The organism is Marinomonas piezotolerans (assembly GCF_003362755.1).
Lineage (GTDB): Bacteria > Pseudomonadota > Gammaproteobacteria > Pseudomonadales > Marinomonadaceae > Marinomonas > Marinomonas piezotolerans.
Genome location: NZ_QKRA01000004.1, coordinates 57,672 through 264,422 on the forward strand (window position 1 = coordinate 57,672; position 206,751 = coordinate 264,422).

189 protein-coding genes, 1 tRNA gene and 2 pseudogenes (1 of these 192 cut by a window edge) are annotated in these 206,751 nt (G+C 45.4%); 131 read left to right on the forward strand and 61 right to left on the reverse strand.

Translation table 11 applies throughout. From position 1 onward, the window contains the following. The 5 genes from kdsB to DN730_RS10535 all read left to right on the forward strand — a co-directional run. Window positions 1–672: the 3' portion of a 3-deoxy-manno-octulosonate cytidylyltransferase gene (kdsB, locus tag DN730_RS10505; protein ID WP_115468097.1), read on the forward strand. 72 nt of this gene lie to the left of the window's left edge; the window shows 672 of its 744 coding nt (coding positions 73–744); its start codon lies off the left edge, out of view; the stop codon is at window positions 670–672. Next, window positions 659–1,318, forward strand: coding sequence for an HAD family hydrolase (locus DN730_RS10510; RefSeq protein ID WP_115468098.1), 660 nt, complete (start codon window positions 659–661; stop codon window positions 1,316–1,318). The genes kdsB and DN730_RS10510 overlap by 14 nt, the downstream gene beginning before the upstream one ends. A 972-nt stretch (window positions 1,319–2,290) precedes the next feature. Then, window positions 2,291–2,464, forward strand: a complete 174-nt coding sequence (locus tag DN730_RS19455; protein ID WP_211313869.1) for a sugar transferase — start codon at window positions 2,291–2,293, stop codon at window positions 2,462–2,464. A gap of 69 nt (window positions 2,465–2,533) precedes the next feature. Continuing rightward, window positions 2,534–4,465 (forward strand): polysaccharide biosynthesis protein, encoded by a 1,932-nt coding sequence (locus DN730_RS10530; RefSeq protein ID WP_115468101.1) that lies wholly within the window; start codon window positions 2,534–2,536, stop codon window positions 4,463–4,465. Window positions 4,466–4,530: 65 nt separating this feature from the next. Next, window positions 4,531–5,757, forward strand: coding sequence for an O-antigen ligase family protein (locus DN730_RS10535; RefSeq protein ID WP_115468102.1), 1,227 nt, complete (start codon window positions 4,531–4,533; stop codon window positions 5,755–5,757). Between the two features lie 108 nt (window positions 5,758–5,865). On the opposite strand, the gene DN730_RS10540 is transcribed toward DN730_RS10535, so the two are convergent. The 3 genes from DN730_RS10540 to hslO all read right to left on the reverse strand — a co-directional run bounded on the left by DN730_RS10540 (window position 5,866) and on the right by hslO (window position 9,141). Further along, window positions 5,866–6,894, reverse strand: a complete 1,029-nt coding sequence (locus DN730_RS10540; protein ID WP_115468103.1) for a T6SS phospholipase effector Tle1-like catalytic domain-containing protein — start codon at window positions 6,892–6,894, stop codon at window positions 5,866–5,868. Between the two features lie 161 nt (window positions 6,895–7,055). Continuing rightward, entirely contained in the window at window positions 7,056–7,763 is a 708-nt protein-coding gene (gene bamJ / locus DN730_RS10545; RefSeq protein WP_115468104.1) for a BamJ family beta-barrel-assembly machinery protein, read from the reverse strand. 508 nt (window positions 7,764–8,271) lie between these two features. Further along, complete coding sequence (hslO, locus tag DN730_RS10550; protein ID WP_115468105.1) at window positions 8,272–9,141, reverse strand: Hsp33 family molecular chaperone HslO; 870 nt, start codon at window positions 9,139–9,141, stop codon at window positions 8,272–8,274. Window positions 9,142–9,314: 173 nt separating this feature from the next. Here hslO and DN730_RS10555 point away from each other — a divergent pair, with 173 nt between their 5' ends. Both DN730_RS10555 and DN730_RS10560 read left to right on the forward strand, forming a co-directional pair. After that, a complete protein-coding gene (locus tag DN730_RS10555; RefSeq protein WP_115468106.1) occupies window positions 9,315–11,237 on the forward strand; it encodes an ABC-F family ATP-binding cassette domain-containing protein in 1,923 nt (640 codons plus the stop codon). A 128-nt stretch (window positions 11,238–11,365) separates the two neighbouring features. Beyond that, window positions 11,366–11,818 carry an REP-associated tyrosine transposase gene (locus DN730_RS10560; protein ID WP_115468107.1) on the forward strand — a complete coding sequence of 151 codons (453 nt, stop codon included), beginning with the start codon at window positions 11,366–11,368 and terminating at the stop codon, window positions 11,816–11,818. Between the two features lie 98 nt (window positions 11,819–11,916). Here DN730_RS10560 and ettA read toward each other — a convergent pair whose 3' ends face one another. Both ettA and DN730_RS10570 read right to left on the reverse strand, forming a co-directional pair. Continuing rightward, window positions 11,917–13,578: an energy-dependent translational throttle protein EttA gene (ettA, locus tag DN730_RS10565; RefSeq protein WP_115468108.1), complete on the reverse strand. Its 1,662-nt coding sequence runs from the start codon at window positions 13,576–13,578 to the stop codon at window positions 11,917–11,919. A 68-nt stretch (window positions 13,579–13,646) separates the two neighbouring features. Beyond that, window positions 13,647–14,552: a DMT family transporter gene (locus tag DN730_RS10570; protein ID WP_115468109.1), complete on the reverse strand. Its 906-nt coding sequence runs from the start codon at window positions 14,550–14,552 to the stop codon at window positions 13,647–13,649. Between the two features lie 163 nt (window positions 14,553–14,715). Between DN730_RS10570 and nrdR the strand changes: the two genes are divergently transcribed. The 6 genes from nrdR to thiL all read left to right on the forward strand — a co-directional run bounded on the left by nrdR (window position 14,716) and on the right by thiL (window position 19,481). After that, window positions 14,716–15,192, forward strand: coding sequence for a transcriptional regulator NrdR (gene nrdR / locus DN730_RS10575; protein WP_115468110.1), 477 nt, complete (start codon window positions 14,716–14,718; stop codon window positions 15,190–15,192). Continuing rightward, the gene (ribD, locus tag DN730_RS10580) at window positions 15,193–16,323 is read left to right on the forward strand and encodes a bifunctional diaminohydroxyphosphoribosylaminopyrimidine deaminase/5-amino-6-(5-phosphoribosylamino)uracil reductase RibD (RefSeq protein ID WP_115468111.1); all 1,131 of its coding nucleotides are present in this window, start codon (window positions 15,193–15,195) and stop codon (window positions 16,321–16,323) included. Window positions 16,324–16,345: 22 nt separating this feature from the next. Beyond that, window positions 16,346–17,485: a bifunctional 3,4-dihydroxy-2-butanone-4-phosphate synthase/GTP cyclohydrolase II gene (ribBA, locus tag DN730_RS10585; RefSeq protein WP_115468112.1), complete on the forward strand. Its 1,140-nt coding sequence runs from the start codon at window positions 16,346–16,348 to the stop codon at window positions 17,483–17,485. Window positions 17,486–17,499: 14 nt separating this feature from the next. Further along, window positions 17,500–17,976 (forward strand): 6,7-dimethyl-8-ribityllumazine synthase, encoded by a 477-nt coding sequence (gene ribH, locus DN730_RS10590; RefSeq protein WP_115468113.1) that lies wholly within the window; start codon window positions 17,500–17,502, stop codon window positions 17,974–17,976. Between the two features lie 7 nt (window positions 17,977–17,983). After that, the gene (gene nusB, locus DN730_RS10595) at window positions 17,984–18,463 is read left to right on the forward strand and encodes a transcription antitermination factor NusB (protein ID WP_115468114.1); all 480 of its coding nucleotides are present in this window, start codon (window positions 17,984–17,986) and stop codon (window positions 18,461–18,463) included. A 67-nt stretch (window positions 18,464–18,530) separates the two neighbouring features. After that, window positions 18,531–19,481, forward strand: coding sequence for a thiamine-phosphate kinase (gene thiL, locus DN730_RS10600; protein WP_115468115.1), 951 nt, complete (start codon window positions 18,531–18,533; stop codon window positions 19,479–19,481). Window positions 19,482–19,595: 114 nt separating this feature from the next. On the opposite strand, the gene DN730_RS10605 is transcribed toward thiL, so the two are convergent. Further along, window positions 19,596–20,636 carry a Fe(3+) ABC transporter substrate-binding protein gene (locus tag DN730_RS10605; protein WP_115468116.1) on the reverse strand — a complete coding sequence of 347 codons (1,041 nt, stop codon included), beginning with the start codon at window positions 20,634–20,636 and terminating at the stop codon, window positions 19,596–19,598. 156 nt (window positions 20,637–20,792) lie between these two features. On the opposite strand from DN730_RS10605, the gene DN730_RS10610 reads away from it, so the two are divergent. The 12 genes from DN730_RS10610 to DN730_RS10665 all read left to right on the forward strand — a co-directional run bounded on the left by DN730_RS10610 (window position 20,793) and on the right by DN730_RS10665 (window position 35,054). After that, window positions 20,793–23,030 (forward strand): TonB-dependent receptor, encoded by a 2,238-nt coding sequence (locus DN730_RS10610; RefSeq protein WP_147290577.1) that lies wholly within the window; start codon window positions 20,793–20,795, stop codon window positions 23,028–23,030. Between the two features lie 62 nt (window positions 23,031–23,092). Next, on the forward strand, window positions 23,093–23,776 hold the full coding sequence (locus tag DN730_RS10615; protein WP_115468118.1) for a Fe2+-dependent dioxygenase: 684 nt from the start codon (window positions 23,093–23,095) through the stop codon (window positions 23,774–23,776). Between the two features lie 17 nt (window positions 23,777–23,793). Beyond that, the gene (locus DN730_RS10620; protein WP_115468119.1) at window positions 23,794–24,888 is read left to right on the forward strand and encodes an alpha-hydroxy acid oxidase; all 1,095 of its coding nucleotides are present in this window, start codon (window positions 23,794–23,796) and stop codon (window positions 24,886–24,888) included. A 165-nt stretch (window positions 24,889–25,053) separates the two neighbouring features. Then, entirely contained in the window at window positions 25,054–25,866 is an 813-nt protein-coding gene (locus DN730_RS10625; RefSeq protein WP_115468120.1) for a hypothetical protein, read from the forward strand. A gap of 8 nt (window positions 25,867–25,874) precedes the next feature. Continuing rightward, window positions 25,875–26,345, forward strand: coding sequence for a GNAT family N-acetyltransferase (locus tag DN730_RS10630; RefSeq protein ID WP_115468121.1), 471 nt, complete (start codon window positions 25,875–25,877; stop codon window positions 26,343–26,345). A gap of 10 nt (window positions 26,346–26,355) precedes the next feature. Continuing rightward, window positions 26,356–26,907: a DJ-1 family glyoxalase III gene (locus tag DN730_RS10635; protein ID WP_115468122.1), complete on the forward strand. Its 552-nt coding sequence runs from the start codon at window positions 26,356–26,358 to the stop codon at window positions 26,905–26,907. Window positions 26,908–27,152: 245 nt separating this feature from the next. Continuing rightward, the gene (carA, locus tag DN730_RS10640) at window positions 27,153–28,283 is read left to right on the forward strand and encodes a glutamine-hydrolyzing carbamoyl-phosphate synthase small subunit (protein WP_115468123.1); all 1,131 of its coding nucleotides are present in this window, start codon (window positions 27,153–27,155) and stop codon (window positions 28,281–28,283) included. 17 nt (window positions 28,284–28,300) lie between these two features. Beyond that, entirely contained in the window at window positions 28,301–31,519 is a 3,219-nt protein-coding gene (carB, locus tag DN730_RS10645) for a carbamoyl-phosphate synthase large subunit (RefSeq protein WP_115468124.1), read from the forward strand. Beyond that, a complete protein-coding gene (gene greA, locus DN730_RS10650; protein ID WP_115468125.1) occupies window positions 31,519–31,995 on the forward strand; it encodes a transcription elongation factor GreA in 477 nt (158 codons plus the stop codon). Before carB ends, greA begins: the two co-directional genes overlap by 1 nt. Window positions 31,996–32,147: 152 nt before the next feature. Continuing rightward, the gene (locus tag DN730_RS10655; protein ID WP_115468126.1) at window positions 32,148–33,452 is read left to right on the forward strand and encodes an Lcl C-terminal domain-containing protein; all 1,305 of its coding nucleotides are present in this window, start codon (window positions 32,148–32,150) and stop codon (window positions 33,450–33,452) included. Continuing rightward, complete coding sequence (locus DN730_RS10660; RefSeq protein WP_115468127.1) at window positions 33,445–34,047, forward strand: Lcl C-terminal domain-containing protein; 603 nt, start codon at window positions 33,445–33,447, stop codon at window positions 34,045–34,047. The genes DN730_RS10655 and DN730_RS10660 overlap by 8 nt, the downstream gene beginning before the upstream one ends. A 278-nt stretch (window positions 34,048–34,325) precedes the next feature. Further along, on the forward strand, window positions 34,326–35,054 hold the full coding sequence (locus DN730_RS10665; protein WP_115468128.1) for an SDR family oxidoreductase: 729 nt from the start codon (window positions 34,326–34,328) through the stop codon (window positions 35,052–35,054). Window positions 35,055–35,193: 139 nt separating this feature from the next. On the opposite strand, the gene pgi is transcribed toward DN730_RS10665, so the two are convergent. The 8 genes from pgi to dksA all read right to left on the reverse strand — a co-directional run bounded on the left by pgi (window position 35,194) and on the right by dksA (window position 43,858). Continuing rightward, on the reverse strand, window positions 35,194–36,840 hold the full coding sequence (gene pgi, locus DN730_RS10670; RefSeq protein WP_115468129.1) for a glucose-6-phosphate isomerase: 1,647 nt from the start codon (window positions 36,838–36,840) through the stop codon (window positions 35,194–35,196). A gap of 28 nt (window positions 36,841–36,868) precedes the next feature. Then, window positions 36,869–37,720: a pantoate--beta-alanine ligase gene (gene panC, locus DN730_RS10675; RefSeq protein WP_115468130.1), complete on the reverse strand. Its 852-nt coding sequence runs from the start codon at window positions 37,718–37,720 to the stop codon at window positions 36,869–36,871. Further along, the gene (panB, locus tag DN730_RS10680) at window positions 37,717–38,544 is read right to left on the reverse strand and encodes a 3-methyl-2-oxobutanoate hydroxymethyltransferase (protein ID WP_115468131.1); all 828 of its coding nucleotides are present in this window, start codon (window positions 38,542–38,544) and stop codon (window positions 37,717–37,719) included. Before panB ends, panC begins: the two co-directional genes overlap by 4 nt. 3 nt (window positions 38,545–38,547) lie before the next feature. Then, window positions 38,548–39,033: a 2-amino-4-hydroxy-6-hydroxymethyldihydropteridine diphosphokinase gene (folK, locus tag DN730_RS10685; RefSeq protein ID WP_115468132.1), complete on the reverse strand. Its 486-nt coding sequence runs from the start codon at window positions 39,031–39,033 to the stop codon at window positions 38,548–38,550. 17 nt (window positions 39,034–39,050) lie between these two features. Next, window positions 39,051–40,487: a polynucleotide adenylyltransferase PcnB gene (pcnB, locus tag DN730_RS10690; RefSeq protein ID WP_115468133.1), complete on the reverse strand. Its 1,437-nt coding sequence runs from the start codon at window positions 40,485–40,487 to the stop codon at window positions 39,051–39,053. Between the two features lie 553 nt (window positions 40,488–41,040). Next, window positions 41,041–42,474: a sigma-54 dependent transcriptional regulator gene (locus DN730_RS10695; RefSeq protein ID WP_115468134.1), complete on the reverse strand. Its 1,434-nt coding sequence runs from the start codon at window positions 42,472–42,474 to the stop codon at window positions 41,041–41,043. Between the two features lie 66 nt (window positions 42,475–42,540). Beyond that, a complete protein-coding gene (gluQRS, locus tag DN730_RS10700) occupies window positions 42,541–43,422 on the reverse strand; it encodes a tRNA glutamyl-Q(34) synthetase GluQRS (RefSeq protein ID WP_115468135.1) in 882 nt (293 codons plus the stop codon). Between the two features lies 1 nt (window position 43,423). Then, window positions 43,424–43,858, reverse strand: a complete 435-nt coding sequence (gene dksA / locus DN730_RS10705) for an RNA polymerase-binding protein DksA (RefSeq protein ID WP_115468136.1) — start codon at window positions 43,856–43,858, stop codon at window positions 43,424–43,426. 168 nt (window positions 43,859–44,026) lie between these two features. Between dksA and DN730_RS10710 the strand changes: the two genes are divergently transcribed. Further along, on the forward strand, window positions 44,027–45,190 hold the full coding sequence (locus tag DN730_RS10710; RefSeq protein ID WP_115468137.1) for an aminotransferase class I/II-fold pyridoxal phosphate-dependent enzyme: 1,164 nt from the start codon (window positions 44,027–44,029) through the stop codon (window positions 45,188–45,190). An 18-nt stretch (window positions 45,191–45,208) separates the two neighbouring features. Here DN730_RS10710 and DN730_RS10715 read toward each other — a convergent pair whose 3' ends face one another. Continuing rightward, window positions 45,209–47,050 (reverse strand): DUF3413 domain-containing protein, encoded by a 1,842-nt coding sequence (locus DN730_RS10715; RefSeq protein ID WP_115468138.1) that lies wholly within the window; start codon window positions 47,048–47,050, stop codon window positions 45,209–45,211. A gap of 82 nt (window positions 47,051–47,132) precedes the next feature. On the opposite strand from DN730_RS10715, the gene DN730_RS10720 reads away from it, so the two are divergent. From DN730_RS10720 to ppk1, 3 genes are all read left to right on the forward strand, one after another. Further along, window positions 47,133–47,576 carry an RDD family protein gene (locus tag DN730_RS10720; protein ID WP_211313870.1) on the forward strand — a complete coding sequence of 148 codons (444 nt, stop codon included), beginning with the start codon at window positions 47,133–47,135 and terminating at the stop codon, window positions 47,574–47,576. Window positions 47,577–47,784: 208 nt separating this feature from the next. Beyond that, window positions 47,785–48,774: a porphobilinogen synthase gene (hemB, locus tag DN730_RS10725; protein WP_115468140.1), complete on the forward strand. Its 990-nt coding sequence runs from the start codon at window positions 47,785–47,787 to the stop codon at window positions 48,772–48,774. 125 nt (window positions 48,775–48,899) lie between these two features. Then, a complete protein-coding gene (ppk1, locus tag DN730_RS10730; RefSeq protein ID WP_115468141.1) occupies window positions 48,900–51,155 on the forward strand; it encodes a polyphosphate kinase 1 in 2,256 nt (751 codons plus the stop codon). A gap of 67 nt (window positions 51,156–51,222) precedes the next feature. On the opposite strand, the gene DN730_RS10735 is transcribed toward ppk1, so the two are convergent. Then, a complete protein-coding gene (locus tag DN730_RS10735) occupies window positions 51,223–51,939 on the reverse strand; it encodes an NAD(P)H-flavin reductase (RefSeq protein ID WP_115468142.1) in 717 nt (238 codons plus the stop codon). 126 nt (window positions 51,940–52,065) lie between these two features. Beyond that, window positions 52,066–53,331, reverse strand: a complete 1,266-nt coding sequence (rho, locus tag DN730_RS10740; RefSeq protein ID WP_211313872.1) for a transcription termination factor Rho — start codon at window positions 53,329–53,331, stop codon at window positions 52,066–52,068. Window positions 53,332–53,790: 459 nt separating this feature from the next. Between rho and ppx the strand changes: the two genes are divergently transcribed. Then, on the forward strand, window positions 53,791–55,311 hold the full coding sequence (ppx, locus tag DN730_RS10745) for an exopolyphosphatase (protein ID WP_115468144.1): 1,521 nt from the start codon (window positions 53,791–53,793) through the stop codon (window positions 55,309–55,311). A gap of 8 nt (window positions 55,312–55,319) precedes the next feature. Here the strand turns inward: ppx and DN730_RS10750 are convergent, their stop codons facing one another. Further along, window positions 55,320–55,739 carry a CBS domain-containing protein gene (locus DN730_RS10750; RefSeq protein ID WP_115468145.1) on the reverse strand — a complete coding sequence of 140 codons (420 nt, stop codon included), beginning with the start codon at window positions 55,737–55,739 and terminating at the stop codon, window positions 55,320–55,322. A gap of 503 nt (window positions 55,740–56,242) precedes the next feature. On the opposite strand from DN730_RS10750, the gene mqo reads away from it, so the two are divergent. Continuing rightward, window positions 56,243–57,721, forward strand: a complete 1,479-nt coding sequence (gene mqo / locus DN730_RS10755; protein ID WP_115468277.1) for a malate dehydrogenase (quinone) — start codon at window positions 56,243–56,245, stop codon at window positions 57,719–57,721. Window positions 57,722–57,797: 76 nt separating this feature from the next. After that, complete coding sequence (locus DN730_RS10760) at window positions 57,798–58,064, forward strand: YfcL family protein (protein WP_115468146.1); 267 nt, start codon at window positions 57,798–57,800, stop codon at window positions 58,062–58,064. A 20-nt stretch (window positions 58,065–58,084) separates the two neighbouring features. Here the strand turns inward: DN730_RS10760 and DN730_RS10765 are convergent, their stop codons facing one another. Then, complete coding sequence (locus tag DN730_RS10765; protein WP_115468147.1) at window positions 58,085–58,996, reverse strand: LysO family transporter; 912 nt, start codon at window positions 58,994–58,996, stop codon at window positions 58,085–58,087. 180 nt (window positions 58,997–59,176) lie between these two features. Between DN730_RS10765 and DN730_RS10770 the strand changes: the two genes are divergently transcribed. Continuing rightward, window positions 59,177–60,559 carry an MATE family efflux transporter gene (locus tag DN730_RS10770; RefSeq protein ID WP_245957942.1) on the forward strand — a complete coding sequence of 461 codons (1,383 nt, stop codon included), beginning with the start codon at window positions 59,177–59,179 and terminating at the stop codon, window positions 60,557–60,559. A gap of 645 nt (window positions 60,560–61,204) precedes the next feature. On the opposite strand, the gene DN730_RS10780 is transcribed toward DN730_RS10770, so the two are convergent. Then, a complete protein-coding gene (locus DN730_RS10780) occupies window positions 61,205–62,683 on the reverse strand; it encodes a cobyric acid synthase (protein WP_115468149.1) in 1,479 nt (492 codons plus the stop codon). A gap of 88 nt (window positions 62,684–62,771) precedes the next feature. Between DN730_RS10780 and cbiB the strand changes: the two genes are divergently transcribed. The 7 genes from cbiB (at window position 62,772) to DN730_RS10815 (ending at window position 67,322) form a co-directional block, all read left to right on the forward strand. Continuing rightward, complete coding sequence (gene cbiB / locus DN730_RS10785) at window positions 62,772–63,710, forward strand: adenosylcobinamide-phosphate synthase CbiB (protein WP_115468150.1); 939 nt, start codon at window positions 62,772–62,774, stop codon at window positions 63,708–63,710. Continuing rightward, window positions 63,680–64,738 (forward strand): aminotransferase class I/II-fold pyridoxal phosphate-dependent enzyme, encoded by a 1,059-nt coding sequence (locus DN730_RS10790; RefSeq protein ID WP_245957943.1) that lies wholly within the window; start codon window positions 63,680–63,682, stop codon window positions 64,736–64,738. The genes cbiB and DN730_RS10790 overlap by 31 nt, the downstream gene beginning before the upstream one ends. Then, complete coding sequence (gene cobU / locus DN730_RS10795) at window positions 64,735–65,262, forward strand: bifunctional adenosylcobinamide kinase/adenosylcobinamide-phosphate guanylyltransferase (protein ID WP_115468151.1); 528 nt, start codon at window positions 64,735–64,737, stop codon at window positions 65,260–65,262. Before DN730_RS10790 ends, cobU begins: the two co-directional genes overlap by 4 nt. Before the next feature lie 150 nt (window positions 65,263–65,412). Then, complete coding sequence (gene gpt, locus DN730_RS10800) at window positions 65,413–65,910, forward strand: xanthine phosphoribosyltransferase (protein WP_115468152.1); 498 nt, start codon at window positions 65,413–65,415, stop codon at window positions 65,908–65,910. A gap of 188 nt (window positions 65,911–66,098) precedes the next feature. Beyond that, on the forward strand, window positions 66,099–66,503 hold the full coding sequence (locus tag DN730_RS10805) for a DUF2914 domain-containing protein (protein ID WP_115468153.1): 405 nt from the start codon (window positions 66,099–66,101) through the stop codon (window positions 66,501–66,503). Between the two features lie 35 nt (window positions 66,504–66,538). After that, window positions 66,539–66,871 (forward strand): DUF1904 family protein, encoded by a 333-nt coding sequence (locus DN730_RS10810; RefSeq protein WP_115468154.1) that lies wholly within the window; start codon window positions 66,539–66,541, stop codon window positions 66,869–66,871. A gap of 223 nt (window positions 66,872–67,094) precedes the next feature. Then, window positions 67,095–67,322: a type II toxin-antitoxin system Phd/YefM family antitoxin gene (locus DN730_RS10815; RefSeq protein WP_115468155.1), complete on the forward strand. Its 228-nt coding sequence runs from the start codon at window positions 67,095–67,097 to the stop codon at window positions 67,320–67,322. Here DN730_RS10815 and DN730_RS10820 read toward each other — a convergent pair. The 5 genes from DN730_RS10820 to DN730_RS10840 form a co-directional block, all read right to left on the reverse strand. Next, a complete protein-coding gene (locus tag DN730_RS10820) occupies window positions 67,317–71,627 on the reverse strand; it encodes an NACHT domain-containing protein (RefSeq protein ID WP_115468156.1) in 4,311 nt (1,436 codons plus the stop codon). The genes DN730_RS10815 and DN730_RS10820 overlap by 6 nt on opposite strands. A gap of 309 nt (window positions 71,628–71,936) precedes the next feature. Next, window positions 71,937–73,286 carry an N-succinylarginine dihydrolase gene (gene astB, locus DN730_RS10825; protein WP_115468157.1) on the reverse strand — a complete coding sequence of 450 codons (1,350 nt, stop codon included), beginning with the start codon at window positions 73,284–73,286 and terminating at the stop codon, window positions 71,937–71,939. A 26-nt stretch (window positions 73,287–73,312) separates the two neighbouring features. Further along, entirely contained in the window at window positions 73,313–74,785 is a 1,473-nt protein-coding gene (gene astD / locus DN730_RS10830) for a succinylglutamate-semialdehyde dehydrogenase (RefSeq protein WP_115468158.1), read from the reverse strand. Window positions 74,786–74,802: 17 nt separating this feature from the next. Further along, complete coding sequence (gene astA / locus DN730_RS10835; protein WP_115468159.1) at window positions 74,803–75,846, reverse strand: arginine N-succinyltransferase; 1,044 nt, start codon at window positions 75,844–75,846, stop codon at window positions 74,803–74,805. Window positions 75,847–75,904: 58 nt separating this feature from the next. After that, a complete protein-coding gene (locus DN730_RS10840; protein WP_115468160.1) occupies window positions 75,905–76,918 on the reverse strand; it encodes an arginine N-succinyltransferase in 1,014 nt (337 codons plus the stop codon). A 134-nt stretch (window positions 76,919–77,052) separates the two neighbouring features. On the opposite strand from DN730_RS10840, the gene DN730_RS10845 reads away from it, so the two are divergent. Then, window positions 77,053–77,289 carry a DUF1653 domain-containing protein gene (locus DN730_RS10845; protein WP_115468161.1) on the forward strand — a complete coding sequence of 79 codons (237 nt, stop codon included), beginning with the start codon at window positions 77,053–77,055 and terminating at the stop codon, window positions 77,287–77,289. A 63-nt stretch (window positions 77,290–77,352) separates the two neighbouring features. Here the strand turns inward: DN730_RS10845 and DN730_RS10850 are convergent, their stop codons facing one another. From DN730_RS10850 to DN730_RS10865, 4 genes are all read right to left on the reverse strand, one after another. Beyond that, complete coding sequence (locus tag DN730_RS10850; RefSeq protein WP_115468162.1) at window positions 77,353–78,327, reverse strand: LysR family transcriptional regulator; 975 nt, start codon at window positions 78,325–78,327, stop codon at window positions 77,353–77,355. A 50-nt stretch (window positions 78,328–78,377) separates the two neighbouring features. Beyond that, window positions 78,378–81,455 carry an efflux RND transporter permease subunit gene (locus DN730_RS10855; RefSeq protein ID WP_115468163.1) on the reverse strand — a complete coding sequence of 1,026 codons (3,078 nt, stop codon included), beginning with the start codon at window positions 81,453–81,455 and terminating at the stop codon, window positions 78,378–78,380. Window position 81,456: 1 nt separating this feature from the next. Then, window positions 81,457–82,569 carry an efflux RND transporter periplasmic adaptor subunit gene (locus tag DN730_RS10860; RefSeq protein ID WP_115468164.1) on the reverse strand — a complete coding sequence of 371 codons (1,113 nt, stop codon included), beginning with the start codon at window positions 82,567–82,569 and terminating at the stop codon, window positions 81,457–81,459. Window positions 82,570–82,749: 180 nt separating this feature from the next. Beyond that, complete coding sequence (locus tag DN730_RS10865; protein WP_115468165.1) at window positions 82,750–83,814, reverse strand: GGDEF domain-containing protein; 1,065 nt, start codon at window positions 83,812–83,814, stop codon at window positions 82,750–82,752. Between the two features lie 189 nt (window positions 83,815–84,003). On the opposite strand from DN730_RS10865, the gene DN730_RS10870 reads away from it, so the two are divergent. Both DN730_RS10870 and DN730_RS10875 read left to right on the forward strand, forming a co-directional pair. Continuing rightward, the gene (locus tag DN730_RS10870) at window positions 84,004–84,606 is read left to right on the forward strand and encodes a COG3904 family protein (RefSeq protein ID WP_245957949.1); all 603 of its coding nucleotides are present in this window, start codon (window positions 84,004–84,006) and stop codon (window positions 84,604–84,606) included. A gap of 23 nt (window positions 84,607–84,629) precedes the next feature. Then, a complete protein-coding gene (locus DN730_RS10875; protein ID WP_115468166.1) occupies window positions 84,630–84,935 on the forward strand; it encodes a DUF1289 domain-containing protein in 306 nt (101 codons plus the stop codon). Here the strand turns inward: DN730_RS10875 and radA are convergent. From radA to glnK, 4 genes are all read right to left on the reverse strand, one after another. Then, window positions 84,932–86,317 carry a DNA repair protein RadA gene (gene radA / locus DN730_RS10880; RefSeq protein WP_115468167.1) on the reverse strand — a complete coding sequence of 462 codons (1,386 nt, stop codon included), beginning with the start codon at window positions 86,315–86,317 and terminating at the stop codon, window positions 84,932–84,934. The two genes, DN730_RS10875 and radA, sit on opposite strands and share 4 nt — an antisense overlap. A gap of 96 nt (window positions 86,318–86,413) precedes the next feature. Further along, on the reverse strand, window positions 86,414–87,940 hold the full coding sequence (locus tag DN730_RS10885; protein WP_115468168.1) for a bifunctional GNAT family N-acetyltransferase/carbon-nitrogen hydrolase family protein: 1,527 nt from the start codon (window positions 87,938–87,940) through the stop codon (window positions 86,414–86,416). Window positions 87,941–88,076: 136 nt separating this feature from the next. After that, window positions 88,077–89,339, reverse strand: coding sequence for an ammonium transporter (locus DN730_RS10890; RefSeq protein ID WP_115468169.1), 1,263 nt, complete (start codon window positions 89,337–89,339; stop codon window positions 88,077–88,079). 39 nt (window positions 89,340–89,378) lie between these two features. Continuing rightward, entirely contained in the window at window positions 89,379–89,717 is a 339-nt protein-coding gene (glnK, locus tag DN730_RS10895; RefSeq protein ID WP_115468170.1) for a P-II family nitrogen regulator, read from the reverse strand. A gap of 462 nt (window positions 89,718–90,179) precedes the next feature. Between glnK and DN730_RS10900 the strand changes: the two genes are divergently transcribed. Beyond that, a complete protein-coding gene (locus DN730_RS10900; RefSeq protein WP_115468171.1) occupies window positions 90,180–90,422 on the forward strand; it encodes an accessory factor UbiK family protein in 243 nt (80 codons plus the stop codon). Between the two features lie 9 nt (window positions 90,423–90,431). Here the strand turns inward: DN730_RS10900 and DN730_RS10905 are convergent, their stop codons facing one another. After that, on the reverse strand, window positions 90,432–90,644 hold the full coding sequence (locus DN730_RS10905; RefSeq protein ID WP_115468172.1) for a TIGR02450 family Trp-rich protein: 213 nt from the start codon (window positions 90,642–90,644) through the stop codon (window positions 90,432–90,434). Between the two features lie 175 nt (window positions 90,645–90,819). Between DN730_RS10905 and DN730_RS10910 the strand changes: the two genes are divergently transcribed. The 7 genes and pseudogenes from DN730_RS10910 (at window position 90,820) to DN730_RS10940 (ending at window position 99,771) form a co-directional block, all read left to right on the forward strand. Then, entirely contained in the window at window positions 90,820–93,561 is a 2,742-nt protein-coding gene (locus DN730_RS10910; RefSeq protein ID WP_158541205.1) for a M16 family metallopeptidase, read from the forward strand. A 93-nt stretch (window positions 93,562–93,654) separates the two neighbouring features. Further along, window positions 93,655–94,518 (forward strand): annotated as a pseudogene (locus tag DN730_RS10915) (YifB family Mg chelatase-like AAA ATPase); the annotation flags it as partial. A 137-nt stretch (window positions 94,519–94,655) separates the two neighbouring features. Next, complete coding sequence (locus DN730_RS10920; protein WP_115468175.1) at window positions 94,656–95,312, forward strand: TnsA endonuclease N-terminal domain-containing protein; 657 nt, start codon at window positions 94,656–94,658, stop codon at window positions 95,310–95,312. Window positions 95,313–95,317: 5 nt separating this feature from the next. Beyond that, window positions 95,318–97,225, forward strand: a complete 1,908-nt coding sequence (locus tag DN730_RS10925; protein ID WP_115468176.1) for a Mu transposase C-terminal domain-containing protein — start codon at window positions 95,318–95,320, stop codon at window positions 97,223–97,225. Continuing rightward, window positions 97,218–98,120, forward strand: a complete 903-nt coding sequence (locus DN730_RS10930; RefSeq protein ID WP_115468177.1) for a TniB family NTP-binding protein — start codon at window positions 97,218–97,220, stop codon at window positions 98,118–98,120. Before DN730_RS10925 ends, DN730_RS10930 begins: the two co-directional genes overlap by 8 nt. A 2-nt stretch (window positions 98,121–98,122) precedes the next feature. After that, complete coding sequence (locus DN730_RS10935) at window positions 98,123–99,238, forward strand: TniQ family protein (RefSeq protein WP_115468178.1); 1,116 nt, start codon at window positions 98,123–98,125, stop codon at window positions 99,236–99,238. Then, complete coding sequence (locus DN730_RS10940) at window positions 99,235–99,771, forward strand: hypothetical protein (protein WP_115468179.1); 537 nt, start codon at window positions 99,235–99,237, stop codon at window positions 99,769–99,771. The genes DN730_RS10935 and DN730_RS10940 overlap by 4 nt, the downstream gene beginning before the upstream one ends. On the opposite strand, the gene DN730_RS10945 is transcribed toward DN730_RS10940, so the two are convergent. Together DN730_RS10945 and DN730_RS10950 are read right to left on the reverse strand one after the other, a co-directional pair. Then, on the reverse strand, window positions 99,747–102,332 hold the full coding sequence (locus tag DN730_RS10945) for a UvrD-helicase domain-containing protein (RefSeq protein WP_115468180.1): 2,586 nt from the start codon (window positions 102,330–102,332) through the stop codon (window positions 99,747–99,749). The genes DN730_RS10940 and DN730_RS10945 overlap by 25 nt on opposite strands. Window positions 102,333–102,335: 3 nt before the next feature. Continuing rightward, a complete protein-coding gene (locus DN730_RS10950) occupies window positions 102,336–104,168 on the reverse strand; it encodes a hypothetical protein (protein WP_115468181.1) in 1,833 nt (610 codons plus the stop codon). Between the two features lie 817 nt (window positions 104,169–104,985). Between DN730_RS10950 and DN730_RS10960 the strand changes: the two genes are divergently transcribed. After that, on the forward strand, window positions 104,986–105,711 hold the full coding sequence (locus tag DN730_RS10960; RefSeq protein WP_115468183.1) for a DNA/RNA non-specific endonuclease: 726 nt from the start codon (window positions 104,986–104,988) through the stop codon (window positions 105,709–105,711). A 131-nt stretch (window positions 105,712–105,842) separates the two neighbouring features. After that, window positions 105,843–106,010, forward strand: coding sequence for a hypothetical protein (locus tag DN730_RS19135; protein WP_170139019.1), 168 nt, complete (start codon window positions 105,843–105,845; stop codon window positions 106,008–106,010). Between the two features lie 202 nt (window positions 106,011–106,212). Here the strand turns inward: DN730_RS19135 and DN730_RS10965 are convergent, their stop codons facing one another. The 3 genes from DN730_RS10965 to DN730_RS10975 are packed head-to-tail and all read right to left on the reverse strand — an operon-like array spanning window position 106,213 to window position 110,368. Beyond that, entirely contained in the window at window positions 106,213–106,944 is a 732-nt protein-coding gene (locus DN730_RS10965; protein WP_115468184.1) for a cellulose-binding protein, read from the reverse strand. Window positions 106,945–106,947: 3 nt separating this feature from the next. Beyond that, window positions 106,948–109,155, reverse strand: a complete 2,208-nt coding sequence (locus tag DN730_RS10970) for an anti-phage 6A-MBL system cap2_3 protein (RefSeq protein WP_115468185.1) — start codon at window positions 109,153–109,155, stop codon at window positions 106,948–106,950. Further along, on the reverse strand, window positions 109,148–110,368 hold the full coding sequence (locus tag DN730_RS10975) for an anti-phage 6A-MBL system MBL-fold protein (RefSeq protein ID WP_115468186.1): 1,221 nt from the start codon (window positions 110,366–110,368) through the stop codon (window positions 109,148–109,150). The genes DN730_RS10970 and DN730_RS10975 overlap by 8 nt, the downstream gene beginning before the upstream one ends. A gap of 165 nt (window positions 110,369–110,533) precedes the next feature. Here DN730_RS10975 and DN730_RS10980 point away from each other — a divergent pair, with 165 nt between their 5' ends. The 12 genes from DN730_RS10980 (at window position 110,534) to rep (ending at window position 122,569) form a co-directional block, all read left to right on the forward strand. Next, entirely contained in the window at window positions 110,534–111,229 is a 696-nt protein-coding gene (locus tag DN730_RS10980) for a hypothetical protein (RefSeq protein ID WP_115468187.1), read from the forward strand. Further along, complete coding sequence (locus tag DN730_RS10985; RefSeq protein WP_115468188.1) at window positions 111,226–111,660, forward strand: hypothetical protein; 435 nt, start codon at window positions 111,226–111,228, stop codon at window positions 111,658–111,660. The genes DN730_RS10980 and DN730_RS10985 overlap by 4 nt, the downstream gene beginning before the upstream one ends. Before the next feature lie 162 nt (window positions 111,661–111,822). Continuing rightward, window positions 111,823–112,419, forward strand: a complete 597-nt coding sequence (locus DN730_RS10990; RefSeq protein WP_281270520.1) for an ImmA/IrrE family metallo-endopeptidase — start codon at window positions 111,823–111,825, stop codon at window positions 112,417–112,419. Window positions 112,420–112,741: 322 nt separating this feature from the next. Then, window positions 112,742–113,467, forward strand: coding sequence for a hypothetical protein (locus tag DN730_RS10995; protein WP_115468189.1), 726 nt, complete (start codon window positions 112,742–112,744; stop codon window positions 113,465–113,467). A 411-nt stretch (window positions 113,468–113,878) separates the two neighbouring features. Then, a complete protein-coding gene (locus tag DN730_RS11000; protein ID WP_115468190.1) occupies window positions 113,879–114,865 on the forward strand; it encodes a DNA-processing protein DprA in 987 nt (328 codons plus the stop codon). A 9-nt stretch (window positions 114,866–114,874) separates the two neighbouring features. After that, window positions 114,875–116,122 (forward strand): phosphoribosyl transferase, encoded by a 1,248-nt coding sequence (locus DN730_RS11005; RefSeq protein WP_115468191.1) that lies wholly within the window; start codon window positions 114,875–114,877, stop codon window positions 116,120–116,122. Window positions 116,123–116,225: 103 nt separating this feature from the next. Further along, window positions 116,226–117,179, forward strand: coding sequence for a GAF domain-containing protein (locus DN730_RS11010; RefSeq protein ID WP_115468192.1), 954 nt, complete (start codon window positions 116,226–116,228; stop codon window positions 117,177–117,179). After that, window positions 117,169–117,351 (forward strand): hypothetical protein, encoded by a 183-nt coding sequence (locus tag DN730_RS11015; protein ID WP_115468193.1) that lies wholly within the window; start codon window positions 117,169–117,171, stop codon window positions 117,349–117,351. The genes DN730_RS11010 and DN730_RS11015 overlap by 11 nt, the downstream gene beginning before the upstream one ends. Before the next feature lie 877 nt (window positions 117,352–118,228). After that, on the forward strand, window positions 118,229–118,696 hold the full coding sequence (locus DN730_RS11020; protein ID WP_115468194.1) for a 5' nucleotidase, NT5C type: 468 nt from the start codon (window positions 118,229–118,231) through the stop codon (window positions 118,694–118,696). A gap of 162 nt (window positions 118,697–118,858) precedes the next feature. Further along, complete coding sequence (locus tag DN730_RS11025; RefSeq protein ID WP_281270521.1) at window positions 118,859–119,524, forward strand: ATP-binding protein; 666 nt, start codon at window positions 118,859–118,861, stop codon at window positions 119,522–119,524. Between the two features lie 35 nt (window positions 119,525–119,559). Beyond that, entirely contained in the window at window positions 119,560–120,351 is a 792-nt protein-coding gene (locus DN730_RS11030; RefSeq protein WP_115468196.1) for a hypothetical protein, read from the forward strand. Between the two features lie 169 nt (window positions 120,352–120,520). Beyond that, window positions 120,521–122,569, forward strand: coding sequence for a DNA helicase Rep (gene rep / locus DN730_RS11035; protein WP_115468197.1), 2,049 nt, complete (start codon window positions 120,521–120,523; stop codon window positions 122,567–122,569). 66 nt (window positions 122,570–122,635) lie between these two features. Here the strand turns inward: rep and DN730_RS11040 are convergent, their stop codons facing one another. Then, window positions 122,636–123,085 (reverse strand): c-type cytochrome, encoded by a 450-nt coding sequence (locus DN730_RS11040; protein ID WP_245957945.1) that lies wholly within the window; start codon window positions 123,083–123,085, stop codon window positions 122,636–122,638. A gap of 611 nt (window positions 123,086–123,696) precedes the next feature. On the opposite strand from DN730_RS11040, the gene DN730_RS11045 reads away from it, so the two are divergent. From DN730_RS11045 to DN730_RS11095, 11 genes are all read left to right on the forward strand, one after another. After that, window positions 123,697–125,295 (forward strand): ABC transporter substrate-binding protein, encoded by a 1,599-nt coding sequence (locus DN730_RS11045; RefSeq protein ID WP_115468198.1) that lies wholly within the window; start codon window positions 123,697–123,699, stop codon window positions 125,293–125,295. 123 nt (window positions 125,296–125,418) lie between these two features. Then, complete coding sequence (locus DN730_RS11050) at window positions 125,419–126,429, forward strand: ABC transporter permease subunit (RefSeq protein ID WP_115468199.1); 1,011 nt, start codon at window positions 125,419–125,421, stop codon at window positions 126,427–126,429. Window positions 126,430–126,439: 10 nt separating this feature from the next. Then, window positions 126,440–127,330, forward strand: coding sequence for a dipeptide ABC transporter permease DppC (dppC, locus tag DN730_RS11055; protein WP_115468200.1), 891 nt, complete (start codon window positions 126,440–126,442; stop codon window positions 127,328–127,330). Window positions 127,331–127,338: 8 nt separating this feature from the next. After that, window positions 127,339–128,307 carry a dipeptide ABC transporter ATP-binding protein gene (gene dppD, locus DN730_RS11060; RefSeq protein WP_115468201.1) on the forward strand — a complete coding sequence of 323 codons (969 nt, stop codon included), beginning with the start codon at window positions 127,339–127,341 and terminating at the stop codon, window positions 128,305–128,307. Beyond that, complete coding sequence (locus DN730_RS11065; protein WP_115468202.1) at window positions 128,304–129,305, forward strand: peptide ABC transporter ATP-binding protein; 1,002 nt, start codon at window positions 128,304–128,306, stop codon at window positions 129,303–129,305. Before dppD ends, DN730_RS11065 begins: the two co-directional genes overlap by 4 nt. A gap of 177 nt (window positions 129,306–129,482) precedes the next feature. Continuing rightward, a complete protein-coding gene (locus DN730_RS11070) occupies window positions 129,483–131,009 on the forward strand; it encodes an ABC transporter substrate-binding protein (protein WP_115468203.1) in 1,527 nt (508 codons plus the stop codon). Window positions 131,010–131,058: 49 nt separating this feature from the next. Next, entirely contained in the window at window positions 131,059–132,039 is a 981-nt protein-coding gene (locus DN730_RS11075; protein ID WP_115468204.1) for an ABC transporter permease, read from the forward strand. Next, window positions 132,036–132,983: an ABC transporter permease gene (locus tag DN730_RS11080; RefSeq protein WP_115468205.1), complete on the forward strand. Its 948-nt coding sequence runs from the start codon at window positions 132,036–132,038 to the stop codon at window positions 132,981–132,983. The genes DN730_RS11075 and DN730_RS11080 overlap by 4 nt, the downstream gene beginning before the upstream one ends. Further along, the gene (locus DN730_RS11085; protein WP_115468206.1) at window positions 132,980–133,993 is read left to right on the forward strand and encodes an ABC transporter ATP-binding protein; all 1,014 of its coding nucleotides are present in this window, start codon (window positions 132,980–132,982) and stop codon (window positions 133,991–133,993) included. Before DN730_RS11080 ends, DN730_RS11085 begins: the two co-directional genes overlap by 4 nt. Continuing rightward, window positions 133,986–135,014 carry an ABC transporter ATP-binding protein gene (locus tag DN730_RS11090; RefSeq protein WP_115468207.1) on the forward strand — a complete coding sequence of 343 codons (1,029 nt, stop codon included), beginning with the start codon at window positions 133,986–133,988 and terminating at the stop codon, window positions 135,012–135,014. Before DN730_RS11085 ends, DN730_RS11090 begins: the two co-directional genes overlap by 8 nt. Continuing rightward, window positions 135,005–135,928 carry a LysR family transcriptional regulator gene (locus tag DN730_RS11095; RefSeq protein WP_115468208.1) on the forward strand — a complete coding sequence of 308 codons (924 nt, stop codon included), beginning with the start codon at window positions 135,005–135,007 and terminating at the stop codon, window positions 135,926–135,928. The genes DN730_RS11090 and DN730_RS11095 overlap by 10 nt, the downstream gene beginning before the upstream one ends. A 19-nt stretch (window positions 135,929–135,947) precedes the next feature. Here the strand turns inward: DN730_RS11095 and DN730_RS11100 are convergent, their stop codons facing one another. From DN730_RS11100 to DN730_RS11115, 4 genes are read right to left on the reverse strand one after another with little or no spacing between them, the layout of a single operon-like run. Then, window positions 135,948–136,859: a LysR family transcriptional regulator gene (locus DN730_RS11100; protein WP_115468209.1), complete on the reverse strand. Its 912-nt coding sequence runs from the start codon at window positions 136,857–136,859 to the stop codon at window positions 135,948–135,950. A gap of 18 nt (window positions 136,860–136,877) precedes the next feature. Then, window positions 136,878–137,606, reverse strand: a complete 729-nt coding sequence (locus DN730_RS11105; protein WP_115468210.1) for a LutC/YkgG family protein — start codon at window positions 137,604–137,606, stop codon at window positions 136,878–136,880. 9 nt (window positions 137,607–137,615) lie between these two features. Further along, window positions 137,616–139,040, reverse strand: coding sequence for a LutB/LldF family L-lactate oxidation iron-sulfur protein (locus DN730_RS11110; RefSeq protein WP_115468211.1), 1,425 nt, complete (start codon window positions 139,038–139,040; stop codon window positions 137,616–137,618). A 4-nt stretch (window positions 139,041–139,044) separates the two neighbouring features. Then, window positions 139,045–139,767 (reverse strand): (Fe-S)-binding protein, encoded by a 723-nt coding sequence (locus tag DN730_RS11115; protein WP_281270518.1) that lies wholly within the window; start codon window positions 139,765–139,767, stop codon window positions 139,045–139,047. Between the two features lie 381 nt (window positions 139,768–140,148). On the opposite strand from DN730_RS11115, the gene DN730_RS11120 reads away from it, so the two are divergent. The 7 genes from DN730_RS11120 to DN730_RS11150 all read left to right on the forward strand — a co-directional run bounded on the left by DN730_RS11120 (window position 140,149) and on the right by DN730_RS11150 (window position 148,126). Then, the gene (locus tag DN730_RS11120; protein ID WP_115468212.1) at window positions 140,149–141,240 is read left to right on the forward strand and encodes a TRAP transporter substrate-binding protein; all 1,092 of its coding nucleotides are present in this window, start codon (window positions 140,149–140,151) and stop codon (window positions 141,238–141,240) included. Between the two features lie 82 nt (window positions 141,241–141,322). After that, window positions 141,323–141,862 carry a TRAP transporter small permease subunit gene (locus tag DN730_RS11125; protein ID WP_115468213.1) on the forward strand — a complete coding sequence of 180 codons (540 nt, stop codon included), beginning with the start codon at window positions 141,323–141,325 and terminating at the stop codon, window positions 141,860–141,862. 19 nt (window positions 141,863–141,881) lie between these two features. Then, entirely contained in the window at window positions 141,882–143,171 is a 1,290-nt protein-coding gene (locus DN730_RS11130) for a TRAP transporter large permease (RefSeq protein ID WP_115468214.1), read from the forward strand. A 117-nt stretch (window positions 143,172–143,288) separates the two neighbouring features. Then, window positions 143,289–144,665, forward strand: a complete 1,377-nt coding sequence (locus DN730_RS11135; RefSeq protein ID WP_115468215.1) for a cache domain-containing protein — start codon at window positions 143,289–143,291, stop codon at window positions 144,663–144,665. After that, window positions 144,655–145,305 carry a response regulator gene (locus DN730_RS11140; protein ID WP_115468216.1) on the forward strand — a complete coding sequence of 217 codons (651 nt, stop codon included), beginning with the start codon at window positions 144,655–144,657 and terminating at the stop codon, window positions 145,303–145,305. Before DN730_RS11135 ends, DN730_RS11140 begins: the two co-directional genes overlap by 11 nt. Before the next feature lie 90 nt (window positions 145,306–145,395). Then, window positions 145,396–146,700, forward strand: a complete 1,305-nt coding sequence (locus DN730_RS19370; protein ID WP_115468282.1) for a methyl-accepting chemotaxis protein — start codon at window positions 145,396–145,398, stop codon at window positions 146,698–146,700. Window positions 146,701–146,902: 202 nt separating this feature from the next. Then, on the forward strand, window positions 146,903–148,126 hold the full coding sequence (locus tag DN730_RS11150; protein ID WP_115468217.1) for a family 8 glycosyl hydrolase: 1,224 nt from the start codon (window positions 146,903–146,905) through the stop codon (window positions 148,124–148,126). A gap of 76 nt (window positions 148,127–148,202) precedes the next feature. Here the strand turns inward: DN730_RS11150 and DN730_RS11155 are convergent, their stop codons facing one another. Continuing rightward, on the reverse strand, window positions 148,203–149,117 hold the full coding sequence (locus tag DN730_RS11155; protein ID WP_115468218.1) for an AraC family transcriptional regulator: 915 nt from the start codon (window positions 149,115–149,117) through the stop codon (window positions 148,203–148,205). A gap of 147 nt (window positions 149,118–149,264) precedes the next feature. On the opposite strand from DN730_RS11155, the gene DN730_RS11160 reads away from it, so the two are divergent. The 5 genes and pseudogenes from DN730_RS11160 to DN730_RS19375 all read left to right on the forward strand — a co-directional run bounded on the left by DN730_RS11160 (window position 149,265) and on the right by DN730_RS19375 (window position 151,679). Next, window positions 149,265–150,167: an aldo/keto reductase family protein gene (locus DN730_RS11160; protein WP_115468283.1), complete on the forward strand. Its 903-nt coding sequence runs from the start codon at window positions 149,265–149,267 to the stop codon at window positions 150,165–150,167. Between the two features lie 166 nt (window positions 150,168–150,333). Next, window positions 150,334–150,438: pseudogene (locus tag DN730_RS19505) on the forward strand (GFA family protein); the annotation flags it as partial. Between the two features lie 25 nt (window positions 150,439–150,463). Beyond that, the gene (locus DN730_RS11170; protein ID WP_115468219.1) at window positions 150,464–150,931 is read left to right on the forward strand and encodes a MazG-related protein; all 468 of its coding nucleotides are present in this window, start codon (window positions 150,464–150,466) and stop codon (window positions 150,929–150,931) included. 200 nt (window positions 150,932–151,131) lie between these two features. Continuing rightward, a complete protein-coding gene (locus DN730_RS19460; RefSeq protein WP_115468220.1) occupies window positions 151,132–151,377 on the forward strand; it encodes a serine hydrolase in 246 nt (81 codons plus the stop codon). Further along, a complete protein-coding gene (locus DN730_RS19375) occupies window positions 151,296–151,679 on the forward strand; it encodes a serine hydrolase domain-containing protein (protein ID WP_342768181.1) in 384 nt (127 codons plus the stop codon). Before DN730_RS19460 ends, DN730_RS19375 begins: the two co-directional genes overlap by 82 nt. A 72-nt stretch (window positions 151,680–151,751) precedes the next feature. On the opposite strand, the gene DN730_RS11185 is transcribed toward DN730_RS19375, so the two are convergent. The 4 genes from DN730_RS11185 to flgA form a co-directional block, all read right to left on the reverse strand. Then, window positions 151,752–151,827 (reverse strand) — tRNA-Arg (locus DN730_RS11185). Window positions 151,828–151,900: 73 nt separating this feature from the next. Next, window positions 151,901–152,377, reverse strand: coding sequence for a flagella synthesis protein FlgN (locus DN730_RS11190; protein ID WP_115468222.1), 477 nt, complete (start codon window positions 152,375–152,377; stop codon window positions 151,901–151,903). A gap of 19 nt (window positions 152,378–152,396) precedes the next feature. Further along, window positions 152,397–152,714, reverse strand: coding sequence for a flagellar biosynthesis anti-sigma factor FlgM (flgM, locus tag DN730_RS11195; protein ID WP_115468223.1), 318 nt, complete (start codon window positions 152,712–152,714; stop codon window positions 152,397–152,399). 108 nt (window positions 152,715–152,822) lie between these two features. After that, window positions 152,823–153,515, reverse strand: coding sequence for a flagellar basal body P-ring formation chaperone FlgA (flgA, locus tag DN730_RS11200; RefSeq protein ID WP_115468224.1), 693 nt, complete (start codon window positions 153,513–153,515; stop codon window positions 152,823–152,825). A 127-nt stretch (window positions 153,516–153,642) separates the two neighbouring features. On the opposite strand from flgA, the gene DN730_RS11205 reads away from it, so the two are divergent. From DN730_RS11205 to DN730_RS11375, 35 genes are all read left to right on the forward strand, one after another. Then, window positions 153,643–154,581, forward strand: coding sequence for a chemotaxis protein CheV (locus DN730_RS11205; protein WP_115468225.1), 939 nt, complete (start codon window positions 153,643–153,645; stop codon window positions 154,579–154,581). Window positions 154,582–154,608: 27 nt separating this feature from the next. Continuing rightward, on the forward strand, window positions 154,609–155,442 hold the full coding sequence (locus tag DN730_RS11210) for a CheR family methyltransferase (RefSeq protein ID WP_115468226.1): 834 nt from the start codon (window positions 154,609–154,611) through the stop codon (window positions 155,440–155,442). Window positions 155,443–155,622: 180 nt separating this feature from the next. Beyond that, window positions 155,623–156,018 carry a flagellar basal body rod protein FlgB gene (flgB, locus tag DN730_RS11215; RefSeq protein ID WP_115468227.1) on the forward strand — a complete coding sequence of 132 codons (396 nt, stop codon included), beginning with the start codon at window positions 155,623–155,625 and terminating at the stop codon, window positions 156,016–156,018. Window positions 156,019–156,020: 2 nt separating this feature from the next. Further along, a complete protein-coding gene (gene flgC, locus DN730_RS11220) occupies window positions 156,021–156,473 on the forward strand; it encodes a flagellar basal body rod protein FlgC (protein WP_115468228.1) in 453 nt (150 codons plus the stop codon). 11 nt (window positions 156,474–156,484) lie between these two features. Continuing rightward, on the forward strand, window positions 156,485–157,198 hold the full coding sequence (locus tag DN730_RS11225) for a flagellar hook assembly protein FlgD (RefSeq protein WP_115468229.1): 714 nt from the start codon (window positions 156,485–156,487) through the stop codon (window positions 157,196–157,198). 13 nt (window positions 157,199–157,211) lie between these two features. After that, a complete protein-coding gene (locus DN730_RS11230) occupies window positions 157,212–158,894 on the forward strand; it encodes a flagellar hook protein FlgE (RefSeq protein ID WP_115468230.1) in 1,683 nt (560 codons plus the stop codon). A gap of 137 nt (window positions 158,895–159,031) precedes the next feature. Continuing rightward, complete coding sequence (gene flgF, locus DN730_RS11235; protein WP_115468231.1) at window positions 159,032–159,772, forward strand: flagellar basal-body rod protein FlgF; 741 nt, start codon at window positions 159,032–159,034, stop codon at window positions 159,770–159,772. Between the two features lie 38 nt (window positions 159,773–159,810). Next, window positions 159,811–160,596, forward strand: a complete 786-nt coding sequence (gene flgG, locus DN730_RS11240; protein ID WP_115468232.1) for a flagellar basal-body rod protein FlgG — start codon at window positions 159,811–159,813, stop codon at window positions 160,594–160,596. 17 nt (window positions 160,597–160,613) lie between these two features. Further along, entirely contained in the window at window positions 160,614–161,273 is a 660-nt protein-coding gene (gene flgH / locus DN730_RS11245) for a flagellar basal body L-ring protein FlgH (RefSeq protein WP_115468233.1), read from the forward strand. A 12-nt stretch (window positions 161,274–161,285) separates the two neighbouring features. Continuing rightward, complete coding sequence (locus tag DN730_RS11250; protein WP_115468234.1) at window positions 161,286–162,371, forward strand: flagellar basal body P-ring protein FlgI; 1,086 nt, start codon at window positions 161,286–161,288, stop codon at window positions 162,369–162,371. Window positions 162,372–162,382: 11 nt separating this feature from the next. Continuing rightward, window positions 162,383–163,360 (forward strand): flagellar assembly peptidoglycan hydrolase FlgJ, encoded by a 978-nt coding sequence (flgJ, locus tag DN730_RS11255; protein ID WP_115468235.1) that lies wholly within the window; start codon window positions 162,383–162,385, stop codon window positions 163,358–163,360. Window positions 163,361–163,495: 135 nt separating this feature from the next. Next, on the forward strand, window positions 163,496–165,487 hold the full coding sequence (flgK, locus tag DN730_RS11260) for a flagellar hook-associated protein FlgK (RefSeq protein WP_115468236.1): 1,992 nt from the start codon (window positions 163,496–163,498) through the stop codon (window positions 165,485–165,487). A 6-nt stretch (window positions 165,488–165,493) separates the two neighbouring features. After that, window positions 165,494–166,711, forward strand: coding sequence for a flagellar hook-associated protein FlgL (gene flgL, locus DN730_RS11265; RefSeq protein WP_115468237.1), 1,218 nt, complete (start codon window positions 165,494–165,496; stop codon window positions 166,709–166,711). 21 nt (window positions 166,712–166,732) lie between these two features. Then, window positions 166,733–168,259 carry an HD-GYP domain-containing protein gene (locus tag DN730_RS11270; RefSeq protein WP_115468238.1) on the forward strand — a complete coding sequence of 509 codons (1,527 nt, stop codon included), beginning with the start codon at window positions 166,733–166,735 and terminating at the stop codon, window positions 168,257–168,259. A 205-nt stretch (window positions 168,260–168,464) separates the two neighbouring features. Further along, on the forward strand, window positions 168,465–169,349 hold the full coding sequence (locus DN730_RS11275; protein ID WP_115468239.1) for a flagellin N-terminal helical domain-containing protein: 885 nt from the start codon (window positions 168,465–168,467) through the stop codon (window positions 169,347–169,349). Between the two features lie 512 nt (window positions 169,350–169,861). Further along, window positions 169,862–170,743: a flagellin N-terminal helical domain-containing protein gene (locus DN730_RS11280; protein ID WP_115468240.1), complete on the forward strand. Its 882-nt coding sequence runs from the start codon at window positions 169,862–169,864 to the stop codon at window positions 170,741–170,743. Window positions 170,744–170,809: 66 nt separating this feature from the next. Next, a complete protein-coding gene (locus DN730_RS11285; RefSeq protein ID WP_115468241.1) occupies window positions 170,810–171,247 on the forward strand; it encodes a flagellar protein FlaG in 438 nt (145 codons plus the stop codon). A gap of 30 nt (window positions 171,248–171,277) precedes the next feature. Continuing rightward, window positions 171,278–172,669 (forward strand): flagellar filament capping protein FliD, encoded by a 1,392-nt coding sequence (gene fliD, locus DN730_RS11290; protein ID WP_115468242.1) that lies wholly within the window; start codon window positions 171,278–171,280, stop codon window positions 172,667–172,669. Window positions 172,670–172,683: 14 nt separating this feature from the next. Continuing rightward, window positions 172,684–173,118, forward strand: a complete 435-nt coding sequence (gene fliS, locus DN730_RS11295; RefSeq protein WP_115468243.1) for a flagellar export chaperone FliS — start codon at window positions 172,684–172,686, stop codon at window positions 173,116–173,118. Continuing rightward, on the forward strand, window positions 173,118–173,426 hold the full coding sequence (locus DN730_RS11300) for a hypothetical protein (protein WP_115468244.1): 309 nt from the start codon (window positions 173,118–173,120) through the stop codon (window positions 173,424–173,426). Before fliS ends, DN730_RS11300 begins: the two co-directional genes overlap by 1 nt. Then, complete coding sequence (locus DN730_RS11305) at window positions 173,416–175,524, forward strand: 6-hydroxymethylpterin diphosphokinase MptE-like protein (protein WP_115468245.1); 2,109 nt, start codon at window positions 173,416–173,418, stop codon at window positions 175,522–175,524. The genes DN730_RS11300 and DN730_RS11305 overlap by 11 nt, the downstream gene beginning before the upstream one ends. Before the next feature lie 4 nt (window positions 175,525–175,528). Next, window positions 175,529–176,545, forward strand: a complete 1,017-nt coding sequence (gene pseI, locus DN730_RS11310; RefSeq protein ID WP_245957946.1) for a pseudaminic acid synthase — start codon at window positions 175,529–175,531, stop codon at window positions 176,543–176,545. Next, a complete protein-coding gene (gene pseG / locus DN730_RS11315; RefSeq protein ID WP_115468247.1) occupies window positions 176,527–177,522 on the forward strand; it encodes a UDP-2,4-diacetamido-2,4,6-trideoxy-beta-L-altropyranose hydrolase in 996 nt (331 codons plus the stop codon). Before pseI ends, pseG begins: the two co-directional genes overlap by 19 nt. Before the next feature lie 21 nt (window positions 177,523–177,543). Next, on the forward strand, window positions 177,544–178,068 hold the full coding sequence (locus DN730_RS11320; protein WP_158541206.1) for a GNAT family N-acetyltransferase: 525 nt from the start codon (window positions 177,544–177,546) through the stop codon (window positions 178,066–178,068). Between the two features lie 39 nt (window positions 178,069–178,107). After that, the gene (locus tag DN730_RS11325) at window positions 178,108–178,347 is read left to right on the forward strand and encodes an acyl carrier protein (protein WP_115468249.1); all 240 of its coding nucleotides are present in this window, start codon (window positions 178,108–178,110) and stop codon (window positions 178,345–178,347) included. Window positions 178,348–178,369: 22 nt separating this feature from the next. Then, complete coding sequence (locus DN730_RS11330) at window positions 178,370–179,128, forward strand: SDR family NAD(P)-dependent oxidoreductase (protein WP_115468250.1); 759 nt, start codon at window positions 178,370–178,372, stop codon at window positions 179,126–179,128. 9 nt (window positions 179,129–179,137) lie between these two features. After that, complete coding sequence (locus DN730_RS11335) at window positions 179,138–180,481, forward strand: AMP-binding protein (RefSeq protein WP_115468251.1); 1,344 nt, start codon at window positions 179,138–179,140, stop codon at window positions 180,479–180,481. Continuing rightward, window positions 180,478–181,542: a LuxE/PaaK family acyltransferase gene (locus tag DN730_RS11340; RefSeq protein ID WP_115468252.1), complete on the forward strand. Its 1,065-nt coding sequence runs from the start codon at window positions 180,478–180,480 to the stop codon at window positions 181,540–181,542. The genes DN730_RS11335 and DN730_RS11340 overlap by 4 nt, the downstream gene beginning before the upstream one ends. Next, complete coding sequence (locus tag DN730_RS11345; RefSeq protein ID WP_115468253.1) at window positions 181,532–182,653, forward strand: acyl-CoA reductase; 1,122 nt, start codon at window positions 181,532–181,534, stop codon at window positions 182,651–182,653. The genes DN730_RS11340 and DN730_RS11345 overlap by 11 nt, the downstream gene beginning before the upstream one ends. Before the next feature lie 57 nt (window positions 182,654–182,710). Then, window positions 182,711–183,661, forward strand: a complete 951-nt coding sequence (locus DN730_RS11350) for a thiamine pyrophosphate-dependent dehydrogenase E1 component subunit alpha (protein ID WP_115468254.1) — start codon at window positions 182,711–182,713, stop codon at window positions 183,659–183,661. Then, entirely contained in the window at window positions 183,648–184,712 is a 1,065-nt protein-coding gene (locus tag DN730_RS11355) for an alpha-ketoacid dehydrogenase subunit beta (protein ID WP_115468255.1), read from the forward strand. Before DN730_RS11350 ends, DN730_RS11355 begins: the two co-directional genes overlap by 14 nt. Further along, window positions 184,712–185,887 carry a DegT/DnrJ/EryC1/StrS family aminotransferase gene (locus DN730_RS11360; RefSeq protein ID WP_115468256.1) on the forward strand — a complete coding sequence of 392 codons (1,176 nt, stop codon included), beginning with the start codon at window positions 184,712–184,714 and terminating at the stop codon, window positions 185,885–185,887. The genes DN730_RS11355 and DN730_RS11360 overlap by 1 nt, the downstream gene beginning before the upstream one ends. Before the next feature lie 2 nt (window positions 185,888–185,889). Further along, window positions 185,890–186,828 carry an NAD-dependent epimerase/dehydratase family protein gene (locus DN730_RS11365; protein ID WP_115468257.1) on the forward strand — a complete coding sequence of 313 codons (939 nt, stop codon included), beginning with the start codon at window positions 185,890–185,892 and terminating at the stop codon, window positions 186,826–186,828. A gap of 2 nt (window positions 186,829–186,830) precedes the next feature. Next, the gene (locus DN730_RS11370) at window positions 186,831–187,784 is read left to right on the forward strand and encodes a GDP-L-fucose synthase family protein (RefSeq protein WP_115468258.1); all 954 of its coding nucleotides are present in this window, start codon (window positions 186,831–186,833) and stop codon (window positions 187,782–187,784) included. Next, window positions 187,768–189,084, forward strand: a complete 1,317-nt coding sequence (locus tag DN730_RS11375; RefSeq protein ID WP_115468259.1) for a glycosyltransferase family protein — start codon at window positions 187,768–187,770, stop codon at window positions 189,082–189,084. The genes DN730_RS11370 and DN730_RS11375 overlap by 17 nt, the downstream gene beginning before the upstream one ends. Before the next feature lie 9 nt (window positions 189,085–189,093). Here the strand turns inward: DN730_RS11375 and DN730_RS11380 are convergent, their stop codons facing one another. From DN730_RS11380 to DN730_RS11400, 5 genes are read right to left on the reverse strand one after another with little or no spacing between them, the layout of a single operon-like run. Further along, window positions 189,094–189,999, reverse strand: coding sequence for a hypothetical protein (locus DN730_RS11380; protein WP_115468260.1), 906 nt, complete (start codon window positions 189,997–189,999; stop codon window positions 189,094–189,096). Window positions 190,000–190,021: 22 nt separating this feature from the next. Beyond that, a complete protein-coding gene (locus DN730_RS11385) occupies window positions 190,022–191,551 on the reverse strand; it encodes a sulfotransferase domain-containing protein (RefSeq protein ID WP_115468261.1) in 1,530 nt (509 codons plus the stop codon). After that, on the reverse strand, window positions 191,545–192,465 hold the full coding sequence (locus DN730_RS11390) for a hypothetical protein (RefSeq protein ID WP_115468262.1): 921 nt from the start codon (window positions 192,463–192,465) through the stop codon (window positions 191,545–191,547). Before DN730_RS11390 ends, DN730_RS11385 begins: the two co-directional genes overlap by 7 nt. Continuing rightward, a complete protein-coding gene (locus DN730_RS11395; RefSeq protein WP_115468263.1) occupies window positions 192,462–193,592 on the reverse strand; it encodes a phytanoyl-CoA dioxygenase family protein in 1,131 nt (376 codons plus the stop codon). Before DN730_RS11395 ends, DN730_RS11390 begins: the two co-directional genes overlap by 4 nt. Next, complete coding sequence (locus DN730_RS11400) at window positions 193,589–194,338, reverse strand: hypothetical protein (protein WP_115468264.1); 750 nt, start codon at window positions 194,336–194,338, stop codon at window positions 193,589–193,591. Before DN730_RS11400 ends, DN730_RS11395 begins: the two co-directional genes overlap by 4 nt. Before the next feature lie 144 nt (window positions 194,339–194,482). Between DN730_RS11400 and DN730_RS11405 the strand changes: the two genes are divergently transcribed. Genes DN730_RS11405 through DN730_RS11415 form a run of 3 tightly spaced genes read left to right on the forward strand, consistent with a single transcriptional unit; the run spans window position 194,483 to window position 197,697 of the window. Beyond that, on the forward strand, window positions 194,483–195,991 hold the full coding sequence (locus tag DN730_RS11405) for a B12-binding domain-containing radical SAM protein (protein ID WP_115468265.1): 1,509 nt from the start codon (window positions 194,483–194,485) through the stop codon (window positions 195,989–195,991). Beyond that, a complete protein-coding gene (locus DN730_RS11410; protein ID WP_115468266.1) occupies window positions 195,992–196,705 on the forward strand; it encodes a sugar phosphate nucleotidyltransferase in 714 nt (237 codons plus the stop codon). After that, a complete protein-coding gene (locus tag DN730_RS11415; RefSeq protein WP_115468267.1) occupies window positions 196,702–197,697 on the forward strand; it encodes a GHMP family kinase ATP-binding protein in 996 nt (331 codons plus the stop codon). The genes DN730_RS11410 and DN730_RS11415 overlap by 4 nt, the downstream gene beginning before the upstream one ends. A gap of 12 nt (window positions 197,698–197,709) precedes the next feature. Here the strand turns inward: DN730_RS11415 and pseF are convergent, their stop codons facing one another. Genes pseF through DN730_RS11440 form a run of 6 tightly spaced genes read right to left on the reverse strand, consistent with a single transcriptional unit; the run spans window position 197,710 to window position 201,545 of the window. Continuing rightward, window positions 197,710–198,390 (reverse strand): pseudaminic acid cytidylyltransferase, encoded by a 681-nt coding sequence (pseF, locus tag DN730_RS11420; RefSeq protein WP_115468268.1) that lies wholly within the window; start codon window positions 198,388–198,390, stop codon window positions 197,710–197,712. Then, on the reverse strand, window positions 198,387–199,562 hold the full coding sequence (pseC, locus tag DN730_RS11425; RefSeq protein WP_342768180.1) for a UDP-4-amino-4,6-dideoxy-N-acetyl-beta-L-altrosamine transaminase: 1,176 nt from the start codon (window positions 199,560–199,562) through the stop codon (window positions 198,387–198,389). Before pseC ends, pseF begins: the two co-directional genes overlap by 4 nt. Beyond that, the gene (locus DN730_RS19285; protein WP_245957947.1) at window positions 199,555–199,959 is read right to left on the reverse strand and encodes a polysaccharide biosynthesis protein; all 405 of its coding nucleotides are present in this window, start codon (window positions 199,957–199,959) and stop codon (window positions 199,555–199,557) included. Before DN730_RS19285 ends, pseC begins: the two co-directional genes overlap by 8 nt. Then, window positions 199,956–200,408: a polysaccharide biosynthesis protein gene (locus tag DN730_RS19290; protein WP_245957948.1), complete on the reverse strand. Its 453-nt coding sequence runs from the start codon at window positions 200,406–200,408 to the stop codon at window positions 199,956–199,958. Before DN730_RS19290 ends, DN730_RS19285 begins: the two co-directional genes overlap by 4 nt. Next, complete coding sequence (gene cysC / locus DN730_RS11435) at window positions 200,401–200,970, reverse strand: adenylyl-sulfate kinase (protein WP_115468270.1); 570 nt, start codon at window positions 200,968–200,970, stop codon at window positions 200,401–200,403. The genes DN730_RS19290 and cysC overlap by 8 nt, the downstream gene beginning before the upstream one ends. Beyond that, window positions 200,967–201,545, reverse strand: coding sequence for a DNA-3-methyladenine glycosylase I (locus DN730_RS11440; protein WP_115468271.1), 579 nt, complete (start codon window positions 201,543–201,545; stop codon window positions 200,967–200,969). The genes cysC and DN730_RS11440 overlap by 4 nt, the downstream gene beginning before the upstream one ends. Before the next feature lie 237 nt (window positions 201,546–201,782). Here DN730_RS11440 and DN730_RS11445 point away from each other — a divergent pair, with 237 nt between their 5' ends. The 5 genes from DN730_RS11445 (at window position 201,783) to parE (ending at window position 206,462) form a co-directional block, all read left to right on the forward strand. Then, the gene (locus DN730_RS11445; RefSeq protein ID WP_115468272.1) at window positions 201,783–202,409 is read left to right on the forward strand and encodes an NUDIX domain-containing protein; all 627 of its coding nucleotides are present in this window, start codon (window positions 201,783–201,785) and stop codon (window positions 202,407–202,409) included. A gap of 3 nt (window positions 202,410–202,412) precedes the next feature. After that, window positions 202,413–203,369 (forward strand): acetyltransferase, encoded by a 957-nt coding sequence (locus DN730_RS11450; RefSeq protein WP_115468273.1) that lies wholly within the window; start codon window positions 202,413–202,415, stop codon window positions 203,367–203,369. A 22-nt stretch (window positions 203,370–203,391) separates the two neighbouring features. Further along, a complete protein-coding gene (locus tag DN730_RS11455; RefSeq protein ID WP_115468274.1) occupies window positions 203,392–203,844 on the forward strand; it encodes a DUF1249 domain-containing protein in 453 nt (150 codons plus the stop codon). A gap of 24 nt (window positions 203,845–203,868) precedes the next feature. Continuing rightward, on the forward strand, window positions 203,869–204,453 hold the full coding sequence (locus tag DN730_RS11460) for a YqiA/YcfP family alpha/beta fold hydrolase (protein ID WP_115468275.1): 585 nt from the start codon (window positions 203,869–203,871) through the stop codon (window positions 204,451–204,453). Window positions 204,454–204,563: 110 nt separating this feature from the next. Then, window positions 204,564–206,462 carry a DNA topoisomerase IV subunit B gene (gene parE, locus DN730_RS11465; RefSeq protein ID WP_115468276.1) on the forward strand — a complete coding sequence of 633 codons (1,899 nt, stop codon included), beginning with the start codon at window positions 204,564–204,566 and terminating at the stop codon, window positions 206,460–206,462. 47 nt (window positions 206,463–206,509) lie between these two features. Here the strand turns inward: parE and DN730_RS11470 are convergent. After that, a partial coding sequence (locus tag DN730_RS11470; protein ID WP_147290579.1) for an integrase core domain-containing protein occupies window positions 206,510–206,751 on the reverse strand: 242 nt, incomplete at its 5' end.

Here is a 206,751-nt window from a genome sequence, read left to right on the forward strand (position 1 = left end):
TTAAAAATTGGCACATATGAGATGGTTGTGCATGTTGGAAAAAGAAGTAGTCTCAGTAAAAGGCTAGATGAAATTTTTGTATGTACGGACAGTAGGGAAATAACCAATATTTGTAGTGTTAATAATATCCCCGTCATTTTAACATCAAATGATCATTCTAACGGCACAGAACGTATAGGTGAAGCAGCAAAAAATCTTGGTTTATCGGATGATGATATAGTGGTAGATATTCAAGGTGATGAAGCCCTTGTAGATCCTATGGTTATCGATCGAGTCGTTAATCATTTACACGTGACTGGTGCGGATATTGTCGTTCCTTATATAGAAATCACAGATGGATCAAACGAGAATCGGGTAAAGTTAGTTGAAAGTTCTGGCAGGGTGCTATATATGACTAGGGCAGCAGCCCCCTACCAATTTTTCGGTTTAGGCTCATATAAGAAACACCTTAGTGTTATCGCTTTTAAATATTCGGCATTAAAAGTCTTTTGTAGTTCTCCAGCTAGTCCTCTCGAGAAAATTGAAGGGGTTGAGTTGTTAAGAGCCATCGAGAATGGACTACGAGTGGTCACTTACCGAGAGGAGTCTGAATCTATAGCAGTAGATACTATGGATGATTATAAGCAAGTGTGTAAATTAATTCTTAGGGATCAGTACTATGGGAAGTATTAAAAAAATTCATTTTTCCTTTGATTTAGATGGGACCTTAATTGATTCAATCCCCCTGATGAAGTTTAGCTGGGAGAGAGTAAATGATCATTTCGGGTTCGGTATTGATTGGGTTTCGTATAAAGAAAATATAGGACTGCCTTTTTTAGAGATATGCAGAAACCTAGGTATTGAAAAGTATTATAATGAAGTCCAAGAATATTATTTTAATTCCAATTTGAATAATATACAAAAAATAGAGCCTATGCCTGGATTAGCTTATCTGGCCTCGGAATTAAAAAAAAGAGAAATTAGCTGGTCTATTATTACATCTAAGCCTAGTAAAACAGCTGAGCCAATTCTTAAGAGATTTGAGTTGACCCCAGATTTGTTGGTTTGTAGTGATCATGTAAGTATGGGAAAGCCATACAAGTACGCTGCTAGAAGTATCATAGAACATGGTAACTACTCTGAGGTATATTATGTTGGCGATAGTATAGTTGACTTTCTCTTTTCTATTAACTGCAATTTCAATTTCATACAGTATACGCCAGACTGTGATGACAGCCATTTTCTTGTTGATTCATTTGATATGATTAGAAATCATCGTATCATAGTGTCGTCGTTATATGAAGTAGCGGAATACATTCGAGAGCAAGATAACGTTTAGATAAAATTGCAAGCTGGTGTATCATATTTATCGGGAGCTTAGGCTAAACCTCCGCATTAAGTCCATTCATCTAATTCGCCGCATAAGCTGAATGATTTAAGTGTACGTACGCCGGCCAACTAAGTCTGACCGATCGATTTTCATTAACTAAGAGTGATGAATTTGGGTAGTCTTTTAATTAAACTTATGTCTACGTATTTAGTCAAAGTGATCTTAAGTTTTAGGTTGCTCTATCAAAAGATACCATTTGAAGATATCGAAAGACTTCGCTTTTTAGAGTTTGGTTATGAGGTTTTTATAATAGGAGTTCATAGCGGTTCCTTAGCTGTAGATTTCTCTAAGAGAAACTAAACTTGATCTTTTTTTATAAAGGTGGTTTTAATAATGACTGTGCTAGCCGACTAACTAGTACTAAGTCATTGCTGAATTGCTCTTAAATTTGCCTAGTATCTTAGTTTTTGGGTTGCATTGATAACATTAGATGGAGTTTAAAAAAACTCCATCTAATGTTATCAAAGTGTATTACCCCCAGTACAGGCCTTATAATCTGATCTACTCCAAGTATATTTCCCCGAGCAAACAGCACAGTGAGCTTATTGTCATTATTCGATAGATCTTTATAGATCACCTTACGGAAGCCAATTTGGAACTTCAGCATCCGAAACGGAAGCTGTGCTTTTGTTCTTGTGCTCGCTTTTATGGGTTTAGTATTGACGGGTTCTTTATTAATATGAGGATGCATCCTCCATTTGCCTAGCGTGCTTGGTTTTTCTGCAGTCAACCATTTCGATATCTTATCTTTGGCATTATCACGTTTTTCTACCTCACGATATTCAGAGTCAGAAGGTATATAAATAACTCACCCCAATGCATAAGCTCATGAATTTGGTTTAAGCAATATTTATTGGTGGATTAGGTGGTAAAAACTGTACACTAAGCCAAGTTTAGCATCGAATCGAGCTAAAAGGTGAAATGAGCTTGGTCGGTCCGCGTCCGGGATTATTAACCATCCGAGCACGAGAGGTAAAAGGCGTGTTTGCCGCGCGTCCCGGCATTACAGGATTGGCGCAGATTTCGGGTTTTGATATGTCGATGGCGGAGTTACTTGTCGGAACTAATTCAAAGATGGTAAAAACCTATCTTTGAATTAGTATTTCTCGTGATTTATTGAGACGATAATAGGAAGTGTCTCTGGGGATCGTATAAGGAGTAATTATGGACTTATTGCTAGCGCCTATTTTTCGTCTTCCACGTCGATGGAAACGTGCAATTTCCCTTTTACTTGATACAGTAGCTATATCGATTGCCTATTGGGGGGCATGGGTAATTCAAGTTGATCGTCCAACGGTATTTTATCAAGAGGGTAACTGGGTGCTGTGGGCAATTGTATTACCTATAACACTCATGATGTTTAACAAATTTGGATTGTACCGTGCCGTGTTACGTTACATGGGGATAAAAGTAGCCGGAGCGATTCTAATTGGTATCGGCACTGCAACCTTTACTTTGGTTATGGCCAGTTTTTTCACGGGGTACGATTTACCGCGTACTGTGCCGTTATTGTTTGCTATGTTGCTGCTGATTTTCATCGCGGGCAGTCGATTCTTTGTCCGAGCACTGGTAGCGACGGCTGGCCGAAAGAGTTGTGAAAAAGTGGTTATTTATGGTGCTGGTTCTGCTGGAAGGCAGCTTGCTCAATCGTTGATGCATGGTAATGAATACGACGCGATTGCTTTTATTGATGATGACAAAAACTTACATAACACCTTTGTTATGGGGCGACCTGTCTATAGTTTTGGCCATTTAAAACATATGCTTAATAAAACCGACATTAAGCAGATTTTGTTAGCGATGCCTAATATTCCTCGATCTCAAAAAAGTTTGATTTTAGCCAAGTTGGAGCCCCTTAAAATTGAAGTAAAGTCAATCCCTGCCATGTCGGACTTGGTTTCGGGTGACGCGTCGATTGACCAGCTGCGAGATGTGGCTATTGAAGACTTGCTTGGTCGTGAGCCAGTAGCGCCCCGAGAAGATCTTATGGGTAAGGACATTACTGGCAAAGTGGTGATGGTAACCGGTGCTGGCGGTTCAATTGGTTCAGAATTGTGTCGTCAGATTTTGATGCAGAACCCTAAAGAACTGGTGTTATTTGAGTTGTCCGAGTTTGCCTTATATAGCATTGATTCCGAGCTCACTAAGCTGGCGAAGAAGCATGACTTAAATGTCACAATTAAACCCATTATTGGTACAGTGCAAAAATCAAATCGCGTCGAAACAGTTATGCGTATCTTCGCTGTGCAGACGGTATATCACGCTGCTGCGTATAAACATGTACCACTGGTGGAGTACAACATCGTTGAAGGTGTCCGTAATAATGTTTTTGGCACATATTACACGGCCAAAGCCGCTGCAGAAGTGGGTGTAGAGCGATTTGTACTAGTTTCGACAGATAAAGCTGTGCGCCCAACCAATATCATGGGGACGTCTAAACGTGTCGCAGAGCTAGCGTTGCAAGCATTGTCGAAGCAGTTTACTAAAACGACGTTTTGTATGGTGCGTTTTGGTAATGTGCTCGGGTCATCTGGTTCGGTGGTGCCATTGTTCCGAGACCAGATCCGCAAAGGTGGTCCTGTAACGGTCACACATAAAGATATTACCCGCTACTTCATGACGATTCCTGAAGCATCTCAGCTAGTGATTCAAGCCGGAGCTATGGGTAAGGGTGGAGATGTGTTTGTATTGGATATGGGGGAATCGGTTAAGATAGCCGATTTAGCGCGTAAGATGATTCACCTCATGGGGTTGGAGGTACGTGACTTTGATAATCCCGAAGGGGATATTGAGGTACAATTTTCAGGTCTACGTCCAGGTGAAAAGCTCTACGAGGAGCTTTTGATCGGTGACAATGTTGAGGCGACTCATCACCCTCGTATTATGACAGCGCAAGAAGTTTCTCTTGAGTGGGAAGACTTTCAGAAGCTATTGGCCGCGTTAGATGATGGCTGTCATCGTTTTGATATCCCACTGGTCCAAAAACTGTTGCTAGAAGCGCCGACTGGCTACAAGCCAAGTAGTGGCTTGTGTGACCTTGTGTGGGAGAGTTGCGAAAGCCGAGCTGGTGAGAAGCCTAAAAGCTCGTTGCATTGAGGGAATAGGGTACACAAAACTGTATTTTCTCTTTAAAATGCTTCGGACTTTTTAAGGAAGCAGATATGTTGTTAAAACAGGGCGTTTGGTGGCTAGCAGGTTTATGTTTAGCTCTGTCGTTGGTTATCCCTAATGGGTATAGTGTGGGATCAGCGGCGTTATTTCTCATGTCAGCAGCAGCTCTTCAACTTTCCAAGCAGCGTCTATCTGCTCAAGACAAGCGTTTGGCGATCACTTTCGCTGCTTACTTTTTCCTCATGGTGCTGTTTGTCTATTTGGATGGTTGGCATTATAGAGAGCTGGATCGTCCTTCTCGTTTTCTCCTAGTACTACCGGTCTTGTTCTTGATGCTTTATAGCCAGGGGCCTCGTGTTGCTCTTTGGATAGGGGCAATGCTTGGCTCCTATGGAGCTTTGGCAGTGGCGATCTACGAGCGCTTTGTGTTGCATATACCCAGAGCAAAAGGAGGGGAGAACCCTATCATGTTTGGGGATATATCCTTGTTGCTTGGGCTGTTAAGTGCGGTGACTGCATTGTATTTCTTTTCTAAACGTCAACGCTTACTTACTGCTTTGGCTGCAGTAGCGTTTGTGTCAGGTGTTATGGGGTCTTTGTTATCCGGCTCGCGCGGCGGCTGGGTAGCGGTGCCGTTGATCTTATTATTCCTGCTATGGCAAAGCAGGGACTTATTAGGAAAGAAGCTGGTTGTTGGTATTTGTATCCTAGCAATTGCTAGTGTCGTAATTGTGCTCAACGTGCCTCAACTTGGCGTTGCGAAACGCGTAGATCAAGCAATACACGGCATTGATGTATATTTCAAAGGTAACCCTAACACCTCGATTGGACTTCGTTTTGAAATGTGGAAAGCAAATCTGCATTTATTCACCACTGCCCCGTTATTTGGTGTAGGTGAATACCGTGGGTTAGAGGTCAAAAAACAGCTAGCCCAAGAAGGGCTAATGACGAACAGTGCTGCTAGGTTTTCCCATGCTCATAATGAATATATTGATGCATTAGGGTTGCGGGGCTTGGTTGGGTTCTTAGCGCTGATGGCTGTGTATTTGGTTCCTTTGAGATTGTTCTTAGCGAAGATGCGTGAATATAAAGACAATTGGAACGTTAAAGCCTATGCCATGGCGGGGGCGTTGGTGCCGATGAGTTATATGGATTTTGCGCTGACGCAGTCGATGTTTAGCCATAATATCGGTGTGATGATGTATGTTTTTCCGATTGTATTCTTCTGGGCGGCGACGCGGTGGGCCGAGCGAGAAGCCAAAGGCGAAGCGTTATAACAGTGTTTTTGTAGGCCGTTATTCATGGAGACAATGTTGTTTCTGTCGGAATAAGTTCCGACCTACCGTTCGGGGTGGTGCGTTGTTTTTGTCGAAATAAATTACGATCTATCGCGCGCGGGATTGCTGGTTAGAAGACCTCCAAATAGTTGCTGGAATGGGGCATCGGGTGATGGGGAAGTATCCTGTGTTACTGTGGATGCGTTGAATCACGCTTCGATGCCAATGCGGTGACAAGGTCAAGCTGGTTTGATCCTGCTCGAGGACGCTGCAGAGTCTCGGCGCGAGGGTAAGGTCATGCCATGCGCCAATGCGACTTTCTTGATAATGTATTTTGCCATAAGGCTTAGGTTCAATTTTAAGTAACGGCTGCCATGGGGATCCCAGCGTACCTTTGCTACGAACCATTTGATAACAGCGTTGGTTTGTCTGCTGTTCGATCCAGTTCGTAAATATCTGCAAGACTACATCGCCAATGCCATCTTTGCGATAGCTTCCCCCAATGTCTGAATGTACCCCTGGTAGCCATATTTCTCGTGCCCGTTTGTCGTGATTCATTAATGTCGGTCGAAATGCGAGGCGTTGTTCGTCCAGTGCCACGAGATGCAGTGCTTTGTGGACGCCCTCGGGAAGAGTGTGGCCGTGTTCGAAGACCACATCTGTGGTGGGGCGTTGAGTCACTTCTAGATTCGGCCAGCCGATGGACGCGACGGTGTCGAGTACAGCTTCGATGATGATAGCGCGATCTAAGAGAGGTGTGATTAATGCAGCAAAGCGTCTGGCTAGGGCCGCTCCGCGGCTGAAACCGATGAGTACAATATGGCTCGTGGCGGTATTGTAGTGTGCTTTAAAATCTTGCAGTGCGCGATTTAAAATCGTTGCAACATGACCCGTTTCAATGGCGAAGGCAGCGTTGAATTTCTGTTCGAACCAATGGCCATAGGTGCCAATGCCAGCGTAGTAGAAACTGCGATGGGTGGAGTGTGTAGGTGTGACCCCTGGATGATCTTTGATGCGCCCGCCTAATAGCAGGTGAGATTTTAGTACGTTGGTGATACTGATAATGCTGCTTGATGATGCGTAGGCATCGTTTGGACAATTGTCAGTACCGTCGAAATGAAAAAATAACATCGACATAACTATTCCTTGTGTTGTCTATCTCCACCTTCCTAGTGGCTGAAATTATCGTAGCATAGATTTTGAGTCGGAATAAACTTCGACAAACAAGGGTGGGAGGTTGTAGGTGGATACAAAAACGGCCTCATATGAGGCCGTTTAAATATAAAAGTAAGGCTGTATTACTCAGCTGGCGCTTCTTCTGGTTGCTCGATGTCTAGCAGTTCAACTGTGAATTGCAGCGCGGCATTCGGTGGGATTGGGCCAGTGCCACCGGGGCCGTAGGCGAGGTCAGATGGAATGTAGAATTCGTACTTTGATCCGACAGGCATAAGCTGTACGCCTTCTGTCCAGCCTGGGATGACTTGATTAAGAGGGAAAGAGATCGGCTCGCCGCGCTCGTAGGAGCTGTCAAATACGGTGCCATCGATTAGTTTACCTTCGTAGTTCACTTTAACGGTGTCGGTTTCGCTTGGCTTGTCGCCGTCACCTTCGGTGATCACTTTGTATGCTAGGCCTGACTCTGTGACCATGACGCCGTCTTCTTCGGCTTTTTCATCAATCCAAGCTTGGCCTTCGGCTTTGGCTTTTTCTGCCAGCTCTGCCTGTTCGCGTTGCGCTTTTTCCATTTGTTCTTGCTGGAAGGTTTGAATCGTTGTTTGTACTTCTTCCATTGTCATTTGCGGCTCGTTGCCTTTGAACGAGTCTTCAAAACCTGCTTTGAAAGCCTCTAAATCTAGGCCATCAAAGTCACTTGCCATACGGCCACCGAACATGGTGCCAATAGCGTAACCGAGTTTTTGCTCTTTGCTGTCTAGCTCGACGTGATCATCCGCTTGTGCCATTGAAATGGAGGACATGACCAGCGCGGCGACTAATGTTTTTTTCATGAGAACTCGTTCCGTTGGTAATTAGTTTAAAAAGTCTTTCACATAAGAACTTGTTGGGGTGCGAAATGAGAATTTCAAGCGTGGCAAACAAACGTGGTTTGTTCTAGCTGAAGATACGCCTTGTGCCTCGCAAATCGATCCAAGGTACTGTTCTAGCATAAGAAGGCGTTCCTACGCCAACCCATGTTGTCACTTTACCAAAGTGAACCCCTTCACCTGCACACCTTGTTTGTCTTGGAATGATATGCCAAGCACAAGGCGTCGTTTGAATGTATGCCTCGATAAAACGGTCGACAAGCGTCTTTACGGATGGCTGACGGTATTTGTCAATTTTAAAAGTAAAGATGGTGAAGGCTGTAGGTCGAGATTCATCTAGACAGGTGTTTTGACGGAATGAATTCCGACCTACCGTTCGAGCTCTAGCTGGTTGGGTGATGGTGGGTTCTGTAGGTCGAGATTCATCTCGACACGTTGTTATCGGGATGAAGATCGACCCACAGAAAGCTATTTAATGAGTGTGGGCTTGGTCACCTAAGTAGTCATCTAAGTCTTCTTTTAAAAAGGAGTAAGACTCGGCGCAAAACTGACACTCTACGTTGATAGCGCCTTGTTCACTTAGGATTTCACGCACTTCTTCGGCGCCCATAGAAATGATTGCGTCCAAGGTCCGCTGACGTGTACAAGAGCACCCAAACTGCATGGTTTTAGCATCGTATAAACGCAGCTCTTCCTCGTGGTAAAGGCGGTGTAAGAGCGTTGCGGTGTCAAGATCAAATAGCTCTTCATCTTTAACCGTCGATGCTAAGTGAACGAAGCGTTCCCAAGCGTCTTCATCGCCTTCTTGCGCTTGCTCTGCTGGTAGGCGTTGTAGGAATAATCCACCAGCCTGCACTCCATTAGACGCGAGCCATACGCGGCTGGGCAGTTGTTCTGATTGCATGAAGTATTGTTCTAGGCACTCCGCCAGCGAATCGCCAACGATTTCGACTATGCCCTGGTAACGCTGGCCGTTACGAGGTGTGATTGTAATGACGAGATAGCCACCTTCTAGTAATTCTTTTAGGGAGACCGTTGCAGGGAACTCTTGCTCTTGATCCCATTGCGCGATGCCTCGAAGATTTTGTTTTTCATCGCATTCGGTCATTAGGGTTTGCAAAGGCCCGTTGCCTTTACACTGAATCGATAGCACGCCATCGATCTTAATAATGTCACGCAATAACGCAATGGCGGCGGTAAATTCGCCTAACAGTTTTTCCAGCGACTCAGGGTAGGATTTGCGGGAAATAATGTTTTGATAAGCATCGGTTAATAGTACGCGCTCGCCCCGAACATTGGTGTGGTCAAAGGAAAAGCGTTGGATTTCGTTGATATTGTTCACAAGAAGCACCGTTAAATAAAGTATCTGCGTATTTTAGAACGCAGTAAAAAGGTTTGCACCCTATGTGGGGATGGATGGTAAGGATTAAAGGTGTAATTGAAATGTGTAGGCCGTGCTTTAAAGCGACAATCTAGATAAAATGCCGCTTTCGATTTTTCATTACAGAGAGCCTCATGATTCAGTTTTCCCAAATCAGTTTGCAGCGCGGTACGCAGTTTTTGCTTGAGCACGCCGATATGACCATTTTTGAAGGTCAGAAAGTCGGGTTGATCGGAGCGAATGGCGCGGGCAAGTCATCGTTGTTTGCGATGGTGCGCGGAATATTGCATGCCGACACGGGGGAGATTATTTTGCCGGGCCAACGCCGTATTTCGTTTATGGCTCAAGAAGTCGAAGAGGTAGACCGCTCAGCTTTGGATTATTGCCTTGATGGCGATGAGCGCCTGCGTCTGATCGAAGCTAAAATTGAAGAGGCTCAAGCCAATGGCGATGATCATGGTCACGCTCATTGGCTCAGCGAATACGAAAATGCGCACGGCTACACAGCGCAAGCACGTGGAGAAATGCTGCTGCAGGGGCTTGGTTTTAAAATGGCCGACATGCAACGCAACGTGTCGGACTTCTCTGGCGGTTGGCGTATCCGCTTGAACCTCGCACGCGCCTTGATGAGCCCTTCGGACATACTGCTACTCGATGAGCCGACCAACCACTTAGATTTGGATGCGGTCATGTGGCTAGAGAACTGGCTGCGCGGTTATCCCGGTACGCTATTGTTGATTTCACACGACAGGGATTTTCTCGATGGTATCTGTAGCCATATCGTGCACCTGTACCAGAAAAAGCTCAATCTTTATAAAGGGAATTACTCGAACTACGAGCGTCAGCGGGCCGAACATTTGGCGCAACAGCAAGCCACGTTTGAGCAACAGCAGCGCAAACGCGAGCATTTACAGCAGTATGTAGACCGCTTTCGTTACAAAGCGACTAAGGCGAAGCAGGCGCAGAGTCGTTTGAAGATGCTGGAAAAAATGGAATCCATCGGCCCAGCACACATCGATTCCCAGTTTGAATTTACCATTCCAATGGCGGATAAAACCTCGGACCAGCTTGTCAGTTTGATTCAAGCTGATCTGGGTTATGTGTTGGACGATGGATCGCACAAAGTTCAGTTGGCACAGTCCAATTTCTCGTTGCGTGATGGCCAGCGTATCGGCTTGTTGGGCCCTAATGGCGCGGGTAAATCCACACTTATCAAGTCCATCGTGCAGGAGTTGGAGCTACTCGGTGGCGAGCGAGTTTATGGGGAAAACACTAAAATTGGCTACTTTTCTCAGCATCAGCTCAGTGCATTAGACCTAGAAGCCTCGCCCGTGTTGCATATCCAGCGTTTGACACCGACTGCCCTAGAGTCGGATGTGCGCCGATATCTGGGTGGGTTTGGTTTTGTGGGCGATGATGCCCTCCGAGCAGTAAAAGGCTTCTCGGGTGGTGAAAAGGCTCGCTTGGCGCTGTCATTGATTGCGTGGCAGAAACCGAACTTGCTCGTGCTCGACGAGCCGACGAACCACTTGGACATCGAAATGCGCCAAGCTTTGACGGAAGCCTTGCAAGAATTCAATGGCGCGATTCTAGTGGTGTCCCACGATCGACACTTGCTGAACAGCACTGTGGATGAGTTCTTCCTAGTGGCGGATCATAAAGTGGAAGCATTCGATGGTGACTTACAGGCGTATCATCAGTGGTTGCAAGCGCGCCAACAACAAGCCAACCAAGCTGAAAAGGCCGAGTCGGGTGAGCCAAAAGTAGATAAAGTGGATCGCAAAGAAGAGCGCCGTAAAGCCGCTGAATTGCGCGAGAAACTGCGTCCTCTACGTAAAGCGGTGGAAAAGCACGAAAAAGCGATGCAGACCGCTCAAGGTCATCTCGATACCATTAGTGAAGCGATGTCTGATAACAGCCTTTACGAAGCGGCTAATAAAGACAAACTCACCGCCTTGCTCGCCAATGAAGCCAAATGGAAGCAGTCGCTTGAACAAGCAGAAGAAGCTTGGTTTGAAGCGCAAGAAGCCCTAGAAGAAGCGGAAGCCGCATTGTAGGTCGTGATTGATCGAGACATTGTGTTTAGAATTGTCGGAATAAATTCCGACCTACAGAGGGTTGGTTTGTAGGTCGTGATTTATCGCGACAATTTTGTGTTTTTAAAAGACATTAACAAGGAGGTTATATGTCATGGAATGATCTTAGAAAAGGTCGATATTCAAAGTTGCACTTCGAATATCTGATCACTTTCAATACTCTCAACAGAACTCCTCACTTTTTAGACTTCGAGTTAGCTCACTTGTTTTGCCAGCAAATAAAAAGAAATCAACAGCTGCATCAATGTACTTGGTTAGCTTGGGTTCTGATGCCTGATCACTTTCACGGACTGGTTCGTTTGGATGGTGAGAGTGCGCAGTTATCTTCTATTGTTCGTCATTTGAAAGGCAGTAGTTCGAATGTAATTAATAAGTATCTGAATGCTAGCGGGAGCTTATGGCAGCCTTCGTTTCACGATCACGCATTGCGTGCAGAAGAGGATCGTTTGAAAGTTGCTAGGTATATTGTCGCCAATCCATTACGAAAAGGGTTGGTTAGAAACGTTCAAGAATATCCATATTGGGATTCAGTGTATTTGTAGCGCATTGTAGGTCGTGATTCATCGCGACACTGTGCGTTGATTTGTCGGAATAAATTCCGACCTACAGCGATAAAGTCTGCCGTAGGTCGGAATTTTGACTAGGCGTCGATACGTTTGTATTTGATGCGAGTCGGTGTGGCGTCGTTGCCGGTGCGAGCTTTGTAGTCCGCTTCGTATTCTTGGTAGTTACCTTCGAAGAATACGGCTTTGGAATCACCTTCGTACGCTAAGATGTGTGTCGCAACACGGTCAAGGAACCAACGGTCGTGGGAAATCACGATGGCAGAACCTGGGAACGCAAGCAGTGCTTCTTCCAAGGCGCGTAGTGTTTCAACGTCCAAGTCGTTGGTCGGTTCGTCCAATAGCAAGACGTTGCCGCCTTCTTTAAGAAGTTTTGCAAGGTGCAGACGGTTACGCTCACCACCCGATAGGTGTTTCACCAGTTTTTGCTGATCAGAGCCTTTGAAGTTAAAGCGGCCAATGTAGGCACGCGCTGGAACTTTCCAGTTGTGTACGGTGATGATGTCTTGGCCGTCAGAGATTTCTTCGAAGACGGTTTTCTCACCATCTAGCTCACGCATCTGATCAACGTAAGCAAGCTGTACTGTTTCACCCAGTGTGACGGTGCCTGCATCGGGCTGCTCTTGGCCTGCGATCATTTTGAACAGAGTCGATTTACCAGCACCGTTACCGCCGACGACGCCGACGATGGCACCAGGAGGCACAACCATGTTGAAGTCTTCGATCAATACGCGGCCATCAAACCCTTTGGACACACCTTCGATTTCGATCACCTTGTTACCCAAGCGTGGGCCAGGTGGGATGTACAGCTCATTGGTCTCGTTACGCTCTTGGAACTCTTTCGAGTTCATCTCTTCGAAGCGAGACAAACGTGCTTTGGATTTAGATTGGCGACCTTTGGCGTTTTGACGTACCCATTCAAGCTCAGATTTAATGGCTTTGTTGTGGGACGCTTGCTGTTTGGCTTCCATTTCTAGGCGCGCATTCTTTTGATCGAGCCAAGAAGAGTAATTGCCTTCGTATGGAATACCGTGACCACGGTCAAGCTCTAGGATCCAACCAGCGGCATTATCCAAGAAGTAACGGTCGTGGGTAATCGCCACAACAGTACCTGGGTAATCTTTTAAGAAACGCTCTAGCCACGCAACGGATTCAGCGTCCAAGTGGTTAGTCGGCTCGTCAAGAAGGATCATGTCTGGTTTGTCGAGCAGTAGACGACACAGTGCAACACGGCGACGTTCACCCCCTGATAAGTGCTCCACACTCGCTTCCCAAGGGGGTAGACGTAGTGCATCAGCGGCGACTTCTAAAGCGCGGTCCAAGTTGTGGCCGTCTTTGGCTTCAATGAGGTTTTCAAGCTCGGCTTGTTCTTTTGCTAGCGCATCAAAATCTGCATCGGGCTCAGCGTACGCTGCGTACACTGCGTCAAGGCGAGCTAGAGCATCTTTAACATCAGCGACGGACTCTTCAACAATGCCGCGTACATCTTTGGTTGGGTCCAGTTCTGGCTCTTGTGGAAGATAGCCGACTTTGAGTCCCGGCATTGGGCGAGCTTCACCGTTATATTCGGTATCGACGCCGGCCATGATGCGCAATAAAGTGGATTTACCTGAGCCGTTAAGACCTAAAACGCCGATCTTAGCACCAGGGAAAAATGAAAGGGAAATGTCTTTTAGGATCTCGCGTTTAGGCGGTACAACCTTGCCTACGCGGTTCATGCTGTATACAAACTGTGCCATAAGGTTCTGTCTGTTCCTGAGTTGAATAAAACGTTAAAACGAATGCGCTTAGCATAGCATAGCTAGGTTTAATTCAGAATAATGCCGACCGCACCGCCAACGACGAATATTGCCCCAATCCACGCTCCCAAGGCAGGTCGTTGTTTTGTGGTGAGCCACAGTCCTGGCAAGATCAACACGGGCACGGTAGCGGATAAGGTAGTAACGATGCCGACATTGGCATTACCAACCCCCCATACCAGCATACTCATACCGATGACCATGCCCACGGTTGCCACCAGTGCTAACCTCAGCCAAAAGGCGCAAGGTAATGCCTTCATAGAGGAAATGTTCTCTCCGTAGCGGGGCTTAAAGTAAAAACAATACGTTATGAGTAGGCCAATGGCGCCAGTGGTGACGCGCACCGCGGAGGCGACTATTGGATCAACGCCAGCCAGTAGGGCAGGCTTGGCCACTAAAGCACCGCTGGCCTGACAGAGTCCAGCCATCAATGCCATGCTGACGCCCACCGCAAGCGAACCCTTAGTGTTTTCCCAATCGTGTGTCTGCCCTTGTTTGCCAAATAAGATGGCAATGGCCACGCCGATTAACACAATGGCGCAGCAAAGCAGCTCGATGAATGAGAGTGCCTCACCTAAAAACAGCCATGCGAGCACAATAGAAAAAGGGGCGTTCATGGCAAACAATACCCCAGCACGGCGTGGGCCTAAGCGATGCACTGCACTAAACAAGAAGCTATCTCCGACCAAAATGCCAAGTAGACCAGACAGAATGAGCGGCAAAATAAAGTGTGCCAATGTCCCGAGTTCGTTAATGCGCCACAAACTTATGATGCACATCAAGCTCGCTGCAAATGAGATGCGAAAAAGGTTGAAGCGAAATGCACCGATTTGTGCAATGAGTTTGGGAGCCAAAAGGCTTGAAATGGTCCAGCACAAGGCTGCTACGAGTCCTGAAAGTTCGGCAAACATCATCCGAAAGTCGCTCCTGCGCTAATCAAAAAAACCTTAATCAAGCGAATTGGCTGATGACGGGTCGGTAGCTATATTAAGGTGGGATTGGTATTATCTTGCACTAATATGAGCCGTTTAATAATAGCTCGCATCGTACGAAATTTTCCCAAGTATTGGAACCAGCATGCGTTGTCCTTTTTGTGGTGCCCAAGATACCAAAGTCCTTGATTCTCGTCTCGTTTCAGAAGGCGCGCAAGTGCGCCGTCGTCGAACGTGTGGTCATTGCCAAGAGCGTTTTACGACGTTCGAAATTGCTGAGTTGCAAATGCCTAAACTGATTAAAAGTGATGGCAGTCGCGTCCCTTTTGACGAAGAGAAACTGCGTTCAGGTATTCTCAAAGCAATAGAAAAACGCCCAGTAAGCATTGAGGCGATTGAAACCGCTATCGCTCGAATAAAAGAAACCCTGCAAGCTACAGGGGAGCGAGAGGTCGCTTCTCGAGTCATTGGCGAAGCCGTGATGAATGAGCTTAAACGCCTAGATCAGGTTGCTTATGTTCGTTTTGCATCGGTATATCGTAGTTTTAAAGACATCAGCGAGTTTCGTGAAGAGATCGAGCGTTTAGAAAACGGTGCTAAACGAGTGCCCGAGGAGAAATAAATGGTACATCAGCAATTCATGGCGCGTGCACTTCAACTAGCGCGCCGTGGTGTATACACCACCCATCCTAATCCGCGTGTTGGGTGCGTCATTGTAAAAGATGGGCAGATTATTGCAGAAGGCTTTCACGCGAAAGCGGGTGAAGGTCATGCTGAAGTTCAAGCATTGGCCAATGCTACCGCCGACGTCTCTGGTGCGACGGCTTATGTCACGTTGGAGCCCTGCAGCCATCATGGTCGCACGCCGCCGTGTGCTGAAGCGCTGATTAGCGCTGGCGTGGCCGAGGTGGTTTACGGTATGCAAGATCCGAATCCAGAAGTGTCGGGTAATGGGCTAGCAGCGCTTGAAAAAGCGGGTGTAAAAGTGACTGGGCCTGTTATGGAATCCGAATGTCGTACTCTGAATCCTGGCTTTATCAAGCGCATGGAAGAAGGGTTGCCTTATGTGCGAGTCAAACTTGCCATGAGTGTGGACGGCCGCACCGCGATGGAATCGGGTGAAAGCCAGTGGATTACAGGCCCTGAGGCGCGTCAAGACGTGCAACGATTGCGCGCGCAAAGCGCGGCGATTGTTACGGGTATCGGTTCAGTGATTATGGACAATCCAAGTATGACCGTTCGCATCGACACAGAAGGGAATGAAGTAGACGCGAAGCAGGTTCGGCAGCCGTTACGTGTGATTATGGATACCGCATTGTCTGTGCCACCAGAAGCTAAAATTCTTTACCCGACGGATCAAGCAACGATCTTTTGTGATGAGGAAGAAATAGAAGACGATCACCTTGCGGCCTTGCAAAAGAAAGGAATTGCTGTGCGCTTTGTGCCTCGAGGCGACGACGATCGTTTAGACCTTGTTGAGGCGATGGGGCAACTTGCTGACGAAGGCATTAACGAAGTCCTAGTGGAAACTGGCGCTGAGTTGGCGGGGGCTTTTTTGAATGCGGGTTTGGTGGATGAGCTTGTGATTTACATGGCGCCGAAGCTATTAGGCTCCGCTGCGCGACCACTCGTTAATTTACCACTTGAGAACATGTCTGAGGCTGTTGAGCTAGACTTGGTTGATGTAGCAAAAATTGGTTCCGATATTAAGCTGGTCTATGTCCCCCAATACCGTGACGAAGAAGACCTCTAGAATAATAGAAAGGTGAACAGCGATGGCGATTAATTCAATTGAAGAAATATTGGCGGATATGCGTCAAGGTAAAATGGTCATTCTGATGGACGACGAAGATCGTGAGAATGAGGGTGACCTGATTGTTCCTGCCGAGTGCATCACGCCAGAAATTATTAACTTCATGGCGGTACACGCACGGGGTTTGATTTGTCTTACGCTGATGCCTGAGCGTTGTGAACAGTTGAATCTACCGTTAATGGTGACGCAAAATGGCGCGGCGTTTAGTACAAATTTCACGCTTTCGATTGAAGCATCCGAAGGTGTTACCACTGGGATTTCTGCTGCTGACCGCGCACTGACCGTTAAGCGAGCCGTAGCGGCGAATGCAAAACCGTCTGATATCGTTCAGCCTGGTCATGTATTTCCGTTAATGGCACGCCCTGGTGGTGTATTATCACGAGCAGGTCATACCGAAGCAGGGTGTGATTTGGCGCGAATGGCCGGCTACGAAGCCGCGTCTGTGATCGTAGAAGTGATCAATGATGATGGCACCATGGCTCGTCGCCCAGATTTAGAGAAGTTTGCCGAGAAACATGGCATAAAAATTGGTACAATCGCCGACCTGATTCATTACCGCACTCTGAATGAAACGACCGTGCAACGCGAGGCGGAGCAATTGGTGGAAACTGAGGTGGGTGAGTTTAATCTCATTACCTATCGCGACACGGTTCAAGGCTTAAGCCACCTAGCGTTTGTGAAAGGTGATGTTGCTGCAGAAACACCAACGTTAGTACGTGTTCATGTGCGTGACCCAGCGCGAGATGTAGCAGGCATTACTGTACCAGGTGGTGAGCCAAAATGGTCGATGCTAGGCGCGCTGGAGTATATCGCTAAAGAGGGTTGCGGTGTTGTGGTACTGGTTGACTCTGCAACACGTCCAACGGATTTGGCAGAAAGTTTTCTCGTTTCGTTGAATCCGCCTGCGGGGAAAGGTTCGAATGAAAGTGGCTCTGGGGCTTATCTGACGGTCGGTACTGGGTCGCAAATTTTGCGTGATTTAGGTGTGCGCCGAATGCGTTTGCTAAGCTCACCGAAGAAGTTTTCCATCACCGGTTTTGATTTAGAAACGGTGGAGTTTATTCCTTATAAAGGCGCTCCTGTGAGCGCTGATCAAGTTTAAGTTAAGAGGCAATTATGAGCGATATAAAGACTTATGAAGGTCATTTCGCAGCACCTGGAGCGAAGTTTGCTCTTGTTGTCGGCCGCTTCAATAGCTACATCGTAGAGAGCCTAAAAGAAGGTGCTATTGATACATTGGTGCGTCACGGCATTAAAAAAGAAGACATTACAGTTGTTTATGCGCCGGGAGCATTTGAGATTCCGGTTGTGGTGCAGAAAGTTGCCGAGCAAAAACAATATGACGCGATCATCGCCCTCGGCGCTGTGATCCGTGGTGGTACGCCACACTTTGAATACGTTGCGGGAGAGTGTGTATCAGGCTTAAGCCGACTTGCTTTGCAGTTTGGTATTCCTGTGTCGTTTGGTGTACTAACCGTTGATACAATTGAACAGGCAATCGAGCGTGCTGGCACGAAAGCAGGTAATAAAGGTGGCGAAGCCGCACTTTCTGCTCTAGAAACGGTAGCCGTTTTACGTAATTTGGAAGGCTAAGAAAAGCATGACTGAACAAGACAAGGCAAAAGCGCCGAAAAAACCATCTCGCTCGCAGTTGCGCAGCGCATCCCGTGCGTTGGCGTTGCAGGCTATTTACCAGTGGCAAATGAACCACTCGGCAGTGAACGAGATTGAGGCGCAGTTCGCTGTCGATCAAGATATGGGGTCATGCGACAAGGTGTATTTCCGTGAATTGGTTTATGGTGTTTCATCTAAAGCCAAGGTTCTGGATAATTTGTTTGAGGAATTACTAGATCGTTCGTTGTCTGAGCTAGATGCGATCGAGTTGGCAACATTGCGTATCGGCGCCTATGAGCTCTCCGAGCGCTTGGATGTACCTTACCGCGTTGCGATTAATGAAAGTGTGGAGTTGGCTAAATCATTTGGTGCCAGCGAGAGTCATAAATACATTAACGGTATTCTTGATAAGCTAGCCCAACGTGTACGCCGCGAAGAGATTGCCGCGCGCCGTAACGCCAAATAAACGCACATTAGAGTCTCGAAAAGCCATCCATTCGATGGCTTTTCTTTTATCTGCCTTAGGGGCTAGCATGCACGAGTTTGAATTGATTCGATCTATTTTTCAGTCGTCAATGATGGCCAATACTCAAGGCCGAAATGACATCTTATTAGGTATCGGCGATGACTGTGCGCAAGTGAAAGTACCTGATGGGCAAACGTTGGTGTTTTCAATGGATACAATGGTGGAAGGTCGCCATTTCCCATTTGATGCTGACCCGCTGGATATCGGTTACCGAGCAGTTGCTACGTGTGTTAGTGATCTGGCCGCAATGGGGGCAAAACCTGCGTTTTTCACCTTGGCTTTGACCATGCCGGACTCCGATCCGCAATGGCTGGCCGCCTTTGCAGAGGGGATGGCCGAGTTGGCCGAGCCCATTGGTTTGTTATTGGTTGGCGGTGACACGACGAAAGGCCCCTTAACCATTACCCTACAAGTGCATGGCTATGTTGAGCAGGATCACACACCGAGACGCAGCCAAGCGCAAGTAGGAGACGACATTTATGTAACGGGTACGCTAGGGGATGCCGCCGCCGCCGTCCCGATCGTGACCGGCGAGTTGCAAGTGTCCGCGGAGCGGTTTGATTATTTTTACGATCGTTTCTGGCGACCTTCTCCGCGGCTGATTGCTGGGATGGCCTTAAAACGTGTGGCTCACAGCATGCTGGATATCTCGGATGGTTTGGCGCAAGACTTACAACATATCACTAAGGCATCCAACGTCGGTGCAACACTGCAATTAAGTGCGTTGCCCGTGTCTGAGGAGCTGTTAAGTTGGAAGCCTGATTGTGCACAGACATTGGCGCTCACAGGGGGAGACGACTATGAATTGTGTTTTACCGCTCCGAAAAGCGCTCGTGAAGAAATACAGTTGATTACGCAAACTCTGCATTTAGCATGCGCTAGAGTCGGCGAAATAACTGCGTCTGGCTTTGATGTGGAAGGATATCAGGGCGAATTGTCGGGTTGGCAGCACTTTTAATTCTTGATCATATCATGACGGACATCCTTGCCTTGCAGCTCTATCAGGAAATAGTGCAGCAGGTGGCAATCTAGGTCGCGCTGTCGCACGACCTTCAACCTCTTTGTTATTCCTCTATTTCCAGCCGTTTGCGTCCATGAGTTCTGTAGCGCGGCGATTGTATTCTCCAAGTAGGTTGAGCGGTAACGTATCTGCCTTGAATGTGCCAAATTGAGTCAAGGAGCTTGGGAAGTCCGCATTTTTAATCACTGGGTACTCATTGTTCACATCGGCATACCAATTTTGGCTTTCTTGAGAAACTAGAAACTCCATCAATCGCCTCGCATTGCGACTGTTACGTGCAGAATGTGTAAGGCCAATACCGCTCACATTTACATGTGCTCCGCGTTGTTCAGTGGCTTGATTTGGCCAAAATAATGCGACGTTGTTGAAAACTTGTTGATCGTTCGGCTTGTTGCTTTGTCCTAGTCGGCCAAAATAATAGGTGTTCGCAAGCGTCAGATCACACACACCTGCTTCTACCGCACGAAGCAAATCCGTATCACCACCGAAGGGCGCGCGCGCGAGGTTGGCTACTAATCCTTTTATCCACTCTCCTGTGGCGCGCTCCCCGTTGGCGGCTATCATAGATGCCACCAAGGATTGATTGTAGATATTCTCTGAAGAGCGTACGCATATTCGACCTTTCCATTTTGGATCGGCTAAGGCTTCGTAGGTTGATAATTCCGCTTGATTGATCTTTTTAGGATTATAAAAGATGACGCGTGCTCGCTGTGACAGGCCGACCCAATAGTTATCTGAGTCGCGCAGATGTGAAGGGACTTTTGCGTTGATAGTGTCAGAGTCGAAGGGTTGCAATACGCCCGCGTCTTTCGCACGTTGTAATCGGCCTGCATCCACGGTGATGAAAATATCCGCTGGGCTGGCGTCACCCTCCTGTTTTAGTCGTTGTAGTAACGTATCCGCATTGCCCGTAATGAGATTGACTTGGACATGATATTTTTTTGCATAAGCCTCAAGTGCTGGTGCAATGAGTGCTTCTTTCCGTGCAGAGTAAATATTCACTTCGCCTCTAGATATTGCATATTGGCTATAGAGTGCAGTTATAAGGGTTGCGCTCAGCCCAAGTGTTAAAGACATTTTTTTGCTATTCATACGTACCTCTACCGTCCGTTCCGTTAAGCAGTTTTGCAGTTACAAGATTTAAAATACTTTGCAAATAATATTGACAATTGTTCTCATTTGCAAATATTCTCTGCTCCCGTTGAATATGATTCTCATTTAAAATTTGGAAAATTCGGGAGTGTTTTTGTGTCCAGTTCGGTATTCATGAATGAAAAGCGCGTGACTGAAAGGTCTCATCTCAAGCGAACGGCGTTAGCTGTTGCGGTGTCCAGTGTGTTGTCGGGAATGGCTTACGCCGAAGAAAGTGCCATTACGTTCGATACGATTATGGTCGAAAGTGAAGAGTTAGAGCCTGATGCGAACCCTTACGCAGAACCCGATGCTCCTTACAAAGCCAATCGTATGTCGGACATTAAGTACACGCGAGATATTGCGGACACACCTAAAACCATCACGGTGCTCACCAAAGACTCGATTGAAGAGTCAGGTAAGACTGATTTAGAAACCATCTTGAGCGCACAACCTGGCATTACGTTAGGGACGGGCGAAGGGGGGAACTCATTTGGTGATCGCTACATTATTCGTGGGTACGAGGCGCGAAGCGATGTGTACACGGATGGTTTACGGGAGCCGGGTTTAATTACTCGAGAAACCTTTGCTCTAGAACAAGTAGAGATATCAAAAGGTCCCAGCTCGACGTTTGGTGGACGAGGAACGACCGGCGGTGCGGTTAACTCAGTCACTAAAAAAGCCTCCTACAATGATGACTTCACCAATCTGAGCGGCACGCTAGGGACGGATAACAAACAACGCTACACCTTAGATACGAATAAAGTAGTAAGTGATGAGCTTGCCGTGCGTTTTAATGCTTTGTACTCCGAGGCTGATATCCCAAACCGCGCGCCAGCAGGAACTCAGCGTGAAGGGTTCTTGGTGTCTGGGACTTATGAGCCAACCCTTGATGTACAGATTACAGCCGATTACTACTACTTTCGAGCAGATGATCGAGAAGATGTAGGGGATGCCATAAACCGTAATACAGGGGAAATTACTGAGCGTGATTACCTTGGTCAAAAAGGTTTGGATTTTAAAAAGACCGCAGCGGACGTGGCGACGGTAACGGTAGACGCGTATTTGACGGACGCTCTGCGCCTACAAAACAAAACCCGATACGGTGTGACAAAAAACGATTATATCGTGTCCAATCATCATTCACGTTTTGCCAACGAACACCGCACATTTACCGGATGGCAAGAAAACGAATATATCGGGAACCAAACGAATCTGCTTTGGGACGGCGATTTGTTTGGTAAGCGTCACAGTATTGTGACAGGCATTGAGTACGCCAATGAAGATGTGACGGCTGGTAGTTACAATGTGAATACTACCAATTCCTATACCCTTACCCCCACCAATACGGATAACAACTTATGGCAAGGCTCCTACTCACGCAGTGCGGCGTCCCGAACGCTCACCTTGGAAACCGTCTCTGCATTCTTAACGGACACGGTTACCTTGAACGAGGAGTGGGAGGTCAGTGGCGGGGCTCGCTACGATCATTTTGATTACGATTTGTTTGTACCTGCCTATACTAGCCGAGGGCAAAGTTACCCAGACACTCGTTATCAGTTTAGTGATGGTTTCTGGAATGGTCAGCTAGGTGTGGTTTATTCCCCTTGGGAGCACGGTAATCTTTATGCGTCTTGGTCAACGTCTTCTAATATCAATGGCGGCGAATCGGACGCGGGGACAAATTGTGGCTATGGAGGTGTATGTGTCGATTCAAGTGGGCAATACGCCAATGCCGATCCCGAGCAATCTACAAACTATGAAATCGGAACCAAGTGGCAATTGATGGATCATCAATTGCTGTTGACAGCGGCGTTGTTCCAAGTAACGAAAGATCATGTCATCGAAGGCGCGTCCAACTCTTATCAAACGACTGGATCCTTAAATACTGGTAAAAACCGAGTTCAAGGTTTGGAGCTAGGGTTAGCGGGTAATGTTACCGAGCGTCTAAGCGGTCAAGTGGGTGTCGCTGTCATGTCTTCTGAAACACTAAAGTCTTATGACGCGGCGAATGTCGGAAAGCCAAAGGCAAACTTCGCAGAAAATAGTCTCTATGCACAGACGAAGTACCAATTTACCGATCACTTTGCTTTGGGTGGTGCTGTCACCTACTCAAGTGAAATTTACGGTGGTCAGCCTGACGCAGGTACGAGTGAAGACAGCAACATAAAGCTGCCTTCGTACACAGTGTACGATGTGTTTGCTGCCTACCAAGTGTCGGACAATTTTGATTTGCAAGCCAATATTCAAAATGTGACGGATGAAAAATATTACACGGCGGTGTACCGAGGTGGCGATATTATGTACATCGGTGATGGTCGTTCCGCGAGTGTGACAGCAAATTATCAATTCTAAACCGATTGTGGGTAAACGGTCGTCATCGCTGGATGACGGCCAATTTATTTGGATGGAGTGTTATGGTTATTACCATTCCTAAGGTATTGAATGAGCATGAGGTTCAGCAATACCAAAAACATCTGCGGCAAGCAGCTTGGCAATCAGGGCAAGCGACAGCGGGTAGCCAAGCGGGGCAAGTGAAACAGAACTGGCAGCTTGATCAACACAGTGAGCTGGCACAGCAGCTCGGGGATCATATTTTGCAAGTGTTGTCCCAAACACCTGAGTTTGTCTCCAGCGCGCTTCCGTTAAAAATCTATCCTCCGATGTTCAACCGCTATCAAGATGGGGCGCACTACGGTTGGCATGTGGATAATGCCATTCGATTACTGCCCAACTCTCCGAGCCGTTTGAGAACGGACCTTTCTGCTACCTTGTTTCTTAATCATGCTGACGAATACGAAGGGGGCGAGCTGGTCATTCAAGGGCATCATGGCGAGCAAACAGTGAAACTCAATGCGGGAGATTTGGTAGTTTATCCATCGACCAGTTTGCATCAGGTGACACCTGTGACAAGGGGGCAACGGTTGGCCAGTTTCTTCTGGATTGAAAGCATGATTATGGATCACGAGATGCGCTCGGTGTTGTTTGATTTAGACCAGTCGGTGCAAAAGCTGACACAAGCCCAAGGTGCAAATTCGCCAGACGTGTTGACGCTGAGTGGTATTTACCACCGATTGTTGCGTTTGCACGCAACCACTTAACGTTAAATGAGGCGGTTATGACACACAATCCTATTTCTGAAGACATAGTCAGTGTTTCGGACTATGAAATTGCAGCGCGGCAGGTGCTGCCTCACGCAATCTTTGAGTACGTTTATGGGGGTGGGGCAGATGAAGTGACATTGGAACGCAATCGCCGTGCGGTGGAGGAGATTCATCTATTACCACGAGTATTGCGTGATGTTTCTAATGGGACGACGCATACGTGCATATTGGGCAAGACGTGGCGTAGTCCACTGATGCTAGCGCCCGTTGCTTTTCAAAAAATGGCGCACCCGTTAGGCGAGGTGGCGACGGCTCAAGCGGCGAGTGCAATGGAGACGGGGATGATGGTCAGTACGCTAGCGTCGGTCACGATTGAAAACATCAGTGATCAATTGTCTTCACCCAAGTGGTTTCAGCTCTATTGGCAGTTAGATCGAGCATTTAATTTGGCTCTGATTCAGCGCGCAGAAGCCGCGGGTTATGAAGCCATTGTATTGACCGTTGACTCCGCGATTCACGGGATTCGCAATCGTGCGCAGCGTGCCAAATTTGCGTTACCCGAAGGGATTGAGGCTGTGAATTTACGTGATCGCCCTGAGTTACCACAACAGGTATTTACTCCTGATCAAAGCATTGTATTTCAAGGGATGATGAGCGAAGCACCTAATTGGCAGGATGTTGAGTGGTTGATCTCACACACCGATTTGCCCGTTATTATAAAAGGGATATTGCACCCCGATGATGCGATGAAAGCGAAATCCTTGGGAGCCCAAGGGGTCGTCGTATCGAATCATGGCGGGCGCACATTAGATTGTGTTCCCAGTGCTTTTGAACTGGTCGGAGGTGTACGGCAAGCGGTGGGCGATGACTTCTGTATACTTCTGGATGGGGCGGTGCAGCGTGGTACCGATGTCTTTAAAGCGCTGGCTCTGGGCGCGGATGCAGTATTGGTTGGACGGCCACAGTTCTATGCCTTAGCGGTGGCTGGTGCAGCAGGGGTTGCCCATATGTTGAGAATATTACGTGAAGAATTAGAGGTAGCAATGGCACTAACAGGCGTTGCACAGGTTCAGGATATAACCTCCACATATCTATATCGGCCCACCTAAGCATTAGGTTGGATACTTGTGACATGTACACATTGGGTTTTGTGTCGCCTGAATGTTGGTAACAAAACATCGATTTATTTGCTATTGATCGTACTTTGTTTGGCGCGCGTTGTGGCAAGTGGGTATAATTTGAGTTTGAACTCTCCCATTTAGGATGCTCCTCTCGTGCCTCGTGAACTTTCTTTCTCACAGTCTTTGCAAACGGATTACCTGAAGCAATTGGGGGTAGTGAGTTGGTTTGCAGGCAGTGAGCCCGTGACGGGGGTCGTACATCGCACTCCACAGCCTTGGTCACGAGCGGATGGACAGGCTTCCCCTGTCGAGACACCGCTTAAATATGATGTTGGAGGGTTTGCTCCGGCGAAAGAGCCGGTCCCACCGAAACCAGTAGCGCCAGAGCAAAAGGACGCGTCCGTTGCCAACTTGCGTCAGCAGTTGAATGCAGCGCCCGATGTCATTGTTGAGGATTTGCAGCCCATCGAAGAGCAATCGGTGGATATTGATCCAGTCGAAGAGATCGTTACTACAGGGCTGCCTGCACGTGTTCACATGGCGAGTTACAGGCTGGCTGATGAACTTTTGCTGCTGACTGACTTGCCATTATCTTTTAATGACGACGACGCACTAGATAAGTTGGCGTTAAATTTAGGCAAGGCGCTACTAAAAAAAGACATCGACCAGTGGCAAAAAGCTACCTTTATTTGGCCAGGTAAATTGCGTAACCGTTATTTGTTAAATCGCCAAGATTGGATCTTAGGTGCGTTTGAACAGTTCATTGTTAATCAGGTAGCGGCCCAGCCACCACGTTGGGTAATTGTCGCTGGGGAGCAGGGGGCTCAATTTATCGACGCATTGCCTAGTCGTCACGCACTAAAAGGTCTGCCTTGCGCTCGTGTGGATAGTTTACCGCAGATGCTGCGTGTCCCTGAGCTACGAAAAGATGCGTGGCGTATTATGCAATCCGTTTTTGGGCGCTGATACTCATTATGACAGACTTCTTTTCTACTTACCGAATTCGGCCAGCAGTTCTTTCAGACGGAGATGCTATTGCGGCACTTGATCAAAGCGCAAATCCAAACCCTTGGGCGGAGTCGCATGTATATGATGCACTCACGACTCGACAAAATTGGGTGGTTGAAACACTTCTAGACAGACAGATTGTCGGTTGGCTGACAGCGTCCAACGTAGTGGATCAAGCAGAATTAGAGTTAATTGTGACGCATACGAATCATCGACGTAAGGGGCTTGCGAAGCGTCTTATGAGCACTTGGTTGGCGTGGTGTGCTGAACAGCTTATTGCCGAAAGCTTGCTTGAAGTGCGCGCCTCCAATGAAAGTGCGATCGCGTTATATCTCGGGTGCGGATTTGTCAAAGTGGGACAACGAAAAAATTATTATTCTGTCATAGGTGGCGGGCAAGAAGATGCCTGCTTGATGACTCGACATTTTAGCGATTAGGAGGCCAACGATGGCAAATGTATTGGTGCCGATTGCGCAAGGTAGTGAAGACATAGAAACCGTGACAATCATTGATGTGTTGCGCCGCGGTGGTGTTGACGTGACGGTGGCAAGTATTCACGACGACACTATGATTCGTGCGGCGCGTGGCTGTCGAATTGAAGCGGATGTGTTGTTAACAGATGTCACAGAGCAGATGTATGATGCGATCGTACTGCCTGGCGGACTTGCTGGGGCCGAAGCAATGGGCAACTGCAAACCTTTGATAGATATGCTTGAGCGACATGATATTCAAGACGCATTACTGGCTGCGATTTGTGCGGCTCCCGCGTATGTGCTAGGTCCTCACGGCTTCGTGGTTGATAAGCAAGCAACCTGCTACCCAGGATTAGAAGAGGGTCTAACGGGGGCTGAATATATGGCTGATCAACCTATCGTCATGGATGGCAATATCTTAACGGGGCAGGGGCCTGCTATGGCGATGGCTTTTTCGCTAACTGTGCTGGCGAATCTAGTGGGGTACGATGCGACGCAACAGGTAGCCGACGGGTTATTGTGTTAATTGGTTGATCTTGTCTAGTTGGTCAGATAAAAAGCGCTGCAAACATGCGATCTTTACCGATTGGTGGGCTGTTTATAGTGGACGGTTTGGCGATATAAGAGTAAAATTGATCAGATTTTTAGTCGTGGCTGAGCAAAGCAAGCAGTCATTAGCGACGACATCAGCAAAATTTTAAGAAAGCGAGGTGGGCCACGAGTTTACCTCGCTTTTTTGCAACCTAAAATAGGCTTTAACGGGAGGTTCCTTTGGCAACATCAGCGATTCTTGCTCTGGAAGACGGCACTATATTCAGAGGAGTGTCGATCGGGGCAGATGGCTCCTCAACCGCAGAGGTTGTGTTCAACACCTCTATGACCGGTTATCAAGAAATTCTTACCGACCCTTCCTATGCTCGACAAATGGTCACTCTGACCTACCCACACATTGGTAACACAGGCGTTAACGCTGAAGACGAAGAGTCTAACCAAGTTTGGTGTTCGGGTCTGATCATTCGTGATTTACCTCTACGTTCTAGCAGCTGGCGTCAACAAGAGACGCTGGATGGTTACCTAAAACGTAAAGGTGTAGTAGGTATTGCGGACATTGATACGCGTAAATTAACACGTATCTTGCGTGAGAAAGGTGCTCAAGCTGGCTGCATTATGGCTGGCGATAACATCAACGAAGAGGAAGCTGTTGCTCAAGCGAAAGCTTTCCCTGGTTTGAAAGGCATGGATTTAGCCAAAGAAGTAACGACCGATAAATCTTACGAGTGGACAGAGTCCACTTGGGATCTTGTAAACGGTCACACGACACCCACAGAATTCCCATTTCACGTTGTGGCATATGATTTTGGTGTGAAAACGAACATTTTGCGTATGCTGGTTGAGCGTGGTTGCCGCTTGACAGTGGTTCCTGCGAAAACACCTGCGAGCGACGTGTTAGCACTGAATCCAGACGGTGTGTTCTTATCGAACGGTCCGGGTGACCCAGAGCCATGTGATTACGCAATCAATGCGATTAAAGACATCCTAGAAACTGAAATTCCCGTTTTCGGTATTTGTCTAGGACACCAGTTGCTTGCGTTAGCAAGTGGCGCTCAAACCGTGAAAATGAAGTTTGGTCACCATGGTGCTAACCACCCAGTGCAAGACATCAAATCTGGTCGTGTGATGATTACCAGCCAGAACCACGGTTTCGCAGTCGATGAAGCGACGTTGCCAGCGAATCTTGAAGCGACTCACAAATCTTTGTTCGACAGTTCTCTTCAAGGGATTGCGCGTACTGATAAAAAAGCGTTCAGCTTCCAAGGACACCCAGAAGCGAGCCCTGGTCCCCACGATGTGGCACCACTGTTTGATCAGTTCATTGACAACATCAAAGCAACGAAAGCCTGAGCGAGAACGAGAAAACTATGCCAAAACGTACTGACATAAAAAGCGTCTTAATCTTGGGTGCTGGCCCGATTGTCATCGGTCAGGCCTGTGAATTTGACTACTCAGGTGCACAAGCCTGTAAAGCCCTTCGTGAAGAAGGTTTTCGAGTCATCCTAGTGAACTCGAACCCTGCGACCATCATGACAGACCCTGTTATGGCGGATGCGACCTACATCGAGCCTATTGAATGGCAAACGGTTGAGAAAATCATCGAAAAAGAGCGTCCTGATGCGGTTCTTCCGACAATGGGTGGTCAAACAGCATTGAACTGTGCGCTGGATCTTGAGCGTCACGGTGTCTTAGAGAAATACAATGTTGAGATGATTGGTGCGACAGCGGATGCGATTGATAAAGCAGAAGATCGTCACCGTTTTGATGAAGCAATGAAAGCCATTGGTCTTGAATGTCCGCGTGCTGGTATTGCTCACAATATGGATGAAGCGCTTGGTGTACTCAACGAAGTGGGCTTCCCATGTATCATTCGTCCATCTTTCACCATGGGTGGTACCGGTGGTGGTATTGCGTACAATATGGAAGAGTTCGATGAAATCTGTACACGTGGATTGGATCTATCGCCAACCAACGAACTTCTCATCGACGAATCGTTGATCGGTTGGAAAGAGTACGAGATGGAAGTTGTTCGTGACAAAAACGACAACTGTATCATCGTCTGTGCCATCGAAAACTTTGATGCCATGGGTGTGCACACGGGTGACTCGATCACAGTGGCGCCGGCTCAAACGTTGACAGACAAAGAATACCAAATCATGCGTAACGCTTCGTTAGCGGTATTGCGTGAGATCGGTGTGGAAACCGGTGGTTCGAACGTACAGTTCGGCATGGATCCTAAAACGGGGCGTCTTGTTGTCATCGAGATGAACCCTCGTGTATCGCGTTCTTCTGCACTGGCGTCTAAAGCAACAGGTTTCCCAATTGCTAAGATTGCGGCGAAATTGGCGATCGGTTACACCCTTGATGAACTACAAAACGATATCACTGGTGGCCTAACACCAGCGAGTTTCGAGCCATCAATCGACTACGTTGTTACGAAAATCCCTCGTTTCACATTCGAAAAATTCCCAACCGCAAATGATCGTCTGACAACGCAGATGAAGTCTGTGGGTGAGGTGATGGCAATCGGCCGTACGTTCCAAGAGTCTATGCAAAAAGCATTGCGTGGTCTTGAAACAGGCTCTGATGGCTTTAATCCTCAGCTTGATCTTGAAGATGAAGCGAGTAAAGAGTTGCTTCAACGCGAGTTGAAAGCGCCGGGGGCAGATCGAATTTGGTACATCGGTGATGCGTTCCGAGCGGGCATGACAGTTGAAGAAATTTACGAAGTAACAGGTGTTGATCCGTGGTTCCTTGTTCAGATCGAAGATTTGATCAAAGAAGAACAAGCATTGAAAGTAACGGGTCTTGCAGAACTTGATTACGATTACATGCGTCGCTTAAAGCGCAAAGGTTTCTCTGATGCACGCCTAGCGTCACTGCTTAATGTCACTGAGAAGTCTCTACGTGAGCGTCGTTACCTAGTTAACGTCCATCCTGTGTACAAGCGTGTTGATACTTGTGCGGCAGAATTCGCATCCAACACGGCTTACATGTACTCAACGTACGAAGACGAGTGTGAAGCGGCTCCAACGGATAAAGAGAAAATCATTATTCTTGGTGGCGGTCCAAACCGTATCGGTCAAGGTATCGAGTTTGACTACTGCTGTGTGCATGCAGCGCTAGGTTTACGTGAAGACGGGTTTGAAACCATCATGGTGAACTGTAACCCTGAAACGGTTTCAACGGATTACGACACATCTGATCGTCTGTATTTTGAGCCGGTGACACTTGAGGACGTCCTTGAAATCGTTCGCAAAGAGAAGCCTACAGGCGTTATCGTACAATTCGGTGGTCAAACACCACTTAAGATTGCGCGCGCGTTGCAAAACGAAGGTGTGCCAATTATCGGTACTACGCCAGAAGCGATCGACCGTGCAGAAGACCGTGAACGTTTCCAAAGCATGATTCAGCGTTTAGGTTACAAGCAGCCTAAAAACGCAACGGTACGTTCGACTGAGCAAGCCATCGTAAAAGCTGCTGAAATCGGCTATCCACTGGTTGTACGTCCTTCATACGTACTAGGTGGTCGTGCCATGGAAATCGTTTACAACGAGAAAGAATTGACTCGTTACATGACGTCTGCGGTAAAAGTGTCTAACGACAGCCCTGTTTTGCTGGATCATTTCTTGAACTCAGCGATTGAGATCGATATTGACTGTATCTCTGATGGTGAGCAAGTTGTGATTGGCGGCATCATGCAGCACATTGAGCAAGCGGGCGTTCACTCTGGTGATTCCGCGTGTTCTTTACCTCCATATTCATTGCCTGCGGAGGTTCAAGATGACATCCGTGCTATGATTAAGAATATGGCGCTTGAATTAGGTGTCATTGGTCTGATGAATACCCAGCTTGCAGTGCAAGATGGCGAGATCTACGTGATCGAGGTAAACCCTCGTGCGTCACGTACAGTACCTTTCGTATCGAAATGTATAGGTCGTTCTTTAGCACAAGTGGCTGCACTGGTCATGGCGGGTAAATCACTGGCTGAGTTGGGCTTCACTGAAGAGATTATTCCTGACTACTACAGCGTGAAAGAAGCCGTCTTCCCGTTCAACAAGTTCCAAGGTGTTGACCCAATACTTGGCCCTGAGATGAAGTCTACAGGGGAAGTGATGGGCGTTGGCGATACCTTTGCTGAGGCCTTTGGTAAAGCTGTGTTGGGTGGTGGTACGGTATTGCCAACCTCTGGTAATGCATTTATCTCTGTTCGCGACCAAGACAAAGCAGGCGCTGTTGATGTGGCCAAGCGCTTAGTTGGCCTAGGCTTTAAACTGATTGCAACAGGTGGTACAGCTAAATACCTAGCAGAACACGATGTTGAAGTTAAGAAAGTCAACAAGGTAAATGAAGGCCGCCCACATATTGTTGATATGTTGAAAAATGGCGATATCAGCTACATTATTAATACAACTTCTGGCACTCAAGCCATTGCGGACTCTTCCGTTATTCGTCGTACTGCATTGCAAGGTAAGGTGTGTTACACCACGACCTTGACGGGCGCAGAAGCGACTAGCCTTGCAATTAGCAGCCAAGGTGAAGAGATTAAAGTCAGAAGACTACAAGATTTGCATACGGGGAAATAATGAAAAAAGTACCTATGACAGTGGAAGGCGAAGCGCGTTTACGTGAAGAGCTAAACCACCTGAAATCTGTTGTGCGCCCTCGAGTCATTGCATCCATTGCAGAGGCTCGTGAGCACGGCGACTTGAAAGAAAACGCAGAGTATCATGCCGCTCGTGAGGAGCAAGGGTTCTGCGAAGGTCGTATTAAAGAAATTGAAGGCAAGCTTTCTGATGCACAAGTGATCGATGTGAAGAGCATTGGTCACACTGGTAAAGTGATCTTTGGTACAACCGTGACGCTATTTAATGTCGACACAGAAGAAACCGTGACCTATAAAATTGTAGGTGACGATGAATCCGATGTGAAAGCAAAGAAAATTTCTTATGCGTCACCCATTGCGAAAGCAATCATCGGGAAAATGGAAGGTGACGAAGTTGCCATTAAAATTCCAGCCGGTGAAGTGGTATATGAGATCGAAAAAGTAGAGCATTTGTAAGAGCTCAGCTTTCAAAGAAAACTGAAAAACGCCAAGAGGGGAACTTCTTGGCGTTTTTTTTGTTTAGATAATAGGTCAAGAATTTGTCAAATAGGCCGATAGCGTTAACAATTACTTCTATTATATTCATACTTTTAAATAGACGGCTCGTCATGCTACGACTGATTGTTCCTACACTCTTTGCTTTGGCACTTGCAGGATGCGGTGTTCCAGAAGACCCATTGGAAGGGCAATCTACGACAGGCTCTCCCAGTGGTGCTGACTCAGGTGGTGGTTCCAGCTCGGGTGGTGGGTCAGGTTCTTCGTTCGTGGTGGATTCATCGCTGAGTTCACCTGTGTCTTTACTTGCCGTAGCAGGCGACACCCAAGCATTGCTCAAATGGAATACTACGCCTAATGCTGTTTCGTACGCGATTTATATGTCTGAATCGTCAGCTATTACACAGAGTACGGACCTATCTACCATTACTTTGCTGGCGGATAATATAACGGAAAATAGCTACATCATTCCCGCAGGCACATTGACCAATGATACGACCTATTACTTCGCAGTAGTGGCCAAAACAGCGACAACGGTCAGTGCCGCTGCCTCATCCTCAAGCGTCAGCTCTTTGAGTCCAGTTAAAACGGTTATACCAACGGCGAATGGACGTGATCTATCGGCCTTTACATCCATTAAGGCGCTGAATGATACAGGCACAACCTATGCAATTAGTACGTCTAACCATGAAACGGGTTGTAGTACCGGAGATTTAGTGCCGACTCAGCAAGACTGCGCATACGGACGTGATGCGGATACGATAGCGGGTGCAAGTGATGATGGAGTGGCTGGCTTTAGCTTTACGAAAATTAGCAGTGATGGCAAATTTTTGACAGATGACTCTTTAGATTGGGACTGCGTACTAGACGATGTCACCGGTTTGATGTGGGAGGTTAAAAAAGGAGCAGATGGCCTACATGGTAATGGCGTGAGTTCCGGGTTGCATGACTCTGACGATCAATTTACTTGGTACGATCCCACCTTAAATTCAAAGTATCAAGGACTCGCAGATGCGTCGACGATTCCTGGTTCTGCTTCGGATACGTGCTTTGGGTTCACTGCTGGGAGTGCCTTGTGTAATACAGCCGCCTTTATCAGTCGGGTTAACGCTGCGGCGTTGTGCGGTTTTAGTGACTGGCGACTACCTCTGACACATGAATTGCTGAGTATTGTATATCAAGGTCGCTCTTTTGCTCGAGGGACTCATATCGCGTTGGATACGGATTATTTCCCCATATCGGGAAGTTCTTTGCCAAACGAGTATTGGACGGGCTCAACCTATTATGACGGCGACAATTATGCATGGGCGATTTATCTAAAAGATGCAGTATCGAGTGGTCAAAACCTAGGTGTGCTACAAGGTGTTTCAAAGAATTCTGTGAAAGGTGTGATGTTGGTACGGAGAGCATATGATTAAGTCAATGACACTGTTCGCCGCTTTTTCTTGTATTAGTTGGGGGGTATCAGCGAGCTGTGATACCAGTTCTTTGTCGCCCATCGTTGCCACGACCCCAACAGAGAATTTCATCATTGATACTTCTGCAGAAGTCGTTACAGATAAAACCACGGGACTAATGTGGAAGATGTGTATGGAAGGTATGTCTGGTTCGGATTGCCGAACTGGGTCTGGGACTCAGGCCACTTATCTGGCCGCGCTGCAATCTGTTGCGACGCTCAACTCAGGAGCGGGTTTTGCAGGATTTACCGATTGGCGTTTGCCAAACCTAAAAGAACTGAGAACGATTGTTGAGGAAAAATGTTCGCGTCCTGCACTGAATCAAGAGGTCTTTCCCCCAGAAAAAGATATTAACAACCCAAATGGCTCAGCGAGTCAAAACATCATTTCAGATGCCATTTTGTTCACCAGCACTCCCACCTCTTACTTTGATCTCCAAGATATCGATGTATGGGTTGTCGATTTCTCGGACGGTAGTTTTAAGAAAAAAACGGTAGGTGGTGAGTCTGGTTCAGATGAATTGGCGTATTACCGCCTTGTGCGAGACGCTCGATAGATTAAGGGCAACGTTCGACACCCCCTAAACCCTAGGTAGGTCGGGCTTTAGCCCGATATAAAGCTGTCGCAATAAATTACGACCTACAAAACGTCAATGCACCTGTCGCAATAAATTACGACCTACAAAACGTCAATGCACCTGTCGCAATACATTACGACCTACAAAATACATGAGCGCAGAAAAGCATAGATTTTCGCCAAAATAGTACCGTGTCTGACTCGGCTAACATTGGATAATGACGATATCTATCTAAAAAGAACGATAATGAGGTCGCTATGTCAGGAAAGCTAGAGGGAAAGTTTGCAGCCATTACCGGTGCCGCATCGGGTATTGGTTGGGCAAGTGCTAAGGCGATGTTAGACGAAGGTGCAACGGTTGTTTTGGTCGATCGTGATGCTGATGCTTTGGCGCGTGTGTGTGCTGAATATGATAGGGCTCAACCATTAGAAGTCGACCTGCTTGATACTCAAGCATGTAAAAATCTTGTGCCGCAAATTCTGTCACTGACAGACGGGACTTTGGATATTTTTCATGCTAATGCTGGCTTATACGTAGGGGGAGATTTGGTGGATGCGGACCCTGATGCAATTGATCGTATGTTGCAGCTTAACGTGAATGTGGTGATGAAAAACGTTCGTGATGTCGTCAGGTATATGGCGCCTCGAAAAACCGGAGATATCTTAGTTACCAGCTCTCTGGCTGCGCACTTTCCAACGCCTTGGGAGCCTGTTTATGCGTCGTCAAAATGGGCAATTGATTGTTTTGTGCAAACGACACGCCGGCAAATCTTTAAAGATGGCTTGCGTATCGGATCTGTTTCACCTGGGCCTGTCGTAACCTCGCTACTGTCTGACTGGCCAGAAGATAAATTAGCGGAGGCAAAAGCGTCTGGGAGTTTGGTCGAAGCGGAAGAGATCGCGGAAATACTTCTTTTTATGCTGACACGTCCTCGTGGAATGACCATCCGCGATGTTGTTGTGATGCCGACGAATTTTGATTTGTAAGCTATGTATCGTGATCCATCATGATCCACATCTAGCTAATCTAAACACGCGGCAAGTCGGGTTTTGGTCCGACAGATGCCGTATAAAAAAACACCAGCCTAGACTGGTGTTTTTTTAGCGGTCGATGGTACTCAGAGCGTTAAGCTTGAGCGTTTTTAAATGCGCTGATCAGAGCTTGAGTGGATGCATCTAAAGAGCGGTTATCAGTATCGCTAACCAAGCGGTGGTAAATATCTGTACCCAGAACTTTGCCCAGTTCAACGCCCCATTGGTCAAATGAGTTGATGCCCCAAATAGTGCCCTGAACAAAGGTACGGTGCTCGTAAAGAGCGATTAGCGATCCGGTAGTGAAAGGCGTCAATTGCTCTGTTAGCAATGTATTGCTTGGTCGATTGCCTTGGATGACTTTGTGCGGTGCAATAGCTTCCACATCAGTCTCATTTGCACCCGCAGATCTTAGCTCTTCTTTGGCTTGCTCCAGGCTTTTTCCCACCATTAGGGCTTGTGCTTGGCTAACGCAGTTAGCAAATAGCTGAGCATGATGATCGGCTACCGGATTATGAGTCTTAAGCGGCGCAATAAAATCAACTGGAACCAGACGAGTGCCTTGATGCAGTAACTGGTGGTAAGCGTGCTGTCCATTGGTGCCAGCTCCTCCCCAAATGATGGGGCCAGTATCCGTCTCAACGCCTGAGCCATCCAATAGATTTGTTTTACCGTTACTTTCCATGTCTAGCTGCTGAATATGAGCGGGCATGGCACGGAGGTAATGGTCGTATGGGATCAGTGCGTGACTTTGAGCATTGTGAAAGTTGCTGTACCAAACGCCGAGCGCGCCCATGATAACCGGAAGGTTTTCGTTGAATGGCGCTGTGCGGAAGTGCTCATCCATTGCGTGTGCACCATCAAGTAGCTCGTAAAAGTTGTCCATGCCGACGGCAACAGCGATCGGGAGACCAATTGCGGACCACAGTGAGTAGCGGCCACCGACCCAGTCCCACATAGGGAAGATATTCTCTTCAGCCATGCCAAACGCTACGGCTTTCTCGACGTTTGAGCTTACGGCAGCAAAGTGCTTTTTAATGTCTGCATCGGGCACCCCTTGCTCAATACACCAAGCCCGAGCAGCATTGGCGTTATACAGAGTCTCAAGGGTACCGAAAGATTTGGATGAGACGATAAATACGGTGGTCTCAGCATTAAGTAGCTTTAGCTTTTCGGTAATGTCCGAGCCATCAATGTTAGCGACAAAGTGAACCTTAATAGCATTTTGCTTGTAAGGAGTGAGCGCTTCTGTCACCACTTTTGGGCCAAGATAAGAGCCGCCGATACCGATGGATACGACATCTGTAATGTTTTTATTCGTGTAGCCTTTCCATGCACCAGAATGCAATTGTTCAACGAATGTTTCCATTTGGCTTATGGTGCTGCGCACTTCATCCAGTACATTAACACCATCAACCATTAGGCTGTCTTGCGCTTTGCTGGCACGCAATGCGACATGGAGTACCGAACGATCCTCGGTATTGTTAATGTGATCGCCGTTGAACATGCCTTGAATAGCATCTGACATGCCTGCTTGTTCAACGAGCTGTAACAGTAGATTCATGGTGTCGTTGGTAGCTCGGTTTTTTGAGTAATCCAAGGACCATCCAGCAGCACTTGCTTTGAACGACTCAGCCCGATTTTGATCATTGGCAAACAAGTCTGTCATTTTGGTGTTAGACATTTCTTGTTGATGCTGAGCGAGTGCTTTCCAAGCAGGTAATTGCGTTGGTGAACTCATGACAATCTCCCTAAGTTGAGTATAAGAGTTACGATAGCTCGACCGTGACGTTATCAATCAATCGAGCTTTGCCTAGATAGGCTGCAACTAGGATCACTAGCTGCGTCTCTTTCTCTGACGGTGGTAATAAGTTATGTTGCGCGCGAATTTCAAAGTAGTCACGTTTAAATCCTTCTGCTTCAAGCTTCTGTTGAGCTTGTTCACAGATATCGCTGTAACTGGCGCGACCTTCTAAGAGCTGTTGTTTTGCCCAAATAAGGGTTTGATAAATCATGGGGGCCTGAGCGCGTTCTTGCTCGCTCAAGTACCCATTACGAGAACTCAATGCTAAACCTGATTCGGATCTTGCAATGTTAACGCCAATAATTTCAACATTGGAACTCAGGTCTCGAGCCATGTCTTCGATGACTTTTAATTGTTGATAATCTTTGTTACCAAAAATCGCACAATCGGGCATGACAATGTTAAATAGTTTGGTGACGACCGTTGCAACACCGACAAAGTGCCCTGGACGAGACGCGCCACATAGGATGTCCGATAAACCTGTCACTTCTATTTGAGTTTGACTGCGTTTGCCGTCTGGGTACATCTCTAATGCAGATGGGGCGAACAGGTAGTCACAGGTATTGTGTTCAAGTAGAGCCTGATCTTCGCTCAAGGTACGTGGATAGCGTTCTAAGTCTTCATTGGCTGAGAACTGCATGGGGTTAACAAAAATAGACGCTACGACGATATCGCCTTCTTGACGAGCTCTACGGACTAGTTCCATATGACCATCATGAAGGTTTCCCATGGTTGGAACAAATGCTATACGCTTGTCTTGTAAGCGGTCATGTTTGAGTGCGGCGCGAAGCTCAGCAATGGTGTGGAATGTTTTCATGCGTCGAATGTATGCTCTGCTGCTGGGAATGTACCATTTTTTACTTCAGTCACGTATGCGGTGAAAGCGTCTTCGATGGTGCGCCCATTAGTTAAGAAGTTTTTAACAAATTTTGCTGGCCGCCCGATGTTTATGCCCAGCATATCGTGCATCACAAGTACTTGTGCGTCGGTATCTGCGCCTGCGCCAATACCGATGACTGGGACGGGAACCGTCTCTGTTAAACTTTTACCCAGTTCACTGGGAATGCATTCATATAAAAGGATGTCGGCACCGGCACTGACTAATTCTAACGACTCTTTTAGGATAAGGTCTGCTGCTGCTTTGTCTTTTCCTTGTACTTTATAACCACCAAGTTTATGTACAGCCTGAGGCGTCAGTCCTAAATGCGCGCAGACCGGAATGCCTCGTTCAGAGAGTAAGCGTATGGTATCGCTTAGCCAGCTGCCTCCCTCTAGTTTCACCATATTCGCACCTGCCTGCATGAGTTTAGCCGCATTGTCGAGTGCTTGAGTCGGAGTGCTGTAACTCATAAAGGGCATGTCGGTCATGATAAAGGCATGCGAATTGCCGCGTTTGACCGCTGCTGTGTGATAGCACATGTCATCAATCGAGACGGGTAGTGTACTGTCCTGCCCTTGAACGACCATGCCAAGTGAATCGCCAACTAAAATAGTTTCAACGCCAGCATTATTCATGGCATGGGTGAAGGTAGCGTCATAGCATGTTAAGCAAGTAAACTTTTCACCGTTACGTTTCATTTGTTGTAACTTGGATAAGGTGATAGGACGAGTTGGCTTGTTTACGGTCGTATCTGAGTACATGGCTTATTCTTCTTTGATTGATATCAGGTCACTGATATCAAGGTGGCTAATATGCTCTCTAACGGTTTTGTCGTTGTGGAGGAGCAGCTCAGGCGCTAGATCAAGCAAAGGACGGATCACGAACCCGCGTTCTAGCATATAGGGATGAGGAACCGTCAGTCTGGGTAACGTGATGGTCTCTTGATTAAATAAAAGAATGTCTAAATCAAGTGTGCGAGGACCCCAATGTCGTTCGCGTACACGACGATGGGATTGTTCTATGCTTTGTAATAAATCTAGAGTGGCGATGCCATCCAACGGTGTGTGGAACGTGGCAACGGCGTTGACATAATCCGGTTGATCTTGAGGGCCGACTGGTTTGCTTCCGTATAGCTCAGACACCCTGAAATGTTTAATTTCGGCATGACTTGATAAGAAATCGATGGCGCTTCTGAGTTGCGCCACTGGGTTTTCAAGGTTACTGCCTAAACCAATATAAACCTGATTCATGTGTTGCCTTAAATTCGTTATTCCTGTTCGCGTTTTGCGTTGCTTTTACGACGGCGAGGGCGACGTTTTTTGGGTTTTGAGTCTTCCGTAGCCGCTGTGTTGCTTCGAGGGTCCGCTGAACGAATAAGATCTCGTTGCTGATTTTCGGGGGACTTTTGGAATTCAGTCCACCATTGTCCCAGCCCGCCTAATTCTGTACCACTTTGCTCTCGGATCAATAAGAAATCAAAGGCCGCACGAAATCGCGGATGTTGAAGCAATGTAAAAGCCCGCTTACCGTAGCGTTTCGGCAAACGGAATTGCAAATCCCAAATCTCGCGCATTGGTGTTGAGAATCGTCGAGGGATTGCGGTGGATGCAACTTGGTTGTCGAGTACCATAGAGGCAGCTTGATGCAGTGCCGGTAAGACTGGGAGTCCTTGTTTTTCAAATTCTTCATGTCGCAGCGCAACACTTGGCCAGAGTAAAATCGCATATAAAAAATAGGGGGCTGTGCTTTGGCCGCCTTGGATTCGCTGGTCGGTATTTTTTAGGCCTTGCAAAATGAACGCTTCAGGTGAAATATCTTCTCGCTGCCAACCACTTTGCAGTAGTGCATCTGTGTCTGGAAATAGATACTTAAATAAGCCGTATTCACGTAGCAATCTGAAGGTTACTTCACCATTGCCGCTGCCTAATAGCTTGATGACTTCTTCAAACAAGCGTGCAGGTGGAATGTGATCTAAAAGCGGCGCCATCTCTTTGATAGGGGCTGCTGTGTTAGCTTCAATATCGAAACCAAGCTTGCCTGCGAAACGAATGGCGCGCAGCATCCGTACAGGATCTTCTTTATAGCGCTGACGAGCGTCACCAATAATTCTGATTTGACGCTTCTCAATGTCTTCTAAGCCACCACAGTAATCATGGATGGAAAAGTCTTTGATGTTGTAATACAGGGCGTTAAAGGTGAAGTCGCGGCGCTCAGCGTCTTCATCTATGGTGCCGTATACATTGTCTCGAAGAATAATGCCATGTGAAGAACGAGCGGTATCTTTATCTTTAAGAGATTTCCTTCCATCGTGTACAGGCGGTTTTTCTTGGTTGTTTGTATTCGCTCTGAAGGTAGATACTTCGATGATTTCGCGACCAAAAGTGACATGAACAAGCTTAAATCGACGACCAATAAGACGGGAGTTAGAGAACAGCGCATGCACATCCTCAGGCGTGGCATTTGTCACGACATCAAAATCTTTTGGTTCGATGCCGATCAAATTATCTCGGATACAACCGCCGACAAGAAAGGCGTCAAACCCTGCATCACTTAGGCGATACAATACCTTTAACGCATTAGGGCTGACATGTTTTCTCGAGAAAGAGTGATTGTCTCGCGCTATCTCAAGGGGATATTGTGAGAGCTCTTCTGAGCCGAATAGAGACGTCGCTTTACGAACCAAAGATTTAAAACCTGCAAGCATTATATGACTGAATTTTAATAATTAATGAATCTGGCTATTCTACACGGGCTGAGTAGAAGTTACACGAGAAAGAAGAGTGTTAAAGAAAGATCAAATTAAGAAGGAGAAAATGACAAGGCGTGACAAAGAGATAAAGCGAAAATAAAATAATCGCTTTGGATACATGAAGATACGAGTTCCGAAAACAAAGTGGGTGCTGCTTCTGCAGTTCTACTCAGGTTTTATTTTTATTATTGCAATGTTTTCATCGCCTTACGGCTTGCATACCTAAAAAAATCAATTATCCAAAGCGATTTTTCCATCCATAGCCTCAAGTTTTTATTTTTATTTGAAGAGGCTACGGTGTTCCTTGATCTTATTTTTATTTTCAGGAACGTACAATGATCAACTTATTTTTATTATGGTCAATCTTGTTATCGTTGTGTCATATATAAGGCATTTGTTGTGCCAAATTTTTCAATATGCTGAAAAATAAGGATTTTTATTGATTGTTGTGCACTTTTTTTACAATTTAGATGTATCTTGGTGTGTATATTGGTAACAAGTGTTACTTTTATTCTGTTACTTTTTTGGGGATGCCGAGTTTCTGGCGTCGTTCCCATAGGCTTTTTCTGGATATGCCCAGCGACTGTGCGAGTTGTGTTTCGGTCATTTTATGTTGGTGCGTTAACACAAAATGCTTGAGGTAATCGTCCAGTGTTGTGCCTTCTATTACAAATTGATCATTTGTTTGTTGTGGATGAGAGGGGGAGGGTTGTCTTGATGGCTTATCAGGCAAGCCTTCCTTTGTTTTGAGCTTTAAATTGCTGGCTTCGAGTTTGCCGTCGGGGCTTAAAATGACGGCCCTTTCGATCGCATTTTCTAATTCTCGAACATTCCCGGGCCATGTATGGCTTAGAATTGCTTTATCAAATGCCTTAGTGTACTGGGGAAGCGGCTTGTCGTGCTTGGTGCAAGCTTTCTTGAGCAGGATTCTGGCGATCTCCGAAATATCATGTTCACGATCTCTCAAGGCGGGTACAGAGAGCTCCATGACATATAATCGATAGTATAAGTCTTCTCGAAACATGCCGTTTTTGACCATCTGAAGCAGGTTTCTATGAGTTGCCGTGACAAGGCGTATGTTGACTTTAGTGGATGAAACTGCCCCGACACGGCGTATCTCACCTTCTTGTAAGACCCGCAGCAGGCGCGCCTGTGCTTCCAGTGGTAGCTCACCAATTTCATCGAGGAACAGTGTGCCATTGTCTGCAGCGACGATTAGACCATCTCTCGCGGACACAGCACCCGTAAAGGCGCCTTTTTCGTGACCAAAGAGCTCTGATTCGATCAGGTTTTCAGGGATTGCTGCGCAGTTTACGCTAATGAGCGGCTGTTCTGCGCGTTTAGAGAGGTTATGTATGGACTTCGCAACAAGTTCCTTACCAGTCCCCGACTCACCATGAATAAGGACGGTAGCGTCAGTACGCGCAACCTTATTGAGTTCATCAAATAATACTCGCATCGCTTCACTGCTGCCGATGATGCCACTCTCGGGTGTCCCTAGTAGTGGGACGCTGTCAGCGGTATCGAGCTGATCAAATAAACGTATGGAGGGTTCGACGTGTCCACTTGTTTGCTGCTCATTAGGGGATGTTGATTTGTTTTTTTGCTTTTCCAGCACGTCTATAACGTGTGCTAGGACTGTGTCTGAGTCTGTTGGCAGCGGAATGAAATAGTCGGCACCACCAGCCATATAGTCAATGGCAGCGTTTAGGCTTGGGCGGCGATCAAAAATAATATACGGACGCTGCTGAATGCTATTTAGGGTGTCTCTGGAGGTCTGTGCGGCATCAATCAGTAGGATTTCAAAATCCTCCAGCTCATAGTATTTATTCGCTTGCTCCAAACTTTTGCTGACATTTACATGGAACCCGTTTCGGCTCAGCCAGCGATCGACATCTTTAAGCGGAGAGTTATCCTCGCAGATCAGCATTACGTGGTACATCGTGTCACCTCTTGTAACTTGGTGTAACGATTATACACATCAAGTCCGGTGAGAGGGCAATAAGGGTTATTGAATGAAATGTAGATCTTGGGAGTTAAGAGCAAGGTTGTGGTGTGCAGGTAGGTTTCTATTCCAATTCTCGGTTGCCCACTTGAGCAGTGTGTCGATTGATCGCATTGCGGGGATGTTACTGAAACCTAAGTAATGGAGGACGCGCCGAAGCGTATCGGTGCAGCCATCATCAATCGCTTTCGCGTGGTTTTGCTTGCTGATTTTATCGCCTTGCGCGTTGACGATGAGAGGAATATGGCAGAGTTTGGGAGCTTGCCATGTGAATTGATCGTATAGCCAAAGTTGCTGACCAGTCGTCTCTAATAAGTCGGCACCACGAACAATATCAGTGATGTTTTGTAAGTGATCATCAACGACAACGGCGAGTTGGTACGAGAAGTAATTGTCTTTGCGTTTTAATACGGGGTGATTGCGGAGCTCGGACAAGTCAAAGTGCTGCGTGCCTTGGATAGGATCTTCATAGGTGTAGCAGCCTTGTTCGCATTTTGCCCGCCATGAGTGAGGGGTGTTCGTGTGCCCATTACAACAGTCGGGATGTAGGCCGCCCGTGCGCTTTAAGTCGGCTCGAGTGCAATTGCAGGGATATACTAGACCAAGATCAAAGAGGTGCTCTAAGTGGTTTTGATACAGTTCGTGTCGGTCTGACTGATACAGTATCTCTTCGTCTGAGATGAGTTGGTAACTGTTGAGTGTCTCAATAATGGTTTGTGAGAAATGGGAAGAGCAACGAGTTCCGTCTACGTCTTCAAGGCGAATAAGCCATGTACCAGCTTGGGATCTGGCATCTAGGTAACTGGCAACGGCACTAAGAAGGGAGCCAAAATGTAACGGGCCTGTTGGCGACGGTGCAAACCGGCCCCGGTACATGTGACACATATTAGTTGCCGATTTGTTTCTCTTTGATCTCTGCTAGCGTTTTGCAATCAATACACATTGAAGCGGTTGGTCTCGCTTCTAAACGGCGAATACCGATTTCAATACCGCATTCATCACAGAAACCATAGTCGTCTTCGTTGATGCGTTCGATGGTTTGGTTGATTTTTTTAACCAGTTTACGTTCACGATCACGAGCACGAAGCTCTAGACTAAATTCTTCTTCTTGGCTGGCACGATCATTTGGATCGGCGTAGTTTACCGCTTCTTCTTTCAAGTGGTGAACTGTGCGATCAACCTCTTCCATTAGGTTTTGCTTCCAGTTGAGAAGGATGTTTTTAAAGTGCGCCAACTGTTTTTCGTTCATGTACTCTTCCCCTTCCGCTGCAACGTAAGGAGTAAAGTCTTTCATCAATGATTCAGGATTCGTATTTGGCATAGCGTTGCCTCACTTCCCAGGTGTTCCGTGTGGTAACCTGTTTACATTAAGTTAACGTGGTTTAAATTTTTCGGGCGGAAAGTTATCAGATAATGTGCCTCAGAACCACATATTTTTACCTGATTAGCGTATTCCTTTTTACTAGTTCTCAGAAATTCACGAGTTATCATGCAAAAATTAGCAAATCGAGTGGCGAATATAGCTCCGTTTCAAGTGATGGCAATCATGGCGCGAGCAAAGCATTTACAGGCTTTGGGTGAAGATGTCATCCACCTTGAAGTGGGTGAACCGGATTTTATTGCGCCCGAAGCGGTTAATCAGGCTGGAGCGGAGGCGATCGCGCAAGGTAAAACGGGCTATACCGCTGCGACGGGGCTTCCAGAGCTACGTCAAGCCATCAGCAAATTCTATCAAAGTCGCTATCACGTTCAGGTTGCGCCTGAGCGAATTGTTGTGACCCCGGGCGCGTCGGGAGCACTGTTGTTACTGAGCTCTTTGATGGTTAACGAAGGTCAAGAGGTCCTCATGCCAGACCCTTGTTATCCGTGCAATCGCCACTTTTTGGCTCAAGTTGGGGCGCGGGCACGAATGCTCAACTGTGACGCGAGTAATAATTTTGAGATACCGTTGGAAGCGCTCGATCAGGAATGGGACGAGCATACTGCGGGAGTTTGGTTAGCCTCCCCTGCAAATCCTACGGGATCTGTTCTAAGCCAAGAGTATGTGTCGCAAATATGGCAGTCCGTTCGACGTCATGAGGGGCATGTGTTGGTCGATGAAATTTACCAAGGGCTTGTTTTTGAGGGAGAGGACTTTACTGCCTTGTCGGTAAGTGATGATATTTTTGTGATCAATAGCTTCTCTAAGTACTTTGCTATGACTGGGTGGCGATTAGGTTGGATAGTGGTACCGGAGTGGGCAATTGATGGAGCGACAAAATTGGCCCAGAATTTGTTTATTTCTGCGCCAGCTATTTCGCAGCACGCTGCTATTCGAGCGTTTGAGTCAGATGTATTGGCTGAGTGTGAGGTGCGTCGTCTGGAGCTCGCAACGCGGCGAAAAACCTTAATTAAGGGATTAAAGCGTATAGGGCTTCCCATTGCGTCCGCACCGCAAGGTGCGTTCTATATCTATGTGGATGTTTCTGGGATCACCGAAGATGCCATGGCGTGGAGTCTTAGGTTGCTGGAAGAAAAGCACGTTGCAGTGACACCAGGAGCAGATTTTGGGGCTCGCGATGCCCATAAGTATGTACGCTTCGCTTACACCTGTGATAGCCATCGATTAGAGATGGCTATTGACCGAATTGCGGATTTTATAGCGGGTTATTGACAGGGGAGCGCACCGCTTCTATTGGTAGAAGCGGCCGATCTCTTGTAATACTTCTAATGTAACCTTTGCTGGCATTTCTTTGTCGGTCGGTTGAAGGTCTAGATCTGTTATCTCAAATTGCCCTGTAGGGAAAGTTGTAATAATCCGATCTTCCATTAGTACACCGTAGTTAAAGTAGCTGTGCACCAGAAGCCATTCCCTTGGAGTGCTGTCAAACAGGGAGCGACCACTGCTGTATTCGCGCATTGGCACATCGACCCCTAATGCTTCCTGTAGCAACGTCGGCACAATGTCATAATGACTAGTACGGTAATCAAATTGTTGGGCGGCTTTTCCTGGCCATAGAATGAGTAAAGGCACGTGAGTTTGGTTTTGGGTGAAGTTGCTGCCATGCCCCCAGTAGTTCATTTTTGTCTCGTTAAATTCTTCACCGTGATCAGACGTAAAGATCACGATCGTATTGTCTAATTTCCCAGTTTCTTCAAGTGTTTCATAAATGGTTTTGATTTGCTCATCTATAAAACGTAGCGCTGTGCGGTAGCGGTTTTTATAGGGTAATGGGTCGAAGTCTGGCCCCAGCTCGACATGGTCCACTCGGTCCCAGTATGGCTGAAATTTCGGCTCAAAATCGGGCGGTGGAGCGTAGCCATGGGCCGCATCAAAAAACACGAAGCTGACGAAAGGGTCGGTCTCTTTATGTAGGAATTTAGTGAGGTTACTGACCATTTTTTCATCTCGCTGATAAGGCGTATCACCCTCTGTTTTGGTTTTTAAATTGGGAATGTTACTGAAGGCGTTGCGGTGAAAGCTTGGATTGATTAGTGGTCCGGAACCAAAAATCCCTGTTTGATAGCCTGCATCTAATAATGTGCTAAAAAACACGGGTGGACGTTGAGCAGCCGTAAAAGCATCCCAGTACGTGGGGGGGAGAGCATAAAAGAGGCTAAAAATACCGCCTTTCGTGACATTGCCACCGCTTTGGTGATCGGTGAAATACTGAGCATCTGGCTGATTAATTAGTGAATAAGTGAAGGGGGTTGTTTGCGCATCAAAGGTATCCCCGCGCCAGGCGTCGGCAGTGACAAATAGAATGTTCGGTTTGTTGTTGCTGTGGACCTCAAATCCTTCGGTTGGATAGTTGAGCTCGCTCCCCGCGACATTGTGAAGAGAAGGGCGTTTACTGACTGTGTGGGGGTCAATCCAGCCTTGTTTGGACATGAATTCTACTGCTGTCGCTGGTTGGTACAAAGGTAAGTGTCGTGTCATGCCGCGGATCTCAGCGTTTCCATGCGCGTCATACCAAACATGTAAGACATTGGCGCTTAAAAAGCTCACTACAACAGCGAGTGAATAGAGCCAACGTGAGCCTTTGAAACGATTATTCAGCGTTAGACGAACACTGAGCCAAATGGAGAAGGCAGCATATGCGGCAAATAAAGCCACCATAAATACACTGACTGCTATTGTGTACCAAGACACTTTAATTACCTGACTGGCGCCCTCGCCAAAGACAAGGCTCCAAACGAAGCCACCTAAATGAAAACGGTATAGTTCGTATACACGAGTGTCGGTATAAAGAAGAACCAATGTGGCGCTACCGATAAGCCATAGGATTGTATAATTAAGATGACGTTGCTTGATGATCGGCGTGATCAGTGTCGAGAGTAGTGTGCCTAGCAAACCTAGTAATCCAATCTGACCGATGTAGGCTAGGGTCAAATAGCTCTTACCGAGCCAGCTGGGGGCATGAATGAAGCTGAGATAAGGGGTGCTGATGAGGTAAGCTGCTAACGTATACAGTAAGCCAAACAGCATGCTGATCTTGGCCCATTGCCAGCGAGTTATTGATTTTGGTCTCATTATCTACAAGTTTCCGGAGTCATGCTTTGAAGTTCGTTAAAATGGCTGACATTATACCCGATTTTCGGGTCTAAGGATGACAATGACTGTGCAACTTAAACGCATTTCTTTATGGCGCCGCTTGGCCGCTGCTTTCTATGATCTTCTCTTGCTACTGGCGTTGTATTTTTTGGTGGGTTGGATCGCCGTGATGAGCAACGACGGTGAAGCGGTAGATGGTCGATTGCTATTTTGGCCTTTGTTGTTGATTGCATGGGGCTTCTTTGCGAAGTTTTGGTGTCATCCAGGGCAAACGTTGGGGATGCAAGTTTGGAAATTTCGGATTGTGAATAAGTACGGAACTGCATTGACGTTTCGTCAAGCCTCAGCTCGCTTTCTGTTGTCATTGATATCTTGGGCGTGCGTCGGCTTAGGGTTTATTTGGGTACTTATCGATCGTGACGGGTTGGCATGGCATGATCGACTCAGTCATACACGGCTTGAATTCATAGATCATCAGGCAAAGTCAGAGTCAAAAGGCCGTTAGAGTTATTCTACTGTGGCCGTTTGCATGATATTTCCTACACAAGGATGGCCATCTCGGTATTGTTGTGGTCTAAAATAGTAGGCGCACAAATGGGTAAGAAGTTATTACTAACGCTCTTTCCCTTGTATTCTTTGACATTTCTTGTTCCTGTAACCTAATTGTCATAATTTATTTATAGTTTACACCACATAACGTAAGGAGTTGGTATATGACCTTCCCGATCACCCGTATGCGCCGCATGCGAAAAGATGATTTTTCACGCCGTTTAATGCGTGAGCATCGCTTGAGCGCTGACGATTTGATTTATCCTATGTTTGTGATCGAAGGGCAGAATACTCGAGAGATGGTTTCTTCTATGCCAGGCATAGAACGCGTCACAATCGATTTGCTGCTTCAAGAAGCGCAAGACCTAGTGGATCTAGGGATTCCTATGGTGGCGTTGTTTCCGGTTGTTGGTGACGACAAGAAGTCTTTAGAAGCAGAAGAAGCGTATAATCCCGAAGGGTTGGCCCAGCGAGCAATACGCGCATTACGAGAGCATTTTCCTGACCTTGGTGTGATGACTGATGTCGCATTGGATCCTTTCACGACGCATGGTCAAGACGGCATCATCGATAATGATGGCTACGTGATGAATGACGTGACCGTTGAGGTATTGGTGAAGCAGGCATTATCACATGCCGATGCAGGTGCTCAAGTCGTCGCACCATCCGATATGATGGACGGTCGTATCGGAGCTATACGAGAGGAGTTAGAAATCGCGGGCCACATTCATACGCGCATTATGGCTTATTCCGCGAAGTATGCATCGTCTTATTATGGCCCTTTCCGTGATGCGGTGGGCTCAGCAGGAAATCTAGGTAAAGGTAATAAGTTTACCTATCAGATGGACCCTGCAAACAGCGACGAAGCGCTTCGAGAAGTAATGCTGGATCTAGAGGAAGGCGCGGATATGGTCATGGTTAAGCCTGGTATGCCGTATTTGGATGTTGTCCGACGCGTAAAAAGTGAGTTGGGAGTACCAACCTATGCTTATCAAGTGAGCGGAGAATATGCTATGCAAATGGCTGCATTCCAAAATGGCTGGCTTGATAAAGATACGGTCATGATGGAATCGCTTTTGGCATTTAAACGTGCCGGTGCTGACGGTATCTTGACGTATTTTGCAAAAGACGCAGCACGTCTTCTAAAACAGTGAATTAGGTTGCCAGAATTCGTGACCTATTTGCTACGTTAGTGTAATTTTTAAACGCTGGCCCTATTTTAGTATTTTGGGTCAGCACCTACTATCATGATGGCACGGAATTGGAGCTGGCGAACACTATGTCTGAACAGCCTGTAAATGAAAGAGAAGTAATTAAGTCGACGGTTGAGCAGGGTGCTAAACCTGCTGACGTTGATGTGAACAAAGAGATTTCCGATGCTGCCGAAGAGTTAATTCTAGAGCCCATCCCGGAGCAGCCGATCGACCCAAGCCGTCTCGCGATTGAAGAGCGTTTACCCGAAGACATTGATATCAATGACCCTGAGCTTTATTTTAACCGTGAGCTGAGTCACCTCCAATTCAATGCCCGTGTGCTTGAGCAAGCCATGGATGAGAACCATCCAGTGTTAAATCGGTTAATGTTCTTGTGCATTTTTAGCTCAAATATGGATGAGTTCTTTGAAATTCGGGTAGCGGGCCTAAAAAGTCAAATTGAATATGGTCGAGAGAAAAACGGCCCAGATGGCATGCACCCTAAAAAAGTGCTGAAGCTGATTAGCGATCATGCGCACAAGTTGGTAAGGCGTCAGTATCGTATTCTGAACGATATTATTTTCCCAAAACTGGCAGAAGAGAATATTCGATTCATTCGTCGCTCTGTATGGAGTGATAAGCAAGCAGCATGGGTAAGACGTTATTTTCGAGACAATGTGCTGCCGATTATCAGCCCAATAGGGTTAGATCCTGCGCACCCATTTCCACGCCTTGCTAACAAAACGTTTAACTTTGTGGTTGAGCTGGAAGGGCGAGACGCCTTTGGTCGAGAAAATGGGCTTGCGATTGTTCCTGCGCCAAGTTCGCTGCCTCGTCTTGTTAAGCTCCCAGATGATGTCTGTGAAGGGGGCGATAATATGGTGTTTTTGTCGTCCATTATTCATGCTCATGCCGATCAATTATTCCCTGGAATGACGGTGAAAGGCTGTTTTCAATTCCGTTTGACGCGTAATGCTGATCTTGAAGTTGACTCAGATGATATCGGTTTAGACTTGGCTGGAGCGCTTAGAACCGAGCTACAAAGCCGCCATTATGGTAGTTCGGTACGTTTGGAAATTGCGGATAACTGCCCAGTACATATTGTTGACTCATTGCTAGCTCAGTTTGATTTAGGTAATGATGATTTGTATCGCATTGATGGTCCTGTGAATTTAAGCCGTTTGTTAGCCGTGCTTGAGTTGGTAGATCGACCAGATCTTATGTACGCACCGTTTTCACCTGGTTTACCTAACAAGTTGGCCAAATCGGGCGGAATTTTTGAGGCGATTCGTCAACGAGATTATTTGTTGATGCATCCTTTTGAAAGCTTTTCGCCGGTAGTGGATATGCTCAGCGAAGCAGCAAAAGACCCAAACGTAGTGGCTATTCGTCAAACGCTATATCGTACGGGGGCACGCTCTCCTATCGCCAATGCCTTAGTCGAGGCGGCGCGTAATGGTAAGGAAGTGACCGTCGTCATTGAGCTGCGTGCTCGCTTTGATGAGGCAGAAAACTTAGCGTTGGCGAGTCGATTGCAAGATGCGGGTGCCATCGTGGTTTATGGGGTTGTGCGTCATAAAACCCATGCCAAAATGATTTTAATTGTACGACGTGAAGGTGCATCGTTGAATCGCTATGTCCATTTGGGAACGGGGAATTATCATGCGGGTAATGCTCGTATGTATACGGACTATGGTTTTTTAACTTGTGACAAAGATATCGGTGACGATGTGCATCGGGTATTTCAGCAATTGACAGGGATGAGTAAAGAGCTGAAAGTGAAAAAGCTACTGCATGCGCCGTTCACTTTACGTGATCGCTTGTTGGAGATGATTGCTAAAGAAGCAGAGAATGCTGCGAATGGAGAGCCTGCGCGCATCATTATCAAGGTCAATTCATTGACTGAGCAGCGACTTGTGCAGGCTTTGTATAAAGCCTCTCAGGCGGGTGTCAAAATTGATCTAATCGTACGCGGAATTTGTACTTTGCGCCCTGGTATCAAGGGAATCTCTTCCAATATTCGTGTGCGCAGTGTTATTGGACGGTTCCTTGAGCATACGCGCGTTTATTATTTTTATAACAATCGCTCTCCGCTTGTGTACTTATCCAGTGCCGATGGTATGGATCGTAACTTGAATAACCGAATCGAAGTGGCGTTCCCAATTCAAGATTTCAAACTGGCACGTCGAGTGAAGCGCGAGCTTGAATACTACTTGCATGACAACACACAAAGCTGGATTTTGCAGAGCGATGGCTCTTATCAGTTATCGAAGCCGCGAAAAGGTGAGTACCGCAGCGCTCAACGCGTACTTTTGAATGATTTAGCAGATAATGCTCGCTAATAATATCTAGCGACGAACAACAAAAAGCCCGTATGGATCGCAACCATACGGGCTTTTTTGGATGGTGTTACTTGCTTGGTCGTGGAGCGTAAGCAAATACATCAGAGTGGCAGTTTCGCTCTTGGATACCGCGGGCTTCTAGTTGGTCCAGAGTGCCATATACCATGCCCACTGAGCCGCTAATAAAGGCGTGGCTATGAGTAAGATCAAGGTGGTCTTCTAAAATCGCGCTGTATAGCCAGCCTGTGCGACCTTGCCAGTTTTGATCCCCTTCGTTCAAGACGACATGGACGTGGAAATTGTCTGGCGCCTGGTGGGTGCCTATCCAGTCCATAATGAAAGTATCCGCAGACGTACGAAGACCCCAATAGAAATATACTGGGCCTTCATGATTTTTATGTATAAGGTCATCGTAGATACTTTTCATTTGTGCGAACCCAGTACCGCCGGCAATCAAGAGTAGTGGCGCGGTCGTGTCACTTGGTATCGCATTAATGTTGGCATCGCCTCCAGGGATGGCCACACTCACCGTGTCTTGGGATTGTAAGTGGTTCATTACTTTTGCGGCCAATGACGTCTCTTCGGTCACCAATATATACAGCGTCAAAGAAGGCAGTTCATGCGGAGCGCTGCCAATTGAGTAAGGGACTTTTTCGCCGCTAGGTAGGGCGATCATTAGATACTGTCCGGCAATGAAGGTGGTGCCCTCAAGCTCGAGTTCTACTTTGTAAACTGTATTGTTGAGTGATTCAATGTGAGCCACCTTTGCGTTGACGTTTTTCACCTCATGGACTCCGTATGTTCTTACTTGGTGGTGTGTAGTAGTACGATGTTGGGGCAATTTAGTATAAAAAAAGCCACTATCACAAAGTTGTGCGAAGTGGCTTTTTTAAAGAACAAAGGAATTGTTCTATTTATTTTTGCCTTTCATGGATTCGAAGAAGTCATCATTGGTTTTGGTGACTTTAAGGCGGTCAATTAAGAACTCGGTAGCAGAGATATCTTCCATAGGATTCAATAGCTTACGCAAAATCCACATGCGTTGCAGTTCGTCCTCTGTCGTCAATAAGTCTTCACGACGTGTGCCAGAACGACGGATGTTGATCGCTGGGAAGGTGCGTTTTTCTGCAATCTTCCGATCTAGGTGTAGTTCTGAGTTACCTGTGCCTTTAAATTCTTCGAAGATAACTTCGTCCATTTTAGAGCCAGTATCGACCAATGCTGTCGCAATAATGGTAAGGCTACCGCCTTCCTCTATATTACGTGCTGCACCAAAGAAACGCTTCGGACGCTCTAATGCATTTGCATCGACACCACCGGTCAATACTTTGCCGGAAGAAGGAATGACCGTGTTATAAGCACGTGCTAAACGAGTAATCGAGTCCAGCAAAATGACCACGTCTTTTTTGTGTTCAACGAGGCGCTTGGCTTTTTCAATCACCATTTCAGCAACCTGCACATGACGGCTTGGTGGTTCGTCAAACGTCGAAGCGACTACTTCGCCGCGAACTGTGCGGGACATTTCTGTTACTTCTTCAGGGCGCTCATCGATCAGCAGAACGATCATATGGCAATCAGGACTGTTGCGTGTAATGGCATTCGCAATGTTTTGCAGCATGAAGGTTTTACCCGCTTTTGGCGGAGAAACGATCAAAGCACGCTGGCCTTTACCCATTGGGGCAACCAAATCAATGATACGTGATGTCAGATCTTCTGTTGATCCGTTGCCTGCTTCCATAACCAAACGGTCATCGGGAAATAGAGGTGTGAGGTTCTCAAATAGTATTTTGTTTCGCACACTGTCAGGCTTATCAAAGTTAATCTCGTTAACTTTTAGTAGTGCGAAGTATCGCTCACCATCCTTTGGTGGGCGGATCTTGCCAGCAATGGTATCGCCTGTACGTAAATTAAAGCGGCGTATCTGGCTAGGTGATACATAGATATCGTCAGGGCCTGCTAAATATGAGCTGTCCGGAGATCTCAAGAAGCCAAAGCCATCTTGTAAAATCTCTAGAATGCCATCGCCATAGATATCTTCACCACTTTTAGCATGGCGCTTAAGGATCGCGAAGATAACGTCTTGTTTACGGGAGCGTGCAAGGTTATCTAACCCCATTTCCGCTGCGATATCTAATAATTCTGGTACTGATTTCTTTTTTAGTTCGGTAAGATTCATAAACGAGTTTGTATGTTGGCTCATATGAGGACAAATGACGGGATCATGGTGATGTAATTACACAGCTATAAATGATCAATGTCGGGAGTATTTAATATAAAATGTTGCTTTTCGACACTAAACACTCATCAGAAACAAAAGTCTTGATGTACGTTCTAATTGCATAACATGCGTAAGTCGAAACAGCGTGTAATTCCTGATTGGGGTCTTTTGAAAATTGATCTCTGTAAATCATCAATATCCAGTAGACTGACTTACTATAGTGCGACTAATTGCCAAGGTCTATAGTTTTAAAGTCTAAATACTGTGTTTTTTGCTAATTTTTTGACCGCTTTTGGTAAATGTCGCCTTTAATGGTCGTTATTTTGATTATCAACTGTCATGAAATTGCCCATGACACCCGAGGTTAAACCAGTTAATCTTCGCCAATACATTGAACTTTTATAAAGGCGTTGATGGATGCAATCACTTTTAGTGCAGCAATCGCATGATTTTCCGTTTGAAAAAATTGCAGCGATTGATCTCGGTTCTAACAGCTTTCATATGGTCGTTGCGCAAGTAGCTCATGGTCAGCTGCGCATCATTGGACAATACGGTGAAAAGGTTCAGTTGGCAGCAGGGTTACAAGATGATGGGATGTTGGATGATGAATCCCAAAAGCGAGGGCTAGATTGTATCGCCCAGTTCGCACAGGTGATTGATGATCTTCCTCCAGGATCTGTGAGAGTGGTTGGAACCAATGCTTTGCGTGCGGCGAAGAATCGTTATGATTTTATTTCCAAAGCCATGGATGTTATCAGCCATCCTGTAGAGATTATCGCAGGCCGTGAAGAGGCCCGTCTGATTTATGTGGGTGTCGCGCGTACCATGGATCATGGTGACCAAAAACGTATTGTTGTTGATATTGGTGGCGGGTCGACAGAATTTATAATTGGCCAGCAGCTTGAGCCCATATTGACGGAAAGCTTGCATATGGGCTGTGTTAGTTATCGAAAGCGCTTTTTCCCCGATGGAGTGATTACCAAATCCAACTTTCAAAAAGCGGTCACCGCAGCGCGCCTAGAGCTATTAAGTATTCAGGATGATTACTTAGATGAAGGATGGGATATTTCCATTGGCTCATCCGGCACGATTAAAGCGGTTTATAATATTGCTGTAGAAAATGGTTGGAGCAAAAAAGGTATTACGCCGAAAGTGCTCAAACAATTACAGAAATTATTATTTGATGCAGGGCATGCGGACAATATAGAGATACTTGGCCTGAAACCCGAACGTAAAACAACCATCGCGGCTGGCTTGGCTATTTTGACGGCGGTGTTCGAATGTTTTGGCATTAAGCAAATGGACTTTTCTGTTGGTGCCTTACGTGAGGGGGTGTTGTTCGACATAATGGGGCGATACGCGGATACTGATATTCGTGAGCGTACTGTGAACTATATGCTGAACCAATATCATATCGATATGGAACAAGCCAAGCTTGTAACTCACACTTCATTATCTATGTTGGCTCAAGTGAGAGACGATTGGCAGCTAGATTCCGTTTCAAATGAAGACATTTTGCGCTGGGCAAGCCTGTTACACGAATGTGGTTTAGGCATTTCTCACAGCCGCTACCATAAGCACGGTGCTTACATTATCAGTGAATCGGATATGCCAGGGTTCTCCCAGCAGGAGCAGCAAGCATTAGCAAGCTTGGTGTTACGTCATCGTCGTAAGTTTACACAATCCCTCGACTTCCGCTTTACGAAAAGTGATCAGCAAGATCTTGATCGATTGGCAATCCTATTGCGTTTAGCGATTATGCTTCATATTGATCGTAAAGAAGGTGACATGCCGATCTTTTCACTGAAAGCGTCGGATAAGTCGTTGCACGCTGAGTTTTTACCAGGGTGGTTAGATGGTCGTCCGCTAACGCACGCGAATTTGCAACGTGAAGCAGATTATTTAAGTGCGTCAGGGTATGTATTTACCTTTAACTAGGTATTATCTTAACTGGCTTCGGGATCAGCAAACTTGGCGTGAGCGATCAGGTCACGCCAAGTGATAATGCCGATCAGCTGATTTTGATCATCAATGACAGGGACACATGAAATGCCGGTTTTAAGCATCCAATTGACGACGTCTCTGATATCTGTATCCGCTTTTACAGTGATGGGTTGACGGGTCATGATTTGATGTGCGGCCCGATTTAACGTATCCGTATCGCGTGGTTGTTCATTTACTTTGCCAATAAATGGACTGACCAAACGCAACAGATCGCGATCTGAGATAATCCCTGCTAAGGTTCCGTGATCGACCACAGGCAAGTGATGAAAACCATGGCTGTGCATTAAAACCTGCACATCAGGAAGCCGCGTATCCATATCAACAGTGATTACATCTCGGGTCATGATATCAATCGCTTTCATCTCATGCCTCACATTGGCACGTACCGTGCCCACAAGTTTTTTATCTAATGGTTTTATAAATATCGGCTATTTCAGCCGTTTATAAAGCTCTGAAGTGTATGAAATTGTGAATTTCGTCGCTAGCCTAGGATACATAAGCTTTTAATGATGAGATTGCCTTACAAAAGAGCGGCGTTTTGCGGCTTTTATTTGCATTTTTTGACCTAAATTCCCGCGAAACTTATACCATCGTCTCAAGACATTTTTGCTAAAATCCGTATACTTAACGGCATACTTGCTCAGAATCCACGTAATGGTGCCCATTTTGAATGATGAGGTGTGATAATTGCTGTGAGTGGCGTTCTGAGGGGGAGTGGTATCGAAGTGCAATTATCTTCATCTGGATAGCATAGCTTCCGTTTTTGTAGGGTATTTTTCCTATTTAAGTGAGCTTCATGGCCAAGAGCCTTCCTTTCGATAGCATTCTCAAACCACCACCACTGGCTATGAAACGGCGAAATCATATGACCTCTAAGAATGTAGACGTACTTTTAGTAGGGGGCGGTGCAATGAGCACTACCCTCGGAATGTTGCTTAAAGAGCTTGATCCATCTATTTCTATCACGATGGTAGAGCGCCTAGAGAAAATCGCTCAAGAGAGTACTGACGGTTGGAACAATGCTGGTACAGGTCATGCGGCCTACTGTGAATTAAACTACACCTCTGAAAATGAGGATGGCACAACCAATATTGATAAAGCAGTCAATATTAATGCTGCGTTTGAGGTGAGCTTACAGTTTTGGTCCTATCTTGTTGAGAAGGGGTTATTGCCAGAACCCAAACAGTTTATTAATCGAGTACCACATCAGAGCTTTGTGTGGGGAGAGCGTAATGTAAAAATGCTTAAATCCCGTTATGAAGCGATGAGTGCACACCCTGCCTTCCGCGAAATGCAATTCACTGATGACAAAGATACGTTGACGGAGTGGATGCCTTTGGTGATGAATAATCGCCGCGGCAATGAGCCATTGGCTGCGACACGTATTGAGCACGGCTCCGATGTGAACTTTGGTGCAATCGCTCGTAACATGGCGGACTACTTATCTAAGCAGGACGGCTTCACAACGGAACTGGGCGCAGACGTCAAAGATTTAGAGCAACAATCTGATGGATCATGGAAGGTAACAATTTCACAAAACGGTCAACGCCGTGACGTTCATGCGAAATTTGTGTTCCTAGGCGCGGGTGGTGGTGCGTTACCACTCTTACAACAGGCTGGCATTAAAGAAGGTAAGGGATATGGTGGTTTCCCTGTCAGTGGTCAGTGGCTTGTATGTGAGAAACCTGAGCTGGTAGAGCAACATTTTGCGAAAGTCTATGGTGCAGCGCCGATTGGTGCGCCGCCTATGTCCGTACCGCATTTGGATACTCGAATTATTGATGGCAAGAAAGCCATCTTATTTGGTCCATTCGCTGGCTTTACCACGAAGTTCTTAAAGCAAGGATCTATCCTAGATCTTATAAAAAGTGTGCGAACCGACAACTTGGCGCCAATGCTAAGCGTCGGTAAGAATAATATGGACTTGACCAAGTATTTAATCAGTGAAGTGCGTCAGTCTCATAAAGACCGTTGTGACTCTCTGCGTAATTTCTTCCCGGATGCGCAGGACAAAGATTGGACGTTAGCGTACGCAGGGCAGCGTGTTCAAATTATTAAGAAAGATGCTCAGGGCGGTGGAAAACTAGAATTTGGTACCGAAGCCATTGTCGCTGAAGACGGCACCATCGCCGCATTGCTTGGCGCTTCACCTGGCGCATCGACGACGGTCGATACGATGATTAAAATTCTTGAGAGTTGTTTTGCTGATCGTATTGCATCCTCTGAATGGCAAACCAAGATGAAAGAAATGGTGCCTTCATACGGGCAGTCATTGGTCGAGAATACCGACTTATTGCTTGAAGTGCGTGCTCGCACACTTGATACACTAAAGCTGAAGCCCTAAGCTTCGCTAGGTTTTAATGCAAAGCCGACCCCGTGAAAGCGTGGTCGGCTTTCTTTTATAGGATTAGAGGTAATTTATGACCACCTACGCAGAACGCGCAGATGCATTGTGCGAGACATTACGCGAGCTTGAGCATCAGGCGAATGATGGCGATCAGTTGTTCTTTTGCGCCTATTTGTTAGGGCTATTAGGGCTACATAGCGCGGCAGAAGAAGAGGGAGAAGTCCCTTTTGATCAATATTTTGAAGCGACGTTAAAAGAGACATTGGTTGCAGAAAACGTATCGGACCAAGATCAGCACGCGATTTTGGATCTATGGAAACAAGTGCAAGCAAATCATTAAAAGTAATATTAATCTGGCGCCTACATCCCCATAAAGAGCGGTATTAAAATTGGGACTAAAAAGCTCATGATGAACCCGCTAGCAATACAAACAGGGACGATATCTGGACCATGAACTTTGCCAAGAAGTGGCAGTGTGAAGTCCATTGCGGTCGCCCCAGAATAGCCAACGGATAAGTGGCTATTGATGCGAGCTAACATGGGTATAAGCGTTAGCGCCATGATTTCGCGGCCTAGGTCCAGCAAAAACGCCGTGGTGCCAAGTACCGGATCGCCTAGACCTGTAATTAAGATGCCAGATAAGCTATACCATCCAAAGCCAGATACGACGGCAAGGCTTTTGTTCCAATCTAAACCTAGCAAACTGCCCGCGATTAACCCTGCCAGCAATGTTGTGCTAACTGTGGTGATCGCGATAGCGACTCCGTGGGTATTCAGGAAGAGTTTGCGCAATCGAAAGTTACCTTGCCGTAGTTGGCAACCAACTAAGAACAATAGCAGGTATAGCAACCATGTGACGGGCTCATCAACGCTGGGAATCCAGCTTTTTAGACTCCAGCCTGCCATAACACCAGCAAGTACCCAAGCGAGCGTTTTTCCTGCATCAAGTAAAGCATTATGAGTGGATTGGCTATTGTCCACATGTTCGCTTGTGCTGGCTTTAGCGTGGAAAACTCGACCGCTTATCCACAATGCGCCTAATGGAATGACGCTGACCATCAAAAACAGAACAAACGCTTGATAGCCTGCAATAGCAATTTTTGCCGCTAAATTGTCTAGTGCGCCGATGCTATAACCAATCAGACCGAGTATGACGTACGTTAATTGGCTCAAGCCAACCGCAACCCGTTGGGGAGTGAAGGTTTTGATGTCGATCCAATACCCAGCCAACATAGCGGCAAGTAACGGTCCGAGAGTAGAGAGTATGGTCATGGTAATGTTAGCTGTATCATTTTTTGAGCGCGTATTATCAGGAGATCATACGTTTGGCGCAATCGCTGTACTTAAAAAGCGCAAATTCTTCTTAATTTAAGGACGCTTTGATGCAAATTTGACCGCTTGGTGATAGATTCGCCGCTTGCTAATTTGGCTTAATTTGACGTTGGTTGTCCCATGTTTTCGGTTTTTGCAAAACGCTTCCCTACTATGAGTGAGATTTTACACTTACTCTTTCCTATGATTTTGACGATGACTTTGGAGTTGTCGATCAGCGTCGTCGATACGGTGATGTTGGGGCATTATGATCCGCTACACCTTGCAGCGGTCGGTTTAGCGTCAAGTTTATGGGGCCCTGTCGCGTGTTTTATGATTGGTGTTACCTTTGGCTTAACGCCCTTGGTCACGCGACATTTGCACGGTCGCCGACGCAGCCAAGTGAATATATACATGTCTCAAGCGCTGGGGCTTTCGCTGATCTTGGGTGTGATTGGTGCGGTAATGAGTATCACTCTATTACCCTATGCCGCTCGTTTGATGGCGACGGAAGTCGAAACTCAGCGAGTGGCTTCTGAGTACTTATATATCTTTTCGCCTACGTTTATGGCGCTGACCTTAATGACCTCCTATAAAAATGTATTTGAAGCAGCGGGCAAACCTAGAGTGCCTCTGCTGGTCGCGACATTGAGCCTGATCTTAAATGTGATCTTCAACTACGTCTTTATCTATGGTGCATTTGGCTTTCCTGAACTAGGAGCGGCTGGTGCCGCCATTGCGTCAGTCGCAGCAGTGTACTTATCTTTGTTGGTGTTTATTTTTTATGACTTACGCATCAATCAGGATACGTTGTTCTCCAAGATTCACTGGCGCTATGTCCGCCGATTTGGCATTTTATTCAGTATTGGCATGCCTGCTGGCTTCGCGTTTTCCTTTGAAATTGGTTTGTTCTCGTCCCTCACTTGGTTGATCTCTTCGTTTGGCGATTTAGCGCTTGGGGCAGGGCAAGTCGTGATGTCTTACTCAACCATTTTGTTTACGCCTTTGATGGCTATGAGTGCTGTGACGGCGATTATTGTTGCCAAAGCAATGGCCACTAAAGGGGTGGAGGAAGTGCGGCGGCGGGTACGTATGATTCTCGGCTTAGGGGTTGGTTATGTCACTATCTGCTTTGTACTAACCCAGACGTTTCGTGTTGAGATTCCATTACTATTTTCCAATAGTGCTGAAGTTGCGGCGTTGGCATCGGCTATTTTAGTGATTACTTCAATTTACCAGTTCCCGGATATGGTGCAGACCGTCTTTACGGGGGCTTTGCGTGGCTTCCGCGATACGCGAACGGCAATGGTCGCGATGGGGGCCTCTTTATTTGGTCTGAGTATTCCGCTTGGTTATTGGTTGTCTCATGTGAGTCCTTGGGCTGACACTCTGACGATTCGTGGCTTTTATATTGGCTTAGGATGTGGCTTGCTGTTGTTAGCGAGTGTGTTGTTTTGGCGCTATCGTAGGACGTTAGTAAGGTTCCGGAATCGTCGTTTGCCTCATCCTGAAGAGGTCGCATAGCCTGTTGATTTTAAGCCCGCGTCTATCTATTCCAAGTCCATTCTACGCTCCACGCGCAAGCGCTAGAGTACGCTGCAAATGAACGTTGGAATGCCGCTAGCAGATTTTCCGTTGCTCTATTCCAAGTCCATTTTCCGCTCCACGCGCAAGCGCTAGAGTGCGCTGCAAATGGACGTTGGAATGCCGCTAGCTCAAGTCCATTCTACGCTCCACGCGCAAGCGCTAGAGTGCGCTGCAAATGGACGTTGGAATGCCGCTAGGAGGCTCTTTTGTAGCCTATTTCGTCAGTGTCTCATGCGTTTGCTGAGTGCTGACGCGTCGAAGCATGAGACAATGGCGCAAACGAAGGAAATTGCATGAGATGCGAGGTGATGAGCTTTAAATCAGCATCGGGGTTCCGCTAGCAGATTTTCCGTTGCTTTATTTCAAGTCCATTCTACGCTCCACGCGCAAGCACTAGAGTGCGCTGCAAATGGACGTTGGAATGCCGCTAGCAGGTTCTTTTGTTGTTTCCTTTTAGCCTATTTCGTTAGTGTCTCATGCGTTTGCTGAGTGCTGACGCGTCGAAGCATGTGACAATGGCGCAAGCGAAGGAAATTGCATGAGATGCGAGGTGATGAGCTTTAAATCAGAACCGGGGTTCCGCTAGCTAGATCTAAATCTGCGGCATTGTTCGATGAGTGCATCAATATCCATGTGTTCTTCACAGCTTGCGGCTAAACGAGCAACTTCTTTCTCACGGAAGGCTTCGTAGTCAAACTCTGTAATATCTTTCGCCCCCGCCCATTTTAGTAGGGCGTTGAGTGTATTTTGGTCGTCAAATAATCCATGTAGGTAGGTGCCTATGATTTGATGATCGGGCGACAGGTATCCTTCAGGCGTTCCGTCTTCAAGGATGGCAAAAGGTGTGACGTCGATCTGAAATTCAGAGAGGCCGCTGTGTATTTCGTAGCCTTTGATGGAGGCGTTGGAGAAGTCAGGTAAGTGTCCCATTCGTTGTTTTAGTTGCTTGCCGTCTTTAAGCTCGGTCTGCATCGGGATTAAGCCCAGCCCAAAGCAAGTGCTAGGTTGTGGGTTTTCTAACGCGAGTGGGTCGCTCAGGTGCTGTCCCAGCATTTGAAAACCTCCGCAGATACCAAGCAGTTTACCGCCGTAGCGTAGGTGTCGGTTTAGGTAATCGCTCCAGCCTTGGTCCTGTAAAAATGCCAAATCGCTTTGGACACTCTTACTCCCTGGTAAAATGACTAAGTCCGCAGGTGGGATGGCTTCGTTTTTGCGCACTAACGTGACTTGGACATTGGGATGATGTCTTAAAGCGTCCCAGTCGGTGTGGTTACTGGTTCGTGGTAGTACTGGTATGACGACGTTTAACAGCGGTATGTCGGACGCTTTGACGGGGCTATGTGCGACAGCGTCTTCCGCTTCTAAGTGAAACCCCATTAGGTAAGGTAGAACCCCTAGTACGGGTTTTCCTGTGCGCTCTTCCAGCCAGTCGAGACCAGACTGAAGCAGCGATATATCGCCTCGAAAACGGTTGATAACAAATCCAATTACTCGGTCTTGCTCGCTTTCAGAAAGTAATTCTAGAGTGCCGACCAAATGCGCAAAGACGCCGCCTTTGTCTATGTCTGCAATGATGATGACAGGGCAGTCGATGCTTTCAGCGAATCCCATGTTGGCGATATCGCGCGAACGTAGGTTGATTTCTGCTGGGCTGCCGGCACCTTCAATCACGACGCTTTCGTAGCAGGACGCAAGGCGTTCGTACGACTCTAACGCCGCGCGTTTGGCAATGTTCTTGTACTCATGGTAGCCGACGGCATCCATATTGCCGATTGATAGCCCTTGTATGATGACTTGGGCACCGGTGTCGGTATTGGGTTTGAGTAAGATCGGGTTCATGTCCACATCAAGTTCGACGCCAGCGGCATAGGCTTGCACTGCTTGAGCGCGGCCAATTTCTTTACCATCGGGGGTGACGGCGCTGTTGAGCGCCATGTTTTGTGGCTTAAAAGGGGCGACAGATATTCCGCGCTCTTTGAATAAGCGGCAAAGGGCTGTGACTAACGTGCTTTTACCCGCATCAGAAGTAGTCCCCTGCACCATAAGATTAAAAAAACGCATGTGGAATGTCCGATAGTTTCATTACAATGGAGCACAATTCTAGCGTAATTACGCTTTTTGTTAATTGAATCTTGTTGTGGACAACCTGATGGAATTTCTTCTCGGTTATTTGTCGAGTACCGCGTTCGCTTTGATTGCAGCATTAGCGCTGGATCGCTTGTTTGGTGAGCCTAGCCGATGGCACCCATTAGTGGGGTTCGGTAAATGGGCCAGTTATTGTCGCCGACTATTGCAGTTGCCGACAGAAGTAAAAGCGTGCCATCAGCGGCTAAATGGTGTGCTCGCGTGGGGGCTAGCGGTGATTCCCTTTTTGATAGGGTTGAGTCTTTTGCTTTGGCTTCTTCCTAGTTGGATGGAGTTTATTGTCGGGACGCTCGTTTTGTATGGGGCGATTGGTTGGCAAAGTCTGCGTCAGCATAGTTTGGCGATTGCCGAGCCATTGCGTCATGGTTGGTTAGATGAGGCGCGTGAGGCAGTTGGCCGTATTGTCAGTCGTGATACCGATTCGCTGACAGAGCCTGAGATCGCCAAGGCGGGGATCGAGTCGGTGTTAGAAAATGGTAGCGATGCTATTTTTGCACCGATTTTTTGGTTTGTTGTGTTGGGGCCTGTTGGTGCTTTGTTGTATCGCTTATCGAATACGTTGGATGCGATGTGGGGTTATAAAACAGAGTCTTTGTTGCATTTTGGCTGGTGTGCCGCACGAGTCGATGATGTACTGAATTTTATTCCTGCTCGTTTGGTAGTGCTGACGTATGCGGTTTGTGGCAACTTTGACTGTGCAATGCGCTGTGCACGACGCCAAGGGCGAGGATGGAAAAGCCCTAATGCTGGCCCAGTAATGGCGGCTGGCGCTGGAGCATTGACGGTCAGATTAGGTGGTACGGCACAGTATTTTGGTGAGGCACAACGGCGCCCAACACTCGGAGAAGGTGCTGCCCCCACAGTAGAGCATTTAGATCGGTCGGTTGGGTTAATCGACAAAGGTGTGTTTGTATGGGCGGTTTTAATATGCATTTTGATATAGCACCACCGCCACACGGTGGTGATTTGGAAACGTGGCAGCGTCAGTTTAATGAGGCCATGCATTGGTTAGATTTATCGTCAGCATGCAACAGAGAACCGTGGCCGATTCCTGCATTAGACCCGAGGCTGTGGTACGAGCTACCCGATCAGGTACGTTTATATCAAGCTGCTCAAGAGTTCTTTGGTGTCTCTCCTATCGCGGTAGGCGCTGGGACTCAGCAGCTGATTGAAGTATTGCCGCCACTCTTTGAGTCGCAGGGGGTAGGCAAAACCGTCATGGTGCCGCTGGTCGGGTATCAAGAGCACGGTTTCTGTTGGCAGAAGTGGGGTTATACCTTGCATCATTATGAGTCAGTTTCCGAGCTACTTGAGCGAGATTGGGATGTCGCAGTGGTGATTCACCCTAACAATCCTACCGGGGAGCTGGTGAGCGAAGCGTTAAAGCAAGCGTTGCAACATCGGCTGTCACTGAGTCCATCTCGTCGCCTGATTGTGGATGAGGCGTTTATGGATGCGTCACCTGAGTCAAGTTGGTTACGTGGAACGCTGCCTGAACAATGCGTCGTACTTCGATCCGTTGGTAAGTTCTTTGGCTTAGCAGGAGCGCGAGTGGGGTTTGCGTTCGGGGCGGAATCTTTGCGTACTCCGTTGCGCGCTTTATGTGGCCCTTGGCCAGTCGCTACACCTGCTTTAGAGCTGGTGGCGCGGGCGTTAGAAGATCGTGCATGGCAGGTGGAGGCATCTGCCTCCATTGAAGAGCGTAATGCCTATTTTGCAGCGCATATAGTCCCTAAACTGAATACATTGTTTGACTCACAAGAGCGTTCAAACACGGCCTTGTTTTCTACGTGGCGAACGACTCCAGAGCAAGCAAAAAAAGCATTCGAGGCATTACATGGCGTCGGAATTCATATTCGCTTAGGGCAAGGTTGGGTAAGAGTTTCGCTACCCGCGGGACATGAAATGAACCGTTTGAATCAGGCGTTGGTCAAATTATTGCAAGGCCATCAGTTAAAGGAGCTAGGATGAGGCATCTTGTTTTAGGTGGTGTGCGTAGCGGCAAAAGTACGTTTGCAGAACGTTGGATAACGGAACAGTCTGAGGCCGTAACTTACATTGCCACGTCGCAGATTTGGGACGAAGGGATGGCAAAGCGAGTGGAGAAACACAAAGCGTATCGTCCTGATCATTGGCGGGTTATCGAGGAGCCTATGACCCTCGCTAAGACATTATTAGCGGTTCAAGAACAATCACCCAAGTCAGGGGTAATCGTTGAATGTTGTTCGCTTTGGTTGACGAATCTATTGTGCCAAGAGGATGAGGTTCAGAAACAGGCGGAGATTGAAGCGTTTGTAACAGCTGTTGATCAGTTTAAGAGCCCTTTAATAATGGTGAGTGCTGAGGTCGGGCTTGGTATTTTACCTATGAACGAATTGGCGCGACACTACACTGATGAAATTGGCGTATTGAACCAACGTTTAGCAACGCTTTGTGAACATGTGACGTTTGTTGCGGCGGGGTTACCCATGGCGTTAAAAAAGCCAAAAAGCTAAAGTGTTTGATGTTAGTTCAGGGTTATTTCGGTTTTTTATATGGAAAAACTTTAACCGATTGGTCTAAAATGCGCGGCTTAATGATCTGGCTAACGTGCTCATCCTAGGAAGGGCGACGGATTTATAGAGTGAAACGCTTAGGAGCAAACGATGAATCCCTATTCAAAAGATTTCCCTGTGTCTTGGCAAGAGCTGCATCGTGATGCGCGAGCTTTGTCTTGGCGTTTGTTAGAGCAAGGCCCATGGAAAGGCATTATTGCGATTACTCGAGGTGGTTTAGTGCCAGCCGCTATTTTATGTCGGGAAATGGATATTCGCTTGATCGATACCATTTGTGTAGTGAGTTACGACTCAGCAGAACAGGGCGGTACTGCTAATCAGCAGGGTGATTTGCGTATCTTAAAAGGTGTTGAAGGGGATGGAGAAGGCTATATCCTAATTGACGATTTGGTCGACACCGGTAAGACGGCTCGGGAAATTCGTAAGTTGTTGCCTAAAGCGCACTTTGCAACCGTTTATGCGAAACCAGCGGGTAAGCCCTTAGTGGATACATTTATAACAGAAGTTAGCCAAGATACTTGGATTCGGTTTCCATGGGATATGGAATACACCTTCTCCACGCCATTGGCGGATCGACACAAAGGTTAATAAGTGTAAAAGCCTTTGAGTTTAGCGTGTTAGGTTGTTTAAATTGCGAGACTGGTTCAGCGGTTGCAATTTTACACATAAAAAAACACCTCGTGATGCGAATTTTGAGCTAGTTTAATTACAAGATGTGTGCCTTCTGTCATCATTTGAGAGAAGGCTTTTTATTCAAAATACAAATAGGAATAACTATGCGCATATCTCTGATTCGCTCGATGCTTTTAGTGGTGGCTTTATTTGGTATGTCGATCGCTTCAGCGGCAGGCACAGTAGCCAGAGCTCAGTTTGCATCCGATGTGGTAGATCGAGAGCCGATAGATAATATCGGTGATGTCGTTAAAGTTGAGTATGGAGAAATTCAACGCGTTTATTTCTTTACCGACTTACGTGATATGGCGGGTAGCCAAGTTGTGCACCGCTGGAAATTAGATGGCGAAGTGCAAGCCGAAATACCGTTTGATATCCGAGGGGATCGTTGGCGTGTTTGGTCAAGCAAACGGTTGATGCCTGGGTTCGATGGCATGTGGACGGTGGACATTGTCAAAGATAACGAAGTCGTCGACAGTTACTCGTTTGATTATGTCGATGAGTGGTAAGATATAAGCCGAATGCAGCTTTAAGGTGATAAGACATGCCCCATATACGAGTGCGCGGCTTGCCGTTGGAAGATCTAGAATCGGTTTCAGATCTATTAGTTGAAACCTTAGCGGAGTTAACCGACACGCCGAACTCCCATTTTACACTTGAATACCAAGCATCGACGTTCTTTGCTGTGGGCGGCGCTTCGCCTGCTTACCCTTTTATCGAAATTTTATGGTTTGATCGTGGTGCGGCCATCAAAGCGAAGGTGGCCCAAGCGGTGGATGACTTATTTAGACCGTTGATCGAGCCAGGGCAAGATATAACGACACTGTTTACAGACATAAACAAAGCCGATTATTTTGAAAACGGTGCACACTTTTAGCGGATAACGCACGATCGAATGTAGATTAAAAGCCTTTTGGATAGACAACCAAAAGGCTTTTTTATTGGCTGTGACTCAAGCGAATCATGGTCAAGGTCGATTATATACTTCGCTTTGCGCGATAGAAGTCGCTTAGCATAGTGCCCATGTTGTCTAAGCCAAACATTGACTGTCCAATGAGTTATTGCGTACAAATATAAGTACTTACTTGAAGGAGTATATTATGGATACGTTAAGCTATTCAGCCTTTAGAACTAACCTTGCCAGTACACTCGATAAAGTGAACGACGATCATAAGCCCGTTCTCATTACTCGTCAGGGCGGTAAACCGGCAGTACTGATTAGTTTGGAAGATTTCCAAGCGTATGAAGAAACAGCTTATTTGATGGCAAGTCCCAAAAACGCCTCTCGTTTAAACGAAGCCATTGCCGAAGTGGAGAGTAACTCATGAATCACTAAACCGCTCCCTTTCCAGCAAATCAATAACGATTATTTCTAACTCATGAATTCTAGGATAGTTTTCAGCAATACTCAGCCAATGGGTTTTAAGCGCTCCTGAAAGCTCGCTCAAGTTGACTAACCTATCGTCAATACGCCATCGCTTTATTGGCTCTACATCCTGCGCAACTAATAAGAAGACACCACACCCAGCACCTTCCTGTCGAAGATAATCGCCCGCGAGCTGATTTCTTAATCGCTCTTTTAATTTAGGGCCTGTCCATGATTTATCCAGCAGCTTTAGCTCAACAGGAACGGGAGATTGTACATTTGTATTATGAAGCCAAATATCCATGCGCTGGCCATTTGCAAGTTCAGACTCTTGAGCCGTTGTGTACTGTCCGTGGCTGTTCTGGTTGAGCCAGCCAGCAATCAGAGTGCGCATTTCTGTTTCGCCCTCGGTTCTTTTCCAAGTCCGCCATGGGCTGTCATTACCGCGCTCTAACCAGTTTTTTAAATCGTTTAGTCGATTAACCGTATGATTAAAAAGTTGGCGATGGGTCGCAGGTGTTACTGTCCGATTTTTATCAAACTGACAAAACTGATCTACCGTCCAGAGCTCTAAATCACCATCTACCATCGCCCTTTTATAGGCTTGTTGAACCATCCATTTTCGATACTCAGGCTCGGGGTGTTCTTCAATCAGTTGTTTGATAGCTGCATAACTAGCAAAACCAGTCATATTACATAGAAGTGAAAACAGTGTGCTCCGAGCACTTTGTGCATCATCTCTCAACTCTGGAGTATATATTCCGCCGTCGGCACGGTTTATATCATCTTTGGACGGAATATATTTATGCATGAGGACATAGAGCTTTTTCAGGTGCTCTGGTGTCTTGAAGTAACCTATGTTAGGCACACTAAATGATCTATGACTTTCACCAACAAGAGCGGTAACAAAAATCTGAGCCGCTCGACTGACTAGCTCATGATCAATCCCTTCTAACCATTGTTCAAGCTGAGGAATGCCATTAACTGGATCACTATCAACCAAAAGAGCAAACCAGCAAGCAACACTATCTAAATCGTTACTTTTATCTATTTCTTGTTTTGCAATACTTGCCAAGCGATTAGGGTCACTCTTCCCAGAAATTAGAAGGTGTATACAATCTCTTCGATTCTCCGGATTTAGTTTGTTTGGGTTGGCCTCCAACCACTCCAAAAGGGAAGTTGCTATATCTTCATGTAACCAAGGAGCACTGAATACAAGGGAGTCCAATACACGGTAATGCAAATCTAGTTCTGCGTTTTCTAGCTCCCAAATAAGTTCTTGGGTAACCGCTTTTGTAACCAATGATGGGAATGTTCGGTACATGCTCTCAAACCAACTAGGAAAACCATTTATCTCCCACGTGATATAGCGCAACGCATGATGTACTTCTGGTTCACTTAAATGTTGAGGGAATTCAGGGAGTACAGCGGCCTCAATTTCCAAACCAGCCACTGCAAAAATCAAAGCCGAAGAAACTGAATTACTTCTTCTACCGCTTTCAGATTGAAGTGTAGGAGTATAAATTCTCCAATGATTCATCGCAGAGTCGCGATAAGCAAGTGCAACATCTTCACCAAAGTCCGAAATAAGAAACCTCCAATCAGAGCCCTCACTTCGATTTGTCTGTAAAGAACTTCCACTTATTTCATCCATCAACCAACAGTGTTCGTTAGTGATTTCTCCAGTGTTATTAGCTGTTATCAACCGATGAAAATTGGTTTTCAGATCCGCTATCCAAGCGTTACGAGATGCTTTTTCTTCCTCTTCCCTTAAACGATATTGATGCTCATACTCTTGCTGTTCTTGTTGATGCTTTACTTCCCATTCAGAAATTGGAGGATCAATCAAAGTATCTAACTTATTTGTCAAAATAGCACTATGCTCTACGCTTGCTTTTAGCTTCGATAGCATACCCGATGGTTTGTCGTGTCTGCTGTAAACACGAAAGGCAGTGCTAAGCGCAATAGATTGATCATTTTCTAATGCTCGATAACGTATAAATGAAAGCAGTCTTTGAAAACTCTCAACTGTTTCAAATGCCCAAAAATGACCTTTCCAAAAAATAGAAGAATCGGAGCTCAAAGGCTCGCTTTTCGAATCTGCTAGCTGCTTAGCTTTCTCCTGTTCGATACAACTCCAATAGAGCTGGTCATTCAACTCACTCCAATTTGGTATCAGTTCCGCTAAGTTACTTTCATAATCGTCATAGTGCCGTCCTCCCCAAGAACTGTATAGAGGTAGCATCATAAGAATGAATAAACTTTCATCGGAAAAGGAAAATGGATGTTTAAGGTCAACTAGACGCTCAACAGCATGAACAGCAATACTTAGAAGCCATGAATTAGCCTCAGATACTTTACATTCTCTCTTTTCAACGTATGGAGGAGTGTTTAAGTAAACAAGTAAACCAACAAGAAGCTCCTGATAAATAAGAGCATTTCCAACAATCGGCATTCGTTCGATGAATTGATGGAGTGATCGTCTCAATCTATTGGCTTCAAAGCGTTCATTAGGAGAAAATTGTAATCTGCCAAGGGAAAGGAGAACATTTTGAATATTCTCACTGGTTGGCTCAGTTTCATCAATTATCTCTCTCAGTAGTGAACGTGGGAGTTTGTCACCGCTTTGATTGAGACCTCGCCATAAAGATTGTATTTGTTCATCAGTACCGCAAGTCATGACCACCCGAGCAGAGGTGATTCGAGAATAAATTCCTCGAATCGGGTTAAGAGCTATTTCTAGCAAAGGAGCAACGCAGTCGGTCATTTTTCCTTGCCAAACCAATCGAGCAAGAAAGAAAATAGCATCATCATTTTCTTTGTGTTGATCGATAAGCTGTAAGGTATCGTTTGTCAGGGCAGCATCTGCAATTCTTGCAATTGCGCCATTATCTCTTCCAGCACCATTATTTTCATCGTCGATGATTCGACGAATAATATTCTTCAGAATAGTTTGTCTTTTGGGTAAAGAGAGCTTAGATGGATCACCGCCTTCAATAGCAATTTCAGGGGCAATACGTAAAACGGCATCTCTTATGCCATCATCCCACAAGATTAACCAAGGCAGGATAGGACGGAGTCTTGGCCTAATGATTGTCTCGCCATATTGTTCTCCAATAAATAAACGCTCTATAGACAAACGACTGTCGCCATTAGCTATCAGGTAAGCAAACCATTTGGCTGCGAGTATCTCCCTGATATCACGATGCCTAAATCGAACTGCTCCGTATATGACGTCGCTGAAAATACCTCGCTCCAAAAGGGCATTCACATCACTCGGATGCCAATCAGAAAGTACAGCTCTAGCATCTATTCCCAATTTGTCGGGTGAGGCGTCTGGAATATTAATATTTGATTGGCCGCTCATGACGACAGCGGCAGCCAAACGCTGCGCACCCTTATGGGCTTGCTCTAAATTTAACGGCTGACGTTGTGCCCTATCTATATTATGTTCATCACTCAATTGCTCATTTATACTGTGTTCTAGTAGATCTAGACGGCTACCAAGTTTTTTATCCTTTCTCCATTTGGATAAAATACTGTCTAAATCAAGAGGCCGTTGAGCCAAGCTCCAAATACTCGCTCTATCAATTTCCCTTAAGAGTTCATCAATGTCATTCACCGATCTTTTTTCACAGAAACAGCGAATTCTTTCCTCATCTAAAGGCCTCATGCCGAGTACAGTCAAAGCACTTTGAGGTTGAGTGGGATTATCTTCTGTACTGTCATCCTCATGTTTCTTTGCAGCTAAAAATAAATATCTATTCAGCAACTCTAGATCAGCTTCTGGTCGCCAAGAGTAAGGACGGCTGGAAACATAAAGATGCATTCTATGAGCACCTTTTTTGATGCCTTTAGAGAATTTCCTTAACGCAGATTCAAAAGCCCTCGGAGTTTCTAACCTTGCTTCATCGACCGAATCCAAAAAGAACCAAGCTTCTTCTGTCGATTCTAACCAACCATTAAACTCCCCCTCTGTTCCAACCTCAAAGGCGTCATAAAAATCTTGTTCGATATCTTCAATACGAATAAAAAAGGATGGCCTGCCTTGTTCCGATAAGGCTTTGGCTCTATTACGTAATTCCTCGGTCTTGCCAGCACCAGCTTCAGCTAAAATGACACAGCGATATTCACCTTCTAAATCAGCCCAAGTTTTTAGCGCTGAATGGCCTAAAGAAAAAAGCAATTGATTATTATCTAGATCTTCTTGGTCTTCTGAAATCATTGAAAATTGACGATCTAATGGAATGTACTTTTCTTTAGTCATAGATAATAAGTTCGCTTCATCAACAAAAAACAGAGGGAGACTATACAGTTACTAGGTTTAACAATAGCGCTAACACATTAAGGCTCCAAGCTGAATTTCTCTGCTTGAACATCAAGATAAGCAAAGCTATTGAAAACTAGTTTTTCAGTACAGAATAGGTTTCATCCGCTAGGCGATACCATCAGAGTAATAAGGTTGAGGTATGAAAATTCATTCAGCTATTAGAAGCGTTTTAGAATGAACTATATGGCTAGTGAGTAGAAAAAGGGGGGGAAATCCCCCAATTTTGCTCAACACTGATTTCAGTGATTAGGCTTTTTGAAAGTCGTACACGCTGCCAAGCTGTAGTATTTGGGTGAGTTCATCCAGTGCTTGGCGACTTTCTGTTAGTAAGTTTGGATCAGCTAAATCGGCTTCGATCAAGCGATCGCGGTAGTGCTTATCAATCCATGTATTGAGCGTTTCGAACAGTTGATCATTCATCAAGGTCGCAGGATTCACTGCGGCCAGTTCCTGCTCATTGAGGGCAACACGTAAACGCAGGCAAGCAGGGCCTCCGCCATTGCTCATGCTTTGTTTAAGGTCGAACACTTTCACGTGTTTAATGGGCGTTGTTTGGTTTACTAAGTCGTTCAGATAGGCCCAAACACGAGCATTATTCTCAACTTCCCCCGGTACAACTAAGGTCATTTCGCCATTTTTATGGGATAACAACTGACTATTGAAGAGGTACGACTGCACACAGTCTTCGACTGATACCGCCACTTCAGGAACTTCGACAAAGTAAAACGGAGTATGCTCATCGCCCCATGCCCGCAAAATATCTGCTTTCATTTGCTCGCGTTTGAGGAATGCTCGTTCATGGTAAAAATGTACGTTGCCATTGCCAACTGCGATCACGTCATTATGGAATACACCCGCATCAATGACATCGGGGTGTTGTTGCGCAAACACTGTTTTCTCAGGATCTAAACCATGATTCCGCGCCACGGCCTGAGACGCTTCTAAGGTATGTCGTGCCGGATAGTGTTGCGGTCTTGGCATTGCGGTGTTGAATGCGGACATGCCATACACAAAGAACTCAACACCTTGTTGCCCATAGTCTTTGCAGAAGCGCGTATGGTTGGCTGCCCCTTCGTCACCAAAGTGATCCACGCTGGGGAGCGTAGGGTGGTGAGCAAAGTATTGAGGGTTGTTAAATGTGGCTTTTAGCACTGCACTGGTGGTTTCGTGCTCTATGGACCGATGAAATTTATTAACAAGGTTGGCTGGGGTAAAGTGTACACGGCCATCTTTGCTATCGGCACTGGGTGACACGGTTGCGGCGTTCGCCGTCCACATGCAAGAAGCAGAGCTGACGGCAGCCAATAGTTTAGGGGCTTGTTGAGCGGCCTGAGCAAGCACTTGAGCATCGCTGCCGATGAAACCGAGTGATCGAAGAGTGGGGATATGAGGGCGCTCGTGGGGTGCTAATACCCCCTGTACAAATCCCATATCTGCTAGGGCTTTCATTTTTACCAAGCCTTGTTTGGCAGCGGCTTTGGGATTAGACGGGTGAGTTGAGTTCTGTTGGGAGGCAACATTACCAAACGACAAGCCGCTGTAGTTATGAGTGGGTCCAACTAGACCATCGAAATTCGCCTCAGTTGCGTAACTCATTGTTATCTCCTCAGTCATTATCGTGATTATAGCGTTACGCCATTGGGAAGCGTATCGGGTACTTTAAGTTCTTCGACTTCAATGCTAGCGACAGGGTACGCACAATAGTCTGCCGCATAGTATGCGCTTGCTCTGTGATTGCCACTGGCGCCCGTGCCTCCGAAGGGCGCTGAACTGGATGCGCCTGTCGTTTGGCGATTCCAATTGATGATGCCCGCTCGACTGTGTTGTAAGAACCATTCATATTCTTCGCGCTGATCAGATAGGATTCCTGCAGACAGGCCAAAACGAGTGTTGTTCGCAATATCCATTGCCTGATCAAGGCTGTTGTAACGAATCACCGTCAGTAATGGCCCAAAATATTCTTCATCTGGTAAGGTGTCGAGCACCTCGGTAGCGTCAAGGATACCGGGCGTAACAAAGCCTGTTTGACGATCACCTCGTGTCATTTCAACAATCGGTGTAGCGCCTAGCTTGACCAGCTTTTGGTAATTCTGAAGCAGACCGTCGGCAGCTTGGGCTGATACTACTGGTCCCATGAATGGAGCGGGCTCAGCGTCAAAACGATCAATGACCAATGAACGGGTTGCGTTGGCTAACTGCTCGATAATGTGGTCACCATGAGCGCCTTTTGGTATCAGTAATCGTCGTGCACAGGTGCAACGTTGACCAGCAGACAGGAACGCGGATTGAACGATTTCATGAATCACCGCGCGCGTATCTTGGGTGTGTTGTGAGACCAGCAGCGGGTTATTGCCGCCCATTTCTAAGGCAAGAATCTTACCCGGGTGCCCAGCGAAATTATCATGTAATAAATGGCCGACTTGAGGGCTGCCCGTAAAAAACAAACCGTCAATGCCATCATGGTTTGCTAACGCAATCCCTGTTTCACGTTGACCTTGAACAAGATTAAGGACCCCCGCAGGAATACCTGCTTGTTGCCATAATTGAATGATTAAATCCGACACGGCAGGGGCTAATTCGCTAGGTTTGAAGACAATCGTATTGCCAGCAATGAGCGCTGGGACGATATGACCATTGGGGAGGTGGCCAGGGAAGTTGTAGGGCCCAAATACGGCCACTACGCCATGAGGTCTATGGCGTAAAACGGCTTTGGCGCCGGGTAAATTGGAGGCCTTAGTGCCAGTACGCTCATGGTATGCCGTTTGTGAGATGGTGACTTTACCAATCATTGCGGCGACTTCTGTGCGGGTTTCCCAGATAGGTTTGCCTGTTTCGCGGCTGATTAATGTTGCGATGTCTTCGCTATGGTTTTTAACCAGTGCTGCGAACCGCTCAATAATCTCAATACGCTCTTCAATACGGCGATTGGCCCAATTTGGAAACGCTTCTCTTGCGGCAGCAACCGCTTCATTTACTTGAGTGGTGTTTGCTGCTTGAGCTTGCCAAACGATAGACGCGTCGGCAGGGTCAACAGAAGACATCGGTTCGCCCAGACCTTGGATCCATTGATTATTGATGAAATGTTGCTGTTTCATACGTTCTCCTCGGTGATTTAGCGACTGGTATAGGGTGACAACTCGACGACGCGTAAAGGCTCTTTGTGCTTTACGAGCAGTGCATCGGCTTCTTCTTGAGTCAGGATCAATCCACTGCCTGGGGGTGTCGAGCGCTGAATTAAAATGCAGCGGTAGTCGCTGAGTTTAGCGTTAGACACCAGATATTGGGTGCCTTCATTTGTGCCTTTCGGTTGTCCAATGGTCGCAAGAACGAGACGGCTTTCACGTACCGCACGGAGGTCCTGAATGCGTGCCTCAAGCGTTGGGCCGCCATCAAAGATGTCCACATAGTTTTCAAACCGGAACCCTTCCTGCTCTAATAGGCGACGCGCAGGCTCGGTATTTTTATGAACTTTACCGATGACCTCCCGTGCTTCAGAGGCTAATAGGTTGACGTATACAGGGTTATTTGGCATCAGCTCGGCGATGAACTGTTTGCTACCTAGCGCTGTGAGCTCGTCTGCCCGATCGAAGTCGATCGAAAAGAACTGCCGTCCAAGGTTTTCCCAAAGTGGCGACGTACCTTTTTCATCGCAGACGCCGCGCATCTCCGCAAACACTTTCTCAGTGAAACGTTCAGGAAATTGAGCCAAGAACATAAATCGGCTTTTGGACAGTAACTGGCCATTACGAGAGTGGCGGTAATCTTCTTCTAAAAATAGCGTGCACACCTCACTCACTCCCGTGTAGTCATTGTTCAGAACTAACGTAGGATGAAGGTTATGAACGCCCAGTTCGCGAGAGGAGTGTGTAATTGTGCCTAAATGGTAGCTGTAAAAAGGTTCGTTTAATCCTACGGTTGATAGCAAACCGCAGGTACCGACGATGTTATGTGTTTCCGTGTCTTCTAGGACAAATAGGTAGCTTTCTTCATAGGGTTGGTCAATATCTTCCTTGTTGAACGCAGCAATAGAGGCTGCAATCTTATTTTTTAGAATCTTATTGTCAGCCACTAAGGAGGTAAACCCGACCCCAGTTTGCTCGGCCAAGCGATATAGATCAGCTAGGTCATCTTCACGTATCGGTCGTATAACCATCATAGCGTTAGTCCTCTTAATGCAATGCAGGGAGTCGTCAAAGATGACGGCTCAATAATAATTAAAGTTCAGCCCATTGAATCCGACTACCGGAATTGATGCTTAACCGTTGTTGAGTTTCGATGCTTAGGGCTAATCCTGCCACTTGCGCATCAGCAACCGCGCTGGTTACGCGAAAATCATCCAAATGGCCTGCCGCGATCAAATAGCGTGTGTCGCCGACTAGGTTGTTATCGACCAACGCTTTTCCAGTGCGCTGGCGGGTAACGGTCCTAAGATCTTGTACTCGTGCCTCAATGCTTGGGCCTGCATCAAATATGTCTACGTAGTCTCGGAACACAAACCCCTCTTCAAGCAAGATGTCAGCAACGCGTTCCGAGTCTTCATGAATCACCCCAATGACATCTTGAGCTTCCTCTGGCAACGTTGGGACATAGATCGGGTAGCGCGGCATGAGCTCTGCAATAAAGTGTTTATTACTAACACCAGATAAGTAATCTGCTTTTTTAAAATCCATGCTAAAAAAGTGCCTACCCAGCGCATCCCAAAACGGTGAATAGCCTTTGCGGTTGCTTTCGCCACGTAATTCGACAAATAGCTTTGTGGTAAAACGATCTGGATGGCGTGCAATAAAGAGAAGCCGGGCTCTTGATAGTAGCGCCATGGCTTCAGGTGTTTGGTGGGCTTGATCAATGACTAAGGAAATCAAGCGGCTCATTCCACTGTAGTCATGGCATAGAAATAGAGCTGGGATTCGATTGTGAATCTGTAGTTGTGGCGAGGCATGTACGACTTCATCAATACGGTAGCTGTAAAAAGGCGAGTCTATACCTACCATCGCATCAATACCGCAGACACCAACGACCTCATTGGTTGCTGTATAGATAAGAACAAATAAATAGGATTCGTTACCAGGCTGTACCACATCGGTTTGCAGAGAGCGTATGGAGGACGCTATTTTGTCGTTTAGCCGATCACGGTTAGCGGGAAAATTAGTGATGCCTATCCCAGCGTTTTGAGCTAGACGTTCTAAGGCAGGCAAATCTGCAAAATCAGCTGGCCGAACTAAATACACTGGACGCTCCTTTAACATAGGCAGACAATGTATTGATTATGGCGAAAGCTGGCGTAATGGGGTAGGTCTCGAGTTTCGTAATTGCGACCTTACATTCAATAACTTGGACATAATGCGTCGAATTTAGGAAAAATATGAAGAATATTGATTTAGCGTCAGGGGTATACCGTCACTATAAAGGAGCGGAATATTGGATTGAGCGTGTCGCAAAACACAGTGAAACAGAAGAAGAGGTCGTGGTTTATCAAGCGCTGTATGGTGATTATGGCTGGTGGGTGCGGCCCAAAGAGATGTTTTTAGAAAGTGTCGAAATCGATGGTGAGGTCATTCCACGATTTGAATGGCTGCGCGCGGAACTTAACGCCGAGTAATCGCCAATATTGGGCGAAAAGCAGTTGATTGAGCGTTTGCCCAATCAACTGTCGGACGGGCTGTTACTCGCTGTGCATCCAAGGTGATTGGCGCATAAATTCGAGCACTTGTTCTCTGAACCACTTATGCGCAGGATCTTTGTCATAGCGTTCATGCCAGCAAATTTGAACTGGGTGACGACCTTTATACGGATCGGCATCGACGGCATCCTGAGGTAAAGGCACCACTCGGACAGCGGATAATCCCTCTTTAAAGTTAACGATGTCCGTAAACACTTCCCCTAGCTGCGCAGTGCCGATTAAGGCCATGCCTCGCTTAACGGCTTCAATGGTCACCGCAATACTGTCGGTTTCGATCTTTGGTTCGATAACATAGCCCAAGCGTTCCAATTTCTCGATAGTGACACAGGTTGTGGCGCTGCGGAAATTTCGTATGTTGAACACTACGGTATTGTGCTTAACCAGATCAGAGAGGGTGATTTCTTCATTAAAATACAGCGGATGGGATTCGCTTAGAATCACACAGGCATCCATTACGCCGACTAGTTTGCTTCGGATGTTGTTGGGCGTACTGGACGCATTAAGAATGCCTAAATCTACACCATTCATAAGGTCGTCAAAGCCATCTTGTGTCCAGTTACTGGTCATCAAACGAATGTTTGGCGCTTGATAATGCAACATGGCCAACATCGGCTCATTGAAAGTGAGCAGCATTTCTTCGTCGGCTTTAATATTAAAGCGGCGCTTCAGCGTCGCTTGGTCAAACTGCGTGGGCTGCAACAGATTCGACATTGAACCCAGAATGGGCGCGATCAGCTCACTTAACTCGTATGCTCTGGATGTTGGGCTTAGTCCATACGCTTGACGTGTAAACAGAGGGTCGTTGAATAAGTCACGCAGGCGCTGTAGTGATTTACTCAATGCAGGTTGTGTCACACCTAACCTCTCAGCCGCGCGTGAGACACTGCATTCTTCAAGAATTACTTGAAATGACACTAACAACTTAATGTCGAGTTTTAATAGATCTTCTATTCGCATAAATATTCCAAAGCTCCCTGACATATTGTGTCAGGGAGCTGGTGGACGACTTACATATTAAAGTCGCGTGGTTTCCGGTACTTCACTCGGTGAAGAATGACATAAAATACGGGGACTGCAATCAGCGTTAGGATGGTAGCGAAGCCTAGACCAAAGGCGATTACGACCGCCATACCTTCAAAAAATGCATCGTATAAAAGCGGCACCATCCCTAAAATCGTGGTAATCGCAGCCATACATACAGGCCTTACCCGACTCACGGCAGACTTAAACACCGCTTCATAGGTTTCGGTCCCTTCAGCGAGTTCGTAATTGATCTGATCTGCTAGCACGATTCCGTTTTTAACGATCATCCCCGATAAGCTTAGGAACCCAAGTAATGCCATAAAACTGAATGCGGCGTTCATTGCTAATAGCCCCAACGACACACCAATCAGAGCCAATGGCACACAGAACCAAATGACGAGAGGCACTCGAATCGAGTTGAATAGCAGAATGGTAATGATGAACATAAACAAGTATCCCATCGGGAGAGATGTAAATATGTTTGCCTGTGCATCGGTACTGCTTTCGTACTCGCCGCCCCATTCAAGGCTATAGCCAGGTGGCAGCTCAATTTGTTCAATCGGACCACGAATGCGGCTAAATACCGCCATAGCGGTTTCATCGCCCAGTATCAATGGATCGGCCTTGACAGTAATCGTGCGTTTACGGTCTCGGCGCTCAATAATCGGATCTTCCCAGACGGTTTCAAAACCATCGACTAAGTTGGATACCGACACATATGCGCCGCTTGCTGGACTGTATATCTGTAAGTCACGCACTTGGTCGATAGAGACCCGCTCGTTTTCAGGGACAGTCTGAACAATCGGTAATAAGTCACTTCCGTCTCTGTAGGTACCAATCTTGGCCCCTGTAAAGTTGGTTAGTAGTACTTCATCGAGATCCGATTTGTTAATGCCTAAGCGACGTGCTTGTGCATCGTTAAAAATAGGACGCAGTACTTTTACCGGCTGACGCCAATCATCCTTAATGTTCTCTAGGCCACCGTCTGCGCGATAAATGGCTTGTATCTGCTCGCTGATACGACGCAATACATCAGGGCTCGGACCACTTACACGGGTTTCGATCTTAGCTCCCGTTGAGGGCCCTAATTGTAAACGCTGAAGTTTGAACTCAAGTTCAGGATAGTGCATCGACATCTTCTGGTAGACGTCTTCCATGAGGGGAGGAATGTCTTCCGCTTTCTTTGTTCGAATGATGAACTGCGCATAACTCGAGTCAGTTTGCTCTGCCGTGTAGGTGAGCATAAAGCGCAAAGCGCCTTGGCCTGTAGTGCTGGTGATGAATTCAATGCGATCGTCACCGAGCAGGTCTGCTTCGATTTTCTTGACTTCGTCATACGTTGAATTGATGTGCGTCCCTTCTGGCATATTGATATCAAGGTAGAACATCGGTGTGGTAGACGGTGGGAAAAACGCTTGCTTCACAAATTGAAACGCCCAGCCTGCCACGAGCAACGATGCAACCAACGCGATAACAGTGAGCCAGCGAAAGTGCATCGCTTTATCCAGCATCCATTTATAACCCACAAACAAAAAGCCTTTGTAGGGGTCTTGTTCTTCCTCTGAAGCCATGGCTTCTTTATTTTCTTTGAAAAACAAATCGCAGAAAAACGGCGTTAAGGTAATGGCCGTTACCCAGCTCAGCATGAGTGAGATCATTAGGACGTAAAATAGTGTGCCAACGAATTCCCCAGCCGAATCAGGTGAGAGGCCGATTGGAGCAAACGCTGTGACCGCAATCACCGTAGCACCCAATAATGGCCATTTGGTCTGCTTGACCACGCTGGAGGCCGCTTCAAACTTGCTTTGGCCTCGGTGTAGTCCGATCAGGATACCTTCCGTCACGACAATCGCGTTATCGACCAGCATTCCTAAGGCTATGATCAAACCCCCTAGCGAAATGCGTTGCAAGTTGATGTTAAAGTAATCCATGACGATAAAGGTGCCAAGGATAGTCAGCAGTAAAATCAGTCCAATGAGGATGCCTGAGCGCACGCCCATAAACACTAACAGTACTAATATAACGATGCCGACGGCGGCGGCTAGGTTAGATAGGAAGCTTGTCACCGACTTATCCACTTCCTTGGATTGGAAGTAGACCGTGTCAAGACTGATGCCAACGGGTTGTTGATAGGTCAGCTCGTTTAAGCGTTGTTCAATGCGCTTACCGACCTCAACCACATTCACGTTGTTACTGAATGAAACCCCCATTAGCAACGAACTGGCACCATTAAAATTAACCAAATGGGTCTGTGGATCTTTGTATTCCCGTTTAACGGTTGCGACGTCTTTCAGGCGAATGAGGTTGCCGTCGATAGGGCTGCCGACCACCAAGTTTTCCAGCTCGGAAATGTCTTGAAATTCGCCAGTTGGATTAATACGGATGTACTCTGTTCCCACTTGCACTTTGCCTGCATTGGAAACAATGTTTTGGTTGGCTAATAAGCGCTGCAGCTCAGTGGGGGAGACCCCCATGGTGGCGATTTTGGAACGCGAGATTTCAATCGTGACTTGTTCACTTTGTTCCGCTGCAACCGCGACTTTCGCTACTCCATCAACCAATACGAGCTCGCGTTTTAAGTAGTCCACGTAAGTTTCTAGATCTTTATAAGGGTAACCTTCCCCGTGGACGGCAAGCATGATGCCATACACATCTCCGAAGTCATCGACAACCATGGGAGAGCCTACGCCTGCAGGAAATTGACCACTCATATCGCGGACTTTTTTGCGTACCTCATCCCAAATTTGTTTTAACTCTTGGGCTCGATACGTGTCTTTTATTGTGATCTGAACCTTGGAATAACCCGCTTTAGACGTCGAGACGACTTTGTCGAGATAGGGGAGGTTTTGGAGCTCTAATTCAATCGGATAGGTGACTTCTTCTTCGACCTGCTCTGGGCTGGCACCGGGGTAAGAAGTAATGACCAACGCATCTTTGATGGTGAATTCAGGGTCTTCCAATTGCCCTAAATTCGTAAAGGCAATGGCACCGCCGACCAGTAGGATTAAGGTAACCAGCCAACTGGATACCTTACGCTTTATAAAATAACCGGCAATATTCAACTTAAATTCCTCGCTCACGGGTCCAAGGGCGTACCGACATATCTTCCGTTAGACTGTTAACACCTGCGGCAACAATTTGTTCGCCTGCGGCGAGGCCGGATGTGATTTCGATGTGATTATTGCTCATGTCGCCAAGTGTTACCGTACGTGGCGCAACCTTGTTGGACACTGAGTCGTAAACCCAGATAATGCTTTGTTCTTGTCCTTGCTGGTTTTGATTGCGCATCACTGCTTCAATTGGCACGAGAATATGCGTGGGTTGTCCACTGATGGCGCTGATGTCAAGATCAACGGTAGCGGTCATGCCAGGAAGTAGATTAATACCCGCTTTATTGGCATTGAGCAGTGAGATCGTCGCATCGTAAGATTTCGTGGTGGTATTTGGTGCGGTGCGATGGTCTTTATAAACGCCTTCGAAGACTTTGTTGGGCACTGCATCAATGGTCACTTTTGGATGGTACTCCAAGGCAACGTCCCGAATATTAGCGACTAAGCGCTCAGGGATTTGGAACTGCACATCCATTTTCTCGATATTCTGAATATGTAAAATGGTCTGGGTGGCGGCTACGTACTCGAAGTTATCCACTGCCAGCGATGCAATGACACCGTCAAATGGCGCACGTAACTCACTGTAGCCCAATTGATTTTTAGCTGTTTGTAGCGCATTTTCAGCTTTATCTAGATTTGCTTTCGCTTCATCGTATTGCGCTTGTGTCGTCGCCTGTTGCGTCAGCATGGTTTTGATTCGTTCGAATTGAACGCGCGCCAGCTTGTAGTTGGCTTGAGACAGCTCTACTTTCAGTTGATAGTCGGTTGGGTCGAGTGACGCTAATAGTTGGCCTCGTTTGACTTGCTCACCCTCTTTGACGGCGAGCTCGAATAGCTGCCCCCCAACCCGAAAGGCTAAATCAGACTCATTACTGGCCTTTAGTTCTGCTGGAAAGTGGCGAACGCTGACGGCCTCGGTGGAGGCGACGGTGAATAGCTTCACTGGTCGTATAAGGTTCTCCGAGGTATTCGCTTCCGCGTTGTCATCCGTTGAGCAGCCGGAAAGGAGCGCTAGGGCGGTTAGCGCAACAGCAATAGGCTTGAGAGCCCATGATCTGTGAGTCATGAAATACTCCGTCAATAAAATGAAAAAATGATTAATGAATAACCGAATTTTATATCTATACAGCGAAGATATGAATTTTAGAATTGCTATGCTAGATATGAAAAATGGGAATATCTTGCGCGATAGGAATGGCAATGTGATTCATAGCTCGGGGCGATGACGAATGCCTTGATCTTAGCGTTAAATTGTGGGCGATATTAAAGAAGAAATGACTTGGGCACGGCCGTTTCGTTTGGCGTGATACATGAACTCGTCGGCACGGGCTAAGGCGTTGGCTGTACTTTCTTCGGGCAAGATCTCTGTGACGCCAAAGCTACAGGTGATTGGTCTCTGAAGGGCGTCAATGACGACTTTTTTGGGTAGTTGATCGCAAACTTCCTCCATCTTGTCTACGCTGCGTTGGAAGCTTTGGCCAATAAAAATAAATAAAAACTCTTCTCCACCCCAACGGCAGCATTGGCCGACACCTTTTAATTGTACTTGGCTAAAGTGAGCGATATTGACCAGCACGTCGTCACCTGCCGCATGGCCTAATGTATCGTTAACTTGCTTAAATTTATCGATGTCTCCTAAGGCAAGGCAGACCGTTTGTCGCTCGGCTCGTGCAAGTTCAATGATCTCTAGTGCTCGGCGTCGGTTGATTAAACCTGTTAGTTGATCTTGATTTGCTTGCCAGCTGATATTATTGAAATTGTGACGATAGATGAAGCGAATGACGGATGCAATAAAGATAAAGGGGACGGCGGCGCTAAACAGGTTAAACGCATGCAGGTATTCATATAGCGCTTCATATTCAGGATATTGATAGGGCGCGTAAAGGTTTAGTAATAGCAGCGGTACTATAATGGTGGCAAGGCAAACAAATGCAACTTTTCCATACTGAGCAGGTATGATGCACATCAGCAACGCTGCAGGCCATAAATAGAGATGGAAGCCAGAACCCAAACCAAGTGCGATCGTTGCAATCGTGGCATGGGCAGCTATTTCGATGGTGGTTATCACGACACTGATACGGATATAAGCTTTGTAGGTGAGGATAATGGCCGTTAACCAAATAGTAATGCTGACCACATTGACGAGCGCTAGCATTGGCATATCAATGTACAGAAATATTCCGAAAAAACAGGTATGCGCTAATAGGCCATTCGCATTGATGAGTTGCACAGTTGTATGCTCATGAACGAACTGTTTCTTTAGTTGGTTCAAAATATTTGGAGCATGTTTCAAACGGGCCAGTTTATGCATAATTAGTTTTTTATAAGTAGTGTTTTCACAGAAGAATGAGCTAATGATTGTTTCGTTCTGTTCATTACTTCTTATGACTACAGTATTACATCGAAGTTAGGCAACTGTCGGCATTTTGTGTAATAGTCGTAGTGTAATGTAAACACCATAGAAGAAGAGTCTGCAAGTAAAAGGAGTTTTTAATTGTTGGTGAACACATCTCTTAGACGAGCATCGACGCTGTTGCTTGTGACGATAGCCTTTCTGGTTGGATGCTCCTCTAGTCCGCCCATTTCGAATCGTGGGCAAATGGGTGAGAGCGAACTGTCGTTTTATGTGGAAGATGACCAAGCTTATGTATCGGGTGTATTAGACAGCTCTCTGCCCCAGCAACTGACTCAACTAATCAAGTCCCACCCAAATGTCACGGATTTGGTGCTTGTGGATATCCCAGGGTCGTTAGATCAAGCGGCGACCATTGAAGGTGCTCGCATGATTCGGCGCTTGGGCCTTAATACACATATTGCCCGTACGGGATATGTGTTATCCGGTGGTGTTGACTTATTTCTCGGGGGCGTAAAACGTACAATTGGCCCAGGGGCTGGAGTAGGCGTTCACTCTTGGTATGATGCTAAAGAGTGGGGGAGTGAGGTCAATCTAGCGGATCCAGTTCATGCCAGTTATGTTAATTTCTATTTGGCTATGGGCGTACCAGAACGGTTTTATTGGTTTACACTTAATGCAGCACCATCTGAGCGCGTATACTTTTTATCACCAGAAGAGTTTTACGATTACGAATTAGTGACCGACTAACGAACGGCATCCGCGGAGGGGTAATGGAACAATTTGAGCTGTTTCGGATTGAAAGCCCCTGTAGAGGTGTTTGTCAAAGTAGCGCTAAAGGTTTTTGCAAAGGCTGCTTGCGCAGTCGTGAAGAGCGTTTTCATTGGCATGAGCTAAACGAAGTACAACGTCGGCAAGTCATCCAGTTGTGTAAAGCACGTTGGCAGCGTTTGCTTAAAGCAAGACAAGAACGTTTGCTTTCTGATCAAGAACGCGACTTACCGTATGGAATGGAAGGAGAGGAGGTGCAAGACCTATTTACAACTCCTCTAGATCACCCTGTAAAGCCGAGCCATTAGCCAAATATTGCTTCGAGTGCTTCTGATAACCGCTCAACTCCCACCACCTCCATGCCCTCGATGGGTTTCTTCGGGCAATTCGACTTTGGAACCACTGCGCGCTTGAAGCCATGTTTAGCAGCTTCGCTGATACGCTCTTGGCCTGATGGCACAGGGCGTATCTCACCAGATAAGCCGACTTCGCCTAAGACGACTAAATCATGGGGCAGAACTTGATCACGGAAGCTCGATACAACCGCCGCGATGGCTGCTAAGTCAGCAGATGTTTCGAGTACTTTAACCCCACCTACTACGTTTAAGTAAACGTCCTGATCGGCTGTGAGTAAACCGCCATGCTTGTGCAGTACCGCGAGTAGCATGGCTAAGCGGTTGTGATCAAAGCCCACGGTTACACGGCGAGGGTTGCCTAATGCCGAATCATCGACCAATGCTTGTAGTTCAACAAGCAAAGGCCGTGTGCCTTCCCAAACGACCATCACTAAGCTACCTGCTGCCGGGTGGCTAGACCGATTTAGGAAAATTGAACTTGGGTTTTTAACCTCGCGAAGGCCATTTTCCAACATAGCGAATACGCCGAGTTCATTGATGGCGCCAAAGCGGTTCTTCATGCCCCGTAGTGTTCTAAAGCGAGAGTCTTCAGAGCCTTCTAACAGCACGGAGCAGTCGACCATGTGTTCTAATACTTTTGGACCTGCTAAGGTACCATCTTTGGTGACGTGACCGACCAGTAACACAGTGGTTTGGGTTTGTTTTGCAAAGCGTGTAAGCACCGCGGCACTCTCTCGAACTTGAGATACGCTTCCAGGAGCCGACTCGATACCATCCAAATGCATGACTTGGATGGAGTCAATGACGATGACCTTAGGCTTGACTTGGTCAGCCACTGCCATAATGGCTTCGACATTTGTTTCGGATAGCATTTTTAGATTCTTAGTTGGTAAACCTAACCGTTGAGCACGCATCGCAACTTGCTGTAACGACTCTTCACCTGTTATGTACATAGCGGTTTGGCTTTGGGCCAGCCAGCACATGGTTTGTAGCAGCAATGTACTTTTCCCCGCTCCGGGATGACCTCCGATAAGAACGACACCACCAGGTACGAGTCCACCGCCAAGTACTCGGTCGAACTCACTCGCACCAGAGCTAAAGCGTGGCACATCACCTAAGTCCACTTCCGAAAGGTCCTGAATGCCCGTATTTGCTCCAGCATACCCTTGGCGGCGGGAATCTTGTGTCGCCGCGACGCGCGCAGAGGTTTTGCTCGCGCTGACCTTAAATTCTTGTAAGCTGTTCCAAGCGCCACACGCTTGGCATTGCCCTTGCCATTTACTGTAATCGGCACCACATTCATTGCAAACAAAAGCAGATTTGGCTTTGGCCATAACAGATGTTCCTTTCGTGAAAAAGCGGACGCTGATGGAGTCAGCGTCCGCTGTTGGGTCTTACTGATTACCTAGTTGGGAACACATAGGTAGGGTTTAGTTGGTTTTCCAGTCAATGCTATAAAGATCTAAACGACGATCTTTCAAATTGTTAACGGACCCCTCACTGCGTACAAACTTTAGCTTGTCCAAATCTAAATCTGAGAACATCAGCATTTCCGTATTGGGTGTGGTTTCGGCCATCACGGCATCATGCGGGAATGAGAAATCAGACGGTGAAAATACGGCCCCTTGAGAATACTGAACATCAAGGTTTTCTACCTGCGGTAGGTTGCCACAGCTGCCGCAAATCACGACGTAACATTCGTTTTCAATCGCGCGGGCTTGAGCACAGCTACGAACGCGAAGGTAACCGTTTTTGGTGTCTGTCCAGAACGGTACAAACAGAATATCCATGTCTTGTGAGGACAGATGGCGGGCGAGTTCGGGAAATTCTACGTCGTAACAAATCAGAATGCCGACTCGTCCTGCATCGGTGTCAAACACGCGAACTTCGCTACCCCCTTCAATGACCCAATCGCGTCGTTCGTGAGGCGTGATATGGATCTTACGCTGTTCTTCAATCGTACCATCACGGCGACATAAGTAGCTGATGTTATACATGATGTCGTCTTCTACGAGCGGCATAGAGCCCGTGATGACATTGATATTATAGCTCACCGCTAACTGGGACATTTCATTGACAAATCGATCTGTAAACGAGGCTAGGAAGCGAATCGCTTCCATCTGATTCGTTTGATCCGGAGCCAGCCCCATTAGAGGCGCGTTAAAGAACTCAGGAAACAACGCAAAATCACTTTTGTAGCTAGAGAGAGCATCAATGAAATACTCTACTTGCTTGAGAAGCTCTTCGACACTGTTTACTTCGCGCATTTGCCATTGCACAGCACCGATGCGCACCTGAGTTTTACGATACTCAAGTACGGTAGTCTCTGGCTCATAGAATATGTTTTTCCATTCTAGCAGTGTTGCATAACCGCGTGATTTCTCATCTTCAGGTAGGTATTTGGTCAGTAGTCGTGTGACTTGGAAATCATTCGATAGCTGGAACGTCAGAATAGGGTCATAGACTTTACGTTTATCGACCGCTTCTAAGTACTCTGCTGGTGTCATGTCATCGGAATGTTGGTAATAGTTTGGGATTCGACCACCCGCCAAGATTGCGATGAGATTTTCTTGGCGACAAAGCTCCTTACGTGCTTCATAAAGTCGTCGCCCTAATCGGTAACCGCGATAATCTGGATCGATTAGAACATCGAGCCCGTACAGAGCATCGCCATCCTCATCGTGATGAATGCGCTCGCGCTGATCAACCAGATCATCATAAGTATGAGGGTTACTAAAGCGTTGGTAATTCACTTTTACTGAGAGTGCCATGCCCACAATCTTGTCGTGATCGACAAGACAGATTTGTCCGTCAGGAAGGTCTTTAATTAATTTACGGATAGTATGCTTGGGCCAGGATCCGCCGATGTCATGATAAACGCGGTCCATAAGCTCTTTGACTTGAGGGTAATCATCCAATGTTAAGTTACGGATTTTTAGGTGTAGATCTTCCAGCATGCGATCTCCGAAAATGTAGAAAAAAGTGACTCAGACTATATCGTATTTTGGGGGGGATTTTGCAGTTTAGTTGTGTCGTAAATAAGAAAAACCCCGCCGAAGCAGGGTTTCTGGATAGCACGTTAAAGGTTAACGATTATTTTTTGAATTCTGGGTACGCTTCCATACCACATTCAGACATATCGACACCTTCGTACTCTTCTTCTTCAGAGACACGGATGCCCATGACTGCTTTGATGATCAACCAAGTGACTAAGCTTGCGCCGAATACCCAAACAAAGATTGTCAGTGCGCCTGCGATTTGTCCACCGAATGTTGCACCATCGTTAGTTAGAGGTACTGCTAGTAGACCCCAAAGACCGACGACACCGTGTACAGAGATCGCACCCACTGGATCATCAATTTTCAGTTTATCTAGTGTCAGGATTGAAACAACAACAATCAGACCACCGACAACACCGATCAGCGTAGCACCTAGAGCTGTAGGCGTAGAAGGCTCAGCAGTGATGGCAACAAGACCTGCTAGTGCACCGTTAAGTAGCATGGTTAGGTCAGCTTTACCGAATAGGATACGAGCAAGTACTAGTGCACCGACCGCACCACCCGCTGCTGCAGCGTTAGTATTTAGAAATACCATTGCAACAGAGTTTGCGTTAGCGATATCGCCAAGTTTCAGTACAGAACCACCGTTGAAACCGAACCAACCCATCCAAAGGATGAATGTACCTAGCGTTGCTAGAGGTAGGTTAGCACCAGGGATAGCGCGCACTTCACCGTTAGGACCGTATTTGCCTTTACGAGCACCTAGGACTAGGACACCTGCAAGCGCTGCAGCAGCACCAGCCATGTGTACGATGCCTGAACCCGCGAAGTCAGAGAAGCCCATGTCGCCAAGGTTGAACATACCGAATACGTCGTTGCCACCCCAAGTCCAAGAACCCTCTAATGGGTAGATCAGACCCGTCATAACGACAGCGAATGCAAGGAATGCCCAAAGCTTCATACGTTCAGCTACTGCACCAGAGACGATAGACATTGCGGTTGCAACGAATACGACTTGGAAGAAGAAGTCTGACGCGCCTGAGTAGATAGAGCCGCCTTCGAAGCCGCCTTCACGACCAGCAAAGTCGGTCAGTGTAGAAGAAACATCTACATCTTGAATACCGGATAGGAACCAAGTGCCGCCGTACATGATTGCGTAACCGCATACTAGGTACATGATACAAGAGATCGCAAACAGTGCGACGTTCTTAGTTAATATTTCAGTCGTGTTTTTGGCACGAACAAGGCCAGCTTCCAACATCGCGAAGCCCGCTGCCATCCACATAACCAGTGCGCCACACACCAAAAAGTAGAAGGTGTCCATGGCATATTGTAAGTGAAAAATTTGATCTTGCATGTTTCGCCCCCCTAAAGGCTTGTAAGATTCGAGCAGTAATTAAACTGCGTCTTCCCCAGTCTCGCCGGTACGAATACGGACCGCTTGTTCAAGATTAACGATGAAGATTTTACCGTCGCCGATTTTGCCTGTATTGGCAGCGTTAGAGATGGCTTCGACTACTTGGTCAGACATATCGTCTGCAATGGCTAGCTCAATTTTTACTTTTGGTAGAAAGTCCACAACGTATTCCGCACCGCGGTATAGTTCTGTGTGACCTTTTTGACGTCCGAAGCCTTTAACTTCTGTCACGGTAATACCTTGTACACCGATTTCAGAAAGTGCTTCGCGAACATCATCCAGTTTGAATGGCTTGATGATGGCTGTAATAAGCTTCATACCCACAGTCTCCTTAGTTAAGTCTGTCTAGTGTCGTATCGCAGGTATTTAGCTATATTCAAGGAGTGTGCCACTTTGTAAAAAATAGCGTTTCAAACAGCGCCAGCCCTTATAAATAAAGGGAGTCGCCTTGAACACCATATTTTTTGCTTATTATTAATAGAGATATTACAGAGAGAATGCATGGTGCATATGTTCTGAAATGGTGCGTCACACATACTTAACATGGTATGTGTTGCTGCCTACTGTTCTATTGCATTGTTTTTTCTATGTTTTATAGGATGTTTTTGGTGGGAGTTGGAAGTGATAAGCGTGCTGTTTTGTGATTTTTGGGGTATTGGGTTGGCGTTCTGCACTTAAAAGTGGCGTTTCGCCTGTTCTGAAATGGGGCAGGATTGCGTACAGACAATTGTAATGATGGCTTTTATAATGATCGAAACAAATGAGTGAGGATGCGTCATTATGATTGATCAATTTATCAAGCAGCTGGGAACAGGGTTAGAGCAAGCCGCGACAACCTTAGGTAAATTACCAGCGGAAGAAATTCAAACGCAGTTGCACCAAGTGGCAAAGGATACGTTAACAAAAATGGATCTGGTCACGCGTGAAGAATTTGAAGTGCAAGCTGCGATGTTGCAAAAGTATCGTGAAAAGCTGATTCAGCTTGAAGCACGTTTAGCGGAGTTGGAAGAGTCAGAGAAATAAGCGTTACGCTTATTTCCAACCTTGCAGCCAATGATCTTCTCGTAACGTTTGCCATGGCAGCTGATATTCTTTTTTGCTGTGAATGGCTTCTAGGGTAATATCTACTACCTCGTTTTCTTCGTTGCGAAGAAGTTGCGTGACTATAAAGTGCTTTTCTTTATTTTTGGGCGTGGCTGACGTCCACTTAGATAGATAAAGTTTATTTGGATTGATCTTTTTCATGTAATGGCTCCTCTTGATTCAATTTACGTGCCTCTCTGACGGTTGGATTGCTTATCTCGGTGAAAAGTGATCTGGGGTGATTAGAGCATTGAATATAGATACTGTGTTTTAAAGGAAAGTTCGCCACCTAGATTCAAGGTAAAGGGGGCGGCAAGTTATTAATTAAGGATAGATGATGGCAAAAGGATTTTGGGTGGCGCTCGCCACGACAACTCTTATGACAGGGTGTGCTACGACCCCTGAAGATACCACGCCCTATGAACGCTATACATTGGCTAATGGCATGGAAGTGCTGATATGGCCGAACCGCAATTCCGAATCGAATAATGAGGTTCGGATGGAATTGGTGGTGAAAGCGGGCAGTGAAGATGAGCGACCAGATCAAGCAGGGTTGGCTCATTTTGTCGAACACATGGCGTTCGAACAACGAGATGGCTCTGGTAATAACCCCATTGATGCATGGTTGTATGGGCTAGGAGTTGAGCATCAGTCCCATGCCAACGCATACACGACGTTTGATCATACTCGATACTATCTGCAGTTTAATGGCACAGCACCGGAACGATTAGAGAAAGGCGTGAAGGCTTTTGCGCACATTGCGTCTCAAACACATTTTGATGCGCAGGAAGTTGAACAAGAAAAAGCAGTCATCGAGGCTGAGTGGCGTTATCGAGAAAATACGGAAAAAGCCGACGACATCCTTTTCAAAGCGAATCTCTCTGAGCACCCTTGGCGTGAGCAGTTAGCGATTGGTGATATGGAGGTCATCTCACATGCCACCCCGCAACAATTATCGGATTTTTATCAAACACACTATCGGCCAGATAACGCATTTTTAGTGGTCGCTGGTGATGTAGATTTACCCACTCTTAAACAGCAGATCAATGATGCATTTTCTTCTTGGTCTGCCCCTGAAAGCGCCTATCAACCCGCGGATGATGTGATGGTTGTTCCGCAGCCATCCATATTGAAGCTGACCGCTCCCGATTTAACCGGTTCGTATGTGATGTTGGAAGGATTCAGTGACGATTGGTTGATCGATTCCGAAGACGACTTGTATCGAATAGAAATGTTGGGAGCGATATTTGATGTATTGCAGCAGCGATTAGATCGTGTGGCCAATCAAGAGCAAATGACGATGGATCTATTTGCGTACTATGGTCGTCATATTAGCCATCGCCATTTGGGGAGTTTAGTACTTGAGGCGGTGGGCGACACAGATGCGATGCAGCAAGCACTGTCTTTATTGGCGCGTGAATGGGCGAGAATGGCTCAATATGGATTAACTCAAGATGAGCTAGATCGCTGGCGTGAGTCGGTATTAAGTAATGAGCGTAATAATTTAGACAGTGCAAAATACCTCGCTGATCTTGCGGTTGATAGTCTTTTATATGGAGACTTACTGAAAGGGCATAAGCAGTATCTTGAATATTTGGAGAAGGCCCTACCTGCCTTCACGCCTGAGCAGAGCCAAGCTCTCGCATCGGATGTGTTGGCGTTTACGCCACGTATTACGCTTGTGCAAACGCCTTCGGCTGCCACACCAACCGATCAGCAACTGCGTGATTGGAGTCGCTGGCCCCAAAAAGTAGCCGTTCCAATGGGCTTTGTAGGCAAAAAAGAAGCGTGGACCGTTACCAAACAACCTGGTCAAATTTTGTCACAGGAAACCCTACCCAGTGGTATAAAGGTATTCCGTTTATCAAACGGCATGGAAGTGATGTATTCACGCCATAAAGGGAACGCTGATTGGGTGGATATCCAGTTTGTAGGGTTAGGCGGTCTCGATGCGCTAGGTGATGATGAAGCCATTTCAGCGCGTTTAGCGTTATCAGTGATGGCTGCCAGTGGCTTAGGTAACCTAGACGGTGAAGCATTAAGTCATTGGTTAAATGAGCGAAGCATTACGATTAACCCTTATTTCACGTATTTTACGCGTGAACTGCAACTTGCAGGGCCGTCCAATCAGATAAAGTCGATGTTCCGCCTTGCCCATGCAGCACTTGCGGAAGCGCAAGTTAATGAGCATGTTTTAGAACATCATAAACGAAGCGCGCTTTCTTATATTCAACGCCAAGCTTCTGGTAATCGAGATGAGTTTGATCGACGCGTAGAGCAGGCGATGTACCATGACGATACTCGTTTACGTCGCTTGACGGAACAAGATATAGAAAACGTTAGTAAACAAGATATTGAGTCGATCTACCATCAGTACTTCGCGGGCGCACAAAACTATAAAATGTATATCGTCGGAGATTTGGAACCCGCTGAATTAGAACGATATTTGACGCAATACATCGCAAATATTTCCAATCAGTCGGCAGATTATCATTCGACGGTCGATTACCCTAAACTACAAAAATCTGAGCGGATTGTGGGGGACGGCGTTGGCGGCGAAGCCACGTTTATCACTTTGATGTATGAGGTAGATGCCGAGGACTATCCTTGGGTTAACTTGTCCTTGTTGAAAGCGGAAGCCAAACAGTTATCAAGCCAGCTAACTTCAGTAATTCGTGAAGATCAGGGGCTTACCTACGCTATATCCGCGGACTTTATTGGGGGAAGTCGTCTCAATAACACAGTGCAACTGCGGGTCGATTTTAGTGCTGCGCCAGACGAAGTTGATGACGCTATTAATGCCGTTAATCAACAAATCCTTGTGCGCGCGAGACAACCGATAGACATGTCAGAGATTGATGCCGCGTTAGTTAAACATCGCAACGAGTTTGATGAGGCTGTCGCGTCAGACGGGCGTTTGATGATCATGGCGACGGCTGATATGTTCAATCGTTCGAAAGCAACGCTGTTCGACGCGAGTCACAGTGTATCCAGCTATAACGCTGAACAAGTTCATCAGCTATATCGTGCCTTGATGGGAGACCAGGCGCGTCATGTTGAGTTCATTCTCAACCCATAAAGCAAAACCCTAGTCGTTGTGTGAAGAGTCAGTCTCGCTTGCCCTTCACACAACGTCTTCACAAGGAAGAGCTAACCGCATCAAGGAGTGATGATGAGCCTCGCAACCGTTTATAGCCGTGCTCGTGTTGGCGTGTCGGCACCATTAGTGACCGTTGAAACCCACATATCGAATGGGCTTCCTGCTCTTAATATTGTAGGGTTACCCGAAGCTGCCGTTCGAGAAGCCAAAGATCGCGTACGCAGTGCGATCATTAACAGTCAATTTGAATTTCCCCTACGTCGCATTACCATCAACCTCGCGCCAGCAGACCTTCCTAAAGAAGGAGGGCGTTATGACTTGGCCATTGCCATCAGCATCTTGATGGCGTCAGGTCAATTAGGTGAGCGTCAACTAGGGGACTTTGAATTTGTTGGAGAATTGGCTTTATCGGGTGATCTGCGGGGGGTACCTGGGGTACTTCCTTCTGCGATGGCGGCAAAACAATCCACTCGAAAAATGGTATGCCCTTCTGATAACGCGAATGAAGCGGGCTTAGTCGATCATGACGTTTTTCATGCGCGGCATCTAACGCAAGTGACTGCAGCGTTATTGGATCTTAGTAAATTAGAGTTGTGTTCGAGTGCCCCCAAAGCAATGACTCAGCCACATAATCTACGGGACATGGCTGATGTCAAAGGTCAGTACCAAGCGCGACGAGCGTTGGAAGTCGCTGCTGCGGGCGCGCACAATCTATTGTTTATTGGCCCGCCTGGTACCGGAAAAACCATGTTGGCATCGCGTCTCCCAGGTATCATGCCGCAGATGATCGAATCCGAAGCGCTGGAAGTCGCGGCGGTGCAATCCGTATCCGGTCGCAAAATGGGCGTAGATTGGCATTGGTCCGAACGCCCGTTTCGCAGCCCGCATCACTCCAGCTCAGCCGCCGCATTGGTTGGAGGTGGTTCTGTACCTAAGTGACAGATACATAGCATGATTGTAATAATAGGCGTGTTTCTAACATTTTTTCCATCATAATACTGTATTGGCGTACATCAAAGCGGTGTAATGGCTTTGAATTTACATCAAACTGTGCACATGGATTATGGAAGTATATGCCTGTACGTAAAATACCAAAAAATTACCGTAACTTAACGGGTATCGCAGCTTCTAAAAAGTCAGAAGCAGGCTTTTTTGAGTCTACGTTAGAGCGCGATTTTTTATCCCTTCTTGAGTTTGATAGTGATGTGCTTAGTTTTGATGTTCAACCTGTGAAAGTTGATTTTCAAAACGCAGAAGGCAAGAGTCGATCGTATACACCTGATGTGCTGGTGGAGTATCGCCATGGCTCTTCTATTTTTCCTTCAGTCGATAATATTCTGTTTGAAGTAAAATATCGAAATGACATTAAGCAAAATTGGGACATCTTGAAGCCAAAGTTCAAGGCTGCTATTCGTCATGCCAATCAGAATGGTATGCGCTTCAAAGTCGTTACTGAGAAAGAGATACGTACCCCTTATCTTGAAAACATTCGCTTTCTTCTTCCTTATATGCATTTAGAGCAAGATGAGCAGTATTCAGAGCTGCTTGTTGAAACATTACAGAAACTGTCGAATTGTTCCATTGAAGAGCTGGTTCGATCTGTTTTCTTTGATAAATGGAAACAGGCGGAATTGATAACGGTACTTTGGACTTTGATTGCAACGAGGCAAATAAGGACAGACCTTTCAATTCCCCTTACTATGTCAGCTACTGTTTGGGTGGAGGCCTAGTTGATATGGTTAAAAAAAGTGCTGCTATAACACTAAGTCAAGGAAGCAATATATTCCATGAGGGAGTGCCTTACTTAATTTTACAGGTAATCGATTTATCCCATGTTCTTTCCGAGAATGAGTTGACCGGAGAAATCAAGAAACTTAGAACTTCTGAAATTGAGCTAGAAGCACCTCATATTAAGAAAACAGGCCCATTACTCGATACGATCCAAGATAAAGCTTGGGATATAGCAAAACAGCGCTTAAAAATCATTCGTCCATTGATTGGACTTCGAGGTAGAACGGCTGATGATGTGAGAAAAGTGGCTACTGAGCATGGGTACCACATAAATACTTTGTACAAATGGATACGTGACTACGAAAACTCAGATCAAATAACAAGTTTGATGCCTAAAACACAGAACAAGAATCGCGGTGTGCTAAAACTGGATCCTCAGTTAGAAGCAATTATAGCGGCCACTCTTGAAGAAGAGTATCTAACAAAACAACGAAAATCGGTTCCGCACGTTTACACAGAGATTAAGCGGCAGTGCAGAAATGCAGGTCTAACCTCTCCTCATATCAACACAGTTAGAAATCGTATTAATCAAATTGATAGAAAGTTGAAAGTTGTTCGTCGTGAGAGCTCTCAAAAGGCTCATCGGGAATTGCATGTTAATGCTGGTGCGTTTCCTCATGCCGATACACCTCTGTCAGTTATTCAAATTGACCATACACAATTAGATATCATTGTGGTTGATGAAGACTATCGATTACCTTTAACTAAGCCTTGGATCACTCTAGCGATAGATGTTTATAGTCGTATGGTTTCAGGTTTTTATATTTCATTCGACCCACCTTCTGCTGCAAGTGTTGGTAGTTGCCTTGCTCACAGTATTTTACCGAAAGATACTTGGTTAGCTGAACATGATATTGATGCTGAGTGGCCATGTTGGGGGCTACCAAGAACAGTGCATGCTGATAATGCCAAAGAATTTCGAGGAAAAATGGTCACGAAAGCTTGTGACATCTATGGTGTTAATATGGAGTGGCGTCCAGTTGCAAGGCCGCACTTTGGTGGGCATATAGAGCGACTACTTGGCACGTTCGCTAAGAAAATTCATAACCTCCCTGGAACAACATTTTCAAATACAAGAGAAAGAGAAGGCTATGACTCAAGTAAAGAGTCGGTCTTTACTTTGAAGGAATTTGAATCGTGGTTTGCCAATCAAGTGCAGGCGTATCATCACGATATTCATTCTGAGATCAATTGCACACCACTTGCAAAATATGAAGAAGGGATCTTTGGTAGCAAACGCCATAAGGGTTCTGGTTTACCCCCAAGAGTGAAAGATGAATTCACTTTAAGGCTTAACTTTCTTCCATATTACGAAAGAACAGTCCAGTCCTATGGGATTGAACTTGATAAGGTTTTCTATTTCAGTGATGTCATACGTGTGTGGGTTCATGCCACAGTCGATAATAAGAGTAAGCAAAAAAGAAAATTTATTATTCGTCGAGATCCTCGCGATATCAGCGTAATTTGGTTCTTTGATCCCCAGTTAGAAACATACTTTGAGATACCGTATCGAAACAATTCATTTCCAGCTGCCAGTTTGTGGGAGTTGAGAGCGGCAGATAAGCATTTAAAAGAACAAGGATTGGCGACTATCAACGAAGATGTCATTTTTTCGTCAATTGAAAAAATGAGAAGCATTGAGAAAGATGCTACGGAGAAAACCAAGAAAGCTCGAAGGGCGCAAGCAAGACGTAAGGATAACGTTAATAAGGCGGTTAAGGTCACTAAACATGTTGAAAATGATATGCCTAAAGCCGTAAGACAAAAAGTGCCAGACCTTATCTTGGATGATAAAGAAGAAGACATAATCTTGCCATTTGATGAAATTGATGAGGTTGCAGGGTATGAGTGAGCCGATAATAGATTTATATCCCCACCTTGGTTCACTAGCTAAAGATTATGTGACTCTCGATAATGATACTCGGATTGATTGGATTCGCTCGCCTCGCTGGATTGGGTATCCGAAAGCTAAAGACATTCTGAATAAGTTAGATGATTTACTGATTTATCCAAAGCGTCACAGGATGCCTAACCTCTTAATTGTTGGCGACAGTAACTCTGGCAAAACTATGATCGCTGACCGTTTCTCTAGCATGCATAAAGCTTATGAAAAAGATAATAATGAAGGAGTAGTCATCCCTGTATTATCTATTCAAGCGCCACCAGTGCCAAGTGAGTCTCGATTATACAGTAATATACTAGATAAAATATTCGCACCTTATCGCCCCTCTGATTCTGCAGAAAAGAAACATCATCAAGTAGTTCATTTAGTTCGAGCATGTAATGTACAGATGCTTATCATCGATGAAATACACTCGATATTAGCCGGTAACCTAGAAAAACAGCGTGTATTTCTTAGTGTATTAAGAAACCTAGGTAATGAGCTCAAAATTCCAATTGTCGGACTAGGAACAAAAGATGCGCTGCGAGCGTTGAAAACAGACCCACAGCTTGATAATCGATTTAAACCTATTTTATTAGCGAAGTGGGAGTACACCACAGATTACAGGCGCTTGCTTGCTAGCTTTGAGTCTGTTCTACCTCTTAAGAACCCTTCTAATTTGTCAGATAAAGCGATTGCATTGAAGCTTTTAAGTATGACTGAAGGCTTACTAGGTGAACTATCGGAATTACTGTCTGATGCGGCAATTGAGGCCATCGTTACAGGTAAGGAATGCATAGATCTTGAATTACTTAGCAAGTTAGATTGGTTAGCGCCTACTGCACGCCGTAGCCAAAGGTTGTAAAAATGGAGTCTCATGTTTGGCCATGTCACCCACGCCCCTTACCAGATGAGTTGCTTTCATCCTGGTTAACTCGTTCAGCAATGGCCAATAATCAAAAGATCTCATCAATTATTCAATTAGCGACAGGTAAAAGAACTAAAATAGCTCAAAAGTATATAGATGGCTCTTTACCTATATCATTTCTGAGCGGCTTTTCTCGTTGCTTAGCTGTGTCTGAAAATAGACTGAGAAATATGACTTTAGATAGTTATGCTGGGGTTATATACGAGCAATCTTCATTGAGGTCTAAACGGCGTGGTGGCATTTTGAATGCTGGGGAAACTCGACACCACCTTTTTTTTCAACAATATTGTCCTGCATGTCTAAGAGAAGGAACTCCTTATTATAGGAAAATATGGAGACTATCTTGTATGACGGTATGTCATATCCATAAGTGTAAGTTGTTAGATCGATGCTCGGGATGTAGTCATCCAGTATTGGTGATGGCAAACGACTCTAAGAATAACCATTTACCATACTCAGGTGATTTTACAGATTGTCATCAATGTGGGGAAAATCTTAGTCGTGCTATGAGCGCGCCAGCTGATAGCCGAATGATTGATGAAGCAGCATTTTACCTTTTAGTGATGAATAGTGGATTTACATTGTTTCATTCCAATAGGAATTGGACATATTCATTTGTTTTCTTTAGTTTAATTCGTTTACTTATGAAGCTCGTCTATGACCGGATAGGTATTAGTTCAGGATTTAAAGTTTCCAGTCCTGATATTGATTCGATAGATTGTGAGGGTCGTTATCTTGCTGCGAAAGTAATTGTGGGAGCTTTTGATAAGTGGCCTGATTCATTTATTAATTTATGTGAAATGTGGTCAATTCGTTACTATGAACTCGAGACTATCCAAAAAATTCTAGGCTATATACCATTCATTATAGAAAGAGATTTAAAGCCAATCATTTATGCTCCTAATTTACCTCCCTCTGAGGAAAGTATTTTGTCTGCGATTCACGTTATGCGTAAGAATAAATTGCGGATAAATCAGACGACCTTGAATAATTTTATGGGATATAAATGTTCAGAAAAAATAATCTTTTTTTTAAAGAAGGAGAAGCTTTTATGAGTGATCAGCACCAATACTCTAACTGTAAAAAATGCCATTGCGAATATGATACGGATTCACTTATTGACTCAGGAGGACTTAAATATGACTTAGAATCTCCTACCTGGGATATGAATTTTAAACAGCAGTTTGATATAACTCTTAGTGCTTTTGAAGATGCAGATCGTGAGTTTTTAGTGAAATATGCACAGAAATATCTTGCTTTAGAGTATAAAACGACCCAGTTTGACGGTGTTTTGGATAAATTACGTATACGAGAGATGAAAGAGTATCTTCAAAGAGAAAGTCTATTTGACCTAATTGAAGATCATAAGATCAGTATGGTTGAGGTGTTTGAATACTTATTAATGCAAACTCGATACTTTTCAGAGTTAATCAGGTTAGATAGTATTGTGATGAGAAATTTAAGTGAAACAGAGCCTGAAATTTACAAAAAAGTTATCAATGCGAGAAAAAAGAACTCTCATTTTTCTCCCGCAAAGAACTTAGGAGTTTATAATTCAAAGGGTTATTCAGAGTTGAACTCTTTCTGAAAGACTTCTTTATATAGGCCATTTCTATTCTGTTTGCTTAAAAACCAGGTAAGGTGGTTTTTAGCACGGGTGATTGCAACATAAAGCATGCAAAGCTTTTCATGATGTTGGGCATCATCATAGGTTCCTCTTAAGTCACACCATCGATAGATGCTATTTTTGATAGGGTTGCTTTGCGCTTGGGGAATGTCCCCCATTAAGAATACTGATTTTGCTTCAAGTCCTTTGCTTGTGTGAATAGTGTGTGTGTGAACTATACCTAATTTTTTTTGCTCTTCAATATATTCATTCCATTCTGCGTGCTCGGTGTTTAGCATATAAGAGGTATTACTGCTTAGGATAAAAATGGGGGCTCGTTTGGTTGGTTTTATGTCTTCAGTGATAGCCTTCTTTAACAATTTTAAAGCTAAATCATAGTCAATAGAATTAGATTTTTTATTGTTTATAACCGATGAAGGTTGATGGATAAAAAAGGAAGAATCCATTGTTTTAGCGTCACCTCTAGCCGCACATAAATTCTTAGCTTTCCCTCTTGATTCAAGGCATTTCTTTCCATAGCTGACGATTTTTTCGCTGCTTCTATAATTGTTAAGCAAATCTATTGGTTCAAACACTCTTGGTGCAGGAAAATACCTGTCTGGATCCAAAATATATTCACTTGAGCTTCCTCTCCATGAGTAAAGTGATTGATTTTCATCACCTACCATCATTATAGTTCCTCTATCGGAGGCGGAAAAATATTTTCTTTTCAAATTGCAAAATAGATTGATTATGTTTGGTGATATATCTTGAAATTCATCTATCAATAAATGTTCAATCCATTTTAAATGGCTAAGAATAGTGCTGCTTTCATTCCGAATATTCATATTGGAAAGTTCATGAAACATTTGGTCAAAGGTTATTAACCCTCTTGTCGCTAACTCTTCATCAAGCTTTTTCTCAAATAGCACAGAAGCCTTAACAAACATCTGGTCTTCACCAGAGGCCTCTTGGAAATAGCGTTCGATATGGCTTTCCGCACATGTTCCTAGCTTTCTTCCGTTGGAATAGACAAAACTTGAAAGATTATATAGTTGTCTTTGAATCGGGGCATATTTAGGTGAAGATTTATCAAAATTTACTATCTCTCCTACAGGCTTATGAACAAAATCAGGTGGTGGGACTGTATCGGCCGCTCTCTCTCCTGAAGCTATTTGTTCATTTATGAGGAGCTGCCTTATAGTTTCTATACTTTCACTCCATATATAGTTTATATTTGCCCTAGCGTTTACTAAGTCTTTACGCCATTTGCACCAAGTATTAATTGAATAGTAACGGCTTTTATCTGGATTTGGGTAGGATGTTGAATCAGCTTTACGTATGTGTTCAGGTAAACTGACAAATAGCTTAATTCCTGTATTGGGAAGGTAGAAATGGGTGTTAAGATGACGTTCTCCCTTTATTAACTCTTTGTGTGAAACATCAGCTCTATATGGCTTTAGATGGTTCTCATATAAGTCTTTATTTTCAAGAATCCAATCTGTAAGGAGCTTATCTGAAAGTGAATTTTCATTTAGATTGTCATAGCGACAATTATCTACACTTTTTCTTCTGTTTAAGGAGATAGAGTAGAGAATTAGAATTAGATTTCTAAAGCTCTCATCATGCGTGAAAAGTTTTTTATATGTTACTGATAGTACTTCAGACAGTTGAGGAACACTCTCATCTTTTTGATATATCCTTTTGAGCTCTTCAGCTGAAAGGCCGTCAAGCTCATCTATATCGAAAGTATTACCTTGTTCGTCCGCTAATTTCGGAGTGTAGTCTCCGTAAATCAACCTTCGGCTACTACTACCAAATTTACTGTATGTGTCGAATGCAATAGAGTGAAAGGTTCTTACTATTTTCTTGCCCTTATCTTCTGTGAGAGGTTCTTTCCATGGGCAAAGTTTATTAATTAAACCTGTGACCTTTTCAATGAATTCAGCTCTTGATGCTCTTGTAAAAGTACAGACGGTTATCTGTTCAAGAGGGATTCCTAACTCAACATGAAGAAGCGCAACTCTTGCTGCTAAAGTTGTTGACTTACCAGCTCCAGCACCAGCAGTAATACGGCATCCTGGGTTACGGCTAAATAACATTTCTTCTTGATTTTCATCTGGAGTGATGCCTATTGCCTTTAATTTATCAAGAAATGATTTTCTGATGTTTTCTGTAATAGGAAGTTCATTTTTTTGAATCAAGTAGCCTGATTTATGAATGCTATCTTTTAAGCTGAATGGAACTATCGAGTTGTCATTACAATACTGGTCAAACTGAGAACTGATGTTGATGATATAGTTTTTTGCTTCTTTTGCATATGCAAGTAGTTTATCGCGTTCTATTTTTACTTTTTCATTCTCAGCTAGGACTTTTTCATTCCTGCGAGACAGTGTGTCCACAACTTTACGAGCAGATAATTGATACTTATCAAAATCTTCTTTAAGTATCTTGTTTTTTCTGATTCCGCATAGTTTAGGGACTGTAATTTTGTCAAACTCAATAGTGTTTTTTTGTGGTTCAACTTTATCTGTTTTATTCAAAAATCAATCCTGATTGGTTAGTTTGTTTAAAATGTAGTTAGTAAATTTTGACGCGTAGCTTTTGTCTAAAACCGAGTCGTGTGCAGGGTGCCGTAAAATTAATATCTTTGAATTTTCATTGTTTTGGGGGCGTTTTTCCTTGGTTTGCCAAACTCCGCTATTATCGGAGCAGCTTTGAAATAGCGATTTTACTCTTACGTATGCTATTTGAGGTTTTTCGCTTACTATCATTAGGGTCGCTACATCATCTAGCTCTACCCATCCCTCCATCCCTTCTTGTAGCTCGATTCTTCGCTCTACCTCTATTAAGCACACGTAAACAGCTTTAAACTCGAACTCCACAGTGATTGCGCGTCTAAGGTGTTCTTTTGAGCATTTTTTATCTGTGTATCTCCATGTTCTTTGACGTTTTTTTTCTGTATATGATGCCGGAAAATAAGAATATTGTGAGTTTTTGCCAAGATGCCCGTTTATTGAAATTAATCGAAGATTGGCAACATCGGGTGAACTCTCTAGATGTCGAATCACGTCTCTGAAAAGTTCTAAACGATTTATTTTTTTAGGAAAGATGAATCTCTCTTTACCCGCTATATCTGGAGATAAATCAACCTTTGATCCCCTACCACCACTTGTGTGCTCTCCGGTATTACCTGATGTGGCTTCTAAGAATTTCATATGACCTTTAGCACTAGAAAAGGGTTCTAGGTTTTCTGGGTTATAGCATCGCTCTAAAGCTACATTAGCTAGTTCTGATAAATTTGTTGTCAGTGTGTTGTCTAGTTCTATGTCGAGCTCTCCCAAGTCTAGTGCTGGTTCATCTTGTGGCGTCAATTGGAAATTTTCAGCAGCGGATATTCTAGGTGGTGCATATGCTGGCTTACCTTCAGGTCCAGTTTGTAAAATATTTGATCTTGGGTTTTCGACTTTACCTGCGTTGTCTCGATAGTAGTCTAATGAATCGAATGGAAACACTGATGAACAGCTGAGTATTTCATAAACAATAAAATTTTCAGGGATGAATTTTCCTCTAACTACTAGGTTCGTTTTACCCCTAAAGGGAAATTTTGTCTTAGGCGTTTTCTTCCAGTTATTTGCTTCTTGAATAGCCAAATTGCTACTTATCATTAATGCTGCTTTCTGAGCCCACTCATTAAAGGCTATTCTGGCTAAGGTGGGAGCTGAAATGTCTTTTACTTTAGAGCGTAGCTGAATTACAGCTTCTCTTTCTGAGCGTAGATATGTGTTCTGTGGATAAAATAAGGTATCAAGGTGAAGACCGAACTGAAAGAGCTGACTGAAGGCCCAAGCGTTCATCTGGAAGTATGCCTGTATTAATACCACATGGGGGAAAATATATTTTCGACCATTATGCACAACCACTTCAGCGGATGTTTTAGTACATCGTTGATGGTAGGGATGGTGGCTTGTAGGTATGAAGTAGCTGGGAAATGCAGCACCTTGTTCAGATAAATCCTTTTCACCGCATAAAATTGGGTATGAAGTATCATCTGAAATTAATACATTCTTTAAGCTCAACTCTTTGTAGTTAGGTGTTAAATGTAATTGCTCGTTTTTCCAGATTTGCCCAATACGAAGAATCAGTAAGTATGTGATAGGTACTTCTACTGATATTTGATTTTTATAATCTGATATAGACTTACTATTGAACTCTCTACTGAGTGGGTGGAGCGTTAGCCCTATTACAACCTCTGATAGCAAGACTTCGATTACAGGTTGGCTTCTTTTTCTTCCTTGTTTGTCGTTGTAGTCGATGTAACCAAAAAAGTCGATTCGCCATAGAGTGTCGATCGTTGGCGTAATCTTAGCTATTCTCATCTGTTCCGATTCCTTGAGTTCCTACTGATTATGCCTATTACTCTAAACTGATGTACTCATTGAATATAGAACATCGTATTAATGTAATGACAGGTTGTCTACTATTTGGATGCAGATCATTAAGCGACACTTGCTTATTGCTAAGGTGTAGTGGTCATAGCAATGTTTTTATCTCTAAGCAATTTATCAATTTGGGCTCTTCGGTAAGGCTTTTATACAGATGAGAGGTATGAAAGAGCACAGAGTAGTCTATGCCTATTTGACTTATATAGGAGAGGAGCGTGATTCGCGCAGCTCGTATGTTAACCGACCTTCATGGTGATATTGTGATAGTCTGTATTCATAGCAAAATTAGAGTTAAGACGTTGGAGCCTGATAGCGGAAGATCTATCAAAAATGTGCCAAAATACTTTTTCCTTAGGGGCGGTCTGATTGTAGTGTTAGAGTTTAAAATTAGTTTTTAAATCAATGGGATATGTGAATCTTTGAGTGTTGCTTTATTCGAATGTGCACTGTGGAGATTTCCGAGCATTAGGGTTGTTAAAATATGGCAAAAAAACGATCTCCAAATAAGCAAGTTACAATGCATGTTTTCGATCCCGAGGAGGTTCGACAAGCAGCGCTTGCTTCAAACCCAATTAGTCCGCACTACAATCCAGAGGTAGTGGCAAGATACTTTGAAAAGCGTCATAGACAGGGGCTAAAGACTGCTCGTGATAGTTAAACAATACGTGAGTAAGTCGATAAGGTTATTTCATGTTACCGATTTACTCACATGTTCCTTAACTGGGCCCCTGGTTGCATTGGAGACGGATGAATGAACTATTTTTTTAAAATATCTATGCTCATAGTAACTCTTGGCTTTACTTCATACTCTTGGGCATTCCAGTGCGAAAGCCATACCAGCTTCGGCGTGCCGTCCTCGGCTGATCAGTTGTTATGCAGGCAAGGATACGCTTTAGGCTACAGTTACGAGCATCGAGGTCCTGTGTGGGTTCAGTATTCAGTATCAAAAGAAAGCGTTGAAGCCAGCTGTTCATCCCAACCCAACTTTCGAAATGACCCAGAGATTCCGGAAGAGTATCAATCAACTAGTCATGATTATACTAACTCTGGTTATGATCGAGGACATATGGCTCCTAGAGCAACTATCGATTTTAGTTGTGCCTCAGAGACAGAAAGTGTTTTGTACTCTAATGCTTCACCACAGGATCCAGGGCTTAACCAAGTTGGGTGGAGAAAGTTAGAAGAGCTGATTCGAAGTTGGACGAAACAAAGACAAAATCTCTTTGTCATAACCGGTGCTATTTTTCGTGGTAATAAGCGTATTCGAGATAGAGTGTCAGTTCCAAGTCACTACTACAAAATTGTTTATGATCCTGCGCGAAAGGAATCTATTTCCTTTCTTTTCCCAAATGAACCTTTGGCCACATATGATCTTTACAAAGGGATCGTAACTCTTTCTGAAATTAACAACTTCAGAAGCCAGAACCTGAGTCTAATGTTTGATGTAGTGAAAGAGTATAGGGAGCTGAATTTTTAATATGCCCAACAATAGATTGATGTGATTATCTCTGAACTGCTTTAGCCTAAGAGGTTGATCGGTACTCTGGGTCTTCTAGCCTACAATTCAAAAAGTTAATATGGTCTTTCAAATTGTTCAAGGAGGAATAAATGGAACAACTCAAACGACTGCTTATAGATTTGGAGTGCATTTCATTTCAAGATATATCCGAAGTGCCAAAAGAAATGCAACACGAAATTGTTGAGCAGATAGAACAGCTGCAAGATAGCCTTTCAACGCTAAGTAAAATTAAGAAAAATACTGTCGAAGCTCTTTAGTAACGAGTTGGGATGGTTATATTTTTATGAAAAATGTGCAAAAACGTAGCTTAAATTTTAGTAGCTTCAGGGGCTGAATATCTGCAGATACTTCATTTTCTCTTCGTTGAATTGCCTATGAAAAATAATATTGAAGAGCTGGCGAGTAATCTTTTCTCCATATCATTAAAGTAAATATAATTTTATACTGAAAGGTTTGATGTCATTTGTCGCATGCTTCAAAAAGAGTTCGTGCATATCGATACCCTCTGCGTTTTACAAATTTTTCATTCAGTACGAAACAGTGAATCAACAAGCATATGATAGAGGTAAATAACGAAATAATTCCCATAGAATTAAGTGTATGGGGAAAGTCAGTTGTTGTAGTAAAATATAAAAACAGTCCATTTGACACTAGTGAAATCGACGCAACTACCAAGCCTGCTTTTTTTATCGCCACGATGTTACGAGCAAAACCATAAGCTACGTTGTCGTTGTAAATTTGACTATATTTTTTTCTATCTCTTGTGTACTCACGCATGTAGTTACTTGCGCTTCTGATTTTTTCATAAAGCTCTTCGTTTTCAACTTGCCCATCTAGAGTGTCTGGCAGGTCTAATCCACTACATTTTCTATTGAGCCACTTGAAATACCTCTGCTTTGTATATCTGTCTAACTCTTTATTACTGGGTAAAAGTAACAAGGTTGAAGGAGCACCCCCCCACTTTTTGAAATAATTATCCTGTAAATCATTGCCAAGATTCGAAATATAGATCGATAAAAACGACATAATTCCAAAACTGATAAGTAGAGTCATTGTGGCGCCCAGGATTGTTTTTGCCTGCGGATACCATGCCAAAACAGTAAGCACTAAAGGAAAAAGAACCACGAATACAGGCATAAAACGAGCATGTATAGCATAGTGTTCGAAGTGTTTTGAAAGTTCTTTAAGCATTAACTAAACGCGCTCAATGCGCCCTCCTGTATGAACCAGCATAACTATGGGTAAATCATAATTTTTTGTTAATTTTGCATATGTGTCTCTGTCTTTAGGGCTTGGAGGTGATGATGTAGGATGGCTATGCCAGGTACCCAAAAAGGTGATTTGTCCATTCGTAGCAGAATGAATATCTTTAAATATTTCTTCAAGCCCATTTGTAGCAATATCAAATCGCGCTGGCGTTCGAATGGTTCCATCAGGTGCTGGTACAATCAAAGTGACATATATAGTTTTTGACAGGTGGCATACCATTCCAGCCAGCACGCCGCCTTGTTCAACAGATGAACCTTTCGACTCACGTTCTATTTGGTCTCTTATATTTCCTAAGACTCGGATCTCCCAACCAAAATTCGTATCTCTAGGAATGATGAGTGTGGCGGGGAGTACGTAGCTTGTCCAATCAAGCCTATAGTCTTTGTCTAAGTGACCAATGTGGATTTGACCTTCATCTAGACCGGCGCTCTCTCCTGTATACTGATTTACTTTCCCTGCTAAGGCCGCTGAAAGAACAGAAAGGCCGATGTCGTCCATAATTGTTGTTGCTGAACTACAACCATCACCAAAACTTTCTCGTGCAATAGTCCCACCATACATTGCCTTCTGGACACGATCGTCTTTGTAACAGAGAGTATTGGTGTATGCCATTAGATCATCAACTCGAACACACCTAGCCTTTCCTTCGATAGCCAGCACTCCCATTGCAGCCTTTCCGTATAGAATGCTGTGCATCAAACGCGCAGTGAGCTTTGCGCGGTGGGCAAGGAAGTGGCGTACCGGTAAAGACGCGGTGGTATCGAGAATATAGCGGAACTTTTTATCAACGATAGCTGGTTTACTTTTCCCAAGTTCCAGGACATCAACCTTTAGCTGTTCAACATTCACCCCAAGTGCCCGAATATCTCTTCCGACTAAATTTACTTTAGAACCTCCAATACTATCAAAATCGTCCACTACTGATCCGTAGCGGGCATTATTGTGACTAGAAAAAAAATCGTTATCGATTAAGGAAAATTCATATTTGCCGCTCTTGGCTAAATGTAAAGCCATCTTCGAACCCAGACTGCCGCAACCAATAAAAGATATAGGTATAACCCCAGCATCTTGGTCCTCCCCAGATACAGATCGAAGCATTGCGGGACAAGTAGACTTGATCATCAGTGGTGCGTGAACTGGTACATCATCGGCCAATTGTTCTGAGTTCTCAGCAAAACGGACACGGTATGGAAGAAGCTCCCACGGATTATCAGCACCGATCACGTTAAACGGGCGTTCTACGGCTATTACAACCATAAATTCTTCGATCCCTGCTTTATTGTGGGTTGCGCAAGCCTTCGGCGAAGAGGTAGCCATAATATGCTTTAAACGAGCATCAAAAGCGTCACTTAATTGCAGTTTTTTTAACAGCCATCTCAGGTCCGCGAGGGTCTTGACAGATTCAGCCCAATATTCACTAACAATCCTATCTACTTGTAACAACAATGCAGGGCCGTGCCGGACTCCATTTAAAATACCAACATCCTTGACCTTGAATACGCTATTTGCTCTACCAAGTGACGGCGTCTCAATATACCCCAATACCAAATTATGGTTGTTGCCGGAGACTACATACCTGTACCGTAAATATCGAGCAGGGGCATAACTTTTTAGTTCCTCGCGAATTGCGTATGTGTCTGCACTGACAAGCCCGGAAGCATTGTCTCTGCGTACTGGTTCCCATCCCTGTACAGGGCACAGTAATTCTCCTGAAGCTGCGTTGTTTAGCCAGTGTGTCATGGCTTCAAATACAGCCTCGATGCCACTGCTATGTAAAAGGTCTGTAAGATCTACCTCAGCAATACAGGGAGACACGCCTTTACCTTCGATGATGGGGTTGATATGCGGTAGAGTTAAAGGAAAGTCGTCTCTTAACGTGGGCTTAGGTGCACTTAGGGGGTATTCCCAAGGGAACATCCACGATACAGGCTCTATCGAGCGCACCCCTGAATCGGTTTCTCCAACTGATTCAAATTTTATAGGCAAGTCGACTACCCAGCTTGTTGAGACTACTACTCCATCTACCGAACAGCTTTTCACTTTTAGCTCAGCAATAGAGGAGTATCCCTCCAGCCAACGGATGGCATCGCGAATGTCAGGCGTAATCTCACTCTTTGATTCTAATTCACCCATGTCCAATTGCCTGCCCTGAATGACCAATGAGCGTGGACGTTGCTGCGGTTCGCTTTTTGGCTGATGAAGTAGAATCAGTCGAGGATGTTTTGCTAGCTTTTTGTGGCCCTGCATTCGTTAAACGATATTCAAGAACAGAAGGCGCTGTCTCTCCGTTCGCAATGTTGTCGGCCAAGCATAAAAACGTACCTTTCGCTGAGCTAACAATACTTTCGTATTCTTTCTTGGCTCCGAAATTTGGCGGGTCATTTTTGTCATCTTTGATCGGATCACTACTGGAAATAATAACCGCACCTGTCCTTGCTTGGCTTAGCGCCTTTTTGGCTGTTTCTGACACTTTGGGGTTATCGCTTTCAGAATAACTATCGTGTGACAAGGTGTGCCAAGAGCAGTGGTGGGGCGCTAATAGCAAATCATATGAAAGCTTTTGTGGAGAACCCTTAAACTTCTCCCAAATAATCTCCCATGCCTCCACACTTGCATCACCGGCAAGAAGAACAAAGTTGGTTGGATCGGAATACCCATGACTTGCAATTCCCCAACGTAAAATGACACTAGACCGATTTTTTTCTAGGGCTTCGTTATCTTCAAACTCATCGTCGGATAGTGGCCCATAAATATCAATGCTTAGTTCTTTAAGCGTGGCTTCATTAATTTTGCTGATGACTTCTCCTGGTTTGTAGACAATACCTAGAATGTCACTTGTTTTTCCGTCGATATCCTCTCCAATAAGGCGGATGCGATCGCCTTCTGCTCCAATCGCCTTAGATTCGCGATAGAGTTCTACTCGGCGCTTTGCTTCGGTATTAAATACCTTCGCATCCTCGCACAAACTATGTTTTTTGCTTTTTCTTCGGAAGACCAATGGTGAAGACCAGATTTCCCGTACAAATATTCGGTCCTTCTCCCCATTTTTTGCTGGAGCGTAGTCACTCGGTGAGCCTTGATAGAAATACTTTTCAAAGCCACCAATATGGTCCTTGTCAGGATGGGTTAATACAAGGGCATCCAAATAGGGGCGCCCATCGCAGTCCTTTTCTAGCAGGTTGTGTAGTTCGTCCAAAACATTACATTGATCGTCTTCCTCTGTGCATGACTGTCGGATATACATGTCAACCAGCACATAGAAGTAGCGATTATTCGAAGCGATTTTGAGTAGTGTCATATCGCCATTACCCACCGGAAGGTGGTAAATAGATGATTTCTTTACCATTTGAATGATATACCTTTAATTCTGTGTTTCACTTAATGGATGCTGCTATTAACACAACATTACCAGCGGCTATTCATCTATACTGGTGAAAATTTAAAAGTGCCGATTTTTTTTCTCCATTTTTATTTTTTCTTAGTATGTAGTTACAGGGAGGCTAATCTACGTATGGTTACCGAAGAAATAGACCGGTATTCAGTGGTTGAAATCGAAGATATGTTGAGCAACCTGGCACAAGATAAAGCATCTCTTGCTAGGATATACAGGTACTATGAGGGGCTTGGATGTGAGCCTAGGACTGGCCTTACGCCCGAGGACATTATGGTAGAGGTTTGGCTAGATACATTGTCCGAGGTCCGCATTTGGAAGCGAGGTATTGAAACGTTAAAGCATTTCAAAGAGGTTGGCCGTAGCGTAATAAGCAATGCTGCTGATAAACAAGACCAACTTGAGCATATTGAGTCTGAAGACCAACTCTATGGTGAGAATGGTGTACTGTCGATAGCCACTGCAAAATTGTCTATCTCGCATCAAGGAGTATCGAAGCAGGAAAGTTCGAAACGTGTGGTCAAGCACACAGCAACAGTAAAATCCTCAGCGCCCTCCCCAGAAAATTTGTTAGTGGAACATCAAAAGGGTATGAATCTCAAAGAATGGACGAGCAAAGTGCTCGATCTTTTCAGAAGTGACAGTGATGTCATGTGCTACTTGAAACAGTTTTTAAATGATAACACCATAAAGCCCGCGATTATGGACGCCTGTAGTTTCAGTGAATCCGTATACAATAATGTACGCAAACGTATAAAAGACAAAGTACGGAAAAGGCTTCCAAATGGAATTAACTGGTGGGAGATCAGCGAATGAGTATGAAATTACTCAGAGAAATTAATGAGCTGGTTATTGAGGCTGATATTGAACAATCTGACAAAGAGATCCTTGCTCGCCTAGGCCTCAATGGCTTTCCAACGCATAGTCAGTTATTGGTTCTTCAGACTGCACTCTCGGATGCCATTACCCACAACCGAACTGAAAGGCTGAGCCGAGCAAAATTAGGGTTTAGCAGACACCTTGAAGATTCAAAACGGAAGTCCATTTTTTCTCTTGGTCTTACAATGGCAGATATGCTCCAGGATATCGTGAAAGTAATGCAGGATTCCAATAAAGTACCCAAAGGCCTGCTTGTAGCATTCCGTGAACAAAGCCAGAATCAAGAGGCTAGTGAGGATGACATACGCGAGATTTGGGAAAGTTTTGCTCGCTTAGGGCTCATAGACCCTGATGAGAAGAATGACTAATGAAGTTTCGCCAACAGCCATGTGACATTATGAAATCCTTGGGGATCTATTCTCCCCAGGACATTGATTTAGACTTGATTGCTTACTCCCTAGGCGCTGAAGTCAAGCGAGCCTCTCTCTGATTGTGAGGGATACATTATTGGCAGTGAAGATAAAGCCATTATCACTATCAATAAAGATGCTCAGATCGAGCGTCAAAGATTTTCGCTCGGGCATGAAATAGGGCATTGGGTGAATGATAAAAAGCTTAACCTTACTTACCGTTGCACCACAACAGATATGCGTCAACATACATCGCAGGAAAGCAATTTTCGACAACAAAAAGAGGTGAGAGCAAACCAGTTTTCTGCTGAACTACTCATCCCCAATCACATTGCCACACCTTATTTAGCTGAATTAGACATAACCTTCGAATCTGTCAGTGCCCTTGCTGATATGTTTAATGTATCTCGTACATCAACTGCGATACGATTGGTGGAGCTGTCTTCATCACCTTGCATGCTCATCTGTTACGATCGGACAGGGAACCGTCGCTGGTTTCGTCGAAGTCATATTATTCCAGAGCATTTTTGGCCGCATAAAAAAATCATCACCCCAAAAGCAGTGTCATTACTAGGGACAGCAGAGGAAGTAGATGCCGACACATGGATTGATCAAGAGAAGGCGGTATTTTATTCGGTTACTCAAAGCACTTTTTCTAATGCTTATGGCACGCTTGTGTTGTTGTGGTGGAAAGACGAAGCTCATTTGTTGGCATAGTTCATTCGTAATTAGTTGCTAGAACAACAGTTTTCTCTAGATTCTTTAAAGATGCATGAGTGGATGTCGTAGCGAATATCTTAAAAAAGATACGAGCCTTTTTTGCCAGATATTCACTATGACTCAACTCGCTTTATCCATACTACTTTCCTCTGTTTTAATTGCTCTCTTGCTGTGGCACATAGATAAATTGTCATTTATAAAAAGTTTATGCCTCATTCTGTGTTTACAACGATAGTTATTTCGTTTTATTTATCCTTAGTTTGCCCCGATATACCTAACTCATATAGACTGAAGAAAATCTGTTTGGTTAGTTGATTAAATGAATAAGTACACACATCATCATATTGAACGTTTCTATGAAAAATTCATCAATAGATCTTTTGATCAAGATGATATTGCTATGTTTATCGTGTTATCTAGAGATTACACGCCTAAAGGAAGCATCTTTCGTGAGCTAGGTGATTTTTTAGCTCATCCAGATGAAAAAGACAGAGGTTTAGTAATCATGGCATTCCGAGATGTTATTGATTTCTTTGATGATAATACAATAGAAACTTTTGCTGGAGCAGAGCTACCGAAAAAAAGAAATAGCGGGATTGGAGCCCTTGATGAAGTGAAGGCTAGTTTATGTTCAATTTTTACTCTCGTTGGAATTAATCATCCGATAGAGTCTACAAACGAGCTACGCTTCCGTGATTTTGTTTTCTGTTTAATATTTTTACTTGGGAACTTTCGTTTGAAGATGAATGGTCAACTAGTGGAAATTCAAGTTAAATACGGAAACGGCCTTTCTCTTTCTGTTTCATACGAGAGTGCAAGTTATGATAGGCATTACTTATCTCTTAAATTAATGCTGTTATGTGGAGTATGGCCTCAATGTATATCTTCCGATTACGAGAAAGACCTAAGCGGTTATATTGTTAGACGATTTTCTAATGGAAATTTGGGTGCGATTCCATACAGGCTAGATGTACCGGATTTAAATGCGGATATGCGATCATATGAGAGAGGAATGGTTTGGCCGTTGAATGATTACAAGTTTTAGATAAATTATATTCATAACTTATTTGATTTATAGTTTTTCAGTGTACAACGTTTAGAAACTGAATATTGTTCAAAGGTATGCCTTCACTGATTTAGTAAACGTATCTCTGCCCCCTATCGGTTTAGAAGATGCTACTTCACAAGACTCTTTTTCTATTTCAAAGGTGCTTGGATTGTCATCGGTGAAGTTCGAAAGCAGTTTTTGAGAACCTAGGATGTATCAAGGTAACTAAGGTCTAGCCATACTCGGAACTGCACATGCCCAGGGCAAAATGATCACGCTCATATTGGCTGATTGCTTGCTATACGTAATAGAAGTCAGGAAGATAGGGCAATAAGAGCGTGTCGCATTCAGCATTCAAACTAACTTTAAACCTAACGCTCTCAGTGCAAATATAGCAAGGTATTTGAAATGGAAAAGGAGCAAGATTACTGGAAAGCTGAAACTGTCGCGTTTCTAGCATTGCAGTCATTACGTGGTGTGGGCTTCAAAACATTGCATAAAATCGCTGCTCAAAAAATCAGCTTTAGAGAACTGATTAAAACAGACGATGTTGAACACTTTGAAAAAATACTTCGACATAAGCTGGATGACTCGATTAAAGAGTCAGTCGATTCATGGATGCGGTTTAAGCTTGACCTATGGAACGAGGGTCTTGAACTTGCACGTGATTACGTCAAGAAGAACATTCGTATTTTCTTTTATGACCAAGACTTCTTTCCACAGCAGTTGAAAAACATACCTGAACCACCTATGTGGCTGTTCGTTGAGGGTAACTACAAGATACTTCAGCAGCCATCAGTTGCTATCGTTGGTAGCAGAAAAACTACAGAAGACGGCCTTTGGCTAACGAAGTACATTGTTGCAGCTATGGCTAATCAGGGCTTGGCATCTGTGAGTGGACTTGCTGACGGTATTGACCAAAAAGCCCATGTTGAGTCTATTCGCTTCAATGTGCCGACGATTGCAGTACTAGGCACCGGCATTGATAGTAACTATCCTCGTGGCTCTGAGCATTTACGAGCAGAGATTGTTGCTAACGGTGGTGCAATTGTTACTGAGTACTTGATTCACCAAAGTTACAGTGCTCAAAACTTCGTTCGTCGTAATCGCATTCAAGCCAGCCTTGCTCAGATTACAGTGCCAGTAGAATGGAAGATAAAGAGCGGTACAGCTCATACAGTAAACTTCACGAAAGAATACGGTCGATTCTTGGTGATGCCGTATCTCTATCAGTCAGATTTAGAAAATGCAGAAATAAAAGCGGTCAGTGCATATAAACGCGGACAAGTATTTAGCGTTCCTGACCAATCCAGTGACTTAATCAAGTATTTAAAACAGCCAGAAGAAAGCCTTCCAGTACAAGGAGAGCAAGGGCAATTTTCAATGGATTTCTAAGGAGGTTATATGGCTGCTAGTCGACTAAAAGGTGTGATTCTCAGTGTCAAGGATACGTTAATCAACACTGGGCAGATAGAGGATAACGTTTTCGCAGAAGTAGAAAAGCTAATGGCTTTCTTTACGCTACGTGGCATTAAGCCAGTACTGCTTGCTAATCGTGCTTGGACTATTACCGACCACAACGATAACGAAAAAGACTTATACGATGCGTTTGAAGCTCATTTCAAAGAACTAACTATCTTTACTCGACAACGTGACCCTGATATTCCGCCTAAGCCACGTGCAGCAGCAACTCAGTACGTTCTAGATGAAATGAAGTGGGAAGCTAACGAAGTCGTTTATATCGGCAGTAGCGACGATGACATGCGTACGGCTGTAAACGGCAAGATTCTATTCTTACGTGCTACTTGGTACAGTAACAATACTGACTATGGCTTCGAGTTTTCCGAACCAAAAGAGCTTGCTCGATTTATAGATACGCTTTGCCTTCGTGAGCACTTTTGGAGCCATGAAATCAAAGACGGAGATTTCGAGTACTATGCGCTTGCACCGTTCAGTACATATAAGCCTGAGTTCAGAAAGTACTCGGAGAATGGACGGGCAGCAGCTAAGTTTGGCTTGGGCGATGTTGACTTCTGGTTGGGGGCGCTAGTCACGAGCATGTACTTTACTGGTATTCATCAGCGTATTGATTTTATTGCTGCCTACCCAGGGCACAGAGCTGGCGTTGGCAACGATAAGATGAACGATGACCTAATGACTTTCGGGAAATGCTTCAACAAGGGCTATTTGCATAATTTGATTGAACGTCACACGACGGCTACAAAATCACAGAGTGCACGTCGCGAAGGCAAGGTGATTGACCATCACAATCAGCTCAACACTATCAAGCTGAACAAGCTACCAACCAAGAACTACAGCGATAAACCATATAAACATACACCTCTGAATCAAAGCAAAACAGTCTTGCTTGTTGATGATATTTGTACGAAAGGCTGGTCACTTGAAGCTGCTCGTAAGTACATTGAATGCACAGGCGCTAAAACAATCATGGTTACATGGTTGAAGACAATCAACACTGATATTGAAACAATCGACGCTACGCCTGAGTTTGACCCTTACCAAGCAAACCAGTTTGCTAACATTCCGTTAGGTAAAACGTATGGCTATCATGTGTATCATGTAGATGGTGTTGCTTCTGAGGAGCTTAGTGTGCAATTACAACAATACATTAATTGGGATTGGCCAGCTTAACCTTATCGAGCACAAGGACCTAGTAGAGATCTAGGGTGTTAGGGGAAATCAGTTCCAATTTTCCTTACCCCACTTCCCTTAATGCCGTCTATGGACGTCAGATATGGCACAGTTAAGCACTTTAAATTATCAGGATGTGAAGATGATCGAGCTAGATAAAAAGCTGAAAAACAACCTTGATATGATCCTAAAGATGCATGGATTCACTTCGTTTGCGTTCAATGTCTGGGTTTCATTAATAGCGCCTCTCATAGTGGGTTACTACATTACTCTTTATTTCAACGCGCTTGAAGGGCAAGATCCAAAGGAACGGGTGGCTAATTTCCTATCCCAAGAAGCAATCCCCATTGTCTCGATATTTCTCGTACACCTTCTTGTTTCATGGTGGCTCTTTAAACAGTCTAAAATGAGCCATACTGGGCATGAATTCGACAAACTAAAGAATAAAATTGTAGAAACTGAAGCTGAACTGCAACAGCAAAAAGAGAAGCAAAACTTTGTCGATTACTCTATCATCTTGATGGATATCGTTACCGATCTACTTAAAAACAATCCCAAAATCGACAATCAGGCGCTTTATGACAACGTATTATCTTCCCTAAATCTTTTCCGAGAAGAGCTTTTTAAATTTGGTGGTGAGGCCAAATACAACTTCGTTATCTACGAATACGATGCCGGATCAAATAAGCTTAAGATCAAATCTAGAATTCTCGATGATCGCCTTCAACCTCAAGGCCGAGATTGGGATATAGGAGTAGGGCATGTAGGGATATCTTTTGCCAACAAGCGATGTATGATTTGTCATGATGCTGCCAAGAGCACAGAATTACCTATGAATGAATCTGACGCTGCTAACTATTCAAGTTTCATATCTACCCCAATAGTAAGGCCTCTGCTCCCTGATCAATCTGAACCGCAACCATATGGTGTTTTGGTTGTCACCAGTTCTGCTCCCAATCAATTCATTGCTGGCCTGCATGATGACTTTTTGCGCAACCTGTGTGATACTTTATCCATAGTAATCACCTCAAATCAGGAGGCTGAAAATGAATCGTAAACCAAAAGATACGCTTAAAGATATCCCTAATGTAAGCTCTACATCATCTTACGATGCGTCACAGGCCGTAAGAGCAATGGATAAGAAATCGCCAGACTTTAACCCTAAGAAAGCTCTTGAGTGGGCTCATAAGCGTCATGAGGCTCGCCAAAAAGCCACAAGCGCTGCTTAGGTGCTGTGTCGACTGAATTCCGCAACATCATAAAAAGCCAAGCTATACAAATGTATAGCTTGGCTTTTTTTGTGACTGCAAAACACATAGCGTTTAACGCCTGTTTATATCAAGGATTCTCCTTTAACTCTTATTGGTGCGAATAGGTTGAGCGTGGGCACTTCAGTAAGCTTAATCCTGATAGATGGATAATTAACTCTAAGTTATCAATCACCTACGAGTTAAATGTCGTGATTTTTCCTCAAGAACTTAGGGTCGATTGCGGTACTGAATGTAACGTGCGAGCTAAGTTTGTTGAACATGTTGTCAGCTGGGGCAATGCAGCACACACCTAATTTTGGCATTCCTGAAAGTCCACTGTGGCGTTATAAAGAACAGTACCAGCCGCGTGCATATCTTTGATTGTTTCCTATGCTTATAGTTCGTTCTATATGGAGAGCTATACCAGAAAACGTAAGCTATCCTTTGAGGTATAGAAGCTAATGGCTTTGCTTCAAGCAATATTATGTTAGGAATTCGCAGTTACATCTGCCTATTCCTGACCTGTGATAACTTTGGCTTTGCAATGAAAACAACATTAGGACAAGTGAACGGAGAAAGTGGAGGAATCTTCAAAGATCCGATCATAGTAGCGGCACCCAAAAGTCAGTAAAAGATCCTTTGCAAGCAGAGAAAACCGAGAAAGGCTTGATCAACAAACTCCTAATCAAGAAAAACAAGGAGAATTGAAAGCAGTATTCAAAATACGGTTAATGGGCAATGGAACAATCTCTTATGAAAATCAGGGAGCGATTAACCAGTTAAAGCATAGGATGCCATCTTCAAGAGGTGGGCTGCGTGAAAGCCTACTTTGTTTAGAATAATAGAGAACACTAAAATGATAAAACGAAAATCAATCATCTACATCGATATGGATGATGTGCTGTGTGATTTTACTGGGGCTCATAAAAAAGCAATAAAGTGTAACCCCAAGGTTCTATATCCTCAGTCTCAGTACGGATTTTTTGCAAACTTAGAGCCGATTCCGAATGCTATTGAATCAGTTATATTCCTAATAAACTCTGAGCATTTTGATCCTTATATTCTTACTGCTCCCTCGATAAAGAATCCTTTGTGCTATACCGAGAAAAGAATATGGATAGAAAAGCACTTTGGATTGGAGTTTGTTAATAAACTCATCATTTCACCTAACAAGTGCTTGCTCAAAGGGCGATATCTCATTGATGATAACGCTCAGGGAAAAGGGCAAGATGCGTTTGAAGGAGAGTTAATACACTTCGGCAGTGAAACGTTTCCTAGTTGGCGGGAAGTCAATCAATACCTGAATTCTCATATTCAGCCATAACGCACTCTTCAGCAACTGGTCGTCGGGTAAAATAAATATCTCAGAGTGCTATTAATATCAGTTAAGAATGATTTTGCTTAGCGATGGAGAGTCATTATAGCTCCATTACTATATTTTGATGTCATTACAAAAATATGATGTAGAACACATTTTTTCAATATAATTGTCACTAAGCCTGGAGAAGCCTCTTTAAGTCACCGTGGCGTATTGTTTCTCGACGAGCTACCCGAATTTGACCGTAAAGTGCTAGAAGTACTTCGCGAGCCGCTTGAAAATGGTGAAGTGCATATCTCGCGAGCGCGTGGACAAGTGACCTACCCAGCCAGATTCCAACTTGTGGCCGCGATGAACGCCAGCAATGAAGCGTATAGTGGTGGGCAAGATTACTATCAATCTGCCGCGAGTCAAAAGTACTTACGTAAGCTTTCCGCACCGTTTCTTGATCGTATTGATTTGCATGTAGAAGTACCACCGTTACCGACTGATGTCTTAGTCAATGAGCAAGAGCAAGGTGAGAGCAGTGCAATTGTTCGCCAACGCGTCGAAGCGGCCGTGGCGCGCCAACGGCAACGACAAGGCTGTCAAAATGCGCTACTTAATGGGCGCGATCTTGAGCGAATTTGTGCGTTGTCGGATTCGGATAAACAGTTTATGCAACAAGCGTTAGATCGACTAAAGCTCTCTGCCCGTGCTTATCATCGGGTATTGCGCGTTGCCCTCACACTGGCAGACCTTGAGCAAACACAGGTTGCACGAAAGCATTTAATGGAATCATTGAGTTATCGTAAGATGGAGAAAACACTGGCGAGTGCAACGTCTGGTGTATAGTAAAGGTACTCCGTGATCACTGTTTAGGTAATTGGATGAAAGTTATATTTCCCACTGTGTGTGCTGCTTTGGCTGGGTTGTCTACGCTAGCTTCGGCGCAGAATGTGACGGAGTTAGGTTTTTCGTACTCTTCGATTCTTTATGTTGAACCGGATGTTATGCATGAAGAGGGCAACTTGTATGGCATTCAAGCGCGCTTCGTCAACTACAGTGACATTATAGCTGCCATTGAAGTGGATTACGCGTTCGGCTACATGGACTACGATGGGTCTGGCACGATAGAAAATATCCCTGACTCGTTGTTCGAAGCTCGGGCTTTATTCGGGCCTAGGTTGTTCCAATCCTCCTACAGTGATTTGCATGCCTATGTTGGAATCGGGCAACGTTACTTATCTGATGACAGCAGTGGCATGCGCTCATCTACTGGCGCATATGGCTACTCTCGTCAGCAGTATTATTGGTATATACCGATAGGTATTAACTTGCGTCAATCGCTAGGTCGTGGGGTTAGTGTGTCATTGCGTGCCGAATACGACTACTTCCTAATGGGGCGTAACTTCTCTGGCATTGATGAAGTCTGTGGCGGTGATGCGGGGGATTTTCGCCAGAGCTCCGGCGAGGGTTTTCGAGTATCAGCTAATATTGCATTTCCCATCGCGCGAGGTGGCCGCTCAATGATTGTTGAGCCGTACTATCGTACTTGGGAAATAGACGACTCTGAGACCCGGTTGCTTAGTACACCTAACTGCAACGGCATCAGTGCTTATTACTACGAGCCCCACAACACGTCAGACGAAGCGGGCGTTGCATTGCGGTTTGTCTTTTGATGAGCGCTGTTGCTTGCTGATTCGGTAGTGTGAGGGGTAAGCGCATAGCTCGAGGGCCCGATGAAGGGCACAAACTATCACGGATTTATCGTTATCGACCAATACTGGTCGTTGGGTGACTAGTGTAGAATACTCGATCATTCTAAGAATTCTTTGGTCAATAGCGTCTATGAGTCAGCCAGTTCCTTCCATCACGCAACGCATGCGCAATCTTAATCCTCGCCAACTAGAAGCGGTTAAACAGATTGATGGGCCGTTACTTGTTCTTGCAGGGGCAGGCTCCGGTAAGACCAGTGTGATCACTACGAAGATTGCCTACTTGATTCAAACCTGTGGTTTCAAAGCGAATAGCATTGTGGCGGTGACCTTTACCAATAAAGCGGCGCGTGAAATGAAAGAGCGCGTGGTGGGGATGTTGAGTAAGGAGGAAAGTCGTGGCCTCAGTATTTCTACCTTCCATACGTTGGGATTGAATATCCTGCGTAAAGAGTACCGCAAGGCGGGTTTAAAAGAAGGTTTTACCTTATTTGATTCGCAAGATTCTCTTACTTTAGTTAAAGACATTTTAGATAAAGAATTCAACGGGCAACTGGATGCGGCTGGGTTTTGCCAGCACTCCATCTCCAATTGGAAAAATGATCTCGTTCCCCCTAACGAAGCGATGACCAATGCGGATACTGAAGAGCTGCAATTGGCCGCTCAGGTTTATGCGCAGTACCAGCGTTATATTCGCGCCTACAATGCGGTTGATTTCGATGATTTGATTTTGTTGCCAGTGAGCTTATTGATCTCTGATGAATCGCTGCGTGAAAAATGGCAGAAAAAAGTGCGCTATTTGCTGGTTGATGAGTGTCAAGACACCAACGCCAGTCAGTATGAGTTGATTCGTTTGTTGGCGGGTTATCGCCGCTGTTTTACTTTAGTGGGAGATGATGACCAGTCAATCTACGCATGGCGTGGCGCGCGTCCTGAAAACCTCGAACGCTTATCGGTGGATTACCCGAACCTAAAGCTCGTGAAGTTGGAGCAAAACTACCGCTCAACGAAAACCATCTTGAAGGCTGCCAATACGTTAATCGCAAATAACCCGCACGTCTATGACAAGGCACTGTGGAGTGATTTGGGCGTAGGGGATCCGATTAGGATTATGATTACTCGTAATGAAGATGCTGAGTCAGAGCGAGTCGCTGCGGAAATTCAATCGCGTCACTTACGCTACAACATTCCCTATAAAGAGTTTGCAGTGCTCTATCGTGGGAACCATCAAGCTCGATTGCTGGAAATTAAGCTTCAGGCTTACCGAATTCCCTACAAGATGAACGGTGGCACGTCGTTTTTCTCACGCCCTGAGATCAAAGACTTAATGGGATATCTACGGCTATTAGTGAATTCCACCGATGATAATGCCTTTCTTAGAGTGATAAATTTGCCGCGGCGTGAGATTGGACCTGCAACCTTAGAGAAGGTCGGGAATGTCGCTAATCTGCGTGGTGTCAGTTTGTTTGAAGCCGCGGGTTATAAGGAATTGGATGAAACCATTACGGGAAATCCGTTGCGTAGCCTGCGAGAGTTCGAATCTTGGATCAGAAACCTACGAGACCGATTGACCAAAGGGTCGCCCATTCCAGTGATTGAGCAAATGATTCATGACATGGATTATTTTGGTTGGTTGCAGGAGCAGTCCAGCTCACCCAAGGCGGCAGAACGTCGTATCGAAAACGTGCGTTTCTTAATCGAATCTATCCAACGAATGATGGAAGCCGCTTGGGAAGAAGATGCTGATGCAGGTTTGGATCACGCGATATCTAAGCTGCTATTGATTGATATGCTCGAACGACAAGAGGAAGAAGAGGATGAAGACAAAGTGCAATTGCTGACGCTTCACGCCTCTAAAGGATTGGAGTATCCCCATGTATTTTTGATCGGCTGCGAGGAAGAACTCTTGCCTCACCGCAACAGCATTGAAAATGATGATATCGAGGAAGAGCGGCGTCTCGCTTACGTCGGAATCACCCGTGCTAAGCAAACGCTATGCATTACGATGGCTGCCAAGCGTCGTCAATTTGGGGAAGAAATAGACTGCTTGCCAAGCCGATTCCTAGACGAATTACCTGAAGAGGATTTAGTGTGGGAAGGGCGTGCTGATGAATCCGATACGCAAAAGAAAGAGCGTGGTAAAGCGTCCTTATCGGCATTAAAAGCGATGTTAAACGATTAGGAAGCCGTTATTGTTAAAACGAAGGGCCGCTAGATACCTAAGCGGCCCTTTTTGTTTAAGTGGTCATTATTGGCTGTTGTCGACCATGTATTCAATGGTCACTTGAATTTCTTCGTCCGTACAATTTGCACAGGTGCCGCGGGCTGGCATCGCGTTGAAACCGCTGATTGCATTACTTAACAAAGAATCGAAGCCCTTGGCGATACGTGGCGCCCAATCGCCCGCGTCACCAAATTTCGGTGCGCCTGCAACGCCTAAAGAGTGACACGCAGTGCAGTATTGATTGTAGATTGCCTCACCAGAGCGTGGGCCATCATTGGCCGCGACCGCCGAGGAAGATGCCACCTCACATTCTTCGCCTGCAATACAGACACTGCCGATTGGCGCAGTGCGCGCAGCGATTTCTTCCGGACTTTGACCAAATGCACTGACCGTTGAACTCATCAACGCAGAGAGTCCTGCAATGCTGACTAGCGCTATTAGCTTACGGCTCAAAAATTTGCTTAGCGAACTCACGATTCTCTTCCTCAATCCAAATTTGGGCAATCAATGCAGACAATGGCCGCAGTATACCCAGTGGCTTATCACTGTTAAAACCCAATTGACATAAAATGCTTATAAACCCCGCTGTAGATCAATAAAACACCTAAAATCCGCTGTGATAGTCAGCTTAATACCTAACGCAGTGTTGGTGTTTGGTCCGATAAAAAACGCATAATTTCTACTATCCAATACTGTCCTTTTGACTGACGTAGAAAAAATAATTCTCCAGTGACTGATTCTAAAGTGCTGAAAAATCTATATTTTTAAATCTTCAATAGCTCGTGATACGTCCTACGTATAGCCCATGTCGTTATTTCGATTGGTCATTCAACACGCGTTACGTACTCTTCAAATACGCTGTTTTTGCAAACTGTTTACTCAGTTTGTGAAAACGCTAAGGGGGCCTCAAGGAAGAGGGAAGGCCGCCCCATTCGAGTGAACGCTTGAATTGGGGCCGCTTTTTAAACCAATCGAGCCGTTCTCCCAATCACAAACATCACAAAGAACACATGAGTGCCCTTCGATGGTACTAAGAATTCTCTCGTGCTCAGCACGATCATAATTACGCTAAATGGAGAGTTAACATGAAACTACGGTTAGCCGCTTTACCTCTTGCCTTAATGGCAGCCGGCGCTATTTCCACTTCTGCGAATGCAGCATCGACGTTGGTATATTGCTCTGAAGGAAGCCCAGAAGGTTTTAACCCATCTTTCTACACATCTGGGACGACGTTTGATGCCAGCTCAAAAAATATGTTTAACCGTCTGCTTGAGTTTAAGTTGGGAACAACGGAAACCGAGCCAGGTTTAGCTGAAAGCTACGATGTATCAGCGGATGGCCTAGAATATACTTTCCATTTACGTAAAGGCGTAAAGTTTCATAGTACGAAAGACTTTAAACCATCCCGCGATTTTAATGCCGACGATGTCATTTTCACGTTTGCTCGTCAGTGGGATAAAAACCATCCCTACCATAATGTTTCAGGTGGCTCTTATGAGTACTTTAACGGAATGGGCATGCCTGACTTAATCAAAGACATTGTCAAAGTTGATGATTACACCGTGAAGTTTGTGCTCAACAAACCCGAAGCACCGTTTATTGCCAATTTAGCTATGGATTTCGCCTCGATCTTTTCTGCTGAGCAAGCGGATTACCTTATGAAACAAGGTAAACCCGAACAGTTGGATATTAATCCAGTCGGTACTGGGCCTTTCCAGAAAGTTCAGTATCAGAAAGACTCCCTAATCCGTTACACCGCGTTTGATGATTATTGGAAAGGCCGTGCTCAGTTTGATCGCTTAGTATTCTCGATCACGCCTGATGCATCTGTTCGTTATGCGAAATTGAAAGCCGGTGAATGTCATGTGATGCCATATCCAAACCCTGCGGACCTTGCACAAATGGAAGCGGATAAAGAGATCAACTTGATGAGCCAAGAAGGCCTAAACGTCGGTTACTTGGCCTTCAATACGGAAAAAGCACCGTTTACAGATACTAAAGTGCGCCAAGCTTTGAATCTTGCGACGAATAAGAATGCCATCATTGATGCCGTGTTCCAAGGTGCGGGTAAAGTGGCTAAAAACCCTATCCCACCGACTATGTGGTCTTACAACGACAATGTTAAAGACTATGCCTACGACCCTGTTAAGGCAAAAGCATTGCTCAAAGAAGCGGGTTACGAAGATGGCTTTAAAACGAACATTTGGGCCATGCCTGTGCAGCGTCCGTACAACCCGAATGCACGTCGTATGGCAGAGATCATCCAAGAAGATTGGAAAAAAGTTGGCGTGGATGCAGAGATTGTGTCCTACGAATGGGGTGAATACCTAAATCGTTCGAAAAAAGGTGAGCACGATACCGTCTTGTTGGGTTGGACGGGTGACAATGGTGACCCAGATAACTTCCTATATGTATTGCTCGGGTGTGACGCTGTCGGCGGCTCAAACCGCGCACAATGGTGTAACGAAGAGTTCAACAACCTACTGCTAGAAGCGAAAGAGACGTCGGATAAAGCAGAGCGTACTAAGTACTACGAAGAGGCACAGCAAGTGTTCAAGCGTGAAGCACCTTGGATCACTGTTGCTCACTCCGTGGTATACGAACCGATTCGTGAAGAAGTAAAAGGCTACAAGATTGATCCGCTTGGCGGTCATTACTTCTACAACGTATCGCTTGAGAAGTAAGCCTGAGCGCTAAGCGCTCATCCAAATCCCCCATTTTCGTGGAAGCAAATGGGGGATTTGCTGATCGGGCAGGCTCAAAAGGACTGTGCCGTTCATCCTTCCATGCAAGAGAGCTAGTCTTCTATGTTCCAATTTATTTTCCGACGATTAAGTTTAGTGATCCCGACTTTTATAGGGATAACATTACTGACGTTCACCTTGATTCGATTGATCCCAGGGGATCCGATTGAGGTTATGGCAGGTGAGCGCGGTGTGAGTGCTGAGCGTCATGCAGAGCTCAGTGCACAATTAGGTTTTGATCAACCGCTGTATATCCAATATTTCAACTATGTCAGTGGTGTCTTACAAGGTGACCTAGGCAATTCTTTGGTGACAAGAGAGCCTGTTCTTAGTGAGTTTTTAGCCCTTTTTCCTGCCACGATTGAGCTTACGTTCTGTGCTGCAATCTTTGCCATCTTAGTTGGGTTGCCTGCGGGCATTATCGCGGCAGTAAAACGCGGTACCTTATTTGATCATTCTGTTATGACCTTTTCTCTAACCGGCTATTCGATGCCCGTTTTCTGGTGGGCGTTGTTGTTGATGCTGATTTTTTCCGTCAACCTTGGCTGGACCCCCGTATCTGGGCGCATCGACGTTGTCTATTGGATAGATAATGTCACGGGCTTTATGTTGATCGATTCGATTCTCTCGGGTGAGGAGGGGGCTTTTTCGTCCGCGGCGTCACATTTGATTCTGCCCAGTATTGTGTTGGGCACGATTCCCATGGCTGTGATTGCACGTATGACCCGTTCTTCAATGCTGGAAGTGCTGAGCGAAGACTACATCCGCACAGCTAGGGCAAAAGGCATCGCTCCGTGGCGCGTGATTGTGATCCACGCATTGCGCAATGCTCTGATTCCCGTTATCACCGTGATCGGCTTACAAGTTGGTATCTTGCTGTCAGGGGCGATTCTTACGGAAACGGTGTTCGCATGGCCAGGTATTGGTAAGTGGCTTATCGAATCCATTGGCCGCCGTGATTACCCTGTTGTGCAAGGCGGTATTCTGATTGTGGCAACGATTATTATCGTTGTGAACCTATTGGTCGACATTGCCTACGGCATCGTCAACCCACGTATTCGACACAGCCGATAAGGAGGGCGCTATGACAACTGAAACCTTACAAGCGCCAGTACCAAGAACACCACTGCAAGAATTTTGGCATTACTTTAGTAGTAACAAAGGCGCGGTGGCTGGCCTCGCTTTTATAATCTTCATTTGCTTTATGGCGATTTTTGCAGACGTCGTCGCACCCCACTCACCATCTGATCAAGCGCGTGATGCGTTGTTGTTACCACCGGCATGGCTTGAGGGAGGCAACTGGGTATATATATTGGGAACCGACGATGTGGGGCGCGATATTTTATCCCGCTTAATCCATGGTGCTCGTTTATCACTAGCGGTGGGGATGGTTGCAGTCACCGCATCGCTATTGATGGGGATCTTGATGGGCTTAGTGGCAGGTTACTGCAAAGGGGTCATAGATACGGTGATCATGCGTATTGTTGACATCATGCTAGCCATGCCGAGTCTACTATTGGCTATTGCCATTGTTGCTATCTTGGGCCCCAGTATCGTTAACGCAGCGTTGGCGATCTCTATCGTATCGTTACCGCACTATGTGCGCTTGACGCGCGCAGCGACCATGTCAGAGATGTCCCGTGATTATGTAACCTCGTCTCGGGTCATCGGAGCGAGTCCTCTACGGTTGATGTTTGTCTGTATCTTACCCAACTGTGTGGCGCCGCTTATAGTGCAAGCAACGCTCGGGTTTTCCACCGCAATTTTAGATATGGCAGCTCTTGGTTTCTTAGGCTTAGGTGCGCAACCTCCGACTCCCGAATGGGGGAGTATGCTGGCTGATGCGTTACAGTTTGTTCAACGTGCTTGGTGGGTCGTGACCTTTCCTGGTTTGATGATTCTGATAACCGTATTGGCGTTTAACCTCATGGGTGATGGTCTTCGTGACGCCCTTGATCCGAAATTGAAGCAGTAGGAGCGGACATGTCATTACTAACACTGGAAAACTTATCGGTCACATTTGGCAAGTTCCGCGCGGTGGATAACATCAGTTACAGCGTTAAGGAAGGGGAGGTGCTGGGTATCGTTGGTGAGTCAGGTTCCGGGAAAAGCGTGAGCTCTCTTTCGGTAATGGGGCTGATCGATTATCCCGGAGAAGTCAGCGCAGATAATTTATCGTTTGCGGATCAAGATCTATTATCCATGCCAGAAAAGCAGCGTCGTAAAATCACGGGTTCGGATATTGCGATGATCTTTCAAGATCCAATGACCAGTTTGAATCCGTGCTTTACAGTCGGTTATCAGATCATTGAAGCACTCAAAACCCATGATGGCGGAAACAAAAAAGTGCTGCGTGCGCGAGCGTTAGAGCTTCTCAATTTGGTGGGGATTCCGGCACCCGAGTCACGCATGAATGCCTACCCACATCAATTGTCTGGTGGTATGAGCCAACGTGTCATGATCGCCATTGCTATTGCGTGTAACCCTAAGTTACTGATCGCAGATGAGCCAACCACCGCGCTGGATGTCACCATTCAGGCGCAAATCATTGATTTGTTGATTGACCTACAAAAACAGAAGCAAATGGGCTTGGTACTGATTACCCATGATCTGGCGTTGGTTGCAGAAGTGGCGCACCGTGTGGTGGTGATGTATGCGGGGCAAATTGTCGAGAGCGGGCCCGCCAATGAAGTGTTCAGCACGCCAAGACACCCGTATACGCAAGCGTTATTAGCATCTCTACCGGAATCCGCCTCCGGAAAAGCGCGTCTTGAAGCGTTGCCTGGTGTGGTTCCTGGGCAATATGATCGCCCACAAGGCTGTCTATTGAGCCCTCGTTGCCCGTACGCCACGGATCACTGTCGCCATGTTGCGCCAGATAGCCAAGGGTCGCTTGAACGCCAAGTGAAATGTCATACTCCACTCGATGCTCAAGGGAGGCCTGCCGCATGAGCCAAGATCTTATTTTAGATGCGCACAACCTCAAGCAACACTACGATGTGAAACAAGGTCTGTTTCAACCTAACGCGGTTGTAAAAGCCGTAGATGGCGTGAGCTTTGCACTCGCAAAAGGCAAAACGCTTGCTGTCGTGGGGGAATCTGGATGCGGTAAATCCACACTAGGCCGTATGCTCACCATGATCGAAACCCCAACAGCGGGGGAATTGAATTTCATCGGACAGGATTTGTTGTCACTATCGAAAGATCAGCAAAAACAGTTGCGCCAGAAAATTCAAATCATCTTTCAAAACCCCTATGGCTCCTTGAATCCGCGAAAAAAGATCGGTGCTATTTTAGAAGAACCATTGGTGATTAACACGTCTATGGGGAAAGCCGAGCGCAAGGCAAAAGCCCTCGCTATGATGGCTAAAGTCGGTCTTAAAACAGAGCACTATGATCGCTATCCGCACATGTTTTCGGGGGGACAGCGGCAGCGTATCGCCATTGCTCGAGGGTTGATGCTTGATCCAGAGGTGATCGTCGCAGATGAGCCAGTATCAGCCTTGGATGTATCCGTGCAAGCTCAGGTGCTTAATCTGATGATGGATCTGCAGCAAGAGTTTGGCTTGAGCTACGTGTTTATTTCGCATGATTTATCCGTGGTGGAACACATCGCTGACGATGTCATGGTAATGTATTTGGGCAAGGTCGTGGAGCATGGTTCTTGTGAAGAAGTGTTTACTCAGCCGAAACACCCTTACACGCAAGCATTGTTATCCAGTACTCCTCAGCTTTCTGCTGATAAACGTCGCCAGCGAATCAAATTAGAAGGGGAGTTACCCTCGCCACTGAATCCCCCAGATGGCTGTGCGTTCCATGGTCGCTGTCAGTATGCCAATGATCGTTGCCGTATTGAAACGCCGGCCTTACGTTGTCAAGCAAACCAACATTTAATTGCTTGTCATGCTGTGGAAGAGGAGCGCTTAACACCCTATGACGGAGCAGCGTAGTCTCGCTCGTGATGCGCTGCTCTAGGCTAAAAGCGAAGTAAGTGAACACTTGCTTTGCTTTTAGGCTATGTGATGGAAAGTTGTTCTCGAATGGATGCCGTTTCTATACTGAATGCAAAGAGAGTTCGATCGATCGTATGACTCACCACGCTGCTCTCATAATGAAGGAACCTCATAATGCTAGTACGAGTACTGATTTTAGGGTGCATAGTGCTGGGCTCATTGTCGGCCTATGCGGCACAGATTCGTGTTGCAATCGACGCTGACCCTATTTCACTAGATCCCCATGAACAGTTATCCGAAGGTGGTATCCAATACTCGCATGCCGTATTTGATCCACTAGTACGATGGCGGCACGATGGTTCGTTTGAACCAAGATTGGCGACCTCTTGGCAAATGCGTGATGACAACACGATGCGCGTCACATTACGAGATGATGTGCTCTTTCACTCGGGTAATGCCATGACGGCGGATGATGTCGTGTTTACCATTCGTCGCTTAAAACGCTCTGTTGATTTCAAAGCATTGTTCAATATCATCGAAGATGTGGACAAAATCGACGCTTATACCGTGGATATCCACACGAAACACCCATATCCGCTCATGCTTAATATACTGGCGTACGTGTTTGTGATGGATCAGCAATACTATGCGGGACAAGACGACGTCATTAAATTTGGCGAGACCTTTGCGTCTAAAAATGTTTCTGGCACTGGGCCATTTATCGTAGAAAAAAGGATAGCAGGGCAAACGTTAGAGCTGGTTCGTAACGCGCTCTATTGGGATGACGAGTCGGATGGCAATGTTGAGCGATTAGAGATGATCCCGATTCGCTCAGACTCTACCCGTTTAGCCGCCTTGTTGACGGGGGATGTTGATATTGTTTCACCGGTTGCGCCCGTTGATATGGCCCGTGTCTCTCGTACGCCCGGTATTTCTTTGTCGAGCATCGCGGGGACGCGAGTGGTGATATTGCAGATGAATGAGTCACGCCGCGAAGAGTTTCGGGACGTGCGTGTTCGTCAAGCGATGAATCTCGCCATTAATCAATCTTTGATTGTGGAAAAGATTTTACGAGGCCACGGTGTGGCCGCGGGCCAGTTGAGTGCATCGCCATTTCAAGGGCATGTACCTGAACTGACTCCGCAATACGACCTTGAGCGTGCCAAACAACTCATGAAAGAAGCCGGGTACGAAGAGGGGTTCCGCGTCACCATGATGGCACCCAATAATCGCTACATGGGAGATGAAAAAATCGCCCAAGCCGCGGCGGCCATGTTGCAAAAAATCAATATTACGGTCGATTTAAAAACCTTACCGAAAGCGCAGTATTTTCAGCAGTATGACCAGCGCGTAGCGGATGTCATGATGTTGGGATGGCAAGCCGATACGTTTGATTCCAATAATATCTATGAATTTCTACTGGCCTGCCCAAATCCAGACACTGGAATGGGGGCCTACAATGCCAGTGAATACTGTAATCCTGTGATTGACAGTGATATTCGTCACGCCAACCGTGAAATGAACCCAGAGCGTCGCGTTCATGCGCTGCGTCAAATCGAGCGCCAAATTTACGATGATGCGGTGGTGATCCCGCTGTATTGGCAATCGATTGTTTGGGCGGCGAAATCCGATATTGAGCTGGATCACGTGGTAAACTTCTTGAATTTCCCTTACTGGGGGAATTTAGAAGTGGAACGATAAAGACCTTGTTTTAGGATTGGCGATGCTCAAAAGTAGGATGAATCATTAAATGCTAAGCTTCGTTTTGCGGCGTTTATTGCAAGCTGTGCTGGTTTTGCTCACCATCAGCTTTGCGAGCTTTATGATCCAAGGCAAGCTGGGCGACCCCGTGCGCCAAATGGTTGGCACGTCCGTGTCGGTTGAGCAGCGTGAAGCGTTGCGCGATGAACTAGGCCTCAACGATCCGACATTAGTTCAGTACGGGCGCTTTTTAGGACAAGCTCTTCAGGGCGACTTAGGCACTTCGTATTACTATAAAGAGTCGACCTTAACGGTGATTGCCAATCGATTGCCGGCAACGCTTGAACTATCGTTTTGTGCGCTGGTATTGGTGATAGTGATGGCGACTCCACTGGGTGTTTTTGCCGCCATTAATCCCAAAAACTGGCTGTCACGAAGTATCTTGTTATTCAGTACCTTGGGACTGTCTATCCCGATTTTCATTGTTGCCGTATTTCTGATGTATTTCTTTGCCATCGAATGGCGATTGTTACCAAGCTTCGGCCGTGGAGACACGACGCAGGTGTTGGGTCTATGGCAATCCGGTTTGTTTAACAAAGATGGCTTAATGCATTTGTTGCTTCCCAGTGTTTCCTTAGCGTTTGTGATGACGCCCATTTTCATCCGTCTGATTCGCGCTGAAATGATAGATGTCTTGCAAAGTGACTACATTCGGTTTGCTTGGTCAAAAGGCATTTCTGCACCCCGTATCTATTTTATCCACGCACTGAAAAACACCATGCTTCCTGTCATCACTGTAGGGGGGATCCAAACCGGTACATTGATCGCCTATACCATTTTGACGGAAAGTATTTTCCAGTGGCCGGGGATGGGCTTTTTATTTATGGATGCGGTCACTCGAGTGGATGCACCACTGATATCAGCCTATCTCATAGTGGTCGGCCTGATCTTTGTGGTTACTAATACGCTGGTCGACGTGGTGTATGGCTTGGTGAACCCACGAGTACGCATACCAGGATATAGCGCATGAATATCTTGCATCGCCCGTTGATACCTACATCGACGAAGCCTACTCGATTGCGTCATATTCTCAGTGCGATACGTGGTGACAAGCTTGCGCTGTTTGCGCTGCTTATTTTTGCTTTTTACTGCCTCGTTGCCCTGCTTGCTCCGCTGTTAGCGCCGTATGACTCGAGCAGCAATGACTTTATGGATTTGCTGAATGCCGAGCTGCCACCCTATTGGCAGAGTGGCGATAGCCGCTTTTTACTGGGTACCGATACGCAAGGTCGAGATTTGTTATCGGTGATTCTTTATGGCACTCGGTTGTCATTGACCATTGGGGTCTGCGCGGTGCTGATTCAGTTGCTGTTAGGCGTCTGTATTGGCTTGTTGTCTGGCTATATTGGTGGGCGTCTCGATACCTTTTTAATGCGTTGTGCCGATATTCAGTTGTCGTTTTCGACGATGATGGTCGCGATTGTCGTGTTGGCTGTCTTTCAAGCTTTGTTCGGCAATGCGGCCTATCAGCAACTAGCGATGTTAATGTTGATTATCGTGCTTGGCATCGCTGAATGGCCGATCTTTGCGCGCATCATCCGCGCTTGTGTGCTCGCGGAAAAGGAAAAAGAGTACGTCGATGCGGCGCGCATTATGGGAGTCAGTAAAGTCCGCATTATGTTTCGTCATATATTGCCCAACACGGTATCGCCCATTTTAGTGATTTTGACGATTCAAATTGCCAACGCCATTGTCGCAGAAGCAGCGCTGTCATTTTTAGGGTTAGGCATGCCGCCGACCCAGCCTTCCCTCGGTGCGCTGATCTCGTCTGGGGTCAATTATTTGTTTTCAGGAGCATGGTGGATTGCTGTTTTCCCCAGTATTACGTTGATTATCTTGATTTTCGTGATGAATTTATTGGGTGATTGGCTGCGTGACCATTTGAACCCTCAGACGGGTAAAGGTGTGCCATGAGTTTATTGAGTGTTAATCACCTTAATGTGGTATTTAGGCAACGGCATCAAGATCTTCAGGCTTTGTTTGATGTCAGCTTTAGCGTCAGTCGTGGTGAGCGGTTGGCCATCGTTGGTGAGTCTGGCGCAGGCAAATCCATTCTAGGGTATTCATTGGTGAATCTATTGAGCAAACCTGGGGTGATTGATTCCGGCTCGGTAAAGTTTGATGGACGCGAGCTGACGACGCTGACGGCTCGGCAATGGCAAGAGATTCGTGGCAAGAAGATTGCCATGATTTTTCAAGACCCGATGATTACGCTGAATCCGGTGTTGAGTGTGGGTGATCAAATGGTCGAGGCGATACGCAGCCACACGCGGATTAATTATAACGATGCCAAAAAGCTGGCGATTGAAAAATTGGCCCATGTTCGAATCTCCTCCCCAGCGCAGCGATTTGAGCAATATCCTCACGAGTTATCAGGCGGCATGCGCCAACGCGTGATCATAGCGATTGTGCTGTTGTTGCGGCCAGAGATCATTATTGCCGATGAACCGACCACAGCATTAGATGTGACCATTCAAGCGGGCATATTACAGCTGCTAAAGCAGGTTTGCGAAGACAACGGTGTGGCGTTGATCCTGATTACCCATGACTTCGGCGTGGTATCGCGAATCGCAGAACGCACGATCGTAATGTACGCAGGGCGAATCGTAGAACAAGGACCAACGCTCGAAATTATTAATGACCCCCAGCACCCGTATACTCAGGGCTTATTAAATGCTTTGCCACAAATGGCGCTACCGGGACAGCGGCTCAATCAAATCCAAGGCAATATGCCAGCGTTAAATAATCACCCATCCGGGTGTGCATTTCATCCGCGTTGTCCTTACGCCACGGATAAGTGCCGAGAAAATACCCCTGGTTTTGTGTTCAGTGGCGTGTCTACGGTAGCGTGCTTTGCTATTGAGGACATGTTAGCTGAGTTTGACCCAGAAGGTGGTTGGCAGGGGGAGGTTGAGGATGAGTAACCCTCTGATTGATATCCGTGGTTTGGAAAAAGCGTATCGTACTCGCTCAGAGTGGCGTCTGCCGAGCTGGTTCAGACGGCTGTTACGACGCAAATCCGACACCGCTAATCATGATCGGATTTATGCCTTAAATGGCGTGTCGTTATCCATCGAGCAGGGTGAAACTCTGTGTGTCGTGGGCGAAACTGGCTGCGGTAAATCGACGTTGGCGCGGGTGCTAATGGGGCTTGAAAAGCCATCTTCAGGTGAGCTGTATTTTTCAGGGAGTCGGATTGATCAGCTGACAGATCAAGCTCGAATGCCGTTTCGTAAAAAAATGCAGATGGTGTTTCAAAACCCCTATGCATCACTCAACCCGCGGATGACGATTTACCAGATCTTAAATGAGGCGATTGGCCTGCATCACCCCGATTTTAGCCGGCAGCAAACCGATGACTACATTGAGGAGCTGTTGGTGTCTGTGGGATTAAGTGTGGATGCAGAGGATCGCTATCCGCATGAATTTTCTGGTGGGCAGCGCCAGCGTATTTCCATTGCGCGAGCGTTATCTGTAGAGCCTGAGCTGATTGTTGCGGATGAGCCTCTTTCCGCACTGGATGTGTCGGTGCAGGCACAAGTGCTGAACTTGATGATGGATAAGCAACAAGCGCTTGGGCTGACTTATATTTTTATTACTCATGACTTAGCCGTGGTTGAGCATTTTGCGACGCGAGTGGCAGTGATGTATCTCGGCCGCATTTGTGAAGTGGCAAGTCGCGAGTCGCTGTTTAGTGCTCCGAAACATCCCTACACGAAGGCCTTACTGTCTTCCATTCCACGGTTAGACGACCTATCAGTCGAGCCCATTCATTTGACGGGAGAAGTGCCTACACCATTGGAAAAACCAATGGGATGTACGTTTTGTGGGCGTTGCCCATTAGCAAACCAGCGTTGTTATGAGCAAATCCCTGTCATGCAGTTACAGCAAGACGGCAGTGCGGTCGCGTGCCATGCGGTAGAGGAAGGGCGACCATGGAAATAAGGTGGTTAGAGGACTTTATTGCATTGGCGAAGACTCGGCATTTCTCGCGCGCGGCAGACGAGCAAAATGTCACGCAGCCCACTTTCAGTCGGCGTATTAAGTTACTCGAAGAAGAAATGAAGGTCACCTTAATTGATCGCAACACACTGCCACTGTCGTTGACGCCCGCAGGCGAAATCTTCCTCCAAAGTGCAGAAATGATTACTCGACAGTTGCGGGACGCCAAAGCAAGGTGTCTGGAAATAAGAGAGCAGGAACAATCGCAGATCCGCTTCGTGACCACACAATCTTTGTTTCTGGGTTACTACCGTGATTATGTCGAGCCATTATGCCAGCGAATGGGGATTAGCATTGACGTCAATATGAAATCCAGCGCTTGGTCGGGAGCTGATTTTATCAATGCCATGGTCGCCAATGAGAGTGACTTGATGCTGTGTTTTTGGCACCCAGCAATGAGCTTCTTAAAAGAGCTAGATGAAGAACATTTTGAGTACGTCACCATTGATCGTGAGATTCTTGTCCCTTGTGTTGCGACGGACGACCAACAGCAGCCCATTTATACCTTGCCTGGTGAGCGCAAGCGCCCCATTCCCTATATCAGCTATGATGAGGCCACATTTTTGGCCCCCGCATTAAGCCACCATTTGCAGCGTCAACATGAAGTGCCACAACTGCAAATTTTGACGAATAACCTTCATGCAGCGAGCATAAAAGCCATGGTGAAGGAGGGATTCGGTATCGGATGGTTGCCTAAGCGATTGGTTAACGACGCGCTGAATTTTGGTTCGTTAGCCTTGGCGGGGGAGCCCAATTGGAATGTGCCGCTGGAAATTCGACTGTATCGAGCCAAACACAACGGCAATCCAAATCTATCGCAGTTTTGGCGCAATATGGTTACCGAGCACCAACGCTAATCACCGCGACAGGGTGCCGTTAAAAGCGGTATTGAATACGCTCGTAATGAACCTTGATAAAATCGATCAACGCCCGAATACGCTTGGAAGGCGCTTTGGTAAATGGGTACAACGCATAGATGCCAAGGATCTTTGCCGAGTCATGTTCGAGTAGCTCTTGTAACCGCCCATCTTGGATTTCGTCATACACTAAACACATGGGTAAGTATGCGATTCCACGGCCTTTTAGGGCTGCAATTTTCAGCGCGGCGGCATTGTTGGAGGAAAAACTGCCCGCGACCGTTTGAGTGTAATGGTTGCCATCAGGCGTTTTAAACAACCACTCAAAGGCCCCCGTCGATTGGTTACTGTAGCCCAAGCAGTGATGGTTCAGTAACGCTTGAGGCGAATCAGGGTGGCCGTATTGCGCAAGGTAATCTGGGCTGGCGCAAATCAGCCAGCGGCTGTCGAAAATGGGAGCGGCTTTTAAACTGGAATCTTCTAACTGCGCAGTGCGAATCACGAGATCATAATGTCCCGCGACGAGATCCACGAGTTGATTTTCCAAGGTCATGTCGATGGTCACATCAGGGTGAGCCTGACAGAATTCAGAGACCGCATCAGCGAGCAATAATTCGCCCGATATAGTTGGCACAGAAAGGCGGATGTGCCCCGAAATTTGGTCGCTCAAATGGCTGACCGAATCAAGGGTAGCATTCGCCATCACACGTAACTCTTGGGCTTTTTGATACAGCGTGCGACCTGCTTCCGTGGGTGCAAGTTGGCGCGTGGTACGAAACAACAATTGCACGCCCAGCTCCGCTTCCAGCTTGGTGATGTGTTTGCTGATCGACGAGCGTGTCACCCCGCGTTGCTTTGCTACGTCACTGTATGAACCTGCGTCGACGAGGTCGATAAATAAAAACAGATCGTCTAACGATGGCGTTGCCATGCTCTGTCCTTGGGCCACTTATTGATCTTCCAGTATGACATACGATGCGGAGAGGGGGCCATGCACGCCAACCACCTTAATTAACTCGATGTCAGCAGTCGAGCTTGGCCCTGAGATGAAATTGACACATGAGGGCAAGCGTTCCCCTTGTTGCACTCGTTGATGCAGTTGTTCACAGAACTGGGTGATCCGAGGTAATAGGCTGCTACGACGAATGATAAAAATCGAATGCTCAGGCAGCAGACTGATACTTCTACCTTGCAAGGCGCTGGACTCGAGTACGATGGTGCCCGACTCCACTAGTGCATGCTCCGCAAAGACGATACCGACTTTGGCTTGTTCGGCTAATTGAATCGGTTGTGCTCGATCATGGTCGTCTTGCCAAAATGTCGTGGTAAAGCCTGATTTCTGTAACGGTTGAACGGCGCACGATAGATCAGCGAAACGAGCATCTTGGCTGAGTAACACCAAACCTTGAGCGCAAGGGTAGTGCGTCAAGCATTCGTCGGTCAGGCACTGGGCAAGCTCTTGCGTCTGAATTCGATGAGCACTGACGCCTAAATTCTCCCGAATATAGGTCATGAATAGGTCAAGTTGCTGAGGCTCGGTTTGATCGCTGAGTACATTATGTTGGCGTGCTTTCGTTAATGTAAACGGACTTGGCTGGGTTAACGGCTCACGCCCCAGTTTAGTGGTTAGTGCTGACAGGAAGCGTTCTCGGTTATGTAAACGGCTGGATGTATTCATGATCGGGTCCTATGGCTTATCGGATGGCGTGCGGTGTTTAAACCAATGACGAAAAGATTCGCCATCTGATTCGGGTAGATCCCGCGTTTCGTGCCATTCTTCAACGGCTTTGATTTTGATCGCCATATCCCCTTCTTTGATCAATGTTTTGGACGCTTTTGCGCCCATATTGACCGCAGAGCCCCATAGCGTAGGTCGGCTATTTATAAAGTTAAAAGCGGTGGCGGTGATGCGCTCTTTGATCGGTGTCAGCTTGCTCTCCGCGATAATTTGGCGATGTTTCAGTAACAATTCGGCGAGCGGGATTTTCACCGGGCATACATCATTACAAGCGGTGCATAGGCTGCATGCGTAGGGTAAATCTTGGAAATCTTGATACCCTCCGAGCAGCGGAGACAGTACCGCTCCAATTGGGCCAGAGTAAATCGAGCCATACGATTGGCCTCCAATATGGCGGTACGCCGGACAAGTATTGGCGCAGGCTGCACAGCGAATACAGCGTAAAATGGATTTGAATTCCGAGGCGAGAATGTCAGAGCGCCCGTTATCTAAAATCACTAAATGAAACTCTTCAGGACCATCGGTTTGCTCCGCCTCTTTGGGTCCAGTCAGAACCGTTACATAGCCAGTCAATGGTAAACCGACGGCGCTGCGACACAGTAGTGTGACCATCACATCCAGCTCTTCAAAGGTCGGGACAAGGCGCTCCATTCCCATGACAGCGATATGTGTTTTAGGGAGGGCTGTGGCTAGACGGGCATTACCTTCATTGGTGACTAACGCAATGGAGCCTGACTCGGCAACAGCAAAGTTACAGCCGGTAATGCCGATGTCGGCATTCACGAAATCCTGACGGATGTGATCACGTACGAAACGTGTCATCTCTGCTGGGTTTTCTGAGCCTTGGTAGCCGATCTTGTCTTTAAATATCTGCTGCACTTGTTCACGACTCTTATGAATGGCGGGGGCGACAATATGGGAGGGCGCGTCATGGTCGTCTATTTGTAGTATGTATTCGCCAAGGTCGGTCTCCACCACGTTAATACCTTGGCGCTCCAGCGCGGCGTTTAAGTCAATTTCTTCCGTGACCATCGACTTAGATTTAACAACTTTTTTGGCATTTTTCGCTTGAGCCACGCGTTCAATGTAGGCGCTGGCTTCTTCTGCGGTTTGCGCAAAGAAAACATGCCCCCCGTTTTCGATGACGTTATCGCTCAGTTGCGTTAGGTAAAAGTCCAAGTTTTCTAACACATGCTCGCGAATGTCCATGCCCATCTGACGCCATTCGTCCCAATGACCGATGTCTTCGGCGGCGCGTGCTCGATTACCAAACATACGCTCTTGGGCGCTGGCGACCGATTCGCGCATGATGCTGTCTTGCATGTTGGTGCGAATGCGCTGTTTGAACTGCGTGCTGCTGGTTTTCATGCTCATGGTGTTACCTACTCATTAGTACATCAGCGATGTGCATTACTCGAATATTGCTTTGTTCACGATCAAGACGGCCACCGATATTCATCAGACAGCTCGAATCAGCACCGATCAGAAAGTCTGGGCTGACGGACTGAATATGAGCCGCTTTTTCGACCACCATCGCACCCGAAATCTCAGACATTTTCACTGAGAACGTGCCGCCAAAGCCGCAACATGTTTCTTGGTTTGGAATCGGTAGCAACGACAGCCCTTCTACTTGGCTCAGTAGTTGTAACGGCTCGTCTTTGATGCCTAATTTTCGAAACAGACTGCATGAAGGGTGGTATACCGCAGTGCCTGAAAGTTTGGGCGACAATATGCTGGTGTCTAAGTGATGCACTAAAAACTGAGTTAATTCGTAAGTGCGGTCACTTAAACGTTGCGCTCTCGCACGCCATTCAGGTTCGTCGTTCAGGATGGCAGGGTAGGACTTGATCATGGCCGCACAGGATGCCGCTGGGCAAATTACAGGGTGATCATTCACTTCCATGGCTGCGATGAGTGATTTCAAACTGCGCTTACTGTCTTCGACATAGCCGCTGTTGATAGATGGCTGACTGCAGCAGGTTTGTGCCTCAGGAAAATGAACTTGGCATCCCAAGATCTCAAGTAACGCAACGGTATTTTTCGCCACATTGGGTTTGATTGTGTCGCAAATACACGTCACAAAAAGGGACACATGAATCATGGTGAGGCACCTGTTAAAGGTTTTTGTTATGGGGATATCTTGAGTCGATTTTGTTAGAAGAACAAGCGTATGTGATCGATTAAGTGTTCACCATATCAAGCCTAAATTTTAAATAGGTATTTAAAATCAATAACTTAAGTTCAAATTACGAGGTGATTTCATTTGTTTCCAAAATGGAAACAAACTGTTTTCTTGTTCTGTTTTCAGAGTGTTACGTAGAACTACTTAGGGAGGGCTACGTAGTATTACTGAGGTGTGATTACGTAGTTATACGAGTCGAATCGGTATTCCTACGAATAGAGCTGTTGGTCAGTTTTCGGTCAAGATAAAGACAGTGCTTCGGCATGTGCCATAAAAATAACCATAGGCAGGATAATAAAAATGACTCTGAAAAACCTATCTAAGCTTGTAGCTGTCGCTACGATCACTGTTTCTACATTTGCTGCATCATACTCTGTCGCGGCGGATGGCAAAGTGTACCGCATGAAAATGGCGGAAACTTGGAACTCCAACTTCCCGATCTTCGGAGATGCGCCACGAGAAATGGCTCGCCTAGCGGAAGAAATGTCAGACGGCCGTCTGAAAATCACCATCGACTCTGCGAATAAGCACAAAGCACCATTCGGTGTCTTTGATATGGTGCGCTCGGGTCAATACGACCTTGGTCATTCCGCATCGTATTACTGGAAAGGTAAGGTGCCCAATACGCTGTATTTCACGACGATGCCATTTGGTATGACGACGCCGGAGCAATACGGCTGGTTCTACTATGGTGGTGGTCAGGCATTATCTGACAAAGTGTACGGCAAGTTTGGTTTGCGCTCTTACCCAGGTGGTAACACGGGTAACCAAATGGGCGGTTGGTTCCAAAAAGAAATTAACTCTGTCGAAGACCTTCAAGGTCTGAAAATGCGTATTCCTGGGTTTGCTGGCGAAGTGATGGCGAAGCTCGGGGCGAAGCCGACGAACATCCCTTCCGGTGAACTCTTTACGGCACTTGAACGTCGCACTATCGACGCGTTGGAGTGGGTAGGGCCTTCTTTGGATTTACGCATGGGCTTCCATAAAATCGCGCCTTATTACTACACAGGTTGGCATGAGCCAGCAACAGAGCTGCAGTTCTTGGTGAACGATCGTTCTTACAAGCGTCTTCCTGCGGATCTCCAAGTGATACTGAAAAGTGCGATGAAGCTGTCTGCGTACAATATGTACATCCAGTCTTATCATGAAAGTGCTGAAAACTGGGCAACGATGAAACAGGAATTCCCAAATATTGAAGTGAAAACGTTCCCAGAGAGCGTTATGAAAGCGATGTACAAAGCCAACGAAGAATTGCTTGCAGAGAAAGCAGCGGAAGATCCGTTAGCAAAAGAGATTCTTGATTCTCAAGCTGAGTACATGAAAAAAGCTCGTGTTTGGACCAATATTTCTGACCGCGCTTACCTAGACAGCTTAGACAATCTAGCTGACTAAGACCGATCTCAGAGCAGGCATTGCCTGCTCTGACCTTCTCTGAAACTCACCGTCTATTGTATGTCACCCTGAGGCTCTTCTTATGTTTCTCGTTTCTCTTGAAAGGACGTTAGGGCGTTACTCCCTTTGGCTAGGAAAGTTGTCAGCCGTTTTGCTGCTCTTACTGCTGTGTAACGTGTTTTACGATGTCTTGATGCGCTATGCATTTAATGATGTCTCGATTGGTATGCAAGAGCTGGAATGGCACTTGTACGCCGCCATTTTCTTATTAGGTATCCCTTTTGGTTTGCAAACAGGTGGTCATGTACGCGTCGACCTTTTTTACGAACGCTTGAGCTTGCGTGGTAAAGCATGGATTGACCTTGTTGGTACATTGGTTTTCTTGATCCCGTTTTCTTTGCTGGTCGGCTGGTACGGCGTGGACTTCGCGCGAGAAGCGTATGAGCTAGGTGAAACCAGTGGTGACCCAGGCGGTTTACCTGCGCGCTGGATCATTAAGTCAGTCATTCCTGTGGCGTTTTTCTCTATTGCGATTAGTGGTGTCGGCATGATTTTACGCTGTATCAATGCGATTCGCGGTGTGTCATCCGACGGTTTTGACCACGACCCTATTCAGCACTAATCACTCAGTAGGTGTTTTTATGATTGGTATTATTATGTTTTTTGTGGCGCTGGTGATGCTGTTATTCGGCTTCCCAGTGGCATTTACCTTCGGTGGTGTGGCGCTTATTTTTGGGGTGTTCGCGGAAGGTTGGGATATGTTCGCGTTCATGCCGTTCCGTATCCAAAGCTATATGGAAAATACAGTAATGATGGCGGTGCCATTGTTTATTTTCATGGGCATCGTACTTCAGAAAACCCGTTTGGCGGAGCAGTTACTTGAGGCCATGGGGAAGCTGTTTGGCAGTGTTCGAGGCGGGTTAGCGATCTCAACCATTTTAGTTGGGTCGTTGTTAGCCGCTTCTACTGGTGTTGTCGGTGCCAGCGTTGTCGCGATGGGCTTGATTTCATTGCCTGTCATGATGAAGTATCAATACAGCAAGTCGTTGGCGTGTGGCACTATCTGCGCATCAGGGACGCTAGGTCAAATCATCCCGCCCTCTATTATTCTGATCATCCTCGGTGATGTCTTGGGGATTCCCGTTGGGGATCTATTTCAAGCGGCGCTAGGCCCAGGTGTGGTGTTGATTGGCTGTTACATTCTATACATCGTTGTGATTACTTGGTTGAACCCTGAGCTGGCACCAGCGATTCCTTATGATGAATCATTAGGCACGCGTTCTCAGCAGATCCGCGATGCGCTAAAAGCGATTGTCCCGCCGCTTGCCTTGGTGCTGATTGTACTCGGATCTATCTTTTCTGGTATTGCTACGCCAACTGAGTCATCAGCGTTAGGCGGTGTCGGTGCGGTGGTGTTAGCGCTTATCTATCGTCAATTTAGCTGGAAGATGCTGTTTGATAGTTCGCTTGAGACCGTCAAAGTGACGGCGATGGTGTTTGCCATTTTGATGGGCGCAACGGCTTTTTCTATGGCGTTTAGCTACACGGGTGGCGATTACATTGTTGAAGAGGTGTTGTTGAATCTACCTGGCGAGAAGTGGGGCTTCATCATATTGGCGATGATTGCGATTTTGGTACTTGGCTTTTTCATCGACTTTGTGGAAATCGCGTTTATTATTGTGCCCATTCTGGCCCCTGTTGCGGAAGCGCTAGGCATTAATATGGTGTGGTTCGCGATCTTGATTGCAATGAACCTACAGACGTCATTCTTAACGCCGCCCTTTGGATTCAGTTTGTTCTACCTCAAAGGCGTTGCCCCAAGGTCGGTCAAAACATTCGATATCTATCGGGGGGTAGTGCCCTTTATCCTCATTCAGATTGCTGTATTGGTGAGTATTTTGGTGATGCCCGGTTGGTATGGTATGGACTAAAAGGTAATACACATTTTGGGTAAATAACTTTATCTTTGTAAACAAGGGAGGCTGGGCCTCCCTTTTACGCGAAGGTTACGCGTGCACATCAGGCAACAATAATAATCAGGCCCTGTTATGACATTAAAAAGCAAAATCATTTTGCTGACCCTTATTCCGTTGCTGCTTGCCACGGCCATCATTACCTATTTAGGTGTCACGCATGCTCACAGCCTGACTCAACAAGAGTTGGCACTCTACGAGCAGCGTATGATCGCGACTCGTAAGCAAGCCTTAAAAGATAATGTGGCCATCGCGATGTCTGCCATCCGACCCATTATTGACGATACGACGTTGACCGACGAACAAGCCAAACAGCAGGTGCGCGATCTGCTTATGGGGTTACGTTATGGCGAAGATGGCTATTTCTTTGCTTATCAACAAGACGGCGTCAACCTTGTCCATCCAACACAGCCAGACTTTGTCGGCCAAAACCTTCTAGAGTTCCAAGATCGTGAAGGCGATTTTCTAATTAAAAACCTATTGCAAGCTGCCAATTCTGGTGGTGGTTTTCACCGTTATATATGGGAAAAACCCCCACTACTAGTCCAAGAAGACAAACTCAGTTACGTGGTCATCATCGAGCGTTGGAATTGGATGATGGGGACTGGATTGTATTTGGATGATATCTACCGTGATTTAGACGTGGCCCAAGACAGTATGAACCGGAACATTACGGCAAGCTTGTTTACGGTGTTGTTTGTCTTGGGGTTAACAGTAGTGGTTGTGGTGTTGCTTGGTCTATTGATCAATCTGCGTGAGCACCGCTTGGCCGACGCCCGACTCAAAAAACTCATTCAACGTTTTATTCGGATGCAAATCAGTGAGCGTCGTAAGTTTTCGCGAGAATTGCATGATGGAATCAACCAAATGCTGGTGTCTGGGAAGTTTCGCGTTGAGTTGGTGGCTAATAAGCTGCGTAAAGGCGTGGCTTGGGAGGCCGTAATCAAAGATCTTCAACAAGCCGAAAGTGTGATTGATCAAACGATTCGTGAGGTACGTCAAATATCGCATGACTTACGACCCACATTGTTGGATGACCTTGGATTAGAAGCCGCCTTGATTGGTATGCTGACGCAATTCTCTGAGCGCACAGGTATTCATGTTGAGCACCAGTTCACGCCTCGGCTCAATGCCCTTATGGAAGAAGTCGAAATTACCCTATATCGCATGTCCCAAGAGTGCCTGAGTAATATTGAAAAGCACGCTGAGGCTAAGAACGTCACCTTTACTATTGAAATCCAGCGGGACCTCCTATGTTTAGAGTGTCGTGATGATGGCGTCGGTTTTGATACGGGAGAAAGTCCGTCTGGAATTGGTGTGTTAAATATGCGTGAACGGTTAGCCCTGATTGAAGGTGAGTTTTTTATACACAGTGAAGCGTCTGTAGGAACAACCGTGATAGCAACGGTGCCGATCGACATTGCGTTTGTAGGAGAGCAGTATGACAGCTAGTACCAAGCCATTCATAAAAGTTCTATTAGTTGATGACCATTTATTGGTATTAGATGGCTTAGTGGCACGTCTTGAATTGGAAGCACATATACAGATTGTTGGCACTGCTAATAATGGAGAGGAAGCCTTAACCAAGGCAGCAGAACTCATGCCGGATGTGGTGCTGATGGATGTATCAATGCCTGTACTGGGCGGTATTGATGCGGCCAAACGTTTCCGCGAAGAGCAACCTAATATCAAAGTATTGATGCTTAGTATGCATCATGATCGTGAATACATTTTGCCATTGGTTCAATCAGGCGCTAGTGGCTATGTTCTAAAAGACGTATCGATTAATGAGCTGATTACAGCGATTGAAACCGTCAATCAAGGTGGAACGTACTTTAGCGCGGGCGCGTCTCAATCGCTCTTTACAGCATATGTTGATACAGCAGACACGGATGTTGAAGCGTTAACACGAAGAGAATCGGATATTTTAATTGAGTTAGCGTCAGGTTATGCCAATAAAGAAGTCGCTCGACGTTTGGGCATCAGTGTCCGTACGGTCGAGACTCATCGCCAAAATATTAAAAATAAATTAGAGATACACACCACAGCGGGTTTAACCAAGTACGCATTGGAGCAAGGGCTAATCAATTAGGGTTATATTTTTTCGTGCACTATTGTAAAGATCTATTTATATTGTCGTCACAAATGGAATATTTTATGGATGGTTGCCATGGGGATTACTATGGTTTTTGGACTTCGCAATAGAAAGCCAAAGATTGACTCTTCTATAGCCAAACAGGAACAGCAGGACAGACAGAATTACGAATTACAGGCGATTAAATCTCATACCGCTTTCATTAGCTTCAACCCAGATGGCACCATCACAGACGTCAATGCACTTCTCTTGCACGCTGTTGGTTATGAACGATCAGAAGTGGTAGGCCAACACCACCGGATGTTTTGCTCCAAACAATATGTTTCGTCTGAAGAATATAGCGATTTCTGGCGTAGGCTTGCATCGGGTGAATCCTTCAGTGGAACGTTTGCAAGGTATAAAAAGGACGGCACTATCTTATACGTCGAGGCAGATTACTTCCCAGTTTCAAACGAACAGGGGGAGGTGGTTGAAATCATCAAAATTTGCAGTGATGTCACGAGTCAGCAACTGGAACTAAAGGCTAACAATGCCATTTTAGAAGCACTTGACCGATCCCAAGCGGTAATTGAGTTCGAACCAGATGGCACCATAATTCACTCCAATCAGAACTTTCTTGATGTAATGGGGTACACCGCAGAGCAGGTGATCGGCAAACATCACCGTATCTTTTGTGAAGATGAGTTTTATCGCGAAAATCCAAGTTTTTGGCATGACTTAGCCAGTGGTACGCTGAACTCTGGCCGTTTTAAGCGACAAAATAGCCGCGGTGAAAATGTTTGGGTCGAGGCAACCTATAATCCGATTTTTGATGATCACGGCAAGGTCTATAAAGTCATTAAATTCGCTTCGGATATATCAGATCGAGTTCGTATGGCGATGACCGCCGTTGAAATGGCCGCTGCCACATCTGAAGAAACCAATCAAATTACCACCAATGTGGTACAAGTACTCAGTGAAACGGTAAGTACTTCGCAAAATATAGCGCAGCAAGTTGCTCACGCGACAACGACCGGCGAAGAGCTGAAATCACAATCAAAAAATATCTCCGATATTGTAACTGCGATTCGAGCTATCGCAGATCAAACTAATTTACTGGCGCTGAACGCTGCTATTGAAGCAGCTCGTGCCGGAGATGCTGGAAGAGGCTTTTCAGTGGTGGCGGATGAGGTTCGAAAGCTTGCCAGCAATACGGCTGAAGCGACTGCCGAAATATCGACGGTCGTTGAGCGTAATCATCAACTCATCACTCAGATTGATGAAACGCTAGTATCTGTTTCTGGTATCGCGACGCATGGTCAAGAGAGCGTTGGCAACCTGTCGCAGGGTTTAGAAGAAGTAAAACGCGGTGTTGAGCAGTTCGTACAAATGGTTGAGTCAATGCGTCCTTAAGCTGGAAGTTGTCGTAGACTGGAGTTTTGAAACCGTTACGTATTATTTTGAAGTAAGCCGCTTGATGCGATCAAAAAATGATGTCTATGTTGGCTCATTTCATTGGTCTATTAGCCTTCGAGTCTCTATATTGAACGCGGCGGCTTTGCCTTATTTGAAATAGCCTTTTACTGCCAAGCTCTCTCTGAAAAAAGAGATCAAGATGAAATTATTGTTCAGCATCGTAATGAGTAGCCTATTCGCTTTGGGCGCGCCAGCATTCGCGGGTGTTATTCAACCCTCCTATGAACAAGCGGAGCTTGATGCTCAGTTGACGAGTTTTTATCAGCAATGGAAAGCAAGCTACTTACGCCAAGGGTGTGGTGCAGGGCGCTACTATGTTGATGCCGCAGGAGATGGTAATGCCGTAGAAGGTGGCACAGCAGATTCGACGCTGAGTATTTCCGAAGGGCACGGTTATGGCATGCTCATTACTGTGATGATGGCGGATTTTGATCCTGATGCCCAAGAGATATTTAATGGTATGGTGTCCTTCTTCCGTGATCATCCTGCACAGTCCAATCCGGGGTTAATGGCGTGGAATCAATTGCGGATCTGTGTAAATGCAGGCGAAGACGTCGGTGGAGATAACAGCGCAACCGATGGTGATCTCGACATAGCGTACGCCTTGTTATTAGCGGATAGTAAATGGGGCAGTCGAGGCTCTGTTAATTATAGAGCCGAGGCACTTAAAGTTATCTCTGCTATTAAACAGCTGGAAATTGATCCGATAAGTCATTTTGTACGAATAGGCGATTGGGTTGATCGCATTGACGGTGGTCGATACGCTCACACAACGCGATCTTCTGATTTTATGGTGTCGCATTTTAAAGCGTTTGCAGACGTCAGCGGAGATGACAGTTGGTACTTTGTTCGCAATCAAACCTATTCAATCATTGATCACATTCGTAGTTCGTACAGTCCAGACACCTCGCTCACACCTGACTTCATTGTGAATGTGCCTCGTAATGCACGGCCCGCAGAGCCTGATTTCATTGAGGGCGATGGGGATGGGGAATACTCATGGAATGCCGTTCGCTACCCTTGGCGTATCGCTCTTGACTACCGGCTCTACGGCGAGCGCAGAGCATTTTATGCTTTATTACCAATAAATCACTGGATCAAAAAAGCGAGCGGCGGAGACCCTGAACGTATCGCTGATACCTATACTCTTAGTGGCGATTATTCGACAGAGAGTGGATTTGGCTCAATGGCCTTTGTATCTATGTTTGCTGTTGCAGCCACAATAGATAAATCAAACCAACAATGGTTGGATGCTCTATGGCGAAATATGTATCAAACCTCTATTAACGAAGAAGACTACTACGGCAATACCTTAAAATTGTTGTCTATGATTACCATTACAGGCCATTGGCAGAAACCTTAGCCCTTTTTCTCAGCAAATTAGTCAGGTCGAGAAAAGTCTCGATTGGCCGTTATATTCTGTGTTTATGGAGGGAGCGCTAACTTTGTGTTGCGGCAGCTCTGTCCTGACGGGGAGACTTATCAAATTTTCTCGCGTATTCGCGGCTGAATTGGGCGTGGTTGTCGTAGCCGACTTCGAAGCCAATCGTAGCGATTGGACGCGAACTCTCGCGTACTAAGGTTTGAGCTTTGAGTAAGCGTAGCTCTTTGGAATAGGTAAGCGGACTCATACCCGTAATGGCTTTGAAATGCTGATGCAAAGCAGAACGGCTCATACCTGATTCTTTGGCTAACTCAGCGATGGATAGGGTTTTACTGAGGTCGTCGTTGATGAGCTTGATGATCTTGGCGATCTGTGCCGATTTGTCTCCATGCCATACCAATCGGGCTAACCGATGCCCAATCTCTGAATGCAGCAAACGCGCATGAATTTCCTCTTCAATTAACGGCGCAATCATTGGCGCAAGGGTTGGCTCGCTTTCTAATTCAATCAAACGCCCGAGTGCCTGCGTCACTTCGTTCGGAACTGGATGGCAGCCGATGGCTGCGCCATCATCTAGCGGACGTGTTGAATGTGTTGGATCAGAATAACGCATGAGTTTTTCTCGGTCTAATGGCAAGATTACCGCCACGTAGGGCTTTTGATCCGTTGCTTGAGTGATCTGCGAAATCACAGGAATATGATGACTCACCACGATCATTTTGGCTTGGCTACAGCATACTTGGTGTTCACCCGCAGAGACTTGCTTCTCCCCCTGCAGTACCACACATAACAGTGGCTGGTAGACCGATGACTCAATTGGAGTGGGGGCGTTAAAAGAGGCGATCACCAATTTGCAGTAATCAAATTGTAAGTAGCGGCCAAGCGCATTCTGGCGCTGGACGCAATCCTGAGTCAAGGTGAGTAGAGAGTTAATGGCCATCGTGCGCTTCACATCGGTTGATGAATACATACTCCCAGCAATATAGCGTTCATTTCACTAAAAATCTTTAAGTTTGGATTATTGTGCAAGTTAAACGGATTATTCGCCAATTTTTATGATCTTGAATGGACTATAAATATAGCCACACTCATTCAATATCTAGGATTCGCCATGGACATGTCACACACAACTCGTAACTCATTAGGGATACCGTTGGTCGGCTTTGGTACGTATCAGCTTACCAATGAGCAGGCAGAGGTCTGCGTACGCGATGCCTTACTCGCAGGGTTTCGTCATATTGATTCGGCGCAGGGCTACAATAACGAAGTGGGTACTGGGAAAGCTCTACAAGCTGCTGGTATTGCCCGCGATGAAGTATTTGTTACGACTAAGCTGTTTCCAGGGTATGCGCCTTGGGGCTCGGCGGAGAAAACATACGACGACACCATAGCAACCCTAAAGCATCAGTTGACCGAGTTGCAACTGGATTATGTGGATATGTATATGATCCATGCGCCGTTTTCCAGCCTGCGACTAGAGCAATGGCACGCGTGTATGGAGCTGAAAAAACTGGGGTTAACCAAGCACATCGGTGTGGCGAACTATAATGTTGCGCGCCTTGAAGAAATTACCGACGCTGGATTAGCGTTGCCAGAAGCCAATCAAATTGAATTTCATCCACTGTGCGCTCAAGTCGAATTGACAGAGTACATGCGTCAAAAAGGGATTGTGCCGATAGCGTATAGCTCATTAGCGCCGTTAGCCAGTTGGCGAATGGAAGATGGGCAAGGCGGTGAGGTCTTAGCAGAAATCAAAGCGGAAAGTCAGGTCGTGCTGAGCGAAATGGCGACGCGTATGAATGTGCCACAGGCCAAACTGCTATTGAGATGGGGTATGCAGCATGGCTATTGCGTACTCACCAAAAGCAGCAAGCCTGAGCGCATTCGCGATAACCTAAATATTTTTGACTTTAGCATTTCAGATCAAGACATGGCGCGCCTGGATCAGCTTAACCAAAACCAAGCTATCGCTTGGGCTGCAAATGGCTTAAACCCAATGGAAGTGGCTGATCCGCTTTGACAACGGCCTTACGTGCGTCGCCTTGGTGAAAATTGAAATTCCATACTAAGATCAGGAATCAATAAAGCCTTCGGTTGAAATCACGTGCTGCGAATAAAGGCGTAATCGTGATATTGGGTGAAACGAAAAGCCATGCAAAAAATCTAAAAAGGAAACTTACAGAGGTAGTTGTCATTGCCGAGCAGTTTCATTCGAAATCGATACGGACTTTCATGAGCTTACAACGTGTAATTGCTTCATCTGCCGTAAGAAAAATGCTCTTGTGGTATAGGGCAAAGGTTAACTAAGAGAACTAGATGAGTGAGAAAGTGAAAGTCGCGTTGAAGTGGCTAAAAGAGATCTTGGCTGAAGAAGACATTGAATACCAAATTGTCGGTGGATTGGCTGCAACCATTCATGGTGGCAGCCGTGAAATTGCTGACATCGACCTTTATATCCATAACTCTGATGCAAACAAGGTTTTGGCTCATGTATCGCAATTCTTATCTAAACCGTTAGCTCGTTATACTGAATACGGTTGGGATCTCGAGTATTTCCAGTTGGTTTACCAAAACCAAAAAATTGAAATCGGTTTATCTGATAATACAAAGATACAATCGGCTTTAGACGGTTCTTGGTATCAGCTTGAAATTGATTATTCAGCGTCAGTGGAAAAAGTCTATCAAGGCATCGTGTTGTCAGTGATCCCTGTTCATTGCTTAATCGAGTACAAGCGAATATTGGGTAGGGAAGTCGACGTGATTGACATACAAGAACTAACGTAGAGTGCAGTGCTAGAACAAAGCTTTTAAGAGAGATAAACGTCTGCCTGTCGGCGCAATGGTCCGTAAAATTAGCACGGATCACTCCGTAAGTCAGTGAAGCTTATCTGGGATGAATGGCGACTCTCGTATAAGGAATTCAAGTAAATGGCTGCAAACCCATATGTGTTCTCGCTTAATTTTGCTCGAAAAAAAACGGCGATGTGGTATTTGAAAAATACTACGGGTTGAGTGGCTCAGAGACGGCAGAGCAGCTGGATGATTATTCCTCCTTAAATTTGGCCTCAGTATCAAAACAATTCACAGCAATGGGAATTGTGATTCTAAAGAACAAGTCATTGCTTGAATATGATGATGAAATATCAAAATACATTCCGAGCTCGATTTTTACGAAAGAGTCACTATTCGCAATCTCCTCCATCATACCTCAGGTATTCCTGATTATATGAGGATGGTGATGAAGTATCGGAAAGGTGAGGAATTGTTCACAATATCAGAGATGATCAATCTTTATAAAAAGGAAAGGCCAAAACTAAATTTCAAACCGAGTGAAAAATTTGAATACAGCAATACTGGCTATGTATTACTTTCTGAAATTGTAGCAAGAGTATCAAATCAGACGTTCAGTGAATTTATGTGGGAGAACATATTTTCTGTACTCGGCATGAAAGATACTCAGGTCTTTAACTTGATCTCAGAAGGTGCTCCTTCCAATAGGGTGTATGTGTTTTTAGCGAATGCTACACCTTAATCACTGAGTCCATCGAATACAAAGCCTTTCAGGCACAAAAAAGCCGCTACGAAAGGCGGCTTAGATAGACTATGGTGTCTCCACCAGGACTCGAACCTGGAATAGCCGCTTAGGAGGCGGCAGGTATATCCCGTTTACCTATGGAGACACTGTTTGAGATTATAACGGAAGTCAGCGAAGATACCAACAAGCTGAAGGCTATCATGCTGTTTTATAAGTGATTATGCACGTCCGAGGGTGTGTTTACTGCTAACGGGATGAGTATTACCTTTTGAGGTATATACTTTGTTTTTGCGGTTGTGTCCTTGCAGCATTTCAAATAGCGTTTTATTGCGTTTGCGAAGAGTCGTAATGATGCGGGCGTTGGTAAAGTTTTCTTTCTTGCATTGATCTAGCAATATATTGCATTCGTCGACAAGTTGTTTCACATCTTCCATTTTAGGTTGAGCATCAAGCCATTCTTTAAATGCGTGATCAGATGGGTCTTTGGCGTCGATCACTCCAAATTTGATCAGCATTTTTGTACGCTTTTCATTTGCGGTGTCGATGTTGTCTAGGAGGGCTTGTTTCTCTGAGGAGAGCTGTAAAATATCGTCTGGGGTTGCGGTGGCTAGAATACGGCGTTCACACTGAAGAACCTCAAGAAGTTTCTCAAGGTTCTCTTTCATTTGCGTGAAAAGCGGGGCGAGCGGAACCATAATTAGCCTTTGCTAGCGATTAGCCAAATAATGCGTCGATTGACATCATGTTGCTTGCAAGCTTTTCTGAGTCAATTTTGTATTCGCCTGCTGCAATGGCTTGTTTGATTTGCTCTACTTTATCCATGTCGATCGCATCAGAGCTTGAGTCTGCATTTTTAGACTGTAGTGATTGAGCCACACTGCTCAGTTGCACTGTGTCATCAGCCAAGGTCTCTTTGCTGTCTACTGCGCTGTTATTTGGTGTGGATTGAGTACTGGCTTCTTCTTTAGAAACTCGCTCATTTTTTGTTGTGAGGGACGGTTGTGTACCGACACCTGAAATATTAATTGCCATGCTCGCCTCCTGAAATTAGTCCGCTAACCCAGTTATCGGTTAATTACGCCTAAACTTTAATAAAAAGTTTGGTTTTTTTAACTCATGTGGGCAAGCTGCTACAACTGGTTAATAGTTTACTAAAACCTCGCTGTCAGTGACAACTTTTGCGTACACTATTCGACCAGAGCTAGTGTTTTGAACGCGTATTTGTTGGCCTTTTACGCCATCTTCGAGCGCAGTTCCATTCATTTTGACGATAATAGAGCCGCTTTGGGCTGTGATCAGCACGCTACTGCCTTTTTTTACTAGGTTTGGTTTTTCGGTGACTTGGTCGGTTATAAATGAATTGATACGAATGTTACGACCAGCGATGAGTCCGTATGGAGGATTTGACGTTGTATAAAGGTGGCCTCGTAACGATGATAAATCCACTTCTCCCACCGAGGTGTTGGCTTCGCTAATACGTTCACCTCTTGAGATCGGGGAGTTGGCTTTGATGCCCTGTATCAGTATTTGTTGTTCTATCGGTACATAGGACTTCCAAAACGGGTTTGCACAGGAAATAGCATAGGTTGTGCGGCTTACTGCTTCTGGGCGCTGGTTCTCGATAATAAGTTGCTCAAGTGGACAATCTGGCAGATAGTTAAGTGCGATTCTGTTTCGAATTTCGATATTGATGCGGGCATCCGGGTAGAGGCTTTGTAAACGATTGTGTTCGGTGTTCTTGATGAATTGTTGGATTTGCGTTTCTATTTGTGACGCATAGCTCCACGTCGAAATAAAAAAGAGTATGATGGTCAAAAGCTTGACGCGACCCATCGTATATCTCCAAGGATGTGAACAAGGGTTAGTAAAAAGATAAAAATCACTCTATCATTTGATGAGTGATTTTCATAACAGTAGGGTTTCTCCCTTTATATCAGAGCGCATATTTTAGGAGGCATTTATGGCCGGAGTTCTCGAGAGTGTTAACCAGCGTACCCAACTCGTCGGAGAGAACCGTCTAGAGCTATTGCTTTTCCGACTTAACGGCAAGCAGATTTACGGTATAAACGTTTTTAAAGTGAAGGAAGTGCTTCAGTGCCCTAAGTTGACAACCATGCCTCACAGTAGCCCAGTTGTGAGAGGCGTTGCTCATATTCGTGGAGGAACCATTCCAATTTTGGATTTAGGACTCGCGACGGGCGCTAGTCCCATTGAAAATATTGAGAACTGCTTTGTTATCATTACTGAATACAATCGCCGTATTCAAGGGTTCTTGGTTCGCGGAGTGGAGCGTATTGTCAATATGAACTGGAGTGATATCCAGCCGCCACCAAAGGGTCTCTCAAATGACAACTATTTGACCGCGGTTTGTCAGGTAGACAAAGAAATGGTCGAGATCGTTGATGTCGAACAAATCCTATCTGAAGTCGCACCGACTCGACAGAACATTACCGACGGTATCGTGACAGACGATGTTCAAACGAATGCTAAGAATCACCATATTTTGATTGTTGATGACTCGTCTGTAGCACGTAAACAGATCAAGCGCTGTATGGAAGATGTTGGCTTTGCTACGACAGTGCTTTGTGACGGTAAAGAAGCGTTGGATTATTTGCAGAATATGGTCGCAGATGGCGTGGACATTACCCACGAATTTTCTATGGTTATCTCGGATATAGAGATGCCTGAGATGGATGGCTATACGTTGACCACTGCGATTCGAAATGACAGTCGCTTACAAGACTTGTTCATTTTGCTGCATACCTCTTTAAGTGGTGTCTTCAACGAGGCGATGGTAAAAAAAGTAGGTGCTGATGGTTTCCTCGCTAAGTTTCAGCCAGATGAGCTGGCGCGAATCGCGATTGAAACAGTGGACGCTCAAGCGCAGGCAGAAGCATAGCAGTTGCTTGTGCATATAGGAGATGGGATGCAGAGCAGTACTAATACAATTTCTCCTGGCGGATACGATCGATTTCGTAAATACCTGCAAAAGGAAAGTGGTATCTCACTTAGTGAGAACAAGCAGTATTTGGTAGCGAGCCGCCTCGGTAAGCTACTAGAACGCGAGAAATTTACCAAGATTGAAATGCTGGTTGATGCGTTAGAGCGTGGTGGGCGAATGTCTAAGCTACGTGAAGAAGTGATAAATGCGATGACGACAAACGAAACACTTTGGTTTCGAGATAGTCATCCATTTAAGATCCTTAAAGATGTGGTGTTGCCAGAGTTTACACAGCGCCCCTTGAAGATCTGGTCGGCTGCTTCGTCTACGGGCCAAGAGCCTTATTCCATTAGTATGATCTTGGATGAGTATAAGCAATCCAAGCCCGGTGCGTTAAAGGCTGGTGAGCGCATTATCGCAACCGATATCTGTACCAATATACTAATGCATGCAAAGCAAGGGCAATATGACAGCCTTGCGATTGCAAGAGGGCTTAGCCCTGATAAACAAACGCGTTATTTTGAAAAGCTTTCTGATACGGTCTGGAAAGTGAAACCATCAATTGCTTCTCGGGTTGAGTTTCGGCACTTGAATTTGATCGATTCGTTTGGTTCGCTGGGCAAGTTCGACATTATCTTTTGTCGCAATGTGCTGATTTATTTTACTGCCGAAACCAAGTTGGACATCCTTCGTCGAATGCACGCTAGTTTAAATCCTGGAGGTTTTTTGTTTCTGGGAGGATCTGAAGCATTGAGTGGAATGTCGTCTATGTTCGATATCGTTCAATGCCATCCTGGTATTGTATACCGCGCTAAGTAATTACCTTTCTCATTAATACCTCATGACGGCAACATCTATTGTAGAGTTGCCGTTTTTTGTTTGCCGCCTCTTGCCGCCTTCCTATTTTGTTTTGCTAAGTGTTTGAATTTATTTATTTTTTATTTTGGCATTCATTTTGCTAAATACATTGTAGAAATCAAATTACAGAACGAGGGTCAGATGGCTATTTCCTTTAACGACGCATTTGCTGGACACGACAAAACGTTGCTTTTTCGCAGCGCGAGAGCGTCTGTTTTGGCAAATAACATCGCTAACGCAGATACGCCACATTATAAAGCGCGTGATATTTCTTTTGATTCTATGCTTGAGTCAGAAAGAAGTCGCCTTACGTTAGCGGGCCGTGATGATCGACATATTCATAGCTCTAGCTCGGTCGAAGGTGATGATGATTTGCTTTATCGTAATCCAAGTCAGCCGTCTCTTGATGGTAACACTGTGGATATGCAGCGTGAGCAAGCTGAATACGCCCAAAACTCGTTGCAATTTGATACAAGTTTTATGCTTTTGGAAAGAAAGATTAGCGGCATGAAAAAAGCGCTAACTGGAGGTCAATAATAATGTCTTTAAGTAATATTTTTGCCATTTCTGGTTCCGCAATGAGTGCCCAAACCGTTCGATTAAATACGGTCGCTAGTAACATTGCCAACGCTGACAGTGTCGCCAGTTCAGTAGATCAAACATATCGTGCTCGTAAGCCTGTATTTGAGCAAATGATGACGGAAGAGATGCGTCAGCGGGGCTGGAGCGCTTCCGATGATGTGATGGAAGGCTCTGCTGGGATGGGGGTTCATGTCGCGGGTATTGTTGAATCGGATGCGCCTCTTAAAGCACGTTTCGAGCCTGATAGCCCAATGGCAAACGAAGAAGGTTATGTTTTCTATCCAAATGTGAATCCAGTCGAAGAAATGGCTGACATGATGTCTGCGTCACGCTCTTTCCAAACTAACGTTGAAATTATGAATTCTGCGAAAAGTATGATGCAGAAAATGTTGACCTTAGGTCAGTCCTAAGGAGGTAAATTATGTCTAATGTTTCCTCTAATTCGGCTTTGTCTAATCTGATCTCGCAGTACGGGACAGACAAAGCGAAAGCAAAGAGCGGTGTTGGTGAAGACACAAATGTCGGTCAGTCCGGCAGCAGTACATCACCTTTAGCCGATCAAGATGTGTTTATGAAGCTCTATATTGAACAGCTGAAAAACCAAGACCCAACATCGCCACAAGAAACAGGTGATATGGTGTCACAAATGGCTCAGTTTAGTTCTTTAGAGCAGCTTACAAGTATGGCTTCCCAAATGTCGTCTATGTCGGAATCTTTGATTTCTAGCCAAGCACTAACGGCTTCTACATTGGTTGGCTCCTATGTGTATGTGGAGCAAGACAAGGCTGCGGTGACGGAAGGGAGTGCGACATTCGTTAAGACCTCATTTACGGACGATTCGGTTGCGAATACCCTGAGTATCTATGACCGTTCTGGAAACTTGGTGAAGTCCACAGCGTTGACTGATGAAGAGTTTGTTTGGGATGGTCGAGATGCAGAGGGCAATCCAGTAGAAGAAGGTATTTATAGTTTCATTGCGACCTCGACAAACAGCGCAGGCGAAGTGACCAAACTATCGACGATGTTGCCAGCACGAATTAATGGCGTCACCATCAATGGTGAAGACGGAACAACATTAAATGTTGCCGATTACGGCAAGCTAGCTCTGACTGATGAGCTGGAAATTTTAGGTTAGCGGAGGAATTCTCATGGGTTTTAATACGGCACTTTCTGGTATCAAAGCGTCTGCTGATTTCCTCAGTACGACAGGTAACAACATTGCTAACTCTGATACAACAGGGTTTAAAAAATCTCGCATTGAGTTTGGTGACTTGTACAACACAAGTGTCATTGGTGCGGGCAGCAGCAACACCATTGGTAGCGGTGTGAGTGTGAACAACATCGCTCAAGAGTTCTCATCAGGTAACATTGCCTACACCGACAATAACTTGGATTTGGCAATTGATGGGACAGGCTTCTTTGTTTTGGATGTAGGTGGTACACAAGCCTATACACGTGCAGGGGATTTTAAGATTGATGAAGAGGGCTACTTAGTTACTAATGATGGTGGCTATGTTCAAGGTTATAATGCTTCTAATGGCGTAATCGGTGGCTTCCTAGATGATTTAATCGTACCGACAGACCGTATTGCTCCTGAAGCAACCAGTGCATTGACCATTGAAACGAACTTAGACTCTGAGGCGGAAGACATCCCTCCTTACATTGCGTCTTCTTTTGATCCTTCTGATCCGGATACGTACACCTACACGCAAACAGCTAATGATACGAGTGTTCCACCTCAAGTTGTAACCTTGTACTACGCTAAAGCTGAAGCGCCGAATACTTATCAGGTGTATGCAACCGTTGATGGTGAACAGCTAGACGGTACGGGTACGCCATATTTAGGTGATACTTTTGTCACATTTGATGATGCGGAAGGTACGTTCACAGCATCTGCAGCGGGTGGTGGTACAGCACAACCGTTTGCTCCAATATACTCTGGTGCAACCGAACCGACGAACGCGGCTAACTTAAGTGCTCCGGCTGCAGTCGCTGCGATTACTGTTGCATCAGGTGTCCCTGTGACGTTTGACTTTAACGGTGCCGCACCAGACATCGCGACGCCAGACAACTATGCAAGACGCGCATTTGATCCAGCAGATCCAGAAACGTACACCTATGGTAATACTAATACCGTTTATGATGCGTTAGGTGAATCTCATACGATCGGTTATTACTTCATCAAACAAGGTGAAGACAATACATGGGAAGTCAAAGTAACGGTTGATGGCGAAACAACGAATGCCAGTGGTAACCCATTCCTAGATGAAGATACGGTAGTGACCTTTGACTCAGAAGGTAATATCTCAGGTACCTATGTAGGTTATGCTCCTTATGCGGTTGCGAACCCAACACCACTAAGTATTACTGGCTGGGATCCAACTGATGCGTTTGCGGAGCTTTCAATTGATTTGGGGGCTTCTACTCAATATGCATTGACCAGCTCTGATACATATAGCCAAAACGGTTATGCAGCAGGTGAGTTGCAAGGTGTGAGCTTTGACGATAATGGTTTCTTGATCGCGAGTTACACGAACCAACAGACTGCTGTCCTAGGTCAAATTGCATTGGCTGCTTTTGATAATGTGGATGGATTGACGCCAGCAGGTAACACGTCTTGGGTGGCAAGCTCTGACTCCGGAGCGGCAAATGTCGGCAAACCTAACACTGGGACCTTTGGCAGTATTCAAGGTGGCGCACTGGAAGAGTCTAACGTAGACATTACAGAGGAGCTGGTAGCCTTGATTGAGGCGCAGCGTAATTATCAAGCTAACTCTAAGACCTTAGAGACCGAAAACACTGTGACACAGACGATTATCAACCTTCGTTAACGTCTGATTAAGCCGTTATCTACACAGAAAAGCCCAGCAATTAGCTGGGCTTTTTTTGTTTATATCAGTCTCTATGAGTTGGCATGGTATTTGTTAATAGATATGGATAGCAAACGATTATGATGAATAGGTGAGGTATGGATAGAGCTTTGTATTTGGCGATGACGGGTGGTACTCAAGTCATGAGTGCTCAGGCTATTCACGCCAACAATCTAGCAAACGTCTCTACGACTGGCTTCCGCGCAGATTTTGAGCAAGCTCGGTCGATGCAAATCAATGGTGACTATTACCCATCGCGCGTCTTTGCGATGACAGAAAACCCAGGGACTCGTTTTGATCAGGGGGCATTGCAGCAAACTGGCCGTGATATGGATATCGCAATTCAAGATAAAGGTTTCATCGCAGCTCTAGATAGCACGGGCCAAGAAGTTTACACCCGAGCTGGGGATCTTCAGTTGACCGTGGCTGGACAGTTGATCACCGGAACAGGGTTACCTGTTGTAGGGATTGAAGGCCCGATTTTCTTACCCCCAGTGGATTCGCTTGAAATCAGCGAAGACGGCACGATTTCGATTATCCCTCAAGGCGGGGATGGGACGCAGGTGACCGCCTTGAATCGCATCAAGTTGGTATCGGCTGATCCTGAAGAACTAACAAAAAGTGAAGATGGCTTGATCCGTTCGAAGAATGGTCAGCCATTGGAGCAAGACAATACCATTCAAGTGTTGTCAGGTTTTATAGAAGGTAGCAACGTCAACGCGGTGGAAGAAATGACCAAAATTATGGAGCTTGCTCGCCGTTTTGAAATGAACATTAAAATTATGGACACCGTGCGAAATAACGAGACGGCGTCAGCCAAGATTTTAGGTCGTAATTAGTATTACGTTTAACGACACGCTTTTGTAAGGGGAAAGGTATGCATTCTGCACTATGGGTCGCAAAAACCGGTTTGTCTGCTATGGACAAGCAGTTATCAGTGATTTCGAACAACTTAGCGAACGTTTCCACCACTGCTTTTAAGAAAGACCGTTCAGTTTTTGAGAACTTGATGTACCAAACATTGCGAGCTCCAGGAGGCTTGTCTGCACAAAACACGGAGCTCCCATCAGGTTTACAAATTGGCTCAGGGGTACGTGTCACTGGAACCCAAAAGAACTTTTCTGAAGGGGATTACAACGTCACGGACCGTCAGCTAGATGTTGCCGTTCAGGGGGCTGGCTTTTTCCAGATTTTACAACCTGATGGTTCACTTGCTTATACCCGTGATGGTTCTTTTCAGTTGAATAGTAATGGTGAGGTCGTTGACTCCAGTGGCATGCTGTTGCAGCCAACGATCACCATTGATCCTGATGTCGTTGAAATTACCATTGGTGAAGATGGTGTTGTGTCAGTGTTACGAGCGGGTGAAACGGACACTGAAGAAGTCGGTGCCATTAACACCGCAAACTTTATTAACCCTGCGGGTTTAAATTTCCTAGGTAGTAACCTTTATAAAGAAACAACAGCTAGCGGCGCGCCTATTGTAGGAGTTCCTGGAGAAGATGGCTTAGGGTCAATTAGCCAGGGGATGCTGGAGTCGTCGAATGTGAACTCCATTGAAGAGTTGGTGAATATGATTACGACTCAGCGCGCCTATGAAATGAATTCTAAAGTAATCTCAACCGCTGATGGTATGTTGAGCTTCGTTAACCAGCAGTTATAAACAAGGGTAATTAAACGATGCGTAACCTACTTGTTTTGCTTCCTATTTTGTTAGTCGGGTGTGCAGCGGTTGAGCAAACGCCTGTGGCAGATGAACCTTTTTATGCGCCCGTGATCCAGCCAACAATGCAGTATGCGCAGGTAACGGATGGCGGTATCTATCAGACGGGAATGGGGGATGTCTTCTTTGGTGATAAAAAAGCAAGACAAGTGGGAGACGTGTTGACAGTGACGCTTTCTGAGAGCACGAGTTCCACAAAATCCAATGCCGCAAACGTAAGTAAGTCATCGTCGTCCACGATACAGAACCCTACTATTCTAGGTGTTCCGATTGGTCTGGATACAGAACTACCAGGTATGAATAGCGATTTTGCTGGCAGTGCTGATGCGAACCAAAGTAATAGCCTTACAGGTAGTATTACGGTCACCGTTTACGAGGTATATCCTAATGGCTTATTGGCAGTGCGTGGCGAAAAGTGGATCACGCTGAATCGCGGACAAGAATACATCCGTTTGTCTGGCTTGGTGCGTGAAGAAGATATAAGCTCTGACAATACAGTCCAATCAACGCGTTTGGCCGATGCTCGTATTGCATACTCTGGCACAGGTGAGCTGGCTGCTGGCAGTGAGCAGGGTTGGTTGACGCGTATCGTGAATTCGAGCTGGTTACCCTTTTAGAGTGAGTTGAACATGAAATCATTGCTGATCATTACCGTTTTACTTGGATTGGTGTCAAACGCTGCGGCTGAGCGTTTAAAAGACATCGCGAGTGTTGCTGGTGTTCGTGACAACCAATTGTTTGGCTACGGATTGGTGATTGGCCTCAATGGTACGGGTGATGATACGGATTTCACTAACCAAAGTTTCATCAGTATGCTCAATCAATTTGGTATCACTTTGCCGGATGGCGCGAATACGGATTCTGATAATGTTGCTGCTGTTTCACTAACGGCAACATTGCCACCTTTTGCGAAGCCCGGACAAGCGATTGATGTCACCATCTCTTCATTAGGGAATGCGAGTAGTTTGCGTGGTGGTACCTTGTTGCTATCGGCGCTAAAGGGGGCAGATGGCCAAGTCTACGCTATTGCTCAAGGTAACCTAGTTGTAGGCGGTTTGGGCGTTAATGGTAATGATGGCTCTCGTCAAAGTATTGCTATTCCCACCGTTGGCCGTATTCCAAATGGCGCGACGGTTGAAAAAGCTGTCGCAAACAGTTTCAACCGTGGTGATACGTTAACGTTTAATTTAAATCGCCCAGATTTCACGACATCGAAACAAGTCGCAGAAAAAATTAATAGTTTGCTAGGCCCTGGGGTGGCTCAATCTTTAGACGCCACGTCCATACGTGTGACCGCTCCGCGTGATCCATCGCAGCGTGTTACCTTCTTATCGGTTCTAGAAAATTTAGAAGTTCAACTTGGTCAAGAGCGTGCGAAAATTATCGTTAATTCGCGTACCGGTACGATTATTATTGGGCAAAACGTGACCGTCTCTCCTGCCGCTGTAACGCATGGGAGTCTCACAGTGACGATCATGGCAAACCCCGAAATTGGTCAGCCTGATTTGCCAAACGGACAACCTGCATTGGCACCTCGCCAAGAGGTGCAGACTGATGAAGACAGTGGTCACATGTTTGTATTTAATCCTGGCGCTTCGTTGAATGACATTGTGCGCGCTGTGAATCAAGTGGGTGCTGCACCTGGGGATGTGATGGCTATTTTAGAAGGCTTAAAACAAGCTGGTGCGTTGAATGCGGATGTGGTAGTAATTTAGGTGGCTGGATTATGAATCGTGTCGATAACAGTGCTTTTTTCGCAGATTTTAACTCGTTAGCAAATTTAAAAACTCAAGCCCAAAAAGATCCTGATGCGGCCTTGGAAAAAGTCGCACAAGAATTTGAGGCGATCTTCATTAATATGCTGTTTAAAAATATGCGCAGTGCCAATGAGACGATTGGCGGCGGCTTATTTGATAGCTCGCAAACCAAACAATATACCGAGATGATGGACTCACAGCTGGCACAGTCGCTAGCTGGGTCAGGCGGTATTGGGCTAGCGAATGCTCTGGTACGGCAGTTTCAAGGCCAAGGTGTGGGTGCATCACAATCTGACGATAAAGGTAGTGAATCTGACTTTTTGGCAAAACTGTCGACGCTTGATGCTCAGCAAGTTCAGGCTGTGGCCAAACGAGCGGCCCAAGAGCTTGCAAGTGTTTCCTTGAATACATCTTCGGCAGATGATTTGGTCGCGTCTGTAGCAGCCCCCGATAAAACGGTGTCTGCGAAAGATATAGCGTTTTCCGATCCTGATAGTTTTGTTGCGTCGCTATGGCCACATGCTCAAAAAGTAGGAGAAAAGCTTGGAGTAGATCCTAAAGCCATCCTAGCTCAAGCTGCTCTTGAAACGGGTTGGGGGAAATACCCAATGGCAAGACATGATGGCACACCAAGCTACAATTTATTTGGCATTAAAGCAGATCATCGATGGTCTGGAGATAAAGCAGTTGTCTCAACTTTAGAGTTTCGTGCTGGGATACCTAAGCAAGAAAAAGCCGCATTTCGTGCATATGAATCATTTGAGCAGAGCTTTGATGATTACGCTAATTTTTTACTGTCAGGTGATCGGTATAAAAATGCCTTGCGTGTAGGCGGTGATGCGGCAAGTTTTGCCGCTTCCTTACAACAAAGCGGCTACGCAACGGATCCCAAGTACGCCGAAAAAATATCGAATATCCTTTCTAGTCCTTGGTTTAAATCTCTTTAAATGCAATAGCTTAGCGACTTTCGCCGAAGATCGTTAGGAGATCTTCTTTACCTCCTATGAATTGGTAAAGTTATTGCATCCTCTGTCGATATAGAAGATAGGCTTCTGTTTTTTCGTTTTTATGAGGTTAGTGGAATGAGTTCCAATCTTTATTCAATTGGGTTATCTGGTCTGCAGTCCAGCACTGCTCGTATCTCAACGACAGGCCAAAACACCGCTAACGTCGATACGGAAGGGTACAGTCGTCAGAAAACCTCTACGGTCAGTATTGAAGGCGGCGGTGTACGCATCCAAGATACCGGTCGAGTTGTCAATCAGTATATGAACCAACAGGTATGGTCTGATTCTTCTGATTATCACTATTACGATAGCTATCGTTCTATGATGTCTAGCTTTGATTCAATATTTGGCGAAGACAGTGTCTCATTGACGAGCTATATCGGTGATGCCTTCAGTGAGTTGCAAACTGCTAACAGTGATCCTACCGACAGCTCTGCTAGAGCCAACGCTTATTCAAATTTTCGAGAAATGGTGGCGCAGTATAACGAGCTTGCGAGCTATGTGCGTGACCAAGATTCACTCGCGAAAGACAATGTTGTTAAGAGTGTATCGACAGCTAACAACATCACTTCTCAAATCGCAGAACTGAACGCGCAAATATTTAAGTTTGAGTCTGCTACCGGTGGTACCGCCAATGAACTGCGAGACAATCAAGAGCAGCTGGTAAAAGAGTTGTCATCACATCTCGATGTGAAAGTGAGGTATGACGATAACAATCTGATGACAGTTAATCTAGCTTCTGGGCAGCCTCTTGTACTGCAAGACCGCAATAATGCGTTGCAGCTAACGACGAATTCAGATGATCCTGACAAAGCGTTAGCCGTTAAGCTTAATTTTGGTAAGTATTCTGTTGGAGTTCCCTCTGATGACTTAGGTGGCTCCATTGGCGGTCTCGTTGCTTTCCGTAACGAGTTTATTCCCAGTGCAGAGCGCATGTTGGGACAGCAAGCATTGGTGCTAGCTGACACTATGAATGAGCAAAACAAGCTAGGTTTGGATGCAAACGGCGAGTACGGCAATAATCTTTTTTCAGTAGGGCAAATAGACGTTGCCGCGAGCGGAGATAATCGTCGTACCTCTGATTCCGTGGACGTTAAGTTGACCTCAGGGGCTGCAGATGAGATCACCACCGATACCTATGAATTGGTGATGACTTCTAATACTGCGTTCAAAATTGTTACATACGATCAATCTGGGAGGATCTCAGATGAATCGGATGTTGTAGATACAGCAACCGCTACACCTAACGCTAACGGGTACTTTGAGGTGGATGGTCTCGGTATTGAGATTCAGCTCACGGGTGCAAATTACACCACGGGTGATAAATTTCAATTTGCGCCAACCAAAAATGCAGCTGCTACCTTGTCGCTTTCGGCGCGTTCTGGTGATGATTTCGCTTTGTCAGCGCCTATCGAAGTCTCAAGTGCCGATAGTAACCTGTCAGATGTGTCCATCTCGATCTCTTCTGTTTCAAACACAGATTCAAGTGACTCTGCATTCACTCAAACTGGGGGCTTGTACCCATCGGCGCCACAAGAGCTGTTTTTTACCGCGAGTGACACGGTGGAAATTCGAGATGCGAATGGAAATGTATTGGATACCCTGACAAATATCACGGATTACTCCAACTTACTGGGGCAGTCAACGGTATTAAGTACCGCTCCTAATACTCCACCAGGCTATGATGTTAGTTTAAATGGTACGCCGAGGGCCGGAGATTCGTTTTCTATAGCTTTCAATGCAAGTGGTGAATCGGACAACTATAATGGCCTTAAGTTGGCCAGCCTTCAAAATCAGGCGTCTGTCGGTGGAGAGCGAACTTACAGTGAGGCGTTTACGGCTTTGGTAACAGAAATCGGTAGTGTTAGTGCCTCCTTAGCGACGAATGCCACATCCAGTGAAGTTGTGATGAATAAGTCGGTTGCGGCCCGAGATGAAGTATCGGCGGTTAGTTTAGACGAAGAGGCGGTAAATTTACTGCGTTTTCAACAATCGTATAGTGCATCGGCGCAAATATTGACCGCAGCACAGAGCACTTTCGCAACCCTAATCAGTGCATTGAGGTAAGCCATTATGCGTGTAACCAGTAATCTAATTTACAATCAATCCATGCACTCGATGTCGAATGCTAATGAGCGCTATTTAAAGGCTCAGGAACGCATTGCGGAGCAGTCTGACATAGTGCGACCCAGTGATGATCCAAATGGTGCTGGTCAAGTAATGCGGCTGAGAGCGGACACCAAGCTGTTGGAGCAATACGATGATAATATGACCTTGGCGCGTAATGCTTTGGATTATGAAGAAGTGGCTCTAAGCAGTTTGAACGATATCCTTGATGATGTTAACCGTTTGATGATTCAGTCTAAAAATGGCGCTAATGATCAGGTTGATATTGAGGCTATCGCGGGTGAAATAGAAAGCTTGGTGTTTGCCGCTGCTGACCTAATGAACTCTAAAGATTCAAATGGGCAGTATATTTTTGCAGGGACAAACTCTTCTAATCCTGCATTTGAAAAAGATGCTTCGGGTCAGTATGTCTATGCAGGCAATGAGGCACAAAGAATGTCTCAGGTGTCTGAGAACGTTTCTATTGCGACGACTGATTCCGGTAAAGATATATTCCAAAGCGTAAAAACTCGAAATACCTTTACTGCTAGTGTGTCGGCAGGGGCAGCGACATTGTCGCAAACTGTGAGTGATCAAGATGCTTATGACACCTTTGTAAATGATCGATTCAATGCGGTTGACCCGACTGAGAATGTTTTTACGCTGACGACAGTGGCTGGTGCCCCCGACCAATTTTCGTTTACCGATAGTAGTGGCGCTGTAATCGCAACAGGTGATTATACGTCAGGTAGTCCGATCACCGTTGCTGGCATGGAGTTTACTTTGACGGGCGCAGCCGGTAGCACGGTAGATGTCACATTAGATACTCCGACACGAGATAATGTACTCAATCAGGTGATGTCTGCTGTTTCTGCATTGCGTGATACCTCGCTGACGTCTCAGGAGCGAGATGATGCGATGAGAGATGCGTTTACTAGTGTTTCTAATACGCAAACAAGTGTTGGTACAGCCATTTCATCCGTGGGCGCGCGTATTGATACGATAAATAGTCGTACTGATTTTAGTATTTCGAAGCAGAATTTTAACGCAGTAGCGCAGGAAAACATTGCGGGGCTGGATATCTTTAAAGCAACAACCCAGCTAGAGCTGACCGAGTCTGCATTATCTGCTTCGCAGTTGCTCTTTCAGAGAATCAGCTCACTATCCTTGTTCAATTCTCTTTAAGACATTAGGTAAGGCGTTTTAATGGCGAAGTTTGATATTACAAAGTTGTTTGGTATCGATGTTAACTTTGCTTTTTTTAATGTTATTGAGCTTATCGATGCGTTAGGAGTCAAGTCAGAGATATTAAATAGTAAACGTGTCTCTGGATTGATTAAACAACATGGCATCAAACACCATATTGTCACCATTGCTATCCGCCAGGTGGTACTTGGCGAGCTAAAGCCTATATTGAACGGTAAGTTCTTGCCGTTTGATCCATATTTCCAAGACGGTGAGTTGCACACAAGTGACCGAGAACGTCTTTACGAAACAGAAGAAAAGCTGTTGCTAATCTGTTGGTCTTTAGCGTTAGGTAAGTCTATAAAAAGCTTGAAACGCTTAAAGAGTGATTTTAATACTCGGGAGTGGCGTAGCATGTACGCCGCTGGGAAAAGCCTTTATCAGCTGTTTCGTCAAATGCTCAACGACACGACCCGTGAATACGTATTAGATTACAAACAAGGTAATGTAGATTCCGATGGTCGTGTTACTCGTGATGAGCGGGATGGACTTGAGGCTTCTGATCGAACTGATGGTGCGGCTGTGATTCCCCGAGTGCCGCGCTCAGTCTCGGTGGCAGCAACGCCGTTTAGTAAGGAGCTGCAAACCTCAATTAACTTAATGTCTCAAGGTGTTAAACTGGTAACGCAAGAAATTGAGCGGTTACAACAGGGGCAGCCGCTTCGGTTAGAAGAACTGCTTGAATACTGTCGAAAACTGATTGCTTCCCACCAGCGAAATCCATATGCCTTACTGGTACTGCGTCATGTTCGTTCAGGGACCGATTACCTAGCGGAACACACTGTATCTTGCGCAGTCTTGGCTTGCCATCTCGCAAAGGTATTGGAATTGGGCGAGCGATACATAGAATTTATTACACTTGGAGCGCTTGTGTTCGATTTCGGGCGCTTCAAGATCCCAACGCCCATGCAGAATAAGCAAGGGAAGCTCACCGAAGCAGAGTTTGCGTTGATGCGTAAACATATTCATTTGGGGGAGAATTTGCTTAAGCAAAGCCCCGCCGTCCCGAAAGTGGTGTATCAGATGCTGTGGGATCACCATGAGCGCATCGACGGAGCCGGCTACCCAAATGGCAAACAAGATGATGAAATAAGCGTCTATGGAAAAATTGGTGCGATTGTCGATGCGTACGATTCCATGACATCAGCACAAGCATTTAAAGCACCTATCACTCCAGCCGGGGCGTTGCGTAAAATGCAAAAAGAATCAGGATTGGCTTTCGACAAAGAGTTATTTCGCTTGTTTTCCTTCAGTCTTGGGCCTGTTCCCGTTGGTTCCTGCGTTGAGTTAAGCAATGGGCGCTTGGCGTTTGTGTTAACCCTTAATAAATCGCTTCGACCTGCTTTGGTTAGGCAGGTGTATAGTCTGTCCACAAAAACCTTCATTGCTGCGGCTGATTTGCCCCTTGGTCAAAGCCAAGATGTCTCCATCGTACAGGTTGTACTCCCGTCAGATTATGATTTGAGCTTCGTTGATCATATTGGTTAGATTTCGTTAAAGTTTTTCCCTCCCTGACCGAAAAATTCTATATCGACATACTGATGTGTCTCATGTGAATAAAGTTTAAATTTCTTAAAAAAAATATTAAAGCTTTCCTCAACTGAGACGATAAATAAAGTATGAAAGATGCAGCCAAATAATCAATTAAATCAAAAGGTTGCTTTGAGAATTCAATGTTCTAGGAGAAACTATCATGGCTTTATATGTAAACACTAATACCTCATCTTTAAACGCTCAAAACAACTTGATGAAGTCTGGTAACACGCTAGACACAGCTTACCAACGTCTATCATCTGGTTTGCGTATTAACTCTGCTGCAGACGATGCGGCTGGCCTTCAAATTTCCAACCGTTTAACGTCACAGGTTAACGGCTTGAACCAAGCGGTTCGTAACGCTAACGATGGCATCTCTCTAGCCCAGACTGCGGAAGGTGCGTTGGACGAAACGACGAACATGCTTCAGCGTATGCGTACTCTAGCGATTCAATCTGCAAACGGCTCAAACACTGATGAAGATCGTGTTGCTTTGCAGCAAGAAATGGCACAGTTGGCAACTGAGATTAACCGTGTTGCTTCCACTACAACGTTTGGTGGTCAGAACTTGCTGGATGGAACTTATACTGGTCAGTTTCAAGTTGGAGCAGATGCCAATCAAACAATTAGTTTCTCACTGGCTGCAGGTGGTGCAGCAGGTTCTATTGATTTTGCGGGCAACGGTGGTTTGACTATGTCTGGTTTATCCGATCAGGCTACTGCTCAAGTGAGTAAAGATACGGCTTCTATTTCTACAGCCGTAAATGCGCAAAGTATGATTGCGATTCTCGATACCATGATTGCCGCAGTAGACTCTAAACGAGCTGAACTCGGTGCCGTTCAAAACCGATTCAGCTCAACAATAAGTAACCTAAGCAATATTTCAGAAAATGTATCGGCCGCACGTTCACGTATTCGTGATACAGACTTTGCTCAAGAAACGGCGGCATTGACAAGTGCGCAGATTCTTCAACAAGCAAGTTCAACTCTTTTGGCTCAGGCGAACCAGCGTCCTCAAACAGCATTGTCTCTTTTAGGGGGCTAACATAAAAAAGAGCGGCTGATCAGGCCGCTCATCACGAAGCAAATTTCGAATGCCGGAGGCAAGAGGTTTGGCGAAAGCATTCGAATCCATTCTCGCTTCTTTCTCCTAGAAGTGATTTATAGGCCAAGTGTTAGCGCACTTGGCTTTTTTTATGAAGACTTGGCAGGTCTTCACTATGTTAACCTTGCAATGCTCGTGCCAGAAATAATATCGCGATAGCAATCTAATAAACTGTAATCCTAACAACAGGATGACGATTTATAGCGCTAATAAGCTGTTGTTTTTTATTTTTTTAAAAATAAAAAAATCATACATAACAAGGTATTGCCTCCTAATGCGGATTAAAATTGCCGATAGCGGAAAAAAAAATCAAAAAAAGCCTAAAGCTTCTCGTTGACCGGCCGTTATCTGTTACAAGAGGTTTATAGTGTGTATGCGATTTGGCGATCACGGCACACATATTAGAGGTTCTGCTTGGCAGCAGGCCAGAAAGGCGAAACTAGGAGGCTATTATGGCTTTATATGTAAATACTAATACTTCATCTCTGAATGCTCAGAACAACTTGATGAAAACAGGTAATACGCTTGATACTGCGTACCAACGTTTGTCTTCAGGTATGCGCATCAACAGCGCAGCAGATGATGCGGCAGGTCTGCAAATTTCAAACCGCTTGACTTCTCAGGTGAATGGTTTGAATCAAGCAGTTCGAAATGCGAACGATGGTATCTCTTTGGCGCAAACAGCGGAAGGCGCTATGGATGAAACTACTAATATGCTTCAACGTATGCGTACGTTAGCACTGCAATCTGCGAACGGGTCTAACACAGATAAAGACCGTATCGCATTGCAGCAAGAAGTGGCTGCCTTGTCTGAAGAGATCAACCGTGTCGCATCAGATACTACATTTGGTGGACAAAACCTATTGGATGGTACCTACACAGGTACGTTCCAAGTGGGTGCAGATGCTAACCAAACAATTAGTTTCTCATTAGGAACTGGTGGTGCAGCTAACTCTATAGATTTTGCTGGAAACGGCGGGATGACAGTGTCTGGACTGTCTGATCAAGCTACGACACAAGTTTCAAAAGACTCTATCTCTGTTTCAACAGCAGCGAATGCACAAAGTATGGTTGCGATCTTGGATACAATGATTGCAGCGGTTGACTCTAAGCGTGCTGAGTTAGGTGCGGTGCAAAACCGTTTCAGTTCAACGATTAGTAACTTGAGCAACATCTCTGAAAACGTATCGGCAGCTCGTTCACGTATTCGTGACACTGACTTTGCTCAAGAAACTGCCGCTTTGACAAGCGCTCAGATTTTGCAGCAAGCAAGCTCATCGATTCTAGCTCAGGCTAACCAACGTCCTCAAACTGCGCTATCATTATTAGGTTAAGTTTAATAGAGTGATGTCTGGAAAGCTGGGGTATCACTCCAGCTTTTTTTATTTGGGAGAATATCTATGTCTATTCCTTCTGATTTATCTAAGGTTTCATTTGGGAACTTTCCGAGTAACCAATCGGCTCAAATACTTGATCAAGAATTCACCGTGTCCCTGCAAAAAGAAGCTAAAGTTGTTAATGAAACAGCCGACACAAATACTAGCTCAGACGCAAAAAATTTTGGCAATGGATTTGCTAGCAGTGAGTCCAATAAGGCATTTGTTGATACGCAAGACGTTGAAGAGATAAATGTCAAAATGCGACAGCTAAGTGTTGGTTTATCTTTTGAAAAAACCGAAGACGGTGAAAATAATGTAGTCAAGGTGATTGATCAAGAGACAGGCGATTTAGTTCGACAGATTCCTACTGAAGAGTTTTTAGAAATATCTAAACGACTCGATGGTATTTTTGGGGAGTTAAATGACCTAAAGGGTAATTTAGTAAACAGTCAAGTATGAGTCAGCTGTATAAGCTGTAAGAGAGGTGTTATGTCAGTCACATCATTAGGGGTCGGTTCTGGCCTAGATTTAGAGTCACTCGTAAAAAACATGGTTAGTGTCCAGCGGGATACAAGAGTGGCCGCATACAATGATAAAGTCGAAGACTTTCAGGCTGAAGTATCTGCTTACGGCACCATCAAATCCGCTTTAGAGTCTTTTGAAGACGCTGTTGAAAAGCTAAGTGATGAATCTCTTTTTACTGGGCGTACAGCAACCACTACTCAACCTGAATCAGGCGATATCGTTTCAGTAACATCGGACAGTAGCTCTTCAAATGGTTCTTATAATATCTCTGTTTCGCAACTTGCACAGGGGTCACGTAGTGTTTCTGCAGCAGGCTTATTTTCTACACCTGACGACGTTGTTACCGCTGTAGGTGGTGACATGACATTTACGGCTGGCAGCGAAACATTTACGATTAACGTGGCTGCTGATACAACCCTTTCCGAATTACGTGAGCAAATCAACGATGCGTCTGATAACTTTGGCGTGTCTGCTAACCTTGTAGACGACGGCAATGGAAATGTCTATTTAACCCTGAACTCAGATGTAACGGGTACAGGTAATGATTTAGTTGTGAGTAATACTGATGCTTCTCTAGATAATGTGTCGTCTGTTGCAACAGGGGGCGGGGCTGCAGGTCTAAGCATTGCTGCGGGCTCCGAGGCGCTTGACGCAATCATTGAAGTAGATGGCATTACCATTAACAGCACCAGTAATACATTTGAAGGAGCTGTCTCAGGTTTGACGATTAAAGCACTGGCTGACTCTCAAGACGATGGTACAGGTAATCCAGAAACGGCAAAGACAACAGTAGACTTCGACACCGATACAGTAAAAGAAACCTTAGAGAGTTTTATTGAATCTTATAATTCGTTGCTTAAAAAGTTTGATTCTTATACCGCGACAGGCGCGGTATTGAATGGCAGCAGCCTTATTCGCGGATTAGAGTCATCTTTAAACTCTGATTTGATGACAACGTTTTCTAACTCTGGTGCTTTGAGTACTATATTTGATCTTGGCATAGAGATGGATGACAACAGTTTTCTGTCCCTAGACGCCACAAAATTCGATGAAGCAATGGATGAGAGCTACGACGATGTGGCGACGTTGTTCTCTGCTGAGAATGGTTTAGCTAGTATTATGGAAGACTATTTGAGTAATTTTACTGGCTCAGGTGGCTTGTTGAAAGACCTGAGTACTTCTTCTCAAGATTCTGTTGATAAAACCAAAGACCAGCTAGAAAATTATGAATATCGAATGGATCTTTATGAGCAACAGCTGCGTGATAAATTCACCACATTAGATAGCGTTCTAGCGAGTATGTCGTCAAATGGTAATTACTTAATCACACAGCTAAGTAATTTAAATAATAGCTAGGTATAGAGGTGTTTATGTACGGTAATAAAGCTATTAATGCATATAAAAAAGGGTCCTTAAAAGCTGATCTTGCTGGAGCAGACCCTCATCGAGTAATACAACTTTTAATGCAAGGCGCTTTGGAAAGACTGTCGTTAAGTAAAGGTTTTATCGAACGTCGTGATTTGGAGGCAAAGTCAACAACACTGACTCGTGTTGTTGAAATTATCAATGCATTAAGAGACTCCCTAGATCGTGATGCTAATCCTGATTTGGTCGATAACTTGGATGCTTTATATGATTATATGATTGGATTAATTCATGAAGCGAGTCTGAAAATGAACACAGATAAAATAGACGAAGTGATTCGTTTGATGCTCGAGATAAAAGGTGCATGGGATCAAATTGGTGAAGCCGCTAAGCAAGAGGCTTATGCCATGCAAGCAGAGCAGCGACTTGGCACAGCGTGATGTCAGAATCATCGCTTCTTGTGGAGTTGATTTTACTAGAAACTCAGCTCAAAGACTTATCTTCGGCGCAAAATTTTGAAGAGCTGCTAAGTATACTGAATTCAAAGCATGATTTTATTCATGGCCTAGATGTTTCCGATATGAACGATGATGAAAAAAAAGCGTTCATATCATTTTCCCAAACTCATTATGATGTGATGCTCTCTATTCAAGCTATTCGAGAGGAAACACTTCAAGATCTAAAGAAAAGAAACTTTGGGAAAAAGAAGATAAAGCAATATAAAGGTGTTAGAAATAGTGCTAGATAAAATATCCGAGACTTTAGAAACAGGTACTAATTTTTTGGAGTTTTATAAGCTCGGGGTATCGCGTCTAAAAAAAAATGATCTAGAATTCTCAGAGCGTTACATTGCCAATATGTCGCATTTTGAAAAAGTCATGCCTCATATATATGAGAATTTCAAAAATTATATACCTAATAATAAGTATGTCTATCTAGAAGAAAGTGGCGATCTTAACCTGATTGATAAACAAGCAGGTTGTTCAATATTCAACTCAAACCCAAAAGAGCTTGCTCGTAGGCGGGTTTCAAGTTTTCTAAAAAAGCCAAAGATTAGTAGTTTAACCATAGCTAGAAATCAAGTTCACTTTTCAAAGCATGTTCACTACTGTAATAAAATGAGTGAGATTCTGCACTCGGAACAGGAAAAAAATCAAGAGTTGTTAGAAGCGCCTGATTATGTTCCAGCTATGTTAATGTTTGGGCTGGAGTTAGGTTATCAGCTAGAAGTCATTTTGGACTCAATTACGGTAAAACATCTTTATATATACGAAAGAAATCCTGATTTTTTCTATTATTCTTTATTCTCAATTGATTGGATCTCCATCTTTGACAAGTTTAATGGAGATGGTCATACCTTAAATTTTTTAATTGGCGTTGAACCAGAAAATCTTTTAGATAAGTACCTTATTCAGCTTGAGGAAAATGGATATTTTTGGGCACCTAAAACGTATCTATATACAGCTCATAGAAGTGAACTCAATTTAAAAGCCATGAATGAGTTTGCTGAAACCTTCCCTAGGCAAGCTATGGGTTGGGGTTTTTTTGATGATGCACTAATGGGGATTGCGCAAGGACTTGTTCCTCAAACTAATCGAAGAGTTGCTGCTATTCCTGTAGAGAATAGAAAAGACTTACCTAGATGGATTCAAGATACACCTGTATTCATTGTTGGTAATGGCCCGTCGCTGGATAATGCAATTGATCTGATAAAAGAGTACCGAGAAAGCATTATAGTTATTTGTTGTGGCTCAACGATTAATACGCTAAATAGAGTAGGGATTAAACCAGACTTTCAGGTCGATGTTGAGCGTATGAAGCAAACGGTGGATAAATTTGAGTTTTTAAACTCAGATTATTTAAAAGATATTATTGGATTGACCGTTGATGTGATGCATCCGAGCTTTTATCAATACTTCGATAAGGTCGTGATGGGAGGGAAACCAGGTGAAGCCATTGCAACCTTGATCGGAACCGAAGTGGCAAATGTTGGTTACCATTATGCAAATATGAATAACTCTGGACCATTTGTTGCCAACTTAGCATTATCTTATTGTTCTTTGTTTGGTTTTAATAACCTCTACTTCATAGGTGTAGATAATGGCTATAAAGATAGTGGATCTCATCATTCCAAACATAGTGGCTATTACAAAGATGGTAAAGAAACAGGCTTTCAATCATTTAAAAATAGGCGTGGGTTATTAAAGCTGGCAGGTAATTTTGGAGACATAATATACTCTACTAATGAGATGAACCTTTCTAGAATACAGCTAGGAAGCCTTCTTAAAAATCTAAATAAACGTAAAAATTTTAGCTGCTTTAATCTTTCAGATGGGGCCAAAATTGAAGGTTCTAAAGCTCTTGATATTGACGATGTGATCATACTTGACGAAAAAATAGATCGTGATGTTTTGAAGAAAACTCTCTTCGATATTCGGACGATAGCTGAGCCTGACAACATTCGCTCCAAAACAGCAAATGAATCTCTGCATATGTCGGATTGTCTAAAAGTCATAAAATCGCTTTACACGTCTTGGGAGTTTCAATATAAATCGAGAGAAGAAGTGTGTCAGATGCTATGGCGTTGTCACCGCTCTATTTATTTCCTAAAAGCCACTCAACATCGTTATATCTATGATTTGATGAAAGGGTCCTTTACGTATGCCGCGTATTACATGCTTTCTGCACTATACAGTATCGAGGATGAAGTTAGCTCGGTAAATGCAGCAGAAACTATTTTTTCTGTGTGGCAAGAGTTTTTAGATGAAATGCCATCCATGCTTGAGCGAGCGGCAGACACGATAGACGAAGGCAACGAACATTTAAAAAATTATTATAATGGTTAATGTAATGCTTAATAGCCCTTTTATCATTGCCGAACTATCTGGCAATCACGACCAGGATTTTGATACAGCCAAGGCTATGATTAAGGCGGCTGCGGAAGCTGGCGTGGATGCGATAAAGCTGCAAACCTATACCGCAGATACCATGACACTTAATGTGCGTAACGAAGAGTTCATCATTGGTGAGGCGGATAGCCTGTGGCAAGGACAAAACCTATATGATTTGTACGGCAAAGCCTGCACACCATGGGAATGGCATAAACCGCTATTTGAATACGCTCAATCACTCGGTCTGACAGCCTTCAGTTCACCTTTTGATGCGAGTGCGGTTGAATTTCTGCAAAGTCTTAATGCGCCCCTTTATAAATTGGCTTCGTTTGAGTTGACGGATATTCCACTGATTCAGAAGATTGCTGAGACTGGTAAGCCGACTATAATGTCGACAGGTATGGCAACACTTAAAGAGATTGAGGAAGCTGTTTCTGCTTTTCGGCATATCAGTAATGCTGAATTAGTGTTACTGAAATGTACCAGTACCTATCCTGCCGATATGGCTGACTCCAACTTAGCTACGATTCCTGATCTAGCCGAGCGCTTTGATTGTCGAGTAGGGTTGTCCGATCATACTCGTGGTATTGGGGCCTCTGTCGCTTCGATTGCGTTTGGGGCGACAGTTATTGAAAAACACTTTGTTTTGGATCGCTCTGCTGGTGGCGTGGATGCTGAGTTTTCTATGGAACCTGCTGAAATGGCTGCGTTAGTTGAAAGTTGCCATCAGGCTTTTGCGGCGATTGGCACAGTGAAATACGGCGGTTCTGAAACAGAGCAGAAAGCTAAGAAGTACCGACGATCGATTTATATTGTGCAAGATTTGCCTGTAGGGACTTCGATTCGGCCGGAGCATATCAAAATCATTCGTCCTTCATTAGGTTTGGCGCCAAAGCATTGGAATGAAGTCATTGGTCGCACTTTAAATGCTGATGTTCAGTTGGGGCAGCCCTTATCATGGGATCTACTCGACTAAACGTGGTCATTCGTGCCGATGCCTCTATACAGATTGGTATGGGGCATCGCGTACGCAGTGAAGTGCTTGCTGAGGCCTTTTCTGAGCATGGTGCCGATGTCTGCTTTGTCGTGCATGACTCATGTGCAGATTTCGCCAAAGTGGGTGATGTTCTTTTTGAGCAGGAATTAGAATGGCATGAGTTGGCCCAACGAGCCGATGTCCTCGTTCTAGACCATTATGGCTACGATTTATCCGCCATCAATCAGCTATTTAGACTAAATCCTAATCTTTTAGTGCTAGACGATAATAACAATCGTGGTAATTTTAACTGTCGTTGGTTACTAAATCCCCTCTCTTTGCGATACTCAAATACGGTTCTGTTTCCTCTTGTCGGTCCGGAATTTGCGTTGCTTCGCCCTCAGTTTAATGAACGAAAAACGAGTGATCGAGGAGTGCGAAATAAGCTTTTGCTGACCTTTGGTGGAACTGATTCACTTGATTTAACTTTATCGTTTATTAAGTCGTTGTTTGAAAAAGGTTTTCCTTCGGAATCGCTGCTGATTATGGTAGGCTCAGGCGTACAAAATGCTAAAGAAATACAGGATTACTGCCGACAGCATCATTTTGAATGCCATAAAGGGGTAAGCCAAGTATCAGAGTTGATGGAACAGAGTCGTTTTGCGATCTCTGCTGCGGGCGGCACTTTATTCGAGTTGGCTTGTATGGGGGTGCCAACGCATTTTATTCAAGTGGCAGAGAACCAAAAAAATGCACTTGATGAACATGCTTTAATAGGTTGGTGTTCAGCGACAAACTTTGTTGATCGGTCACCAAATGAACGACTGGTGCTGATCGACCAAGTGGTAGATGATGTGATAAGAACTTGGCAAAGTGACTTAACAGAACGAGTTCAGATCGCAGAGCGCTGTATTGATGGACAAGGCGCGCAACGTGTGGCTGAAGCCGTGTTAGCGTCACGTCTAATAAAGAAGTAAAGCCTCCCTGGAGCAATGAAAGTGATTTTTAAACGCTACCAAGTTGAGTTTCGAACCGTCGAGCAAGACGATATCGAGCAATTGCGTCAGTGGCGCAATAGTGATGACATTCGCTTGATGATGGTTGATCAGAGCGAAATCTCTGTCGAGCAACAGAAGGAATGGTTTGAGCATTTACATACACAAATCAATCGCTATCACTTTGCCTTATGGTTTCGTGATCAATTGATCGGATATGCTAATGCGTCTTTAGATGAGCCTTACAGTGCAAGCACTGGGTTATATATCGGCCATGAAAAATATCGTGGCAGTATGCTCGCGATTTGTGTCGGAGTAGGCTTGAGTGAATGGTGTTTTGAGCTGTTGTCGATTTCGAATATTAAGGCACAAGTTGCTCCTCATAACCAAGCGGCATTGCGCTTCAATGAAAGCTTGGGCTACCGAGTGGTCGAGCAAAATGATAACTGGGTATTTCTAAGTAAAACGAAAAACGAGTTCGAGCAAGCAAGAAAGGGGTTATTGCCTACGTTGTCTCGTTTTGTTTGAAACAGGTTGAAACAGTTTGAATACTAGGCATAGACAAATATGACAAACAATGAGCGCTTAGTCGCAACCTTTGTAACAAGCTTAAATATTGAGGCGAACCAAGTGGTAGACGAATTGGAATACAATACTATCTCTCAATGGGATTCCGTCGCGCACATGGTTTTGGTGGCGGCGTTAGAAAAAGAGTTCGATGTCATGCTGGATATGGATGAGATCATCGAAATGAGTTCAGTAAAAATTGCTAAGGAAATTTTGGCAAAGCACGATGTTGTATTTTAAAGACGGATGCGCAAAGTAATTTATGAGCCAAACGAACCAGACACAGCAAAACCGTAAAGCGGTACTTATCACTGGGGCCACCAGTGGAATTGGTCTGGCCTTGGCACAAACGCTCGCAGCACAGGATTACTTGGTTATAGTAAACAGTCGTAGTGAGGCGAGCTGCAAAGCTGTAGCGGAGTCGATTGGCGGTGTCGCGTTACCCTTTGATGTGACCGACGAAATGGCCTTAAAAATGGCATTTAAAACGCTGAACAGTTACCTACGTGACCATCACCTGAATCTGTACGGATTGGCCCATTGTGCTGGCTCTATGATTACTCAACCGTTTCATTTCACTAATGCCTCAGTGATCCAGCAGATGCTGAACGAGCATGTCACTGGGGCTTTCTTGCTAAGTCAATGGTCTTCAAAATTGATGATGCGAGAGCAGCAGGGGGCGATTACTTTAATGTCCTCAGTGGTCGCCCAGCAGGGCAGTATTGGACAGGTGGCCTATTCGTCCGCAAAAGCTGCGATTGAAGGAATGATCAAGTCTCTCTCGAAAGAGTTAGGTCAGTATGGTATTCGCGTGAATGCCGTTGCACCGGGTGTGATCGATACGCCATTGCTTACTGAGCTGAGTGATGAGAAACGTAACGAGATTGCACAATCGACGGTACTAAAACGCCTAGGTCAGCCAGAAGATATTGCTAAGGTATTGGCTTTTTTGCTGAGCGATCAAGCGGGTTTTATGACAGGTCAGACTCTCGCAGTAAATGGCGGCTTGCAGTTGCCCTAAGGACTCATTATGCAGCTTATCGAACGAATCAAACAGCACACGGGTATTGCGCTAGTTGATGCTGAGCAAACCGTGTCTTATGGGCAATTGGTTCAGCAAGCTGAACAGGTAGCGAGTCAATTAGCCGCCCATCAGCTAGTCGCCTTGGTGATGGAGAATAGGGTCGCCTCTATCATCGATTATCTAGCGTGTCTGATGGCGAGAGCGCCGATGATCTTATTAAGCGATATCACTCAGCTTGAGCTTTACACGGAGTATCAGCCCAATTTCCTGTTATACAGCAATCAGATCTCAGCGTTGACGCCATTGAGTGTCGGGCAGAAAACGCATGACGATTTGCGTCTATTACTTTCCACCTCTGGCAGTACCGGCTCACCGAAAATGGTGCGCCTTTCTGCTCAGAATTTAGATTCCAATACTGCCTCCATTGTGAAATATTTAGAGCTTGATAGTACCGCGCGTTCCATCACGTCGTTACCGTTAACTTATTCGTTTGGCTTGTCGATTCTAAATTCCTATCTATGGGTAGGGGCAAGCCTAGTCGTTACCGAGACAAGCATTACCGATAAAGCCTTTTGGGCGCTGATGAAAGAGCAGGCCGTAACGTCTTTCTCCGGTGTTCCGTTTCATTTTGAGACGTTACAGCGATTACGCTTTTTCAATATGTCACTACCAGCGCTTAAAGTCTTTACCCAAGCGGGTGGTAAGCTGCGTAATCAGGTATTACAAGCCTTTGCTGAGCACTGCCAAGTCAATCAGCAACGCTTTTATGTAATGTACGGCCAAACTGAAGCGGCGCCGCGTATTTCTTATTTACCCCCTAAGTATTTGCTAGAAAAACTTGGTTCCATTGGTATATCTGTTCCTAGCGGCCAGCTAACGTTAGTGGATGAAAGTGGTTGTGAGATCTCTGAATCGGATCAAGAGGGTGAGCTGGTCTATCAAGGTGAAAATGTCATGATGGGCTATGCTGCAAACCGTGTTGATTTAGGGTTAGGGCAAGGTGAGTCTGTACTACATACAGGCGATCTTGCTAAGCGTGATGCAGACGGTTACTTCTATATCACCGGCCGAAAAAGCCGCTTTATCAAGATGCAGGGTAAGCGCATAAGTCTTGCGCATCTAGAGGAAGCGCTCAAACAGCGTGGTGTGACTGAAAATGCGTGTCTAGGGCAAGAAGACAAATTAGTGATTGCCTATGCTGGCAGTCAGCATCAATCAACAATCGTCGCTTATCTAAAAGAGCTCAGTATGCATTCAGCGTTTTATCAATTAATTTTGCTCGACAGGATTCCGCATACCAGTAATGGCAAGGTGGATTATCCCACGTTAAAACAGCAGGCGTGCTTATGAGTGATTGGAAGTCCCTTGAGGTCTTTGGTCTTGCTAAAGCAGAAAAGCATGCTTGGTTGCTGAGTGAATTGAACCGTCTCACGCAGCATCATCAAGTTCATTGCGCGCCGTACGCGAACTTGCTTGCTGGTCAAGGTCTACAAGCGGGCTACGCTGAGTCTTTAGACGATGTGCCCTTTGTCGCGGCTCGTTTATTTAAAATGCTGCACCTAAGTAGCACCTTGCCAGACAATGTGTTTAAGACGCTGACGTCTTCAGGTACGACCTCTCAAGTAAAATCGCAAATAGTGTTGGACCGCAACACGGCGGCGTTGCAGTCTAAAGTTTTGGTTTCCCTGTTATCGTCTTTTACTGGTAAAGCACGCCGCCCCATGTTGATCATCGATCATGATGGCTTAACCGGCGATAAAGCCGGCTTTTCTGCTCGTGGCGCGGGAGTACAAGGGCTTTCCTTTTTAGGGCGAGATCATACTTATGCATTAAACGCCGATATGACGCCTAACTGGCCAGTCATCGATAAGTTCATGGCTAAATATGCCAGTGAGCCGGTGCTGATTTTTGGTTTTACCTTTATGGTATGGCAGCATTTTATTCAGCCCTTGATCGCATCTGGTCGATCAAATCAGTTACCTCCAGCATTACTGTTTCACTCAGGTGGTTGGAAAAAGCTGCAAGACCAAGCGGTGTCCAATGACACCTTCAAAACCACGGTGCGCCAAGCCCTCGGCGAACAGGTGGCGATTCATAACTTTTATGGCATGGTCGAGCAGATTGGTAGCGTGTTTGTCGAGTGCGAGGAAGGCCATTTGCATGCGCCCAGCTATGCTGATGTGATTCTTCGTGATCCAGAGACACTAGCTGAACAGCAAGTGGGGAAGGTCGGCTTAATTCAAGTGCTGTCTTTTATCCCGAGCAGTTATCCGGGACACTCGATTCTAACCGAAGATCTAGGACGTATGTTAGGGGAAGATGATTGCCCTTGTGGCCGCAAAGGCCGTTATTTTGAGGTACTAGGGCGTTTACCAAAAACTGAAGTGCGAGGCTGTGGCGATGTCTTCTAACATCCAATGTTGGGCGGGAAGTCCAGATTATTTGCAATGGTCTCGTACCCAGGTAATGCCCTTTAATGAGAAACGCGTTCAGTTTTTAGTACGACTGTCAGAGGCATTATTATCGAGACATTACAGCGCCGCCTTAACGGCGTTGGGTTTTTGGTTACGCGAGTCGCAACTACGTCAATGGCAGCAAGAGTACGCCAACGATGACAAAGTAATACTGGCACCTGTAGGGCGAGTATTTATCGTGTCGCCTTCGAATGTTGAGGGCCTATTTGCTTACAGCTGGGCGTTGTCTTACCTAATGGGCAACCAAACGGTGGTGCGAGTTAGTGAGCAGCTGACAGACGATCAGCAGACTTTGTTTACCTTGTTGGAATCATTGCATTTCCAAACAGCTGGACTCTCTGAGCAAGCGTTTATCAGCTACAACAAGCGTTCCGATTGGACATTAAAGCTGAGTCATTGGTGTCAGCTACGAATGCTTTGGAGCAGTGATCAAAGCATTGAATCCATTCGCCAGATTATATTGCCTGCACAAGCCCAAGAATGGGTATTTCCTGATCGTTACTCGGTCAGTGTGCTCTATCTAACGGAAGCGGATGTACCGAAATTATCCAAACTTGCAGAAGGTTTTGCGCGGGATGTAAGTACATACCAACAGCAAGCTTGTGCATCACCCAAATGGGTATTCTGGTACCAAACGGATAAAGTCTTACAGCGACAATTTTGGAAAGCCGTTGATGTGTGTTTGGAGGACGTTTTCCCTGCGAGTGAACGATTAATCGCTAGCCAATACCTCTGTGCACTAGGCGGCGTTGAGGTATTTCATGGCAATATTAAGGTGATTGAGGGCTCGGGTATTTTAGGAGGTGATCAGCACCTAGAGGGCGTGGTTGGGCAAAGTCAATGTAGTGATCTGGCAATGATAAGCGCACAAATGCCCAATCATATTCAATCTGTTGCTGCCTTTGGGCTCGATCAAGCTGCCAAAGTCGCATTAATGACACGCTCAAATGTACGTCAATTCGCGCAAATGGGTCACGCTCTAAACTTTGATAAAGTGTGGGATGGCATTGATTTAACAACTATTTTAAGTAAAAAAGTACGTCTTTAATTTAGAAAAATGATGTCAGGCCGATATGATGTCAATGACATAATTAAGAGGTTCAATATGACTGAGTATTCTACAGTGGAAGCAAGACTTTATGCCTCCATTGCTCTGGTAAGAAGAGCAGAAGAAGTCATTTCAGAAATCTATCCATCGGATAAAATCAAAAGTCCTGTGCATCTGGCAATTGGTCAAGAATATATTGCGGCAGCCGTAATTGACCACCTACGAGGCTCAGACTATGCCTCTGGTACCTATCGTGGGCATGGTGTTTATCTTGCCAAAGGCGGAGATCTAAACAGCATGATGGCTGAGCTTTATGGTAAAAAGACAGGCTGCGCACAAGGCCGAGCAGGCTCTATGCACTTAGTTGAGGCTGGTAAAGGTGTTATCGGTATGTCGGCCGTAGTAGGCACAGGGATTCCTGTTGCAGTCGGTCACGCACTCGCTATTAAGCAGCAGCGTCGCAACGATGTAGTGGTGGCTTTTATGGGGGATGGTTCAACTGAAGAGGGTTGTTTTAGCGAGAGTATAAACTTTGCCGCGTTACACAAGTTGCCGATTTTATTTGTTGTGGAAAACAACCGTCTTGCTATTCACGAGCCGCTCCATAAACGTTGGGCCGCCGATACGTTAACGGAACGTGTTGCCACCTATGGTATTCCGGCTACGCGCTTTTTAGAGCCCGATGTTTTGGCTATTCACGAGCATGTAGGAAAGGTTATCGATGACATGCGTACCGAAGCTGGTCCTGCCTTTATCGAGTGTCATACCCATCGTTGGTACGAACACGTAGGGCCTTGTGAAGATTATGATCAAGGTTATCGTAGTCTCGAAGAAGGTGAGCAGTGGCGCGCCAAAGATGTCTATGTGACCCTTGGTCAAAGTCTTGATGAGAAAGAAAAAGCTCAAATTGATCAAGATATTGAAGCCAGTATTCAGGCTGCTGTCGAGTTTGCCGAACAGAGTCCATTCCCTGCAGCTGAGGAACTATACAATTATGTCTACGCCTAATACCTCGCGTTTACTCAAGTATTTTGATGCGCTTCGTGAAGGCGCAGAGCAAGCCATGGATGCTGATAGTAGCGTCTTTATGATGGGCTTGGATATTGATGACCATAAAGGGATACAAGGTTCGACGAAAGGGCTTGTTGATAAGTTCGGCCCTGAGCGAGTATTCACCACACCATTGTCAGAAGATGCGATGACGGGGGTAGCCATTGGTGCTGCGATGGCAGGTCAACGCCCAATACATGTACACATCCGCATGGATTTCTTAATGCTGTGTATGAATCAGCTGGTGAACATTGCTGCGAAAAGCCATTATATGTATGGCGGTACGGTACAAGTGCCATTAGTGATCCGAACCATGATTGGTAAATCATGGGGGCAGGGTGCGCAACATTCACAAGGTCTACACTCCATGTTTGCCCATGTGCCCGGTATGAAAGTCGTTGCGCCTTCGAACGCGTATGATGCCAAAGGCTTAACGATGCAGGCTGTACGCGATAATAATCCAGTTCTCATTATGGAGCATCGTCTACTGTACGGTACAGAAGCATATGTGCCAGAAGAACCTTATACAGTGGAGTTTGGCAAAGCTCGCGTACTTCGTGAAGGCAATGACCTTACCATCGTCGGCGTTTCAAATATGGTGATGGAAGCTATGCGTGCCGCTGAGTTGTTAGCTGAGCAAGGTATTGAGGCAGAAGTGATCGATCCGGTTACGATCTCACCGTTGGACTTTGATACCATTGAGGCGTCTGTGAATAAGACTGGCAAGTTACTCGTAGTTGATAATGCGTGGTTAAACTGCGGTTTTTCGGCGGAAATCGTGGCGCGTGTGGCTGAAAGCGAAAACATTTCGTTAAAACCTGCCGTTAAGCGTATGGGCTTTGCTCCTACCACCTGCCCAACGACACCTTCGCTAGAAGATGCCTTCTACCCAAATCCAAAAACGATAGCGATCACGGCCTACCAGCTTGCATCAGGCAAACAAGACTGGGTGCCCGCTGATGATCAGTGCCAATTGGCTTATCAGACTCAATTTAAGGGACCTTTTTAATGTCATACGATTTAGCGGCTCCTACATGGGGGCAAGAAGAGCTAGATGCCCTGCAAACCGTTATGGATTCGGGCTTTTTTACGATGGGGCCTCGCGTTGCCGAGTTTGAGCAAAAATTTGCTGCGTATCACAATAAGCAATACGGCATTATGGTGAACTCAGGTTCGTCCGCTAATTTAATTGCCATCGCTGCATTATTTTTCAAAAAAGACAATCCGCTACAGCGTGGTGACGAAATACTGGTTCCGGCGCTAAGTTGGGCAACCACTTATCACCCACTGCAGCAATATGGGCTGAAAGTACGTTTTGTTGATATTGCTTTAGAAAGCTTAAATATGGATCCTGCTTTGATTGAATCAGCGATCACGCCAGCGACAAAAATGATTTTAGGCGTCAGTATTTTAGGTAACCCAGCGGCACTGGATGTGATGCGTGATGTAGCAGACCGTCATGATCTGTACTTTATGGAAGACAACTGTGAATCCATGGATGCGGAGCTAAACGGCCAAAAGGCTGGTACTTACGGTGACCTTAATACCTTTAGTTTCTTTTTCTCTCATCATATCTCGACCATGGAAGGCGGCATGATTCTAACTGACGACGAGGAGCTGTATCAGCTTTGTCGTTGCCTACGTGCCCATGGCTGGACTCGCGATCTGCCGGAAGACTCTTTGTTGTATGAGCGCAAAGGCGAAGATTTATTCGAAGCCTACCGATTTATTCTGCCAGGTTACAATGTTCGACCAACTGAGCTAAATGCAGCGGCTGGACTAGAGCAGCTCAAAAAACTCCCAGCATTTACTGAAGAGCGTCGTAAGAACTGGGCGCTATTTCAAGACTTATTTGGTCATGATGAACGTTTCATTATCCAAAAAGAGAATGGCAAATCATCGTGTTTTTGCTTCACCATTGTTTTGAACCCAGAAATGAATTTAGACCGTAAAGCGATTTTTGCGGCGTTAACAGAAGCGAAGATTGGCTTCCGTATCATTACGGGTGGTAGCTTCCTTAAACACGATGTCATCAAGTATTACGATTACTCTGAAGCGACTCCTATTGTAAATGCCCATATTGCCCACGACTACGGCTTCTTTGTCGGCAATCACGCATTTGATCTGAGTAAAGAATTACATTTATTAAAAGACGTTCTCGACAACGCTGCGAAGGAGTTATAAGCATGTCACAACATATTTTAGTCACGGGTGGCGCGGGTTACCTAGGTACCACAATGGTGCCTAAGTTTCTGGAGTTGGGTCATAAAGTGACCGTGTTAGATAACTTTATGTTTGGTCAAGACTCTTTAAACGCAGTGGTTGCGCATCCGAATTTTAATGTCGAGCGCGGTGACGCGCGAGACGAAGCCACTATGAAGCGTTTGGTGAAAGATGCTGAAGTGGTCGTGCCATTAGCGGCGCTCGTCGGCGCACCGTTATGTGACCGTGATCAAATCGGTACTGTGACTACAAACCGTGATGCGGTGGTGATGCTGACTAAGCTACTTAGTAAAGATCAGCGCATTCTAATGCCGATTACCAATAGCGGCTACGGTATTGGTGAATCAGGTAAATTTTGTACTGAAGAATCACCATTGCGTCCCATTAGCCTATACGGCAAATCCAAGGTAGAAGCGGAACAAGCAGTATTAGAGCACGGCTCCGCGATTAGCTTCCGCCTTGCAACCGTATTTGGGTTCTCACCACGTATGCGCTTGGATTTATTGGTCAACGACTTTGTCTACCGCGCTGTGAAAGATCGTGCCTTAGTACTGTTTGAGTCACACTTTAAGCGTAACTACATTCATATCCGCGATGTCGCCAAAGCCTTTGTTCATGGCCTAGAGAATTTTGACACTATGCAAGGCGAAGCCTACAACGTCGGTCTATCGGATGCGAACTTGTCGAAAATGGAGTTGTGCCAACGCATTCAACAGCAAGTGCCTGGCTTTACATTCTTAGAGGCGCCGATTGGTGAAGATCCTGATAAGCGTGACTACATTGTTTCAAACGATAAGATTGAAGCGACGGGGTACCTACCAGATCACTCACTGGATCAGGGTATTGCGGAGCTGATCAAAGGTTACCGTATGATTTCTAACTCAAAATTCTCGAACGTCTAATCATGGCCAAAGAGAAGTATTTTGACCTCACCGGCAAACGTGTTTACGTTGCCGGTCATACTGGTTTGGTGGGAAAAGCGTTGGTTCGGGCTTTAGAACAACGTAATATCACCCTGATCACGGCTACCAAAGCTGAATTAGACTTGCGTGATCAGGCTCGCACACATGACTTTATCGCTACGCAAAAGCCTGATGTTGTACTGTTAGCAGCGGCCAAAGTAGGGGGCATTGAAGCTAATCGAACCCTGCCAGTCGATTTTCTCTACGATAATCTTATGATTGCCAGTAATGTGATTCGTGCTTCTGCAGAGTACGGCGTTGCCCGTCTAATGAACTTAGCCTCCAATTGCTATTATCCTCGTGAAGCTGCTCAACCTCTGCGAGAAGACAGTCTTTTGACCGGACCATTTGAGCCAACGAACGAAGCGTACGCGACGGCGAAATTAGCCGCAATGCGCCTTACTCAATATTATGCGACTCAACATGGAAAAGGTTTTTTCACGCTGGTTCCGACCAGTCTTTATGGCCCAGGTGATCACTTTGATGATGAACGCGGCCATGTGATTCCTGCTCTGATTAACCGCTTTCATCAAGCCAAGCAACAAGGATTATCTGACGTCACACTTTGGGGGACAGGGTCGCCTACACGCGAGTTTTTGTACATCGATGATGCGGTACAAGGCATGCTGCATTTCGTAGAGCAATACCAACGTGTTGAAGCGATTAACTTAGCAGGTGGGCAATCTATCTCCATACGTGAATTAGGCGAAACCATTGCCAACGTTGTTGGCTACCAAGGTAAACTCAATTGGGATACTCATAAGCCTGATGGAATGCCTCATAAAGCGCTAGATAGCGAGCGTTGCTTCTCCCATGACTGGCGTCCAGAAACTTCTTTCAACAAAGGTCTAGAGCAGACTTATCGGTATTATCTTGATTATGTTGCAGCAACCTAAAACCTTTTTTGCGATCCATCGCTTTGAATCAAAGTGCTATGACGACTCCGCTGGCAAGCTTGAAGTGCGCGAACCTATGGTTCAATCTGGCTTGCTAGGAGAGACGCAAACCTATGATTTTGGGTGGGATGAAGCAGATAGCACTGCTCTAATAGATGAGTCGATCGAAAAAGCAAAAAGTGTCATTGGGAGTGCTCCCGTGGTGGTTTATGGCGCTGGTGCTCATACTACGCAATATTGGCAACAATTGTCGCAGTTGAATGTCGTTGCTATCGCCGATAAAAACTCAGACTTATGGGGAACGACATTAAAATCTTTGCCGATTATCGGACCAAAAGATATGCCTAAATATGCTCAAAACACAGTGATTTCTAGTCGTGCTTATGAAGCCAATATTCTGTCAGAGCTAGCGGTATTGCTACCCGACGTTAAGTGTCACCGCCTCTACGGTGATTGTTTTATGTCACTGCGTCTTCAAGACTGGGCGTTGGAGCTGCGACAACAAGTGTTGGCATTTCAGCCTGATTTATTAGTTCATACACCTACACATGTTAAAGAGAACCTATCTGCCGAGTTTTTCTTGTCTTTAAAGCAGCAACTACCAAAACTCAAAATACTCACAGTTTGGTGGGATTACGACGAAGAAAATGCTGATTCTGGGTATCTGGAGTATGAGCGCCAAGTACTTCGCTATGCAGACTTAGTCATTGAGAACTCAAATGCGACACGTCTAGAGCGTATGCATAAGCAAATGCCGCCTTATGATCAACATATTCAACCAGAGCGTGTTATTTTTCACCCAACTTGGTTTGACCCAAGCCTCTTCTACTTTGACCCTACAATTGAGAAAGATATTGAAATTGCCGTATTTGGCAGTCGTGTTGGTGAGCGCGGAAAGTGGATCGATCTGCTGCAACAACACTATGGACATAGATTTCATCATATTGGCGGAGTATCGGGTGAAAACCGCAATTCACTACCCACCCAAGAATATGCGGCTTTGCTGCGTCGTACAAAAATTGTGATTAACACTCAGACCTACCCTTTTAGAGAGCAATGCAAAGGAAAAGTGAGAGAAGCAATGCAGTGTGGGTGTGTCTTGATCGAGCAAGATAATCAAGAAACACGGCTATTCGAAAAAATGTATCGGTCTAATAATCATATTCACTATTTTTCAAGTTGTGATGATTTGTTTAGTTTAATAGACCACCACCTAGAAGAGTTTGACGACAGTAAACAGAAGAACACTGCAAAACACAATACGCTTGAATGGTGTCTAGGCTTGTTGAAGAAGATATAACAGCTCGATTTAATCGAACTGTTCGTACCTAAAATTCAAAGCTGGTATTGGGTAACCAAGTTCGTTTAAGTAGCTGTACAGCTCGGCGCTGAGCACCCACCGGAAAGCCTCTTGTTGCCATGTCTCCCATGTATGGTAAGCGCAATCATTGGAGTTTTGATGCTTACGATGCAGATTTAGAGCCCCCGCCCGAATAAACGTTTCAAGTGCCGTTTGATCATAGTTCAAGCCAGTTATCCGTTCACATGTATCTGCTAGAGCCCTAGGGTTACTAGTCAGTTCTTCCATTCTTATCGTCGTCATTTGCTTACCATAGCGGCGGATATCTTGTGCTAAATTAAACAGTGTGTAACAGCTTACTAGAAAGGCTTTTTGTTCGAGTGATGTTGGGTCGAACCAATTGCACTCACGAATATGAGGAAAACGTTCACAAAACAGGTCAAAAAAGCCTTGGTAATGAGCTTTTAGCTCTGGCACAGCCTCTGCTTGTATTGCTCCACTGGTGTGGCTAGTGACAAAAGCAAAGGGCTCTCTGACTAAATGAAAGACTTTGGGAGCCAAGCGGTCAAAATCTGGCTTATAGAAGAGTTCCCGCGGCACAAAAGTATGAACGTTACCATAGACCTTCTTGCTCGGATAATCCTGCTGGTACAGGCGATAGAGTTCGGTCAGAGTGTAGTTTTTGAGTTGTAAATCTGTTCGGCCACGAGTCAGCGAGTCGAGTCGATCTCCAGCTTTTCCTTGGTGGCGTTCAGCCTCAGCATCCCCAGCCATAATGGAGTCCAAAGCGTAGGTGCCGTGAGCGACAAATACCTCAGGCTGGTAGGCCAGTGCAAACGCTACCCAGCGACTTGCTGAGTAGCCATAACTGACGACACTGAAAAGGGCTTGGGTATCGATGTCAGTGGTTGTCATAATATTTTGGTCCAAAAGAATTTTAATTAAGAGTCAGACGATGATCAAAATGCTGGTGTTTGGCAAGCCTTAGCATACTTGCCTTTGCCCCCGGTTGGGTTGGTACTGCAAATATCTGACCGTCGAATTGTGGCAACTTGTTGGATGACTCGACGGGTTTGCTGCCAATCATCAATCCTGCTTCTAGTTGATCGAATAAGGTGACATTGGGTGCGTTTAAAATATCGAGCGGCAGTTGATCAATAAGTCTTTCAAAGTCATAGGAAATTCCCCAAAGCGCCACAGGTTTACCAGATTGGATGGCGGACTTTAGGTTTACAATAAATTCTTGGGGGAAGTCGGTTTGCCATGTGTCAGTTTGCTTACATTTTTCATAGGCAAGAGCAATACGTCCCTCACTCTGTGAAATCAGTTGTTCAAACAATGCCGAGTCAGTAAACGTGGCTCGCTCAATACATGTATTACCTTGCCACTGACCTTTGTAAAAGTCGTATTGGCTGGTATCTATATTCGATTTATTAAAAGCAAAAGTTGCCAGCGTGTCATCCGAAATACTTGGAGTCGCACCAGTGCGAAGGTTGGCGGTAATAGCTTTCTGCCGATCGTTATACTCACTTTCTCTAAAGTAGGTCAGTTGAGGATATCCGAGTGCCACTAGAATTTCATCGAACCCTGCTGCTTTGAATAAGTCGATGTGCTCGTTGACCAGATTGTTTTGCCAATCCCCCACAATGCCCTTGTTTTCCCGAAAGTTATGTAAGTGGTACAGCAAAGTGTTCTTATGATCCATTGAATGCCAAATAGCACGGATTTGAGTTTGATTAAGAGATATGTGTAGGGCTTCACACAGCTTCTGTATGGTTTCCAGTGGAAACTGGATCAAGTCCTCCCAGATGACTTGATAAAACTGGTCTTGTACTGGGAGAAATTCCAACCAGTAACGTTTTTGATGTTGAATCAAGCCATCACATAGGCGTAGATCCGAGAACTTTGATAGAGCGATTTGTTCGCGAATGGTCGTTTCTTGGCCAAGACTCGGGTTGCGCTGTATGTATTCACTGCTCAATGCATTGATGGAGTGATTGGCTGAGTTCATCATATCTAGTGGATTACGAATGGATGCAACATGACGGGCATCGGGGGCTAGAGATAACATGACCTGTGGATATTCATGGGAGTGCAGGGTGTCGTAATAGTGTGCAATTAATGATGGAATACGGTGATTAATCAGCAAATCTCCTTTGCCGACCACTCCGATGTATTTGCGCACATAGTAATGTCCGTCTTCATCAAACCATTTTGGGCCACCAAATAAGCTATGGAACTCCCCATTGATGATTACGTGGTTTAGATCATAACCAGAAGACTGTAAAGCACTGTGGTACACGTCCACCAGATGAAGAGAGGGGTCGCGAGTAATGGCCTGCGCTTTTTGGCGTTGACTATCATCGTTTAACCGTCTAGCACAGAGTTTGATTTTGTGAATGATATTGTTGGTCAGGGCATAGCCAGAGCGTGGCTGACCAGAAAGCACAATAGGTTGGTTTAACATAAGCCGCTCGCTGTTAGAATCGTTTCTATGCTATTTTTCATCGGTCGTTCTGCTGCAAAGCGGGTTCTATTGGCCTGAGCGCGCGCATTAAAATGACCTTTTGCTAATTCGCTCTCACAGTACTGGATAAAGTCACCTGTCCCAGTAAGGACATATTCTTGAATGTCAGCTATGACCTCAGTCGGTTCCGTAATCATTAGGGAGTCGTTGATGATATGATAGAAGAAACGAGACTGAGAAGGATAGGGCCACTGCTGAAATTGCTTTAGATTTAAAGCAATTTTTGAGCGAGCAATCAAGTCATTGCGATGAAACGGCGCGGTTAAGGCATGTACGACTTCAACCTTATAGCCTTTACCAGATAGCTGTTTAAGCAGGTCTAGACGATAGTCTGTTTTGGCTCCAGTAAAGAGAAAGTCGATGTCTTTCTCTTCGTCAGAACGGTGTTGAACTTGCTTGAATCCCGGCACGTAGTGATGAGGAAAGTAGAGCACGGGAAGTGCAAACTGGGCGGAAAAATCATCTACCGCAATGTCACTAAAATGCCAAACCGCTTGAGCAAATTCAGTCGCCATTAGAAAGCAGCGATATCGGTTGGCCCAGTAATCTCTGTCAAAGTAATAGGAGGTGTCTTCTTCAAACTTAAAGTTGTTAAAGGTGCTGCCTGTCAAGAATTCAGTGCCAATTATAATAAATCGGCCGCCTTGTTGATGGATAGCTTGCATCTTGGCGAGGTACTTTTCGTCAAAGTTTTCCATCACGATATTAACGTGATTTGGGCTGGGTTCTTTTTCGATATCAGCTAGAATGCCACAGATTTCTAATGCTTTTTTTATCAATATGAAAGTGTCGCCGACATTGAGCCCAAAATTCCAATGATTTCCGTATGCTATTTTTAAAGATCTTTTTTTCAAAGTAATTCTCTTTTTATTTTTTCTATTGATTCACTGGGGCTTATTTGGGTTCGACTGTTTTTGTAATTTATTGGTTGATATTTTTCGTTCGGTATTCTGTTTTTTTCTTTTTCAGCTTTTCTAAGGGCAAGTATTTTTATTTCATATTTTGGTTTTGTGTTTTCTACCACTTTCGATAAAAAATAAGGACTTGTAGTTCGTTTTATGAAATCTTTTATTTTAGCGTTTGATGGTTGAGAAATTTTTGATCTTGAAAGAAATATTTCTTCTGAGAAGGTCTCTTTCTTGGATTTTTTTTTGGAGGGCTTTAATCCTTTTTTTATTCTTGATATTTGGATTCGGTTTTTTTCATTTTTTATATTCTTAAAGTCTGTAAAATTAGATCTGTAATGGTTGTTATCATCATGACAGTCGTATGCTACTCTAAGTTCATATGTATGTCTTGTCGTTTCTGAGGTTCTTTTTGGCGAAGTGTGTATATGTTCTGAATGGAAAACTATAATGTCGCCAAAATTTAGTTGATACTGAGCTGGCACACCCAAAGCATGAATGTTTTCTTCAGAATTAGGCATATCTAAAATGTTTTCTTTATAAAGATCTGGCCAAATACGAAGAACTTCTTCATCGCTAGTATCATGCATAGGAAACCAAAAATTTATCTGTAAATGGTCGTGAGGTCGGTTGAAGTCCCTATGAATGTTGGCGCTTCCTGGCATGAAAGTCTCAGTATTTGAGTCTGGAGACTGTCTTTTGAAATCTTCTCTTTCAAAAAAATCACATTTTTCTATATTGGATAGAGTTTTTGAATCAAATACTAGTCGACTTATTCCATTATCAATTTTAATTGGTTTGAAGTGGATTTTTTCGATTAATTCTTTGAATAGATAAGGTATTTTGTAGTTATCTCTTAATGATTTTATTCTGTTGGTTAGTGTTTTTATGTCTTTTGTAGATAGTTTTTTTTTCTTGAGGTAAAAGTCATTTAGGTTCTTGTTTTTCTTTTTTAGTTCATTTCTTAATTTATGAGGTGTTGGTGAGTTCCTTATTATTATTAATGTCCCTTCCGATAGGTTTTTTATGTGATTTATTGAGAATTCATTTTCTTTTATTTCCATTATTTTTTTCATAGAAAAAGCTCTTTTCTTAATATTCTATATTTGTTTTCTACTTCAATTACTTGGCTATAGTTATTTATGGAATCGGACTTTTTAATTTCTTTGTGTTTTTTAGTGCTTGGCGATTTTAGGGCTTCTTCTAGAGACTTTTTGTCTATTTCTTTGCAAATTTTCAAGGCTGAGTCTATGAAGGATTCAGGGATTTTATCGTATTCTATGTGTTGGTAATTTTTTTTTGTTTTTAAATGTTTTAGTATTAATTTTTCATTGTTTAATCTGTTTGAAAGGTCTTTTTCTAGTTCTTTTAGATCTATTTCTCTAGGTACGAATGTGTTTTTTTCTTCTTTAGATAGCCAGTATTTTGTATGCTTTGCAGGTTTCCTTCCCTGTTCGTTCAGAAGGTGACCTCTGTTTAGGAATTTAGAGTAGTAACTGTCAAAGTAATCTCTCCCTATATGTATAATATGATAGTCGGATAAAATTCTTTTTAAAAATTCGAAGTCCGAATCTGTATATCTTCTTATACCTGGCAGTACAATTTTTGTGCCAACCACATGGGATTGTTCTTCTGAAGCCAATGATTCTAAAATGTTTTCTAATGAAAAAGATTCTTTTAGTAAGGGGAGGTGTTGTGGAGTCGGAACATTCATTTCTAATTGAGCTTCGTAATCACTTGACACTCCTTTGATTGAATTCATCATGTGTTGATACCATGTTGAACCTGCTCTATTACCTGAGATAGTGACAAATTTCTTCATATCTTTATGAACCTTTGGTGTTTCTTTCGATTAGGGGAGTATTCTTTTTTTTTTTAAAGAATACAAGAGATAGGCCGATGGGGATGATATGAATCACACAAGTAGGCTCAGTATTATCGCATCACAGTTACAGGCATTGAACTTATGACAAGAAAAAGCGTAATAGTCGTCAATCCAGGTGGTAGAGACCAAATCTATCAATCCTTGGGGAATGAGTTAACTGCTATTGAGCCGCCATTGTGGGTGCGTTTGATCTCCGGCTATCTACTGGATCGTAAAGTACCCTTGTCGATTTTAGATACCGAAGCTGAGGGGCTAGGGGCTGCGCGTGCCGCTCATAGCATTGTTTCTAGTGCTCCTGGTTTAGTGATTGTGGTTGCCTTCGGTCATCAGCCTTCAGCCTCGACCCAAACGATGGTCGGTGCATCGGCGCTTATTGACGAAATCAAGTTAGCATCTCCTGATACCCCTGTGCTGTTAGTAGGCGGCCACGTGTCCGCTTTGCCAAGTGAAACGCTAGACAAGACTCAAGCTGATTATGTGTGTCAGGGCGAAGGTACGCTGACCAGCTATGAGTTGTGGCAATCATTGCAAGACGAATGTGAGTTGGAAGCCGTGCGTGGGCTAGTAAGACGGTCTAACAACGGTGTGGTATTTAATCCAAAGGCGCCTATTTCCGAAGACCTTGATGCGGATTTGCATGGCAATGTGTGGCATCTGTTGCCAATGGAAAATTACCGTGCTCACAACTGGCAATGCTTTGGTGAACTTGAATCGAGGCAGCCATATGCGTCGATTTACACAACCTTAGGTTGCCCGTATAAATGTGTGTTTTGCTGTATTAATGCACCATTTGATAGCAATCGTTACCGCACTCGCTCACCTGAAAATGTCGTGGCCGAAGTGCGACATCTCTATGAGACCTATGGGGTCAAAACCTTCAAAATCATTGATGAAATGTTCGTTTTGAAAAAGCGTCATTATGTGACGATTTGTGAAGGACTAGCAGCACTACCTTTTGCCAATGAACTCAATATTTGGGCCTATGCGCGCGTCGATACCGTCAAAGATGAGACGTTGCCGCTGTTACGCAAAGCTGGTATCCGTTGGCTAGCGTTGGGCATTGAATCAGGGAGCGAAGTGGTGCGCGACGGCGCTGAAAAGTCGTTTTCACAGGATGATATTCGCTCGATTGTTAAATCGATCCAAAATGCTGATATTAATGTCATGGGGAACTTTATCTTCGGTCTTCCTGATGATGATCAAGCGGCTATGCAAGCTACGTTGGATCTTGCGCTAGAATTACAGTGCGAGTTTATTAACTTCTATTCGGCCATGGCTTACCCTGGATCGCAACTCTATGTTCAAGCCAAGCAGCACGGATGGCAGTTACCTGAAACTTGGTCTGGATTTTCCCAGCACAGCTATGATTGTTTGCCACTACCGACCAATCATATCTCTGCCAGAGAGGTGTTGGCATTTCGTGATGATGCATTCCATCGTTACTTTGACCATGAACCCTATCTCACGTTTGTTGAGCAAAAGTTTGGTAAGGGCACGCGTCAGCATATTGAAGAGATGGCAAGTACGCGTTTGTCACGTAAACTAATAGATGATGCGGCTAAGACGATTCCTGCTGTGGAGAAGAGTTGAGTGGTAGCCTTTAAAATTCCGCCACTCATTGTTTTAGCTGGCGGCTTAGGGACTCGTTTACGTTCTGTGGTGGCGGACAAGCCTAAAATTCTCGCGCCTATCGGACAGCACCCTTACTTATATCATCTGATCACATGGGCTCAGCGGCAGGGCATTGAGGAAATGCATTTTTGCCTAGGGTACAAGGCCAACCAAGTGATAGATTGGTTAGAAGCTTGCTCTCTTGATATGTCGTTTTCATGGCAAGTAGAGCAGCAGCAACTGGGCACAGGTGGCGCTGTAGTTGAGGCGCTGAAGCATCCCATGCTGGCGCAGCGAGAGTCGGTGCTAGTGTGCAACGGTGATACCTTTGTGGATTTTTCAGTTGCTGAGTTTATTGCGCAAGCGAGGACTCATTCTGCCATATTAACCACTTTCGTAGTCGATACCGGACGCTACGGTCGAATAGTTAAAGGCTCTACGGATCAGCTGGTTGAGTTTTTGGAAAAAGACTCGCAAGTGGGCCCAGGAGAAATTAACGCAGGCTGGTATTACTTCTGTGGTGGCAACTTAGCGAGTTTAAGAAACAGCCAGATCACATCACTAGAGAAAGATTTTCTCATGGCATCTTTGCCGCAGCCGTTAACCTGTGTATGCATGGGCCAATCGTTTTTGGACTTTGGCACACCAGAGAGCTATAAAGCGGCCCAGACTTTGTTTAAGGATGCTTTATGATTATTACTCGAACGCCTTTTCGCGTGTCTTTGTTTGGTGGGGGCACCGACTATCCTGCTTGGTATTTAGAAAATGGTGGTGCAGTTCTTGGCACTACCATTGATAAATACTGCTATTTAAGTGTTCGTAAGCTTCCGCCGTTTTTCGAACACAAACATCGTATCGTTTACTCAAAAATTGAGAACGTCAGTGATGTTTTTGAAATCGAGCATCCTGCGGTTAGAGCAGTGATGACAGAGCATCCAATTGAATACGGCGTTGAGGTGCATCATTTTAGTGATTTGCCAGCGCGCTCAGGGCTTGGTTCAAGCTCTGCTTTTACCGTGGGATTGGTAAATGCTCTACGTGGCTTAGAGGGTAAAATTTCTAGCGCTCATTTTTTAGGTATGGAAGCTATTCGTATTGAGCAGGAGGTAATTAAGGAAAAGGTCGGCTCTCAGGATCAAATTTGGGCGGCTCATGGCGGAACGAACTTTATCGAATTCCAGCAAAATGGCCGAGTAGATATCAACAAATTAATTATGCGTCCTGGCAACCATTCCCAACTGAATGATCATATTTTGTTATTTTTTACCGGTTTCACGCGCATAGCGGAAACCATTGCTGTAAAACAAATTGAAAATGTCAGCAAAAAGCGCCAGCAGCTACATACGCTGCAACAAATGGCTTTAGAGGCGCGCACGGTGCTGCAATCTAGTGCTCCTGAATTTGCGCAATTAGGCGCGATGCTTGATCATGCGTGGCATTTGAAGCGAGAGCTGGCCGATGGTATCTCAACGCCTGCCATCGATGACATTTATCAGGCTGGCATCAATGCAGGGGCATGGGGTGGTAAACTGTTAGGTGCTGGTGGCGGTGGTTTTATGATGTTTTTTGCACCGCCAGAAAGTCATGAAGCGATTCGGGCTGCGCTGCAGAAGCTCATTCATGTGCGCTGTAATATCGGTAGCGAAGGAAGTAAGATCGTTTCTTATGAGCACTATGAATATTAATTTACGATCAACCTAAACCATAGACATCAGCTGTTGCAAACGCAGCCAATCTTCTTCGGTATCCAAATCTTGCACACGGTGTCGCGGCAGCATGATGGGGGTTGCTAACTCAGAAAACATCGCTGGGTTAGTAAGCCATTGGTCTACGGTGCCCCAATAAAACTGCCCTGCATCGTGGATGGCTTCTTCTAAATCCTGAGAGCGCTTGCTTATGTGCTCCGGGTACATTGGCTGAAGTTTACCATCCCGAATAGACAAAGCTCGCTGAACGGGGAAATCAAAGGTTGTGGCAGAAAAGCTGAGTGGTGTTTTGCTTAACGCCTGATAGCCTTGTTGAATGTCTTCCGCAGTCAGTAATGGGCACGTAGCATAGATTAAGCAGGCTTTGTCAATCTTTAAGCCTTGCTCGATTAAGGTATGTAGCGCATGCTGCATGACTGGCGTGGTGCCAGTGAAATGGTCGGCGAGCTCATCGGGCCGTGTAAACGGTGTTTCTGCTCCCCACTCCCGCGCTACCTTAGCAATTTCAGCATCGTCGGTTGACACAATGATGTAATCGAATAGCTTCGTTTTTAAAGCAGCTTCAATCGAGTAAGCTATAAGAGGCTTACCGTTAAGTTGTTTAATGTTTTTGCACGGAATTCTTTGGGAGCCTCCGCGCGCTGGAATCACGGCGATGTTCCCTAAACTCATAAGATAAAAGCCTTATCGATTGCGTCTTTGAGTGTTTGCACAACGTATTCTTGTTCGGTATCGCTAAGCTCAGGAAATAATGGCAAGCTCAATGTGCGTGCGTAGTACTCTTCAGCAACCGGAAACTGTCCCCAAGTGAAGCCCATTTGCTTATAAAACGGTTGGGTATGCACAGGTATATAATGGACCTGAGTGCCGATATTGTGGTCGCGTAAGTACTGAAAAATAGAGGGGCGCTGTTCCGTTAAGGCTTCATTCAATACGATGGGGAACAAGTGCCAGCTAGAGTAAGCATAATCGGCTTCACTGGGTAATTGAATAGGCAAACCGCTTAGTAGTTGATAGTAACGTTGTACGAGTTCACGTCGACGTTCAATAAAACTGTACAAACGATTGAGTTGCGATAGTCCCAAAGCCGCCTGTAGTTCAGTCATGCGGTAATTAAAGCCTAGAGTCTGTTGCTCATAATACCAGTCACCGGGAGAGCGTGTGTCGAAGTCGTGCTTACTTTTCGTTACCCCTTGATTGATGAGTAGCCTCATGTGATCAGCAAGGGCTTCGTTGTTCGTGATAGCCATCCCCCCTTCAGCAGAGGTCATTACTTTTACTGGATGAAAACTAAAGATACAGATATCTGAATAACGATTGCCGACAGGTGTGCCTTCGTACTTAGCACCAATTGCATGGGATGCGTCTTCAATTACCGAAAAGCCATATTGCTTAGATAGTTCATAAATGGCTCGCATATCACAAGGGTGGCCTGCAAAATGAACTGGGATAACCACTTTTGGTAAGAGATTTTCTGTTTTTGCTCGCATTAGCTTTTCAGCAAGTTGAACCGCGCAAAGGTTATAAGTTAGAGGGTTAATATCCACAAAATCGACCTTTGCGCCACAATAAACAGCACAGTTAGCGCTCGCAATATATGTATTTGGCGTGGTCCAGACGATGTCCTTGGAGCCTACGCCGAGAGCAAGGCACGCAACATGCAATGCTGACGTGGCGCTGTTGGCGGCCACGCCAAATCGGCAACCGCTTAGCTGAGCAACAGCTTGTTCAAATTGCCCAACGATAGGCCCTTGGGTCAAAAAGTTTGACGTTAAGGCTTCACATACTGCCTCGACATCAGCTACTGAAATAGACTGCCGCCCGTAAGGAATAAAATTAGCCACGTCCAAACTCTATAATTTTCTCAACCGACAAAAAGCCTGAGTTACTGCCAGGTAGATATTCGAATCCTGCGTCAACCAGTGTTGCGCTTTTTTCTAAGGGGGTTTCGTCGTATTTCAAGTCGTCTCGATAAAACTTGATACTGGGAGCGATGACAAAATGATCATGGTGTTCAAATGTATGGACCGAATCATCCGTTGGGCAGATGACTTCATATAGTTTTTTACCTGAACGGATACCGCTGTCTTCAGTTGGAATGCTTGGTGAGTATACTTGCGCTAAATCTATATCGCGAGCCGATGGTTTTTTTGGCACAAAAATATCTCCACCATGCATGCGTTCAAAGTTTCTTAAAACAAAGTCCGCATCTATTTGTCGGGTAATCCAGAAGCATGTCATATCAGGGCAGGTAATCGGAATAGTCGTGGAGTGGTATCTTTTGCTATTTTCTTTTGAGAGGGAGGGACATCAGAGCCGCATGAACCAGCAACATTTCCATAGCGTACCACAGCGAAGCATGTTGGGCATTTGCCAACAGTATCGTTTTCAGCGCCATGAATATTTGTTTTAATACAGTCAATATGATTGTACTCAGCAACGGGTATCTGTTCAAGTACGGCAGCATGAGTCACGTTGTGCATATCACTCATGACTTTCTTCAGATGATCTTTACTCCTAACATCACGGATGAAATAACACATCCATGGCGCATCGAATTCCTGACCTATTTCGTCACGTGAGAAAATAATCAAACGAGCAGGGCGGTAAGATTTAATCACTGTTTCAACGTATTCTTTACCAAAAGGTCTCGTACTATCAGTGATTAGAATGCTTTTCTTATCAAACATAGTCTTTTCTCAAGTTAGAAGGATCTAGCTCTGCGATGGCCAATTCGAAGTGTGTGATGAATTTTAGAGCTGCTTCATCAACAGAAAGGCATGTTGTGTCTATTTCAAGGTCTGGTGTCGCGGTGCTTTCGTAGGGAGAGTCAATACCCGTAAAGTTTGGTATGATACCTTTTCTAGCTTTGGCATATAAGCCCTTTGGATCTCTTCGTTCACACTCTTCGATAGGGGTGCTGATGTAGATTTCGTGAAATTTACCAGTAGGGCAACTCGCTCTGATGGTTTCTCGATCAGAGGAAAAAGGAGAAATAAAGGTACATAGTACTAAATAGCCTTCATTCATAAAAAGTTTGGCTACTTCGCCAGCTCGGCGAATATTTTCTTTGCGATCTTTATCGCCAAAGCTTAAATCGCAGCATAACCCTGTTCTTAAAACATCGCCGTCTAGTAAATACACATTTATATTATTATTTTTAAGTTTCTCTGCGACAGCGGAAGCTAGAGTTGTCTTACCCGAGCCGCTTAAACCAGTAAACCAGAAAATAGCACCATTGTTATTTTTCATTTTTCACCTTGCATTACGTGATTTTTTGCTATGCAGTTCGTTAAGTGATCATCAACCATTCCAGTGGATTGCATAAAAGCATAGCAAATAGTCGGTCCGAAAAATTTAAAGCCACGTTTCTTCATGTCCTTTGATATTCGTGTCGCTAATGGCGTTACACTGGGTACGTCAGCTATGGCTTTTGGCTGATTGATTATCGGCTGTTGTTTTACGAACGACCAATAATATTTCGAGAACGAACCATATTCAGCGGCAATTTTTAGAAAGCATTTAGCGTTTGAAATGGTCGCAGCGATCTTACCGCGGTGCCTGATAATACTCACATCTTGCACCAGTCTATCTACGTCATCGGCTGTCATGGCGGCAACTTTAGCGGGGTCAAATTCATGAAACGCACGTCGATATCCATCGCGTTTACGTAAGACGGTGATCCAGCTTAACCCTGCCTGAGCACTTTCCAGTACAATAAACTCAAATAACGTCTGATCGTCGAAAACTGGCTTGCCCCATTCTTGATCATGGTAGGCGATGTACTCGGGTGATCCTAAGCACCAGTCGCAGCGGTGTTCAGCCATGATTTAACTCTCCTTTTTGTGATTAGCTGACTCTATTATCATTTAGACAATAGGGCAAATGAACTTCACTGCTCAGCGATCTGGTAGGGATTTTGAGCGTGCTTGTTTCACCTTTGATGACATAGAAGCCCTTATTTCATTGCGAGCAATATTAATTCATTCCGCGATTTTGTTTTTTCTAAGTTCGTTGTGAATGATATGTTTAATAAAAGATTGGTATGACAAGGATAAAGACGAATGAAGTATACCCCGACTTACCAACAGAGTGATGTTGAAGTGACCCAAGATGAGGTCGTCTATGATGGCTTTTTTAAAATGCACAAGCGGACGTTGCGTCATCGTAAATTTAGCGGTGAATGGTCCGATTATATGACCCGTGAAATGATGGTTCGCCCCGATGCGGTGTGCGTTTTATTGTTTGATCCAGTAAAAGACAAATTGTTGCTCATCGAACAGTTTCGCCCCTGTCTTCCTAAACATGAGTCGCCTTGGCTATTGGAACTTGTGGCTGGCATGGTGGAAGAGGGCGAATCGGACGAAGACGTGGCTCGCCGCGAGTCACTAGAAGAGGCGGGTGTCGAGGTGAAGCGACTTGCGTATATGATGCGGTTTGTACCGTCCCCCGGTGGGTTGGTTGAACACCTTAGAATGTATGCGGGTGAGTTTGATTCGACTCAGGTGGACCTCAATGCCACCATGGGGCTCGATGAGGAGCATGAAGACATTAAGCTTCACTTGATAAGTACCGATGACGTGCAGCCCATACTGGATCAAGACATTGTCAATGCCAGCACTATTATGGGGTTGCAATGGTTCGCGCTAAATCAACATAAACTCAAGTCGCAGTGGTTAGGTGGTCAGTAGCGCATGTTAGTGAAGCTCTTTCCTTGGTGGTTTATGCGACCGATGATTGGGGTAATCTCTCTCATTTTTATCAACAGCAATATTCTAGTGTGTGGTTTAGCGATTCATTTGGTGTGGCTCTGCCAGAGGCTCGGACTCGGTTCATCTGATTGGGCGCGTCACACATTAGACACGCTTTATCGAGGCTGGGTGAAAGCGTGTAATTGGTGGTTTAAAAATATGTTGGGCATGCACTGGCAGCTTGATGCCCAGATTGATAAGACGCCCGAGAAATGGCGACTTGTGATCGCAAACCATCAAACGTGGGTAGACGCATTTGTGCTATTGGCGCAAGTACAAGGGCATATGCCGATGCCTCGTATCTTCATGAAAGACACATTATCTTGGTTGCCGCTTGTTGGATCTGCAACCAAGATAATGGGCTTTCCTCAAGTAAAGCGATACAGTCAAGCGACATTAAAAAAGCGTCCAGAGTTGGTCGGTAGAGACCTAGAGACGACGCGACGGTCTTGTTTTTATCTTAACCAAGCGCCGAGTACATTAATGAGCTTTGTGGAAGGGACTCGGTTCACTGCAACAAAAAAAGCTAAGCAACAGTCGCCTTATGAGTGTCTTTTAAAACCGAAAGCGGGCGGTGTCTTTATGGCTTTGCGGGCGATGCCAGGCCGATTTAATAGCATTACAGATTTGAATATCATTTACCCAGATGGGAAGCCATCGTATTGGGATTTGGTCTGTGGCAATGTTGGTCGGGTAGAGGTTCGCGTCCGAGAAGTTCCGATACCAGCGCGTTTTACTCACTCCGCGATTGCTGAGGATAAAGCAGACTTTTACGAGTGGTTTAATGGTTACTGGCAAGCAAAAGATCGAACATTAGTGGCGGATCAGTTAGATTGCTCTATCCTTGAAATGAGCCAAAAAGACCCAATTGATAGGGCAATAGTGTCGAGAATGAAATAAATCGTGGAGACTAATCACATACATGCCGAATCCTTACGTACCAAATTTATCGCAATTACAGCTGTTGGGAGAGTTGAATTATCGACGTCTCGTTAAGCTCGTTCGCGGGTACGAAGAAGATGACGCATGGTATTTTACAATCCATACCGCGGGTCAACAAAGTCATCTGACGCTGGAGTTGATGCAAGAGAGTCGTTTCACAGCGCAATTAAAGCTTACCTTCTCGCCGGAAATTTCAGTCAAGTTGCCATTCAGTAGTGATCTCGTGACGACGGTGCGGTTGTACCACGACGTTGGCATCGCTGAGATAACCGATGGGCACCGTCACTATCAGGGCGTGTATCCGTATCCAAATGATGATATGCACCACCGCGATGAAAAGTTTCGCCTAAATCAGCAACTAGCTGACCTATTGGAAATGTGCCTCAAGCACGGTCATCGTTTAACCGACTTACCTGATTTTCAATTTGCGTAGCGGCTTACTATGGTGGCCTCGTCAATGCCTTACCTGATCTATGTTCATGGCTTTAACAGCTCTGAGCTATCTCATAAATCCCAGCTTGTCGCGCAGCGTATGGTAGAGCTGGGTCTTGGAGATCACTTTGAATGCCCGCGTTTACCATGGCAGCCAGCGAAAGCCATCAACTTGTTACAGCAATGTATTGAGCAAAAACAGCATGATGGACACTCGGTCGTATTGATCGGAAGCTCATTAGGCGGCTTTTACGCTGCGTACTTAAGTCAGCAGTTTGATTTGCCTGCCATATTAGTAAATCCCGCGGTGGAAGCGCCGAGCCTGTTGCGTCATTTTTTAGGCGAGCAAGTGAATCCTTACACTGGCGAGCGTTATATGCTTGAAGAGCGGCACATGAGTGAGTTGGAAAGTATGGATCATGCCGTTGATGATCAATATCGACTTTGGTTGATGGTTCAAAAAGCCGACGAAGTGCTCAATGCTAACGCTGCGCTAGCGCGCTTTCCTCATGTCGGTAAACTGACCTGTGAAGAAGGTGGCGATCACAGCTTTGCGGGCTTTGATCGATTTATAGACGATATTTTACGTTTCAGTGGCATTTTGAAGTGAAAATGTCCGCTAACATCAACGAAGTTTGCTACAACGAAAACCTCTGTTATAGACTCATCTCACGTTAGCTTTTATTGGCGGTTTGCCGCCCTGAATTTTGGAAGTACCCCATGTCTGCAAAAGAATACAATGCTGGATCGATAGAAGTTCTCAGCGGGCTCGAGCCTGTGCAAAAGCGCCCGGGAATGTATACGGAAACCTCTCGCCCGAACCACCTTGCGCAAGAAGTCATTGATAACTCGGTGGACGAAGCCATTGCTGGTCACGCTGATCGCATTACCGTGACTTTGCATCACGATAATTCACTGAGTGTCGAAGACAACGGTCGTGGTATGCCAGTGGACATTCATCCAGAAGAGGGCGTGTCAGGTGTCGAATTAATCCTGACGAAGCTGCACGCAGGTGGCAAATTCTCAGGCGATTCTTACCAGTTCTCAGGTGGCTTGCATGGTGTGGGCGTCAGCGTGGTAAACGCTTTATCGACCTCGCTTGAAGTGTGGGTGAAGCGCAACGGCGTGCAATACCACATTGGCTTTGCCGACGGCCATAAAGTTTCTGAACTGAAAGAAGTGGGTTCTGTTGGTAAGAAGAACACAGGGACAACCGTCAAGTTCCAAGCAGACACCAAATATTTCGATAGCGGCAAATATTCACTCTCTCGCCTAAAGCACTTACTAAAAGCCAAAGCAGTTTTGTGCCCAGGCCTTCATGTCGTCTTTATTGATCAAAGTGGTGCGGAAGAAGCGCGCGAAGAGTGGTTTTTCGAAGATGGCTTAAAAGACTACCTAGCAAAAGCCAATGAAGGATTCGAGGTCATTCCTGAAGAGCCGTTTATTGGCGGCATGACTGAGAAAACTCAGGGTGTAGATTGGGCCATCCAATGGCTACCGGAAGGCGGGGAGCTGGTTGCAGAGAGTTATGTCAACTTGATCCCGACGGCGCAAGGCGGTACGCACGTCAACGGTTTACGCACCGGTTTATTGGAAGGTATTCGAGAGTTTTGTGACTTTCACAACCTTTTGCCGCGTGGAGTGAAATTGACTGCTGAGGACGTGTGGGATCGTTGTAGCTATGTCTTGTCCGCTAAACTGCAAGAGCCGCAGTTCTCAGGCCAGACAAAAGAGCGTTTATCCTCGCGTCAGATCGTGGCTTTCATTTCAGCGACCGTAAAAGACGCCTTCAGTCTGTGGCTAAACAAACACGTTGAGGAAGGCACTAAGATCGCCGAGTTGGTGATCAACAGTGCTCAAAAACGTTTGCGTGCGAGCAAAAAGGTTGTCCGTAAGAAGGTGACACAAGGCCCTGCTTTACCCGGTAAATTAGCCGATTGTGCGGGGCAAGATTCAGCGCGTAGTGAACTTTTCTTAGTGGAAGGGGACTCCGCTGGCGGTTCAGCCAAGCAGGCACGAGACAAGGATTTTCAAGCCATTATGCCGCTGCGTGGTAAAATTCTTAACTCTTGGGAAGTGGACTCAGGCCAGGTATTAGGATCGCAAGAGATCCACGACATTTCCGTGGCGCTTGGGGTGGATCCAGCGGACGAAGACTTGAGTGGTTTACGTTACGGTAAGCTGTGTATTTTGGCCGATGCGGACTCTGATGGTTTGCACATCGCAACGCTGTTGTGTGCGCTCTTTGTGCGTCACTTCCCTGCGTTGGTGAAAGGCGGACACGTCTTTGTCGCGATGCCTCCGTTGTATCGTATCGACATGGGCAAAGAAGTGCACTATGCGCTGGATGATGAAGAGAAAGATATCATTCTTCATAAGCTTCAGGCTGAGAACAAACGCGGTACCCCCAACGTTCAGCGCTTTAAAGGCTTGGGTGAAATGAACCCCGCTCAGCTACGCGAAACCACCATGGCGCCCGATACGCGTCGTTTGATTCAGCTCACCATGGAAGACCCATTGGCAACAGACGAGATGCTGGACAAATTGCTCTCGAAAAAGCGTGCTAATGATCGTAAAAGCTGGCTAGAAACCTACGGTAACCTAGCCATCATTGATTGATGTATTTCTATGACTAGTCCTAATATGGGCTGGCACTTATTCAGACATTAAAACGCTCGATGAACCTCATCGGGCGTTTTGTATTTTAGGGCCATATGCGGCCGACTCTTATTATAGCTTTCTACCGACTCCGATATCATTAGCCGAGCGTCATTCAGGTCGTTCGGCTTCATGATTAAGTACTCATTTTTAATAATGCCATTGATCCTCTCAGCCAGCGCATTCTGGTAGCAATCGTAGCCATCCGTCATCGAGCACTGAACTCCATGCTTTTCATGGAGCTGTTGAT

Bases quoted from the DNA above. Each gene is read 5' to 3' on its own strand.
- DN730_RS10770 (WP_245957942.1), top strand. From the start codon at position 59,177: ATGTTTTCGGTTTTTGCAAAACGCTTCCCTACTATGAGTGAGATTTTA.
- DN730_RS11105 (WP_115468210.1), bottom strand. From the start codon at position 137,606: ATGAATACATCCAGCCGTTTACATAACCGAGAACGCTTCCTGTCAGCA.
- DN730_RS10760 (WP_115468146.1), top strand. From the start codon at position 57,798: ATGACCACCTACGCAGAACGCGCAGATGCATTGTGCGAGACATTACGC.
- rho (WP_211313872.1), bottom strand. From the start codon at position 53,331: ATGAATCTTACCGAACTAAAAAAGAAATCAGTACCAGAATTATTAGAT.
- DN730_RS11460 (WP_115468275.1), top strand. From the start codon at position 203,869: ATGCCTTACCTGATCTATGTTCATGGCTTTAACAGCTCTGAGCTATCT.
- ppx (WP_115468144.1), top strand. From the start codon at position 53,791: ATGCAATCACTTTTAGTGCAGCAATCGCATGATTTTCCGTTTGAAAAA.
- DN730_RS10845 (WP_115468161.1), top strand. From the start codon at position 77,053: ATGAAGAATATTGATTTAGCGTCAGGGGTATACCGTCACTATAAAGGA.
- pseG (WP_115468247.1), top strand. From the start codon at position 176,527: ATGGGATCTACTCGACTAAACGTGGTCATTCGTGCCGATGCCTCTATA.
- ettA (WP_115468108.1), bottom strand. From the start codon at position 13,578: ATGGCACAGTTTGTATACAGCATGAACCGCGTAGGCAAGGTTGTACCG.
- glnK (WP_115468170.1), bottom strand. From the start codon at position 89,717: ATGAAGCTTATTACAGCCATCATCAAGCCATTCAAACTGGATGATGTT.
- DN730_RS11150 (WP_115468217.1), top strand. From the start codon at position 146,903: ATGAAATTATTGTTCAGCATCGTAATGAGTAGCCTATTCGCTTTGGGC.
- DN730_RS11115 (WP_281270518.1), bottom strand. From the start codon at position 139,767: ATGATTCATGTGTCCCTTTTTGTGACGTGTATTTGCGACACAATCAAA.
- folK (WP_115468132.1), bottom strand. From the start codon at position 39,033: ATGAATCAGGTTTATATTGGTTTAGGCAGTAACCTTGAAAACCCAGTG.
- DN730_RS11375 (WP_115468259.1), top strand. From the start codon at position 187,768: ATGTTGCAGCAACCTAAAACCTTTTTTGCGATCCATCGCTTTGAATCA.
- DN730_RS10810 (WP_115468154.1), top strand. From the start codon at position 66,539: ATGCCCCATATACGAGTGCGCGGCTTGCCGTTGGAAGATCTAGAATCG.
- DN730_RS10885 (WP_115468168.1), bottom strand. From the start codon at position 87,940: ATGCTGGAAGATCTACACCTAAAAATCCGTAACTTAACATTGGATGAT.
- DN730_RS11225 (WP_115468229.1), top strand. From the start codon at position 156,485: ATGTCTAATGTTTCCTCTAATTCGGCTTTGTCTAATCTGATCTCGCAG.
- DN730_RS10980 (WP_115468187.1), top strand. From the start codon at position 110,534: ATGGTTACCGAAGAAATAGACCGGTATTCAGTGGTTGAAATCGAAGAT.
- DN730_RS11205 (WP_115468225.1), top strand. From the start codon at position 153,643: ATGGCCGGAGTTCTCGAGAGTGTTAACCAGCGTACCCAACTCGTCGGA.
- DN730_RS10970 (WP_115468185.1), bottom strand. From the start codon at position 109,155: ATGGGTGAATTAGAATCAAAGAGTGAGATTACGCCTGACATTCGCGAT.
- DN730_RS11250 (WP_115468234.1), top strand. From the start codon at position 161,286: ATGAAATCATTGCTGATCATTACCGTTTTACTTGGATTGGTGTCAAAC.
- DN730_RS10635 (WP_115468122.1), top strand. From the start codon at position 26,356: ATGGCAAATGTATTGGTGCCGATTGCGCAAGGTAGTGAAGACATAGAA.
- DN730_RS10850 (WP_115468162.1), bottom strand. From the start codon at position 78,327: ATGCGAATAGAAGATCTATTAAAACTCGACATTAAGTTGTTAGTGTCA.
- astD (WP_115468158.1), bottom strand. From the start codon at position 74,785: ATGAAACAGCAACATTTCATCAATAATCAATGGATCCAAGGTCTGGGC.
- DN730_RS10555 (WP_115468106.1), top strand. From the start codon at position 9,315: ATGATTCAGTTTTCCCAAATCAGTTTGCAGCGCGGTACGCAGTTTTTG.
- DN730_RS10665 (WP_115468128.1), top strand. From the start codon at position 34,326: ATGTCAGGAAAGCTAGAGGGAAAGTTTGCAGCCATTACCGGTGCCGCA.
- panC (WP_115468130.1), bottom strand. From the start codon at position 37,720: ATGAAAACATTCCACACCATTGCTGAGCTTCGCGCCGCACTCAAACAT.
- ribD (WP_115468111.1), top strand. From the start codon at position 15,193: ATGGTACATCAGCAATTCATGGCGCGTGCACTTCAACTAGCGCGCCGT.
- DN730_RS11120 (WP_115468212.1), top strand. From the start codon at position 140,149: ATGACTCTGAAAAACCTATCTAAGCTTGTAGCTGTCGCTACGATCACT.
- DN730_RS19290 (WP_245957948.1), bottom strand. From the start codon at position 200,408: ATGTTTGATAAGAAAAGCATTCTAATCACTGATAGTACGAGACCTTTT.
- DN730_RS10930 (WP_115468177.1), top strand. From the start codon at position 97,218: ATGAGTGAGCCGATAATAGATTTATATCCCCACCTTGGTTCACTAGCT.
- DN730_RS11325 (WP_115468249.1), top strand. From the start codon at position 178,108: ATGACAAACAATGAGCGCTTAGTCGCAACCTTTGTAACAAGCTTAAAT.
- flgK (WP_115468236.1), top strand. From the start codon at position 163,496: ATGAGTTCCAATCTTTATTCAATTGGGTTATCTGGTCTGCAGTCCAGC.
- thiL (WP_115468115.1), top strand. From the start codon at position 18,531: ATGCACGAGTTTGAATTGATTCGATCTATTTTTCAGTCGTCAATGATG.
- radA (WP_115468167.1), bottom strand. From the start codon at position 86,317: ATGGCCAAAGCCAAATCTGCTTTTGTTTGCAATGAATGTGGTGCCGAT.
- DN730_RS10985 (WP_115468188.1), top strand. From the start codon at position 111,226: ATGAGTATGAAATTACTCAGAGAAATTAATGAGCTGGTTATTGAGGCT.
- DN730_RS11125 (WP_115468213.1), top strand. From the start codon at position 141,323: ATGTTTCTCGTTTCTCTTGAAAGGACGTTAGGGCGTTACTCCCTTTGG.
- DN730_RS11065 (WP_115468202.1), top strand. From the start codon at position 128,304: ATGAGCCAAGATCTTATTTTAGATGCGCACAACCTCAAGCAACACTAC.
- DN730_RS10960 (WP_115468183.1), top strand. From the start codon at position 104,986: ATGAACTATTTTTTTAAAATATCTATGCTCATAGTAACTCTTGGCTTT.
- gpt (WP_115468152.1), top strand. From the start codon at position 65,413: ATGAATCCCTATTCAAAAGATTTCCCTGTGTCTTGGCAAGAGCTGCAT.
- DN730_RS11370 (WP_115468258.1), top strand. From the start codon at position 186,831: ATGGCCAAAGAGAAGTATTTTGACCTCACCGGCAAACGTGTTTACGTT.
- DN730_RS11330 (WP_115468250.1), top strand. From the start codon at position 178,370: ATGAGCCAAACGAACCAGACACAGCAAAACCGTAAAGCGGTACTTATC.
- DN730_RS10780 (WP_115468149.1), bottom strand. From the start codon at position 62,683: ATGCGTTTTTTTAATCTTATGGTGCAGGGGACTACTTCTGATGCGGGT.
- ppk1 (WP_115468141.1), top strand. From the start codon at position 48,900: ATGTCTGAACAGCCTGTAAATGAAAGAGAAGTAATTAAGTCGACGGTT.
- DN730_RS10765 (WP_115468147.1), bottom strand. From the start codon at position 58,996: ATGACCATACTCTCTACTCTCGGACCGTTACTTGCCGCTATGTTGGCT.
- DN730_RS10925 (WP_115468176.1), top strand. From the start codon at position 95,318: ATGGTTAAAAAAAGTGCTGCTATAACACTAAGTCAAGGAAGCAATATA.
- DN730_RS11000 (WP_115468190.1), top strand. From the start codon at position 113,879: ATGGAAAAGGAGCAAGATTACTGGAAAGCTGAAACTGTCGCGTTTCTA.
- hemB (WP_115468140.1), top strand. From the start codon at position 47,785: ATGACCTTCCCGATCACCCGTATGCGCCGCATGCGAAAAGATGATTTT.
- DN730_RS10750 (WP_115468145.1), bottom strand. From the start codon at position 55,739: ATGAAAGCGATTGATATCATGACCCGAGATGTAATCACTGTTGATATG.
- DN730_RS10920 (WP_115468175.1), top strand. From the start codon at position 94,656: ATGCCTGTACGTAAAATACCAAAAAATTACCGTAACTTAACGGGTATC.
- DN730_RS10935 (WP_115468178.1), top strand. From the start codon at position 98,123: ATGGAGTCTCATGTTTGGCCATGTCACCCACGCCCCTTACCAGATGAG.
- DN730_RS10815 (WP_115468155.1), top strand. From the start codon at position 67,095: ATGGATACGTTAAGCTATTCAGCCTTTAGAACTAACCTTGCCAGTACA.
- DN730_RS11400 (WP_115468264.1), bottom strand. From the start codon at position 194,338: ATGAAGAAATTTGTCACTATCTCAGGTAATAGAGCAGGTTCAACATGG.
- cysC (WP_115468270.1), bottom strand. From the start codon at position 200,970: ATGAAAAATAACAATGGTGCTATTTTCTGGTTTACTGGTTTAAGCGGC.
- DN730_RS11345 (WP_115468253.1), top strand. From the start codon at position 181,532: ATGTCTTCTAACATCCAATGTTGGGCGGGAAGTCCAGATTATTTGCAA.
- bamJ (WP_115468104.1), bottom strand. From the start codon at position 7,763: ATGAAAAAAACATTAGTCGCCGCGCTGGTCATGTCCTCCATTTCAATG.
- DN730_RS10910 (WP_158541205.1), top strand. From the start codon at position 90,820: ATGGCAAAAGGATTTTGGGTGGCGCTCGCCACGACAACTCTTATGACA.
- astA (WP_115468159.1), bottom strand. From the start codon at position 75,846: ATGATGGTTATACGACCGATACGTGAAGATGACCTAGCTGATCTATAT.
- DN730_RS10710 (WP_115468137.1), top strand. From the start codon at position 44,027: ATGCAAAAATTAGCAAATCGAGTGGCGAATATAGCTCCGTTTCAAGTG.
- DN730_RS11005 (WP_115468191.1), top strand. From the start codon at position 114,875: ATGGCTGCTAGTCGACTAAAAGGTGTGATTCTCAGTGTCAAGGATACG.
- astB (WP_115468157.1), bottom strand. From the start codon at position 73,286: ATGAGTTACGCAACTGAGGCGAATTTCGATGGTCTAGTTGGACCCACT.
- greA (WP_115468125.1), top strand. From the start codon at position 31,519: ATGAAAAAAGTACCTATGACAGTGGAAGGCGAAGCGCGTTTACGTGAA.
- parE (WP_115468276.1), top strand. From the start codon at position 204,564: ATGTCTGCAAAAGAATACAATGCTGGATCGATAGAAGTTCTCAGCGGG.
- DN730_RS10560 (WP_115468107.1), top strand. From the start codon at position 11,366: ATGTCATGGAATGATCTTAGAAAAGGTCGATATTCAAAGTTGCACTTC.
- DN730_RS19455 (WP_211313869.1), top strand. From the start codon at position 2,291: ATGAGCTTGGTCGGTCCGCGTCCGGGATTATTAACCATCCGAGCACGA.
- pcnB (WP_115468133.1), bottom strand. From the start codon at position 40,487: ATGCTTGCAGGTTTTAAATCTTTGGTTCGTAAAGCGACGTCTCTATTC.
- DN730_RS11080 (WP_115468205.1), top strand. From the start codon at position 132,036: ATGAATATCTTGCATCGCCCGTTGATACCTACATCGACGAAGCCTACT.
- DN730_RS19285 (WP_245957947.1), bottom strand. From the start codon at position 199,959: ATGACATGCTTCTGGATTACCCGACAAATAGATGCGGACTTTGTTTTA.
- DN730_RS11170 (WP_115468219.1), top strand. From the start codon at position 150,464: ATGAGTGAGAAAGTGAAAGTCGCGTTGAAGTGGCTAAAAGAGATCTTG.
- pseF (WP_115468268.1), bottom strand. From the start codon at position 198,390: ATGAGTTTAGGGAACATCGCCGTGATTCCAGCGCGCGGAGGCTCCCAA.
- DN730_RS19370 (WP_115468282.1), top strand. From the start codon at position 145,396: ATGGTTTTTGGACTTCGCAATAGAAAGCCAAAGATTGACTCTTCTATA.
- DN730_RS11455 (WP_115468274.1), top strand. From the start codon at position 203,392: ATGCCGAATCCTTACGTACCAAATTTATCGCAATTACAGCTGTTGGGA.
- DN730_RS10905 (WP_115468172.1), bottom strand. From the start codon at position 90,644: ATGAAAAAGATCAATCCAAATAAACTTTATCTATCTAAGTGGACGTCA.
- DN730_RS10890 (WP_115468169.1), bottom strand. From the start codon at position 89,339: ATGCAAGATCAAATTTTTCACTTACAATATGCCATGGACACCTTCTAC.
- DN730_RS10995 (WP_115468189.1), top strand. From the start codon at position 112,742: ATGAATAAGTACACACATCATCATATTGAACGTTTCTATGAAAAATTC.
- gluQRS (WP_115468135.1), bottom strand. From the start codon at position 43,422: ATGTGTCACATGTACCGGGGCCGGTTTGCACCGTCGCCAACAGGCCCG.
- fliS (WP_115468243.1), top strand. From the start codon at position 172,684: ATGTACGGTAATAAAGCTATTAATGCATATAAAAAAGGGTCCTTAAAA.
- ribH (WP_115468113.1), top strand. From the start codon at position 17,500: ATGAGCGATATAAAGACTTATGAAGGTCATTTCGCAGCACCTGGAGCG.
- DN730_RS11350 (WP_115468254.1), top strand. From the start codon at position 182,711: ATGACTGAGTATTCTACAGTGGAAGCAAGACTTTATGCCTCCATTGCT.
- DN730_RS10820 (WP_115468156.1), bottom strand. From the start codon at position 71,627: ATGACTAAAGAAAAGTACATTCCATTAGATCGTCAATTTTCAATGATT.
- cbiB (WP_115468150.1), top strand. From the start codon at position 62,772: ATGGAATTTCTTCTCGGTTATTTGTCGAGTACCGCGTTCGCTTTGATT.
- DN730_RS11155 (WP_115468218.1), bottom strand. From the start codon at position 149,117: ATGTATTCATCAACCGATGTGAAGCGCACGATGGCCATTAACTCTCTA.
- nusB (WP_115468114.1), top strand. From the start codon at position 17,984: ATGACTGAACAAGACAAGGCAAAAGCGCCGAAAAAACCATCTCGCTCG.
- DN730_RS10540 (WP_115468103.1), bottom strand. From the start codon at position 6,894: ATGTCGATGTTATTTTTTCATTTCGACGGTACTGACAATTGTCCAAAC.
- dppD (WP_115468201.1), top strand. From the start codon at position 127,339: ATGTCATTACTAACACTGGAAAACTTATCGGTCACATTTGGCAAGTTC.
- DN730_RS19135 (WP_170139019.1), top strand. From the start codon at position 105,843: ATGGAACAACTCAAACGACTGCTTATAGATTTGGAGTGCATTTCATTT.
- DN730_RS11135 (WP_115468215.1), top strand. From the start codon at position 143,289: ATGACATTAAAAAGCAAAATCATTTTGCTGACCCTTATTCCGTTGCTG.
- DN730_RS11100 (WP_115468209.1), bottom strand. From the start codon at position 136,859: ATGGCAACGCCATCGTTAGACGATCTGTTTTTATTTATCGACCTCGTC.
- DN730_RS11045 (WP_115468198.1), top strand. From the start codon at position 123,697: ATGAAACTACGGTTAGCCGCTTTACCTCTTGCCTTAATGGCAGCCGGC.
- DN730_RS11230 (WP_115468230.1), top strand. From the start codon at position 157,212: ATGGGTTTTAATACGGCACTTTCTGGTATCAAAGCGTCTGCTGATTTC.
- DN730_RS10570 (WP_115468109.1), bottom strand. From the start codon at position 14,552: ATGATGTTTGCCGAACTTTCAGGACTCGTAGCAGCCTTGTGCTGGACC.
- DN730_RS11140 (WP_115468216.1), top strand. From the start codon at position 144,655: ATGACAGCTAGTACCAAGCCATTCATAAAAGTTCTATTAGTTGATGAC.
- DN730_RS10865 (WP_115468165.1), bottom strand. From the start codon at position 83,814: ATGCATAAACTGGCCCGTTTGAAACATGCTCCAAATATTTTGAACCAA.
- pseI (WP_245957946.1), top strand. From the start codon at position 175,529: ATGCTTAATAGCCCTTTTATCATTGCCGAACTATCTGGCAATCACGAC.
- dppC (WP_115468200.1), top strand. From the start codon at position 126,440: ATGACAACTGAAACCTTACAAGCGCCAGTACCAAGAACACCACTGCAA.
- DN730_RS11270 (WP_115468238.1), top strand. From the start codon at position 166,733: ATGGCGAAGTTTGATATTACAAAGTTGTTTGGTATCGATGTTAACTTT.
- DN730_RS11365 (WP_115468257.1), top strand. From the start codon at position 185,890: ATGTCACAACATATTTTAGTCACGGGTGGCGCGGGTTACCTAGGTACC.
- DN730_RS10655 (WP_115468126.1), top strand. From the start codon at position 32,148: ATGCTACGACTGATTGTTCCTACACTCTTTGCTTTGGCACTTGCAGGA.
- flgM (WP_115468223.1), bottom strand. From the start codon at position 152,714: ATGGCAATTAATATTTCAGGTGTCGGTACACAACCGTCCCTCACAACA.
- flgF (WP_115468231.1), top strand. From the start codon at position 159,032: ATGGATAGAGCTTTGTATTTGGCGATGACGGGTGGTACTCAAGTCATG.
- DN730_RS11355 (WP_115468255.1), top strand. From the start codon at position 183,648: ATGTCTACGCCTAATACCTCGCGTTTACTCAAGTATTTTGATGCGCTT.
- fliD (WP_115468242.1), top strand. From the start codon at position 171,278: ATGTCAGTCACATCATTAGGGGTCGGTTCTGGCCTAGATTTAGAGTCA.
- DN730_RS11160 (WP_115468283.1), top strand. From the start codon at position 149,265: ATGTCACACACAACTCGTAACTCATTAGGGATACCGTTGGTCGGCTTT.
- DN730_RS11095 (WP_115468208.1), top strand. From the start codon at position 135,005: ATGGAAATAAGGTGGTTAGAGGACTTTATTGCATTGGCGAAGACTCGG.
- DN730_RS10715 (WP_115468138.1), bottom strand. From the start codon at position 47,050: ATGAGACCAAAATCAATAACTCGCTGGCAATGGGCCAAGATCAGCATG.
- flgG (WP_115468232.1), top strand. From the start codon at position 159,811: ATGCATTCTGCACTATGGGTCGCAAAAACCGGTTTGTCTGCTATGGAC.
- DN730_RS11450 (WP_115468273.1), top strand. From the start codon at position 202,413: ATGTTAGTGAAGCTCTTTCCTTGGTGGTTTATGCGACCGATGATTGGG.
- DN730_RS10860 (WP_115468164.1), bottom strand. From the start codon at position 82,569: ATGACTCACAGATCATGGGCTCTCAAGCCTATTGCTGTTGCGCTAACC.
- DN730_RS10695 (WP_115468134.1), bottom strand. From the start codon at position 42,474: ATGTACCACGTAATGCTGATCTGCGAGGATAACTCTCCGCTTAAAGAT.
- flgL (WP_115468237.1), top strand. From the start codon at position 165,494: ATGCGTGTAACCAGTAATCTAATTTACAATCAATCCATGCACTCGATG.
- pgi (WP_115468129.1), bottom strand. From the start codon at position 36,840: ATGAGTTCACCAACGCAATTACCTGCTTGGAAAGCACTCGCTCAGCAT.
- dksA (WP_115468136.1), bottom strand. From the start codon at position 43,858: ATGCCAAATACGAATCCTGAATCATTGATGAAAGACTTTACTCCTTAC.
- DN730_RS11445 (WP_115468272.1), top strand. From the start codon at position 201,783: ATGAAGTATACCCCGACTTACCAACAGAGTGATGTTGAAGTGACCCAA.
- DN730_RS10940 (WP_115468179.1), top strand. From the start codon at position 99,235: ATGAGTGATCAGCACCAATACTCTAACTGTAAAAAATGCCATTGCGAA.
- DN730_RS11050 (WP_115468199.1), top strand. From the start codon at position 125,419: ATGTTCCAATTTATTTTCCGACGATTAAGTTTAGTGATCCCGACTTTT.
- DN730_RS10950 (WP_115468181.1), bottom strand. From the start codon at position 104,168: ATGAGAATAGCTAAGATTACGCCAACGATCGACACTCTATGGCGAATC.
- DN730_RS11275 (WP_115468239.1), top strand. From the start codon at position 168,465: ATGGCTTTATATGTAAACACTAATACCTCATCTTTAAACGCTCAAAAC.
- DN730_RS11130 (WP_115468214.1), top strand. From the start codon at position 141,882: ATGATTGGTATTATTATGTTTTTTGTGGCGCTGGTGATGCTGTTATTC.
- DN730_RS11015 (WP_115468193.1), top strand. From the start codon at position 117,169: ATGAATCGTAAACCAAAAGATACGCTTAAAGATATCCCTAATGTAAGC.
- DN730_RS11340 (WP_115468252.1), top strand. From the start codon at position 180,478: ATGAGTGATTGGAAGTCCCTTGAGGTCTTTGGTCTTGCTAAAGCAGAA.
- ribBA (WP_115468112.1), top strand. From the start codon at position 16,346: ATGGCGATTAATTCAATTGAAGAAATATTGGCGGATATGCGTCAAGGT.
- DN730_RS11285 (WP_115468241.1), top strand. From the start codon at position 170,810: ATGTCTATTCCTTCTGATTTATCTAAGGTTTCATTTGGGAACTTTCCG.
- DN730_RS11300 (WP_115468244.1), top strand. From the start codon at position 173,118: ATGTCAGAATCATCGCTTCTTGTGGAGTTGATTTTACTAGAAACTCAG.
- DN730_RS11075 (WP_115468204.1), top strand. From the start codon at position 131,059: ATGCTAAGCTTCGTTTTGCGGCGTTTATTGCAAGCTGTGCTGGTTTTG.
- DN730_RS10900 (WP_115468171.1), top strand. From the start codon at position 90,180: ATGATTGATCAATTTATCAAGCAGCTGGGAACAGGGTTAGAGCAAGCC.
- DN730_RS10605 (WP_115468116.1), bottom strand. From the start codon at position 20,636: ATGAATAGCAAAAAAATGTCTTTAACACTTGGGCTGAGCGCAACCCTT.
- DN730_RS10805 (WP_115468153.1), top strand. From the start codon at position 66,099: ATGCGCATATCTCTGATTCGCTCGATGCTTTTAGTGGTGGCTTTATTT.
- DN730_RS11010 (WP_115468192.1), top strand. From the start codon at position 116,226: ATGGCACAGTTAAGCACTTTAAATTATCAGGATGTGAAGATGATCGAG.
- DN730_RS11085 (WP_115468206.1), top strand. From the start codon at position 132,980: ATGAGTTTATTGAGTGTTAATCACCTTAATGTGGTATTTAGGCAACGG.
- DN730_RS10510 (WP_115468098.1), top strand. From the start codon at position 659: ATGGGAAGTATTAAAAAAATTCATTTTTCCTTTGATTTAGATGGGACC.
- DN730_RS11090 (WP_115468207.1), top strand. From the start codon at position 133,986: ATGAGTAACCCTCTGATTGATATCCGTGGTTTGGAAAAAGCGTATCGT.
- nrdR (WP_115468110.1), top strand. From the start codon at position 14,716: ATGCGTTGTCCTTTTTGTGGTGCCCAAGATACCAAAGTCCTTGATTCT.
- DN730_RS11440 (WP_115468271.1), bottom strand. From the start codon at position 201,545: ATGGCTGAACACCGCTGCGACTGGTGCTTAGGATCACCCGAGTACATC.
- flgB (WP_115468227.1), top strand. From the start codon at position 155,623: ATGGCTATTTCCTTTAACGACGCATTTGCTGGACACGACAAAACGTTG.
- DN730_RS11110 (WP_115468211.1), bottom strand. From the start codon at position 139,040: ATGAGCATGAAAACCAGCAGCACGCAGTTCAAACAGCGCATTCGCACC.
- DN730_RS10660 (WP_115468127.1), top strand. From the start codon at position 33,445: ATGATTAAGTCAATGACACTGTTCGCCGCTTTTTCTTGTATTAGTTGG.
- DN730_RS11020 (WP_115468194.1), top strand. From the start codon at position 118,229: ATGATAAAACGAAAATCAATCATCTACATCGATATGGATGATGTGCTG.
- panB (WP_115468131.1), bottom strand. From the start codon at position 38,544: ATGTACTCAGATACGACCGTAAACAAGCCAACTCGTCCTATCACCTTA.
- DN730_RS10875 (WP_115468166.1), top strand. From the start codon at position 84,630: ATGGAACAATTTGAGCTGTTTCGGATTGAAAGCCCCTGTAGAGGTGTT.
- DN730_RS11070 (WP_115468203.1), top strand. From the start codon at position 129,483: ATGCTAGTACGAGTACTGATTTTAGGGTGCATAGTGCTGGGCTCATTG.
- DN730_RS10965 (WP_115468184.1), bottom strand. From the start codon at position 106,944: ATGCTTAAAGAACTTTCAAAACACTTCGAACACTATGCTATACATGCT.
- DN730_RS10620 (WP_115468119.1), top strand. From the start codon at position 23,794: ATGACACACAATCCTATTTCTGAAGACATAGTCAGTGTTTCGGACTAT.
- DN730_RS11190 (WP_115468222.1), bottom strand. From the start codon at position 152,377: ATGGTTCCGCTCGCCCCGCTTTTCACGCAAATGAAAGAGAACCTTGAG.
- flgJ (WP_115468235.1), top strand. From the start codon at position 162,383: ATGAATCGTGTCGATAACAGTGCTTTTTTCGCAGATTTTAACTCGTTA.
- flgC (WP_115468228.1), top strand. From the start codon at position 156,021: ATGTCTTTAAGTAATATTTTTGCCATTTCTGGTTCCGCAATGAGTGCC.
- DN730_RS11395 (WP_115468263.1), bottom strand. From the start codon at position 193,592: ATGAAAAAAATAATGGAAATAAAAGAAAATGAATTCTCAATAAATCAC.
- cobU (WP_115468151.1), top strand. From the start codon at position 64,735: ATGAGGCATCTTGTTTTAGGTGGTGTGCGTAGCGGCAAAAGTACGTTT.
- DN730_RS11030 (WP_115468196.1), top strand. From the start codon at position 119,560: ATGAAAGTTATATTTCCCACTGTGTGTGCTGCTTTGGCTGGGTTGTCT.
- DN730_RS11385 (WP_115468261.1), bottom strand. From the start codon at position 191,551: ATGTTAAACCAACCTATTGTGCTTTCTGGTCAGCCACGCTCTGGCTAT.
- DN730_RS11210 (WP_115468226.1), top strand. From the start codon at position 154,609: ATGCAGAGCAGTACTAATACAATTTCTCCTGGCGGATACGATCGATTT.
- DN730_RS10975 (WP_115468186.1), bottom strand. From the start codon at position 110,368: ATGGTAAAGAAATCATCTATTTACCACCTTCCGGTGGGTAATGGCGAT.
- rep (WP_115468197.1), top strand. From the start codon at position 120,521: ATGAGTCAGCCAGTTCCTTCCATCACGCAACGCATGCGCAATCTTAAT.
- DN730_RS10535 (WP_115468102.1), top strand. From the start codon at position 4,531: ATGTTGTTAAAACAGGGCGTTTGGTGGCTAGCAGGTTTATGTTTAGCT.
- DN730_RS10790 (WP_245957943.1), top strand. From the start codon at position 63,680: ATGGGCGGTTTTAATATGCATTTTGATATAGCACCACCGCCACACGGT.
- mqo (WP_115468277.1), top strand. From the start codon at position 56,243: ATGACCTCTAAGAATGTAGACGTACTTTTAGTAGGGGGCGGTGCAATG.
- flgA (WP_115468224.1), bottom strand. From the start codon at position 153,515: ATGGGTCGCGTCAAGCTTTTGACCATCATACTCTTTTTTATTTCGACG.
- DN730_RS11415 (WP_115468267.1), top strand. From the start codon at position 196,702: ATGATTATTACTCGAACGCCTTTTCGCGTGTCTTTGTTTGGTGGGGGC.
- DN730_RS10720 (WP_211313870.1), top strand. From the start codon at position 47,133: ATGACTGTGCAACTTAAACGCATTTCTTTATGGCGCCGCTTGGCCGCT.
- DN730_RS11405 (WP_115468265.1), top strand. From the start codon at position 194,483: ATGACAAGAAAAAGCGTAATAGTCGTCAATCCAGGTGGTAGAGACCAA.
- DN730_RS10615 (WP_115468118.1), top strand. From the start codon at position 23,093: ATGGTTATTACCATTCCTAAGGTATTGAATGAGCATGAGGTTCAGCAA.
- DN730_RS10530 (WP_115468101.1), top strand. From the start codon at position 2,534: ATGGACTTATTGCTAGCGCCTATTTTTCGTCTTCCACGTCGATGGAAA.
- DN730_RS11280 (WP_115468240.1), top strand. From the start codon at position 169,862: ATGGCTTTATATGTAAATACTAATACTTCATCTCTGAATGCTCAGAAC.
- DN730_RS10630 (WP_115468121.1), top strand. From the start codon at position 25,875: ATGACAGACTTCTTTTCTACTTACCGAATTCGGCCAGCAGTTCTTTCA.
- carB (WP_115468124.1), top strand. From the start codon at position 28,301: ATGCCAAAACGTACTGACATAAAAAGCGTCTTAATCTTGGGTGCTGGC.
- DN730_RS11335 (WP_115468251.1), top strand. From the start codon at position 179,138: ATGCAGCTTATCGAACGAATCAAACAGCACACGGGTATTGCGCTAGTT.
- DN730_RS11380 (WP_115468260.1), bottom strand. From the start codon at position 189,999: ATGACAACCACTGACATCGATACCCAAGCCCTTTTCAGTGTCGTCAGT.
- DN730_RS11360 (WP_115468256.1), top strand. From the start codon at position 184,712: ATGTCATACGATTTAGCGGCTCCTACATGGGGGCAAGAAGAGCTAGAT.
- flgH (WP_115468233.1), top strand. From the start codon at position 160,614: ATGCGTAACCTACTTGTTTTGCTTCCTATTTTGTTAGTCGGGTGTGCA.